General features: G+C 70.3%; 206 protein-coding genes, 1 pseudogene and 1 riboswitch (2 of these 208 only partly in view). Of the genes and pseudogenes, 118 read left to right on the forward strand and 89 right to left on the reverse strand.

Annotated elements, in window-relative coordinates:
* Both HNR30_RS21095 and HNR30_RS21100 read right to left on the reverse strand, forming a co-directional pair.
* A protein-coding gene (locus tag HNR30_RS21095) for a S8 family serine peptidase (RefSeq protein WP_181611614.1) crosses the window boundary here: on the reverse strand, positions 1–2120 show its 5' portion. 79 nt of this gene lie to the left of the window's left edge; 2120 of the gene's 2199 nt are visible here — the first part of the coding sequence; the start codon lies at positions 2118–2120; its stop codon lies beyond the left edge, outside the window.
* An 88-nt stretch (positions 2121–2208) separates the two neighbouring features.
* Positions 2209–6471, reverse strand: coding sequence for a galactose-binding domain-containing protein (locus HNR30_RS21100; RefSeq protein WP_181611615.1), 4263 nt, complete (start codon positions 6469–6471; stop codon positions 2209–2211).
* 231 nt (positions 6472–6702) lie between these two features.
* Here HNR30_RS21100 and HNR30_RS21105 point away from each other — a divergent pair, with 231 nt between their 5' ends.
* The 23 genes from HNR30_RS21105 (at position 6703) to HNR30_RS21215 (ending at position 33903) form a co-directional block, all read left to right on the forward strand.
* A complete protein-coding gene (locus HNR30_RS21105; protein WP_312894548.1) occupies positions 6703–7752 on the forward strand; it encodes a LacI family DNA-binding transcriptional regulator in 1050 nt (349 codons plus the stop codon).
* A 180-nt stretch (positions 7753–7932) separates the two neighbouring features.
* The gene (locus HNR30_RS21110) at positions 7933–9327 is read left to right on the forward strand and encodes an ABC transporter substrate-binding protein (RefSeq protein ID WP_181611617.1); all 1395 of its coding nucleotides are present in this window, start codon (positions 7933–7935) and stop codon (positions 9325–9327) included.
* A gap of 62 nt (positions 9328–9389) precedes the next feature.
* On the forward strand, positions 9390–10253 hold the full coding sequence (locus HNR30_RS21115; protein ID WP_181611618.1) for a carbohydrate ABC transporter permease: 864 nt from the start codon (positions 9390–9392) through the stop codon (positions 10251–10253).
* Between the two features lie 11 nt (positions 10254–10264).
* Positions 10265–11215 carry a carbohydrate ABC transporter permease gene (locus HNR30_RS21120; protein ID WP_181611619.1) on the forward strand — a complete coding sequence of 317 codons (951 nt, stop codon included), beginning with the start codon at positions 10265–10267 and terminating at the stop codon, positions 11213–11215.
* A 2-nt stretch (positions 11216–11217) separates the two neighbouring features.
* On the forward strand, positions 11218–12744 hold the full coding sequence (locus HNR30_RS21125; RefSeq protein WP_181611620.1) for a glycoside hydrolase family 13 protein: 1527 nt from the start codon (positions 11218–11220) through the stop codon (positions 12742–12744).
* Between the two features lie 112 nt (positions 12745–12856).
* The gene (locus HNR30_RS21130) at positions 12857–14437 is read left to right on the forward strand and encodes an AfsR/SARP family transcriptional regulator (RefSeq protein WP_181611621.1); all 1581 of its coding nucleotides are present in this window, start codon (positions 12857–12859) and stop codon (positions 14435–14437) included.
* 97 nt (positions 14438–14534) lie between these two features.
* The gene (locus HNR30_RS21135) at positions 14535–14696 is read left to right on the forward strand and encodes a hypothetical protein (protein ID WP_181611622.1); all 162 of its coding nucleotides are present in this window, start codon (positions 14535–14537) and stop codon (positions 14694–14696) included.
* A 55-nt stretch (positions 14697–14751) separates the two neighbouring features.
* Entirely contained in the window at positions 14752–15258 is a 507-nt protein-coding gene (locus tag HNR30_RS21140; RefSeq protein ID WP_344982212.1) for a MauE/DoxX family redox-associated membrane protein, read from the forward strand.
* On the forward strand, positions 15258–15758 hold the full coding sequence (locus HNR30_RS21145; protein WP_181611624.1) for a TlpA family protein disulfide reductase: 501 nt from the start codon (positions 15258–15260) through the stop codon (positions 15756–15758). The genes HNR30_RS21140 and HNR30_RS21145 overlap by 1 nt, the downstream gene beginning before the upstream one ends.
* Positions 15755–17554 carry an ABC transporter ATP-binding protein gene (locus HNR30_RS21150; protein WP_181611625.1) on the forward strand — a complete coding sequence of 600 codons (1800 nt, stop codon included), beginning with the start codon at positions 15755–15757 and terminating at the stop codon, positions 17552–17554. Before HNR30_RS21145 ends, HNR30_RS21150 begins: the two co-directional genes overlap by 4 nt.
* The gene (locus tag HNR30_RS21155) at positions 17551–17979 is read left to right on the forward strand and encodes a S26 family signal peptidase (protein WP_181611626.1); all 429 of its coding nucleotides are present in this window, start codon (positions 17551–17553) and stop codon (positions 17977–17979) included. The genes HNR30_RS21150 and HNR30_RS21155 overlap by 4 nt, the downstream gene beginning before the upstream one ends.
* Positions 17976–19292, forward strand: coding sequence for a condensation domain-containing protein (locus HNR30_RS21160; protein ID WP_181611627.1), 1317 nt, complete (start codon positions 17976–17978; stop codon positions 19290–19292). The genes HNR30_RS21155 and HNR30_RS21160 overlap by 4 nt, the downstream gene beginning before the upstream one ends.
* Entirely contained in the window at positions 19289–20764 is a 1476-nt protein-coding gene (locus HNR30_RS21165) for a class I adenylate-forming enzyme family protein (RefSeq protein WP_181611628.1), read from the forward strand. The genes HNR30_RS21160 and HNR30_RS21165 overlap by 4 nt, the downstream gene beginning before the upstream one ends.
* Positions 20761–22200: a condensation domain-containing protein gene (locus tag HNR30_RS21170; protein ID WP_181611629.1), complete on the forward strand. Its 1440-nt coding sequence runs from the start codon at positions 20761–20763 to the stop codon at positions 22198–22200. Before HNR30_RS21165 ends, HNR30_RS21170 begins: the two co-directional genes overlap by 4 nt.
* Positions 22181–23056 carry a thiamine pyrophosphate-dependent dehydrogenase E1 component subunit alpha gene (locus HNR30_RS21175; protein WP_181611630.1) on the forward strand — a complete coding sequence of 292 codons (876 nt, stop codon included), beginning with the start codon at positions 22181–22183 and terminating at the stop codon, positions 23054–23056. Before HNR30_RS21170 ends, HNR30_RS21175 begins: the two co-directional genes overlap by 20 nt.
* A complete protein-coding gene (locus HNR30_RS21180; protein ID WP_181611631.1) occupies positions 23053–24018 on the forward strand; it encodes an alpha-ketoacid dehydrogenase subunit beta in 966 nt (321 codons plus the stop codon). Before HNR30_RS21175 ends, HNR30_RS21180 begins: the two co-directional genes overlap by 4 nt.
* On the forward strand, positions 24011–25129 hold the full coding sequence (locus HNR30_RS21185; protein ID WP_181611632.1) for a 2-oxo acid dehydrogenase subunit E2: 1119 nt from the start codon (positions 24011–24013) through the stop codon (positions 25127–25129). The genes HNR30_RS21180 and HNR30_RS21185 overlap by 8 nt, the downstream gene beginning before the upstream one ends.
* Complete coding sequence (locus HNR30_RS49395) at positions 25126–25386, forward strand: acyl carrier protein (protein ID WP_181611633.1); 261 nt, start codon at positions 25126–25128, stop codon at positions 25384–25386. The genes HNR30_RS21185 and HNR30_RS49395 overlap by 4 nt, the downstream gene beginning before the upstream one ends.
* Positions 25379–26656, forward strand: coding sequence for an FAD-dependent oxidoreductase (locus HNR30_RS50225; RefSeq protein WP_220133799.1), 1278 nt, complete (start codon positions 25379–25381; stop codon positions 26654–26656). The genes HNR30_RS49395 and HNR30_RS50225 overlap by 8 nt, the downstream gene beginning before the upstream one ends.
* On the forward strand, positions 26653–27297 hold the full coding sequence (locus tag HNR30_RS21200; RefSeq protein WP_181611634.1) for a DUF6875 domain-containing protein: 645 nt from the start codon (positions 26653–26655) through the stop codon (positions 27295–27297). The genes HNR30_RS50225 and HNR30_RS21200 overlap by 4 nt, the downstream gene beginning before the upstream one ends.
* Positions 27294–31448: a non-ribosomal peptide synthetase gene (locus HNR30_RS21205; protein ID WP_181611635.1), complete on the forward strand. Its 4155-nt coding sequence runs from the start codon at positions 27294–27296 to the stop codon at positions 31446–31448. The genes HNR30_RS21200 and HNR30_RS21205 overlap by 4 nt, the downstream gene beginning before the upstream one ends.
* Positions 31436–32749, forward strand: a complete 1314-nt coding sequence (locus HNR30_RS21210; RefSeq protein ID WP_181611636.1) for an MFS transporter — start codon at positions 31436–31438, stop codon at positions 32747–32749. The genes HNR30_RS21205 and HNR30_RS21210 overlap by 13 nt, the downstream gene beginning before the upstream one ends.
* A gap of 113 nt (positions 32750–32862) precedes the next feature.
* On the forward strand, positions 32863–33903 hold the full coding sequence (locus HNR30_RS21215) for an SAM-dependent methyltransferase (RefSeq protein ID WP_181611637.1): 1041 nt from the start codon (positions 32863–32865) through the stop codon (positions 33901–33903).
* Here HNR30_RS21215 and HNR30_RS21220 read toward each other — a convergent pair.
* Genes HNR30_RS21220 through HNR30_RS21230 form a run of 3 tightly spaced genes read right to left on the reverse strand, consistent with a single transcriptional unit; the run spans position 33839 to position 35736 of the window.
* On the reverse strand, positions 33839–34420 hold the full coding sequence (locus HNR30_RS21220; protein ID WP_181611638.1) for a GNAT family N-acetyltransferase: 582 nt from the start codon (positions 34418–34420) through the stop codon (positions 33839–33841). The two genes, HNR30_RS21215 and HNR30_RS21220, sit on opposite strands and share 65 nt — an antisense overlap.
* Before the next feature lie 18 nt (positions 34421–34438).
* Positions 34439–34870, reverse strand: coding sequence for a PPOX class F420-dependent oxidoreductase (locus tag HNR30_RS21225; RefSeq protein WP_181611639.1), 432 nt, complete (start codon positions 34868–34870; stop codon positions 34439–34441).
* Positions 34867–35736, reverse strand: a complete 870-nt coding sequence (locus HNR30_RS21230; protein WP_181611640.1) for an NAD(P)-dependent oxidoreductase — start codon at positions 35734–35736, stop codon at positions 34867–34869. Before HNR30_RS21230 ends, HNR30_RS21225 begins: the two co-directional genes overlap by 4 nt.
* A 52-nt stretch (positions 35737–35788) precedes the next feature.
* On the opposite strand from HNR30_RS21230, the gene HNR30_RS21235 reads away from it, so the two are divergent.
* Entirely contained in the window at positions 35789–36151 is a 363-nt protein-coding gene (locus HNR30_RS21235) for a MerR family transcriptional regulator (RefSeq protein WP_181611641.1), read from the forward strand.
* Positions 36152–36154: 3 nt separating this feature from the next.
* Here HNR30_RS21235 and HNR30_RS21240 read toward each other — a convergent pair whose 3' ends face one another.
* Positions 36155–36511, reverse strand: coding sequence for a VOC family protein (locus HNR30_RS21240; protein ID WP_181611642.1), 357 nt, complete (start codon positions 36509–36511; stop codon positions 36155–36157).
* A 217-nt stretch (positions 36512–36728) separates the two neighbouring features.
* On the opposite strand from HNR30_RS21240, the gene HNR30_RS21245 reads away from it, so the two are divergent.
* The 3 genes from HNR30_RS21245 to HNR30_RS21255 all read left to right on the forward strand — a co-directional run bounded on the left by HNR30_RS21245 (position 36729) and on the right by HNR30_RS21255 (position 38479).
* The gene (locus tag HNR30_RS21245) at positions 36729–37505 is read left to right on the forward strand and encodes an NPCBM/NEW2 domain-containing protein (RefSeq protein WP_181611643.1); all 777 of its coding nucleotides are present in this window, start codon (positions 36729–36731) and stop codon (positions 37503–37505) included.
* Between the two features lie 62 nt (positions 37506–37567).
* Positions 37568–37885: a hypothetical protein gene (locus HNR30_RS21250; RefSeq protein ID WP_181611644.1), complete on the forward strand. Its 318-nt coding sequence runs from the start codon at positions 37568–37570 to the stop codon at positions 37883–37885.
* A gap of 21 nt (positions 37886–37906) precedes the next feature.
* The gene (locus HNR30_RS21255; protein ID WP_181611645.1) at positions 37907–38479 is read left to right on the forward strand and encodes an SMI1/KNR4 family protein; all 573 of its coding nucleotides are present in this window, start codon (positions 37907–37909) and stop codon (positions 38477–38479) included.
* Positions 38480–38555: 76 nt separating this feature from the next.
* Here the strand turns inward: HNR30_RS21255 and HNR30_RS21260 are convergent, their stop codons facing one another.
* The 10 genes from HNR30_RS21260 to HNR30_RS21305 all read right to left on the reverse strand — a co-directional run bounded on the left by HNR30_RS21260 (position 38556) and on the right by HNR30_RS21305 (position 50446).
* Positions 38556–39551, reverse strand: a complete 996-nt coding sequence (locus HNR30_RS21260) for a LacI family DNA-binding transcriptional regulator (protein ID WP_181611646.1) — start codon at positions 39549–39551, stop codon at positions 38556–38558.
* Complete coding sequence (locus HNR30_RS21265; protein ID WP_181611647.1) at positions 39548–40459, reverse strand: carbohydrate ABC transporter permease; 912 nt, start codon at positions 40457–40459, stop codon at positions 39548–39550. The genes HNR30_RS21260 and HNR30_RS21265 overlap by 4 nt, the downstream gene beginning before the upstream one ends.
* Complete coding sequence (locus HNR30_RS21270) at positions 40456–41415, reverse strand: carbohydrate ABC transporter permease (RefSeq protein WP_181611648.1); 960 nt, start codon at positions 41413–41415, stop codon at positions 40456–40458. The genes HNR30_RS21265 and HNR30_RS21270 overlap by 4 nt, the downstream gene beginning before the upstream one ends.
* Positions 41416–41419: 4 nt before the next feature.
* Positions 41420–42766: an ABC transporter substrate-binding protein gene (locus HNR30_RS21275; protein WP_181611649.1), complete on the reverse strand. Its 1347-nt coding sequence runs from the start codon at positions 42764–42766 to the stop codon at positions 41420–41422.
* Positions 42767–42960: 194 nt separating this feature from the next.
* A complete protein-coding gene (locus HNR30_RS21280) occupies positions 42961–44364 on the reverse strand; it encodes a GH1 family beta-glucosidase (RefSeq protein WP_181611650.1) in 1404 nt (467 codons plus the stop codon).
* Positions 44361–45173: a carbohydrate ABC transporter permease gene (locus HNR30_RS21285; RefSeq protein WP_181611651.1), complete on the reverse strand. Its 813-nt coding sequence runs from the start codon at positions 45171–45173 to the stop codon at positions 44361–44363. The genes HNR30_RS21280 and HNR30_RS21285 overlap by 4 nt, the downstream gene beginning before the upstream one ends.
* Entirely contained in the window at positions 45170–46147 is a 978-nt protein-coding gene (locus HNR30_RS21290) for a carbohydrate ABC transporter permease (RefSeq protein ID WP_181611652.1), read from the reverse strand. Before HNR30_RS21290 ends, HNR30_RS21285 begins: the two co-directional genes overlap by 4 nt.
* A gap of 84 nt (positions 46148–46231) precedes the next feature.
* Positions 46232–47542 carry an ABC transporter substrate-binding protein gene (locus HNR30_RS21295; RefSeq protein ID WP_181611653.1) on the reverse strand — a complete coding sequence of 437 codons (1311 nt, stop codon included), beginning with the start codon at positions 47540–47542 and terminating at the stop codon, positions 46232–46234.
* Between the two features lie 196 nt (positions 47543–47738).
* Complete coding sequence (locus HNR30_RS21300; protein WP_181611654.1) at positions 47739–48665, reverse strand: serine/threonine-protein kinase; 927 nt, start codon at positions 48663–48665, stop codon at positions 47739–47741.
* A gap of 38 nt (positions 48666–48703) precedes the next feature.
* The gene (locus tag HNR30_RS21305) at positions 48704–50446 is read right to left on the reverse strand and encodes an N-6 DNA methylase (protein ID WP_181611655.1); all 1743 of its coding nucleotides are present in this window, start codon (positions 50444–50446) and stop codon (positions 48704–48706) included.
* 54 nt (positions 50447–50500) lie between these two features.
* On the opposite strand from HNR30_RS21305, the gene HNR30_RS21310 reads away from it, so the two are divergent.
* The 6 genes from HNR30_RS21310 (at position 50501) to HNR30_RS21335 (ending at position 58264) form a co-directional block, all read left to right on the forward strand.
* Entirely contained in the window at positions 50501–51271 is a 771-nt protein-coding gene (locus HNR30_RS21310) for a PP2C family protein-serine/threonine phosphatase (protein WP_181611656.1), read from the forward strand.
* Between the two features lie 62 nt (positions 51272–51333).
* Positions 51334–52113: a CHAP domain-containing protein gene (locus tag HNR30_RS21315; RefSeq protein ID WP_281389734.1), complete on the forward strand. Its 780-nt coding sequence runs from the start codon at positions 51334–51336 to the stop codon at positions 52111–52113.
* Between the two features lie 52 nt (positions 52114–52165).
* On the forward strand, positions 52166–55393 hold the full coding sequence (gene icmF, locus HNR30_RS21320) for a fused isobutyryl-CoA mutase/GTPase IcmF (RefSeq protein WP_181611657.1): 3228 nt from the start codon (positions 52166–52168) through the stop codon (positions 55391–55393).
* 22 nt (positions 55394–55415) lie between these two features.
* Positions 55416–56669 carry an amidohydrolase gene (locus HNR30_RS21325; protein WP_181611658.1) on the forward strand — a complete coding sequence of 418 codons (1254 nt, stop codon included), beginning with the start codon at positions 55416–55418 and terminating at the stop codon, positions 56667–56669.
* Between the two features lie 10 nt (positions 56670–56679).
* Positions 56680–57108 carry a hypothetical protein gene (locus HNR30_RS21330; protein WP_181611659.1) on the forward strand — a complete coding sequence of 143 codons (429 nt, stop codon included), beginning with the start codon at positions 56680–56682 and terminating at the stop codon, positions 57106–57108.
* A 13-nt stretch (positions 57109–57121) separates the two neighbouring features.
* The gene (locus tag HNR30_RS21335) at positions 57122–58264 is read left to right on the forward strand and encodes an AAA family ATPase (protein WP_181611660.1); all 1143 of its coding nucleotides are present in this window, start codon (positions 57122–57124) and stop codon (positions 58262–58264) included.
* 46 nt (positions 58265–58310) lie between these two features.
* Here HNR30_RS21335 and HNR30_RS21340 read toward each other — a convergent pair whose 3' ends face one another.
* A complete protein-coding gene (locus HNR30_RS21340; RefSeq protein ID WP_181611661.1) occupies positions 58311–59060 on the reverse strand; it encodes an AfsR/SARP family transcriptional regulator in 750 nt (249 codons plus the stop codon).
* Positions 59061–59467: 407 nt separating this feature from the next.
* Between HNR30_RS21340 and HNR30_RS21345 the strand changes: the two genes are divergently transcribed.
* Genes HNR30_RS21345 through HNR30_RS21380 form a run of 8 tightly spaced genes read left to right on the forward strand, consistent with a single transcriptional unit; the run spans position 59468 to position 68542 of the window.
* A complete protein-coding gene (locus HNR30_RS21345) occupies positions 59468–61369 on the forward strand; it encodes an Agd3-related carbohydrate deacetylase (RefSeq protein ID WP_181611662.1) in 1902 nt (633 codons plus the stop codon).
* Positions 61366–62757 (forward strand): GT4 family glycosyltransferase PelF, encoded by a 1392-nt coding sequence (gene pelF, locus HNR30_RS21350; RefSeq protein ID WP_220133800.1) that lies wholly within the window; start codon positions 61366–61368, stop codon positions 62755–62757. Before HNR30_RS21345 ends, pelF begins: the two co-directional genes overlap by 4 nt.
* Positions 62754–64043 (forward strand): hypothetical protein, encoded by a 1290-nt coding sequence (locus tag HNR30_RS21355; protein ID WP_181611663.1) that lies wholly within the window; start codon positions 62754–62756, stop codon positions 64041–64043. The genes pelF and HNR30_RS21355 overlap by 4 nt, the downstream gene beginning before the upstream one ends.
* A 10-nt stretch (positions 64044–64053) precedes the next feature.
* Positions 64054–64782, forward strand: a complete 729-nt coding sequence (locus tag HNR30_RS21360; RefSeq protein ID WP_181611664.1) for a sugar phosphate nucleotidyltransferase — start codon at positions 64054–64056, stop codon at positions 64780–64782.
* Entirely contained in the window at positions 64779–65690 is a 912-nt protein-coding gene (locus HNR30_RS21365; RefSeq protein WP_181611665.1) for an NAD-dependent epimerase/dehydratase family protein, read from the forward strand. Before HNR30_RS21360 ends, HNR30_RS21365 begins: the two co-directional genes overlap by 4 nt.
* Positions 65683–66936: a nucleotide sugar dehydrogenase gene (locus tag HNR30_RS21370; protein WP_181611666.1), complete on the forward strand. Its 1254-nt coding sequence runs from the start codon at positions 65683–65685 to the stop codon at positions 66934–66936. Before HNR30_RS21365 ends, HNR30_RS21370 begins: the two co-directional genes overlap by 8 nt.
* On the forward strand, positions 66933–67853 hold the full coding sequence (locus tag HNR30_RS21375) for an NAD-dependent epimerase/dehydratase family protein (RefSeq protein WP_181611667.1): 921 nt from the start codon (positions 66933–66935) through the stop codon (positions 67851–67853). Before HNR30_RS21370 ends, HNR30_RS21375 begins: the two co-directional genes overlap by 4 nt.
* On the forward strand, positions 67850–68542 hold the full coding sequence (locus HNR30_RS21380; protein WP_220133801.1) for a putative glycoside hydrolase: 693 nt from the start codon (positions 67850–67852) through the stop codon (positions 68540–68542). Before HNR30_RS21375 ends, HNR30_RS21380 begins: the two co-directional genes overlap by 4 nt.
* 387 nt (positions 68543–68929) lie before the next feature.
* Here HNR30_RS21380 and HNR30_RS21385 read toward each other — a convergent pair whose 3' ends face one another.
* Positions 68930–70075: a Fic family protein gene (locus tag HNR30_RS21385; protein ID WP_246378898.1), complete on the reverse strand. Its 1146-nt coding sequence runs from the start codon at positions 70073–70075 to the stop codon at positions 68930–68932.
* A 15-nt stretch (positions 70076–70090) separates the two neighbouring features.
* Here HNR30_RS21385 and HNR30_RS21390 point away from each other — a divergent pair, with 15 nt between their 5' ends.
* On the forward strand, positions 70091–70831 hold the full coding sequence (locus tag HNR30_RS21390) for a helical backbone metal receptor (protein ID WP_181611668.1): 741 nt from the start codon (positions 70091–70093) through the stop codon (positions 70829–70831).
* 43 nt (positions 70832–70874) lie between these two features.
* On the opposite strand, the gene HNR30_RS21395 is transcribed toward HNR30_RS21390, so the two are convergent.
* The gene (locus HNR30_RS21395; RefSeq protein ID WP_181611669.1) at positions 70875–71609 is read right to left on the reverse strand and encodes a hypothetical protein; all 735 of its coding nucleotides are present in this window, start codon (positions 71607–71609) and stop codon (positions 70875–70877) included.
* A 101-nt stretch (positions 71610–71710) separates the two neighbouring features.
* Here HNR30_RS21395 and HNR30_RS21400 point away from each other — a divergent pair, with 101 nt between their 5' ends.
* From HNR30_RS21400 to HNR30_RS21410, 3 genes are read left to right on the forward strand one after another with little or no spacing between them, the layout of a single operon-like run.
* Positions 71711–73219, forward strand: a complete 1509-nt coding sequence (locus tag HNR30_RS21400) for a phospholipase D family protein (RefSeq protein ID WP_312894550.1) — start codon at positions 71711–71713, stop codon at positions 73217–73219.
* Positions 73219–73938, forward strand: a complete 720-nt coding sequence (locus HNR30_RS21405) for a phosphatase PAP2 family protein (protein ID WP_181611670.1) — start codon at positions 73219–73221, stop codon at positions 73936–73938. Before HNR30_RS21400 ends, HNR30_RS21405 begins: the two co-directional genes overlap by 1 nt.
* A gap of 34 nt (positions 73939–73972) precedes the next feature.
* Positions 73973–74608, forward strand: a complete 636-nt coding sequence (locus tag HNR30_RS21410) for a phosphatase PAP2 family protein (protein ID WP_181611671.1) — start codon at positions 73973–73975, stop codon at positions 74606–74608.
* Here the strand turns inward: HNR30_RS21410 and HNR30_RS21415 are convergent.
* Genes HNR30_RS21415 through HNR30_RS21435 form a run of 5 tightly spaced genes read right to left on the reverse strand, consistent with a single transcriptional unit; the run spans position 74553 to position 79713 of the window.
* On the reverse strand, positions 74553–75689 hold the full coding sequence (locus HNR30_RS21415) for an ROK family transcriptional regulator (RefSeq protein WP_181611672.1): 1137 nt from the start codon (positions 75687–75689) through the stop codon (positions 74553–74555). The genes HNR30_RS21410 and HNR30_RS21415 overlap by 56 nt on opposite strands.
* A 3-nt stretch (positions 75690–75692) precedes the next feature.
* Positions 75693–76538: a carbohydrate ABC transporter permease gene (locus HNR30_RS21420; RefSeq protein ID WP_181611673.1), complete on the reverse strand. Its 846-nt coding sequence runs from the start codon at positions 76536–76538 to the stop codon at positions 75693–75695.
* Positions 76525–77433: a carbohydrate ABC transporter permease gene (locus tag HNR30_RS21425; protein ID WP_181611674.1), complete on the reverse strand. Its 909-nt coding sequence runs from the start codon at positions 77431–77433 to the stop codon at positions 76525–76527. The genes HNR30_RS21420 and HNR30_RS21425 overlap by 14 nt, the downstream gene beginning before the upstream one ends.
* Positions 77430–78800: an ABC transporter substrate-binding protein gene (locus HNR30_RS21430; RefSeq protein ID WP_181611675.1), complete on the reverse strand. Its 1371-nt coding sequence runs from the start codon at positions 78798–78800 to the stop codon at positions 77430–77432. The genes HNR30_RS21425 and HNR30_RS21430 overlap by 4 nt, the downstream gene beginning before the upstream one ends.
* 34 nt (positions 78801–78834) lie before the next feature.
* Positions 78835–79713 carry a sugar phosphate isomerase/epimerase family protein gene (locus tag HNR30_RS21435; protein WP_181611676.1) on the reverse strand — a complete coding sequence of 293 codons (879 nt, stop codon included), beginning with the start codon at positions 79711–79713 and terminating at the stop codon, positions 78835–78837.
* A 120-nt stretch (positions 79714–79833) separates the two neighbouring features.
* On the opposite strand from HNR30_RS21435, the gene HNR30_RS21440 reads away from it, so the two are divergent.
* The 3 genes and pseudogenes from HNR30_RS21440 to HNR30_RS50650 form a co-directional block, all read left to right on the forward strand.
* Entirely contained in the window at positions 79834–80829 is a 996-nt protein-coding gene (locus tag HNR30_RS21440) for a zinc-dependent alcohol dehydrogenase (protein ID WP_312894551.1), read from the forward strand.
* Positions 80826–81611: a sugar phosphate isomerase/epimerase family protein gene (locus HNR30_RS21445; protein ID WP_181611678.1), complete on the forward strand. Its 786-nt coding sequence runs from the start codon at positions 80826–80828 to the stop codon at positions 81609–81611. Before HNR30_RS21440 ends, HNR30_RS21445 begins: the two co-directional genes overlap by 4 nt.
* Positions 81608–82798, forward strand: a pseudogene (locus HNR30_RS50650) (MGH1-like glycoside hydrolase domain-containing protein); the annotation flags it as partial. The gene HNR30_RS21445 and the pseudogene HNR30_RS50650, both read left to right, overlap by 4 nt.
* A 9-nt stretch (positions 82799–82807) precedes the next feature.
* Here the strand turns inward: HNR30_RS50650 and HNR30_RS21450 are convergent.
* Entirely contained in the window at positions 82808–83905 is a 1098-nt protein-coding gene (locus HNR30_RS21450) for a zinc-dependent alcohol dehydrogenase (RefSeq protein WP_181611679.1), read from the reverse strand.
* Positions 83902–84894, reverse strand: a complete 993-nt coding sequence (locus HNR30_RS21455) for a Gfo/Idh/MocA family protein (protein ID WP_220133802.1) — start codon at positions 84892–84894, stop codon at positions 83902–83904. The genes HNR30_RS21450 and HNR30_RS21455 overlap by 4 nt, the downstream gene beginning before the upstream one ends.
* Before the next feature lie 47 nt (positions 84895–84941).
* Here HNR30_RS21455 and HNR30_RS21460 point away from each other — a divergent pair, with 47 nt between their 5' ends.
* Together HNR30_RS21460 and HNR30_RS21465 are read left to right on the forward strand one after the other, a co-directional pair.
* Positions 84942–85895 carry a glucosyl-3-phosphoglycerate synthase gene (locus tag HNR30_RS21460; protein ID WP_181611680.1) on the forward strand — a complete coding sequence of 318 codons (954 nt, stop codon included), beginning with the start codon at positions 84942–84944 and terminating at the stop codon, positions 85893–85895.
* On the forward strand, positions 85895–87007 hold the full coding sequence (locus HNR30_RS21465) for a glycosyltransferase (protein WP_181611681.1): 1113 nt from the start codon (positions 85895–85897) through the stop codon (positions 87005–87007). The genes HNR30_RS21460 and HNR30_RS21465 overlap by 1 nt, the downstream gene beginning before the upstream one ends.
* A 22-nt stretch (positions 87008–87029) precedes the next feature.
* Here the strand turns inward: HNR30_RS21465 and HNR30_RS21470 are convergent, their stop codons facing one another.
* Positions 87030–87824 carry a universal stress protein gene (locus HNR30_RS21470; RefSeq protein WP_181611682.1) on the reverse strand — a complete coding sequence of 265 codons (795 nt, stop codon included), beginning with the start codon at positions 87822–87824 and terminating at the stop codon, positions 87030–87032.
* 123 nt (positions 87825–87947) lie between these two features.
* On the opposite strand from HNR30_RS21470, the gene HNR30_RS21475 reads away from it, so the two are divergent.
* Positions 87948–88205, forward strand: coding sequence for a hypothetical protein (locus tag HNR30_RS21475; protein ID WP_181611683.1), 258 nt, complete (start codon positions 87948–87950; stop codon positions 88203–88205).
* A gap of 12 nt (positions 88206–88217) precedes the next feature.
* The gene (locus HNR30_RS21480) at positions 88218–89129 is read left to right on the forward strand and encodes a threonine ammonia-lyase (RefSeq protein WP_181611684.1); all 912 of its coding nucleotides are present in this window, start codon (positions 88218–88220) and stop codon (positions 89127–89129) included.
* 3 nt (positions 89130–89132) lie between these two features.
* Here HNR30_RS21480 and HNR30_RS21485 read toward each other — a convergent pair whose 3' ends face one another.
* The 5 genes from HNR30_RS21485 to HNR30_RS21505 all read right to left on the reverse strand — a co-directional run bounded on the left by HNR30_RS21485 (position 89133) and on the right by HNR30_RS21505 (position 91623).
* Positions 89133–89714: a hypothetical protein gene (locus HNR30_RS21485; RefSeq protein WP_181611685.1), complete on the reverse strand. Its 582-nt coding sequence runs from the start codon at positions 89712–89714 to the stop codon at positions 89133–89135.
* Between the two features lie 17 nt (positions 89715–89731).
* Positions 89732–90154: a large conductance mechanosensitive channel protein MscL gene (mscL, locus tag HNR30_RS21490; RefSeq protein WP_181611686.1), complete on the reverse strand. Its 423-nt coding sequence runs from the start codon at positions 90152–90154 to the stop codon at positions 89732–89734.
* Positions 90155–90194: 40 nt separating this feature from the next.
* Complete coding sequence (locus HNR30_RS21495) at positions 90195–90392, reverse strand: DUF397 domain-containing protein (protein WP_181611687.1); 198 nt, start codon at positions 90390–90392, stop codon at positions 90195–90197.
* Between the two features lie 139 nt (positions 90393–90531).
* Positions 90532–90723: a DUF397 domain-containing protein gene (locus HNR30_RS21500; protein ID WP_181611688.1), complete on the reverse strand. Its 192-nt coding sequence runs from the start codon at positions 90721–90723 to the stop codon at positions 90532–90534.
* A gap of 51 nt (positions 90724–90774) precedes the next feature.
* Positions 90775–91623: a helix-turn-helix domain-containing protein gene (locus HNR30_RS21505; protein ID WP_181611689.1), complete on the reverse strand. Its 849-nt coding sequence runs from the start codon at positions 91621–91623 to the stop codon at positions 90775–90777.
* Between the two features lie 113 nt (positions 91624–91736).
* Between HNR30_RS21505 and HNR30_RS21510 the strand changes: the two genes are divergently transcribed.
* From HNR30_RS21510 to HNR30_RS21555, 10 genes are all read left to right on the forward strand, one after another.
* The gene (locus HNR30_RS21510; protein ID WP_181611690.1) at positions 91737–91979 is read left to right on the forward strand and encodes a hypothetical protein; all 243 of its coding nucleotides are present in this window, start codon (positions 91737–91739) and stop codon (positions 91977–91979) included.
* Entirely contained in the window at positions 91976–92455 is a 480-nt protein-coding gene (locus HNR30_RS21515) for a hypothetical protein (RefSeq protein WP_181611691.1), read from the forward strand. Before HNR30_RS21510 ends, HNR30_RS21515 begins: the two co-directional genes overlap by 4 nt.
* A 131-nt stretch (positions 92456–92586) precedes the next feature.
* Positions 92587–94680 (forward strand): glycogen debranching protein GlgX, encoded by a 2094-nt coding sequence (gene glgX, locus HNR30_RS21520; protein WP_181611692.1) that lies wholly within the window; start codon positions 92587–92589, stop codon positions 94678–94680.
* Positions 94673–96814 carry a malto-oligosyltrehalose synthase gene (gene treY, locus HNR30_RS21525; protein ID WP_181611693.1) on the forward strand — a complete coding sequence of 714 codons (2142 nt, stop codon included), beginning with the start codon at positions 94673–94675 and terminating at the stop codon, positions 96812–96814. Before glgX ends, treY begins: the two co-directional genes overlap by 8 nt.
* Positions 96804–98507 (forward strand): malto-oligosyltrehalose trehalohydrolase, encoded by a 1704-nt coding sequence (gene treZ / locus HNR30_RS21530; protein WP_181611694.1) that lies wholly within the window; start codon positions 96804–96806, stop codon positions 98505–98507. The genes treY and treZ overlap by 11 nt, the downstream gene beginning before the upstream one ends.
* Before the next feature lie 164 nt (positions 98508–98671).
* Entirely contained in the window at positions 98672–99652 is a 981-nt protein-coding gene (locus tag HNR30_RS21535; protein WP_181611695.1) for an ABC transporter permease, read from the forward strand.
* Positions 99653–100492, forward strand: coding sequence for an ABC transporter permease (locus tag HNR30_RS21540; protein ID WP_181611696.1), 840 nt, complete (start codon positions 99653–99655; stop codon positions 100490–100492).
* The gene (locus HNR30_RS21545) at positions 100489–102561 is read left to right on the forward strand and encodes an ABC transporter ATP-binding protein (RefSeq protein WP_181611697.1); all 2073 of its coding nucleotides are present in this window, start codon (positions 100489–100491) and stop codon (positions 102559–102561) included. The genes HNR30_RS21540 and HNR30_RS21545 overlap by 4 nt, the downstream gene beginning before the upstream one ends.
* Positions 102558–104267 (forward strand): ABC transporter family substrate-binding protein, encoded by a 1710-nt coding sequence (locus HNR30_RS21550; RefSeq protein ID WP_181611698.1) that lies wholly within the window; start codon positions 102558–102560, stop codon positions 104265–104267. Before HNR30_RS21545 ends, HNR30_RS21550 begins: the two co-directional genes overlap by 4 nt.
* A 458-nt stretch (positions 104268–104725) precedes the next feature.
* Positions 104726–106402, forward strand: a complete 1677-nt coding sequence (locus HNR30_RS21555) for a hypothetical protein (protein ID WP_181611699.1) — start codon at positions 104726–104728, stop codon at positions 106400–106402.
* Between the two features lie 193 nt (positions 106403–106595).
* Here HNR30_RS21555 and HNR30_RS21560 read toward each other — a convergent pair whose 3' ends face one another.
* The 3 genes from HNR30_RS21560 to HNR30_RS21570 form a co-directional block, all read right to left on the reverse strand.
* Positions 106596–107288, reverse strand: a complete 693-nt coding sequence (locus HNR30_RS21560; protein ID WP_181611700.1) for a hypothetical protein — start codon at positions 107286–107288, stop codon at positions 106596–106598.
* Positions 107289–107738: 450 nt separating this feature from the next.
* On the reverse strand, positions 107739–108026 hold the full coding sequence (locus tag HNR30_RS21565) for an MTH1187 family thiamine-binding protein (RefSeq protein WP_181611701.1): 288 nt from the start codon (positions 108024–108026) through the stop codon (positions 107739–107741).
* Entirely contained in the window at positions 108023–108442 is a 420-nt protein-coding gene (locus tag HNR30_RS21570) for a MarR family winged helix-turn-helix transcriptional regulator (RefSeq protein ID WP_181611702.1), read from the reverse strand. The genes HNR30_RS21565 and HNR30_RS21570 overlap by 4 nt, the downstream gene beginning before the upstream one ends.
* 59 nt (positions 108443–108501) lie before the next feature.
* Here HNR30_RS21570 and HNR30_RS21575 point away from each other — a divergent pair, with 59 nt between their 5' ends.
* Entirely contained in the window at positions 108502–109302 is an 801-nt protein-coding gene (locus HNR30_RS21575) for an NmrA/HSCARG family protein (RefSeq protein WP_181611703.1), read from the forward strand.
* 234 nt (positions 109303–109536) lie between these two features.
* Here the strand turns inward: HNR30_RS21575 and HNR30_RS21580 are convergent, their stop codons facing one another.
* The 7 genes from HNR30_RS21580 to HNR30_RS21610 all read right to left on the reverse strand — a co-directional run bounded on the left by HNR30_RS21580 (position 109537) and on the right by HNR30_RS21610 (position 117208).
* Complete coding sequence (locus tag HNR30_RS21580) at positions 109537–109863, reverse strand: hypothetical protein (protein ID WP_181611704.1); 327 nt, start codon at positions 109861–109863, stop codon at positions 109537–109539.
* Positions 109864–109874: 11 nt separating this feature from the next.
* Positions 109875–110552, reverse strand: a complete 678-nt coding sequence (locus tag HNR30_RS21585; protein WP_181611705.1) for a uracil-DNA glycosylase — start codon at positions 110550–110552, stop codon at positions 109875–109877.
* 70 nt (positions 110553–110622) lie between these two features.
* Positions 110623–111990 carry a M1 family metallopeptidase gene (locus tag HNR30_RS21590; RefSeq protein WP_181611706.1) on the reverse strand — a complete coding sequence of 456 codons (1368 nt, stop codon included), beginning with the start codon at positions 111988–111990 and terminating at the stop codon, positions 110623–110625.
* 243 nt (positions 111991–112233) lie between these two features.
* Positions 112234–113115 (reverse strand): carbohydrate ABC transporter permease, encoded by an 882-nt coding sequence (locus HNR30_RS21595; protein ID WP_181611707.1) that lies wholly within the window; start codon positions 113113–113115, stop codon positions 112234–112236.
* A complete protein-coding gene (locus HNR30_RS21600) occupies positions 113112–114374 on the reverse strand; it encodes an ABC transporter permease subunit (RefSeq protein WP_312894586.1) in 1263 nt (420 codons plus the stop codon). The genes HNR30_RS21595 and HNR30_RS21600 overlap by 4 nt, the downstream gene beginning before the upstream one ends.
* A 271-nt stretch (positions 114375–114645) precedes the next feature.
* Positions 114646–115962, reverse strand: a complete 1317-nt coding sequence (locus HNR30_RS21605) for an ABC transporter substrate-binding protein (protein WP_181611709.1) — start codon at positions 115960–115962, stop codon at positions 114646–114648.
* A 7-nt stretch (positions 115963–115969) separates the two neighbouring features.
* Positions 115970–117208 carry an ABC transporter substrate-binding protein gene (locus tag HNR30_RS21610; protein WP_181611710.1) on the reverse strand — a complete coding sequence of 413 codons (1239 nt, stop codon included), beginning with the start codon at positions 117206–117208 and terminating at the stop codon, positions 115970–115972.
* A gap of 113 nt (positions 117209–117321) precedes the next feature.
* Between HNR30_RS21610 and HNR30_RS21615 the strand changes: the two genes are divergently transcribed.
* The 3 genes from HNR30_RS21615 to HNR30_RS21625 all read left to right on the forward strand — a co-directional run bounded on the left by HNR30_RS21615 (position 117322) and on the right by HNR30_RS21625 (position 120906).
* Positions 117322–117822, forward strand: a complete 501-nt coding sequence (locus HNR30_RS21615; protein WP_181611711.1) for a PadR family transcriptional regulator — start codon at positions 117322–117324, stop codon at positions 117820–117822.
* On the forward strand, positions 117816–118535 hold the full coding sequence (locus HNR30_RS21620) for an ABC transporter ATP-binding protein (RefSeq protein WP_312894552.1): 720 nt from the start codon (positions 117816–117818) through the stop codon (positions 118533–118535). Before HNR30_RS21615 ends, HNR30_RS21620 begins: the two co-directional genes overlap by 7 nt.
* 76 nt (positions 118536–118611) lie before the next feature.
* Positions 118612–120906 (forward strand): ABC transporter permease, encoded by a 2295-nt coding sequence (locus HNR30_RS21625; RefSeq protein WP_181611712.1) that lies wholly within the window; start codon positions 118612–118614, stop codon positions 120904–120906.
* Here the strand turns inward: HNR30_RS21625 and HNR30_RS21630 are convergent.
* Together HNR30_RS21630 and HNR30_RS21635 are read right to left on the reverse strand one after the other, a co-directional pair.
* A complete protein-coding gene (locus HNR30_RS21630; RefSeq protein ID WP_181611713.1) occupies positions 120875–121564 on the reverse strand; it encodes an ABC transporter permease in 690 nt (229 codons plus the stop codon). The two genes, HNR30_RS21625 and HNR30_RS21630, sit on opposite strands and share 32 nt — an antisense overlap.
* Positions 121561–122442: an ABC transporter ATP-binding protein gene (locus tag HNR30_RS21635; RefSeq protein WP_181611714.1), complete on the reverse strand. Its 882-nt coding sequence runs from the start codon at positions 122440–122442 to the stop codon at positions 121561–121563. Before HNR30_RS21635 ends, HNR30_RS21630 begins: the two co-directional genes overlap by 4 nt.
* A gap of 152 nt (positions 122443–122594) precedes the next feature.
* Between HNR30_RS21635 and HNR30_RS50230 the strand changes: the two genes are divergently transcribed.
* Positions 122595–123662 carry a sensor histidine kinase gene (locus HNR30_RS50230; RefSeq protein WP_181611715.1) on the forward strand — a complete coding sequence of 356 codons (1068 nt, stop codon included), beginning with the start codon at positions 122595–122597 and terminating at the stop codon, positions 123660–123662.
* The gene (locus tag HNR30_RS21645) at positions 123659–124249 is read left to right on the forward strand and encodes a response regulator transcription factor (RefSeq protein ID WP_181611716.1); all 591 of its coding nucleotides are present in this window, start codon (positions 123659–123661) and stop codon (positions 124247–124249) included. The genes HNR30_RS50230 and HNR30_RS21645 overlap by 4 nt, the downstream gene beginning before the upstream one ends.
* On the opposite strand, the gene treS is transcribed toward HNR30_RS21645, so the two are convergent.
* Together treS and HNR30_RS21655 are read right to left on the reverse strand one after the other, a co-directional pair.
* The gene (gene treS / locus HNR30_RS21650; protein ID WP_181611717.1) at positions 124246–125922 is read right to left on the reverse strand and encodes a maltose alpha-D-glucosyltransferase; all 1677 of its coding nucleotides are present in this window, start codon (positions 125920–125922) and stop codon (positions 124246–124248) included. The two genes, HNR30_RS21645 and treS, sit on opposite strands and share 4 nt — an antisense overlap.
* A 237-nt stretch (positions 125923–126159) precedes the next feature.
* Entirely contained in the window at positions 126160–127794 is a 1635-nt protein-coding gene (locus HNR30_RS21655) for an asparagine synthetase B family protein (RefSeq protein WP_181611718.1), read from the reverse strand.
* A 51-nt stretch (positions 127795–127845) separates the two neighbouring features.
* On the opposite strand from HNR30_RS21655, the gene HNR30_RS21660 reads away from it, so the two are divergent.
* The 5 genes from HNR30_RS21660 (at position 127846) to HNR30_RS21680 (ending at position 134803) form a co-directional block, all read left to right on the forward strand.
* Complete coding sequence (locus HNR30_RS21660; protein WP_312894554.1) at positions 127846–129696, forward strand: hypothetical protein; 1851 nt, start codon at positions 127846–127848, stop codon at positions 129694–129696.
* Between the two features lie 167 nt (positions 129697–129863).
* Positions 129864–131465: a tetratricopeptide repeat protein gene (locus HNR30_RS50235; RefSeq protein WP_181611719.1), complete on the forward strand. Its 1602-nt coding sequence runs from the start codon at positions 129864–129866 to the stop codon at positions 131463–131465.
* Positions 131466–131470: 5 nt separating this feature from the next.
* Complete coding sequence (locus HNR30_RS21670) at positions 131471–132061, forward strand: anticodon-binding protein (RefSeq protein WP_220133803.1); 591 nt, start codon at positions 131471–131473, stop codon at positions 132059–132061.
* Positions 132062–132131: 70 nt separating this feature from the next.
* On the forward strand, positions 132132–133514 hold the full coding sequence (gene lysA, locus HNR30_RS21675; protein ID WP_181611720.1) for a diaminopimelate decarboxylase: 1383 nt from the start codon (positions 132132–132134) through the stop codon (positions 133512–133514).
* Positions 133511–134803: a homoserine dehydrogenase gene (locus HNR30_RS21680; RefSeq protein WP_312894555.1), complete on the forward strand. Its 1293-nt coding sequence runs from the start codon at positions 133511–133513 to the stop codon at positions 134801–134803. Before lysA ends, HNR30_RS21680 begins: the two co-directional genes overlap by 4 nt.
* Before the next feature lie 111 nt (positions 134804–134914).
* Here the strand turns inward: HNR30_RS21680 and HNR30_RS49410 are convergent, their stop codons facing one another.
* From HNR30_RS49410 to HNR30_RS21695, 3 genes are read right to left on the reverse strand one after another with little or no spacing between them, the layout of a single operon-like run.
* The gene (locus HNR30_RS49410) at positions 134915–135946 is read right to left on the reverse strand and encodes a lytic polysaccharide monooxygenase auxiliary activity family 9 protein (RefSeq protein WP_181611721.1); all 1032 of its coding nucleotides are present in this window, start codon (positions 135944–135946) and stop codon (positions 134915–134917) included.
* A gap of 52 nt (positions 135947–135998) precedes the next feature.
* The gene (locus HNR30_RS21690; protein WP_181611722.1) at positions 135999–137306 is read right to left on the reverse strand and encodes a sensor histidine kinase; all 1308 of its coding nucleotides are present in this window, start codon (positions 137304–137306) and stop codon (positions 135999–136001) included.
* Complete coding sequence (locus tag HNR30_RS21695; RefSeq protein WP_181611723.1) at positions 137303–137983, reverse strand: response regulator transcription factor; 681 nt, start codon at positions 137981–137983, stop codon at positions 137303–137305. The genes HNR30_RS21690 and HNR30_RS21695 overlap by 4 nt, the downstream gene beginning before the upstream one ends.
* 67 nt (positions 137984–138050) lie before the next feature.
* Between HNR30_RS21695 and HNR30_RS21700 the strand changes: the two genes are divergently transcribed.
* Complete coding sequence (locus HNR30_RS21700; RefSeq protein ID WP_181611724.1) at positions 138051–138602, forward strand: RAD23 family protein; 552 nt, start codon at positions 138051–138053, stop codon at positions 138600–138602.
* Here HNR30_RS21700 and HNR30_RS21705 read toward each other — a convergent pair.
* Genes HNR30_RS21705 through HNR30_RS21725 form a run of 5 tightly spaced genes read right to left on the reverse strand, consistent with a single transcriptional unit; the run spans position 138599 to position 146312 of the window.
* Entirely contained in the window at positions 138599–140938 is a 2340-nt protein-coding gene (locus HNR30_RS21705) for an FHA domain-containing protein (RefSeq protein ID WP_181611725.1), read from the reverse strand. The two genes, HNR30_RS21700 and HNR30_RS21705, sit on opposite strands and share 4 nt — an antisense overlap.
* 5 nt (positions 140939–140943) lie before the next feature.
* Positions 140944–142539 carry a glycosyltransferase gene (locus HNR30_RS21710; RefSeq protein WP_181611726.1) on the reverse strand — a complete coding sequence of 532 codons (1596 nt, stop codon included), beginning with the start codon at positions 142537–142539 and terminating at the stop codon, positions 140944–140946.
* Positions 142536–144500: a glycosyltransferase family A protein gene (locus tag HNR30_RS21715; protein WP_181611727.1), complete on the reverse strand. Its 1965-nt coding sequence runs from the start codon at positions 144498–144500 to the stop codon at positions 142536–142538. The genes HNR30_RS21710 and HNR30_RS21715 overlap by 4 nt, the downstream gene beginning before the upstream one ends.
* 37 nt (positions 144501–144537) lie before the next feature.
* Positions 144538–145953, reverse strand: coding sequence for a glycosyltransferase family 2 protein (locus HNR30_RS21720; RefSeq protein WP_181611728.1), 1416 nt, complete (start codon positions 145951–145953; stop codon positions 144538–144540).
* A complete protein-coding gene (locus tag HNR30_RS21725) occupies positions 145950–146312 on the reverse strand; it encodes a hypothetical protein (RefSeq protein ID WP_181611729.1) in 363 nt (120 codons plus the stop codon). Before HNR30_RS21725 ends, HNR30_RS21720 begins: the two co-directional genes overlap by 4 nt.
* A gap of 181 nt (positions 146313–146493) precedes the next feature.
* On the opposite strand from HNR30_RS21725, the gene HNR30_RS21730 reads away from it, so the two are divergent.
* Together HNR30_RS21730 and HNR30_RS21735 are read left to right on the forward strand one after the other, a co-directional pair.
* Positions 146494–147549 (forward strand): glycosyltransferase, encoded by a 1056-nt coding sequence (locus HNR30_RS21730; RefSeq protein WP_181611730.1) that lies wholly within the window; start codon positions 146494–146496, stop codon positions 147547–147549.
* The gene (locus tag HNR30_RS21735) at positions 147540–149150 is read left to right on the forward strand and encodes a glycosyltransferase family 2 protein (RefSeq protein WP_181611731.1); all 1611 of its coding nucleotides are present in this window, start codon (positions 147540–147542) and stop codon (positions 149148–149150) included. The genes HNR30_RS21730 and HNR30_RS21735 overlap by 10 nt, the downstream gene beginning before the upstream one ends.
* Positions 149151–149162: 12 nt before the next feature.
* Here HNR30_RS21735 and HNR30_RS21740 read toward each other — a convergent pair whose 3' ends face one another.
* On the reverse strand, positions 149163–150767 hold the full coding sequence (locus HNR30_RS21740) for a glycosyltransferase family 2 protein (RefSeq protein WP_181611732.1): 1605 nt from the start codon (positions 150765–150767) through the stop codon (positions 149163–149165).
* 154 nt (positions 150768–150921) lie between these two features.
* On the opposite strand from HNR30_RS21740, the gene thrC reads away from it, so the two are divergent.
* The 5 genes from thrC to HNR30_RS21770 all read left to right on the forward strand — a co-directional run bounded on the left by thrC (position 150922) and on the right by HNR30_RS21770 (position 157963).
* The gene (thrC, locus tag HNR30_RS21745) at positions 150922–151980 is read left to right on the forward strand and encodes a threonine synthase (RefSeq protein ID WP_181611733.1); all 1059 of its coding nucleotides are present in this window, start codon (positions 150922–150924) and stop codon (positions 151978–151980) included.
* 57 nt (positions 151981–152037) lie between these two features.
* A complete protein-coding gene (locus tag HNR30_RS48015) occupies positions 152038–153171 on the forward strand; it encodes a homoserine kinase (RefSeq protein ID WP_344982132.1) in 1134 nt (377 codons plus the stop codon).
* 421 nt (positions 153172–153592) lie between these two features.
* Entirely contained in the window at positions 153593–155620 is a 2028-nt protein-coding gene (gene rho / locus HNR30_RS21760; RefSeq protein WP_181611734.1) for a transcription termination factor Rho, read from the forward strand.
* Positions 155621–156071: 451 nt separating this feature from the next.
* On the forward strand, positions 156072–157316 hold the full coding sequence (locus HNR30_RS21765; RefSeq protein ID WP_220133805.1) for a sensor histidine kinase: 1245 nt from the start codon (positions 156072–156074) through the stop codon (positions 157314–157316).
* Positions 157304–157963, forward strand: coding sequence for a response regulator transcription factor (locus HNR30_RS21770; RefSeq protein WP_181611735.1), 660 nt, complete (start codon positions 157304–157306; stop codon positions 157961–157963). Before HNR30_RS21765 ends, HNR30_RS21770 begins: the two co-directional genes overlap by 13 nt.
* 120 nt (positions 157964–158083) lie before the next feature.
* Here HNR30_RS21770 and HNR30_RS21775 read toward each other — a convergent pair whose 3' ends face one another.
* Positions 158084–159298: a hypothetical protein gene (locus HNR30_RS21775; RefSeq protein WP_181611736.1), complete on the reverse strand. Its 1215-nt coding sequence runs from the start codon at positions 159296–159298 to the stop codon at positions 158084–158086.
* Between the two features lie 267 nt (positions 159299–159565).
* On the opposite strand from HNR30_RS21775, the gene rpmE reads away from it, so the two are divergent.
* The 19 genes from rpmE (at position 159566) to HNR30_RS21870 (ending at position 175355) form a co-directional block, all read left to right on the forward strand.
* Positions 159566–159775: a 50S ribosomal protein L31 gene (gene rpmE / locus HNR30_RS21780; RefSeq protein ID WP_181611737.1), complete on the forward strand. Its 210-nt coding sequence runs from the start codon at positions 159566–159568 to the stop codon at positions 159773–159775.
* A 93-nt stretch (positions 159776–159868) separates the two neighbouring features.
* Positions 159869–160921 (forward strand): peptide chain release factor 1, encoded by a 1053-nt coding sequence (prfA, locus tag HNR30_RS21785; RefSeq protein WP_181611738.1) that lies wholly within the window; start codon positions 159869–159871, stop codon positions 160919–160921.
* Positions 160918–161772 carry a peptide chain release factor N(5)-glutamine methyltransferase gene (gene prmC, locus HNR30_RS21790; RefSeq protein WP_181611739.1) on the forward strand — a complete coding sequence of 285 codons (855 nt, stop codon included), beginning with the start codon at positions 160918–160920 and terminating at the stop codon, positions 161770–161772. Before prfA ends, prmC begins: the two co-directional genes overlap by 4 nt.
* 11 nt (positions 161773–161783) lie before the next feature.
* Positions 161784–162428, forward strand: a complete 645-nt coding sequence (locus tag HNR30_RS21795) for an L-threonylcarbamoyladenylate synthase (protein ID WP_181611740.1) — start codon at positions 161784–161786, stop codon at positions 162426–162428.
* Between the two features lie 60 nt (positions 162429–162488).
* Positions 162489–163991, forward strand: a complete 1503-nt coding sequence (locus tag HNR30_RS21800; RefSeq protein WP_181611741.1) for a hypothetical protein — start codon at positions 162489–162491, stop codon at positions 163989–163991.
* A gap of 132 nt (positions 163992–164123) precedes the next feature.
* Complete coding sequence (locus HNR30_RS21805; protein WP_181611742.1) at positions 164124–164501, forward strand: hypothetical protein; 378 nt, start codon at positions 164124–164126, stop codon at positions 164499–164501.
* A gap of 26 nt (positions 164502–164527) precedes the next feature.
* Entirely contained in the window at positions 164528–165793 is a 1266-nt protein-coding gene (gene glyA, locus HNR30_RS21810) for a serine hydroxymethyltransferase (RefSeq protein WP_181611743.1), read from the forward strand.
* Positions 165794–165852: 59 nt separating this feature from the next.
* Positions 165853–167073, forward strand: a complete 1221-nt coding sequence (locus HNR30_RS21815; protein WP_181611744.1) for a glycosyltransferase family 4 protein — start codon at positions 165853–165855, stop codon at positions 167071–167073.
* A 133-nt stretch (positions 167074–167206) separates the two neighbouring features.
* A complete protein-coding gene (locus HNR30_RS21820) occupies positions 167207–167614 on the forward strand; it encodes a Cg1360 family ATP-synthase-associated protein (RefSeq protein WP_181611745.1) in 408 nt (135 codons plus the stop codon).
* A 66-nt stretch (positions 167615–167680) separates the two neighbouring features.
* Entirely contained in the window at positions 167681–167896 is a 216-nt protein-coding gene (locus HNR30_RS21825) for an AtpZ/AtpI family protein (protein WP_181611746.1), read from the forward strand.
* A gap of 49 nt (positions 167897–167945) precedes the next feature.
* Complete coding sequence (atpB, locus tag HNR30_RS21830; protein WP_181611747.1) at positions 167946–168740, forward strand: F0F1 ATP synthase subunit A; 795 nt, start codon at positions 167946–167948, stop codon at positions 168738–168740.
* A gap of 69 nt (positions 168741–168809) precedes the next feature.
* Complete coding sequence (atpE, locus tag HNR30_RS21835; protein WP_181611748.1) at positions 168810–169040, forward strand: ATP synthase F0 subunit C; 231 nt, start codon at positions 168810–168812, stop codon at positions 169038–169040.
* A 35-nt stretch (positions 169041–169075) separates the two neighbouring features.
* Positions 169076–169627 carry a F0F1 ATP synthase subunit B gene (locus tag HNR30_RS21840; protein WP_181611749.1) on the forward strand — a complete coding sequence of 184 codons (552 nt, stop codon included), beginning with the start codon at positions 169076–169078 and terminating at the stop codon, positions 169625–169627.
* Entirely contained in the window at positions 169627–170436 is an 810-nt protein-coding gene (locus HNR30_RS21845) for a F0F1 ATP synthase subunit delta (protein ID WP_181611750.1), read from the forward strand. The genes HNR30_RS21840 and HNR30_RS21845 overlap by 1 nt, the downstream gene beginning before the upstream one ends.
* 24 nt (positions 170437–170460) lie before the next feature.
* Positions 170461–172107, forward strand: coding sequence for a F0F1 ATP synthase subunit alpha (atpA, locus tag HNR30_RS21850; protein WP_181611751.1), 1647 nt, complete (start codon positions 170461–170463; stop codon positions 172105–172107).
* Positions 172108–172111: 4 nt separating this feature from the next.
* On the forward strand, positions 172112–173014 hold the full coding sequence (locus HNR30_RS21855) for a F0F1 ATP synthase subunit gamma (RefSeq protein WP_181611752.1): 903 nt from the start codon (positions 172112–172114) through the stop codon (positions 173012–173014).
* Between the two features lies 1 nt (position 173015).
* On the forward strand, positions 173016–174449 hold the full coding sequence (gene atpD, locus HNR30_RS21860; RefSeq protein ID WP_181611753.1) for a F0F1 ATP synthase subunit beta: 1434 nt from the start codon (positions 173016–173018) through the stop codon (positions 174447–174449).
* Between the two features lie 60 nt (positions 174450–174509).
* On the forward strand, positions 174510–174911 hold the full coding sequence (locus HNR30_RS21865) for a F0F1 ATP synthase subunit epsilon (RefSeq protein ID WP_181611754.1): 402 nt from the start codon (positions 174510–174512) through the stop codon (positions 174909–174911).
* A gap of 60 nt (positions 174912–174971) precedes the next feature.
* Positions 174972–175355, forward strand: a complete 384-nt coding sequence (locus tag HNR30_RS21870) for a DUF2550 domain-containing protein (protein WP_181611755.1) — start codon at positions 174972–174974, stop codon at positions 175353–175355.
* On the opposite strand, the gene HNR30_RS21875 is transcribed toward HNR30_RS21870, so the two are convergent.
* Positions 175352–175942 (reverse strand): cob(I)yrinic acid a,c-diamide adenosyltransferase, encoded by a 591-nt coding sequence (locus HNR30_RS21875; RefSeq protein ID WP_181611756.1) that lies wholly within the window; start codon positions 175940–175942, stop codon positions 175352–175354. The genes HNR30_RS21870 and HNR30_RS21875 overlap by 4 nt on opposite strands.
* Positions 175943–176050: 108 nt before the next feature.
* Here HNR30_RS21875 and HNR30_RS21880 point away from each other — a divergent pair, with 108 nt between their 5' ends.
* From HNR30_RS21880 to HNR30_RS21910, 7 genes are all read left to right on the forward strand, one after another.
* Positions 176051–176959 (forward strand): ABC transporter ATP-binding protein, encoded by a 909-nt coding sequence (locus tag HNR30_RS21880; protein ID WP_246378901.1) that lies wholly within the window; start codon positions 176051–176053, stop codon positions 176957–176959.
* Positions 176956–177687, forward strand: coding sequence for an ABC transporter permease (locus HNR30_RS21885; RefSeq protein ID WP_181611757.1), 732 nt, complete (start codon positions 176956–176958; stop codon positions 177685–177687). Before HNR30_RS21880 ends, HNR30_RS21885 begins: the two co-directional genes overlap by 4 nt.
* 13 nt (positions 177688–177700) lie before the next feature.
* Positions 177701–178579, forward strand: a complete 879-nt coding sequence (locus tag HNR30_RS21890; protein ID WP_181611758.1) for an ABC transporter ATP-binding protein — start codon at positions 177701–177703, stop codon at positions 178577–178579.
* A complete protein-coding gene (locus HNR30_RS21895) occupies positions 178576–179685 on the forward strand; it encodes an ABC transporter permease (RefSeq protein ID WP_181611759.1) in 1110 nt (369 codons plus the stop codon). The genes HNR30_RS21890 and HNR30_RS21895 overlap by 4 nt, the downstream gene beginning before the upstream one ends.
* Positions 179685–180800 carry a sensor histidine kinase gene (locus tag HNR30_RS21900; protein ID WP_181611760.1) on the forward strand — a complete coding sequence of 372 codons (1116 nt, stop codon included), beginning with the start codon at positions 179685–179687 and terminating at the stop codon, positions 180798–180800. The genes HNR30_RS21895 and HNR30_RS21900 overlap by 1 nt, the downstream gene beginning before the upstream one ends.
* A 9-nt stretch (positions 180801–180809) precedes the next feature.
* A complete protein-coding gene (locus tag HNR30_RS21905) occupies positions 180810–181928 on the forward strand; it encodes a sensor histidine kinase (protein WP_181611761.1) in 1119 nt (372 codons plus the stop codon).
* 61 nt (positions 181929–181989) lie between these two features.
* A complete protein-coding gene (locus HNR30_RS21910) occupies positions 181990–182307 on the forward strand; it encodes an STAS domain-containing protein (RefSeq protein WP_181611762.1) in 318 nt (105 codons plus the stop codon).
* Positions 182308–182396: 89 nt separating this feature from the next.
* On the opposite strand, the gene HNR30_RS21915 is transcribed toward HNR30_RS21910, so the two are convergent.
* The 8 genes from HNR30_RS21915 to nucS form a co-directional block, all read right to left on the reverse strand.
* Positions 182397–183368, reverse strand: a complete 972-nt coding sequence (locus HNR30_RS21915; protein WP_181611763.1) for a polysaccharide deacetylase family protein — start codon at positions 183366–183368, stop codon at positions 182397–182399.
* A gap of 258 nt (positions 183369–183626) precedes the next feature.
* Entirely contained in the window at positions 183627–184241 is a 615-nt protein-coding gene (locus HNR30_RS21920) for a TetR/AcrR family transcriptional regulator (protein ID WP_246378902.1), read from the reverse strand.
* Positions 184242–184321: 80 nt separating this feature from the next.
* Positions 184322–185794: an aldehyde dehydrogenase family protein gene (locus HNR30_RS21925; protein WP_181611764.1), complete on the reverse strand. Its 1473-nt coding sequence runs from the start codon at positions 185792–185794 to the stop codon at positions 184322–184324.
* 34 nt (positions 185795–185828) lie between these two features.
* Entirely contained in the window at positions 185829–186452 is a 624-nt protein-coding gene (locus HNR30_RS21930) for a response regulator (protein ID WP_181611765.1), read from the reverse strand.
* Positions 186449–187582: a sensor histidine kinase gene (locus tag HNR30_RS21935; protein WP_181611766.1), complete on the reverse strand. Its 1134-nt coding sequence runs from the start codon at positions 187580–187582 to the stop codon at positions 186449–186451. Before HNR30_RS21935 ends, HNR30_RS21930 begins: the two co-directional genes overlap by 4 nt.
* Positions 187579–188361: an ABC transporter permease gene (locus tag HNR30_RS21940; protein WP_181611767.1), complete on the reverse strand. Its 783-nt coding sequence runs from the start codon at positions 188359–188361 to the stop codon at positions 187579–187581. The genes HNR30_RS21935 and HNR30_RS21940 overlap by 4 nt, the downstream gene beginning before the upstream one ends.
* Positions 188358–189182: an ABC transporter ATP-binding protein gene (locus HNR30_RS21945; protein WP_181611768.1), complete on the reverse strand. Its 825-nt coding sequence runs from the start codon at positions 189180–189182 to the stop codon at positions 188358–188360. Before HNR30_RS21945 ends, HNR30_RS21940 begins: the two co-directional genes overlap by 4 nt.
* Positions 189183–189301: 119 nt before the next feature.
* On the reverse strand, positions 189302–189964 hold the full coding sequence (nucS, locus tag HNR30_RS21950; RefSeq protein WP_181611769.1) for an endonuclease NucS: 663 nt from the start codon (positions 189962–189964) through the stop codon (positions 189302–189304).
* A gap of 83 nt (positions 189965–190047) precedes the next feature.
* On the opposite strand from nucS, the gene HNR30_RS21955 reads away from it, so the two are divergent.
* The 5 genes from HNR30_RS21955 (at position 190048) to HNR30_RS21975 (ending at position 193790) form a co-directional block, all read left to right on the forward strand.
* A complete protein-coding gene (locus HNR30_RS21955) occupies positions 190048–190947 on the forward strand; it encodes a phosphotransferase (protein WP_181611770.1) in 900 nt (299 codons plus the stop codon).
* Between the two features lie 156 nt (positions 190948–191103).
* Positions 191104–191397, forward strand: a complete 294-nt coding sequence (locus HNR30_RS21960; protein WP_181611771.1) for an Rv1322 family protein — start codon at positions 191104–191106, stop codon at positions 191395–191397.
* A gap of 65 nt (positions 191398–191462) precedes the next feature.
* Positions 191463–192176 (forward strand): alpha/beta hydrolase, encoded by a 714-nt coding sequence (locus HNR30_RS21965; RefSeq protein WP_181611772.1) that lies wholly within the window; start codon positions 191463–191465, stop codon positions 192174–192176.
* A gap of 6 nt (positions 192177–192182) precedes the next feature.
* Positions 192183–192944 carry an SDR family NAD(P)-dependent oxidoreductase gene (locus tag HNR30_RS21970; RefSeq protein ID WP_181611773.1) on the forward strand — a complete coding sequence of 254 codons (762 nt, stop codon included), beginning with the start codon at positions 192183–192185 and terminating at the stop codon, positions 192942–192944.
* Positions 192945–193007: 63 nt separating this feature from the next.
* Positions 193008–193790: an alpha/beta fold hydrolase gene (locus HNR30_RS21975; RefSeq protein ID WP_181611774.1), complete on the forward strand. Its 783-nt coding sequence runs from the start codon at positions 193008–193010 to the stop codon at positions 193788–193790.
* Position 193791: 1 nt separating this feature from the next.
* On the opposite strand, the gene HNR30_RS21980 is transcribed toward HNR30_RS21975, so the two are convergent.
* From HNR30_RS21980 to HNR30_RS22040, 13 genes are all read right to left on the reverse strand, one after another.
* Entirely contained in the window at positions 193792–194898 is a 1107-nt protein-coding gene (locus tag HNR30_RS21980; RefSeq protein WP_181611775.1) for an AI-2E family transporter, read from the reverse strand.
* 96 nt (positions 194899–194994) lie between these two features.
* Complete coding sequence (locus tag HNR30_RS21985) at positions 194995–197607, reverse strand: chitinase C-terminal domain-containing protein (protein ID WP_220133806.1); 2613 nt, start codon at positions 197605–197607, stop codon at positions 194995–194997.
* 98 nt (positions 197608–197705) lie between these two features.
* Positions 197706–198659 carry an NAD(P)-dependent alcohol dehydrogenase gene (locus HNR30_RS21990; RefSeq protein ID WP_181611777.1) on the reverse strand — a complete coding sequence of 318 codons (954 nt, stop codon included), beginning with the start codon at positions 198657–198659 and terminating at the stop codon, positions 197706–197708.
* 44 nt (positions 198660–198703) lie between these two features.
* Entirely contained in the window at positions 198704–199393 is a 690-nt protein-coding gene (locus HNR30_RS21995) for a ferredoxin reductase (protein WP_181611778.1), read from the reverse strand.
* The gene (locus tag HNR30_RS22000; protein ID WP_181611779.1) at positions 199386–199982 is read right to left on the reverse strand and encodes a sulfite oxidase-like oxidoreductase; all 597 of its coding nucleotides are present in this window, start codon (positions 199980–199982) and stop codon (positions 199386–199388) included. The genes HNR30_RS21995 and HNR30_RS22000 overlap by 8 nt, the downstream gene beginning before the upstream one ends.
* Positions 199979–200440, reverse strand: coding sequence for a Dps family protein (locus tag HNR30_RS22005; RefSeq protein WP_181611780.1), 462 nt, complete (start codon positions 200438–200440; stop codon positions 199979–199981). The genes HNR30_RS22000 and HNR30_RS22005 overlap by 4 nt, the downstream gene beginning before the upstream one ends.
* 68 nt (positions 200441–200508) lie before the next feature.
* Entirely contained in the window at positions 200509–201303 is a 795-nt protein-coding gene (locus HNR30_RS22010) for an alpha/beta hydrolase (protein ID WP_181611781.1), read from the reverse strand.
* 10 nt (positions 201304–201313) lie between these two features.
* A complete protein-coding gene (locus tag HNR30_RS22015; protein WP_181611782.1) occupies positions 201314–202129 on the reverse strand; it encodes an alpha/beta fold hydrolase in 816 nt (271 codons plus the stop codon).
* A 14-nt stretch (positions 202130–202143) separates the two neighbouring features.
* The gene (locus HNR30_RS22020) at positions 202144–202965 is read right to left on the reverse strand and encodes an alpha/beta fold hydrolase (protein ID WP_181611783.1); all 822 of its coding nucleotides are present in this window, start codon (positions 202963–202965) and stop codon (positions 202144–202146) included.
* Positions 202966–203031: 66 nt separating this feature from the next.
* Positions 203032–204330: an MFS transporter gene (locus tag HNR30_RS22025; RefSeq protein ID WP_181611784.1), complete on the reverse strand. Its 1299-nt coding sequence runs from the start codon at positions 204328–204330 to the stop codon at positions 203032–203034.
* 84 nt (positions 204331–204414) lie between these two features.
* Positions 204415–205077, reverse strand: a complete 663-nt coding sequence (locus tag HNR30_RS22030) for an alpha/beta fold hydrolase (protein ID WP_181611785.1) — start codon at positions 205075–205077, stop codon at positions 204415–204417.
* A 113-nt stretch (positions 205078–205190) separates the two neighbouring features.
* Positions 205191–207392: an ATP-binding protein gene (locus HNR30_RS22035; protein ID WP_181611786.1), complete on the reverse strand. Its 2202-nt coding sequence runs from the start codon at positions 207390–207392 to the stop codon at positions 205191–205193.
* Positions 207393–207501: 109 nt separating this feature from the next.
* Positions 207502–208416, reverse strand: coding sequence for an alpha/beta hydrolase (locus HNR30_RS22040; protein WP_181611787.1), 915 nt, complete (start codon positions 208414–208416; stop codon positions 207502–207504).
* Positions 208417–208558: 142 nt separating this feature from the next.
* On the opposite strand from HNR30_RS22040, the gene HNR30_RS22045 reads away from it, so the two are divergent.
* Positions 208559–211267, forward strand: a complete 2709-nt coding sequence (locus HNR30_RS22045) for an ATP-binding protein (protein WP_181611788.1) — start codon at positions 208559–208561, stop codon at positions 211265–211267.
* A 78-nt stretch (positions 211268–211345) separates the two neighbouring features.
* Here the strand turns inward: HNR30_RS22045 and HNR30_RS22050 are convergent, their stop codons facing one another.
* Positions 211346–212095: an alpha/beta fold hydrolase gene (locus HNR30_RS22050; RefSeq protein WP_220133807.1), complete on the reverse strand. Its 750-nt coding sequence runs from the start codon at positions 212093–212095 to the stop codon at positions 211346–211348.
* 97 nt (positions 212096–212192) lie between these two features.
* Here HNR30_RS22050 and HNR30_RS22055 point away from each other — a divergent pair, with 97 nt between their 5' ends.
* Together HNR30_RS22055 and HNR30_RS22060 are read left to right on the forward strand one after the other, a co-directional pair.
* Entirely contained in the window at positions 212193–214826 is a 2634-nt protein-coding gene (locus HNR30_RS22055; RefSeq protein WP_181611790.1) for an AAA family ATPase, read from the forward strand.
* Between the two features lie 72 nt (positions 214827–214898).
* Positions 214899–215702 (forward strand): alpha/beta fold hydrolase, encoded by an 804-nt coding sequence (locus tag HNR30_RS22060; protein WP_181611791.1) that lies wholly within the window; start codon positions 214899–214901, stop codon positions 215700–215702.
* 177 nt (positions 215703–215879) lie between these two features.
* Here HNR30_RS22060 and HNR30_RS22065 read toward each other — a convergent pair whose 3' ends face one another.
* Both HNR30_RS22065 and mce read right to left on the reverse strand, forming a co-directional pair.
* Positions 215880–217211, reverse strand: a complete 1332-nt coding sequence (locus tag HNR30_RS22065; protein WP_181611792.1) for a DivIVA domain-containing protein — start codon at positions 217209–217211, stop codon at positions 215880–215882.
* 209 nt (positions 217212–217420) lie between these two features.
* Positions 217421–217837, reverse strand: a complete 417-nt coding sequence (gene mce / locus HNR30_RS22070) for a methylmalonyl-CoA epimerase (RefSeq protein ID WP_181611793.1) — start codon at positions 217835–217837, stop codon at positions 217421–217423.
* Between the two features lie 48 nt (positions 217838–217885).
* Between mce and HNR30_RS22075 the strand changes: the two genes are divergently transcribed.
* Positions 217886–219055: an acetyl-CoA C-acetyltransferase gene (locus tag HNR30_RS22075; RefSeq protein WP_181611794.1), complete on the forward strand. Its 1170-nt coding sequence runs from the start codon at positions 217886–217888 to the stop codon at positions 219053–219055.
* A 43-nt stretch (positions 219056–219098) separates the two neighbouring features.
* Here HNR30_RS22075 and HNR30_RS22080 read toward each other — a convergent pair whose 3' ends face one another.
* The 6 genes from HNR30_RS22080 to HNR30_RS22105 form a co-directional block, all read right to left on the reverse strand.
* Positions 219099–219761: a TenA family protein gene (locus HNR30_RS22080; RefSeq protein ID WP_181611795.1), complete on the reverse strand. Its 663-nt coding sequence runs from the start codon at positions 219759–219761 to the stop codon at positions 219099–219101.
* Positions 219749–219850, reverse strand: a riboswitch (TPP riboswitch). (Overlaps the previous gene by 13 nt.)
* A 12-nt stretch (positions 219851–219862) precedes the next feature.
* Positions 219863–220000, reverse strand: coding sequence for a hypothetical protein (locus tag HNR30_RS22085; protein ID WP_181611796.1), 138 nt, complete (start codon positions 219998–220000; stop codon positions 219863–219865).
* 48 nt (positions 220001–220048) lie between these two features.
* A complete protein-coding gene (locus tag HNR30_RS22090; RefSeq protein WP_181611797.1) occupies positions 220049–220924 on the reverse strand; it encodes a WD40 repeat domain-containing protein in 876 nt (291 codons plus the stop codon).
* 2 nt (positions 220925–220926) lie between these two features.
* Positions 220927–221763 carry a hypothetical protein gene (locus HNR30_RS22095; protein WP_181611798.1) on the reverse strand — a complete coding sequence of 279 codons (837 nt, stop codon included), beginning with the start codon at positions 221761–221763 and terminating at the stop codon, positions 220927–220929.
* A gap of 46 nt (positions 221764–221809) precedes the next feature.
* Entirely contained in the window at positions 221810–222451 is a 642-nt protein-coding gene (locus tag HNR30_RS22100) for a DUF4230 domain-containing protein (protein ID WP_181611799.1), read from the reverse strand.
* Between the two features lie 28 nt (positions 222452–222479).
* Complete coding sequence (locus tag HNR30_RS22105) at positions 222480–223826, reverse strand: hypothetical protein (RefSeq protein WP_181611800.1); 1347 nt, start codon at positions 223824–223826, stop codon at positions 222480–222482.
* Between the two features lie 165 nt (positions 223827–223991).
* Between HNR30_RS22105 and HNR30_RS22110 the strand changes: the two genes are divergently transcribed.
* Both HNR30_RS22110 and HNR30_RS22115 read left to right on the forward strand, forming a co-directional pair.
* A complete protein-coding gene (locus HNR30_RS22110; protein ID WP_181611801.1) occupies positions 223992–224522 on the forward strand; it encodes a MarR family winged helix-turn-helix transcriptional regulator in 531 nt (176 codons plus the stop codon).
* Entirely contained in the window at positions 224506–225441 is a 936-nt protein-coding gene (locus tag HNR30_RS22115; RefSeq protein ID WP_181611802.1) for a tetratricopeptide repeat protein, read from the forward strand. The genes HNR30_RS22110 and HNR30_RS22115 overlap by 17 nt, the downstream gene beginning before the upstream one ends.
* 493 nt (positions 225442–225934) lie before the next feature.
* On the opposite strand, the gene HNR30_RS22120 is transcribed toward HNR30_RS22115, so the two are convergent.
* Both HNR30_RS22120 and HNR30_RS22125 read right to left on the reverse strand, forming a co-directional pair.
* On the reverse strand, positions 225935–226939 hold the full coding sequence (locus tag HNR30_RS22120; RefSeq protein WP_181611803.1) for a zinc-dependent alcohol dehydrogenase family protein: 1005 nt from the start codon (positions 226937–226939) through the stop codon (positions 225935–225937).
* Positions 226932–227293 carry the 3' portion of a nuclear transport factor 2 family protein gene (locus HNR30_RS22125; protein WP_220133808.1) on the reverse strand. Its footprint extends 28 nt past the window's final position, so 362 of the gene's 390 nt are visible here — the last part of the coding sequence; its start codon lies off the right edge, out of view; the stop codon is at positions 226932–226934. The genes HNR30_RS22120 and HNR30_RS22125 overlap by 8 nt, the downstream gene beginning before the upstream one ends.

Here is a 227293-nt window from a genome sequence, read left to right on the forward strand (position 1 = left end):
CGCACGGCCGCCATGTTGAAGCCCACCGCGACGACGTTGCCCGCCGCCGGGTCGAAGACGTGCTCGCGCGGGCCGACGATCTTCGAGAACGTCACGCCGTCCGTGCTGCCCTCGACGGAGACGGTCTGGGTGCGGGCGCCCCAGGCGGGCGGAAGGGCCAGCTCCACCTGGTAGATCCGGCAGCTGCCGCCCAGGTCGACGGTGAGGGTCTGCGGGAAGGCGTGGTTGTGGCTCTCCCAGTAGGTGGCCGCGTCGCCGTCGACGCTGTTGGCAGGCGCGTAACCCTGCTGCGCGGTGCCCTGGGCCGGGCGGCCGAGGGCGGCGTTCTTGCCCGCGCCGGAGAAGGCCCGCACCTCGGCGATCTTCACCGTCTGGGGGCCGCCCGTGAAGTGCAAGGACAGGCAGCACCCGTACGCGGGCGGGAAGCTGACGGTCACCTGGTTCCCCGTGGCGGGGTCGAAGGTGTAGCTGCGCGCCGGGACGACGTCCTCGTAGTCGGCGAGCCCGGCGTAGGCGGCCCGCACCGCGAACGTGAGCGACCTGGCCGGCTCGCCCGCGGGGGCCTGGATCACCACCTTGTCGGCGGTACGGCGCCCGCCCTGGAAGGCGTAGTTGATGCCGACCTCGGTGAGACCGGCGGGGACCTCCCAGTAGGTGGCAGGGTCGCGGTCGACCGAGTGGTAGCCCCAGTGGCCGGGGGTGCCGGGCAGGGTGCGGTTGTAGCCCATCTGCAGTGGCAGCTCGCTGCCGGGCGGGATCACACCGGATCTGGCGCGGGCCACCGCGGCGTAGGCGTCGAGCTTGCCGTTGCCCCACACGGCGTTGCTGCTGCCGTCGGCGGCGTAGGCGCAGGTGGTGTCCTGCACGCGGATCGCGGTCGCGTCGAGGATCACGCGCGTGTCGTCGACCATGCCGCGCAGGGACGGCATCGCCGACCACATCAGGGCGACCGTCGCCGCGGTGTGCGGTGAGGCCATGGAGGTGCCGCTGTAGCTCGCGTACGCGCCGCCGGGCACCGCGGACCGCACGTCGACGCCGGGTGCGGAGAGGTCGGGCTTGGTGTAGGAGGTGTCGCCGCCCCGGCTCGAGAACGGCGCGATGACGTCCTCGGCGTCGAAGGCCGCCGAGGCGTAGGCCTGGCCGTTGCCGCCGGGATAGCCGGTGGTCATGCAGGCGGGACCGTCGTTGCCGACGGAGAAGGCGGGGAAGATGCCTGCCCTCACCCAGGAGTCCAGGACGTCGATGTACCACTCGCTGTAGCCGATGCTGCCCCAGGAGTTGTTGACGATGTCGGGCGCCAGGTCGGGCCGGGGATCGGCGCCGGACAGGTCGGTCGGCGCCAGCATCCACTGACCGGCCGCCAGCAGGTGCGCGGCCGAACACGTCGTCTGCTCGCAGGCCTTGGCCGCGATCCACTTCACGTCGGGCGCGACGCCGATGCCGCCGGATCCCGCCATGGTGCCCATCGTGTGGGTGCCGTGGCCGTCGGTGTCGCAGGGCGCCGCCGCCGGGCAGGCCTGGGCGGGATCGAACCAGTTGTGGTCGTGGTCGACGCCGGAGCCGGACTGGCCGCGGTACTGCCCGGCGAGAGCGGGATGGTCCCACTGCACGCCCGTGTCGATGTTGGCGACCACGATGCCCTGCCCGCGCGCGCCGTGCTCGGTCCACGTCCGGTCCGCGCGGATCTTGCTGACGTTCCACTCGACGCCCTCGGAAGACGCCTGGGCGGGGGAGGTGGCGACGGGCACGGTCATCGGCACCGGCCGGTCGGCCTCGACCCTGGCGACCTCGGGCAACCTCGCCAGGCGGGCGCGGAGGGCGGCATCGCCCCTGACCTGGATCGTGTTGGAGATCCAGAACGAGGTGTACTCGGCGCCGACGTCGTGCAGGAGATCGATGGCCCGCTTCTGGGCGGAGTCCGCCGCGCTCTTCCGCGCGCGGATCACCTCCGTGCTCTTGGCGGGCTTGGTCTTCTTGCTCTCAAGGCCGCGGAAGTCGGCGTCCTGGGCGAAGCGCAACCAGAAGACCTCTTCCGCCGTCGCGGAGGCAGACTGGGCAGGCACGAGGCCGCCGATCAGTCCCACCGCGACGGCCGCAACTAACCTCCATTTGATCATCATATTCTTAGCATAAGCATGAAAAAAGACGACAAGATGACAAACAGGGGTGCGGCAGATGGCCGCACCCCTGTTCAGCAGGAGGAATCCGTCAGTTGATGTTGATGGTGAAGGTGGTCGTGGTGTTGCGGATGTTGGTGTGGTTGTTGGTCATGGTGAGGTTGTTGAAGGTGACCGACCCCACCGCCGGACCCTGGCCGGGCTCGGGGAGCTCGTTGGCCCAGAGGGCGAAGCCCGACTTGGCGTCGAACGCGTCGCCGCTCTTCTTCGCCCCCGAGATGCTGATGTTCGTCAGGACCGTGTCGGTCATGGGGTTCTCCGGCTGACCGCCGTTGTACTTCGTCTGGAACATGATCCCGTGATACGTGGGATCGACGATGTCCACGTTGGTGACGCGGATGCCGCGGAACTCCTTGGAGGCCGAGAACAGCCAGATGCCCGGGAAGGTCTGGGCGCCCCAGAAGTGGCCGCCCGCCCGCATGATCGAGATGTTCTCGAACCTCGTCGGCGTGGTGCCGAACCCGCGGAACGGGTAGCCGAAGTCGAGCGAGCTGATCGTGATGCCCGAGTAGGTCAGCGTGTCGGCGATGTAGATGTTGCGGAAGACGTTGTCGAGACCGCCGTAGACCGCCAGGCCCGCGGCACGCCACGACAGCGTGGCCGACAGGTTCTCGAAGACGTTGCCCGTATTGTCGCCCTGGGCGATGTCCTGCGCGTTGAACAGGGCGAACGCGTCGTCTCCCGACGTTCTGGAGTCGACGTTCCGCACCGTGTTGTTGCGGCTGTTGTTGGTGAAGTTGATCGCGTCCGCGAACAGGTTGCGCGCACGGCTGTTGGTGACGTTGACGTTCTGGATGTTGGTGCCCCAGACCATGACCACCTGGTGCTCGACCCAGAGGTTGTCGAGGGTGAGGTTGCTGACGCCGGTCAGGTTGAACACCTTGCCGGGGCCGTCGATGCGCGAGATGTAGTTGCCGAACACGGCGAACCCGGTGAACGACGAGCCGCCGGCGGTCGCGGCCACGTCGAAGCCGACGTCGGTGTTGGACTGGCCGGTGGGGGCGTAGAACCTGGAGAACCAGGGGCCGGCGCCGACCAGCTTGATCGCCTTGCCGTACACGTTGAACTTCTGGCTGATCTGGTAGGTGCCGGCGGGCAGGTACACGCCCTCCCAGCCGCTCTCCATCCTGGCCTTGTCGAGGGCCGCCTGCACGTCCTGGTGGCTGGTGCCGTTGGGGACGACGTACTTGGCGGGATCGGGGTTGGCGATCGGCGCGACCTGTTCGGTGTCGATGAAGTCGATCGCGTAGGTGGTGCTGTTGGCGGCGTCCTTCTGCAGGCGGATCTTGGTGCCCGCCGGGAAGGTGCCGTCGAGCATCACGTTGGCCTCGTCGTAGATGTGGCGCGGTGCGCCGGAGCCGGGCGACTCGTTGGGTCCGGCCTCGGGCCCGTAGTGCCACATGTGCCGCGAGGTCAGGTTGATCGCCTTGTGGAAGGCGCCGTTGACGTAGACGTTCAGGGTGGAGTTGATGCCGCCACCGCCCGGCGCGTCGGGGATGGAGAACCGGGTGACCAGCGTGTTCGTACTGGCCTTGGTGGTGAACTCGACGAAGGCGCCCGTCTGGTTGAGCGTGACGGCCTTGCGGCCCGAGGCCTCGCCGTCCAGCTCGCCGATGTCGCGGCTGGGGCCGACCACGGCGGCGCCTCCGCCGGTGGCGGCGTCTTCCGCCTCGTAGTGGTCGTAGGGCATGTTGGCGCCGCGTCCCACGAACAGTGACTGGCTGACGGTGTTGTTGGCCCGCTTCACCGGCAGCTCGTTGGCGTCGTCGGCGACGACCGCGCGCACGGTGAAGCGGCCGTTGGCGGCGGTCCAGGTGCCCATGGTGACCGGCGAGGTGGTGGCGCCGGCCGCGATGGCCCCGTTGTGGCTGCCCGTCAGCGTCCTGACCGTGGCGCCCGAGTCGTCCAGCACGGTGACCGTGATGGGGTGCGCGCCCGCGGCGGAGGCCACGGTGCCCTGGTTCTTCAGCGCCACGGAGAAGGTGACCGTGCCGCCGTTCGACGGGTTGCCGGGCGACCAGGTCACCAGCGGCACCAGGTCCGAGCTGTCGACCTGGCGGACCACCAGGGCGGAGGAGGCGGTGAAGGAGTTGTTGCCCTCGTCCTGCTCGACGACCGTGCCGGCCTCGTCGGCCTTGGCGGTCAGCGCGTAGGAGCCGGCGTCACGCGGGCCGATCCCGGCGGTGACGGTCGTGGAGGCGCCGGCCGCCAGGGCGCCGACGTTCGCCGTACCGACCTTGGTCTCGCCGAGGTAGAGGTTGACGTTCGTCGCCGCGGAGGCGGCGGTGCCCTGGTTCCTGACCGTGGCCGACAGGGTGATCGCGTCGGTCTCGACGGGCGAGGCCGGCGTCCACGACGCGGCGGTGACCACGAGATCGGGGTTGGGGGCGGCGGAGCCGAACACCTGGAACTCGGCGATCTGACCGCCGGGTGCGCCGGTGTTGCTGGAGATCCTCAGCTGCACGTCGGCGACGGTGGCCGTGAGTGGGATGGTCACGCTGTTGCCGGAGGCGGGGTTGAAGACGTAGTCGGCGGCCGCCTTGAGGCTGGTGTAGGCCGTGGCGCCCTGGTCGCGGCCCAGGATCTGGATGTTCTGGGTACGGGTGCCCCACGCGGTGGCCGGGTTGAGCTTGAGCACGACCTGGGTGAGGTTGGCGTTGGCGCCCAGCTTGACGGTGAGGGTGTTGGGGAAGGCGCCCGAGTTGGCCTCCCAGTAGGTGTTCAGGTCGCCGTCGACCGCGTTGGCCGCCACGAAGGTGTGGACGTGGCCCGACTCGACGACCTCCTTGCCGCTCGCGAGGTTCGTCCCGGTCCCCGTGCCGGTGCGGGTGACCGCGTTGCTCTCGGCGGAGACGTTGCCCGCGGCGTCCTTGGCCTTGACGTGGTAGGTCACCGTGGCGGTCGCCGGCTGGTTGTCGGTGTGGGTGGTGACGTTCCCGCCCACCGAGGCGCGGAGCGCGCCGTTGGCGTAGATGTCGTAGCCGGTGACCCCGACGTTGTCGGTGGAGGCGGTCCAGGTGAGCTGGATCTGGCCGCTCGCCGGCTGGGTGTAGGCCAGGTTCGAGGGCGCGGTCGGCGCCTGGGTGTCACCGGTGTCGCCCTGGCGGGTGACGGTGTTGCCGGCGGGTGACTGGTTGCCCGCGGCGTCCTTGGCCTTGACGTAGTAGGAGACCGTCTCGCTCGCCGGCCGGTTGTCGGTGTAGGTGGTGACGTTGCCCGCGACGCTGGTCAGCAGGGCGTTGTTGGCGTAGACGTCGTAGCCGGTGACCCCGACGTTGTCGGTGGAGGCGGTCCAGGTGAGCCGGATCTGGCCGCTCGCCGGCTGGGTGTAGGCCAGGTTCGCCGGTGCGGTCGGCGCCTGGGTGTCACCGGAGTCCGGTCCGTAGACCTCGAGCTCCGACAGCTGCCCCGCGGGCCAGCCGGTGTTGGCGGTGATGTGCACCCTGACGTATCGGACGATCGCCGCGTTGAAGGTGATCGTCGCCGTCGGGGTGAAGGCGCGGCCCGCCGACGCCACGAGGTCGGTGAAGGTGGTCCCGTCGGTGCTTCCGCGGACCGCGAGGGTCTGGGTGCGCGACTCCCACGTGGACGGCAGCTTCAGCACGACCTTGTTGACGCTGACGGCCGAGCCCAGGTCCACCTGGATCCACTGGGGGAAGGCGTTGTTGGCGCTCTCCCAGTAGGTGGCCTGGTTGCCGTCGTTGGCGTTGCCCGCGACGAAGCCGTTGACGGTCGTGCTGGAGCTCATCGCCCGGCCCGACGCGAGGTTGCCGGAGGAGGTGGCCGTGCCGTAGATCTCGAACTCCGACAGCTGGCCCGCCTGCCAGCCGGTGTTGGCGGTGATGTTGACGCGGACGTAGCGGGTGGTGGTGGCCGGGAAGTTGATCGTCACGGTGTTGCCGTTGCCGGGGGAGAACGTGTACGCCGCCGAGCTGACGATGGCGCCGAAGCCGGTGCCGTCGGTGCTGCCCTGGACGGTCAGCGTCTGTGTCCTCGACTCCCAGCCCGCCGGCAGCTTCAGGACCACCTGGTCGATGCTGGTGCTCGTGCCGAGATCCACCCTGGCCCACTGGGGGAAGGCGTTGTTGGCGCTCTCCCAGTAGGTGGCCTGGTTGCCGTCGTTGACGTTGCCGGCCGTGTAGCCCTGGGTGGAGGAGCTGGTCGTGACGGGTTTGCCGGCTGCGAGGTTGGGGCCGCCCGCTGCCATCGCGGGGGCCGCGGGTAAGCCGACGGCCGCCATCAGGGTCGCGATCATGACCGCGACCAGGCGAAGGATCGAGGGGCGTTGTCTCATGGGGGGCCTCATGGGGGGTGCGAACCTCTCTTGGGGCGTGCTGAGTTGGCCTCACCATAAGATGGCCAGCAGAAGGCTGCAATATTTCGACTAGATTTCGCAGATAGTCGACTGACTGCTGAAGTTGATGTGCGCACGACCGGTGTGTCGCCGTTGTGCGCTCGCCATATGCAGGACCTTCGCCCGAGGGAGCGCAAGCTCTTGCGCAAGTGCCGCAGTATGCTTGCGCTCGTGACTGAATCCCCGGCGTCCGGCCGCACCGCCACCCGTCGGCTCGCCGAGGTCGCCAAGAAGGTCGGCGTCAGCGAGGCCACCGTCAGCCGCGTGCTGAACGGCAAGCCCGGCGTCTCCGAGGCGACCCGCGCGGCCGTGCTCACAGCGCTCGACGTGCTCGGCTACGAGCGGCCCACCCAGCTGCGCGGCGAACGTGCCCGCCTGGTCGGCCTGGTGCTGCCGGAACTGGCCAACCCGATCTTCCCCGCGCTGGCCGAGGTGGTCGGCGGCGCGCTGGCCCAGCGCGGCTTCACCCCCGTGCTCTGCACCCGTACGGCAGGCGGCCTGTCCGAGGCCGACTACGTCGAGATGCTGCTCGACCAGCAGGTCTCCGGCGTCGTCTTCGCCGGCGGCCACTTCGCGGAGGACGACGCACCCCACGACCACTACCACCGCCTGCTGGAGCTGCGCCTGCCGGTGGTGCTGGTCAACGCCGCCACCGAGGGCCTGGCCTTCCCGCGTGTGTCGACCGACGACGAGGTCGCCGTGGAGCAGGCTTTCGGCCACCTGGTCTCGCTGGGCCACGAGCGCATCGGCATGGTGCTCGGCCCCGAGGACCACGTGCCCTCCAACCGCAAGCTCCAGGCCTTCCGCGCCGAGGCCGCCAGGGCCGGGCTGGAGGTCGGGCCGCAGGACGTGGAACGCAGCCTCTTCGCGCTGGAGGGCGGCCAGGCCGTGACCAATCGCCTGGTCAAGCGCGGCATCACCGGCATCATCTGCGCCAGCGACGTGCTCGCCCTCGGTGCCATAAGAGCCGTGCGGCGCCTGGGTCTGTCGGTGCCCGAGGACGTCTCGGTCGTCGGCTACGACGACTCGGCCTTCATGAACTGCACCCACCCGCCGCTCACCACCGTGCGCCAGCCCCTGGAGTCGATCGGGCGCACGGCCGTCACGCTCCTGGTGAGCCAGATCGACGGGGCGGTGGCCTCCACGGAGGAGCTGCTGTTCGAGCCCGAGCTGGTCGTGCGCGGGTCCACCGGCCCCGTGCGCGCGAAGGTCGGCGCCTGAGCCAGAGCCACCCATCTTCAGGGCTTCCGGACTGTCCGGAAGCCCTTTTTAGTGCACATACGTCGTCTTGTCACTTTCTTGCATCGATCACGTCGATGTCTTGCTGGCTTCTGTAGCGGTTTGTATGTTTCTTGCACCAACGCGCCGTGAAACGGGCTCGTAACCTCAGGAGGAGCCTTAATGAAGCCCCGTAACCTCGCGATCCTGCTCAGCGCAGGCCTCGCGCTCGCCGCTGCCGGGTGCAGCAGCGAGCAGACCCCGGCAGCACAGTCGCCCTCCGCGCAGAGCACGGCGGGCGGCACCGCACCGGCGGCCGCTGCCGCACCGGTCACGGTCACGGTGGCCTGCAAGCCGCCCAAGACCGACCCGCGTAACCGCAAGACCTGGGAGGAGGACGTCGCCGAATTCCAGAAGATGTATCCGCACATCACGCTCGAGAGCACCGACAACTTCCCGTGCTTCGACCCGCAGACGTTCCCCGCCCGTCTGGCCGGCGGTCAGCTCGAGGACATGTTCTTCGTACCCGTGACGAACACGTCGCAGATCATCTCCCAGAAGCTCGCCCAGGACATCACGCCCTACGTCGAGTCGGTGAAGACCTACAAGGACGTCAACAAGGACGTCCTGTCGCTCTTCCAGGCCGACGGCGCGACCTACGGCCTGCCCAGCGCCGGCTACGGCACCGGCCTGGTCTACAACCGCAAGCTCTTCGAGCAGGCCGGTCTCGACCCCAACACCCCGCCCAAGACCTGGGCCGAGGTGCGCGAGGCCGCCAAGAAGATCACCGCCCTGGGCTCCGGCTACATCGGCTTCGGTGAGTACGCCGGCGGCGCGACCGGCGGCTGGCACTTCATGCAGCACCTGTACGCCCGCGGCGGCGACGTGGTCAAGGACGGCAAGGCCGCCTTCAACAGCCCCGAGGGCAAGGCCGTCCTGCAGAACCTCAAGGACATGCGCTGGACCGACAAGAGCATGGGCAGCCGCCTGCTGATCGGCTGGGAGTCGCTCATGCAGCCGATGGGCGCCGGCAAGGTCGGCATGATGCTCGGCGCACCCGACGTGGTGCCCGGCGTCGTCAACGGATTCAAGGGCCAGTTCGCCGACTACGGCGTGACCGTGGCCCCCGAGGCCAAGCACGCCCAGATCGGCGGCGGCGGCTTCATGTTCCACCCGCGCGCCACCCCTGACCAGATCAAGGCCGGTCTGCTCTGGCTCGAGTTCCAGTTCCTGACCCCGGGCAAGGGCCAGTTCAACCTCGAGCGCGGCAAGGCGATCGGCAACGCGGTCGGCGTGCCCGACAACACCGTCTTCGCCGGCAGCCCCACCGGGCAGGCGATCGAGGACCTGCGCAAGGCCAACGCCACCGTGCCGGTCGACCAGTACGCCGGTTACAACCAGGGCATCGCCACCGTGACGCCCAAGCCCGAGCCGCCGATGGCCCAGGAGATCTACGCCGTGCTCGACGTGGCCATGTCGGCCGTGCTGAGCCGGGAGGACGCCAACGTCGACGAGTTGCTGGCGGAAGCCGAGACCAAGGTCAACGCCCTGCTCAGCAAGGCGGGCGTGGCGGGCTAGCCAGTCCGGGGATGCCGGTCCCGCCCAGGGCCGGCATCCCCGCCGATCTCCTGGAGATTCCCATGATCAAGCGCAACCTGACGGCCTACGGCTTCATGTGCGCGGCACTGATCTGCTTCACCTTCTTCGCCTGGTACCCGATCGTCCACCAGTTCCTGCTGAGCTTCCAGCAGACCAACTTCGTCACCGAGGCGGAGTGGGTCGGGCTCGACAACTTCCGGACGGTCATCGAGGACCCGGCGTTCGGGACGGCGTGGCTGAACACGCTGGCCTTCACGGGGCTGGCGCTGCTGTGCGGATACGTGGTGCCGTTCGTCGTGGCCCTCGTGCTGAACGAGCTGCGGCACTGCCGCGCCTACCTCAGGTTCGTCGTCTACCTGCCGGTCATGCTGCCGCCCATCGTCGGCGTGCTGCTGTTCCGCTGGTTCTACGACCCGGGACCCGGTCTGTTCAACCAGATCCTCGACCTGTTCGGCATCCCCGGCCTGGCCTGGCTCGACTCCACCAGCACCGCGCTGATCTCCCTGGTGATCGTCTCGACCTGGATGAACCTCGGCAGCGCCACGCTGATCTACCTGGCGGCCTTGCAGAACATCCCGAGCGATCTGTACGAGGCCGCCGAGCTCGACGGGGCCGGGCTCTTCAGGCGCATCCGCTTCGTCACCATCCCGCAGACGCGGCTGATCCTGCTGCTCATGCTCATGCTGCAGATCGTCGCCACCATGCAGGTGTTCCTGGAGCCCTTCCTGCTCACCGGCGGCGGCCCGGAGAACGCCACCGTCACGGTGGCCTACCTGATGTACCAGTACGCCTTCGTCTACGGCGGCAACTTCGGCGCCGGCGGCGCGCTCGGGATGATGCTCATGTTCGTCCTGCTGGCGTTCGCGGCCGTGCAGCTGCGGCTCACGCGCGAGGAGAAGATGTGATGTCAGACCTCATGACAAAGCCGCGCCACACGTCACCGGCCGGCCACCGCGGCACGCCGCGGCGCAGGCCGAAGAAGCCCATCCCCTCGCACCTGCGCACGCTCGTCTCGCCGCACCAGCTCAACTCGCCCTGGGGACGGCGCATCTACTGGGCCGTGCTGGTCACGGTCGTGGTCTCGTTCACGCTGATCTTCGTCTTCCCGCTCTACTGGATGGTCACGGGCGCGATGAAGAGCGGCGAGGAGATCGCCCAGATGCCGCCCACGCTGTGGCCGGCCGCACCCACCCTCGACGCCTTCGTCGAGGCCTGGGAGCTGTTCGACCTGCCCACGCTGCTGCGCAACACCGGCTTCTACGCGCTCGGCGCCTGGCTGTTCACGATGATCGTGGACGTCACCGCCGCCTACGCCCTGTCGAAGCTGCGCCCGGTGCTCGGCAACGTCATCCTGGGCGCGATGCTCGCCACCCTGATGATCCCGCCGATGGTGGTGCTCATCCCCACCTACCTGGTCGCTGTCGAGATGCCGGTCTTCGGCTGGGAGCTGCTGAACACCCCCTGGGCCATCTGGTTCCCCGCGGCAGCCAACGGGTTCAACATCTTCCTGCTCAAGCGCTTCTTCGACTCCATCCCGCGCGAGCTGATCGAGGCCGCGCAGATCGACGGGGCGGGACCGCTGCGCATCCTGGTCTCGGTGGTGATCCCCGTCTCGCGGCCGATCCTCGGCGTGGTCTCCATCTTCACCGTGGTCGCCACCTTCCGCGACTTCGTCTGGCCGCTGCTCGTCCTCACCGAGGACGAGACCATGACGATCAGCGTCGGCCTCTCGCAGGTGTCGAACATGGTCACCCAGAACGCCCTGATGGCGGGCTTGGTCGTGGCGAGCATCCCCACGATCATTGTTTTCTTCTTCTTCCAACGGCACATCATGGCGGGCCTGACCGCCGGAAGTCTGAAAGGCTGAGCATGCCCGAAACGTGGTGGCGGGGAGCCGCGGTCTACCAGGTCTACCTGCGTAGCTTCGCCGACGGAAACGGCGACGGGACGGGGGACCTGGCCGGGCTGCGCGCACGCCTGCCGTACATCGCAGACCTCGGGATGAACGCCATCTGGCTCAACCCCTGGTATCCCTCGCCCATGGCCGACGGCGGGTACGACGTGGCCGACTACCGCGACATCCACCCCGACTTCGGCACCCTCACCGAGGCCGAGGAGTTCATCAACGAGGCCCACGCGCTGGGCATCAAGGTGATCATCGATGTGGTGCCCAACCACTCCTCGGTGGCGTCGGAGTGGTTCCAGGAGGCCCTGCGCGACCCGTCCAAGCGTGACCGGTTCTGGTTCGCCGACGAGCCGGCCAACGAGTGGAAGTCGATCTTCGGCGGTCCCGCCTGGTCGCAGGTGGACGACGGCCAGTGGTACCTCCACCTGTTCGACCCGGGTCAGCCCGACTTCAACTGGACCAATCCCGAGGTTCACCAGGAGTTCCACGACGTGCTGCGCTTCTGGTTCGACCGGGGCGTGGACGGCATCCGCATCGACTCGGCGGCGCTGCTGGGCAAGGACTTCGACGGCGGCGACCCCGACGGCTACACCGACCTGCCCGAGGTGCACGAGATCTACCGCTCGTGGCGGCGGCTGGCCGACGAGTACGACCAGCGCATCCTCATCGGCGAGGTCTGGTTCGCCGACCAGGAGCGTTTCGCCAGCTACCTGCGTCCCGACGAGATGCACACCGCCTTCAACTTCGACTTTTTGGCGGCACCGTGGGACTGCGCGAAGCTGCGCGCCTCCATCGAGCAGACCCTCACCACGCACACCCCGCTCGGCGCCCCGCCCACCTGGGTGCTGTCGAACCACGACGTGGCCCGCGTGGTCACCAGGTACGGCAGGGCCGAGACGTCGTGGGACCACGGCGAGCGGCGTGACGGCGTGCCGTCCGACCTCGAACTCGGCTACCGCCGATCCCGCGCGGCCGCGCTGCTCGCCATGGCGCTGCCCGGCTCCATCTACGTCTACCAGGGCGAGGAGCTCGGACTGCCGGAGGTCGACGCCATCCCCGACGAGCTGCGGCAGGACCCCATGTTCACCCGCTCGGGCGGCACGGTTCCTGGCCGCGACGGCTGCCGGGTGCCGATGCCGTGGTCGGGGGAGGAGCCGCCGTTCGGCTTCGGTGCGGGCGACACCTGGATGCCCCAGCCGGCCGACTGGCGCAAGCTCACCGTCGAGACGCAGGAGGCCGACCTCGGCTCCATGCTCAACCTGTACAGGACCGCGCTGGCGATCCGGCGCGAGCACCTCGGCGACGGCTCGCTGACCTGGCTGGACCTCGGCCCCCAGGTGCTGGCCTTCACCCGGGAGTCCGGCCTGACCTGCGTGGTCAACTTCGGCCCCGACCCGGTGCGGCTCCCGGCGCACGGCAGGCTCCTGCTGGCGAGCGGCTCGCTCGACGGCGACGCGCTGCCGGCCGAGACCGCGGTGTGGCTCGTCTGAGGCCACGATCCACCCCGCGTACGGCGGGCAGCCCCGAGCCGCCCGCCGTACCCGAAACTGCCCGGCGCAACACGACAGGCGGCTTGCGAGGAGCCGCGTCGGAGGTACCGGCGTGAAGTTCCGGATCCTGGGATCACTCACCGTCGACGCAGAGGCCGGCCCGGTCGATCTGGGCCCGGCCAAACAACGCACGGTCCTGGCGGCGCTGCTGCTGGAGGCCAACCGCATCGTCCCGGTCGACCGCCTGGTGGCGGCGGCCTGGGAAGGTGAGCCGCCACGGTCGGCGGTCGCCAACGTCCGCACCTACGCCTCCCGATTACGCAAGACGCTCAGGGAGCGCGTCGAGAGCCGCCCGCCCGGCTTCGTCCTCCACGTGGGCGACGACGAGCTGGACCTGGCCGCCTTCCGCGAGCTGGCCGGACGGGGGCGGGCCGCGCTGGCGGCGGGGCACGACGGCGAGGCGGTCGCCACCCTGGGCGAGGCGCTGTCGTTGTGGCGGGGCGCCGCCGCCGAGGACCTGAGCCGCTCGGCCGGACTGGAGGCGCCGCTGGCGGCGCTGGACGAGCAGCGGCTGGCGGTGCTGGAGGACTGGATCGCCGCCAGGCAGCGGCTCGGGCACGACGGGCAGCTGATCGACGAGCTGCGGCGGCTGACCGACACGCATCCGCTGCGCGAGCGGCTGTGGTCGCAGCTCATCCTGGCCCGCTATCGCGGCGGGGACATCGGGGGCGCACTGGCGGGGTACGCGCAGGCCAGGAACGTGCTGGCGGAGAACCTGGGCGTGGATCCCGGGCCCGAGCTGGTGCGCATGCACCAGGCGGTGCTCACCCGCGATCCCGCGCTCGACCTGCTCGACACCCACCCGCCGGGACCGCGCCACCCCACTGACTCCTTCCCCCGCCCCGCCGACGCGCTGGGGCGCTTCGTGGCGCCCGATCGGGCCGCCCCCGACCCCGGTACACGCCAGCACGCGGTGCCGAGGGAACTGCCCGCCGACACCTCCGTCCTGGTCGGCCGCGACAAGGAGCTCCACCTCCTGCTCGACTCCGTCATCGGCGGCCCCGAGCACGCCCACGGACCCACCGTCCTGGTCCTGCACGGCCCCGCGGGCATCGGCAAGTCCGTCCTGGCCGTCCGCGCGGCGAGCCTGCTGGCCGAGCACTTCCCCGACGGCCAGCTCTTCGCCGACCTGCGTGGCACCGCGACGTCCAGGAAACAGCCCCGCAAGGTCCTGGCCGGCTTCCTGCGCTCGCTGGGCGTGCCCGACCGGCGCATCCCCGACGACGAGGACGAGACCGCCGCCCGCTACCGCTCCATCACCGCCGACCGCCGGCTGCTCATCCTGCTGGAGGACGCGGCCGACGAGGCACAGGTCAGGCCGCTGGTGCCCGCCGCTCCCGGCAGCATCGTCGTCATCACCGCCCGCCGCCCGCTGGCCGCCCTCGACGGCGCCGCCCACCTGCACCTGGAGCGCCTGTCGCCGGACGCGGCCGAGGAACTCCTGGTACGGCTGTGCGGCCCGGAACGGGTGGAGGCCGAGCGCGAGGAGACGCACCGCCTGGCCGCCCGATGCCGCGGGCTGCCGCTGGCGCTGCGCATCGCCGCCGCCCGTCTCGTCGCCGACCCCCTGCTTCCCGTTTCCGCACTCGGCGACCATCTCGAATACGGAGACCTGACCATTCATCTCTCCTGATACATCAGCCATACATCGGCGAATGTATGAGAAATAACGGCCCCCTCGTTAGTGTCGTTTCCGGTTCGGCAGGAACCTGATCGAGAGGAAATCGGAAATGGCACTGTTGGAAAAGGCGGCCGACCGCCTGCTCTCCGTGGTGGCGCCGAGGAAGGAAGCGGCCGCCGCCTGCAGCCCGTACTGCTGGTGGCAGCAGATCTGGGACGGCTGGTACCAGTACTGCTGCAAGTACCCGAACTGCGACGTCGTCTGCCGCTGACGTGAGGGTTCCGGGGGCGGGCGGCCGGTCCGCCCCCGGAAACCCGAGGGATGCCATGAATGGTGTAGCAGCGGGTTGTCAATGGGCGCTCGGAATTGTTTTCCTGACGGCCGTGGCCGGTAAGGCGCGCGATTTTCCCGGATTTCGCGCGTCCCTCTCCTCCATGGCTCCTGGAATGGCGGGCTGGGCTGTTCCCGTCGTCGTGGCGGAAATGTTCACCGCTTTGTCACTGCTGATTCCCGCGACCAGCCGATGGGGCTTCGCGGCGGCCGTGGCGCTGTCGGCCGGGTTCGCCGTGGTCGTGCTGCGCGCACTGGCCGGGGGGCACCACGAGCCGTGCCCGTGCTTCGGCGTCAGCGCCAGGCCGCTGGGCCGCAGGCACGTCGTGCGCAACGGGTTGCTGACAGCGCTTGCCCTGGCCGGGCTGGCCGCCGGCGATCCAGCGGGACCGGGTGCCGAGGTCTGGCCGGTGGCGGTGCTCGCCGGCGGGTGCGCGGCGGTCCTGCTGATCTTCTTCGACGACCTCGTCGAGCTGTTCCTCCCTGTCTCCAGGAGTGTGTGATGGTCTATCTCGTCGTCGTGCTTACCGTGTTGTGCCTGGTCAACCTGCTGCTCACCGTGGGAGTCGTCCGGCGGTTGCGCGAGCACACCGAGCTGCTGGCCGAGCAGGCGGCCGCGCCGCCACCGCCGTTGCGCCCCGGCACCCGGGTACCGGGCTACGCCGAGCTGACCGGCGCGACGGAGGAGAGCGTGATCGGCTTCCTGTCGCCCGGCTGCGAGCCGTGCCGCACCCTGTTGCCCGGCTTCCTGGAGCGCGCGGGCGCCGCCCGCTCCTCCCTGGCCGTCGTGGTCGGCGGCGCCGATCGCGCCAAGGAGTACACCGACCGGATCACCGGGCCCGTCGAGGTGGCCGTCGAGGAGATGGGCGGCCCCCTGACCTCGGCCTTCCAGGTCACCGTCTTCCCGACCTTCTTCGTGGTCGCCCCCGACGGCACCGTCCTGGGCAGCGGCAACGGCCTCACCGCGCTGGAGCGGCCCGCAGAGGCAGGCGCCAGGCCGTGACCGGGCGCGGGGGGACGAGGCACGCAGCCGCCGAGGCGGCGCGGCTGATCTGGGTGGCGGCGCCCGGCGGGGTGGCGGCCTTCCTGCTGGTGACGCTGGCGGAGGCGGCGGCTCCGGTGGTCGCCGCGTGGATGCTGAAGCTGACGCTCGACACGCTGGCGGCCGGGGGCGACATCCTGTGGCCCGCGCTCGCCATGGCCGTCACCGGCCTGGCCTCGGCGACGGCGCCGCAGCTGACCCGCTACCTGTCGGCCGAGCTGGGCAGGCGGGTGGGGGTGCGCGCCCTCGACCGGCTGTTCACCGCGCTCGACCGGTTCGTGGGGCTGGCACCCTTCGAGGATCCCGCCTTCCTGGACCGGCTGCGGCTGGCCCAGCAGGGGGCGAGCACGTCGGGGCAGTTCGTGTCGGGCGTGTTCGGCATGGCCAGGGCGGCGGTGTCACTCGTCGGCTTCCTCGCCGCCCTGCTGGTGATCAGCCCGCTGCTGGCGCTGGTCGTGGCCGTCACGGCGGCACCGGCGTGGTGGGCGGAGCTGACCTTGTCGCGCGGGCGCGCGGCGATGCTCTGGCGCATCACGCCCAACCAGCGCAAGGAGATCTTCTACAGCCAGCTCCTCGGCAGCGTGGAGGCCGCCAAGGAGATCAGGCTGTTCGGCCTGGGACCGTTCCTGCGCGGGCGCATGCTCGGCGAGCGGGACCTGGCGAACGCGGGACAGCGGGCGATGGACCGCAAGGAGCTGGCCGCCCAGGGCGGCCTGGGCCTGCTCGGCGCGTTGGCCGCGGGCGCCGGGCTGGTCTGGGCGGTCCTCGCCGCGCGGCGCGGCGAGCTGACCGTGGGCGACGTCTCGCTCCTGCTGGCAGCCGTGGCCAGCACCCAGGCGGCGGCGGGCACCCTGGTGCGCTCGGCCGCCGACACCCACCAGCAGCTGATCATCTTCGGTCACCACACCGCCGTCGTCACGACGGAGCCCGACCTGCCGCTGCCCGCGCTCCCCACCACGGTCCCGGCCGGAGGGCAGGGCATCGAGCTGCGCGACGTCTGGTTCCGCTACAGCGACGAGCACCCCTGGGTGCTGCGCGGGGTGAACCTCACCGTCCCGACCGGCCGCGCCGTGGCCCTGGTCGGGCTGAACGGCGCGGGCAAGTCGACGCTGGTCAAGCTGCTGTGCAGGCTCTACGACCCGACCAGGGGCACGATCCTGTGGAACGGCGTCGACGTGCGAGAGCTGGACCCGGCCGAACTGCGCGGGCGCATCAGCGCCGTCTTCCAGGACCACATGGGCTACGACTTCAGCGCCTCCGACAACATCGCGGTCGGGGACCTCACCGCCCACGGCGACCCGGCCAGGATCGGCGCCGCCGCACAACGCGCGGGCGTCCACGACCAGCTGATGGCTCTGCCCCAGGGCTACGACACCCCGCTCACCCGCACCTTCGCCGACGGCACGGGCGCCGGGGTGACGCTCTCGGGCGGCCAGTGGCAGCGGGTCGCCCTGGCCAGAGCCATCCTGCGAGGCGACCGCGACCTCATGATCCTCGACGAGCCCAGCTCCGGGCTCGACCCGCAGGCCGAGCACGACGTGCACGAGCGCATGCTGCGCTACCGCGCCGGGCGTACCAGCCTGCTCATCTCCCACCGGCTCAACGCCGTACGGCACGCGGACACGATCGCGGTTCTGGACGAGGGGGTCATCGTGGAATCAGGACACCACGACGAGCTGATGGAAGCGGGCGGCGGCTACGCCCGGCTCTTCCACCTGCAGGCGCAGGGCTACCGCGACGAGCTGGTGACGCCGTGACCGCGGCGTGGATCGCCCTGGCCGCGGCCCTGCCCGCGGGGCTGGTGTGGTGGATCAGGAGCCGCTTCGTCGTCGTCACCGTCAACGGTGGCAGCATGCGGCCCACCTACGAGCCGGGCGACCGGGTGCTGGTGCGCCGGGTGGCGGCCGAGCGGGTCAAGGCGGGCGACGTGGTGCTGATGGCCAGCGCCGCCCCGGTGCTGCGCGGCGGTGAGGGGCTCGGGCTGGTCAAGCGCGCGCTGGCCGTACCGGGGGATCCGGTGCCGCGCGAGCGGGTGCCCGCGCTGGCCGGCGCCCGCGAGCACACCGTGCCGCCGGGACGGGTGGTGCTGGTCGGCGACCATCCGGGCAGCGACGACTCGCGTCAGTACGGCTACTTCCCGCTGGCCGACCTGCTCGGCGTCGTCGTCAGGAAGTTGCCGTGAGCGGGCGCAGCGGCGGGCTGACCTGGGCGCAGCGCGAGTGGTTCATGTGGGTGCCTCCCGGTTCGCCCAACGCCTTCGAGGCCAACCAGACGTGCGTGTCGCCCGGCTACGGCGCGGGGCTCGACCACGTGATCACCGCCGTGCGCGACGTGCTCGCCCGGCACGAAGGCCTGCGCACACTCGTCAGCCGCGAGCCCGGTCACGCGTCAGGGGAACTGCGCCAGCACGTGCAGGAGGTCGACGAGCGGCTGGCCGACGTCATCCGCGTCCACCGCGACGGCGGCGAGCTCGGCCAGGCCGCGTGGCACCCCTTCGACCTGACGGCCGAGTGGCCCGTCAGGGTGCACGTGTTCACCGCCGGGCGCCGGGTGCGCAGGATCGCCCTGGTGCTCGACCACTCGGCCGTGGACGCCTGGGCGATCCGGGTGCTCTGCTCCGACCTGGCCGCCGCGATCAGGGCGCGGTCCTCCGGGCTCGAGCCGTACGGCCCGCGCGAGGTGGAGCAGCCGATCGACGCCGCCGGCTGGGAGGCCTCGCCGCAGGGCCGCGCGCACCAGGCGCGGGCGGAGCGGTTCTGGCACGCCAGGCTCACCGACCTGCGCGGACGGCTCGACGGCCACCGGGCCAGGCCCAGGGCGAGCCGGAGCCTGTCCGCCGAGCCGTACCACTCGTGCAGGCTGGCCTCCGGACGGCTGGCCGGGGCGGCGACGGCGCTCTCGGCGGCGAGCGGGTTGCCCGTCGCCTCCGTCTACCTGGCGGCGTTCGGCGTGAGCGTGCGGCGGGCCGAGGAGGCGCCGGCCGCCGGAGTCTTCGCCTTCACCGCCAACCGGCTGAGCCCGGGCGCCAAGGCCTCGGTACGCAAGGCCGTCATGCACGCGCCCGTCGTCGTCGGCGACGGCGGCCTGAGCGACGAGCTGCACGGATGCGCGGCGCAGCAGCTGCACGGGCACCGCTTCGCCAACCTCGACCCGCGCGAGTCGACCCGGATGTGCGACGAGCTGCTCGGCGGCCACCACAGGACCGGGGTGGCGTACGCGCGCTTCAACTACATCGACGACACGGTGGTGGGGCCGCTGGCCAACAGCCGGTCGCTCGACGAGGAGGCGATCCGCTACCAGGACCCGGCCGAGCAGGAGCGCCTGTTCCACCGCCGGCCGCGCGGGGACGGCGCGGAGTACCAGCTGACCGTGCAGCACAGCACGGCGGGCGCGCTGCTGACGCTGGCCTGGCGCGAGGACACCGGCTGGGGCGAGCAGGCCGAGGACATGCTGCGCGGCCTGGCCGAGCTGGTGGTGGGGGAGGCGTCGCGATGAGCACCACGACGCGGCTGCTCGCGGCCCGCGCCGCCGAGAATCCCGACGGCCCGGCGCTCGTGCTGCACGGGGTCGGCGAGCTCACCCACGGCGGGTGGCAGGAACGCGCGCTGGCCGCCGCTCGCGGCCTCGTGGCGCGGGGGCTGCGGCCGGGCGAGCGGGTCGGCCTGCGGTACGGCGGGGCGGGATGGCTCGACTACGCGGTCGCCTTCCTGGCGGTCCACCACGCGGGCGGCGTGGCGGTGCCGCTGCCCGCCCACCTGAGAGAAGCCGAGCTCACCCGCCTCCTGGAGGACTGCGGCGCCACCGCGCTCCTCCACGACAGCCCAGCCATTGCGCTCCCGCACGACACTTCGGCCATCGCCACTCTTGGACCGCTCCGATGGCAGGCGGAGCTGGCCGAACTCGACGGGACCTGCGCCGCGCTGCCTCGCCCGCCGTCGCCCGGTGACCTGGCGCAGATCCTCTACACCTCGGGCACCACCGGCAGGCCCAAGGGCGTGGCGGCCACCCACGCCAACCTCGCCTGGGGCAGGGGCGGCCGCAGGCGGCCCTTCGCCCACTCCAGGCACCTCGTCCACGCCTTCCCGATCGGCACCAACGCCGGCCAGATCATGCTCATGAACGCCCTCGACGCCCACCCGGCGGTGGTCACGCTGCCCGCCTTCACGCCGGTGCGCTTCGCCAGGCTCATCGAGCGCTACGCGGCGGGCACCGTCTTCGTCGTGCCCGCGATGGCCGTCGAGTTGCTCGACTCCGGCGCGCACCAGCGCTTCGACCTGACGAGCGTCCTGCTGCTCGGCTCGGCCGCGGCCCCGCTGCCCGAGGCGGTCTGCGCCCGGCTGGCCAGGGCGCTGCCGCGGGCGACGATCACCAACTACTACACCTCGACCGAGGCCGCGCCCGCCCAGACCGTCATGATGTACGACCCGGGCAGGCCGGGCAGCGTCGGCCGGGCCGTCGCGGGCGGCCAGGTCAGGATCGCCACCGCCGACGGCGAGCCGCTGCCCGCGGGCGAGACGGGCGAGGTGTGGCTGCGCTCGCCCGCCGTTCCGCGCGCCTACTACGGCGATCCGGAGTCGACACGCGGCGTCTTCCGCGACGGCTGGATCCGCATGGGCGACCTGGGCCGCATCGACGCCGACGGCTACCTCTACCTCGCCGACCGGGCGGGCGACGTGGTCAAGTCGGGCGGCTTCAAGGTCTCCACGCTCCACGTCGAGGAGGCCGTCTACCAGCACGCCGACGTCGTCGAGGCGGCGGTGGTCGGGGTGCCGCACCCGGTTCTGGGCACGCAGCTGGCCGCCGCGGTGGTGCTGCGCGCCCCGCTGCCGCCCGAGGATCTGCGGGCCTTCCTGGCAGGACGGCTGGCCCCGCACGAGTTGCCGGCACGCGTGGTGGAGCTGGAACGCCTGCCACGCAACGCCGGCGGCAAGGTCGACAAGCACGCGCTCCGCAGGAGGCTGGGATGAGTCAGGCATCGTTCGTGCAGCACGGGATGTGGGTCATGCGAGGCGCCGGTGCCGCCTACCACATGCCGATGCTCGTGGAGTTACCCGGCGAGGCCGACCCCGGCGTGCTGGCCAAGGCGTGCGCCGCGGTGGCCGAGCGCCACCCGCTGCTGTCCAGCGCGCTGCGCGAGCAGGACGGCGTGGCCGTGATCGTCCCCGCGGCCCGGCCGTCCGAGCTGCGCGTGGCCGGTCCGGGCGACAGCGTGGAGGACGACATCGCCCGCCCGTTCGACCTCGGCACCGGGCCGCTGGTGCGCTTCACCCTGTTCGCGCCGCGCACCCTGCTGGTGACCGCCCACCACGTCGCCTTCGACGGGCACTCCAAGGACCTGCTGCTGCGCGACCTGCTGTCCGCCTACGACGGCGTGGTCCAGGATCCGCCCGCCACCGGATTCTCCGAGCTCGCCGAGGCGGAACGCGAGCGGGTGGCGCGAGCCCTGCCCGAGGCCCGCGCCTTCTGGCGGCCGCGCTGGAGCGAGCCGGTGCCGGTGATGGTCGCCGGGCACCTGCTGAGCTCGCGCGCGTCAGGGCCGGGACAGGTCCTGGCCTTCGAGCTGCCCAGGGTCGAGCTCGACGGGCTCACCGTCTTCGAGACCACGCTCGCCGCGCTGCACGCGCTGCTGTTCCTGTACGGCAACAGCCGGGTCGGCACCGCCGTGGACCTGTCCACCCGGCGCCCCGAGAGCGCCGAGGTGATCGGCCCGTTCGTCAATGAGCTCCCCGTGGAGTCACGCCCGTCGGCCGACCTGCCCTTTCACCGCTTCGCCGGATCGTTGCGCGCCGAGTGCCGGGCGATCTACCGGCATCGGGAGGTGCCGCTGGCCCGCGCGCTGCCGGGGCTGCGCCCGCACGCCGCGCTCGCGCCCGTCTCGCTCAGCTACCGCAGGCGGCAGCCGTACCACGGGACCGCCGCGGTGGACTGGCTGGTGCACAACGGCGCGGTGCGGGGAGAGCTGCAGCTGCAGCTCGTCGACGACGGCGCCTCCCTGACGGCGAGCCTGCGCTGCTCGGCTCGTGCCGCCGCCGTGGCGGGCGAGCTGGCCGCGCACCTGCGTGCCGTACTGGAGCAGGTCGCGGCCACGCCGCAGGTGGCGCTCGGCGAGCTGGCCGAACCCGCCACGGAACACCTCACGCAGGCCGCCGCGCCCGAGCCGCGGGCTCCGGCCGGACCCGTCGACGAGGAACTGGCCGGGCGGCTGCGCGCGATCTGGGAGGAGGTCCTGCAGATCTCGCCGATCGGCCTGCACGACGACCTGTTCGACCTGGGCGGCCACTCGCTGACCGTCACCCAGATCATCGCCCGCATGCACGGGCAGCTCGGCATCGAGGTACCGCTCGACCTGTTCTTCGACAACCCCACCATCGCCGGAGTGCTCGATGAACTGCGCACCCGCTGACCTGGAGGCGATGCTGATGATCAGGCACTTCGAGCTGGCGCTGCTCGACCTGTTCGCGCGGGGCGAGCTGGGCGGCACCACGCACACCTGCCTGGGCCAGGAGTACGTGCCCGTCGCCATGACGCCCCTGCTCGGCCCCCACGACCACGTCTTCAGCAACCACCGCGGGCATGGCCACTACCTGGCCAGGTTCGGCGACCCCCACGGCCTGCTGGCCGAGATCATGGGCCGCGAGGGCGCGATCTGCGGCGGCGTCGGCGGTAGCCAGCACATCCGCCGCGAGGGCTACCTGTCAACCGGCGTGCAGGGCGAGAGCCTGCCGCTGGCGGCGGGCAGCGCCCTGCACCTCAAGCGCACCTGGCCCGGCGCTCTCGCCTGCGCCTACATCGGCGACGGCACCTGGGGGCAGGGTGCCGTCTACGAGACGCTGAACATCGCCGCCCTCTGGAAGCTGCCGCTGCTGGTCGTGGTCGAGCACAACGGCATCGCCCAGTCCACACCCGCCTCCGCGCACCTGGCGGGCGACATCGCCGGACGCGCCGCCGCCTTCGGCGTGCGTCACGTGAGCGTCGGCTCGCTGGAGGTCGGCGAGATCAGGCGGGCCCTGGAGCCGCTCGTCGCCGGGGTCCGGCTCGGTGAGCCGCTGGTGGCCGAGTTCGTCACCCATCGGCTCGGGCCGCACAGCAAGGGCGACGACACCCGCGACCCCGCCGACGTGGCCCGCATCCCCGACTGGCACGCCCGCTACGAGACGCTGGACGGCTTCGCGGCGATGGACAGCGCGGCGCGCGAGCTGGTGGCGACCGTCGTCGCGGACGTCGCCGCCCGGCCGCCCGTCCGCCGGGAGGAGGCATGAGAGTGGCGGACAACCTCAACGCCGCCCTGCACGGCGTGCTCGGCGACGACCCGCGCGCCTACCTGCTCGGTGAGGACATCCTCGACCCGTACGGCGGAGCCTTCAAGATCACGCGCGGTCTGTCCGGGCGCTTCCCCGGCCGGGTGCTCGGCACCCCGATCAGCGAGAACGCCATCACCGGCCTCGCCACCGGGCTGGCCCTGGCCGGTGACACCGCGATCGTCGAGATCATGTTCGCCGACTTCGTGGCGCTCGCGTTCGACCAGATCTACAACTGCGCCAGCAAGTCGGTCACCATGTTCGGCTCGCGGCTGCCGATGCGCCTGGTCGTGCGCTGCCCGTCGGGAGGCGGACGCGGTTACGGCCCCACCCACAGCCAGAGCCCGATGAAGCACTTCATCGGCATGCCGGGCCTGGCGTTGTACGAGATGTCGCCGCTGCACGACAACCGGGCGGTCTTCGCCGAGATGCTGGAGCGGGCGCAGCCGTGCCTGTTCTTCGAGGACAAGGTGCTCTACACGCGGCGCATGTACGACGTGCCCTCGCCCTTCCGCTGGGAGGCGGACGGCGGGGTGGCCAGGGTGTGGCTGGACGAGCGGCCGGACTGCGTGATCGTCGCGCCGGGCGGCATGGTGCCCAGGGCGCTGGAGGCGATGCGCTCGCTGCTGCTGGAGTCGGAGATCAGCTGCGCTCTGGTGGTGCCGTCACGGCTGTACCCCTTCACCGCCGAGGTGCCCGCCGCGCGGGCGGTCGTCGTGGCCGAGGAGAGCACCGCCGGCGGCACCTGGGGATCCGAGGTCGCGCAGGTGCTGCACCGGCGGTTGTGGGGCTCGCTGCGGCGGCCGGTCACCCAGGTCAGCTCCCGCGACAGCGTCATCCCCGCCGCCGCGCACCTGGAGCGCGACGTGATCGTGGACGCCGACGACATCCGCAGGGCCGTGAAGGAGGCGCTTCGTGACTGACATCAGGGTGCCAAGGCTCAACTCCAACGACGCCGACTACCTGCTCGTGGAGTGGCTGGCGGGCGACGGCCGCGAGGTGAAGGAGGGCGAGCCGCTCGTCGTGGTCGAGACGTCCAAGACCGCCGAGGAGCTGGAGAGCCCCGCCTCGGGTTTCGTGCGGCACGCGGTCGCGGCCGGGACGACGGTGACACCCGGACAGGTGATCGCCGACGTGACGGCCCTGCCGCACGCCGCGTCAGCGGGCGTCGCCGCACCCGCCCGCGCCTTCGCGGAGGCCCCGGCCGCCGACGGCCCGGTGATCACCGAGCCGGCCCGCGCGCTCATGGCCGAGCACGGCCTCACCGACGAGCAGGTGCGCGGGCTCGACGTGCCCGTCGTGCGCCGCGCCGACATCGAAGGCCTGCTCACCGCCGCCCCCGCCCCCGCCTTGTCCGCCGCCCCCGCCCCTGCCGCCGCCGCGTCCGGCGCGGTCACGCTGTCGCGCGTGCAGCAGGCCGTCGGCAGGGCCGTCGCCCTCTCCCACGCCACCATCCCCGCCGCGTACGCCGTCGTCCGCATGGACCTCGGCGCCGCGCTCCAGCGTGCCGCCCGCCTCACCCGCGAGGTGCGCCGCCCCGTCGGCCTGGCCGAGCTGTTCGTCCACGCCGTCGCGGGCCTGCATCCCGCCTTCCCGCTGTTCTTCGCCACCCTCGACGGCGACAGAGCCCTCCTCGCACCGGCGCCCAGGGTCGGCGTCACCCTGGACCTCGGCCACGGCCTGTTCGTGCCCGTCGTCCACGACACCTCCGACCTGGCCCGCATCGCCGTACGCCTGACCGAGCTCAGGCTCGCCGCCGCGAGCGGGACCTTCCGCGCTGCGGACCTCGACGGCGCCACCATCGCCGTCACCCTGCACACCGAGGCCGAGGTGATGCTCGCCATCCCCTTCGTCTTCCCCGGCCACGCCTGCGCGCTGGCGGTCACCGCTCCCCGGCCGGAGGCCGTCGTCCTGCCGGACGGCACCATCGCGGCCCGCACCATCGCGCACATCGGGCTGGCCTACGACCACCGATTGATCAACGGACGAGAGGCCGCGTCGTTCCTCGGCGCGCTCAAGGAGGCTCTGACGTGACGACTACCGACCACGTGATGCGCCAGTGGCTGGCCCAAGCCCTGTCGCGATGTTGCGAAGGACGGCTGAGCGCCGACGACATCATGGCGGCGGACTGCTCGTTCCTGGCGATGGGCGTCGACTCGATCGCCATGGTCAGGCTGGTAGACGCCGTGGAGTGCGAGTTCGACGTGATCCTCGACGGCCGCTTCCCCGAGGACCTCGACGCGCTGGCCGCCCTCCTGGAGCTCGAGACCTCGGGGGCCGGCCGTGGCTGACCGGGCGGCGATCGTGGGCGCGGGCCTGGCGGGCTCGCTGCTGGCGCTGTTCCTGGCCCGTCGCGGCCACCGGGTGGAGGTCTTCGAGCGGCGGGGCGACCCGCGCGCGATCGGATGCGAGGAGGGCCGCTCGATCAATCTGGGACTGTCGGCGCGCGGCATCCGCGCGTTGCGGCTGGCAGGGTTGTGGGAGCGCGTCAGGGCCGTGTCGGTGCCCATGCGCGGGCGTATGGTGCACCCGCCCTCCGGCCCGCCCTTCTTTCAGCCCTACGGACGTGACCCCGGCCAGATCCTCTACTCGATCCGCCGCGACGCTCTCAGCTCGATCCTCATCGACCAGGCCGAGAAGCAGCCCGACGTGCGCTTCTTCTTCGACGCCCAGGTCAGCGGCATCGACAGGGAGTCGCCCGCGCTCACCGTCTCCGGCCGGGGCCGCGTCGAGGCCGACTTCGTCGTCGGCGCGGACGGCGTCTCCTCCCTGGTACGGCGGGCCGTGCCCGGCGGCGTGCGCACCGACGTGCTCGAATGGGGGTACAAGGAGCTGCACCTGCCGGAGACCGACCGGCCGCAGGCGCTGCACGTGTGGCCGGGCGAGGGCGCGCTCATGGTCGCCCACCCCAACCTCGACGGCTCGCTGACCTGCACGGCCTTCCTGCCCCATGACGTCATCGCCGCACTGCCGGGCTGCCGCGCGATCGAGGCCTTCTTCGACCGGGTCCTGCCCGGCGCGAGGGAGCTCGTCCCCGACCTGGCCGGCCAGTTCGCCGCCGCGCCCGCAGGACAGCTCACCACCGTCAGGGCCACGAGCTGGCACCACGCCGACCGCCTGGTCCTCGTCGGCGACGCCTGCCACGCCGTCTACCCCTTCTACGGCCAGGGCATGAACTCCTCGCTGGAGGACTGCGTCGTCCTGGAGGAGTGCCTGGCCCGCCATCCAGGCGACCGCCTGGCCGCCTTCGCCGACTACCAGCGGCTGCGCAAACCGCACACCGACGTGCTCGCCGACCTGTCGGCCGACAACTTCCTGGAGCTGCGCGACCGGCTGCGCTCACCGCTGCACCTGGCGCGCAAGCACGCCGACGTGGTGCTCAACCGGCTCTTCCCCCGGCACTGGCAGCCGCTCTACACGATGATCTCGCACACCACCATGCCGTACGGCCAGGCGCTGCGCCGGGCCCGCCGCCAGGACGCCGTGCTGCGTGCCGCCGCCGGGGCGGGACTCCTGGCGGGCGCCGCCCTGGTCATGCGCGGAAGGGCGGCCAGGACGTGATCATCCATCCTGACGACCCCGCCCTGCGCCTGGTCGAGGTGGGCACGCTGGAAGAGCTGGCCGAGCCGTACAGGGACGCCGCCGCGCGGGTGGCCGCGTGGGCGCGCGAGTTCCTGTGCCGCCCGCACCCCGAGCTGGGCCGCCGCGGGCCCGTCTGCCCGTACGCGCAGGGCTCCATCGACCGGGGCCGGTTCTACCTGGCGGTACGGCCCGGCGTTCCGTCGTCGGCCGCCGAGGTGGTGCGCGCGCTGGAGCCGTACCGGGCCTGGTTCGCCGACCTCGCCCCGCGCGAGAAACCCGACTCCCTGCACACGGCGGTGCTGGTGCTCTTCCCCGACGCCGGCGACCGGCTCGACCTCATCGACGGCGCGCAGCAGGAGCTGAAGGACGCCTACGTGCCCGACGGGCTGATGATCGGCGAGTTCCACCCGGGGCCGCCGGACAAGGGCGGCCTGTGGAACCCCGACCTGCGCCCGCTGGCCGCCCCCGTGCCGATGCTGGTCATCAGGCACATGGTCGCCACCGACCTGCCCTTCCTGGCGGGGGACGCCGCCCACCTGCGCGCCTACCGGCGGCTGCACGGCGAAGCGGGGCAGCGGCGCGTTCCGGAACATCTGCGAGAGGCGGTGGCCGAGCGGTGACGACCGTCGTTCTGAGCCCCGAGCAGGAACGGTTGTGGTTCCTGCAGCAGGCAGGGCTGGGCGGGGAGGCCTACCTGGTGTGGGCGGCGCACCGGCTGTCGGGCGCGCTCGACGTGCCGCTCCTCGGGCAGGCCGTGGGCGCGCTGGTCGAACGCCATCCGGCGCTGCGCACGGCCGTGGCCGCCGGGGCGGACGGCAGGCCGGAAGGCAGGGTGTGCCCCGCCGTGGACGTGCCCTTCGAGGTCGCGCCGCCAGCCACGGAGGAAGAGGCCAGGCAGCTGGTCGACGCCTTCGTGGCCGAGCCGTTCTCGCTCGCCAGGGCGCCCCTGGTGCGGGTGCTGCTCGTGCCGCTGGGCGAGGGCGAGCACATCCTGGCGCTGGCCGCCCATCACCTCGCGTGCGACGGGCCGTCGCTGGAGGTGCTGGTCGACGAGCTGTACCGGCTGTACGGGGGCGAGACGTTGCCCCCGCCGCCCGCAGTGTCGCCCCAGCCCGGCGACCCGGAGGCGGAACGTGCCTACTGGCGGGAGCGGCTCGCCGGGGCGCCCGCCGTCCTCGACCTGCCGCTCGACCGCCCCCGCCAGGACCGGCCGGGCTCGCGCGGCGCCCGCCACGTCCTCCCGCTTCCGCAGGAACTCGTCGACGGCCTGGCCGTGGCCGCCAAGGAGACCAGGACCAGCGCGTTCATGCTGGTGCTCGCCGCCGTGGCGGTCGTGCTCGGGCGCTTCGCCGACGAGGAGGACGTGGTCGTCGGCAGCCCGGTCAGCAACCGCGAGCATCCCGGCGCGGTCGGCATGTTCGTCAACACCCTCGCCCTCCGCGCCGACCTCGGCGGCGACCCCACGCTCGGCGAGCTGGTCAGGCAGGTGCGGCGCACCGTGCTGGGCGCGCTGACACACCGGCGGCTGCCGTTCGACGAGGTCGTGGAGCTGTCGGGAGTGGCCAGGGACCTGCGGCACAACCCGCTGTTCCAGGTGATGCTCGTCGTCGACCTGCCGGGAGAGGGCGTCCGCGACGTGCCAGGGCTGGAGGTCGCTCCGTACGCCCTGCCCGCGCCCGCCGCCCGGTTCGACCTGACCGTGGTGGCCTCGCTGGGCGCTACGGGCACGCTGGCCTTCGACTACGCGGCCGAGCTGTTCGACGAGGCGACGGTGGCCAGGATGGCCGAGCACCTGGTGAGCGTGCTCGGGGCGCTGGCGGGGGAGCGGGACAGGCGGCTGGGTGAGCTCACCTTCCCGGGCTCCGCGCCATCCACGTGGCCTCATGGCGCCTTCGCCGCGGTCGAGCCCGTCCACGAGCAGTTCGCCCGGCGTGCCGCCGCCGATCCCCTGGCGCCCGCGCTGATCGGCGACGGCCCGCCGCTCGCCTACGGGACGCTGGAGCGGCGCGCCAACCACCTGGCCCACCGGCTGCGGGCGCTCGGGGTCACTGCGGGCGAGACGGTCGCTGTCCTCCTGCCCGCCGGCGCCGACGCGCTGGTCGCCATCCTGGGCGTGCTCAGGGCGGGCGGCGCCTACGTGCCGCTGGACCCCGGGCAACCGGCGGCGCGGCTGGCCGACCTCATCGCCGACGCCGGATGCCGCGCCGTCATCGAGGCCGAGATCGGGGCGGCGATCGGGGCCGAGATCGGGGGTGACAACGGGGCCGAGATCGGGGCGGCGATCGGGGGTGAGGCCGGGACCGCGATCACCGTTGACGATCGCGAGGCCGCGCACCCGCCACCCCCCGCGGCAGCCGACCTCGCCTACGTGATCTACACCTCGGGCTCCACCGGCCGTCCCAAGGGCGTCGCGGTGACCCACGACAGCCTCGCCCGCCTGACCGAGGCGTTCCGGGACGTGCACGACTGCTTCGCCCCCGGACAGCGCGTGCTCATGATCCCCCCGCTGACCTTCGACGCCTCGGCGGGCGACCTGTTCCCCGCGCTCACCGGCGGCGCGGCCCTCGTCGTGCACCCCGACCCCGCCGAGCTCGACGGCCCCGGCCTGGTCGACTTCTGCGCCCGGCACGGCGTCACCGCGGTCGACACCGCCTCGGCGTTGTGGCGGAAGTGGACCGAGGAGCTCGGCCCCGTCCCCGCCGACTGGCCGGTGACCACCATGATGGTCGGCGGCGAGCGAGTCCCGGCCGACTCCCTGCGCGCCTGGGCACGCAAGACCGGCGGGAAGATCGCGTTCTACAACCACTACGGCCCCACCGAGGCGACGGTCTGCGCGACCGTGCACCGCACCGTCGACGGCGGCGACACGGCCGTGTCCCTGCCCATCGGCCGGCCGCTGCCGCACGTGCGCGCCCACGTCCTCGACCGCCACGGCAGGCGCGTGCCCACCGGGGTACGCGGCGAGCTGCACCTGGGCGGGCCGTGCCTGGCCAGAGGCTACGTCGGCAGCCCCGAGCTCACGCGCGCCGCCTTCGTGCCCGACCCCTTCTCCGGCGGGCTCATGTACCGCACCGGCGACCTGGTCAGGCAGGACGCCGACGGCGTGCTGCACTTCCTGGGCCGCGCCGACCGGCAGATCAAGCTGCGCGGGCGGCGCATCGAACCCGGAGAGGTCGAGTCAGCCCTCGCCGCCCACCCCGCCGTGCGGGACTCGGCGGTCGTCGCCCGCGACGAGCTGCTGATCGCCTACGTCACCGGGCACCGCACCGGCGACCTGCGCGACTTCCTGCGCGAGCGGTTGCCGGGCCACCTGGTGCCCGCGGCGTTCGTGTGGATGGACACGATCCCGCTGACCGCCCACGGCAAGGTCGACGAGGCTGCGCTGCCCGCCCCCGTGCTGGGCGCGGCCGTCTACGAGCCGCCGTCCGGGCGGATCGAGCGGGTGCTCGCCGGGATCTGGGAGCGGCGGCTCGGAGCGGAGCGGGTGGGCAGGCACGACGGGTTCTTCGAGGCGGGCGGTCACTCGCTGCTGGCGGCCTCGGTGGTGGCCGACATCGAAAGGGAGCTGGGGGCGCGGCTGCCGATCGCGGCCCTGTTCGCCGCCCGCGACCTGGCGACCCTGGCGGCCTCCCTGACTTCGAACGGACCCGCCTCGACCCGGGTTGGACCCGACTCGGACCGGGTCGGACCCGACTCGGACCGGGCCGAGCTCGCCGCCGACCTGGTGGTGCCCGCCGACATCCGGCCGGGCCCGAGCCGTACGGGACCTCCGCGCCGGATCCTGCTCACCGGCGCCACCGGCTTCCTCGGCCCGCACGTCCTGGAGGAGCTGTCGCGCCACGACGGCCTCCGCGTGCGATGCCTCACCCTCGACGGAACCGCACCCGGCGGCACCGAGGCGGTGCGCGGCGACCTGACCCGCCCGCTGCTCGGCCTGCCGCCCTCGGCGTTCGAGGAACTGGCCGAGGAGACGGACCTCGTCGTCCATCTGGCCAGGCAGGTCAGCTTCGTCCTGCCGTACGGGCGGCTGCGCGCGGTGAACGTCACGGGCATGGCCGGGATCCTGCGCCTGGCCGCGACGGGACCGGTCACCCCCGTGCACACCGTCTCGACCCTCGGCGTGTTCCTCGGCCACCCCGGCACCGTCACCGAGCGCAGCGTTCCCGGCGAACCCCGGTCGGGCGGCTACTACCTGAGCCGGTGGGCGGGCGAGCGGCTGGCGATCACCGCCGGGGAGCGGGGGCTGCCCGTCACCCTGCACCGGCCCGCCCGCGTGGGGCCGCACAGCCGCACCGGCCGGTGGAGTCCCGGCGACCACCTGGCCCGCATGATCATCGCGTCGGCCCAACTGGGTCTCGTCCCCGACCTGGCACACGAGGAGGACCTGTTGCCCGCCGACCACCTGGCCCAGGCCGTCGTACGGCACGCGCTGGCCGGCTCTACGGCCACGTTGCACCACTTCAACGGGCTGACGGTCGGCTACCCGCAGATCGCCGCCGTCCTCACCCAGGCGGGCGCGCCCGTCGACCTCGTCCCCTGGCACACCTGGCTGGCAGCCGCCCGTGGCCGTACCGACCTGGCCGTCACCCCGCTGCTGCCGTCGTTCACCGACGAGCCGCCGCCGGCACGACGCCCCCGGTTCGACTGCCGCGCCACCCTGGCGGCCACCGGCCTGCCCGGCCCGCCGTCCGCCCGCGACCTGCTCGCCCTCGCGGTCGAGCGGTTCGCCGCGGACGGCCTCCTGGAGCGGGTCCCGTCATGCCGGGGCTGAGCGTGCGGCGCTTCGCCGGGATCTGGACGGCCGAGCTGGTGTCGGTGATCGGCTCCAGCCTGACCGCGTTCGTGCTGAGCGTCTGGGTCTACCAGGAGTCGGGCTCGGAGACGCAGTTCGCCCTGAACATGCTCTGCGCCACCCTGCCCGGCCTGCTGATCACCCCGTTCGCCGGGGTGATCGTCGACCGTTTCGACCGCCGCGCCGTGCTGCTCCTGGCCGACGCCGGGGCGGCGGCCGTCACCCTGGTGCTGGCCGTCCTGGCGCACACCGGGCACCTGCAGGTCTGGCACGTCTACCCGGCCACCGTGGTCGCCGCCGTCTGCGGCACCTTCCACCTGACCGTCTACCAGGCGATGACGCCCCTGCTCGTGCCGGAACGCCACCTCGGCCGGGCCAACGGGCTGCTGCAGACCACGTTCGCGCTGCAGATCGCCGCCCCCGTCCTCGCCGGGACGCTGATGGAGGCGGTGGGACTGCGCGGGGTGTTCCTGCTCGACCTGCTGTCGTTCGCCGTCGTCGCGTGCGTGGTGGCGTCGACCCGGCTGCCGCGGTCGATCCTGCGTCCCGCCGAGCACGCCGTGCCGCCCTCGTTCGGGGCCGACCTGACCTTCGGGTTCGCCCGGCTGCGAGCAGGCGGGCTGCTGCCGCTGGTGGCCGCCTTCGCGGCCTTCAACTTCGTGTTCGCCGTCGCCGGGGTGCTGATCAGGCCGCTCATCCTGTCGTTCGCCACGCCCGCGACGCTCGGTCTGCTGGTGTTCGCCGGCGGAGCCGGGCTGTTCGCGGGCAGCCTGGTCATGGGCGCGTGGGGCGGGCCGCGGCGCAAGGTCGCCGGGGCGGGGGTCTTCATGCTGCTGGGCTCCGTCGCCCTGGCCGGGCACGCACTGCGGCCCTCCGTGCTGCTGATCGCGGTGGTGGCGCCCGCGTTCCTGTTCACGATCCCGATCGTGAACGCCTGCCTCACCACCGTGCTGCAGAGCCGTACGGAGGCCGCGGCGCAGGGGAGGGTGCTGGCCTCCGCCCGCACCGTCAGCCAGCTCGCCGTGCCGCTCGCGTACCTGATCGCGGCGCCGCTGGCCGAGCACGTGATGGCGCCCGCGCTTCTGCCCGGCGGGGCGCTGGCCGGGGTGCTCGGCGGGGTGCTGGGCACCGGGGAGGGACGGGGCATCGCGCTGGTCTTCCTCGCCGACGGGGTGCTGCTGCTCGTGGCCGGGGCGGCGACGCTGCTGCTGCCCAGGCTGCGCCGCCTCGACACCACCGCGCCCCCCACCGGCCACCCCGCCCCCGCCCTCAACCGCTGACCACCCGCCCGCAGCCTCCTGCGGCGCCCAGATCTGTCTCGTTCCCCCGTCCCGAGAGCGCACGACGCCATGCCCCTGCACCTGACCCCCGAATCTCGAGAGCGCACGACGCCATGCCCCTGCACCTGACCCCCGACGACGCCGCGCCGTACCTCGACGGACGCGCGCCCGGCGCGCACCTCGACGTGATCGGCGCCATGACCGTGCACGCCGTCGCCGCGGCGCTGCGCCTGGGCGTCTTCGCCGCCCTGGGCGCCCCGGCCGACGCGCCCACCCTCGCGCGCACCCTCGACGCCGACCCCGCCGCCCTCACCGTCCTGCTCGACGTGCTGGTCGCGACCGGCTACCTCGCCCGCGAAGGCCCCCGCTACCGGCTCACGCCGCTCGCCGGAACCCTGGACTGGTACGGCGACAGCCTGCTGTTCTGGCACGAGGTGACCGGCGAGCTGTGGAGCGGCCTGACCGAGTCGATCCGCGGCGGCGGCCGCGGCGCCGACTTCTACACCTGGCTCGGCGACCGCCCCGAGGCCCGCTCCCGCTTCGAGACCATCCTGTACGGCCAGGCCGACTGGCTCAGCACCGAGATCGTCACCCTGGCGCCCCCGCCACCCGGCGCCACGCGGCTGCTCGACCTCGGCGGCGGCCATGCCCGCTACAGCCTCGCCTACTGCGCCGCCCACCCCCGCCTGCACGCCACCGTCGCCGACCTGCCCGCCGCCCTGGATGCGGGGATGTCCGCCGCCAAGCAGGCCGGGCTCGACGAGCGTGTCACCTTCGACGGCCGCGACCTCACGGCCGCACTGCCGTACCGGGACCAGGACTGCGTCCTGCTCTTCAACCTCCTGCACGGCTTCCCGGCCGCCCGGGCCCGCGCCCTGGTGGCCGCCGCCGCCGGGACGTTGCGCCCCGGCGGCCGCCTGATCATCCTGGAACGCGACCCCGACCGCGCGGCCGACCCGGTGACCGGCGCGTTCAGCCGCCTGTTCGCGCTCAACCTGCACCACACCCAGGGCGGAACCCTGCACACCCTCGCCGACCTGGCGGCCTGGGCGCGGGAGTGCGGCCTGACGGAGCCGGGCGTCGCCGACCTCACCCGGTCGCCGGCCCACCGGCTCCTGATCGCCGATCTGCCGCCCGGAACTCCTCGGCCGTGATCCCCAGCAACACCACGTCCTCGTAGCGGCCCGCCGCGTACCGGCTGCGCCTTCGGCGGCCCTCGGTGACGAATCCCAGCGCGCCGTGAAGCTCCAGCGAGCCCTCGTTCGAGGCGTAGACCTCGATGTCGCACTTCTGGAAGCGCCGCTCGCCGAACATGTAGCGCAGGAGCAGGGCGACGGCCTCGCTCGCGTAGCCCCTGCGCTGGTGCGGGTTGCCGACAGCGACGCCGTACGAGAACGTGCCGTGCAGGCGGTCGGCGTGATGCGTGTTGATCATGCCGACCGGTGCGTCGTCACGCACATCGGCGATGACCAGCCGGAACTCGTCGAAGTCCGGATCCTGCTCAGCCAGTTCCCTGGCCCACGCCCGCGCACGCTCGGCCGAGCGCGGCGGGGTGACCAGCCAGCCGTTGCGCTGATCGTCGGAGAAGCTGTCGAAGGCGGCGAACGCCTCCCAGTCGCCGGGTTCCGCGCCCCGCAACCGCACCCGCTCGCCCACCCATGCCGAAGTCATGCTTCCCATGATCGCCGGTCAGCGGATCCTGGCTCCGTAGGCGTGCTCGACCTTCATCGTCATGAGCACCCGCCGGTCCGAGACCATGACCTCGCGGTACTCCTCCCAGTCCGGATGCTCGCCCGCGGCCTTGCGGTAATAGTCGACCAGCGCCTCCACCTCCGGCCCCCGCGGATCGGAACCCGGGCCCGTGAGGGTGGCCACGCCTTCGACGGTCGCCCACTCCCACCCGTCGGAGCTGGTCACGGTGAGGGTGGCGCGCGGGTCGCGGCGCAGGTTGGCCGTCTTGGCCCGGCCCTCCGTCATCGACACGTGCACGATGCCGGACTCCGGGTCGTAGTAGGGCGTGACCGGCGACAGCTGGGGCCGCCCGTCCGACTTGATCGTCGCCAGGATGCCCAGGCGGCTGCGGGCGAGCAGCGCGAGCGGGTCAAACGAGTGTTCAGTCATGATCGTGCTCCCGATGGTGTGCGGAACTGATCGATCAGGGCAGCGTAACTCTCGCCCTCCCGACCGGCCGCGACCGCCCGCCTCGCGATTTCCCTGACGGACCCCGGCAGACCTGGGTCGACCCCGAGGACCTCGCTCTCCTCCACGAGGTGGTCCATCGCGGCCAGGTGCGTGGCGATGGTCGCGTCGGTCGCCGTGAAGTCCTTCTTGTCGATCTGCTCGGCGTAGCCGGGAAGCCACCCGGCGACGGTCCCGATGGTCGGCCCCGCGAGCGACGCGAACGCCGAGGCCTCCACGCCCGCCGCGGTCAGCATCGCGGCGCCGTGCAGGAAACCGTTCAGGACGCTCCACATCACGCCCAGCAGGGCCACGTCGTAGAGCGAGGCGAGCCCGTGGTCCTCGCCGAGGTGGAGGCTCTGCCCGCCCAAGGCGCTCAGGGCGGCCTGGTGGCGGTCGAACACCTCGCCCGGCCCGCTGTACAGCACGACGGCCTCGTCGGTGGCGATGGCCTGCGGGATCGCCATGATCGCGCCGTCCAGGTAGGCGGCCCCACGCGACGCCGCCCACTCGGCGGTGCTCCTGGCCTGCTCGGCCGTCCCCGACGTCAGGTTCACCACCGCCCGTCCCGTCAGCTCCAGCGGGTCGAGCAACTCGCGCGCCGCCGCGTAGTCGGTCACGCACAGGACGACGAGCTCGCTCGCCGCGACCGCCTCCGCCACCGATCCGGCGGCCTTCGCGCCCTGGGCGACGAGGGGCTCGGCCTTGCTCGCCGTACGGTTCCACACGGTCGTCTCATGCCCGGCGGTCAGGAACGCGCCGGCGAGTGCCTGGCCCATGAGGCCCAGGCCGATTACGGAGATCTGCATGGCAGTATCAAAAACGTTGATACCGGTATGAAGGTCAAGCAGGGGAGCGATCATGCTGATCGGGGAGCTGAGCCGCCGCACCAGAGTCCACACCCACCAGCTGCGCTACTACGAGGCGCAAGGGCTGCTCGAACCTCGCCGCGGCGGCAACGGGTACCGGGAGTACGGCGAGGACGCGGTGCTGACCGTCACCCAGATCAGGCGCCTGCTCGCGGCCGGGCTCTCGACGCAGGAGATCGCGTACATCCTGCCCTGCGCCACCGGCCCCGAGCCGGAGCTGTACGCGTGTGAGGAGCTGCTGGAGCTGCTCAGGACGCGGATGAGCGGGCTGGACGAGCACATCGGCACGCTCGTGCAGTCGCGGCAGGCGCTCAGCGACTTCATCGCCGCCACGGAGGAACGGGTGGCGGTCTGAGCCCTACTCGACGCACAGGCAGAACGGATGCCCCGCCGGGTCGAGGAAGACCCGGAAGGTCGTGCCCGGCTGGTGTTCGTGCTTGGTGGCCCCCAGCTCCAGCACCGCCGCCTCGGCCGTGTCGAGGTCGTCGACCATCAGGTCGAGGTGCATCTGCTGCGGCACCTCCTGGGCGGGCCACTCCGGCGGGGTGTAGCCGTCGACCTGCTGGAAGGAGATGCAGGCGCCGTAGTCGGCCTTGATGTCGGCCCAGCCGGGCGAGGTCTCGACCTTCCAGCCGAGCATCCCGGCGTAGAAGGCGGCCAGCGCCTCGGCGTCGGGGCAGTCGAGGACGGTGGTCGGGAAGGATGCGATAGCCATGGGGAGCACACTAGGCGGGGTGACGGACGTTTTCCGTCCGGAATGAACCCCAAATCCGGTGGCCGGATCTGGACAGGGCAATTCAGTTGCCGAAAAAGCCACCTAAGATCCGGATGGGGGCATGGAGTGCCAGTCCGTTGTCTCCCGAAGGATGCGCCGAGTGTCAGATTCTCCACCGCGACCGCCAGGGGCAGACCAGACGACCGCGGCCCTGACGGTGACCATTCTGATCGGGCTCGGCCAGATACTCGCGGTATGGACGGCCGAGGCCCGGCTCGTCGTCGGGTTGCTCTTTCTGGTCATATGCATCTATCTGCTACAGAAGTTCTGGGACGGCACGTCGCGGTTGTACAGGGTGCTCGGCATCGCGAGCATCGCCGTCGCCCTCGTCGTCACGTCTCTCGCGGCCGCCGGCCTCGTCTCCGGCCGGGCCAAACCCCCCGCCGCCAAGCCCGCGACCAGCTCGCCCTCGCCGACCGCCGGCGCCTCCCTCCCGGCCAGCCCGTCGCCCTCGGTGTACACCGTCAGTTCGAGCACCGACAAGCCCGAAGGGGCGATGTTCCTGGCCGACCTGGGAGAAAGCGCCGAGTCGTCGGACAACGTGAGTTCACTCGGAGAGTTCGACCTCAACGGCATCGCCTACGAGAAGAGCGTGAGAGTGGACGCGGGATGCATGAGCGAGCAATTCTCCGCGACCGGGCGGGGCAAATGGGTGGACTTCACTTTCGATCCTTCCTACTCGTCCTTTCAGGCCATCATCGGCTTGGACGATTCGAGCAGCAGAAGGGTCGAAAGCCTGTCCTATCGGATCTTTGTCGGCGGCTTCGAGGTCGACTCTGGAACGATCTACGCCGACGGGCAGGAACGGCTCAACATCCCCATCGCCGGTGCCCGGCAACTGCGCCTCCTGGTCGACCCGTCGGAGTACGTGAGCTGCTCGTCCATCAGCAGGGACGGCGACATCATCTGGGGCAACGCGATCCTCGTCCCCTGATACCGGGGCGTTTCCACGACCACTAGGCTGATCGTTCGCCGGTGGAAGGGGGGCGGTTGACGATGGCCGCGGAAGAGGACTTCAAGCAGGTCGGCGACGAACTGGCCGACCTGGGGGTGAGGGTCTCCAGGATGATGGGGCGGCCCGCGCTCAAGGACCGGGCGGGCAAGGTGTTCGCGAGCCTGCAGCGGGACGGGGCGATGGTGTTCCGGCTGGTGAGGGATACGCCGGAGCACGCGGCCGCGCTCGACCTGCCGGGGGCGTCGTTGTTCGACCCGATGGGGCAGGGGAAGGTCGTCAAGGACTGGGTAGCGGTGCCCCACTCGTCGGTGGACAGGTGGACGGACCTGGCCGAGGCGGCGCTCAGCCGGCCGCGTTGAGCGACGAGGCCCTGGATACCAGTGGCAACCCTTGCTGAACTACGAGCCATCATCGGACCTCCCCTCAGGCGGCCGGTTCCGGCGAACTGGCCCGCGGTCGAGGAGAACCTGAACACTCCGCTCCCGGCCGACTACAAGGAATTCCTCGACCACTACGGGACCGTCGCCTTCGATCTGTCTCTGGGGCTCCTGGTGGCCAACTTGGGCGGGACCTCCGCAAGCACCCCTCGTGAGGGCTGGATGGAGTTCCTCGAGCCGCTGGACCCGATCTCCGGCTACGGCGAACCCATGGAAATCGTGGACGACTCGAACAACGTCCTTGGGGAGCGATTGTTCGACGTCTATCCCCGGCAGGGAGGACTGGCTCCTTGGGGGTCGACGCAGTTCGGGCACGTCTGCCTCTGGGAGATGACCGGGGAGCCGGACGAGTGGGTCGTCTGGGTCACCGATGAAGACGCGATGTCCATCTGGCGGCATGACGGCGGATTCGTCGACTTTCTCATCAAGGCCAACAAGGGCACGCTCCGGTGTCCCGTTATCCATGAGAACGGGCACCTCGACGGGGTCATCTGGGACCCCTTCGACGGTCAGTGAGAGATCGCCGCCCAACCCGGTCGGCAATGGCGGCCATGCGGGGTCCCAGGCGGCAGCCCCAACGGGGCCCCTGCTGTCAGGCGGAGTCGCGGATGACCAGTTCCGTGGGAAGGATGACCGGGTCCGACGGCCCGCCCTGGAAGAGGCCGAGCAGTAGCTGCACCATCGCCGACGCCTGGTCGGCGACCGGGTGCCGCATGGTGGTGAGCGGCGGGTCGGTGTACTTGGCCGCCTCGATGTCGTCGAACCCGACCAGCGCCACATCGCCCGGCACGCTGCGTCCCGCCTGGCGGAGCGCCTGCAGGGCGCCCACGGCCATCAGGTCGTTGGCGACGAACACGGCGTCGAGCGACGGGTCGTCGCGCAGGAGCTGGCGCATGGCGATGGCGCCCGACTCGCGGGTGAAGTCGCCGACGGCGACGATGGAGCGGCGGTCGGAGTCGCGCAGGACGTTGCGGTAGCCGGCGAGCCGGTCCTGGCCGGCGATCATGTCGAGCGGTCCCGCGATGGTCGCGATGCGCGTGCGCCCGCTGTCGAGGAGGTGGCGCACCGCCTTCTCGGCGCCGCCGACGTTGTCGTTGTCGACGAAGGGGATGTCGATGGGTACGGCGGGCCTGCCGTACGACACGACGGGGACGCGCATGCGGGCGATGGCCGAGGGCAGCGGGTCGGCGCCGTGCATGGAGATGAGCATGACGCCGTCGACGTGGCCGCTGGCGATGTAGCGCTCCACGCGGGCGTGTGACTTGGCCGTGGAGGCCAGCATGAGGACGACCTGCTTGTCGGCCGCCTCCAGCTCCAGGGAGGCCGAGCGGATGACGGTGGCGAACAGGGGGTCGTCGGAGAAGACGCGGGTGGGGGGTTCCGACACCACGAGGGCGACGGAGTCGGTGCGCTGGGTGACGAGGCTGCGGGCGGCGGAGTTGGGCACGTAGCCGAGCTCGTCGATGGCACGGAGCACGACGTCGCGGATGTGGGGTGCGACGGTGGTCTGGCCGTTGACGACTCGGGAGACGGTGGCGCGGGAGACGCCCGCTCGCGCCGCCACCGCCTCCAGGGTCGGACGCTTCATCCCTTGATCCCGCCGGCGAGCAGGCCGCGGACGAAGTATCGCTGCATTGAGAGGAACACCACGAGAGGAATGATGACAGAGACGAAGGCTCCTGCGGTCAGCCGCTGCCATTCGTCGCCGCGGGTGCCGGCCATCTGCGCGAGCCGTACGGTCATCGGCGCGGATTCGGCGGTGCCGCCCGCGAAGATGAGGCCGACGAGCAGGTCGTTCCAGACCCAGAGGAACTGGAAGATCGCGAAGGTGGCGAGGGCGGGTGCGACGAGGGGCAGGATGATGCGCCGGATGATCTGGCCGTGGGTGGCGCCGTCGACGCGGGCGGCCTCGATGAGGTCGCCGGGCAGTTCGGCCATGAAGTTGTGGAGCAGGAAGATGGCGAAGGACAGGGCGAAGCAGGTGTGGGCGAACCAGACCTGGACGAATGGTTGCATCTCGCCCAGTTCCCAGGCGGGCAGCAGCGTGACCCCGAAGACCGTGACGCCCTGGGAGAAGAACGACAGCAGCGGGACCAGGGCCATCTGCAGCGGCACGATCTGCAGGGCGAAGATGCCGAGGTAGATCCAGTCGCGCCCGGGGAACTTCAGCCAGGCCAGCGCGTAGGCCGCTAGGGCGGCGAAGGCCAGGGGGAAGAGCACCGAGGGCACGGTGATGACGATGGAGTTGATCAGGAAGCGGAACAGCTGCCCCGAGGACGAGGAGGAGCCGAAGAGCACCTCCTGGTAGTTCTCCAGGGTCAGGTTCGGCGTGCCGAAGAAGGTCCACCAGCCGGTCGACTTGATCTCGTCCTCTGGACGGAACGATGACAGCAGCAGGCCGAAGGTGGGTGTGGTCCACAGCAGCGCGATGATCAGCGCGATCAGCGAGGCCGTACGGGTGGCGAGCTTGCTCCGCACGCGAGAGGCAGCGTTCATCGGGCCTTCTGCACCTTTCGCTGGTACCAGACGATCGGCATGACCAGCACGAACAGGAAGACCGCCAGTGCGGCGCCCTTGCCTGTCTCGCCGAAGCGGAAGGCGTTGTTGTACATGTCGACCGCGATGACGCTGGTGTCGAAGTTGCCGTTGGTCATGGTCCTGACGATGTCGAAGAGCTTCAGGGTGCCGATGGCCTGGGTGACACCGACGACGATCACGGCGTTCCTGATGGAGGGCAGCGTGACGCGGAAGAACATGGAGAACGGTCCCGCGCCGTCGAGCCTGGCGGCCTCGACGATCTCGGCGGGGATGCCCTTGATCGCCGCTGAGAGCACGACGGTGGCGAAGCCCGCCTGGATCCAGACCAGGACCAGGATCAGGAAGAACGTGTTGTACGGCGCTTCCAGCAGCCACTGGCGGGGCTCTCCGCCGAGCCAGACGACGATCTGGTTGAGCAGGCCGATCTGGTCGGCCTCCTCGGGGCGGTAGGCGTAGACGAACTTCCAGATGATGCCCGCGCCGACGAAGGAGATCGCCATGGGCAGGAAGACCAGCGCCTTGGCCAGCCGCTCGAAGCGGGTGCGGTCGACGAGCACCGCGTAGACCAGGCCGATCGAGGTGACCAGGAGCGGGGTCAGCACCAGCCAGATGAGCGTGTTGCGCAACGTCAGCAGGGCCTCGGGCTGGGTGAACATCCACACGTAGTTGTCGAGCCCGACGAAACGCTGGGAGTCGCCGCTCATGAAGGACAGCAGCGCGGTCCTGATGGTCGGGACCAGGAGGCCGATGGTCATCAGGATGAGGGCCGGGGCCAGCATGATCGTCGCGGTGAACCGCGACGTGCGGTCGAGCACCAGGATGATCAGGCCGACCACGGCGAGGAAGGCGACGACGCCGAGCAGCAGCATGACAAGCTTGGGCTGCTCGGCGCCGAAGTCGAAATCGAGATCCATATGATCAGTTGGTGGGCCAGGACTTGTCGATGGCGTCGAGCGCCTCCTGGGTGCTCTTGCCGTTGATCCAGGCGGTCATCTCCTTCCAGAAGGTGCCCGCGCCCACGGCGGCCGGCATCAGGTCGGATCCGTCGAAGCGGAAGACCGTGGCCGGGTCGCGCAGGATCTCCATCGACAGCTTGTCGATCGGGTTCTGGGCCAGGGAGATGTCGACGCCCTTGTTGGCCGAGACGTACGTGGCCAGCTTCATGCGGGCGTTGGCGAAGTCAGGGCTGGTCAAGTACAGCTGCATGGCCTTGACCTCGGGCTTGTCGGTGAAGGCCGCGACGAACTCGCCGGCGCCGAGCACCGGCTTGGAGGAAGTGTCGTTACCCGGCAGGTAGAAGGCGAAGACGTCGCCGTCCTCGGCCACCTTGGTGCCCTCGGGCCAGAAGTTGGCGTAGAACGAGGCCTGGCGGTGCAGGCCGCACTTGCCGGTGGTGATCGGGACGCCGCCCTCCTGGAAGGCGGTGGAGGAGATGGACTTGACCGGTCCGTATCCGCCGTTGACGTACTTGTCGTTCTTGAGGATCGCGCCGACCTTGTCGACCGCCGAGACGACCTTCGGGTCGTTGAACTTCAGCGTGTGGTCGACCCACTGGTCGTAGCCCTCGGGCCCGACGTCGCGCAGGATGATGTCCTCGATCCAGTCGGTGGCCGGCCAGCCGGTGGCGTCGCCCGATTCGATGCCCGCGCACCAGGGCTTGATGCCCTTTGCGGCGATGGTGTCGGTGAGGGTCATCAGCTCGGCCCAGGTGGTGGGGATCTTCCACCCGTTCTCGGCGAACATCTTGGGTGAGTACCAGACGAACGACTTCACGCTGGCGCCCAGCGGGGCGGCGTAGAAGGTGCCGTCAACGGTGCCGTACTTCTTCCAGTCGGCCGACCAGTTCTGGTCGGTCGCCGCGGTCACCTCGGGGGAGGCGGGCTTGAGCTTGCCGGCCTTGGCGAAGCGGGCCAGGAGGCCGGGCTGCGGGAAGAAGGCCAGGTCGGGCGGGTTGCCGCCGTCGACGCGCACCTGGATCTGCGCCTCGAACTCGCCGGTGCCCTCGTAGGTGACCTGGACTCCTGTGCACTCGGAGAACTGCTTCCAGGTCTGCTCGAAGAGCTCGGCTTCCTTGTCGCGGATCGGCGAGTAGATGGAGATCTTGGTGCCTTCGAACTTGCCGTACTTGGCGAACGGCTGGCACTCGGCCGAGACGGGCGCGGGAGCGCCGCCGGTGGCCTGGGGGGTTTGTTCCTGACTGGTTCCACAGGCCGAGGCAAGGAGGGCGAGGCCTATGGATCCAACCAGCAGCGGGCGACGAGACATGGGGTGAGCCTCCAGTGAAGTGGGAGCGCTCTCTAAGCTGTTAAACCGGTGTAACAAAGTCAATACCAGGATGATTACGGAGAGCGTTCGCCGTTCCACAGCGATCTCATACGGATAACAATCGCCTCGGCAGATCATAGGTGACCCGTTCCACGACCCCGAGCGGGGTGGCCGCGCGGCCACCCCGCCCCTGCTCACCAGCCGTTGGCGCCGATGACCTGCTTGTACCAGAGGGCGCTGTCCTTCGGCGTGCGCACCAGCGACTCGTAGTCGACGTGCACGATGCCGAAGCGCTTGTCGTAGCCGAAGGCCCACTCGAAGTTGTCGAGCAGCGACCACACCAGATAGCCGCGCACGTCGGCCCCCTGCTGGATGGCGTTGTGCACCGCCCCCAGGTGGCCCTCCAGGTACGACTGCCTGCCCGGGTCGTGCACGCGGCCGTCGACCACGACGTCGTCGAACGCCGCGCCGTTCTCGGTGATCATCAGGCCGACCTCGGGATAGTCCTGCGAGAGCCGTACCAGCAGCCTCGACAGCCCGCTCGGCACGATGGGCCAGCCCATCGCGGTGGTCGGCGCGTCGGCGGGGCTGAAGCGCACGTCCTGCGAGCCCGGCCAGGCGGCGTCGGCGGGGATGCCGGGCCCGGCCTCGACCACGGTCGGGTTGTAGTAGTTGATCCCGATCAGGTCGATCGGCTGGTTGATGGTCTCCAGGTCGCCGTCCAGGATGTGGTCCAGGCCGCCCTCCGCCGAGCGGGCCCGCAGCACCTCCTCCGGGTAGCGGCCGCGCAGCGCCGGCTCCAGGAACTGGCCCTGCAGGAGGGCGTCGATCCTGCGCACGGCCTCGGCGTCGGCCTCGGAGGCCTCGGCGGCCGGGTCGTGCACCTGTGCGGGTGTCATGACCGGCGAGGCGTTGACCACCAGCATGATCTGCTCGGCGCCCTGGGCGCGCAGTGCCTGCGCGGCCAGGCCGTGGGCGAGCAGCAGGTGGTGGCTCGCCCTGAAGGAGTCGGAGGCGGCGGTACGGCCCGGCGCGTGCACGCCGTTGCCGTAGCCGAGGAAGGCGCTGACCCACGGCTCGTTGAGCGTGGCCCAGTTGCGCACCCGGTCACCGAGCTTGTCGTACACGGCGCGCGCGTAGTCGGCGAACCGGTAGGCGGTGTCGCGGTCGGTCCACCCGCCCCGGTCCTCCAGGGCCTGCGGCAGGTCCCAGTGGTAGAGCGTCACATACGGGTCAATCTCATGCTCAAGCAGTTCGTCAACAAGCCTGTCGTAGAAAGCCAGCCCCGCCGGGTTGACCGCGCCCTGGCCGTCGGGCTGCACCCGGGGCCAGGCCACGGAGAACCGGTAGGCGCCGAGGTTCAGCTCCTTCATCAGCGCCACATCGTCGCGGTAGCGGTGATAGTGGTCGCAGGCCACGTCACCGGTGTGGCCCTCGAAGACCTTGCCGGGCGTGTGCGAGAAGGTGTCCCAGATGGACTGGCCGCGGCCCTCCTCCTTGACCGCTCCCTCGATCTGGTAGGACGCCGTCGCGGCGCCCCAGATGAAGTTCTCAGGGAAGACCACGGTCCCCCGAGCTGCCATGGTCGTGATCGTCATCCCTTGACGGCTCCTTGCATGATTCCTCCGATGATCTGCTTGCCGAGCAGTGTGAAGATCAGGACCAGCGGCAGGGTTCCCACCGCGGTCCCGGCCAGCCCGAGCACGTAGTCGTTGGTGTAGCCGCTGGCCAGCGTGGACAGGGCGACCTGGACCGTCGGGTTCTCCGGGGTCAGGACCACCAGCGGCCAGAAGTAGTCGTTCCAGGCCGTCATGAACGTGAGCATGCCGAGCACCGCGGCCGCGGGCCGCGCCGTCGGGATCACCACGTGCCAGAACAGGCCCCAGGTGGTGGCGCCGTCGACCCGGCCGGCTTCGAGCAGCTCGGTCGGCAGCGCGCGGGACAGGAACTGCGTCATGAAGAAGACGCCGAAGGCGTTGACGAGCGAGGGCACGATGAGCGCGTAGAGCGACCCGGTCCACTCGATCTTCACCATGAGCATGTAGAGAGGGATGATGCCGAGCTGAGCAGGGACCATCATGGTGCCCACCGTGATCAGAAGCATGGCGTTCCTGCCCCTGAACCGTAGCTTGGCGAAGGCGAACCCGGCCAGGGTCGACAGGAACATCACCGACAGCGCGATCCCGCCGGCCACGATGACGGAGTTGGCCAGCGCCAGCCAGAACGGCACGGTGTCGAAGACGCGGGAGACGTTCTCGAAGAAGTTGCCGCCGGGCAGCAGCGGCGGCGGCACCTCGGCCAGCGCCGAGTTGTGACGGCTGGCCACCACGATGCTGTAGTACAGCGGGAAGGCGGAGAAGAACGCCACCGCCGTCAGGCACAGGTAGGCGAAACCCTTGCGGCTCATTTCAGCGCCCCTCCCATCCGGCGGGTGAGCAGGTAGTTGATCCCGGCAGCGATCAGGACGAACAGGAACATCACCCAGGAGGCGGCCGAGGCGTAGCCGAAGTCGAAGCTGGTGAAGCCGACCTCGTAGACGTAGAGCGAGAGCGTCTGGAACTGCCGGTCGGGCCCGCCGCTCGCCACGCCGCCGCCGCTGGTCTGGCCGAACAGCAGGGGCTCGGCCATGATCTGCATCGCGCCGATCGTGGAGACGATGACCACGAAGATGATGGTCGGCTTGATCATCGGAATGGTGATCTTGCGGAGCTGCTTGAAGCTGGAGGCGCCGTCGATCGTGGCGGCCTCGTAGAGCTCCTTCGGCACGGCCTGCATCGCGGCCAGGAAGATCAGCGCGTTGTACCCGGTCCACCGCCACATGATCATCACCGAGATGGCCACATGGCTGCTGGCCGTACCCTCGTGCCACGCGATCGGCTCCACCCCCACCAGGCCGATCACCCAGTTGATCACGCCGTAGTCGCGGCCGAACAGCTGGCTGAAGATGACCACGACGGCGACCACGCTGGTGACGTTCGGGACCAGCATCGTGATGCGGAAGAACGTCTGCGCCTTCAGCGGCCTGTTCAGCAGGTGCGCCAGCCAGATCGCCAGCACCAGCTGCGGCACCGTGGAGATGATGCCGATCGAGAGGGTGTTGAAGGTGGCGTTCCAGAAGTAGTCGTCGCCGAACAGCGTGGAGAAGTTGTCCAGGCCGATGAAGGTGTGCTCGTCGGAGGTCAGCGTCCACTCGTGCAGGCTGACCCAGGCCGTGTAAATGAGCGGGAACAGGCCGAAGGCGCAGAACAGCAGGAAGAAGGGGGCGACATAGGCGTACGGCGATGCCTTCATGTCGAGTGAGTGGGACAGGCGTCCCTTGGGACGGTGCCGCCCCGGTTCCGATTTCACCGCCCTCATGACCTCGGGCGCGCGCGTGGTCATCGTTACTCCTTCAGAGGTGGATTCGCGGGCATGGAATCGCGGCGCGGGCCCGGCTCTGCGCCGGTCCCGCGCCGCACCCCCGAGCTACTTGATCTTCTTGACGTCCTCGAGCACCTGGGCCCAGGACTCGTCAGGGGACTGCTTGCCCTGCTCCACGCGGCCGAGGCCGTTGCCGATGGCGGTGCGCACGTCGGCCTCCTTCGGGCCGAGGTGCTGCGGCTTGAGCGCCTTGGCGGCGTCGGAGTAGATCTTGCCGATCGGGGCGTCACCGAAGAACGGCTTGGTGAACGACTGGATCGACGGGTCGTCGTAGAGCGCCGGGATCGAGGGGAAGGTGCCCTCCTCCTTGAAGACCTTGGCCTGGTTCTCCTTGGAGGTCAGGAAGTCGATCAGCTCGGCGGCCTCCTTCGGGTGCTTGCCCATCTTGGGCAGCATCAGGTGCGAGCCGCCGCTGTTGCCGGAGCCGCCGGGCACCGTGGCGATGTCCCACTTGCCGGTGGCGTCCTTGGCCTGCTCCTGGATGAAGCCGGTCATCCAGGCCGGGCAGATGATCGTGGCGAACGAGCCCTTGGCGAAGCCGGTGTTCCACGGCGGCGAGAAGGCGGCGAGCTTGGCGCTCAGGTTGTTCTGGGAGATGGCGTTGGACAGGTCCCAGGCCTTCTTCACGTCGGGGTTGCTGTCGACGATGATGGTGTCGTTGGCGTCGTACAGGCCGGTCGGGGCCTGGTTGACCATGGCGCGGAAGATCTCACCGGGGGAGTCGACGAACTTGGCTCCCGCCACGTTGGCGGCGGAGAACTTCTTGCCCGTCTCGATGTACTGCTCCCAGGTCGGCCACAGGGCCGCGACCTCGTCGCGGTTGGTGGGCAGGCCGGCCTTCTCGAACAGGTCCTTGCGGTAGCACATGGCCAGGCCGCCGACGTCGGTGCCCAGGCCCATGATGGTGGAGCCGTCCTTGCTGACGCCCTGCGCCCACTTCCACTCGAGGTAGTCGGCCTGGCGCTTGTCGAGCCCGAACTCCTTGAGGTTGTGGAACTTGGCGGGCTGGGAGGTGAAGGTGCTGATGTAGCCCACCTCGACGGCCTCGACGTCGGCCGCGCCCGCGTTGGTGGCCAGGCGCTTGATCAGGTTGTTGTGGTGGTCGTTGAACTGCGTGACGCGCTCGACGATCTCCACGTTGGGGTGGGTCTTCTTGAACTCCTCGTACAGCGGCTTGAAGCCGAAGTCACCGAACAGGCCGATGGTGAGGGTGATCTTCTCCGCGGGCTTGGCGGGGTCCGCCGTCGAACCGGTGCCCGTGCTGGTGCCCGTGGTGCCACCGCCGCAGGCGGCGAGGCCGAGGACCAGCAGCGACGCGGCGACAGCCCGCCGGGCCGTGGAGTACGGACTGGCCATGGAAACCATCCCTGGGTTGCTAAATGATCATGAAGAGAGCGCTCCCTCAGAGGGTGACGCAGGCTTAACCTGGCCGTCAACGCCCGGAAACGTAACAATCTGTGATACGAGAGAACGCTCTCTCGATCATTTGGCGTCTTTGCAGGTAGCAGCGCAAAAGGAAGGGAGCGCTCTCCGAAGTTTCTGGCGGAAGGTCTCAGCCGCGGGTGGCCGAGCGGGTCCTGACCCCGTCGCCGCCCGACAACACCTGACCCAGCACCCGGGCGTACATGCGCCCGGGGCTCGGCTCCGTCGTGAGGAAGCCGGGAAGCATCGGCAGGTCCACCGCGAAGGGCTGCAGCAAGGAGTAGAGCTCGTTGACGTCGGAGGGCCGGTCCTCCGGGCGCTTCTCCAGCAGGGCCGCCAGGACCCTGCCCAGCTTGGGCGGCAGGCCCGCGATGGCGGGAGCCGGCTCCTTGACCTGCTTCTCGAAGACCGCGTAATCGGTGGGGCCGGTGAACAGCGGCTGCCCGGTGAGCATCTCGTGCAGCACGCAGCCCAGGGAGTACAGGTCGCTGCGGGCGTCGGAGACGCCCCGCTGGATCTGCTCGGGAGCCATGTAGGCCGGAGTGCCGAGGATCTGGCCGATGCGGGTGAACTGGGCGACGTCGGCCTCGCGGAGCATCGCCAGGCCGAAGTCGAGCACCTTGACGCTGCCGTCGGGGCAGAGCATGAGGTTGGTGGGCTTCAGGTCGCGGTGGCAGATCGACAGGGCGTGGGCGGCCGACAGGACCGCGCAGGACTGGGCGGCGATGGCCGCCGCCCAGGGCACCGGCAGCGGGCCGTGCTCGCTGACCACGTCGCCCACGGTGACACCCTGGATGAACTGCATCACCTGGAAGAGCCGCTGCTCGTGGGTGCCGAAGTCGTACAGGACGGGGGCGCCCGGATGCTCCAGCCTCGCCAGGATGCGCGCCTCACGGATGAAGCGGCGTTCGAGCTCCTCGTCGGGGACGCTGGTGAAGCGCAGCAGCTTGACCGCCACCTGCCGGTCGAGATGCAGGTCGTGGCCCGCGTAGACGGCGCCCATGCCACCCTGGCCGAGAGGGAGGTCGTCGAGAACGTAACGGTCGCCGATGACCATGAACCCCCCTCCCTGTCCTACCGGAAAAAGCTACACCTTTACGGCGTGGCAGGGCTTTCCGGAGAAGGGAGCAGATGCCCGTCGGCCAGACCCTCGAAACCCAGCCGGATCAACGACTGGCCGAGCGCGGCGCTCTCGCGCAGGGTGGCCTCCAGCAGGACCAGGGAGCGGAACGACCTGCCGTACTCGCGCTGATCGGCCAGCGGGAGGCGCGGCAGCCGGGTGCGGCGGGCGTCGAACCTGCTGGATCCCGCGGTGGGCCTGCTGGATCCGGCCGCCCGCAGGAAGCCGGCGAGGAAGTCGGGGTCGAGCCGCTCGGGGTCGGCCCGGTAGAGCGTCAGGTGCGGGCCCAGCGCCACCCCGGAGAAGCCGACGACCCTGACGCTGGAGTAGGAGGCCACGACGTCGCCCGGCTCGACCATGACCAGCTCCTGGCCGGCGTCGGCCCGTCCCGAGGGCGCGGCCCCGTGGAGCATGTCGTCGCCGGTGAGCACGGGCACCTCGCCGCCGTCGAGCACCATGCGGGCGGGCGCCTGCAGGATCGTGAGCAGCCCCGCCCTGGCCAGGTCGCCGACGGTCGTGGCGGGATGCCCGGCCGGCTGGTCGAGCACCTTGAGGTCGGGAGGCGAGGCGGCGACGGCCAGGAAACGTTCGCGGGTCTCGGCGAAGAGCCTGCCCAGGTCGTCGCGGCGCTGGTGGAGCGCGGGCGTCAGGTCGACGTCGTCGGTCAGCAGGTCGATGATGCGCACCCCGGGACCGCCGAGGCTCACCTGCGCCAGGTCGGGGCCCGCCTCGACCAGGGCGACTTCCGACGGCGGGCGTTCCCCGGGCAGGGGCCTGCGCAGGATCCACAGATCGGAGGCGCCCACGTTGACCACGGCCCGGATCGCTCCAGCGCGCAGCAGGTTGGCCCGGATGCGGCGCCCGGCCTTGCGGCCGGCCGCGGCGGGGGGCATGACGATGGCGACCGAGCCGCCCGGCCTGACGCGGGCCAGGCAGTGCTGCACCCAGGCCAGCTCCGGCTCGCCGCGCGGCGGCAGGCCGTACTCCCAGCGGGTGTCGGCGGTCAGCTCCTCGTGGCCCCAGGACCGCTCGCCGAACGGCGGCTCGCACACGACCGCGTCGGCCTGCTCGCCGGGGAAAGCGTCGTGGCGCAGCGAGTCGCCCGCCACGACGCGCGCCGGGGTGCCGGCCAGCGCGAGGCGCGCGGCGGTGATCGCGGCCGACGGCTCGCTGAGCTCCTGTCCGAGCGCCCGGGACGGCGAGGCCGCCAGCAGGAGCGTGCCCACCCCGCAGGCGGGGTCGAGCACCGTGCCCGTCGTGGCGCCGGCCAGCCGCACCATCAGCGCGGCCAGGTCGCCGCGCGTGACCGACAGCTGGCGCGAGTGCGCCTCCAGGTAACGCTCGCAGAGCAGCTCGTAGGCGGCGCCCGGCCCCAGCTCGGCGGCCATTTCGGTGACGAGCGCGGCCACGTCCGGCTCCAGAGAGTGATCTTCACCGGTCAGCAGGGCGCCGGTCTGCGCGACCAGTTCGGCCAGACGCAAATCTCCTGCCGCTTTCAGGCGTTGCCACACCCGATCAGCGGTCGATACCTGGTAGGACTTGCCGTAGCGGCGTAGCCACGCCTCCACCTGGCGCAGCGAGAAGAGGGGCTGGCTGGTCGTGCCGTCGACGGGCTGGGGAAAATCGTCATGACGACGACGCCAGTTGCTGACCGCGGCCCGCCCGACGCCGGCGAGCCGGGCGATGTCGCCGGCGTTGACGGTCGGGTCGTGGCTCATGGAAGTACGGTAGCACGCTTGTGAAGTCTTTCAACCAATGATTTACTGGTGTCTATGAAGCACAACATCCGCTATGCCGCGGGATCAGACGTCGGCCGCCGCAGAGAGCAGAACGAGGACGCGGGCTACGCGAGCGCGCGCCTGCTCGCGGTGGCGGATGGCATGGGTGGACACGCGGCGGGTGAGCTGGCCAGCTCGGCCGCGATCGCGGTGATGCGCGAGCTCGACACGAAGCTGCCCGAGACCGGCGCCGACCTGGAGGCCGCGCTGGAGGGCGCGGTGGCCGAGGCGGGGCGCCGCCTGGTCGAGCTGGCGGAGATCGACCCGGCCCGCAGGGGCATGGGAACGACCGTGACCGCCATGTTGTGGGACGGGTACGCCTTCTCGCTGGCGCACCTCGGCGACTCGCGCGGCTACCTGCTGCGCGACGGCGCGCTCTACCAGATGACCAAGGATCACACGCTGGTCCAGTCGATGGTCGACGAGGGGCGGATCACCGAGGATCAGGCCGCGGTGCACCCACGCCGCTCGATGGTGCTCCGCGTGCTCGGCAGCGAGGGCAGGGCGGATCCCGACATGGCGCTGCGCGAAGCCCAGCTCGGCGATCGTTACCTCCTGTGTTCCGACGGCCTCACCAACGTGCTCGGTCCCGAGACCCTGCACGAGGTGCTGACCACGCTGGCAGACCCGGCCGCCGCCGTCCAGCGGTTGATCGATCTGGCGAACGAGGGAGGTTCGCCCGACAACGTCACCGTGGTCGTCGCCGATGTGGTCAGCCCCGGTGAAGGGGATGAGATGGTCTACCGCGTAGGGGCGGGGGCCTAACCTCTGGAGTGCTATTTCACCTCATAGGTTGACAACTTGCGGATGTCCGGCGCGGTCCGCCGATGCGGCAATTACAGTCCATCGGTAGCCGCCTCGTTCTCTGTGGAGGAGTCGTCCTGGATCCGATCGGTGAAGATCTCCTGGAAGCGGTACGCCCTGAACTCGGCTATCGGGAGAAGGGCGGCCAGTACACGAAATACGGTGAGTGGTACGCGGATCGGCTCAACGACTCCCAGTACCGCAACGCGCCCTGGTGTGACATGTTCCTCGCCTGGGCGGCGGAGAAGGCAGGCGTCGAGGACTTCGTGGGCCAGTTCGCCTGGACCCCGTCTCATGCCGCCTGGTTCATCAAGCACGGCGCGTGGTCGGCGACACCCGAGCCGGGAGCCCTGGTCTTCTTCGACTGGAGCGGCGGCAAGAGCTACAAGGGCATCGACCACGTGGGCATCGTCGAACGCGTCGACGGCAAGAAGATCCACACCATCGAGGCCAACGTCGACCGCGTCTGGCTCAAGCGCAAGGTCCGCACGGGCGACAAGATCGTCGGATACGGCTTACCGAGCAAGGTGCAGTCCGCGCTGAAGGTCACCCCGGAGCCGATGCAGGGCAAGCCCGAGACCGTGACGGTCCTGGCCGAGCGCGAGGAACCCGACGACCGCCCCTTCGACGGCCCGATCATCCCGATCACCATCCTGCTGGGCATGGTGCTGAGCATCGTGGTTGGAGCGCTCCACCTCACCGGACGCCGCCGCGGCACCCACCGGCTCCTGGCCCGCGAGGCCCCGCAGCCGGTTCGATTGCACCCCTATTCGAAGCGTGAGAAGGCCGGAGCTGGGAAATAGTAGGACGTCCTAGTATCTTTCGTCTTGGCACCTCACGAAGGAGTGACAGGACGTGCACGTACCGGCCCACCCCGTACGGTTCGTGACCGCAGCGGCTTTGTTCGACGGCCACGACGCCGCGATCAACATCATGCGGCGCATCCTCCAGACCCAAGGCGCCGAGGTCGTGCACCTCGGCCACAACCGATCCGTCGACGAGATCGTCACCGCCGCCATCCAGGAGGACGTGCAGGGTGTGGCGATCAGCTCCTACCAGGGCGGGCACGTCGAGTTCTTCAAGTACCTCGTCGACCTGCTGCGCGAGCGCGGGGCCGGGCACGTCAAGGTGTACGGCGGAGGCGGCGGGGTCATCGTGCCCGACGAGATCGCCGACCTGCAGGGCTACGGCGTGACCCGGATCTTCTCGCCCGAGGACGGGCAGAAGCTGGGGCTGCCAGGGATGATCAACCAGCTGATCGCCGAGTGCGACCAGGAGCTGGGTGAGGCACCCTCGGTGGAGGCCGTGCTCTCGGGCGACCAGCCGGCGCTGGCGCGGGCGATCACGCTCATCGAGTCGGGGCGCGCGCCGCAGGAGCTCCTGGCGGGCATCCGCGCGGCCGGAACCGGGGCCGCCCACGATGAGACCCCCCGCCACCTGGCTCCCATCCTCGGTATCACCGGCACCGGCGGCTCGGGCAAGTCCTCCCTCACCGACGAACTGCTGCGCCGCTTCCGCCTCGACCACGACGACAAGCTGCGCATCGCCGTCATCGCCATCGACCCCACCCGCCGCAAGGGCGGCGGCGCGCTGCTCGGCGACCGCATCCGCATGAACGCCCTCGGCGCGCAGACCTACTTCCGTTCCCTGGCCACCAGGGGGGCCGCGGCCGAGGTGCCGGCCCATCTCGACGACGTGATCGCCGCCTGCCGGGCCGCCGGCTACGACCTGATCATCGTCGAGACCCCCGGCATCGGCCAGGGCGACGCCGGGATCGTGCCGCACGTCGACGTCCCGATCTACGTCATGACGCCCGAGTTCGGCGCGGCCTCCCAGCTGGAGAAGATCGACATGCTCGACTTCGCCGAGGCCGTGGTCATCAACAAGTACGAGCGCCGGGGGGCCGAGGACGCCCTGCGCGACGTGCGCCGCCAGCTCGTGCGCAACCGGGCCGCCTTCGGCGTCTCACCCGACGACATGCCCGTCTTCGGCACCATCGCCGCCCGCTACAACGACGCCGGCGTCACCGCGCTCTACCAGCACCTGCGCGGCCTGCTCACCGACAAGGGCCTGACCTCGGGTCCCGGCCTGCTGCCGAAGGTCTCCGGCCGCACCTCGCAGACGGCCGCCGCGATCGTCCCGCCCAAGCGGGTGCGCTATCTGGCCGAGATCGCCGAGACGGTCCGCGAATACCACGCCGAGACCGAGCGCCAGGTCGAGATCGCCCGCCGCCGCCAGCAACTGACCGCCGTCCGCGCCCTCCTCGACGCGCCCGAGGGCCAGCTCGACGAGCTCCTGCACCGGGCCGAGGACGAGCTGAGCGAGGAGAGCAGGGGCCTGCTGGAGGAGTGGCCGAGCCTGCGCGAGCAGTACACGGCCGACGAGCTGGTCGTGAAGGTGCGCGACAAGGAGATCCACACCCCGCTGTGGCGCGAGACGCTGAGCGGCAACCGCATCCCGCGCGTCGCCGTCCCCCGGTACCAGGACCACGGCGAGCTGCTGAGCTTCCTGCGGCGTGAGAACCTTCCCGGGCGTTTCCCCTTCACCGCGGGCGTCTTCCCCTTCAAGCGCGACGACGAGGACCCCACCCGCATGTTCGCGGGCGAGGGCGACCCGTTCCGCACCAACCGCCGTTTCAAGCTCCTGTCGGAGGGCCAGCCGGCCACGCGCCTCTCGACCGCCTTCGACTCGGTGACGCTGTACGGCAACGACCCGGCGCTGCGGCCCGACATCTACGGCAAGGTCGGCACCTCGGGCGTCTCCATCGCCACGCTCGACGACATGAAGGTGCTCTACGACGGCTTCGACCTGAGCGCTCCGAACACGTCGGTGTCGATGACGATCAACGGTCCCGCCCCGACGATCCTGGCGTTCTACCTCAACGCCGCGATCGACCAGGCGGTCGAGCGCTTCGCCGCCGAGCACGGCCGCGAGCCGTCCGCCGAGGAGCACCAGGAGCTGAGGGCCAGGACCCTCGCCACCGTGCGGGGCACGGTCCAGGCCGACATCCTGAAGGAGGACCAGGGCCAGAACACCTGCATCTTCTCCACGGAGTTCAGCCTGCGCATGATGGCCGACATCCAGGAGTGGTTCGTCAGGCAGCGGGTGCGCAACTTCTACTCCGTCTCGATCTCCGGCTACCACATCGCCGAGGCCGGGGCCAACCCCATCAGCCAGCTGGCCTTCACGCTGGCCAACGGCTTCACCTACGTCGAGGCCTACCTGGCCAGGCAGATGAAGGTCGACGACTTCGCGCCGAACCTGTCGTTCTTCTTCTCCAACGGCATGGACCCCGAATACAGCGTGCTGGGCCGGGTGGCCAGGCGTATCTGGGCCGTCGCGATGCGCGAGAGGTACGGCGCGGGCGAGCGGTCGCAGAAGCTGAAGTACCACATCCAGACCAGCGGCCGGTCGCTGCACGCCCAGGAGATGAACTTCAACGACATCAGGACCACTCTCCAGGCCCTGATCGCGATCTACGACAACTGCAACAGCCTGCACACCAACGCCTACGACGAGGCGGTGACGACCCCGAGCGCCGAGTCGGTACGGCGGGCCATGGCGATCCAGCTGATCATCAACCGCGAGTGGGGCCTGGCGCGCAACGAGAACCCGCTCCAGGGCGCCTTCGTCATCGACGAGCTCACCGACCTGGTCGAGGAGGCGGTGCTGAAGGAGTTCGAGCGGCTGTCGGACCGGGGCGGCGTGCTGGGCGCGATGGAGACCGGCTACCAGCGCGGCAAGATCCAGGACGAGTCGATGCTCTACGAGACGCGCAAGCACGACGGCTCGTTGCCGATCATCGGCGTGAACACCTTCCGCGGCCCCGACGAGGCGCCGCAGAAGAAGCTGGAGCTGGCGCGCGGCACGGAGGAGGAGAAGCAGTCGCAGCTGCGGCGGCTGGAGGCCTTCCACGAGCGCAACCGCGCCGAGGCCCCGCAGGCGCTGCGGCGGCTGCGGGAGGCGGCGATGTCCGACGGGAACGCCTTCGAGGTGCTGATGGACGTGGCCAGGGTCTGCTCGCTGGGGCAGATCACCGACGCGCTGTTCGAGGCGGGCGGACAATACCGGCGTAACGTCTGAGGCGGCAGGGTATCCCCCGGAAATGGGGGATATCTTCGCGCGCCTGCCCGAGCTCGGTGACGGACTGGCCGAGCTCTACAAGGACCTGCACACCCATCCCGAGCTGTCGTTCGCCGAACACCGCACCGCGGGCGTGGTCGCCGGGCGGCTGCGCGCCCTCGGCCTGGAGGTGACCGAGGGCGTCGGGCGCACCGGAGTGGTGGGCCTGCTGCGCAACGGCGACGGCCCGACCGTGCTGCTGCGCGCCGACTTCGACGCGCTGCCCGTGGAGGAACGCACCGGCCTGCCGTACGCCAGCACGGCCCGCGGCACCGACCCCGACGGCAACGACGTGCCGGTCATGCACGCCTGCGGCCACGACGTGCACGTGACGTGCCTCATCGGCGCCCTCGACCTGCTGGCGGGCGATCGCGAGAGCTGGTCGGGCACGGTCATGGCGGTCTTCCAGCCGGCCGAGGAGCTCGGCTCGGGCGCCCAGGCCATGGTCGACGACCGGCTCTTCGAGCGGTTCGGCACCCCTGACGTTGTGCTCGGCCAGCACGTCGCACCCGCTCCCGCGGGATGGGTCGGCATCCACGCCGGCCCCGCCTTCGCCGGCTCCGACGGGCTCAGGGTCACCCTGTACGGCAAGGGCGGGCACGGCTCCCGGCCGGAGACCACGATCGACCCGGTCGTGATGGCCGCCGCGACGATCATGAGGTTGCAGACGATCGTGTCGCGGGAGGTGGCGGGCGGCGAGACCGCCGTCGTCACCGTGGGCTCCGTCCACGCGGGCACCAAGGAGAACATCATCCCCGACGAGGCGGAGCTCAAGCTCAACATCCGCAGCTACACCGAGCCCGTCAGGGCCAAGGTGCTGGGCGCCGTCGAGCGCATCGTCAAGGCCGAGGCGGCCGCCGCGGGGGCGCTCAAGGATCCCGTGATCGAGTCGCTGCACGGCTTCCCGGCACTCGTCAACGACGTCACGGCCACCGCCAGGGTCGAGTCCGTGCTGAAGGCGACGTTCGGCGAGGACAAGGTGATCGATCCGGGGGCGGTGACCGGCAGCGAGGACGTCGGGGTGTTCGCCACCGCGGCCGGTGTGCCGCTCGCGTACTGGCTGCTGGGCGGCATCGACCCGGAGACCTACCTGAAGGCCCTCCAGGCGGGCACGGTCGAGCAGGACATCCCCGCCAACCACTCACCGCTGTTCGCGCCGGTGATCGAGCCGACGCTCGGCACGGGGGTGAAGGCGCTGGTCGCGGTGGCGTTTGAGTGGTTGTCGCCGCACCGCTAGGCTTCCCGCCATGTTTCGGCGTTTTATCCCTATGGTGGCGCTCGCCGGGCTGGTAGCCGCCTGCGGCGGAACCGGCGACATGGGCGCGCAGCTGGCCAAGGACGGCGACAAGATCCTTGCCGAGGGCGGGTGGCAGGAGCCGTCCGTCACCAGCAAGGCGGAGGAGTGCAACGACGGCTGGGTCGTCTACCGGGCCTCGGCTGTCCTGCCGACCGAGGAAACCGACCTGGAGAAGGCGCTGGGTGGGGCCACCACGATCGTCAACGAGCGGCTGAGCAGCGCGGGGTACACCGCCGACCCCGCCAACGCGCAGGCGCTCCCGCTCAACGGCGGGCTCAAGCTCAACTACTCCAAGGCCGGCGTGAACTTCAAGATCACCCTGACCCGGCCGGGGGAGAAGGGCGTCGGTGTGATGCTGCAGGGCTCGACCGCCTGTTAGCTAGGCTGATGAAGTGATCACGACCCTGGCGGTGGAGAACTATCGCTCGCTGCGCCGCCTGGTGATCGAGATCGGCTCCCTCACCGTCGTCACCGGGGCCAACGGCAGCGGCAAGTCCAACCTCTACCGCGCGCTGCGCCTGCTCTCCGATGCCGGGCGCAACGGCGCCGTGGCGGCGCTGGCCCGCGAGGGCGGGCTGGAGTCCACCCTGTGGGCCGGCCCCGAGCAGGGCGCCCGCCGGGGGCGTGCCGTCCAGGGCACGGTACGCAGCTCCTCCGTCAGCCTCAAGCTCGGCTTCGCCGGCGACGACCTCGGGTACGCCGTCGACTTCGGGCTGCCCGTCGGAGGCGAGGCCAGGTCGGCGTTCAACCTCGACCCCGAGATCAAGAGCGAGGCCGTCTGGGGCGGGCCGATCCTGCGCCCGGCCACCCTGCTCGCCGAACGCCACGGGCCCGTGGCCCGCGTCCGCGGCGACGACGGCTGGGAGCACGTGCCCTACCGGCTGCAGGCCTTCGACAGCGTGCTGGCCGAGGTGGCCGACCTGGACCTGCTGATGATCCGCGAGCGTATCCGCTCCTGGCGCTTCTACGACCACCTGCGCACCGACGCCGAGGCACCCGCGCGGATGGCGCAGATCGGCACCCGCACGCCCGTGCTCGGTCACGACGGCGCCGACCTGGCCGCCGCGCTGCAGACCATCATCGAGATCGGCGACGCCGACGCGCTCGACAAGGCCGTCTCCGACGCCTTCCCCGGCAGCGCCGTCCAGGTGGCCCAGATCGGCGGCGGCCGCCTGGAGCTTCAGCTGCGCCAGCACGGGCTGCTGCGGCCGCTCAGCGGGGCCGAGCTGTCGGACGGGACGCTGCGCTACCTGCTGCTGGTGGCCGCGCTGCTGACCCCGCGCCCTCCCGCCCTGCTGGTGCTCAACGAACCGGAGACGAGCCTCCACCCGGATCTGCTCGAACCCCTGGCCGAGCTGGTGTCCACCGCCGCGGGCAAGACCCAGCTGGTCCTGGTCAGCCATGCCCGGCCGCTGGTGGCGGCGCTGGCCGAGCGCGGCGCGTCGGTCGTCGAGCTGGTCAAGGAGCTGGGCGAGACCCGGGTCGAGGGCTACGGCCCGCTCGACGGCCCGGCGTGGACCTGGCCGAAACGCTGATCCTCGGGGCGAGCCGATATTGGCCCGTTCCAAAACCCCGCCCGTCTCACCCGCAGAGCGAGCAGTGGGTGCGGCGGCGCGCATGGCGGCGCACGTGCCCGCGCGGAGCGCCGGAGAGTGAGGCGTCGCTGGTGAGGATGGCCAGCTCCAGCCGCCGCAGATCGGCGGAGGGCTCCAGGCCGAGGTTCTCGGTCAGATAGCGCCGTCCGTCACGGTAGGCCTGGAGCGCGTCGGCCTGCCGTCCGGCCCGGTACAGGGCGATCATCAGCTGGCCGCGGAAACGTTCCTGGAGCGGGTACTCCTTCACCAGCACCGACAGCTCGCCGATCAGGTCGGCATGCCGGGCCAGGCGCAGGTCGGCGTCGATGCAGTCGCCCAGGGCCGCCAGCCGTTCCTCGTTGAGCCGGGTGGCCTCCTGGTGTAGCAGCGGGGTGTCCTCCAGGCCGTGCAGGGCGGGCCCGCGCCACAACCGCAGCGCGCTGTGCAGGAGCTGGCTGGCCTCGCTGACCCGCCCGGCGGCCAGGTGGCGCCGGCCGTCGAAGACGAAACGTTCGAAGCGGTGGGCGTCGACGGCTTCCGCGGGGGCGTGCAGGGCGTAGCCCGAGGAGCGCCGGACGATCACCTCGCGGGCGCCCAGGATGCGTCGCAGGCGATGTAACTGCAGGCGCAGCCGGGTGCTGCCCAGCTCGCCCGCCTCCGGTCCCCAGAGCGCGTCGATGAGCACGTCGGTGTGGACGACCGTGCCCGCCCGGCACAGCAGGAGTGCCAGCAGCGCCTGCTGCTTGACCGACCGCACGGGCAGTTGGGAATCGCCGTCTATGACTTCGAGAGCACCCAATATTCCGAATCGCACGGCTCGCTCCTGGATCCTCACAAAGATTTTTGGACTAAAGGAGGATAAAGCCTGCACGGAGAGTGCAGGCGCTGTTCCGGAGAGAAACCGACGGGAAACTGAAGTGAAACTCCCTGATCTCACACTGACTTCATCATTCGCTCCATGTCGGAGATAAATCCATGAAAAAAGGCTATTTGGCGTGGACAGCCCTCCCGATGTTGCTAAGCCTCACATCGGTTCCAGCCACCCATATCTCCCCTAAGCCGAATATCGGGCAAAGCGTCTCGCATGACGGTCACGACCACGGCGCACCCGACCGCGGGGAGGTCGCCAGGCCGAAGCCGGAGAAGGGCAAGGCGCTGCCCAAGGTGAAGCTCGCCCCCATCGAGGTCACCTCCGACGCCCAGGCCAGGACCCTGGCCGCGCCCGTCACCAACAAGGTGGGCCTGCGCGCCCTCGTGGTCGCCGTCGACGGCGACGACTTCGGCCTGGCCACCTGGAAGGCGGTGCTGGACCGCGTCGGCATGCCGTACGACGTCGTCCAGACCAGAACCGAGGCGCTGCCCGAGCTCCTGCGCGCCGACGGCGCCGGCAAGTACAACGCGATCCTGCTCACCAACAACTCGCTGCTCTACCACGACGGCAGCGGCTTCGTCAGCGGCCTGGACGCCCAGGAATGGAACGCTCTATGGGCCTACGAGCGTGACTTCGCGGTGCGGCAGGTCTCGCTCTACACCGCCTACGGCAGCTTCCCCGAGGACTACTGCCTGCGCCCCGGCACGGAGAACGGCAACGCGACCAACGCCACCCTCACCACGCAGGGCGCGCCCGTCTTCGACTACCTCAAGTCGAACGTGTCGATCCCGATCACGCTCTCCTACGTCTACCGCTCCGCGCTGCAGCCGGGCTGCGCCGCCGAGCCGATCCTGCAGTCGGGCAGCGACGTGCTGGGCGTCAAGAGCACCAGCACCGACGGACGCGAGCGCATGGCGCTGACCTTCACCTCCAACCAGTACCTGCCCCAGGCCGACCTGCTGACCTACGGCCTGCTGCGGTGGGCGACGCGCGGGCTCATGCTCGGCGAGCGCAAGCACTACCTGAACGTGGACGTGGACGACTGGTTCAACTCCACCGACCACCTGCTGGCCGACGGGACGATCTCCCCCACCCCCTTCCGCATCACCCAGGGCGACGCCTCCAGCACGCTCTCCCAGCAGAACGCCTTCCGCGCGGCCAACCCGCTGGCCTCCGGCTTCAAGCTCAACATCGCCTACAACGGCGAGGGCGCCAACCCGAACGGGCTCGTCCTGTGCCTGCTCAACCTGGGCGGTGAGCCGCTGAGCAACTGGTCGAAGTGCAACCAGGCGCAGTTCACGTGGATCAACCACACGATGACCCACCCGAAGATGAACGACACCGACTACACGACCAGCCTCAACGAGATCAACCAGAACCTCACGCGGGCACAGCAGATGGGCATCCCGGTCGACAGGACCGTCCTGAAGACCGGAGAGTACTCCGGCCTGGGCGTCTACCACCCGGACCCCAACAACGACATCGACCCGCCCACGGACTTCGGCCTGGCCGCCTCCAACCCGAACCTGCTGCAGGCGGCCAAGGACGCCGGCGTGAAGTACCTGCACGGCAACATGTCGTTCAACAGCCACAAGCCGAGCTGCTTCAACTGCGGCATCTACCATCCGCTGGAGCAGTCGCTGCTGATCGTGCCCGACTGGCCCGTCAACGTCGCCTACCACGTCACCAACCAGGCGGAGGAGACGACCTTCTACAACTCCTACTACGGCCCGCATGGCAAGTTCCCCTACTGGCCGGTCAACCAGACCTACACCCAGATCGTCGACCACGAGTCGAACGTCGGCCTCCAGCACGTCATGTCGGGCTCGGTCTATTCGCACACCTTCCACCAGGGCAACCTGCGGAACTACGGCGGCAACAAGAACCTGACCTTCGACTGGATCAACGCCGTCGTCAACAAGTACAAGTCGTACTACAACGTCCCGCTCGTCACGCCGAACTGGGGCGGCCTGGCCGGCTACGTCGCCGGCCGCAACGCCCACTTCTCGGCCCTCACCGCCGGCGCCGACGCCGTCTACGACCGTACGGCAGGCACGATCACCTTCACCTCGCCCGCCAACGGCTCGGTGCTGGCCACCAACGCCGGAGGCGCCGCCTACGGCACCGACAAGACCGCGACCATCGCGCTCACCGCCAACACCCCTGTGACCGTCGCGGCGAGTCCACGCCCGTGACATCGAAGGTAACTCTGGTATCCGAGGGCACCTACCCGTTCGCCATGGGCGGTGTGAGCGTCTGGATGGACCAGCTCATCCGGGGCATGCCCGACTACACGTGGGACGTCGTGACGCTCACGGTGGACGGCGCGGAACGCCCGGTCTGGGACCTCCCGGACAACCTCGACCAGGTCATCTCGCTGCCCCTGTGGGTGAGCACCCTCCGGCGCTCTTCTCGAGCGCCGGAGGCGTCCTTCCACACGGCCTACGGGGAGTTCCTGAGGATGATCCTCACCCCGGCCGTCATGGGGGAGGGCAGCAGGCAGTTCATCGGCGTGCTCGAGGAGCTGTCGAGCTTCCCCGACCTGCTCGGCGCGATCACCAGCACCGAGGCGCTGACCCAGCTGATGGACTGCTGGTACTGGAACCGGCTCGACGGCATCAACCTGGCCGACGCCATCACCGCCGCCAACCTGCTGGGGCACATGCTGCGCCCGCTGGCCGCCGAGCCGATCAGGACCGACCTGACGCACGTGGCCATGAACGGGCTGAGCATGCTGGTGGCGATGGCCGCCAAGTGGAGGTACGGCACGCCCATCGTGCTCTCCGAGCACGGCGTCTACCTGCGCGAGCGTTACCTGCAGTACCTGACGGAGCCGGTCAGCCACCCCGTGCGGGTCATGCTCCTCAGCTTCTTCCGCCGCCTGGCCGGCGCCTCCTACGCGATCGCCGACCGCATCGCGCCGCACTCCTCCTACAACAAACGCTGGCAGGTGCGCGGCGGCGCGGACCCCTCGCGGATCCACGTCATGTACAACGGCGTCGACCCCACCGACTTCCCGCTGGCCACCGGCGAACCCGACCGGCCGACCCTGGTCTTCATGGGGCGCATCGACCCGCTCAAGGACCTGCACACCCTGATCCGCGCCTTCGCGATCATCAGGGAGAAGCTGCCCGACGCCGTGCTGCGCATGTTCGGCGGCACCCCCGAGGGCAACGAGACCTACCACGCGAGCTGCCAGGCGCTCATCGAGGAACTGGGCCTCGTGGGCTCCGCCATCCTGGAAGGCAGGGTCACCTCGCCCGTCCACGCCTACCACGCGGGCCACATCGTGATGCTGACCAGCATCTCGGAAGGCTTCCCCTACACCGTCGTGGAGGCCATGGCCTGCGGCAGGGCGACCGTGTGCACCAACGTCGGAGGCGTGGCGGAGGCGGTGGCCGAGGCCGGGATCGTCGTGGCGCCCCGTGACCACGTCGCCGTCGCCGAGGCGGCCGTACGGCTGCTGACCGACGCGCCGATGCGCGCCCGCATGGGCGCCCTGGCCCGCAAGCGTGTCCTCGAACGTTTCACCCTGCAGCAGTCTCTTGACGACTATCGCCAGGTCTACCAGGAGTTACTGTGAGCGATGAACTGGCCGATCAATTACGGCCGAAGCTCGTCCACGCCGTCGAGCCGCTCCAGGTGGCCGCCGCGCTGGAATCCGAAGGCCTCAACGACAAGATCGCCCGCGACCGATACGGGCACACCGACGTCTTCTCCCTCGCGGAGGAGGTCTACGCCCGGCTGGCCCGGGAGGCGCGGCCGCCGGTGGAGCCCGCGCCCCGCCGTCCCCGCATGCTCGCCCAGCTCAGCCACGGCCTGCTGTACGGCATGCCGGGCGCCCTGCTGCCGGCCACCTCGGCGCTGGTCGGCGCCCAGTGGCTGATGCCGGGCCTGGTCCTCACCACCGGAGCCGGCTGGATCCTCGGGGGCTGCATGGCCCGCATGGTGTACGGCAAGCCTGACTCCGCCTGGACGGTCGTCGTCTACGGCCTGGTGGCCGGAGCCGTGGCCGCGCTGGCCATCGGGCTGCTGGTCCAGGGCCCACCGGCGCTGCTGGCGCTCTGCGTCGTACAGATCACCTTCCAGCTCTGCTCCGGCATGCTGCTCATCCACCACCAGGAGGCGCTGCTGGCCGTCCTGATGGGACCGGGAGTCGTCGCGGGCGTCACCTATCTCGTCATTGGCACGCCGTTCGCCGCGATCGTCGCGGTGGTCGTCGGCACGCTGTGCATCGCGGGCGTCACGGGAGCGGCCCTCGTGCTCACCTCACGGCAACGCGCGCCGCTCGCCGTACCCAGAGGTCTGCTCCTCGGTCTCGTGCACAGCCTGCTGACCGCGCTCTTCCTGCTCCAGGCCGAGGCCCGCTACGTGGTGGGCCGCCCCGACATCGCCATCGCCGGCGCCGGGCTGGTGCTCGGCATGGGGGTGCTGGAGTTCCGCGCCCACTGCTTCGAGACCGACGTCCGCTCGGTGATCAGGCAGGTGTGCTACCCGGCCGAGTTCACCCGCCACGGCCACCGGCTGCTGCTCGCCGGGCTGGGCATCTGCCTGGCGGTCCTGACCGTGTTGTCGGCGCCGCCGCTGCTGCTGGTCTCGATCACGGCGGAGGGCGCGGTCATGGCCCTGGCGCACGTCGTGCTCGGCGGCGCCTACTTCCTGGCCTTCCTGCTGGCCAACCAGGGCAGAGTCGTCGAGCTCTGCCTGGCGCAGGGGGCCGCCCTGCTCATCCATCCAGGCCTGCGGCTGGTCGCCCCCGTCCCGGTGCTCTCGGACACCCTGCTCTTCCTGGCCGCCTGCCTGCTCTTCCTCTGCCTCCTGCTCGTCCTGATGGCCGCCCGCCTCAGAGACGTGTGGGCCTACCGATAGGAGCATTCTCATGCATGTCGTCATCCTCGCCGGTGGCAAGGGGGTGCGCCTGCGCCCCTACACCTCCGCCCTGCCCAAGCCACTCGTGCCGATCGGGGAGGAGTACGCCATCCTCGACATCATCCTGCGGCAGCTCGTCTCCCAGGGCTTCACCAGCGCGACCCTGGCCGTGGGCCACCTCAGCCCGCTGATCAGGGCCTTCGTCGGCGACGGCTCACGATGGGGGCTCCAGGTCGACTACACCGAGGAGGTCAAGCCGCTGTCCACCATCGGGCCGCTGTTCTCCATCCGCGACCGGCTGCCCGAGCACTTCCTCGTCATGAACGGGGACGTGCTGACCACGCTCAACTACGCCTCGCTGCTGACCTCGCACGGGCTGAGCGGAGCGCCGCTGACCGTGGCCACGGCGCCGCGCGTCGTCAAGATCGACTTCGGGGTGCTGGAGGCGGGATCGGGATTCATCACCGGATTCCGGGAGAAGCCGCTGCTGTCCTACCTGGTCAGCATGGGTGTCTACGCGCTGTCGCGCAGCGCCATCGACGACTACCCCGAGGGCATGTCGTTCGGCTTCGACGAGCTGGTGCTCGACCTGCTGGCCAGGCAGAGCCCGCCGGCCGTCTTCGAGTTCGACGGGTACTGGCTCGACATCGGGCGGCCCGACGACTACGACGAGGCCAACGCCCGCTTCGAGGAGTACAGGGGGCTGCTGCTGCCGCCGGAGAAGGAGCCGGTGGCATGAGCGACACCTCGGGGGGCCCGCGCCGGGTGCTGCTCTTCGGCGCCTCCGGCTTCATCGGCCGCTGGGTGCGCGCCCAGCTCGACGGCGACCCGCGCGTGTCCGAGCTGCACTGCCCGGGCCGCGCCCGGCTCGACCTGCTCACCGCCGGCGCCGCCGAGGTCGCCGACCTGCTGGCCGAGACCCGGCCCGACCTGATACTCAACTGCATGGGCAAACTCACCGGACCGCCCGACGTGCTGCTGCGCGCCAACGCCGGTGTCGTCGCCCTGCTCCTGCACGCCATGGCCGAGGTCACTCCGACCGCTCGCCTGGTACGGCTCGGCTCGGCCGCCGAATACGGCGCCTGCGTTCCCGGCTACACCATCCAGGAGGACGACGCCGCCCTGCCGCTCAGCGACTACGGCGTCAGCCACCTCGCCGGCTCCGGCCTCGTCCGCAACAGCGCGCTCGACGCCGTATCGCTGCGCGTCTTCAACCCCGTCGGCCCCGGCACCTCCGACGCCAGCGTCCTGGGCCGGGCCCGCGACCTCCTGCGGGAGGCGGTCGCCACCGGCGCCTCCTCGATCAGCCTCGGCTCGCTGGCCGCCATGCGCGACTTCATCGACGTCAGAGACGTCGCCGACGCCGTCGTGGCCGCCGCCTTCGCCCCCTCCACACCCGAGCGGATCTTCAACGTGGGCAGCGGCCAGGCGCTCCCGGTCAGGGTCCCGGTGGCGCTGCTCGCCCGCGAACACGGCTTCGACGGCGACATCCACGAGAGCGAGCCCAGCTCGGCCCGCTCCGCCGCCGTGCAATGGAGCCAGGCCGACATCGGCCGCGCCCGCCGCCTCCTCGGCTGGGAGCCGAAACGCACGCTCGAGACCTCCATCCGTGACATGACACAGCTAGGGAGCACGATCAATGCCTAAGACCGTCGCCGTCGTCGGCATGGGGTACGTGGGCCTCACGCTCACCGCCGCCATGGCCCGCAACGGTTACACCGTGTACGGCGTGGACGCCAACCCGTCCGTTGTCGAGGCGCTGTCCAACGGGCGCATCCACGTGTTCGAGCCCGGCGTGGCCGAAGTGTTCGCCGAGCACCTCGGCACCCGGATCCACGTCGGCTCGGCCATCCCGGACCAGCCGCTGGACGCCGCCATCCTGGCCGTCTCCACCCCCGTCGTGAACCAGAAGCCCGACCTGTCGAACCTCGAGGCCGCCGCCGTACACGTGGCCGAGAAGTGCCGGCCCGACACCCTCGTGGTCGTACGGAGCACCGTGCCCGTCGGCACCAGCCGTACGGTCGTCCTGCCCCGCCTGTGGCAGGACGCCCGGCTGATCATGGCGCCCGAGCGGACCATCCAGGGCCAGGCCCTGCGCGAACTCGTGGAGCTGCCCCAGGTCATCGGCGGGCTCGACAGCCCCAGCCTGGCCGCCGGCATCGACCTGTTCGAAGGCCTGGCCGACCAGATCGTCCCCGTGTCGAGCCTGGAGACGGCCGAGCTGGTCAAACTCTCCAACAACTGCCACACCGACCTGATCTACGCCTACGGCAACGAGGTCGCGCTCATCGCCGAGCAGCACGGGCTCGACCCGCTGGAGGTCATCGCCGCCACCAACCTCGACTACCCGCGGCCCGACCTGGCCAAGCCCGGCTACGTGGGCGGCGGCTGCCTGTCGAAGGACCCCTACATCATGCTCGCCAGCGGCGCCTCCTCCCTCGTGCGCTCCGCCCGTGAGCTCAACGAGCGCCTGCCCGCCCACGTCGCCTCCCGCATGGTCGACCTCATCCGCGAGGAGTTCGGCACCTGCGAAGGCATCCGCCTCTCGGTGCTCGGCTGGGCCTACAAGGGCTGGCCCGCCACCGACGACATGCGCGGAACCCCCATCGAGGTGATGATGCCGATCTTCCAGGTCGCCGGGCTGATCGTCCAAGGCCACGACCCGCTCGTGCCGGAGGAGGTGATCAGGCAGTACGGCGGGCAGCCGATGAGCCTGGACAAGGCCGTCTCCTCCGCCGACGCGCTACTGGTGATCAACGACCACCCCGACTACCGCGAGCTGTCGATCGAGGAAGCACAGGCCAAGGTGGTCTTCGACTCCTGGCGCATCCTCGACGAGGAGACCGTGCTGGAGCGGGGCGCCCGCTACGCCGGGATCGGATACGCCCGATGAGGGCCCTGCTGCTGGGCGGCGCCGGCTTCATCGGCCTGCACCTGGCCCGCCGCCTCCTCGCCGACGGCCACTCCGTCACCATCGTCGACGACTTCTCGCGCGGCAAGCACGACTTCGGCGACCTCGGCGACGTGCGCTCCCTCGACCTGACCCTGGCCTCCTCCTACTCCACCCTGGACAAGGACGGCTGGGACCAGATCTACATGCTGGCCGCCATCGTCGGCGTCAGGAACGTCGAAGCCGACCCCGGCCGCGTCCTGCGCGTCAACTCCCTGGCCCTGCTCCACCTGCTCGACTGGATCAAACCGGGGCAGCGCCTGTTCTTCGCCTCCACCAGCGAGGCCTACGCCGGAGGCGTCTCGGCAGGACTCGTCCCCGTACCCACCCCGGAAACGGTGCCGCTCCTGATCGAGGACGTCGGCTCGGCACGCTACAGCTACGCCATCAGCAAGGCGCTCGGCGAAGCCGCCGTCATCCACAGCCCCGCCGCCGCCGTCGTCGGACGCTTCCACAACGTCTACGGACCCCGCATGGGCGCCGACCACGTCATCCCCGAACTGTCCCTGCGCGCCCTGCGCGGCGAGGACCCCTTCCGCCTCTACGGCTCCGACCAGTCACGCGCCTTCTGCTACGTCGACGACGCCGTCGAAGCCATGGTCAGGCTCATGGACGCCGACTTCTCCGGCATCGTCCACATCGGCAACCCGGAAGAGACCAACATCGGCGACCTGGCCAAACTCGTGCTCCGCGTCGCCGGAGCATCACCGCAGATCGACGCCGTCCCCGCCCCGCCCGGCTCCGTCGCCCGCCGATGCCCCGACATCTCCCTCCTCCAGCAGGTCACCGGCTTCACCCCCCAGATCTCCCTCGAAGAAGGCGTACGCCGCACCTTCGCCTGGTACCGGGAGCAGCTGTGAGGAAGCCGATCTGCTTCTACTACGGCGACAAGGAACTCGAACGGCTGTCCCGCTTCGAGAAAGTCGTCCTCCAGGCCGACTTCTACTCCCCGCCGGAACTGGCCGAGCTTCGCTCCCGCGGCGTCCACACACTCGGCTACCTGTCCCTGTCCGAGGACGTCGGCCCCGCCGCCCCATGGCAGCGCGCCGAACGCAACCCCGACTGGGGTGGCGCCTTCGTCCACGTGGGCGACCCCGGCTGGATGGCCCACGTCGTCGACCAGGCCCGCCGCGCCGTCGCCGGCGGCTTCGCCGGGCTCTTCCTCGACACCCTCAACCTCGAGCAGACCTTTCCCGAGGACCTGCCCCACCTGCTCACCCTCATCGCCGCGATCAGAGAGGAGGCACGGCCCGACTACCTGCTCGCCAACCGAGGGTTCGCCCTGCTCCCGCAGCTGGCCTCGCTCGTGGACGGGATCCTCTTCGAGTCGTTCTCCGCACGGTGGGTGGACATGGAGCACTACGCGCCATGGCCCGACGACGTGCTCGCCTTCCACGGGCAGGTGGCGGAGCAGCTGCTGGAGTACGACCTGGACCTCTACGCGCTGGACTACGCGGACGGGCGGGAGCTGACGGACTTCGCCTACCGGCGGGCGCGGGAGTTCGGCATGTTGTGCTTCGTCAGCGATCGGGCCCTCTCCCGCCTCTGACGGCTCGGGCCTCGCAGGTCGTGCGCCTTCGGCGCTGGTCGGCCTCGGGCTGTGCCTGGTGGGGGTGGTCCTTCGGCCCACCCCCACACCCCCTAGGTCGATGGCCCGGGGGCCATCGACAACCCGTCCGTAGTTCTCGCCCCTCGCCCCCCTTCCACGGGCATGGGCCTCGCGGGGGTCGTGCGCCTTCGGCGCTGGTCGGCCTCGGGCTGTGCCTGGTGGGGGTGGTCCTTCGGCCCACCCCCACACCCCCGAGGTCGATGGCCCGGGGGCCATCGACACCCCGCTCGGGGTTCTCGGGCGCGGATGGTCCTTGGCTCAGGGTCGATAGTGTGCGACCGTCCGGCCTTATCGGTCAGGATGAACCGGGGAGCCGAGCAGGCATCCTCACGCCTGGTAGGGATCCACCAGCGAGAACGGAGTCCGTGCGAGTTCCAGCGGAGGCTCAGGAAAGGCGGGCCCCACGGTGTAGAACCGAGCACGGGTCTTCCCGACAGGTGTGAGCAGCTGAGCCGTCACCAGGTCGCGAAGGTCACGCTGAGCCTGCTGCACGCTCAACCCCTCGGCCGCCTCGTAGCGGCTGCGCCGTACACGCCCGGAGACCGCGACGTCGTGGAGTGCGGTGACCACCCGCTCGTCCAGCCCGCGATGCCGGGCGAACTCCTCGAGGAGAACCCACACCCGGTTGGAGCGGTCGAGCCGGGCGTGTACCGATTGAGCCTGCTGGTGGTAGGCGGTGAGGTTGAAGCGGATCCACTCCGACACGTCTTGATCGGGGTGGTAGGTCACACCTCGGCGGGCGAGCACGGAGTAGTACTCCCACGTGTTGCCCGGGCGGCCCAGCCAGGCCTCGATGGAGGAGAATTCCGGCGCCAGGGTGCCGTCTCTGGAGATGAGCAGGGTCTGCAGGGAGCGTGACATCCGGCCGTTGCCGTCGGCCCAGGGGTGGATCGAGACCAGGTGCAGGTGCGACATGGCCGCTCGGATCAGGGGGCTGGTGCCGTCGTCGGTGTTGAGCCAGTCGGTGAGTTCCGACATCAGGCCCGGCACCTGGGATGCCTCGGGGGCGGTGTAGGCGGCGATGCTGGGGTCGCGGGCGTCGGTGACGTAGACGGGGCCTCGTCTCCACTGGCCGGCGGGCTTGCGGATGGAGTGGCGGTGGCCCTGGAGCATCCAGTGCAGGGCGTTGATGAAGCCGGTGCTGTAGGCGAAGTCGGGGGCGTCGTGGAGTGACTGGATGTAGGTCATCATTCGCTGGTAGGCGAGGGTCTCCTCGCGGTTCTCGTCGGTGACGTCGACGTCTCGTTCACCCTCCATCAGGTCCTCCACGTCGATGGTGGAGACCTTGAAGCCCTCGATGGAGTTGGACGCGGCGATCGCGTCGGCGGCGAGGAACTTTCGTAGACCGGCGATCAGCTTGGCGGGAGCGCTGAGGGCATGGTGGTGCAGGTCCCTCCGGGCGGCTTTGATCTCCAGAAGGACTCTGCTGTCTTCTGATGTGAGGATGGGCGTGCGATAGAGCATTGCTGCCATGTCTAGGGTGGATGTGTGCGAGATGACCTGGGTGTCGATGTCGATGTGCCCGACCGAGTCGACCGCATCGTGTCGATCGTTCCCTCCCTCACCGAATCGGTGGCCGCAACGGGCAAGCTCGTAGGTGCGACCGACTGGTGCACCCACCCCCATGACCTCGATGTCTCAAGGGTCAGGGGCACGAAGAACCCGGATCTGGCGAAGATCGCTGCCCTCAACCCCGATGTGGTTCTCGCCAACTTCGAGGAGAACCGGGAACCCGACCTTCAAGCCCTCCGTGACCAGGGCATCGCTGTGTGGGTGACCAGGATTCGGACAGTGGAGGAGGCTTTCGAGTCGCTGGCGAGGATGTTCGAGCATGCCTGCCGTACGCCCAAGCCCTCCTGGCTGCGTGAGGCTGAGCGGGTCTGGAGCGACTTGCCCCGGCCGGAAACGAGGCGGACGGCGGTCGTTCCGATCTGGCGCAGGCCATGGATGGTTGTGGGCAGTGGCACGTTCACCGGGGATGTGTTGCGCAGGCTGGGGATCGACAACCTGTATGAGGGGCACGAGGAGCGGTATCCGAAGGTGTCCTTGGGTGAGCTTGTCAGCGAAAATCCGGATCTGGTGATTTTGCCGGATGAGCCTTATATGTTCACCGCGGATGACGGGCCCGAGTGTTTTCCCGGGCAGAAGACCGTGCTGGTCAGCGGGCGCTATCTGACTTGGTACGGCCCGAGTCTGGTCGAGGCGCCGGGGGCGCTCGCGATCGGTTGAGCAGGCCGGAGGGATCCGGCCCGCTCAACACGCGACGAATCGATCAGTCGAACAGTTCCTCGGCGGTGGACACGTCGAAGGCCTCCACGAACCATCGCCTCAGGACGTCGGGGTCGGTGCAGGACTCGATGCGGGCGCGGGCGTCGTCGCTGACCTCGACCTCGTTGTGGGCGAGGACCCCCAGAAGCGCTTCCGCCAGCCCCTTCGCCAGCCCCTTCGCCACGCCCTCGCGCTCGAGAACCGTCTGGTAGTCGATGCTCCTCATGCTCATCATTCTGCTCCAATAGTCGAACGCTGTCGTTCCCCGGAGCCCCGCCTCCGCGAAGGCGGCAAGTTCCGTGGCGAGGTCGGTCGGGATGGTGGCCAGGGCGATGCAGAGCACCTCCAGGATCGCCTCGGCCTCCGGTCGCTCCGCGTGGACGAGTGCGGAGAAGACGGTGAGAACCAGGTCACTGCATGCCTGGTCGAAGTCGGTGACGGCCGGAAGGTCGTCAGGACCTATAGCGAGCGGGCAGACGATCAGGCAGGGTCGATCAGGCAGCCCGATGTAGTGGAACCTCCGGGCCCAGCCTGCGGTCTTCGCGTCGCGCGAGATCACCAGCAGGATCGGCTGCGCGTCGTACTTGGCCGTGACGTAGCTGACGTAGTAGGCCCAGGCCGCGGGCTTGTGCTTGTCCTCGCAGCCTTGGGCTTCGACGATGAGGACGTACGGTCCGTCATCGGTGTCGAGGACGAGCACGGTGTCGCCGCGCCTGATGACGACCTTCGCCTCCGCCATCTCCTCGTCGAGAACCTGAACGGAAGGCTATCGGATGACTACTCTCCGAATCTGGTGAATACGGCAGCATGATCGCCACATAGCCGGGTAGCCAGGTCAGGGTGCCCATCAAGCCGGAGGAGTGGTTCCTGACCGCGCAGGAGCGCGGCAACCCCGCGACCAAGCTGGAGCCTTGGACGACGGGGAACCTCGTGCGCCCGCTCATCCACGGAGCCACCTACTTCTCAGAACTCAAGGCCTGCATCGACGCCCTCGAGAAGGACGACCTGCTGCTGTTCTCCGACTGGCGGGGCGATCCCGACGAGCGGCTGACCGAGGACGGGCCGGGGGTGGCCGAGGTCATGGCGCAGGCGTCCGCGAGGGGTGCCCTGGTCAGGGGTCTGATCTGGCGTTCGCACCTCGACAAGCTGCGCTTCAGCGCGGCCGAGAACCGGCATCTGGGCGAGAAGATCGAGGAGGCCGGTGGCCAGGCGCTGCTGGACACGCGGGTACGGCCGGGCGGTTCGCATCACCAGAAGTTCGTGATCGTCCGGCATGACCGGCGCCCGCAGGACGACGTGGCGTTCGTCGGCGGCATCGATCTGTGTCACAGCCGCCGCGACGACGCGAGTCACCGGGGTGACCCGCAGGCGGCGCCGATGCCTGATGTGTACGGCGAGCGCCCGCCCTGGCACGACGTGCAGGTGGCGATCAAGGGTCCGGCCGTGGCCGAGGTGGAGAAGGTGTTCTGCGAGCGCTGGGAGGATCCGGCGCCGGAGACGCGTCAGCCGTTCAGGAGGCTGCGCGACCATTTCTCGCACATGGACGACGTGCCGCCGCTGCCCAAGCCGGGGCCGCCGCCCGCTCCGGCCGGGCCGCATGCCGTACAGCTGCTCAGGACCTATCCGTATCGCAGGCTCGCCTATCCGTTCGCCCCGCTGGGGGAGTTCAGTGTGGCCAGGGCCTACGGGAAGGTGCTGGGGAACGCGCGTGACCTGGTCTACCTGGAGGACCAGTACCTGTGGTCCACCGAGGTGATCGAGCCGTTCGCGCGGGCGCTGCGGGAGTCGCCGGAGCTCAGGATGATCATCGTGGTCCCGCGTTACCCGGACCAGGACGGCTGGCTGGCGGGGCCGGCGAGCCAGATCGGGCGGGCCGACGCGCTGGTCAGGCTGCAGCGGGCCGGCGGCGACCGGGTGGCGGTGTACGACCTGGAGAACCATGACGGCGTGCCGGTCTACGTGCACGCCAAGGTCTGCGTGGTCGACGACACGTGGGCCTCGGTCGGCTCCGACAACGTGAACCTGCGCTCGTGGAGTTACGACTCCGAGCTGAGCTGCGCGGTGCTCGATCACAGTTTCGCCCGCGGCCTGCGGCGCACGCTGGCCGCCGAGCACCTGGACGACGACGACCCGCCCGAGGACGTCTTCGAGGCGTTCAGGGAGTCGGCCGACCGGCTGGAGTCGTGGCACGAGTCCGGGTGCAAGGGCCCGCGTCCGCCGGGACGGCTGCGCCCGCACCCTTCGACCGAACTGACCCGGTGGCGCCGCAGGCTCGTCTACCCCCTGTACAAGGTGGCGGTGGATCCCGACGGGCGCCCGCCGGCGCTGAGGAGATCGGGAAGCTTCTGATGGCCAAGAACCTCACTGTCAACCTGACCCTGGCCTCCGCCGTGGTGGCGGCGGTCAGCATCCCCTTCCTGCTGATCACGATCCTGGTGAAGGTGGTCTTCCCGCCCCTTCACCGGCTGGACCGGACGGTCGCCGAGGCCATGAACGCCTACGGGCTGGCACGCCCGCTCCGCACGCAGCTGATCAACGTGTGGAGCGAGGTCTTCGGGCCGTGGCCGTGGCGGATCGCCGTCCTGGCGCTGGCCGCTTGGGTGGCCTATCGCGGCGCCAGGCGGCTGGCCGTCTGGGCGGTCACCACGATCACGGTCGGCGGCCTGCTCAACCTGGCGCTGAAGGCGCTCACCGACCGCGCGAGGCCGGTCTTCCCCGATCCGCTGGCGCTCGCGCCGGGCGAGTCGTTCCCGTCGGGCCACGCGATGACGGCCACGATGGGCGCCGGGATCGTCGTGCTGATGCTGCTGCCGGTGATGACGCGAAGGCTGCGGATCTGGGCGTGGGTGATCGCGGGCTTCCTGGCCCTGTCGGTCGCCTACACCCGCGTCGCCCTGGGCGTGCACTGGGTGAGCGACGCCGTGGGAGGGGTACTGCTGGGCATCGCCGTCATCGCGGCGACCACGATCGCCTTCGAGCGCTGGCGCCGTGACAGCGGCCGCCGTCCCGCCGAGCCGGTCGTGGAAGGAGTGGAACCCGAAGCGGCAAAGGAGATCTCCCATCACTAGGCACGGGCACGTCATCGACTATCTGAAATCCCTCGTGGCGCCTCTCCTGGGATTGCTCCTGGTCACCTTCGCCGTCGGCAAGGCGGCCATGGGGCTGAACTCGGTGGAGACCCCCGCCATGCGCGACATCGCCCAGGAGCGCACGGCCGACCTGAACACCCTCACCGACTTCGGCAGCAGCCTGTCGGACACCCCGTACATCGTGGGCTTCACCGCTCTGTTCGCGATCGTCTTCCGCCTGGTGTTCAAACGCTGGCTGGAGTCGGTCTTCCTGATCCTGGCCGTGTGGTCGCAGTCGCTGGTCTTCCTGGCCACGACCGAGCTCGTCGGCCGCTCCCGGCCGCCGGTGGAGCACCTGGATCCGGCGCCGCCCACCTCCAGCTGGCCATCGGGGCACGTCAGCGCCGCCGTCTGCTTCTACGGCGCGATGACGGTGATCCTGCTCATGCGCACGCCACGAGCCTGGCACCCGCTGTGGTGGACGATCGGCATCCTGGCGCCCGCGGCGGTGGCGCTGTCGCGGATCTACCGGGGCATGCACTTCTTCAGCGACGTGCTGTGGGGCGTGCTGCTCGGGCTGGTCTGCCTGTTCGTGGTGCGCCGGGCGATCCTGGTCAGGAAAGAGCGGCATCCACGGTTGACGGCGACAGCACATGCTCCATCACCATGACCGCGGTGCCCACGATGCCCGCCCGCTCGCCGAGTGAGGCCGTGACGATCTCCAGGTTGCGCGTGGTGTACGGCAGGCTGCGGCGGTAGACGCTCTCGCGGATGCCGGTCAGGTAGTGCTCGCCGGTCTCGGCCATGTCGCCGGCGAGCACGAGCACCCCGGGATTGAGCAGGCTGACCGCGGTGGCCAGCACGACGCCGAGCGTGCGGCCCGCCTCCTGGGTGCGGGCGATGGCCGCCGGGTCGCCGGCGTGCACCTGGCGCACCACGGCGCGGCTGGATTCCAGGCCGAGGTCGCCGGCCAGCGCGAACCCGCTGGCGAGCGAGGCCACGCAGCCGCGCGAGCCGCAGGTGCACACCCGGTCGTCGGTCTCGCGCAGCCGTACGTGGCCGATGTTGCCCGCCGCCTCGTCGACGCCGCGGTAGATCGCGCCGTCGAGCACGATGCCCGCCCCGATGCCGGTGGAGACCTTGACCAGCAGCAACGACCGGCAGTGGCGCCACTTGGACCACCACTCGCCCAGCGCCATGGCCTTGGCGTCGTTCTCCACGAGGATCGGCACGTCGAAGCTCTGGCGGATGGCCTCCTTGATCGGGTGGTCGTCCCAGCCGGGCATCAGGAAGGACCTGATCACCCGGCCGGTCTCGTGGTCGACCGAGCCGGGCAGGTCGAGGCCGATGCCGCAGACCTGGGCGGCCGAGCGTCCGGTGCGGTCGAGCAGGCGCTGGAACGCCTGCCGTACCCAGGTCAGCACCCGGTCGGGGCCCAGCTCGATGGGCATCTCGGTGAACTCCTCGGCCAGCGGGCGGGCCGCGAGGTCGGTCAGCGCCGCCCTGGCGTGGTGGGCCCCGAGGTCGGCCACGAGGACCAGGTGGTTGCTGGAGTCGACGTCGAGCACGCTGGGCGGGCGACCGCCGCCGGAGGAGGCCACGCCGGACTCGTGGATGTAGCCCCCGTCGATCAGCCGGTCGACCCGGTCGGTGATCGTCGAGCGGGACAGGCCCGTGAACTCGATCAGCTCCTTGCGGGTACGGCAGGAGCCCTCCCTGATCAGCTGGAGGACCTGTCCTGCCGTCAACATGCCTTATCCCTTCTCCGCACCGGCTGTGAGACCCTCCGTGAGCAGCCGTTCGCTGGCGAAGAACAGCACCACGATGGGAAGTGTCAGAACCACCGATCCTGCCATGAGAACCGTGGTCGGGATCTCGATACTCCCCGCCAGCTGCGACAACCCGAGCGAGACCGTCCACCGGTCACGCCGTTCGACCAGGAAGAGCAGCGCGAACAGGAACTCGTTCCAGGCGATCATGAACGCGTACAGGCCGGTCGCCATGAGCGAGGGTTTCGACAGCGGCAGCACGACCCGCCAGATCGTCTCGACGCGTCCGCAGCCGTCGATCGCCGCCGCCTCCTCGACGCTCGCCGGGACGGTCTCGAAGTAGTTGCGCAGCATGTACACGGTGACCGGCACGGTCTGCGCGATGTAGACGAGGATCAGCCCCGGCAGCGAGCCGCGCAGCCCGATCATCGTGAAGAGCACGAAGAGCGGGATGGCCAGCACGATCGCCGGGAACAGGTAGACGGCCAGGAACAGGAAGTGCACCTGGCGGCGCCCGAAGAAGTCCAGCCTGGCCACCGCGTAGGCGCCGGGGATGGAGATCAGCAGGGTCACCACGACCGACGCGACGGCCACGATGGCGCTGTTGGCCATGAAGGTGAGGAAGCCCTGCCTGGTCAGCACGTCGCGGTAGGTGGCGAGGGTCCACCGCTCGGGCAGCAGCGAGCCGGGGTCCAGGATGAGCTCCTGGATGTCGCGCACCGACAACATGACCATGTAGAAGAACGGGAAGGCGGTGACGAGGAAGAGCACCGCGATGGTGATCGGCCGCAGCACCCTGAACAGCGCGCGCTCGAACCTATCTCTGCTCATCGGCGCTCCCGAACGACCGCAGGTAGACGATGAGGAAGACGACGAGCACCAGGGCGAGCACGATGGCCTGGGCGGCCGAGGCGCCGATGTCGTCGCGGGCGGTCAGGAAGTTGTAGACGCGCACGCTGACCACCTCGGTGCCCGCTCCGCCGCCGGTGAGCAGGTAGACGTCGTCGAACTTGGTGAAGGTGAAGACGAAGCGCAGCACGCTGAGCAGGGCGACGATCCGCCACAGCTGCGGCATGATCACGTAGCGGAACCGCTGGGTGGGTGTGGCCCCGTCGACCGTCGCCGCCTCCTCCAGCTCGTGCGGCATCGCCTGCAGCCGCGCCAGGATGAACAGGAAGGCGAAGGGGAAGTAGCGCCAGGCCTCGAAGAGGATGACCGTGATCAGCGCGACCGGCACCTCCATGCCCAGGAAGGTGCCCTTGGCCTGGGTGAGGAAGGCGACGGGCTCGGCCAGCCACGTGTTGACGATGCCGAACTGCGGGTTGAGCATCACCTCCCACAGGAACGCCACCGCCACCACCGGCGCGATGTACGGCACCAGGATGCTGGCCCTGATGATGGTGCGGCCGGGGAAGCGGTCACGCAGGGCGAGCGCCGCGACCAGGCCGATGACGATCGACAGGGCGGTCCCGGCGATCGTGTAGATGAGCGTGTTGACCAGCGAGCCCCAGAAGCCCGGCTCGGCCAGCACGTAGGTGAAGTTCTCCAGGGTGTAGTTGCCGAACAGGCCCGCCCGCCTGATGTTGATCAGGCGGACGTCCTGGAAGGCCAGCATGATGGCCCATAACAGCGGCACCACCACGACGACCAGCGTGATGATCAGCGTGGGGGAGATGAGGGCCAGGCCGGCCCTCGCCTCCTGCTGCCGTAGGGTGCGGACCCTCATTCGCGGATCCCGCGCTTGATGGTCTCCACATCGGTCTTGGCCTGGGCGGCGGCGGCCTGTGCGGTGAGTGAGCCGTCGACGATCCCGGCCAGCGCCTTGGGCACCGGCAGCTCGCCCATGGTGGCGCCGACCAGCTTGCCCTGGCCCTGCGGGATGCCCCAGCGGGCGAAGGTGTCGGGCGAGGTGCGCAGCGCCTCCAGCACGTCGGCCGGGTAGATCTCCGACAGCGGCTTCTTGGTGTCGACCCCGGCGGGCAGCTTGTCCCACTTGTCGGCGAAGGTGGTGCGGGTCGGGAACTTGCCCTCGGGCGCCATGCCCAGCCAGCGCTCGTAGCCCTCGTTCATCAGGTAGGACACGAACTTCTGCGCGGGGTCGGCGGAGGCGTCACGCGTGATCACCCAGGAGACGATCTCGCCGTACTGCGCGGGCGCGCTCCCGTCGGGCCCCTTCAACGCGGTGACGACACCGGTGTTCTTGGCCAGCCACTCCTTGTTGGCCCTGCACTCCTGGCAGGAGGGCAGGGCGTCGTTCCGCAGCGAGGCCATCTCGTCGAGGATGAACGACGACCAGATCATCATGGCCGCCTTCCCCGAGAAGTAGGTGGCCCGGGTGGAGTCGACGTCCTGCATGCCCTTCACGGAGTACTGCGAGGCGACCTTGGCGTAGAACTCGAAGGCACGCACGCAGTTCGGCGAGTCGAGGGCGACGTTTCCCGACTGGTCGACCAGTTCGCAGCCGTTGGCGAGCGCCACGTGCTCGAAGCTCTGCGCGGTGAAGGAGTCCTTGGGGGCGATCGCCATGGTGATGCCGGCCGTACCTCCGGTGTTGAGCTTGGCGGCCGCCGCCTCCAGCGCCTCGTAGGTGTCGGGCGGAGCCAGGCCCGCCTTCTCGAACAGGTCCTTGCGGTAGAGGATGAGCTGCGCCCACCCGTCGCTCGGCACCGCCAGCAGCTTGCCGCCGGCGGTGTTGAGCTCCAGGGCGCGCTTGGAGAAGGTGTCGCGCCCGAGCTGGTCCACCACCTTGGCGGGCGTCTCGGTGTCGAGCAGGTCGTTGGCCTCCAGCTCGCGCACCGCCGACAGCGGCAGCGCCCCGATCACGTCGGGCAGGGTGCCCGCCGCCGCCGCGGAGGTCACGGTCTGGCTGAACTGGTCTTCCGCGACGCCCACCAGCTCGACCTTGATGCCGGTCTTCTGGGTGAACTCGTCGACGATCTTCTGCTGGACCGCGATGCGGTCGGCCAGGTTCTCCTCGGTCCAGACGGTGATCTGGTTGTCCGCCTGCTCGCCGGGCTGCCCGTCGTCGCCGCACGCGCTGATGGCCAGGGCGAGTAACGCGGCGGAGAAGACGGCGGTGACCCTGTTCGGCATGGCACGCTCCTCACTTTTGAAGGATGAGCCGCCTTTACCCCCTTACGAGAGGCCGCAACGTGTGGTACGCGATTTCGAGACCGGCTTGAACCCGACTCGTGCTCCCGCTCCACACCGGATCCTCATGCTCCACAGAGACCACACCGTCGTATCCGCCCTCCTGGAGGGCGTCGATCACGCCGGTCCAGTCGACGCAGCCGCGCCCCGGCACCCGGTAGCGGTACCAGCCCTTCTCGCCGCTGACCGGGCCGTAGAAGCCCCACCGGTCGATCGCCCGGCCGAGGATCTCGGTGTCCTTGGCCTGCACGTGCGCGATGTGGTCGATGTACGGCCGGACGGCGGCGACGGGATCGATGCCCACGGCGACGCAGTGGGAGGGGTCGAAGTTGAGCTTCAGCCCGAGGGTGAACATCCATTCCCACAGCTCGGGGGAGTAGGCGAGGTTGCCGGGATGGCCGTCCTGGTGCCACGACTTCATGGGGCAGTTCTCGATCACCAGCTCGACGCCGTGCCGCGTGGCGTGCTCGACGAGCGGGCCGAAGACGTCGGTGGCCTTGCGAAGGTTGTCGGCGACGCTCAGTGACGGATCGCGCCCGACGAAGGTGCCGACCGTGGGGCAGCCGAGGGCTGCCGCGGCCTCGACGCACCGCCGTACATGGGCGTTGACCTGCGTGGAGGCGAGGTTGTTGTCGTAGTAGGCGAGCGAAGAAAGCGTCAGCCCGGTGTCATCGAAGATCTTCCTGACGCGCGTGTGTTCGGCGTCGTCGAAGGCGTCGGGTCTGATGTGATTTCGGTCATCCGTTGTCGGCCACGCAGCGACCTCCAGGGCTTCGAAGCCCTGGTCGGCTGCCCACCGCGCGATGGCGGAAAGGCCGGTTTCCGGAAGACATGCAGTCAGGAAGCCCAATTTCATAAGCCATCTCCAGCAGAAGTCGTACACTTATAACTGGCAAATGCCAAACTTTTGACTGATCGAAAAGCGTAAGTGTGGGGAATGCGCGTCATCACTATTGAAGAACCTGGCGTCGTCGGCGTGCGTGTGGAACGCTCCGGCGATCTCGAGCCGGGCCACGTGCGAGTGCGGACGATCTACTCCGGAGTCTCCGCCGGCACGGAGTTGACCGCCTACCGGGGCACCAACCCCTACCTGTCCCGCCAGTGGGACACCGAGCGACGCCTGTTCGTCGAGGGCCACACTCACGCCTACCCGCTGGCCGGCTGGGGTTACCAGGAGGTCGGGGAGGTCGTCGAGGCCGCGCCCGACGTCACGGACCCGCCCGTGGGCAGCCTGGTGTGGGGCGTCTGGGGCCACCGCGAGGAGGCGGTGCTCCCGGCAGGGAAGCTCGCCGGCCACGTCATCCCGCCGGGTGCCGACCCGATCGCGGGCGTCTTCGCGCGGGTCGGCGCCATCGCGCTCAACGCCGTGCACGCCGCCGACATCCACCTGGGCGACCAGGTCGCGATCTTCGGCCAGGGCGTCATCGGCCTGCTCGCCACCCGCCTGGCCCAGCTCAGCGGCGCCCGCGTCGTGGCCGCCGAGGGCATCCCGGCCCGGCTGGAACTGGCCAAGGCCTTCGGCGCCGCCGAGACCTTCGACATCCTCACCGGCTCGTGCGCCGAGTTCGTGCGCAAGCGCATCAGCGGCGCCGACACCGCCATCGAGCTGTCGGGCAACGTGCGCGGCCTGCACGAGGCCATCAGGACCGTACGGCAGGGCGGCCGGGTGGTGGCGGCCGGCTTCTACCAGGGCGACGCCATGGGCCTGCGGCTCGGCGAGGAGTTCCACCACAACCAGGTGCAGCTGGTCTCCAGCCAGATCGGCGGGGTCGCCTCGTGGCTGTCGCACCGCTGGGACGTGGAGCGCCTGCAGCGCACCTTCATGGAGCTCGTCCACCGGGGCGAGGTCGACGTGCTCCGGCTGGTCACCCATGTGATGCCCGCCGACGACGCCTCCGCGGCGTTCGAACTGCTCGACCACCACGCTGCGGAGGTGCTGCAGCTGGTGTTCAGATTTGGAGAGACACCGTGAAGCTCGCCGTACAGGAACAGCTGCTGCCCGGACGGACCCTGCAGGAGAAGTTCGCCTTCGCGGTGGACGCCGGGTTCGACGCCATCGAACTGCGCGGCAAGGGCGACTTCCACTTCGCCACCCGCCTCACCGAGCTCAAGCGGGCGCTGGGCGACGGGGTGGTGATGCCGACGGTGTGCGTGGACATGCCGCACTTCATCGGCGACTTCGACCCGGCCAAGCGCAAGGACGCCGTGCAGCAGCTCAGGTCGCAGCTGAGCGTGATCGGCGAGCTCGGCGGCATCGGCGTCATGACCCCGGCCTCCTGGGGCCAGTTCTCCCGCCGCCTGCCGCCGTTCGAGCCGCCGCGCGGCGCGGAGGAGGACCGCGAGGTCCTGGCCGAGGCGCTGGGCCAGCTCGGCGAGCACGCGCAGCGCAACGGCGTGCTGATCATGCTGGAGCCGCTGAACCGTTATGAGAACCACATGGTCAACACGCTCGCGGAAGCGGTTTCCTACTGCGCCATGGACTCCATCAGGATCGTGGGCGACACCTACCACATGAACATCGAGGAGGACGACCCCTGCCGTTCCCTCGTGGAGGCCGCGCCGTACCTGGCCCACATGCAGATCAGCGAGTCGAACCGCAACCAGCCCGGCACCGGCCACGTCGACTGGGCCGCCGAGCTGGCCACTCTCGACGCCATCGGCTACGACGGCTACCTCGCCCTGGAGTGCAGGCTCCGTGGCGAGCCCGAGATCGTCCTTCCGCAGACAGCAGCCTTCATCAGGAAATTCCTATGATTCTCCGCGACGCCGTCCGAGTCCTGGTCGCCAACTGGGACGGTTCCCACACCGTCCCGAGCCGCAGGCTCTACCCCCACCAGTGGAGCTGGGACTCCGCCTTCGTGGCCATCGGCAACGCCCGCTGGTCGCCTCGACGGGCCAGGGCCGAGCTGCTCACCCTGTTCGGGGCCCAGTGGCGCGACGGCAGGGTGCCGCACATCGTCTTCAACCCCGCGGTGCCCGAGGGCGCCTACTTCCCCGGCCCCGAGTTCTGGGAGGTGCGCGCCCCGTCCGGCACCGCCACCTCCGGCATCGTGCAACCGCCGGTCCACGCGCTGGCGGCCTGGAGGGTCCACCAGGCCGCCCCCGACAGTCCCGACAGCAGGGCCTTCCTCTCGCGGATCTACCCGCGCCTGGTCGCCCAGCAGCAGTTCCTGCGTACGGCACGGCGCAGCCAGGAGGGCCTGGTCTCGATCGTGCACCCGTGGGAGTCGGGCATGGACAACAGCCCGGCGTGGGACCGGGTGCTGGCCGAGGTGGAGGCGGGTCCGATGGGCGCGGTGCGCCGCGACCTGGCCCACGTCAGCGCGGAGGAGCGCCCCACCGACCGCGACTACGAGCGCTACGCCGCGCTCGCCCGCGCCTACCGCGACACCGGTTACCGCCGCGCGGGCGCCTTCGAGGTGGAGTGCCCCCTGTTCAACGCCGCCTACGCGGTGGCCGAGCACCACCTCGCCCTCATCGCCGAGCGGATCGGGTGCGACCCCGAGCCGCACGAGCAGGAGGCGGCGGCGATGACCTCGGCGATGGTCGAGCACCTCTACGACGACGGCCTGTTCCACGCGCGCGACCCGCGCAGCGGCAGGCTGCTGCGCTCGCACAGCGCCGCCGGGCTGGTGCCGCTCATGCTGCCCGGCCTGCCGCGCGAGGTGGCCAGCGCCCTCATCGGCTCCGCGCTCGACCGCTTCGAGGTCAAGGGCGGGCTGATCCCCAGCTTCGCTCCCGGCGCGCCCGAGTTCGACGCCGCACGCTACTGGCGCGGGCCGAGCTGGATCAACCTCACCTGGCTGATCTGGCAGGGCCTGCGCGAGCGCCGCCCCGACCTGGGCGCGCTGGTCGCCGACGGGATGGTCAGGGCGGTCACGCACGCCGGGTTCCGCGAGTACTTCGACCCGTTCACCCTGGAGGGCCACGGCTGCCGCGACTTCAGCTGGTCAGCCGCTCTCGTGCTGGACATCGCGGCGGAGCACGGCCTGGACGGTGTGCCTGCGGCGAGTGGCCAGGTCATACAGGAGATCGGGCGCCTCGTCGAAGGCGACCACGTCGGTGATCACGTGCTCGCCTAGCTCGTCGCCGTGCTCGCGCAGGAGCTGGATCGTCTCGTGCGACAGCCGCTCGCGGTCCCACGAGTGGGCCAGGCCACGCGGCACCCGGCCGATCTGGGCGCACCTGAGGGCCAGCCCGTTGTGGTGGAACTCCTCGCCGAGCCGTACCTCGTGGGCGCCGTCGGTGTAGAAGGCCAGGTCGATCACGGCGCCCTGGGGGCGCAGGAGCTTCAGCGCCAGGGCCAGCGCCCTGGCCTGACCCCGGCACTGGAAGACGACGTCGGCGCCGCGGTCGTTGGGTCCGTGGCGCCAGCGGCGCTTCAGCTCCAGGGCGGGATCGCCGCTGAGGGTCAGGAAGCCGAGCCGGTCGGCGATTGCGAGCCGGTCGGGCGTCTCGTCGAGCACCGCCACCTCCGCCGCGCCGTACGCCCTGGCGAACTGCGCGACGAGCAGGCCGACCACGCCCGCGCCCGTCACCGCCACCCTGCGCCCGCGCACCCCGTCGCCCAGGCTCCGCACGGACTGGCCGTGCAGGTCGTGGGCGGCGTGCAGCAGGCCGTTGGCGCAGATCGGGCCCATGTGGGCCACGTAGATGCCCATCAGCGGGTCGAAGCCGGGAGGCAGTTCGACGAAGCGGTCGGTCATCGGGTCGGCGACGTAGCCGGTGCGGTGGCCGTAGGCCATCGCCACCCGCGCGCCGGGCTTCAGCATCGAGGTCCTGCTCTCGACGACCTCGCCGACCTGCATGTAGCCGATGCCGCGCACCGGGTAGGCCGCTCCTGGCGTGCCCTCGGTGAACAGCCCGAGTGACGGGTCCCAGACCGACTTCAGGTAGGGGTTGACGCCCTTGACGAAGGTCAGCTCCGTGCCCGCCGAGACGCCGCTGAACAGCGTCTCCACGCGGAAGCCCCCGTCAGGGATGTCGGCCGGTTTCTCCTCGACCCAGCTGATCTCGCCGGGCCCGTCGATGCTCAGCACCTTGTTCACAGCGTCACCGGTCCCTCCTCGAGAGCCGAGCGGGCCAGCGCCAGCGCCAGCCGATGCGTCCGTACCGCCTCTTCGTACGGCACGCGCACATCGGCGGGCTCGCCCCGCACGGCGTTGACGAACTCGCGGTCCACCCGGACCTTGGCCTGCCCATCGTCCTCGTGAACGGCCTGCCCGTCGACCACCAGGCTCGTCTCGCTGATCTCCAGCGACAGGCCCTGGGCGTGGATCTCCAGGTCGGCCCGGTGTTTGCGCTCCAGCGCGCACGTGGTGGCCAGCAGCCCGGCGGCGCCGCCACGGAAGCGCAGCACCGCCCCGGTCGCCCAGTCGACGCCGTCGGCCGTGCTGGGCACGGCGTGCACCATGCTCACCTCGCCGGCCAGGACACGGGCCAGATCCAGGACGTGGACGGCCTGCTCGACGATCTGGCCGCCTGACATCTCGCGGTCGATCCACCACGGCACCGGCGGCACCTTGTCCAGCCAGTGCCCGGCGACCAGGCGGATCTCGCGGTCCCGCAGCAGATCCTGCGCGCGCTCCAGGACGTGCAAATAGCGCCAGTGATGGCCGACCGCGGAAGGCAGGCCGCGGCGTGAGAGTTCGGCCGCGATCTTTTCTGCGGTGGCGAGATCCACCGCCAGCGGCTTTTCTACGAAAATCGGCAGATTGCACGACAGCGAGTCAAGCTCCGGGTTACCGTGCGCGAAAGGAGGAACGCAGACGTAGACCGCATCGATCTCGCCGGCATCCAGGAGGTCGGCATGGCCGCCGTAGGCGGGGGCGCCATGCCGTGAGGCCAATGCCTCGGCTTTGTGGGGATCCGTGTCGGCGACGCCCACGATCGTCACGTCGGGGAAAGCGGAAAGGACGTCCGCGTGGCGGGCGGCGACATTTCCGGCGCCGATGATGCCGATACGAACTTTTTCGAGGGACATGGTCGGCATATCCCACTTCTGCGACGCAGCAAACGGGATGTTCGAAAGACGCACCCAGGGGCAGGGAAACGGCGGCCATCACCTCTTGAGGGGTTGACTGCATGAAAAGAGATTCCCTGGCGCGTGCCAGGCAGTGGCTGGGCCCCCGCACGACCCACGCGGCCGACTGGCCGCTCGACGTGCTGCGCCTGGCCAAGGGCACGACCACGGTCAGCGTCGTGCTGCCCGCGAGGAACGAGGAGAACACGGTCGGGAAGATCGTGTCGGTGATCCGCCGTGATCTGGCGGATCTGGTGGACGAGATCCTGGTCGTCGACTCGCGCTCTACCGATTCCACCGCGGCCGTGGCCGCGAAGGCGGGAGCCCGGGTCGTGCACCAGGACGACGTGCTGCCGGACATGCCATATATGTCGGGGAAGGGGGAGGCGCTGTGGAAAGGGCTGGCAGCCTCGACCGGTGATCTGGTCGTCTTCATCGACGCCGATCTGCGCAACTTCGGGGCCCACTTCGTCTCGGGCCTGCTCGGCCCGCTGCTCACCGATCCATCGGTGCACTACGTCAAGGCCGCCTACGACCGGCCGCTCGGCGACAAGCGCGGCGAGGGCGGCCGGGTGACGGAACTCCTGGCCAGGCCCATGCTCAACCTGTTCTGGCCCGAGCTGGCCGGGTTCGTCCAGCCGCTGGGCGGCGAGTACGCCGGACGGCGCGAGACCCTGGAGCGGGTGCCGTTCGTCACCGAATACGGGGTCGAGACGGCGCTGCTCATCGACCTGCTCGGGCTCGTCGGACTGGACGCGATGGCCCAGGTGGACCTGGGCAGCCGCGAGCACAGCCACCAGTCCACCACCGCGCTGGGCAGGATGGCCGGGCAGATCATGCTCACCGCGTGGTCCCGGCTGGAACGCGAGGGGCGCATCGTCGCCTCCGAGGCTCCCGCCTCGCTGCTGATGCAGTTCAGCGCCGAGCGGGAGGTGACCGTCACCGACGTCGCCGTGGCCGAACGGCCGCCGCTGGCCTCGGTGTTCGACAGCGTCATGGAGGAGGGGGCGGCCTGATGAAGGTGCTGATGAACGCCGGGCCGTGGCTGCCCGTCCCTCCGGCCGGATACGGCGGCATCGAGAACGTCGTCGCCACGCTCGTGCCCGCGCTGCGCGCCAAGGGGGTCGAGATCGTGCTCGCCTCCGTGGGCACGTCCGGCCTGGAGGTGGAGGAGCGGATCTCGGCCTTCGACGAGGGCCAGTTCCGCGAGCTGCAGAAGCCGTACAACCAGGTCATGGGCCTGGCCCACGCCCACCAGGCGCGGGTGGTGGCCGAGTTACGGCGCCGCGACGACATCGACCTGGTCCACGACCACCTGGAGGTCGTCGGCCCCGCCGTCCTGGCGGCCGCGGGAGGCCCACCCGTCCTGCACACGCTCCACTGGGACCTGCGCAAGCACCCGGCCTTCTACGGCTCGTGGCCCAAGGAGATCGCGGTCAACGGGGTCTCGCGGTCCCAGATCGCCCGTGCCCCCGCCGCGCTGCGCGACGCCTCGCTCGGCGCCGTCCACCTGGCCACCCCGCTGGCCGGAAGCACGCTGCGGGCCGAGACCAACGACCACCTGATCGTGCTGGGCCGCGTCTGCTCGCTCAAGGGCCAGCACATCGCCGCCCGCATCTGCCAGAAGCTCGGCCTCGGGCTCGTCCTGGCCGGACCGGTCAGCGGGCTCAACACCGCCGCCGAGCTGGAGGCGGTCGCGGGCGACCCGGAACATCCGCTGCACGGTCACCCCGACGTGCGCTACCACCTCGAAGAGGTCTCCCGCTATCTCGACGGCGACCTGGTGCGGTGGATCGGTGGCGTGGGCGGCGACGAGCGCGACCGGCTCTACGCCTCCGCCCGCGCCGCGCTCTTCCCCATCCAGTGGGACGAGCCGGGCGGCACCGCGGTCGTCGAGGCCATGGCCCTGGGAGTGCCGCCGATCGGGCTGCGGCGCGGCTGCCTGCCCGAGCTGATCGACCACGGCCGCACCGGCTTCCTCGCCGACACCGAGGAGGAACTGGCCGAGCTGGTGCTGCGCGCCCACGAGATCGATCCGGAGGAGTGCCGCCGCGAGGCCCGCGAGCGGTTCTCACCCGAGATCATGGCCGAGCAGTACCTCCGGCTCTACGAGCGCGTGCTCGCCTGAGTCCGGTCCCCGCGGTTGCGGTTCACGCGTAACCGCGGGGAAGCACGGTCACCGGGCACGTCGAGGCACGCACGACCTTGACGGCCGCCTCGCCCACGAAGACCCGGTGCGCCTGGGCGTCCTCGCTGGCCGCGCAGACCAGCAGCTCGCCGGGCAGCCACTCGATGGCCTGCATCGCCGCCGGCACGTCGAAGCCCTCGGCGATCTCCGCCTCCGCCTCCAGCCCGCTGCTCTCCCATGCCAGCCGTACGGCAAGCGCCAGATCGTCGCGCAGCCGGTCGTCCTCGCCGGTGCGCAGGTCGAGCGTGACCAGCCGCAGCGGCACCCCGAGCCGGAGCGCCGCCTGCGCCACCCGCTCCACCGCCTCGTCGGCCTGCGGGCGGCGCACGTACATGAGCGTCAGCCGCTCCGGGTCCTCGGGCGGTTCGTAGCCGTCGGGGACGAGCATCACCGCCTCGGGCGACAGGTGCAGCAGGTGGTCGGCGGTGCTGCCGACCGAGATGCGCCCGTGCTGGCCGCCCGCGGCCGAGCCGATGACCACCAGATCCGCCCGGATCCTGCTCGACAGCACGCCCAGCCCGCGCCCCGCGCCGCGGCTCTCGAAGGCCAGATACTCGGCCGGCACGTCGCCGAGCCGCATCGCCGCGTGCGCGAGATTGGCCTGCGCCTCCACCGCCAGGCCCGGACTCTTCGGCGGGTAGACGGTCGCCACCGTCAGCTCCCCGCCGGTCACCCGGGTGATCGCGGCTCCCATCGCCAGCGCCTCACGTCCTCCGGAGTCGTGGGTGTATCCGACCACGACGTGCTCACCGATCACAAACGCCTCCCTACCCCTGCTGAGCAGGGAATACGCGGCATCAGCCACCAGTTGTACACAAGTGGAGGCGATTGAGAGTTGAAGATCACACTCGACACCCGGATCCAAGGTTCACTCGGTCTGATGACGCTCCAGGAAGCCGTCGCCCACCTGCGCGCCCGAGACCTCACCTGCCTCGTCGATCCGGTTCTGCTCGACGGCAAGGTGGCCGTCTTCACCGAATGCGTCGAGCACGGCTACACCCCGCTCCGCAGCGAGATCATGGCCGCGTACTTCGTGGCGGAACGCGACGCCGCGCAGGACGCCTTCGACGGCGGGCTGATCACCGAGGGCGAGCTGCGGCAGAAGCTCGCGGACCTGTCCCGCCAGCTGCTCAGCTGAGATGATCGCGGCATGGACCTCGACGACATCAGGGCCGCCGCCTCCCGCATAGCCGGCGCCGTCGTGCGCACCCCGCTGGTGCGATGCGGCGAGCTGTGGATCAAGCCGGAGAGCCTGCAGCCCATCGGGGCCTTCAAACTGCGCGGCGCCTACAACGCCCTGGCCGAGCTGAGGCCCGCGGGCGTCGTGACGCACTCGTCGGGCAACCACGGCCAGGCGCTGGCTTACGCGGCCAAGTCGTTCGGCATCCCCTGCGTCGTCGTGGTGCCGGAGGGCGCCCCAGCCGTCAAGACCACAGCCATCGCGGGCCACGGGGCCGAGCTGGTGATCGTCCCGCCCGACCAGCGGGTGATCGCCGCCGAGAAGCTCGCCACCGAACGCGGGCTCACCATGATCCCGCCCTACGACCACCCGTCGATCATCGCCGGGCAGGGGACCATCGGCCTGGAGATCGTCGAGGACCTGCCCGACGTCGAGGTCGTGCTCATCCCGGTCAGCGGCGGCGGCCTCGCCTCCGGCATCGCCACCGCCGTCAAACTCCTGCGCCCCGATGTAGCGGTCTACGGCGTGGAACCCGAACTCGCCGCCGACGCCCTCGAATCGCTGACGCTCGGCAGGCGCGTGTCATGGGACACCTCGCGCACCTTCCGCACCATCGCCGACGGCCTGCGCGCCGACCTGTCCGACCTGACCTTCTCGATCCTGCGCGAGCGCCTCGACGGCATCGTGACCGTCACCGAGGACCAGATCAAGCACGCCATGCGGCACCTGGCGCTCAAGGGCCGCCTCGTCGCCGAGCCCAGCGGCGCCGTCGCCACCGCCGCCCATCTGGAGGGCAAGGTAGGCCAGGGCAGGACGGTCGCGATCCTCTCGGGCGGCAACGTCGACCCGGAGCTGTTCGGCCAGGTGATCCAGGGCGGCTGAGCGTCAGACCCGCACCCAGTCGTGCCTGTCGAGGAACCCGCGCTCCCCGTTGGCGTACTCCGCGAAGGCCCGCCGTACCTCCTCCAGGTCGCCGACCATGGCCCGCCGCATGAAGCCTTCCTTGTACTCCAGCTCGTAGCCGGGCGAGACCTGGATGAAGTGCTGCCCGAACACCACGAGCGCGGCGAACGGATTGCCCGGCGACAACGTGCCCAGAAAGTCACGCACCAGCCCCAGGTCCGGGTTGACCACGATCATCCCGTCACCCGTGTGCAGCTGCATCTCCGGATAGACGCCGAGCGGTCCGCGGTTGTGCACCAGATCCCGCTGCGGGTCGTAGCAGACCAGCCCCTGCGCCGCCGCGGCGGCGAACACCCGGTTGGAGACCTCGTCCATCTCCTCGGGTTCCATCGTCACCAGCACCGCGTCGGGGTACTCGACGGCGTGCCCGGGGAACTCCTTGGCGAAGGCCGCCAGCAGCGAACCACCGGGCCCGCCCTCGCGCACGGCCAGATACCTCGCCCGCGCCCGGTCCCTCGAGATCGACTGCTCGGCCGCCGCCCAGCACATCAGCTCAACGCTCATTCGATGATTGTGGCAGCTCACACGTCCGGCTTCTCAGAAGCGGGAACCAGCTCCACCGTGCAGTGGGCACACCGGCGCGCCTCGAGCGGGATCTCGCTCAGGCACTCGGGGCACTCCTTGGTGGTCGCCTGCTTCTCACCCTCGAACAGGCGCACCAGCCTGCTCATCGGGGTGACGATCAGCCAGTAGACGACGGCCGCCATGATGACGAAGGCGAGCAGGTTGTTCAGGAAGTCGCCGTACTTGAAGACGCTGCCGTTGATCGTGAAGGAGTACTCGGCGAAGTTCGGCTGGCGCCCGCCGGTGATCGCTCCGATGAACGGGGTGATGAGGTCCTTGACCAGGGCTGTGATGAGGCTGCTGAAAGCCGCGCCGATGATGACGCCGACGGCCAGCTCGACGATGTTGCCTCGCAGGAGGAATTTCTTGAAGCCACCCATGACTGTGCGCCCTTGCCACGAGCGGTCGGGTCAAACCCCCTCAGATGCTGTCGAAGCTGCCCTCCTTGATGGCGTCGCGGAAGTTCTCCCACTCCGTTGTGGTGAACGACAGGACTGCTCCGCCGGCATCCTTGCTGTCTCGAACGAGGACGGACCCGCCGTCTCTGGCGACCTCGACGCAGTTGCCGTTGTTGCAGGAAAGCCATTCCAGCTCGTCGGGAGCCTGGGAGGGACTCATGCGCTACCTCGCTGAGGGATCGACTGCAACGCGCAAGACGCAATCTTAACCCGGATGTTTCGCCCAAAGTTATTGAAGGGACGCAATACAGCAAAAGGGGTGGATGTGGTAGACATCCACCCCTCGAAAAGTCTGGCTGTTAGGCCTTTTTGAGCCTTTGGAGGAAATATTCCCAATCGTCCTGGTCGACAGAGAGAATAGGCCCATTGTCGTCCTTTGTGTCGCGGAGTCCAATTCGCCCGTCCGGCAGGGCTGCCACAGCAACGCAGCTACCGTTGTTGCACTTCGAGGCAACCCTCCAGGCGGGTTCCCTCTGTGGGGTCGGGGTCATTGTTGCTCCTGTGACAGGTGTGATTCTCGAGAAAATCCTAGCGCCCACTGTTCATGCCAGTGTTTCGAACCACCGACCCTGCGCCAGAATGCGCGCGACCGACTCCTGCGGGCTCAGCGCCACGGCGCGCAAGTGATCGAGTACCTCGTTGAAGCGCTCGAGTTGTCTGGGTCGTTCCGTGAAGATCTGGCCTGCCAGCGTCTCCATGTACACCGTGTCCGCCAGGCTCGCCTCCGGCGCGAACTCCAGCAGCATGAACGCGCTGTCCAGCCCCATGTGCGCCCCATTCGTGTAGGGCACGACCTGGATCGTGATGTGCGGTTGCTCAGCGGCCATGGCCACCTGCGCGAGCTGTTGGGCCATGACGGCAGGGCCCCCGATGTGGCGGTGGAGCGCGGACTCATCCAGCACCACCCAGTAACGCGGCGGGTTCGCCTTGGAGAGGATCTCCTGGCGCTTCATGCGGCCGTCGACCCGCGCATCGAGGACGTCGGGCTCGATCTGCGGCAGATACCCCTTGATGATCGCCCTGGCGTAGTCGGGCGTCTGCAACAGCCCGGGAATCGTGGTCGTCTCGTACTCCGAGATCGCCACGGCGTCGTTCTCCAGCCCTGGCAGCGGCCGGAAGTCGACGTCCTCCAGTTCCTGCCACCAGCCCTGCTCGTGGGCCTCTCTGGCCAGCTTCATCAGCGGGCCGTCCGGTACGCCGTACAGCTCACACAGTGCGCGTACGTCACGGAGGCTCGGCCGCCGCTTCGCCGTTTCGATGCGGCTGATCTGACCGGGAGACAGCAGCACCCGATCGGCCACATCCTTGATGTTGAGCCCTACCTGCTCCCGCAGCTCTCGCAGCTGCCGGGCGAGTTGCCGCTGGCGAAGGGTGGGATTGGCGCCCGCCATGCGCCAGAGGCTACACCTCGACAGGTTCCGCGCGCCCGGCAGTTAGGAAATCGTCACCGGTACGTTCCTTTGGCAATTGCCATTGGCACGACAAATCCGGGTAAAGACCCATCATGGACGCCAACAACCTCGCTCTGAACTGGCGCAGGTCCTTACTGGACCTGCTGGACGAATGGATCTTCGCCGCGCTCGACAGGCACGCGCGATGCCAGGGATGGGAGATCCGCCGCCCCGCACCCTTCATCCGGGTCTACCGCAATCCCGCCGTGGGAAGGTGCCGCGCGTGCGCGGGTGAGGGGTTCGACGACCGCGGGCTGTGCCGCGCCTGTCTCGGCTCGGGGCGGGGGCGGCCGTGACGAAGCGGAGGCTGCTCGACGAGCTGAACCGTGCGACCACCCCCACAGCGCGACCGAACGTCCTGGTCGCGCTGTGGCGGTGGAGGTACGAACTGGGCGCGGCGATCACCATCGTGCTCGTCGTGACGACCGTGGGACCGCTGCCGCTGGCCGTACCGCTTCTGCTGCTCCTCTGGCCACCCGGAAGGTCGGAGGTGTGGGGGCGGATCCGGTGCGTGATCGTCGCGCACCGGATCCGTGTCGGGTTCGTGCAGGCCTACCTCGTCAACCGCAGGGGGCAGATCCCGGTGATCGCGTGGTGCGCGCCGGCGCCGTGGGGGGAGCGGGCGTGGGTGTGGTGCCGGGCGGGGATCACGCCCGGCGAGATCGCCGACAGGCCCGAGGTGATCGCGACGGCCTGCTGGGCGCACTCGGTCGAGGTGCTGCCGCACCCGCGCAAGCCGCACTGGGTGCTTCTCGAAATAGTGCGGGGCTAGAAGCGGCCCTGCTGGAGCTCGGTCATCTGGTGATCGTGGCGCATGAGGTGTGACTGGAGGGGAACACCGCTCTAGGCAGTCGCCGAGTCCTGGGCGAACATGAACGAGAGAGCCGGCAAGGGAGCCCCTGCATGATCGAGATCTGGCCGGGAGACCCTTACCCTCTCGGCGCCACGTACGACGGCGCGGGCACGAACTTCGCGCTGTACACCGAGGCCGCCGACCGCGTGGAGTTGTGCCTGTTCGACGATGCCGACGTCGAGGAGCGCGTGACGCTGACCGAGTGCGAGGGGTTCGTCTGGCACGGTTACCTGCCGGGCGTCGGTCCGGGGCAGCGGTACGGCTACCGGGTGCACGGGCCGTACCAGCCGGCGCGTGGGTTGCGCTGCAACCCGAACAAGCTGCTGATCGACCCGTACGCCAAGGCCATCGAGGGCGGGGTGCGCTGGGACGAGGCGGTGTACGGTTACCCGTTCGGCGAGCCCGACAGCAGGAACGACCACGACTCGGCGCCCTTCGTGCCTAGGTCCGTGGTGATCAACCCGTTCTTCGGATGGGGTCACGACCGCCCGCCCGCCACGCCGTACCACGACACGGTCATCTACGAGGCCCACGTGCGCGGCCTGACGATCGCGCACCCGAAGATCCCCGACCGGATCAAGGGCACGTACGCGGCGCTGGGGCATCCGGAGATCCTCGACCACCTGACGAAGCTGGGGGTCACGGCGCTGGAGCTGATGCCGGTGCACCAGTTCGTGACCGACCAGCACCTGGAGGAGAAGGGCCTCAGCAACTACTGGGGTTACAACACCATCGGCTTCTTCGCCCCGCACAACCGTTACTCCAGCCAGGGCCAGCGGGGCGGGCAGGTGCTGGAGTTCAAGGCGATGGTGCGCAGCCTGCACGAGGCGGGCATCGAGGTGATCCTGGACGTGGTCTACAACCACACCGCCGAGGGCAACCATCTCGGGCCGACGCTGAGCTGGCGGGGGATCGACAACGAGAACTACTACCGGCTGGTCGACGGCGACCAGCGCTACTACATGGACACGACGGGCACCGGCAACAGCCTGTTGATGCGCAGCCCGCACGTCCTTCAGATGATCATGGACAGCCTGCGTTACTGGGTGACCGAGATGCACGTCGACGGCTTCCGCTTCGACCTGGCCTCCACCCTGGCGAGGGAGCTGCACGAGGTCGACAGGCTGAGCGCCTTCTTCGACCTCGTGCAGCAGGACCCGGTGCTCAGCCAGGTGAAGCTGATCGCCGAGCCCTGGGACGTGGGGCCGGGCGGCTACCAGGTCGGCAACTTCCCGTCGCGGTGGACGGAGTGGAACGGCCGGTACCGGGACACCATTCGCGACCTGTGGAGGGGCGAGCCGGCGACGTTGCCGGAGTTCGGCAGCCGCCTGACCGGGTCGAGCGACCTGTACCAGGACGACAGCCGCAGACCCGCCGCCTCCATCAATTTCGTCACATGTCATGACGGGTTCACGCTGAACGACCTCGTCTCCTACAACCACAAGCACAACGAGGCCAACGGCGAGGACAACCACGACGGCGCCGACGACAACAGGTCGTGGAACTGCGGGGTGGAAGGACCGGCCGACACCGCCGTCGAGGCCCTGCGCGAGCAGCAGAAGCGCAACTTCCTGACGACGCTCTTCCTGTCGCAGGGCGTGCCGATGCTCAGCCACGGCGACGAGCTCAACCGCACCCAGCGGGGCAACAACAACGCCTACTGCCAGGACAACGACCTCAGCTGGGTCGACTGGTCGGACGTGCACGGCAACTGGCTGCTGATGGAGTTCACCCAGCGCCTGGCCAAGCTCAGGCGCGAGCATCCCGTCTTCCGCCGCAGGCGCTTCTTCTACGGCAGGCCGGTGCGGGGGCTCAACGACATCGCGTGGCTCACCCCCGAGGGCCAGCCGATGACCGACGCCGACTGGAACGTCGGCTACGCCAGGTCGCTGGCGGTGTTCCTGAACGGGGACGCGATCACCGAGCCCGACAGGCGCGGCCGGCGGATCAAGGACGACTCGTTCCTGCTGCTGTTCAACGCCCACCACGACACCATCGGCTTCACCGTTCCCAAGGACTACGGGGAGATGTGGCTGACCGAGATCGACACCGCGATGCCCATCATCGTGGAGAGCCAGGTGAGCAGGGCGGGGGAGACCGTGCCGGTGGCCGGGCGTTCTGTGCAGGTGATGCGCCGTGTCTAGGCCCGTCTCGACCTACCGGCTGCAGCTAACGCCCGACTTCGGCTTCGCCCGGGTCGCCGAGCTGGCGCCGTACCTGCGCGACCTGGGCGTCAGCCACGTCTACCTCTCGCCGATCCTCCAGGCGGTCCCCGAGTCGAGGCACGGGTACGACGTCACCGACCACTCGCGCATCCGCGAGGAGTTCGGCGGGGCCAAGGGCTTCAAGGAGATGGCCGGGCAACTGGCGGCGCACGATCTGGGCATCGTGGTCGACATCGTGCCCAACCATATGACCGTCCCCGTGCCGGAGTCGGGCAACCTCCAGCTCTGGGAGGTGCTGAAGGACGGCTCGGCGTCGCGTTTCGCCCGGTGGTTCGACATCGACTGGGCCGGCGGGAAGGTCGCGATGCCGGTGATCGGTGACGCGACAGAACCGGTCGAGGACGGCGAGGTCGTGAGATATCACGATCACGAGTTCCCGGTGGGCGGCCACTACCGCCTGGTCGACTGGCGGCAGGGCCCCGGGTACCGGCGCTTCTTCGACGTCTCCAGTCTCATCGGCCTGCGGGTGGAGGACCCTGAGGTCTTCTTCGCCACCCACGAGGTGATCTTCTGGCTGATCGACGAGGGCCTGATCGACGGGTTACGGGTCGACCACCCTGACGGGCTGGCCGACCCGCAGGGCTACCTGGAGGCCCTGCGCCGCAGGAGCGGCGGCCTGTGGACGGTCGTGGAGAAGATCCTCATCGGCGAGGAACGCCTGCCCGAGGAGTGGGCCTGCCACGGCACGACAGGCTACGAAGTGCTCAACCGCGTCACCAGGCTGTTCACCGACGCCTCCCACGAGGCCGAGCTGGTGGGCCTCTACGCCGAGTTCACCGGCTGGCCCGCCGAGTACGAGCCCGTCATGATCGCGGCCAAGCGCGAGGTCGTCGACCTGTTCTTCCAGGCGGAGGTGAGCAGGCTGGCCAGGTCGGCCGGCGTCGACCCGGCCGCGGTCGCGGAGCTGCTCGTGGCCATGCCGGTCTACCGCGCCTACGTCCGCCCCGGCGGCAAGCCGTCGCCGGAGGCCGTCGCCATCGTCCAGCGGGCCGCCGCGAGCTGCTCGCCCGCCGTCCTGTCGCTCGTCGAGCAGGTGCTGTACGGCTCGGCCGACGTGGTCACCCGCTTCCAGCAGACCACGGGCCCGGTGATGGCCAAGGGCGTGGAGGACACGGCCCTGTACCGCTGGTTCCCCCTGTCGTGCCTCAACGAGGTGGGCGGCGAGCCGGATCAGTTCGGCCTCGGCCTCGACGACTTCCACGCCTACGCGGCCACGCTGCGCCCCACGAGCATGACCACGCTCTCCACCCACGACACCAAACGCTCCGAGGACGTGCGCGCCCGCCTGGCCGTCCTGTCGGAGCTGCCGCAGGAGTGGGCGGCGCAGGTGCGCGAGTGGTCGGCTCGGGTGAGCTTCGACCCGCACCTCGACTACCTGGCCTGGCAGAACCTCGCCGCCGCCTGGCCGATCACCGCCGAGCGTTTCACCGACTACCTGCTCAAGGCGGCCAGGGAGGCCAAGACCCGCACCTCGTGGGTACGCCAGGACCACGACTACGAGGAGGGGCTGCGCTCCTTCGCGGCCGAGGCGGTCCGGCTGCCGATCGGCGAGTTCACCGAGCGCCTGGATCCGCACGCGATGGTCAACTCGCTGGGGCAGAAGCTCGTCCAGCTCATGCTGCCCGGCGTGCCCGACGTCTACCAGGGCAACGAGACGACCGACTTCTCCCTGGTCGACCCCGACAACCGCCGCCCGGTCGGCTACCCGCGCGTGCCCGCCTGCGCCTGGGACGAGGCCAAGCTCCGATTGACCCGCCAGGCGCTGCTGCTGCGCCGCAGGCTCGATCCGGCTCTGCCGTACGAGGGGATGGCGGCGGAGGGCGCGGCGGCGGAGCACGTGATCGCCTTCGCGCGCGGGCGGGCCGCCGTCGCGGTGGCCACCCGCCTTCCCGTACGGCTGGCACGGCGCGGCGGCTGGGGCGGCACGAGCCTCATGCTGCCGCCGGGCAGCTGGAGAGACCTCATGACGGGCGCGACACACACCGGCAAGATCCCGCTCGCGCACCTGCTCGGTCGTTATCCTGTCGCACTCCTGGAGAGACATGATCTTTGAAGTCTGGGCGCCACGGGCGTCGCGCGTCGAGATCCTCCCCTGGCAGCGGGAGCTGCGTGCCGAGGGAGGTGGCTGGTGGTCGGTGGAGGTGCCGGAAGCGGGGCACGGCAGCGACTACCGTTACATGATCGACGGCGACGGCCCGTACCCGGACCCGAGATCGCGGCGCCAGCCCGAAGGCATCTTCGGGCCCAGCCGCGTCTACGACCACGCCAGGTTCACCTGGGAGGACCACGAGTGGAAGGGCCGCGACCTGCGCGGCTCGGTGATCTACGAGCTCCACGTGGGCGCCTTCACCCCCGAGGGCACCTTCGCGGCGGCGATCGGCAAGCTGGAGCACCTGGTCGAGCTGGGTGTCGACTTCGTGGAGATCATGCCGGTCGCCCCGGTGCCCGGCGGGCGCAACTGGGGCTACGACGGCGTCGACCTGTACGCGGTGAACGAGACCTACGGCGGCCCCGACGGCCTGAAGATGCTGGTCGACGCCTGCCACCGGGCCGGGCTCGGGGTCATACTCGACGTCGTCTACAACCACTTGGGGCCGTCGGGCAACTTCCTGCATCCCTTCGGGCCCTACCTGACCGGGACCCAGGGGAGCTACTGGGGCGAGGCGGTCAACCTCGACGGGCCGGACTCCGACGAGGTGCGGCGCTACTTCATGGACAACGCCGTTCAGTGGCTGCGTGACTACCACATCGACGGGCTGCGGCTCGACGCCGTGCACGCCCTGCACGACCGGCGGGCCGTGCACTTCCTGGCCGAGCTCGCGGACGAGATCGACGCGCTCTCCTGTCACCTGGGGCGCCCGCTGACCCTGATCGCCGAGTCCGATCTCAACGACCCGCGCATGATCATGCCGCGCGAGGCCGGCGGGTACGGCATGGCGGCCCAGTGGAGCGACGACCTGCACCACGCGATCCACGCCGCGGTGACCGGCGAGAACCACGGCTACTATGCCGACTTCGCGCCGCTGGCCTCGCTGGCCAAGGCGCTGACCAGCGGGTTCGTCCACGATGGTGGATACTCCGGATTCCGCCGCCGCAGCCACGGCAAGCCGTTCACCGGTCCGGGACACCGGCTGGTGTGCTGCTCGCAGAATCACGACCAGATCGGCAACAGGCCGCGCGGCGACCGGATGACGCCCGCGCAGCTGCGCCTGGCCGCCGGGATCCTGCTGGCCTCGCCGTACACACCGATGTTGTTCATGGGGGAGGAGTGGGGGACCCGCAGCCCCTTCCTGTTCTTCACCGACCACGTCGAGCCGGCGCTGCGCGAGGGCGAGGGGGAGCGCCGGCGCCGCGAGTTCGAGGGATTCGGGTATGAATGGGATGCGCCGGACCCGGGCGACGAGGAGAGCTTCCTGCGATCCAAGGTCGACTGGAGCGAGTTGAAGGAGGAGGAGCACTGGTCGCTGCTGTGCTGGTATCGCGACCTGATTGCGCTCCGTAAGGCGCTGCCCGAGCTTACTGACCCGCGCCTTGACCGGGTCAGGGTGGAGTTCGACGAGGCGGCGCGCTGGTTGCGGATGGGCCGGCAGTCACTCTCCGTAGTAGTAAATTTTTGTCCGGATTCTGTGACATTACCCCTCTCTGAGACCCCTATCCTACTGATCGCTGAAGAGGGTGTTTCTGCAGATCAGGGGGCTTTGCGAATACCCGGGCAAAGCATGGTGATCTACCGCTCGGTGACGTGACCGTTATATACGTCCGTAGCTGACTGTTACATTTATCCAGGTACTCTGCCGATTGTCGTCATAGGCGCGTCAAGGGAGTTTCAAGGCGCGAGACGGCGTCAACGTTGCGGGGGTGGCCCACTGATGGGGGCCCTCTGACCCCCGTTCAGCGCGATCGGAGGGTGATGGGCAGGTACCTGCTGCGCAGGTTGGCGATGAATGTCGTCTTGGTGGCGATCGCGGCCAGTCTGGCCTACATGCTCGCCGCCACGACCATGAACCCCCGTGCCTCTTATGAGGGACGCCAGCCGCCGGTTCCCGTGGAAGTGATCGACCGCACGCTCGACAACTACAACCTCAACGACAAGACCCCCGTGCTCGAGCGCTACGTTCGCTGGGCATCGGGCGTGGTCACCGGAGACTTCGGATCGAAGTGGAACGGCGGCTCCGTCGGCGAGGAGATGGGCAGGCGGATCGGGGTCAGCCTCCGGCTGCTGTTCATCGGAACCATCGTCGGGTTCGCCCTGGGCGTCGCGTTGGGCGCCTATTCCGCGGTCAGACAGTACAAGCTCAGCGACCGGGTGATCGGCGTTGGATCCTTCGTGGTCATGGCGATCCCCGTGTTCGTCATGGCCACGATGCTGGCCATCGCGACCTACAACCTCAACCGCGGGCTGGGCTTCACGCTGATCGAGTACACGGGTGAGTACAACCCCAACGTCACCGGCTTCTGGCCGCTGCTGTTCAACCGCCTGAACCACCTGATCCTGCCGACCATCTCGCTGAGCCTGGGCGCCATCGCCTTCTACAGCCGCATCCAGCGCAACATGATGCTCGACGTGCTGGGCCAGGACTTCGTCCGCACGGCCATGGCCAAGGGCCTGCGCCGCCGTACCGCCCTGTTCCGCCACGCGCTGCGCACCGCGCTGATCCCCTCGGCCACCTACTTCGCCTTCGCCTTCGGCACCATGTTCGTCGGCGCCACCTTCACCGAGAAGATCTTCGCCTGGCACGGTATGGGCGCCTGGCTGGTGGACTCCATCCAGCAGAACGACGTCAACTCGGTCGCGGCCGTCGCGCTGTTCACCGCCGCCTGCATCCTCATCGCGGCGTTCATCTCCGACCTGCTGGTGGCGGCCCTCGATCCTCGGGTGCGGGTGAGCTAGATGCGTTCCAAGGTTGTTCTCGGCCGGATGCTCAAGAACCGGCAGGCCCGCTACGGCATGATCGCCTTCGTGGCCCTGGTCCTGCTGGCCTACGTGGGACCGTTCGTCGGCCCCTACGACTGGACTGACAAGGACTTCCTGTCCTTCCTGGTGCCGCCGGGCGGCGACCACTGGTGGGGCACCACCACCATCGGCCAGGACATGTACGCGCTGACGCTGCGCGGCATGCAGAAGTCGATCGTCATCGGCGTGCTGACCGCGCTCATCGCCACCACCCTCGCGGCCATCGTCGGCGCCTTCGCCGGCTACTTCGGCGGCTGGATCGACAAGGCCCTCATGTGGGGCGTCGACCTGCTGCTGGTGCTGCCCTCCTTCCTGGTCATCGCGATCATCTCGCCGCGGCTGAAGGAGAGCTCCTGGCTCTGGTTCGTGGTGCTGCTGGCGGTGTTCACCTGGATGATCACCTCCCGGGTGGTCCGCAGCATGACGCTCTCCCTGCGCGAGCGTGAGTACGTGCAGGCCGCGGTCTACATGGGCATCCCGCGCTGGAAGATCATCCTCAAGCACATCGTGCCCAACCTGTCGTCGCTGCTGATCATCGACTACACGCTCAACGTGAGCGGCGCGGTCATCGGCGAGGCGGCCCTGTCGTTCTTCGGCTTCGGCATCCAGCCGCCCGAGGTCTCCCTCGGCACCCTCATCGCGGAAGGCGCCCGCAACGCCACCGGATACCCGTGGCTGTTCGCCTTCCCCGCCGGACTGCTGGTCCTGCTGGTCCTGAGCATCAACCTCATCGGCGACGGCCTGCGCGACGCACTCGACCCGGGGAGCAATTCTTGAGCCCGATTCTTGAGGTCAACGACCTCACGGTCACCTTCCCCGGCGGCATCCAGGCCGTCCGTGGCGTCAGCTACCAGGTCTCGCGCGGCGAGGTCCTGGGCATCGTGGGCGAGTCGGGATCCGGCAAGTCGGTCACCTCGCTCGCCGTCATGGGCCTGCTGCCCCGCAACGCCGTCGTCAGCGGCTCGGTGAAGCTGCACGGCAAGGAACTGCTGGGCATGGACGAGGGCGACCTCGTCAAGGTGCGCGGCAAGGCGATCAGCATGATCTTCCAGGATCCGCTGTCGGCCTTCACACCCGTCTACACCATCGGCAACCAGCTGGCCGAGGCCGTCCGCATCCACCAGAAGGTGGGCAAGGACGCCGCCGCCAAGAAGGCCGTCGAGCTGCTCGACCTGGTCGGCATCCCGCACCCGGCGATCCGCGCCAAGTCCTTCCCGCACGAGTTCTCCGGCGGTATGCGGCAGCGCGCGATGATCGCCATGGCCATCGCCAACGACCCCGACCTGCTCATCTGCGACGAGCCGACCACCGCGCTCGACGTGACGATCCAGGCCCAGATCCTCGAGGTCCTCAAGACCGCGCAGCAGGAGACCGGCGCCGGCATCGTGATGATCACGCACGACCTCGGCGTCGTCGCCGGCATGGCCGACCGCGTGATGGTCATGTACGCGGGCAAGCCGGTCGAGGAAGGCGCGGTCGACGACATCTACTACCGGCCGCGCATGCCGTACACGATGGGTCTGCTGGCCTCCATCCCGCGCGTCGACGGAGCCGAGGGCCCGCTGGTGCCGATCGAGGGCAACCCGCCCTCGCCCAAGAACCTGCCGACGGGATGCCCCTTCGCGCCGCGCTGCCCGATGCGGGTGGACGCGTGCGAGGAGGAGGAGCCGCCGCTGGTGGCCATCGGCGGCGACCGGCACGTGGCCTGCATCCGCTCCCGCGAGATCGAGCACAAGAACCTCACCGGCCAGGACGTCTTCCCCACCCCGGTCATCGAGCACGCCCCCATCGAGCGGGTGCCGCGCGAGCAGCGCACCACGGTGCTGGAGCTGGAGAACCTCATCAGGCACTACCCCCTGATGAAGGGCGCGGTGTTCAAGCGCCGCGTCGGCACCGTGCACGCGGTCGACGGCATCAGCTTCGACATCGTCGAGGGTGAGACGCTGGCGCTGGTGGGCGAGTCGGGCTGCGGCAAGACCACGACGCTGCAGCAGATCATGCAGCTGCAGCCGCCGCAGGACGGCCGCATCGTGGTGCTCGGCAAGGACAGCTCCAAGCTCGACAAGGGCACGCGCAAGGCCCTGCGCCGCGACCTGCAGATCGTCTTCCAGGACCCGATGGCCGCGCTCGACCCGCGCATGCCGGTGAGCGACATCATCGCCGAGCCGCTGCGCGCCCACGGCCACAAGGACACCGACGCCAAGGTCAAGGAGCTGCTGGAGCTCGTGGGCCTGTCGGCCACCGACGGCGACCGTTACCCGCAGCACTTCTCCGGCGGCCAGCGCCAGCGCATCGGCATCGCCCGCGCGCTCGCGCTGGAGCCGAAGCTGCTGGTGCTCGACGAGCCGGTCTCCGCGCTCGACGTGTCCATCCAGGCGGGTGTCATCAACCTGCTGGAGGACCTGAAGGGCCGCCTGGGTCTTTCGTACCTGTTCGTGGCACACGACCTGGCCGTGGTCCGTCACCTGGCGGACCGGGTCGCGGTCATGTACCTGGGCCGGATCGCCGAGCTCGGCTCGGTGGACCGTGTCTACGACCACCCTGCCCATCCCTACACGCAGGCACTGCTGTCGGCAATTCCGTTGCCCGACCCTGAGATGGAGCGTACGCGTAAGCGCATCCTCCTCGAAGGTGACCTGCCAAGCCCGGCTGACCCCCCATCAGGTTGCCGGTTCCGCACCCGTTGCCCGAAGTTCGCGCGCCTGAGCGAGCACGAGCGGACGCGGTGTGTGGAGGAAGAGCCCGTAGTAATCCGGTTGGCGAACGCTGGCGACCATGGCGCCGCCTGCCACTACGCGGAAGAGATCGAGGTCATCACGGCCTCGGACGATCAGGAGGAACAGTGAAGGTTCGTTACCGGGCCGCGGCGGCGACCGCCGTCCTGGCCATGGCCGTCGCGGCTTGCGGCGGGGGCGGCACCACCACCAACAACAACGGCCAGCCCAACGCCGCCCAGTCTGAGGCGAACAAGAAGATCACCGAGGAGATGCCCGGCATCTCCATCGCCCCGGTCGACTACGCGCAGGTCAAGGACGGCGGCACGCTGACGCTGCCCAAGGGCCAGTGGCCGTCGCAGTGGAACCCGTGGCACGTCGACGGCAACCAGTCCGACACCAACGACATGCTCGAGACCCTGCTGCCGCAGTTCGAGATCTCGAACGACAAGGCCGAGTTCACGGCCAACAAGGACTACCTCGACTCCGTCAACCTGGACACCTCGTCCGGCAAGCAGGTCGTGACCTACAAGATCGCCGAGAAGGCGACCTGGTCCGACGGCACGCCGATCACGTGGGCCGACTTCGAGGCCGCCTGGAAGGCGCAGAACGGCTCGGACAAGAAGTACAAGCCGGCCTCCACCCAGGGCTTCGACCGCATGGAGTCGGTCGTCAAGGGCGCCACCGACAAGGACGTCATCGTGACGTTCAAGGAGAACTACCCCGAGTGGCACGGCCTGTTCAACGGCCTCATCCCGGCGAAGTACCTGTCGGACGTCAAGGAGTACGACAGCGCCTACCTGCAGAAGGTTCCGGTCACCGCCGGCCCCTTCAAGGTGGAGAAGATCGACGAGGCCACCAAGACCCTCACCGTCGTCCGTGACGACAAGTGGTGGGGCCAGAAGGCCAAGCTCGACAAGATCATCTTCCGTGTGATCGAGACCCCGGCCGCCCAGGTCAACGCGTTCGCCAACGGCGAGCTCGACGCCGTCGACATCCCCCCGGGCAGCCCGGCCGACCTCAAGCGCGCCAAGGAAGTCCCCAACGCGGACATCCGCAAGGCCTTCGCGCCGAACTGGCGTCACATCACGGTCAACAACCAGTCCGAGTTCCTCAAGGAGAAGTCGGTCCGGCAGGCCGTCGCCTACGCGATCAACCGTGACGTCATCGCCCAGTCCGACCTGAAGGACATGGACTGGCCGATCGCCACGCTGAACAACCACGTGTTCATGAACAACCACAAGGGTTACGTGGACAACGCCGGTGACCTCGGCAAGTACAACCTCGACAAGGCCAAGCAGCTCCTCGACGCGGCCGGCTGGAAGCAGGAAGGCGAGTACCGGAAGAAGGACGGCAAGGAGTTCTCGCTGAACTTCGTCGTCCCGGCCGGCGTCCCCTACGCCAAGACCGAGGGCGAGCTCACCCAGGCGATGCTGAAGGAGGCGGGGATCAAGCTGACGATCAACGCCGTTCCTGACGACAAGTTCTTCACGGACTTCATCATCAAGGGCGACTTCGACCTGGTGCCGTTCTCCTGGATCGGCACGCCGCAGCCCATCGGTGGCCTGCAGCAGATCTACAAGTCGGGCTCCGAGTCCAACTTCCCGAAGGCCTCCGACCCGGCGGTGGACGCGGCCATCGACGCGGCCGTCGGCGAGATGGACCCGGCCAAGGCGATCGAGCTGGCCAACGCGGCCGACAAGCTGATCTTCGACATGGTGCACACCATCCCGCTGTACCAGCGCCCCGACATCGTGGCGGCCAAGAAGACGCTGGCCAACTACGGCTCGTTCGGGTACCAGTCGGAGGACTGGACCTCGGTCGGCTTCACCGGCTGATCTAGCTCTACCTGAAACCCCTGGCAGGCATCGTCCTGCCGGGGGTTTCCCCTTTGCGGGCCCGCCTTCCCGGCGGCGCCCGCGCCGTGCCCGCCCTGTTTGGGGGCGGTGCTCACTGTTACCGGCGATGCTCGCCCCTTGCCGGCGGTCGGTGATCGCCCCCAGCCCAGTCCCCGCCTTCCCTTCTCTGCCGCGTCCTCTGCCCTTGCCCCCCGTCCTCTGCCCTTGCCCCTGCCCATCCCCCTGCCCATGCCCCTGTCCCTGCCCGTGCCCCTCCCTCCCCCTTCCTCCCTCCCTCTCCCTAGGCCTCACTCACCTCGACAACCTGACACGGCGGCCATTCGAGAGGCTTTGTCCTGTGGAAAACCACCCCCATCCACAGAACCCCATTCGGCCCCCACCACTCGCCCCTCCCTTCCCCATCCTGGGCCCAGTTGCTTTGCTCTGGAGGCCCCGTCATGGAGATCACCTACGCCCTGCCCTCGATGCTGGCGTCACTCTTCGTCGTCGTGCTTGAGCGCTCGCCCCTGGCGGTCGACTCTGTCCTGCCGTGGCGCATAGGCCGCCCCTTCCGGCGACCCGCCCGCGCCGCCCTCGGCAGCCCCCTGCTCACCATCACCCACCACGCCTCCACCTGGCGTCCCGCCGGCGCCGACCTGTCCCCGGAAGACCGCCGCCTCGTCCGCCGCTCCCGCGCCCACGTCCTGGTCTCCTGTACGGCACCGCCCCGCGCCCTGCCCTTCTCCCTCCAGGTGGCCAGAGCCGCAGCCCGCGCCATCTCCTCGGAGGGCACCGGCCTGGTCGTCGACACGATCATCGGCCGCCCCCTCTTCCAATGCGACGGCTGCCCGGCGGAGCGCCCCACCTTCCAGCTGGACGACGAGTGGGTCGCCTGGGACGTCACGGTCAACGACCACGCCACCTGCCCCCCGTGGAACCCCGCCGACCACCTGGCCTGCACCTGCCTGCGCGTCACCACCCGAGGCCTGCGCCGTTTCGCCCTCCCCGAACTCACCCTCGACGGCGCCGCCTGCTCCCACAACCTGTGCGCGGTCACCCTCCTCCGAGCCGTGGCCCAGCAGTTCGTCTCCGACCACTTCGCCTTCCTCACCACCCACCCCGCCGCCACCACCCGCACCATCGACGACCACCTCCTGGTCTCCGCCGATTCCCCCCTCTCATCGGCCCCCTTCCAGGTCCGCCTCACCCCCTGCGAAGACCCCGGCGGCACCCTCGGCCGCCTCCGCGTCCACCCATCCCCAGGAGCCGGCGCCCTCGCATGCCTCAAGGTCGGCCCGCCATCAGGCTTCACCGGCACCCTTAACGAGTGGCTCTGCGCCACCCAACGCGTGGAGCTCACCAGCCACACCGCCCGCACCCAGCCCTCGCCACAGGAGGTGCCATCCCCAAGCCGCCCAAGACTGATCCCCCTCCCGCCCAAGGCCCTGGCGCCACCCCAGCCCCTCATCCCATCTCAGGCCCTCGCTCCACCCCAGCCCCTCGGTCCACCCCAGCCCCTGGCTTCGCCCCAGGCCCAGGGTTCGCCCCAGGCATTCATCTCACCCCAGCCCCTCACCCCATCTCAGGCCCTCGGTCCACTCCAGCCCTTCACCCCTTCCCGGCCCCTCACCCCTTCTCAGCCCTTCGCCCCTCCCCAACCCCACAGCCCACCCCGACCCCCCGCCCTATCCCCGCAGCTCGCGCCCGAACGAGGTCCCCACGCCCGCCTCACGCGGGTGCCACAGCCCGCCCGCCCAACGCAGGTGGCGCAGGCTGGCCCAATGCGGACGGCAGAGATCGGCCTCACGCCGATACCGCAAGGTGGCCCCACAACCGTCGAGCAGGGCAGCCCCGCGCCGGAACCGCACGGCGGCCCCGAGTCAGCACCCCATGGCAGCCCGACCGCAGTGCCACAGAGCGGCTTCGAGTGGCCGGTGCTGCCCGGCGGCTCCGCGCCGGTGCTCTGGGTGAATCCAGCGCCCGTGCCCCCAACCAGCGCGGGGTCGGCACCATCGGCCGGCTCCATGCCAGCGCCGAGGGCCGTGATCGTGCCGGAGGACGCCCATGTGCAAAACGCCGTCGAACCCGTGCGGCGACGCCGGTGGGGTCGCGTTGGCAGGCGCGACGCCGCATGAGCAACCATCCCACTCGCCAGAAGCTGTCGCCTTCTGTACGCACGCGCCTTCTGTACGCACGCGCCTTCTGTGCGTCACGCGTCCCCTGTATGGCACGCGTCCCCTATACGGCACGCGTCCAGCAGTCGCGGACCCAGGCTCCCGGCGATCCCCGGACCAGGCCTTCGACGATTTCGAGCCAGGCGTACGGCAATCAGGGACGCGGAACCCCGGCAAACAACAATGCCGGGTCCGTCGACCCCGAGTACACCAGCCGCGGGCGGAGCAGAAAATCCGCATACGCGGTGGAAGCGGTGGCGCACCAGGTGATGATCTTGGGCAGAGTCACGGCGAACCCAAGCCCGGCCAGCACACACAGCACCGGCCACAGCGTGAACGGCAGCGCCCACGCGTACAGCGGGTAGGCGAGCCCAGCTAGAGACAGCAGCCACCACAGGACCACAGTGAGCGCGCCGCCAGCGGTGACGACGAAGCCGGTGAGACAGAAGGCAAGATTCCGCCATGCACGCGCACCGAAGAGAGCACGGGCGGGGGATCTCTCAGCGAAGGGGGAGGCGAAAGACGTGCGCCCAAGCGCCCCAGGACTGGCAGCGGATGTGTGGAGCCTGACACTGGAGGCACGGGCCGCAACGAAAGCAAAGGGGTCTGCGTAGGGACGAATGTGACGGGCCGTGAGCTCACTGCCGGCCATGCAGGTCAGCGCCAGGACGGCAGGCGCGGCGACGGAGCCGAGAAGGGAAAGCGGTCCGAGACCGGTGGCGAGGAAGGGCAGGAGAAACAGCACCCCGGTCGCCGCGACCCCCGTGGCGGCGACAGCGAAGCGGAAGGCCGCTCCGCTCGTCTCGGAAAGGAGATCCGCTGTGTCCCGGAAGATCGACTGCCCCATGCAGTCAACGGTAGGCAGCGGTGAAGAGCGTAGCCATGACGCCAGCAACCGAGTCAGGGTAGGGAAAACCCCACCATCCGCCTGTACCTGCCACCCCTGTCGCGCCGTTCAGCCGGTGGCGGCGCTCCTCCGCGTTGGCATGCGCGCACGTCAGGACACCGGAGGAGGCGAGGGGCGTGACTCCTGCGTGCAGGTCCGCCGATCGTACGTCCGCCGATCGTACGTCCGCCGGTGGTACGTCCGCCGGTGGTACGTCGGCCGGTGGTACGTCCGCTGGTCGTACGTCGGCTGGCTCGTCCGGTCTCCGCTACCTGTCCGGCCTCTGCGTCACGTCTGCCCTACGCGTCACGTCTGCCCTACGCGTTACGCCCGGCCTACGCGTTACGCCCGGCCTACGCGTTACGCCCGGCCTCTGCGACCGACTGGCCCACGTGACCCGCCCCCGCGCCGCTACAGGTGACGTTCCAGCGACTCCACCTTGCTCGTCATCCCGTCCGTGACCCCCGCCCGGATGTCCGCCTTGAGAACGAGCCCCACCCGAGGCGCCACCTCGCCCACCGCCTCCACAGCCTGCTTGATGACCGCCATGACCTCGTCCCACTCACCCTCGACGGTGGTGAACATGGCGTCGGTGTGGTTCGGCAGTCCGCTGGCGCGGACGACCTTGACGGCGCGGGCGACGGGTTCGGCGACGGCCTCGCCGACGCCGAGCGGGGTGATGGAGAAGGCGACGATCATGCCTTCGATGATACGAACTTCGCCAGCAGCCGCTCCAGCTCCGCCTGTTCGCTTGTCGACAGGGTGGAGAAGATCTGCGCGCTGACCGATGACTGCAACTGCTCGATGGTGACGAGTGCCTCCGTGCCTGCGGGGGTGAGGTCGAGGCGGGTGGCGCGTCGGTCGGCGGGGTCGGGGTGGCGGGTGAGGAGGCCTTCGGATTCGAGGGCGTCCACCAGCGGCGTCACGGCTCGGGCGGTGACGCCCATGGCGGATGCGGCTTCGGCCATCTTGAGGCGCGGCGCGGAGCCGACGGTGGTCAGGAGGCGGACCCTGGCCGGCGACAGGCCGTGCTCGCCGAAGGCGGCGGTGCCGCGCTGGGAGAACAACCGTGAGGCTGCCATCAGAAGTTCTCCGAGACGGGCCGCGTCGGCCATGGACGACTCCTTAGTGAAAGAGGTAATAATGAAAGAGGTAACTATCTGGGAGGGTAACGATGCGGACCATTGTGGTGGCGGGCGCGACCGGGAACCAGGGTGGCGCGGCCGTCGAGGCGCTGTTAGCCGGTGGGTGGCGGGTGCGGGCGCTTACGCGTGACGTCGAATCGGGGAAGGCCAGGGCGCTGGAGGGAAAGGGGGCGGAGGTCTGGGAGGGTGACTTCGGGCGGCCGGACACTCTGGTGAGGGCGTTCGAGGGGGCCTATGGGGTCTTTTCTGTGCAGACGCGCGGGAAGGCTGAGGTGCGGCAGGGTGTCGCGGTGGCCGAGGCTGCCAGGAGGGCAGGCGTCGAGCATCTCGTCTATACGAGCGTCGGGGGCGTCGAGCGTGTGCGCGGGATCCCGCATTTCGATACGAAATGGGAGATCGAGCGACACATCGTCGCCAGCGGCCCGCCGTACACGTTTCTGCGGCCCTCGACCTTCATGGAGACGTTCGCGGTGAAGGGCGCGGGGATCGGGCTGTCGATGATGGCGGCGACGCTGGGGGAGCACGGGACGCTGCAGATGGTGGCGGCGCGTGACATCGGGGTGTTCGCGCGGATCGCCTTCGACAAGCGGCTCGTCGGCCAGAGCCTGGAGTTGGCCGGCGACGAGCTGACCGTGCCGCGCATCGGCGAGATCGCGGGCGTGCCGTACAGGAAGATCCCCAGGAGCCTGCTCAGGCTCATGGGGAAGGAGGGCCGGATGTTCTTCTGGTTCGCCGAGTCGGGCTATCAGGCGGACATCGCGGCCCTGCGTGCGCTGCACCCCGGCCTGCTCACGTTCGGAGCGTGGCGCGAGGAGCAGCGCAGCGTCTGACGGACCTTGACCTGGACCTTGTCCTCGGTGCGGTGCATGGAGGAGCTGCGCAGCGTCGGTCCCGTCTCGGTGCGGCGCGTGCAGCAGGTGCGCCGCGTCCGACGGGTCTCGGTGCGGCGCGTGCAGCAGGTGCGCCGCGTCCGACGGGTCTTGGTGTGGCGTGCGCAGCAAAGGCGCCGCGTCCGACGAGCCCCGGTGCCGCGCGTGGAGCGGCGGCGCAGCACCTGGCGGGCCTCAGTGGTCGTGGGCGTGGTCGTGCTCTTCGTCTTCGTCCTCGGGACCGTCGGACGGCTCGACACCCAGCACGGCCTCGCGCGGCTCCACCTCGTCGATGTGCTCGACCAGGCCGAGCACGTGGTCGGGCTCGATGAGCCACTGCAGTGCGGTCGCGCCGGTCTCGTCGGCGCTCACCAGCTCGGCCTGCTCCTTGCGCTCCTCGTCGGTGAGGTCGGCCTCCGGGTGGTGGATCTCCTTCAGGGCCGCGGCCTGAAGCGCGTCGACGTCGATCACCTCGACGGTCAGCTCCACAGTCAGGCGCAGGAACTTCGGTTCATCACTCATGGTTCCAGAGCCTAGGGCAGTTTCCAGTCGACGGGGGCGGCGCCTTGCTGGACGAGTAGCTGATTGGACCGGCTGAACGGGCGCGAGTTGAAGAATCCGCTGCGTGCCGACAGCGGCGACGGGTGGGCGGACTCCACCAGGGGGACGCCGCCGAGCATGGGGGCGAGGTTGCGCGCGTCGCGCCCCCACAGGATGGCGACCATGGGCTTGCCGCGCCCGACCAGCGCCTTGATCGCCTGCTCGGTGACCTGCTCCCAGCCCTTGCCGCGGTGGGAGGCGGGCTTGCCCGGCATGACGGTGAGCACCCGGTTGAGCAGGAGCACGCCCTGCTCGGTCCACGGGGTGAGGTCGCCGTTGGAGGGAGCGGGGTGACCGAGGTCGGCCATGTACTCCTTGTAGATGTTGACGAGGCTGCCCGGCAGCGGGCGCACGTCGGCGGCGACGGAGAACGACATCCCGATGGGGTGCCCCGGCGTCGGGTAGGGGTCCTGGCCCATGATCAGCACCTTGACGTCGTCGAAGGGCTGCTGGAAAGCGCGCAGGACGTGGGGGCCGGAAGGGAGGTACTGCCGGCCTTCGGCGATCTCCTTGCGGAGGAACTCACCCATGGCGGCGATCTGGTCGGCGACGGGCTCCAACGCCTTGGCCCAACCGGCTTCAACGACTTCATGCAGGGGACGAGCGGCCATGGCCGTTCAGCCTAACGGCGAAAGGTACGGCTTGCGCCGGGAACGCCGGGCGCGAGCCGTACCAGAATGATCACAAGGCGGGCTTGCCCGGCTTGAACAGCCACGCGTCGAAGAGGACGTCCAACTGCTGTCCTGAGATTTCCTCGCTCAGACTGATGAAGCGGGCGGTGTCGGCGTTGCCGTACTTGTAGCGCGCAGCCCACTCCCGCAGAATCGAGAAGAACGCCGTGTCGCCGACGGCCCGGCGCAGGACGTGCAGCGTCATCGCGCCCCTGTCGTAGACGGGATCGTGGAAGAGTGCCTCGGGCCCGCCTGGATCGGCGGTCGGCGTCTCCCAGAACGCGTCGTCGGCAGGCACGGCGTAGGCGCGGTCGAACGACGCCTGGAGGGTGCGCGTGCCGAGCCGGTCGAGCCACAACCATTCGCCGTAGGTCGCGAAGCCCTCGTTGAGCCAGATGTCCTGCCAGCGCGTCGGCGTCACCGAGTTGCCGAACCACTGGTGGGCGAGCTCGTGCGCGAGCAGCGACTCGCTCGGCACGACCGGGTAGATCGGCCGGGTCTGGGTCTCCAGCGCGTAGCCGACGTTCGGCTCGTGGTCGATGATGCCGCCGGTCGAGCTGAACGGGTAGGGCCCGAACAGGCCGCTGAAGTAGTCGAGCACGGGCGCGTGCCGTGACGGGAAGCTCCCGGCCTTGCCGGCCATCTTCGGGTCGACGGCGGTGATGGTGCGGTAGCCGCCGATGGAGGCGTCGCCGAGCTCGAACTTGCCGATGGTGACGGTGGTCAGGTAGGAGGCCATCGGCTCGCGGGCGTCCCACACGAACGTCGTGCGCCCGCCGCCGGAGCTCCTGGAGGTCAGGTCGCCGTTGGCGACGGCGACGCGCGTGTCGGGCACGGTGACCGTGAAGCGGTAGGTCGCCTTGTCGGTCATGTGGTGGTTGCCCGGGTACCAGGTCATCGCGCCCTGCGGCTCGTTGGCGTTGTAGACGCCGTCGCTGGTGCGGATCCAGCCGTCGCGCGCGCCGTCGGGGTCGAGCACGTGGGTGGGCTTGCCGTCGTAGCGCACCACGGTGGTGAAGGACTGGCCGGAGGAGAGCGAGGCGCTGACGACCAGTTCGTCTCCGGCGCGCGAGAAGGCCGCCGCCGCGCCGTTCACCGTCACCGAGCGCACTGTCAGGCTCCCGGCCAGGTCGAGGTTGAAGGCGCTCAGAGCCTGGGTGGCGCGGGCGGAGATGGTGGCGGAGGCGGCGAGGGCGTCGGAGCTCGGGTTGTAGTCGAGGGCCAGGTCGTAGTGGAGGGCGTCGTACCCGCCGTTGCCCTGGCCGGGGAAGTAGGGATCGCCCGCGCCTGGGGCGCCGGGCGCGCTTGTGGCGGCGGAGGAGGGGGTGAGGGGAAGGGCCAAGAGTGCTGCTGCCGTCAGCGCGACTATCCGCTTCATGACACTTCTTTCATCGTTCAGGGGGATATGTGTTGCATACACCTCATTGGGGCCGTTGGGAACGGAGGATTTACGAGATTGGCCAGGCCTGGGAGCCTGCCGTACGGCGGAGCGTTGTGCGAGGGCGGCGGCGAGCGCCGGGCCCTCGGCCCCGTCGATCACGGCCCGGTCGGCCTGCGCCCGTCGGACTCGGCGAGTAGCGGGTGCCCGCCTGCCCCCTCGGAAGGCGGGCACCCGCGGGGTTCACTTGACCGAGCCGGCCATCATGCCCTGCACGAAGTACCGCTGGAAGGCGAAGAACAGCACCAGCGGGATGATCAGCGACAGGAACGCGCCGGGCGCGAGGATGTCGACGTTGGTCCCGAACTGCCGCATCTCCGACTGCAGCGCCTTGGTCATCGGCTGGGACTCGGTGTCGGCGAAGACCAGGGCGATGAGCATGTCGTTCCACACCCACAGGAACTGGAAGATCCCCAGCGACGCGATCGCCGGCTTGCCCAGCGGGAACACGACACGGGCGAAGATCTTCCACTCGGGTGCGCCGTCCATGCGGGCGGCCTCCAGGAGCGAGGCGGGGATGCCCACGAAGAAGTTGCGCAGCAGGAAGATCGCGAACGGCAGGCCGAAGGCGACGTGGAAGAGCACCACGCCCGGGATCGAGCCGAAGATGCCCAGCCCGCCGTAGAGCGAGGCGATGGGGATCAGTGCGATCTGGATGGGCACGATGAGCAGCCCGACCACGATGAGGAAGAGCAGGTCGCGTCCGGGGAAGTCCATCCAGGCGAAGGCGTAGGCGGCCATCGCCGCGATGCCGATCACCAGGATCGTGGTGGGCACGGTGATGAGGACCGTGTTCCAGAACGACGAGGTGAAGCCGGTCGCCAGCAGGCTGCTGTAGGCCTGGAAGGTGAGGTCGGCGGGCTTGGTGAAGACGGTCCACCAGCCCTCCGCGGCGTTGACGGTCTCGTCGCGCAGCGAGACCACCAGCAGGCCGAGGGTGGGCACCAGCCAGAACAGCCCGATGAGGATCATCACGACCTGGACCAGTCCGCTGCCCAGCAGATCCACGATCCTGCTCAGGCCGCCGCGCTTGATCTCGCCGGCGTGGGCGCCGGTGCTGCTCATGTGTCCTCCCTCCGGAAGCGCCGGATATTCATGATCATGAACGGCAGGACCAGGATCAGCAGGAAGATGGCGATCGCGCTGCCCATGCCCTGGTTGCCGCCGCCCCCGAAGGACACCCGCCACATCTCCAGGGCCAGCACCATGGCCTCGTCCTGCACGGAGGCCGGGGCGATGATGAAGACCAGGTCGAAGACCTTCAGGGTATTGATGATCATCGTCACGAAGACGACGAGCAGCACGGGCGACAGCAGCGGAACGGTGATCTTGCGGAAGACCTGCCACTCGGTGGCGCCGTCGATGCGGGCGGCCTCCAGCGCGTCACGCGGGATGGCGGCCAGCCCCGCCGCGATCAGCACCATGGCGAATCCCGCCCACACCCAGACGAACGCCCCGATGATGGCCGGAGTGATGAAGGTCGGGCCGAGCCAGGACAACCCGCCGTAGCGGGCGGTGAAGTTCGACTGCGGCAGCCGTACCTCGTAGGCGCCCGAGACGCCCTCGAAGGCGAAGGAGCCGTCGTCGGCGGTCGTGGCCGTGGCCACGACGTTGCCGCCCTGCACGGCCTCCACCGTCATGCCCGGCAGGCCGCGCTCGTTGGGATCGATCTCGCCGTTGCGGCCGCCGCCGCCCGGGGTGAAGTCGAACCAGACGGCGCCCGAAGCGCCGGCCTTTGCGGGCTGCGCGGACTCCGGCAGGGTGCCCGCCTTGATGCCGACGATGGGGATGAGCGCGGGCTGACCGGTCGCGACGACCCCGCCGCCCTCGGCCCGTACGGCATCGCCCTCGCGTGGCCGGGCGTCGGGATAGCCCTGGCTGGAGGAGAAGGTGTCGCCGACGCTGGTCAGGATGGCGTTGGCGACACCCTTGTCCGGGTCCTGCTCGTAGACCAGGCGGAAGATGACGCCCGCGGCCATCAGCGAGACGGCCATCGGCATGAAGACGATCAGCTTGAACGCGGTCGACCACCGGATGCGCTCGGTCAGCACGGCGAAGATCAGGCCGAGTGTGGTGACCAGGATGGGGGCGATGACCACCCAGATCAGGTTGTTCCTGATCGTGGTGAGCATGCTGGCGTCGCTGAAGATCGTCATGTAGTTGCCCAGGCCGACGAAGTCCGACGGCTGGGGCCCCGACAGGCTCCTGACGATGGAGTAGATGATCGGGTAGACCACCCAGACGCCCAGCAGGATCGCGGCGGGCAGCAGGAAGACGTAGGCGAGCGTGGGGGAGGGGCCCAGGCGCCTGCGCCTGCCCTTCACCGCGGTGGGCGCCGCGGGACCCGCGGTCGCCAGCTCAGGGATGGCGGGCTCCTGACTCGTGGAGGGGGTGGCGGGCTCCGGGCTCGTGGAGGGGGTGGCGGGCTCCTGTGGGGTGGGAGGGGTGGCGGGCTCCTGGGTCGTTGCGGGGGTGGTGAGCTCGGGGGACGGCCCGGTGGCGGGCCCGCTCCTCGACGAATCCTGTGAGGAGTCGTCGGAGGGCGGACCCTGGGGGCCGCGCACCTGATCGGTCACGGCTGGTTCCTTCCGGGGGCTAGTTCTTCCAGGCCTTCTTGGCTTCCGCCTCGAGCTGCGTCTGGATGTTCTTCACGTCCGAGGGGTTGCGCAGCAGGTCCTGCAGGAGCTTCCACTCGCCCTTGCCGTCGGTGCCGCCGAAGGCGCTGGGCGCCAGGTCGGACATGTCGTAGCGGACCGTCTCACCGGCGCTGATGATCGTCTGGCCGAGCTGCTTGGTCAGCGGGTCCGGGTAGTTGTCGGGCGAGACGTTGCGGTTGGGCGACAGGTAGCCGGGCAGCTTGGCCCAGACCTCGCCGCCCTCCTTGGAGGCCAGGAACTCCAGCAGCGCCTGGGCGCCGGGGGAGTCCTTCAGCACCACGGCGATGTCGCCGCCGAGCACGACCGGGGCGGTGTCGCCGATCTTCGGGAAGGGGAAGGTCTTGGCCTCCTCGCCGACCTTGGCGCCGGACTCGACGGCCGAGACCGCCACGAAGTCCGCCTCGATGACCATGGCCGCCTTCTTCTGGCCGTAGACCTGGGTGACGCAGGTCGGGAAGTCCGTCTGGAGCGCTCCGCTGGAGCCGCCGTTGACGAACTCCTTCTTGCTGAACAGCTCGCCCATGCGGGTCAGTGCCACGCCGACGGACTCGTCGGTCCAGGGGATCTCGTGCTTGGACAGCTGGTCGTACTTCTCGGGACCCGCGGTCGACAGGTAGACGTTCTCGAACAGGTCGGTCAGCGTCCAGCCGGAGGCGCCGCAGAAGGAGAAGGGCGCGGTGCCGGAGTCGGCGATGGTCTGGGCGGCGGTGACGAGCTCCTGCCAGTTGGTCGGGGGCTGCACGCCGGCCTCGTCGAAGGCGCTCTGGCGGTACCAGACCAGCGACTTGTGCGCCGCCTTGACCAGCACGCCGTACGGCTTGCCGTCGGCCGAGCCGAGCTCCTTCCAGTAGTCGGTGTAGTTCTCGTCGAGCTGCTTGACCACCGCGTCGCCGAGCGGCTTGAGGGCGTCCTGGTCGGCGTACTGCTGCACGAGGCCGGGCTGGGGCAGGATCGCGACGTCGGGCGGGCTGCCGCCCTGGATGCGCGGCCCGAGGTAGGCGCCGGTGTCCTCGCCGGTGGAGGCGTAGGTGACCTGGGCGCCGGTCTTGTCGGTGAAGGCCTTCAGCACCTGCTCGAAGTTCTTCTGCTCCTCGCCGGTCCACTTCGCGGCGACCTCGATCTTCACCCCCTCCAGCGTCTTGCCGCCGGCGGCCGCCGAGGGGGAGCCGCCCGCCTGGGTGGGGGTGGTGGTGGGGGCGTTGCCGCAGGCCGCGAGGGCGATCGCGAGTCCGGCGGCGGTCAGTGCCTTGCGCATGAATGCCTCACTGGGTTTTGAGCACCTCGGAGAGTTCCGCCTTCAACGAGGCCGCCACGTCCGCGGCGGACTCCGTGTACGGCGGAGCAAGCGCCTTGGCGACGTTGCTGGCGATGACCAGGCTCAACTGGTTGTAGTTGGCGCTGGCCGGCCGCCGCTCGGCCGCCAGGATGCTCTCCTTGAGCACGGGCAGGTAGGGGAATCGTTCGATCAGCCCGGGATCGTCGTAGAGCTCGGTCCACACCGGCGGGAAGGAGCCGTCGGTCAGGACTCTGCGCTGGTTGTCCAGGCTGGTGAAGTAGTGGATGAAGGCCTGGGCGGTCTGCTGGTGACGCGAGTGGGCGCTGATGGCCAGGTTGTTGCCGCCCAGCACGCTCGGCCCTGGTAGCCGGGTGACGGCGAACTTGCCGCGGACCGCCGAGCCGGGCGCGGTGGCGGGGCCGTAGGCGTGCGGCCAGTTGCGCATGAAGGCCAGCCGTCCCTGCTGGAAGGCCAGCCGGGACTCCTCCTCCTTGAAGCTCAGCGACTCCTGGGGGATCCAGCCTTCGCGCAGGCCCTGCACGAGGTAGTCGAGCGCGGTGGTGGCGGTCCCGGTCTCCAGCGTGACCTGGGTGCCCTCGGGGTCGAGGATCCGGCCCCCGGCCGCCTGGACCGCCTCGGAGAAGTTCACGGTCAGGCCCTCGTAGGCCAGGAACTGGCCCGCGTAGCCGCCGATCGTGTGCTTCTTGCGGATGCCCACGGCCTGCCGCCGCAGCTCCGCCCAGGAGGCGGGCGGCTTGGCGACCAGGTCGGTGCGGTAGTAGAGCAGTCCCGCGTTGCTGGTGTACGGCACCGCCCAGAGCTTGTCGCGGTAGATCGCGGTCTCGACGACGGGCGGCAGGAACCTGTCGAGGGGGAAGGCCCCGCGCTCCAGGGGGATGATCCAGCCGTTGTCGGCGAACTCCGCGGTCATGGTGACGTCCAGGCCGAGCACGTCGTACCTGTCGCTCTTGGACTGCAGGTTGGCGGCCATCTGGGCACGTTGCTCGTCGGCCGCCTCCGGCAGTTCCAGCAGCGTCACCTTCTCGGCCGGGTGGGCCTGGTTCCAGCGGTCCAGCAGGGGTTGCAGGTACGCCGTGGTGTCGCGGCCGGTGGCGAAGGTGATCGGTCCGGTCCCGCTCGTCCGGCCGTCGGTGTCGGAGGCGCCCGCGCCCGCGCATCCCGTCACCGCCAGGAGCACGGCGACGGTGAGCAGCGAGCGAAACACCGGTTACCTCCGCATTACATACGTGTTAGGTAGATGCATTCATGTTATGCACACCCGTAAACTGGCAGTCAACGGACCGTCCGGTAACGCCTGCGTAACAGGGGAGGTGCGGCGTGCGGTTGCACCTTCTGGCACTGCTCGCCAAGGAGCCCGCTCACGGCTACGAGCTGAAGCAGGCTCTGGAACAGACCTTCGGCGCCGCGTACCCCTCCCCGAATATCGGCCAGATATACGTGACCCTGGCTCGCCTCGAGAAGGACGGCCTGGTCAGAGCCGTCGACGTCGAGCAGTCCAACCGGCCGAACAAGAAGGTCTACTACCTCACCGCCACGGGCAGGGAAGCGCTCACGACCTGGGTGGAGGAGCCCACCGAGGGCCCGCGGGTGCGTGACGAGTTCTACATGAAGCTGGTCCTGGCCCCGCTGACCGGCATCGCCGACCGCATGGCGCTGATCAGCCGCCAGCGGCGCCACTACCTTGGTCTGATGCGCGAGCTCAACGAGGTGATGGAGCGCAGCGAGTCCACGGTCGCCCGGTTGCTGGTCGAAGGGGCGATGCTGCACCTCCAGGCCGATCTCGACTGGCTCGAACGCTGCCAGGAGGAGTTGTGCTGAAGGCACACAACCTGGTCAAGATCTACGCCGCCTCCGGTGTGCCCGTGCATGCCGTACGAGGCCTGGACCTGGAGATCGAGGCGGGAGAGTTCGTCGCGATCATGGGGCCGTCCGGTTCCGGCAAGTCCACGCTCATCCACATGCTCGGCGGCCTCGACCCGCGCACCAGCGGCGAGATCTGGCTCGACGGCAAGCGTGTCGACACGCTCTCGGAGAGCGGCTGGGCGCTGCTTCGCCGCAAGAAGGTGGGCTTCGTCTTCCAGGGCTTCAACCTGGTCGCCAACATGACCGTCGCCGACAACGTCGAGCTGCCCGCCCTGCTGGCCGGCACCTCCCCGCGCGAGGCGCGCGAGCGCCGCGAGCAGCTCCTCGACAAGCTGAGCCTGAGCGACCGCGCCGAGGCCTCGCCCGGCCAGCTGTCAGGCGGCGAGCAGCAGCGGGTGGCCCTGGCCAGGGCGCTGGCCAACCGGCCGGCGCTGCTGCTGGCCGACGAGCCGACCGGCAACCTCGACAGCCGCAACACCCGCGACGTGCTGCGCCTGCTCGGCGAGGTGCACCGGGGCGGCCAGACGATCGTCATGGTGACCCACGACGCCCGCGTGGCGGCGCTGGCCGACCGGGTGGTGTCGCTGCTCGACGGCGAGATCGTCGACGACGGCCGCATCCCGAGACGCAAGATCGCCGGCGCCGGCGAGGTCATCGACCTCCGATGAGAAACCCTCGATGAGAGACCTGCGACGAGACCTGCGACGAGACCTGCGATGAGAGACCCCCGATGAGCCGCCGCCCATGAGCACCGCACGCGCCGCGACCCGCTGGATCAGCGCCGACCTGCGGGCCAGGAAAGGCCAGGCGGCGCTGACGGTGCTGGCCGTGGCGGGCATCCTCGCGGCCCTGCTGACCGGGGCGACCCTGCTCGAAGAGGGCACCAACCCGTGGCGCTCGCTGTTCGGCCAGACCAACGGCGCGCACATCTGGATCCACACCACCGAGCGCCCCGACGTGTGGCGGCTGCGCGAGCTCGACGGCGTGGCCACCTCCGCGGGGCCGTACCGCTCGGCGCCGGTCACGCTCGTGCAGGACGGCAAGCGGCCGCAGGCGGCGCTGCGCGGCCTGCCCGCCCAGCTCCCCGAGGTGGCCAGACCGCAGGTCCAGGAGGGCAGGTGGCTGAGCTCGGAGCAGCCGGACGGCGCGGTGGTCGAACGTTCCTTCGCCAGGGCGTCGGGCCTGCGGCTGGGCGCGCCGCTGACCCTCAACACGGTCGGCGGCTCGCGCCAGGTGCTCTACGTGCGCGGCATCGCCGACTCGGCCGAACAGGGCTTCTATCCCGAGTGGACCCCCGGGCTGATCTGGGTGCTGCCCAGCACGCTCGACAGGATCGAGCCCAAGCACGAGCTCAGCGAGTGGGTGACGGGGCTGCGGCTCGCCGACGCCGACGCCACCCAGGTGGTGTCGCAGCGGGTGCTGGTCGAGCTGCGGCAGGTGGAGCGCGTGTACACCTGGCGCGAGGTGCGGGCGGCGATGGAGCTCGACAACCGGCTGCTGGGCACCCTGCTGGCGCTGTTCGGCGTGGTCGGGCTGGTCGCCGCGGCGCTTGCGCTGGCCAACGCGGCGGGCGGGCGCGTGCTCGGCCAGCTGCGCGATCTGGCGACGCTCAAGTCGCTCGGCTTCACGCGCGGCCAGGTGGCGCTCCTGCTGGTGGCGGAGCACGGCGCGCTCGGCCTGCTCGGCATCGGCATCGGCCTGGCCGCCGGCTGGGTGCTGCCGGTGGTGTTGCTGGGCGCCGGAGCGGCCGCGCCGCTGCCGGTGCTGGCCATCGGGGCGGGCGCCGCGCTCGTGGTGCTGGCCGCGGTCGGCCTGCCCGCCTGGCGCGGCGGGCGCACCCCGCCGATCCCGGCCGCTCCCGCCGCGCCGCCCAGGGGCCACCTGTCGCGGCTGGCCAGGCTGGCCCTGCTCGTACGGCTGCCGCCCGCGCTGGTGCTCGGCACCCGCGACGCCTTCACCCGCCGGGTGCCGGCTTTCCTGACGGCTTTCGGGCTGGCCGTGCCCATGATGATGATCACGATCGGGCTGGGGGTGTGGGCGACGCTCGACGGTTTCCTGAAAAATCCTGAGCAGGTGGGTCAGAGCGCGGCCCTCATCGTCAAGACCGGCAAACTCACCCAGGGCCAGGCCGAGGAACTGATCGCCCGCGAACCCGGCGTCGAACGTTCCTACCCGGGCAGCACCGTCAACGCCCTGGCCCCAGGCGAGGCCCGCTCGGTCCAGGTCAGGGCCATCGGCGGCTCCCGCGAGCCGTACCCCTATCCGGTGGCGGAAGGGCGCGGCTACAGCCAGCCCGGCGAGGGCGTGGCAGGGCAGGGTCTGCTCGACCTGCTCGGCGTGAAGATCGGCGACCGGGTGCGCCTGACCGTGGGCGGCAGCCCGCTCATCGTCCGCATCGTGGGCCGGGTGGTCGAGCCCGACCTCGACGGCCAGGTGCTGTCGGTCGGCCTCGACACGCTGGAGGCCAAGGACAGCGTGCCGCCCGGCTACCACGCGCTCGTGCTGAAACCGGGCGCCGATCCCGGCGAGGTGCGGCTGCGCCTGCTGTCGGCCTCGCAGGAGGGTCTCGACGTGCAGCGGGTCGTCAACCCGGCCGAGCGGCTCGGGGTGCTCAGGCCGGTCATCGCCGCGCTGATCGCGGTGCTCGCCCTGATCGGGCTGGCCAACCTGCTCACCGCCATCGGCCTCGGCCTGCGCGACCACGCCTCCGACCTGGCGGTGCTCAAGGCGATGGGGCTCACGCCCCGCCAGGTCACCGCGACCCTCGTGACGGCGACCGGGCTCCTGGTGGTGGCCGGGGTGCTGACCGGCACCGCCGTGGGCGCCGCCACCGTGACCGGGCTGATCGACCTGCAGGGCCACACCAGCGGTGTCGGGGCGGGCATCGGGCGACCGCCCGCCGCGGCCACCCTGGTCGTGACGGTGCTCGCGGCCGTGAGCGCGGCCCTCGCGGTGGCCCTGATCCCGGCCCGCCGCGCCGCCCGCGCCCACGTCACCACCGCCAGGCTCACGCACGGGGTTCCCAGCGGAAGGTCCTGACGGCCACCGCGACGGCCGCGGCGGCGATGGCGGCGCACAACGCCAGCGTCAGCGGCGCCGTACCGACCGGCCCGTCCCACGACAGGCGGATGAGCTGCGAGATCGCGCCGCCCGGCACCAGCAGCTGCGGCAAGGAGACCGCGTCCACCGGGGTGTTGAGCACCCAGAACATGCCGCCGAACAGCAGCAGGTAGACGGGAGCGGTGGTGATCTGGGCGGCCTCGGGCGTGCGGGTGAAGGCGGCGGTGAGGAAGGCGAAGGCGCCCCAGGTGACCGCCGCCGTGAGCGCGGCGGCGAGCAGCAGCAGGGGGCGGCCGGGCAGCTGACCGGCCAGGCCCAGGAAGAGCACGATCTGCAGGAGTGACAGCAGGACCAGCGGCCCGATCAGCCCGGCGACGATCGACGACACCGGGGCGGGCGACGAGCGCAGGCGCTTCAGGTAGAGCTGCTGCCGCCTGCTGGTCAGGGTGGTGGTGCCGGTCAGGAAGACGGTGAAGCCCATCATCATCATGACGTGCAGCACGGTCATCTCGGGGCGTTCGTTGCGTCCGGTGACCAGCATGAGGGCGATGAAGCCGAGCGGCAGCACGGTCGCCATCACGAGGGTGGTGCGGTTGCGGACGATCAGCCGGAGCTCGGCCAGCGCGATAGTGATCATGAGTTCACGTCCTTGAAGATCTCGGCGAGGGAGGCTTCGGTGGCCGACAGCTGCTTGAGGGTCTGGCCCTCGGCGTCGGCCCAGGTCAGCAGGCGGTGCAGGTCGGCCTGGAGGCAGCGGGTGCGGATCGTCAGGCGCCTGCCGTCGAGCGCGGCCTCGCCCTCGAAGAGCGGCAGCTTGTCGGGCACGGCGGGCAGCTCGCAGCGGATCCTGGAGGCGTGGGCGCCCACGACCTCCGCCAGCGTGCCGCTGACCGCGATACGGCCCCTGTGCATGATCGCGATCCGGTCGGCCAGTGCCTCGGCCTCTTCCAGGTAGTGGGTGGTGAGCAGGATGCTCCGGCCTCGCTCCAGCAGGTCACGCAGTACCCGCCAGGTGCGCTCGCGCGACTCGGGGTCGAGGCCGGTAGTCGGCTCGTCGAGGAAGAGCAGGTCGGGGTCGGTCGAGATGGCCAGCGCCAGGTCCAGTCTGCGCCGCTCACCGCCCGACAGCTGCTGCACCCGCACGTCGCGCCGGTGGTCCAGGTCCACCTCGGCCAGGGGGTCGGCGGGTCCCTGACGCCCGGGGTGCAGCCGCTGCCACATGCGCAGCGTCTCGGCGGCGGTCAGCTCGCCGGCGAACCCGGAGTCCTGCAGCATGGTCGCGACCGTCCCGGCCAGGCGGCGCCGGTGGGCGAAGGGGTCCAGGCCCATGACGCGCACCTGGCCCTCCTGGGCCCGGCGGTGACCCTCCAGGGTCTCCAGCGTCGTGGTCTTGCCCGCGCCGTTGGTGCCGAGCAGGGCGAACATCTCGCCCTGGTGAACCCGCAGATCGATGCCGTCGACGGCGACGAAATCGCCGTAGGTGGCCCGCAGTCCCTCTACCTCAACTGGTGTCATGGCCCAAGACTCGCCCGCGCCGCCCACGGCCAGTAGTGCCGGAAGCGGCCGTGCCCGCGTGGCATTGTCACGAGAACCGATGACACATGTCACACGCCCTGGCAGGCACAATCTCCGGTATGCGAGCCTCACCGCTGACCAGACTGCGGCACGTGACGATCTGGACCCTGGCCGGTCCGCCGCTCGTGTTGTGGCCGCTGCTGGTGATGCCCCTCGCCGGCGAGGGCGCGCGAGGGGTGGTCGCGATCGTGCTCGTCACGCTGCTCGTGGTGACCACGATCAGGCTCATGCTGCGGGCCGTGGACATCGTGCGCGGGCGGGGCGCGTGGCTGGAGGCCGTCTCGGGCGGCCTGGCGGCGACGGCGGCGTTCCCGCTGATCCGGCAGATCGGCGACCGGCCCGCCGCGCTGTTCTGGAGCATGGCGGCAGGACTGCTCGCCATGGCGATCGCGCTCCGGCTGCCGCGGGGCCGGCGCGTCCCGGCGATCCTGGCGGCCGCGGTCGCGATCCTGGCGGCCCAGTGGATCAGCGGGTACCCTCCCGCGACGGCCGCGCTGATGGGAGCCTCGGCCCTGGGCACCGCCGCGGGTGTCGGCATGCAGTGGTGGACCTACGAGGTGGCGCAGCGGCTGGAGGATGCCAGGGTGGTGGCGGCGGAGCTGGCCGTGGCCGAGGAACGGCTGCGCTTCGCGGCCGAGCTCCACGACATCCAGGGGCACCACCTGCAGGTGATCGCGCTCAAGAGCGAGCTGGCCGCCCGCGTCGCCGACCGCGACAAGGCCGTCGAGCTGATGCGGGAGGTCCAGGAGCTGGCCCGCGAGGCGCTCACCGACACCCGCGCCGTGGTCGGCGGCTACCGGCAGGTCTCGCTCTCGGTCGAGCTGGCCAACGCGGTCAAGGTGCTCAGGGCGGCGGGCGTGGCGGCGACCGTCACGGCCGACGACGAGGTGGGGGGTACGGCGGGGCGCCTGCTCGGGCTGGTGGCGCGCGAGGCCACCACCAACATCCTCAGGCACTCCCACGCCTCGAGGGCGAGCGTAGTGCTGGCCGTCCAGGAGGGGCATGGCACGCTGACGGTGACGAACGACGGCGCCGAGGAGGCATCCGCGGCGGGGAGCGGCCTGGCCGCCCTGGCCGAGCGGGTGGAGGCGGCGGGTGGACGGCTGAGCTGGGGCAACGAGCAGGGGAGTTTCACGGTGCGGGCTGTGGTGCCGGCATGATCCGGGTGCTGATCGCCGATGACGAGGCGCTGATCAGGGGCGCGCTGGTGGCGCTGCTGGGCCTCGAGGGCGACCTGGAGATCGTGGCAGAGGAGGAGACGAGCACCGGTGCGGTGGCGGCAGCCGTACGCACCAGGCCCGACGTCGCGGTTCTCGACCTGGAGATGCCGCCGGGCGACGGGCTGGTGGCCGCCGAGCAGATCGACGCGCCCGTGGTGCTCGTGACCCGGCACGCGCGGCCGGGGGTGTTGCGGCGGGCGTTGTCCACCGGGGTGCGGGCGTTCGTGCCGAAGACCACGCCCGCGTCGCGGCTGGCGGAGATCATCCGCGAGGTGCACGCGGGCAGGCGGTACGTCGACCCCGACATCGCCGCCTCCGCGCTGACCGAGAACGACTGCCCGCTGACCGCGCGGGAGCTGGAGGTCCTGCGGGCGGCCAGGTCGGGTGAGTCGATCGCGTGGATCTCCGAGCAGGTGCACCTGGCGCCGGGGACCGTCCGCAACTACCTGTCGTCGGCGATGGCCAAGATCGGCGTCTCGTCCAGGCATGCCGCGGCGCAGCATGCCTGGGAGCAAGGCTGGATCTAGAGGTCCTTCAGCGCGAACCAGTAGAAACCGTGACCCGGCAGGGTGAGAAGGTACGGCAGCGAGCCGATCTTCGGGAAGTGCACGCCACCGCGCGCCTCGACCGGCGTCATGCCCTCGAAGCGGCGCAGGTCGAGCTCGACCGGCTGCGGGAACTTCGCCAGGTTGTTCACGCACAGCATCAGGTCGTCGCCCTCCTCCCGCAGGAAGGTGAGCACCGACGAGTTCGACGACCACATCTCCGTGTAGGCGCCCGTGCCGAAGACCGGGTGCTGCTTGCGGATCTGCAGCATGCGGCGCGTGAAGTGCAGCATGGAACCCTCGCTGCGCTCCTGCGCCTCCACGTTGACCGCCTGGAAACCGTAGATCGGATCCATGACCGCGGGCAGGTAGAGCCGTCCCGGGTCCGCGGTGGAGAAGCCCGCGTTGCGGTCGGGGCTCCACTGCATCGGCGTGCGCACCGCGTCGCGGTCCTCCAGCCAGATGTTGTCACCCATGCCGATCTCGTCGCCGTAGTACATGACGGGCGAGCCGGGCAGGGAGAACAGCAGGGCGTGGAAGAGCTCGATCAGGTCGCGGTCGTTGTCGAGCAGCGGGGCCAGGCGGCGCCGGATGCCCAGGTAGGCCCGCATGCGCGGGTCCTTGGCGTACTCGGCGTGCATGTAGTCGCGCTCTTCCTCGGTGACGGTCTCCAGGGTGAGCTCGTCGTGGTTGCGCAGGAAGATGCCCCACTGGGCGGTGTCGGGAAGCTTCGGCGTGCGCGACATGATCTCCGAGATCGGCTCGCGCGACTGCTTCTTGACCGCCATGTAGATGCGCGGCATGAGCGGGAAGTGGAAGGCCATGTGGCATTCGTCGCCGCCCACGGTCGGGTCGCCGAAGTACTCGACCACGTCCTCCGGCCAGCCGTTGGCCTCCGCGAGCAGCACCCGGTCGGGATAGAGCCTGTCGACCTCGGCCCGCACCTTGCGCAGGTAGGCGTGGGTCTCGGGCAGGCCGCTGCAGGAGGTGCCCTCCCGCTCGAACAGGTACGGCACGGCGTCGAGCCGGAAGCCGTCGATGCCCAGGTCGAGCCAGAAGCGCAGCACCTCCAGCATCGCCTCCTGCACCGCCGGATTGTCGTAGTTGAGATCCGGCTGGTGGTGGAAGAACCGATGCCAGTAGTACTGCTTGCGCACCGGGTCGTAGGTCCAGTTGGACTCCTCCGCCCCGATGAAGATGATCGGCGCGTCCGGATAGCCGGTGGGCTCGTCGGCCCACACGTAGAAGTCGCCGTAGGGCCCCTCGGGATCGTGGCGCGAGGCCTGGAACCACGGGTGCTTGTCACTGGTGTGGTTCATCACCAGGTCGGTGATGATGCGCAGGCCGCGCGCGTGCGCCGACTCGATGAGCTGCACGAAGTCGGCCAGGTCGCCGAACTCGGGCAAGATCTTCATGTAGTCGGAGATGTCGTAGCCGCCGTCACGAAGCGGCGACTCGTACAACGGCAGCAACCACAGGCAGTCGACTCCGAGCCACTGCAGGTAGTCGAGCTTGCTGGCGAGACCCTTGAGGTCGCCGGTTCCGTCTCCGTTGGAGTCCTTGAACCCCCGGACCAGCACCTCGTAGAACACCGCCCGCTTGTACCAGCTGGGGTCCTCCCACTTGAAGGACTCACCGACGGATGGGTTGGTCATATGACGCTCACAGAAGGAGATGTGGGCAGGACGAAGTCACCGGTTCCCCGGCATCAGTTGTGTGGTGACCGCGCCGCTGGAGTCGTCATCCCTGCGCACTCCATGCCCTTTCCGGGGATTGCCCGGATGTTCGCGGCGCTTACGGGCCGAACACTACCAGTCCCCGGGGTATCCGGAACCCGGATCTCGACTTGCTTACGTCATACCCTCGAGATCAGTCTGTAATCTTCTGGTTACCTACTGTTCCCATGGCCCGTCAAGCGACTCGAACCCGAAGTCGCCGAGCCAGGCACCGAAGAGCGTGAGACCACGCACCCAGAACCTGTCGTTCCAGCCACGGAAACGGGTCAGCGCGTCGGGACCGGCGGCGATGACCGCGTGCAGCTCGTCGGAGAGCAGGCCGGGCACCACGCGCTGGAGCCGGGTGAGATGGGCGTGGGAGTAGGCGCGGGCGGGCGCGGCGGTCGAGCGCAGCGGCACCCTCCTGAGCGGCTGCTTGACCACGTTCGTCGACGGCAGCGCCGCCACCCTCGGGTTGGAGGCGTGCAGCAGCTCGCGGTAGAACCTGCCGCCGTCCTTGCGGGCCACGCCCACCGACAGGGCGGCGTCGAAGAAGGCCGGGTGGATGAACGGCGCCGCGAACGACGCCTCAGGGCCGACCAGGTTGACCGCGCTGCGGGCGATGCCCCGCACGGTGCGCGTGTGCAGCACCGACAGCGGCAGCTCCGCGCGGTGACCGTGGAACATCGAGGTCGACTCCGCGAAGGAGCCCCTGACCGAATCGCCGGCCCACCGCGCCGCCGCCTCGCTCAGGAACGGCATCGAGGGCGCGCCCAGCGACAGCGAGTCGAGCAGTGCGGCGCTGCGCTCGGCCTGGGTGCGCGCCTGCAGGGCCGAGCCGCTGACCATGAAGTTCTTCAGCAGCGGGCCGCCGGCCAGGCCGTCGATGAGGATGCGGCCCGACTGGTGCACCTCCTTGGCGAAGGGGGCGTACCAGGCGTGGTGCGGCGTGAGCCACTCGAGCCTGCGGGCCACCTCCAGGGCGTCGCCGGGGTAGGCGGCGGGGTCCTGGGTGACGACGCGGTGGGGGATGCCCAGCTCGCGGGTGATGGACCTGGCGAAGGCGATGTCGGTGTCGGTGCCGTCGTCGGGGCTGGTCGTCCACGACTCCACGTCGGCGCCGCGCGCCACGGCGACGCTGGCCAGCAGGCGGGAGTCGTAGCCGCCGGAGACCGGCACCAGCAACGGGCGGCCGTCGTAGTCCTTGTAGACCTCGTGCAGGATCTCCAGCAGCTCACCGGCGCTGGTCCAGGCCTCGTAGGGCTCCTGGCGCAGCCAGCGGGGCAGCCTGCGCTCGGTGCCGAGCCTGCCGCCGGCGAGGGTGATGGCGCTGGAGCCGGGCAGGCGCTTGACGCGGGAGTACGGCGTGGCCTCGCCCAGGGGGAAGGTCACCTGGATGATCGAGGCCCAGGCCTGCCAGTCGATCTCCACGCCGGCGATCTGCAGCAGGGGCTCGATCAGGGAGGAGAAGTAGACGGCGTCGGCGTGCCGGACGTAGTAGAGGTCGACCAGGCCGAGGGCGCCGGCATGGAGCACCAGCTTTTCCGGCGAACCGATCAGTCCGGGCGTCTCGTAGGTCTCGGCGACCGAGATCCACTCCGCCGCGCCGTACGGCTTGCGCTCACCCCACGCGAAGGCGAACTCGTCGCCGGCACGGTGGTAGGGCGGCAGCGGAACGCTGCTGAACAGGGCGGCCTCATCGGTGCGCAGCGCGGGCTTGACCCGCGGTCCTGCCGCGGTCAGCCGGTCGAGCAGCGCGCCGTCGATCCGGCCGAGGGCGCCGCAGACGTAGGGCCGCACATTGAACTGCACCGGATGTCATCCCTTCGAGCCACCAATGTGCAAAGAGTATCCTTCGGAATCGTGAGTACGGAGCTGGAGAGCACTCGTCGGGCCCTTCGGGAGGCTATTTCCCAGGCCGAACACGCGGCCGAGCTGGCGCGCCTGCTTGATGCGGCGCAGGCCAGGCTCGCCGAGGCCGAGCGCAGCGCCGAGGAGGCGCGCGCCCTGGCTGCGCGGCTGGAGGAGACCGAGGAACGGCTGACCAAGGAGCGCGAGGCCGGGGAGAGACTCCGCAAGGAGGTCGCCGAGCAGCGCTACCAGACCGAGGTCGCGCAGTGGAAGCTCTCCTCGATGAAGGTCGCCCGGTGGAACCGCATAGGGGATGCGCTCAAGTCGGGCAAGAGCAACCCGGTGCGGCTGGCCAAGGGGCTGAAGGGCGCGGCCAGGGCGGTCAAGCGCCCGGCGGCGCCCAAGCGCAGGCCGATCCCGATCGCCTCTGCCGACGACAGGCCCTCCTTCCAGGCCGTCTCCTCGACCCGCACGGTCGACGGCGCCTCCTTCCGTCTCAAGCCCTTTCGCATCCCGACCGGACCCAACACCCGGCCGCACCTGACGGCCGCGGTCATCGCCGACCCGCACGCCGAGGCGCTGCTGCGCTACGAGTGGCGCCAGACCACCGGGTTCACCCCGCGTGACTTCGCCCGCGTGCTGCCGCTGGAGATGCCGCACCTGCTCGTCGTCGAGTCCGTCACCGAGGGGCCCTGGGCCTCCGAGATCGTCGGCACGCCGGGCGACGGCCTGCGCGCCCTGCTGGCGTGGTGCGCCGAGCGCGGCATCCGCACGGTCTTCTGGCACACCGCCTCCTCCGCGCACGGGGGGAGCATCGCCGACTACTCCGCCGCGGCCGAGCTGTTCGATCACCGCTTCACCGTCGAGTCCGCCTCCGGCTGGCCGCAGTTGCCCTTCGGCATCCAGCCCCGGGTGCACAACCCGCTGCCGCTGCCGGGCGGCCGCATCGACCGCGTGCTCACCCTGGAGCAGCTCCTGCCCGAGGAGTTGTCCTATCCCGACCAGCTCACCTCCTACCGCTGGCCGGCGGCGGTCTCGGTGCCGCCCGGCACGCCGCAGTGGCGCGCGGCCGAGATCGCGGCGTGCGGCACCTCCATCGGCCCCGAGCCCGACTCCCGCCGCGCCCACGCGGCCCTGCGCCGCGCCTACGCGGGCGGCACCATGACCGAGCACGTCGACGCCCTGCTGGAGGCCATCGGCCTGCCCAGCCACCGCGCGACGCTCGACATCTCCGTCATGCAGGTGCTCCCCTCCGCCGACCTGGCCGAGCCGGCGCTGGCCCAGATCGCCAAGCAGGCGGGGGTGGTGCAGCTCGTGCTGTTCGCCCCCGCCGAGATCGAGGCGCGGGCCCGCGAGGCGCTGCCCGGCGTCGACGTGATCTTCCGCCCGCTCGACCCGGCGCTGTCGACGGGCGCCATGCTCGACCGCGGTCTCGACCTGTGCGAGGCCGACCTGGTCGCGGTGATGGACCCGCGCGACGTGTACGGCAAGCACTACCTGTCGGATCTGACCAGGGCGTTCCAGTTCACCACCGCCGACATCGTGGGCAAGGCCGCCTACTACGCCCACCTGCGCGCCGCCCAGGCGACCCTGCTGAAGCAGCCGGAGGCGGAGTACTCCTACGTGCCCGAGATCAACGGCGCCACCCTGCTGGCCCGCCGGGGCCCGCTGAGGGAGCTGGGGATCGCGGACCTGACGGAGGGCTGGGACGAGGTGCTGATGCGCCAGTGCCGGACCGACGGGGTCAGGGTGTTCTCGGCCGACCGGTTCGGCTACGTGCGGGTGCGCGACGAGGACCGGTGGCTGCTGGGGGCCGCTCAGCTGGTCGAATACGGCTCGGCGGAGCCGCACGCACTCATCTGAGTCTCGATTTCGGGACATTTCGCGGACACCATCGCCATGAAAACCGCGAGACACTCCTACCAGCGAGCTCGGCGCCAACGGGGGAAATCGGCGCCGGGCCTTCGCTTTTTCCGGGACCTCGCCTCGATAATCTCTTGAGCGGGATTCTGGCGTGGGGGTGTTGTTCGGTGCCTTTCGCGGTGATCGGAGCGGAGTGGGTCTGCAGCCTGCCGAATAACACGAAAAATCGGGACAAAGAGGTTGATGAGGTCATCCGGGACGCCCGGGCGGTCCATTCCCCCGAGAACCTCGCCGACTTCCTCGGCAGACGGCAGGCCGCCCTCGACCACTCCTGGCCCTTCCTGCTCGACTTCGCCCGCTCCGAGATCGCCGCCGGCCGGCGCGAGGTGGAGTGGATCGGCCACATCCTCATCTCGCTCGGCGAGCTCGCCGCCCAAGCCGCGGGTCACTTCCTGATCGCCTACGCCTCGCCCCCGACGAGCGATCCGCGGCCCGCCCACTTCGAGCGCGCGGCCGGCGCCTACCGGGAGCTGGGCAGGCCGCTGCCCGCCGCCCTGTCGGCCCTGGCCGCCGAGCTCGCGACCTTCACACCGCAGAGGATCCGCCAGGGCGTCGACGTCGGCGCGCTCAAGCAGGCGGCCGAGGAGGTGGGCAAGGCCGACGCAGGCTGCGGCAGGCGGATCGCCCACCCCGTGGTCACCCACATCGCCTGCCTGCAGCTGGCCAAGCAGGTGATGTCCGGCGGGCCGATCCCGTCGATGGCCTTCGCCGTCTCCGACGACGACCTCGTCGTGCTGCGCATCGGCATGGTCGGGGCACTGGCGCGGCCCGACCGGGCGGCGGAGGCGGCCCGGTGGATCCAGCGGCTGCGCGGCCTGCCGGAGGGCTCCCACGAGGAGCTCGACCACCTCGTCGACCTGCTCGGCGACGTGCGCGACTGGGAGCCTCGCCTGGTGCTGCTGCGCGACATGCTCGACGCGGGTGACCAGCGCGACGTGACCCTGACCGACCTGGCCGGCACCCTGCTCGAACTGCGGCGCTGGCCCGAGGCCAAGGCCGAGCTGAAGGCCAGGCTCGAGGCACGCACCGGCAGGGAGCGCAACGACCTGCTGCGCGCCATGGTGCGGATGGGCTCGATCGCGGCCGATCCCGAAGCGCGCGCGTGGGCCCTGATGCTGGAGCAGCCTCCCGCGCCCAGGGCCGAACGCAACCTGCGCGCCCACTACGAGGGCGGCTCGCTGACCATCGATCCGTCGGTGCCGCCCGGCGAGGTCCAGGAGCACATCATGGCCGCCATGATCATGGGTCTGGCGCCGGAGCAGGCGGCGATCCTGCGCGACGACCTCAAGGAGCAGGATCCCGAGCTGCACGCCAGGGTGCTCAGGCTGCTCCCGCTGGCGGCGCGCCCGGTCTCCACGGCGGGCGCCCACCTGGCCAGGGCGACGGAGCTGTTCCGCGAGAACCGCTACGAGGAGGCGATCGGTGAGTTCCAGGCGGCGCTGGCGATCGAGCCCGACCTGGAGTACGGCAGGCTCGGCCTGGGCGACTCCTACTACATGACCGGCCGCTACGAGCTGGCGATCGCCCAGTTCAGGCGGTCGATCGCGATCCGCCCGACGCCCCAGGCCTGGCGTTTCCTCGGCGACGCCATCCTGCGCGGTCCCGGGCCGCGGCATGAGGCCAGGCAGTGCTACGAGCGGGCCCTGGCCCTGGATCCCGACTACCAGGGCGCCCGCGAGATGCTGCGCCTGGTGAGCGGTACACCATAGGAAGGGTGGAGTTCGACATCCTTGGCGAGCCGCCCACTCCCGAGGGGACGTGGGTGCGCGAGGCGGCGTACGTGTCGGCCGCGGCGCTCAGGCGCGGGCTCGACCCGCACGAGCTCGCGGCTCGTGTGCCGGGCGCCCGCGTGCTGCCGGGCGGGCTGATCAGGATCGTCGTCGAGGTGCCGGGCGAGCTGCTGAACGGCACCTTCGAGCGCGTCGAGGACCAGGGCTGGCCCGATCTGCCGCGCACCTGGGAGAACCCCGGCTTCGTGGTGCGCTACGCCGCCGCGCGGGCAGCGAACGCGCGGCGATGGGCGGGCGATCTCGGCGTGCCGGGTGAGCCGTTCGAGCCGCGGCTGCTCGACGGCCCCTGGGACCGCAAAGTCCTGCGCGTGCTGGCCGAGCTGCCCGGCAGGAGGTCGAGCCGCGATCCCGGGTGGCCGGCGTATCTGGTGCGGCTCGCGACCGCCTATCACGATGCGCACGAGAACGCCCCGGCTCACCCCAAGGGTGACGAAGAGCCCAGCGAGCTCCATACGGCGCGTATAAGGCTCGCGCAAGCCGTACAGAAAGTACTTCCTGTGACAAAGCAGGTCTGAAGGAAAATCTCCGTCTCGACTGGTGGGCAGGATGTCCACCTGCTTCCGCGCGTCCGATAGCCTCGTTCGGGTGAGCCGATTCGTCCACCCCGCCGGGGACAGGCACGCCGAGATGCTGCCTCAGGAGCGCCCGCCGCAGGCGCCCGCCGACCTCAACCGGATCCACCCCGAGATCTGGCCGCGAACGTCCGGTCGGACCGACGGCGCGCTCACGATCGGCGGCGTTGACGTCCGCGACCTGGCCGAGCAGTACGGCACGCCGCTCTACGTCCTCGACGAGGACGACGTGCGCTCCCGCATGCGCGACTACGCCTCCGCGTTCGCCGGCTCCGAGGTGCACTACGCCGGCAAGGCGTTCCTGTGCAAGGAGATGGTGCGCTGGCTCGACGCCGAGGGTCTGAGCCTCGACGTGGCCAGCGGCGGCGAGCTCGCCGTGGCGCTGGCCGTCGGCTTCCCGCCCGAGCGCATCACGATGCACGGCAACAACAAGTCCGAGGCCGAGCTGACCCGCGCCCTGGAGATCGGCGTCGGGCACATCGTGGTCGACTCCTACGAGGAGATCGCCCGCCTGGGTTACCTGGCCGACAAGTACGGCAAGCGCCCTGACGTCATGATCCGGGTGACCACCGGCGTCGAGGCGCACACCCACGAGTTCATCGCCACCGCCCACGACGACCAGAAGTTCGGCCTGTCGCTGAACACCGGGGCGGCGGCCGAGGCGGTCCGCAGGATCCTGGCGCTGCCGCAGCTCAACCTGGTCGGCCTGCACTCCCACATCGGGTCGCAGATCGTCGACACCGCCGGGTTCGAGGTGGCCGCGCGCCGCCTGACCACGCTGCTGGTGGCGATCAAGGAAGAGCACGGCGTCGTCCTGCCGGAGCTCGACCTGGGCGGCGGCTACGGCATCGCCTACACCCCCGACGAGGTCGCGCCCGACGTCAAGGAGATCGCCGACTCCCTGCGCGAGATCGTGGCGAAGGTCTGCACCGGCGCCGGGCTGCCGGTGCCGAAGCTGACCGTCGAGCCGGGACGCGGCATCGTCGGACCGGGAGGCATCAGCCTCTACACGGTCGGCACCGTCAAGGACGTCGAGGGTCTGCGCACCTACGTCAGCGTCGACGGCGGCATGAGCGACAACGTGCGCACCGCGCTGTACGGCGCCGAATACACCACGCTGCTGGCCAGCCGCGAGTCCCACGCCCAGCCGATGCTCAGCCGGGTGGTCGGCAAGCACTGCGAGAGCGGCGACATCATCGTGCGCGACCACTACCTGCCGGGCGACCTGGCACCAGGCGACCTGCTGGCGGTCGCCGCCACCGGCGCCTACTGCCGGTCGCTGGCCAGCAACTACAACTACCTGCCCAAGCCCGCCGTGGTCGCCGTCCGCAACGGCCAGTCCCGCGTCATCGTGCAGGGTGAGACCGAGGACGACCTCTTGAGGGGGCAGCTGTGAGCGACAAACCGTTGAAAGTGGCCCTGCTGGGCTGCGGAGTGGTCGGCTCGCAGGTCGTCAAGCTCATGCGCGAGCAGGCCGGCGACCTGGCCGCCCGCATCGGCGCTCCGCTGGAGCTGGCCGGCGTCGCCGTACGCAAGCTCGGGCGCAAGCGCGACGTCGAGATCGACCCCGCGCTGGTCACCACCGACGCCGAGGGCCTGGTCGCCCGCGACGACGTCGACATCGTCGTGGAGGTGATCGGCGGGATCGAGCCCGCGCGCTCCCTCATCGTCTCGGCGCTGTCGGGCGGCAAGTCCGTCGTCACCGCCAACAAGGCGCTGCTGGCCGAGGACGGCGCGACGTTGTTCGAGGCGGCCCGCCAGGGCAACGGCGACCTCTACTACGAGGCCAGCGTCGCGGGGGCGATCCCGCTGCTGCGCCCGCTGCGCGAGTCGCTGGCCGGCGACCACGTCAAACGGGTGCTGGGCATCGTCAACGGCACCACCAACTACATCCTCGACAAGATGGACTCCACCGGCGCCTCCTTCACCGACGCGCTGGAGGAGGCCCAGTCGCTGGGCTACGCCGAGGCCGACCCGACCGCCGACGTCGAGGGCTTCGACGCCGCGGCCAAGGCCGCGATCCTGGCGTCGCTGGCCTTCCACAGCCGGGTGACCGCCGCCGAGGTGCACCGCGAGGGCATCACCGAGATCACCGCGACCGACGTCGCCTCCGCCAAGGCGATGGGCTACGTCATCAAGCTGCTGGCCATCTGCGCCAAGTCCGACGACGGCCGCTCGATCGGCGTGCGCGTGCACCCGGCGATGATCCCGCGCACGCACCCGCTGGCCGGAGTGCGCGAGGCCTACAACGCCGTGTTCGTCGAGGCCGAGTCGGCCGGGCAGCTGATGTTCTACGGCAAGGGCGCCGGCGGCGCGCCGACCGCCTCCGCGGTGCTGGGCGACATCGTCGCCGTGGCGCGCAACCGCCGGGCGGGCACACGCGGGCCCGACGAGTCCACCTACGCCGACCTGCCGGTGCACGAGATGGGGGCCACGGTCACGCGCTGCCACGTGGCGCTCGACGTGGCCGACAAGCCGGGCGTCCTGGCCCGGGTGGCCGAGGAGTTCGCCCAGCACGACGTCTCGATCCAGACCGTGCGCCAGGAGGGCCACGGTGACGACGCCCAGCTCGTCATCGTCACCCACCAGGCCACCGACGCGGCGCTGACCGCCACCATGGCGGGGCTGCGCGAGCTCGACATCGTGCGGGCCGTGGCCAGCGTCATGCGCGTCGAGGGCGACTGACCGCCCGCGAGACATGGAAGAGCCCGCCTCCCGTGGCCTGGGGGGCGGGCTCTTCGCTGTACGGCAGAGCCTGGCGTGCCCACGCGGGGCCCGTGCCGTACGGCCTGGGGGTCAGCCCGTGACGGTCAGGGTGGTGCGGGCGGAGCCGCCGTCCTTGCATCGCACGACCACCGGGTAGGCGCCGGCGCGGGCGGCCTTGAGCGCCGGCGCCCAGGCGACGGCGGGCACGGGGGCGTTCACCCGCACCGGCTTGAACGCGTTGGAGGCGATCGAGGCGACCTGGGAGTTGCCGCAGACGGCGGTCACGGTGACGGAGCCGCCGGTGGCCACCTTGACCGGGCTGACGCCGACGCCCGCGGAGACGGCCGACAGCACGATCGGTCCTGCGGTGGAGGTGGGCGCCGGCGTGGGCGTGGACGTCGGCTTGGAGGTCGGGGTGGCCGTGGGGGTGGGCTTGGGCGTCGCGGTCGCCGTCGGGGCCACGGTGGGCGCGGGGGTCGGGTTGGAGCCGCCGAAGACGACGTCGCTGCAGGAGTAGAAGGCCTCGGGGCTGTCGCTGCGCTGCCAGATCGCGTAGATCAGGTGACGGCCGGACTTGACCGGCAGCTTGGCGTCCAGGACGTAGGCGCCGTTGGAGAGCTCCGGGCCGGACTTCTTGAGGAACGGCGTGCTCTCCAGGTCCGACCACTTCAGCGGCTTGGCCGGGTCGTAGCCGTCCCTGGTGATGTACAGCTCGAACGCACCGGCGTGCGGAGCGGTGGCGCGGAACTGGAAGGTGTGGGCGGCGCCGCTGGTCAGGCTGGTGGCGGGCCAGTCGGCGCGCGCCTGGTCGAAGCCGCGGTACTTGGCGCGGCCCGCGCTGCACAGCTGGCCGTCGGGGATGAGCTCGCGGTGGCGGCCCGCGGCGGCGGCGATGTTGACCTCGTTCCAGTCGTAGAGCGGCTGCGTGCCGCCCAGGGCGACGGCGGCCTTGCACGCGGCCGTCCTGGGGTTCTCGGGGCCTTCGGTGTAGCAGACCATCGTGCGGCTGGGCGGGTTGTTCATGGTGCCGTGCGCGTTCGCCGCTCCGGGGACGAGCGTGAGCACGAGCACGGTGGGGGCGGCCAGGCTGGTGGCGACGATCGCCTTGCGGTTGATCTGCATGGAGCCAACCCTGGACCACCTCCGATGCCGAAATATGCTGCTTAAGCGGCCGTTAAGGTCGGCTTATGGGCTTCTTGACGAGGCCGGTGCGCAACCAGACCTGCACCTGAGCACCTCCCAGCGAGGAGGTGTCGAGCCGCAACGAGCCGCCGGTCGACTCGGCCAGCCGGCGGGCGATGTCGAGGCCGAGCCCGGTGGAACCCGCGCCGCTCGCGCCGCGCGTCAGCGCCGTCTCCGGGTCGGGGATGCCGCCTCCGGCGTCGGCCACCAGGATGCCCACCGTGCCCGATCCCTCGTGCAGCGTGACCGTGAACGCCGTGCCCTCGGCGGTGTGACGGAAGACGTTGCCGAGCAGCGCGTCGACCGCGGCGCCGAGGTCGGCGGCGGCCACCGGCACCCGCACCGGCAGGGTGGCGCCCACCAGGTCCCACGGCCTGCCCTGGTCCTCGGCCAGCGCCGACCAGAACGTCAGCCGCTCGCGCAGCACCTCGGCCGCGTCGCAGCCCTCCGCCGGCGCCCTGGAGGGCCTGCGCGCCGCGGCGATGATCTGGTCGACCTCGCCCTCCAGCCTGCCCAGCGCCCGGCGGCTCTGCTCCGCTCCCGGCCCGAGGTGGTCCAGGCTCAGCCTGAGCGCGGTCAGCGGGGTGCGCAGGCGGTGCGACAGGTCGGCCGCCAGCTCACGTTCGGCCGCCAGGAGGTGGCTGACCTGGTTGGCCATGGCGTTGAAGGCCGTGGCCGCCGCGACCAGCTCGGGCGGCCCTTCGGGGTGGATGCGCTCGTTGAGCTCGCCCCTGCCCAGGGCGGTGGCGGCCCGGCCGAGCCGCCGCGTGGCGCGCACCACGCGGGCGCCCAGCCGGTCACCGACCAGCACCGAGCCGAGCACCAGCACCAGGGCCACGCCGGTCAGCACCGCCCACGAGCCGACCACGCCCCGGTTGAGCTCGCCCGCCGGGACGAACACCTCGATCACCGCGCTGCGCGCGTGGTCGAGGGCGACCGGGCGCAGCAGGATGTGGCCGTCGGCCCGTTCGAGGGTGCTCGCCGCCGTCTGCTCGGCCGCCCTGGCCACCTCGGCGGCCGGGGCCCGGCCGGTGCCGCCGACGACCCGTGCGGGCCGCTCGACGACGTGGACGACCAGGTCGCCGCGCCTGCCCGCCGCCGTACGCGCCATCGCCAGCTCCAGGTCGGCGGCCTCGGTGGTGACGGCCAGCACCGGGACCAGCGCCGAGACCTGGCGCTCGGCGTCGGCCAGCGCCCTGCTCTGCGCGGTCTCCTTGACGATGAGGGCCAGCGGCACCAGGAAGGCCAGCGCCACCATGGAGGTGACCGCGACCATCAGGACCGCGAGCGTGCGCCTCATCGCGGCGCTGACAACATGACGCCCACCCCGCGCACGGTGTGCAGGTACCTGGGAACGGCCGCGCTCTCGCCGAGCTTGCGCCGCAGCCACGACAGGTGCACGTCGATCGTCTGGTCGTCGCCGTAGGACTGCTGCCACACCTCCGTCAGCAGCTCACGCCGCGAGACCACCCGGTCGGCGCGGGCGGCCAGATAGGCCAGCAGGTCGAACTCGCGCCTGGTCAGCGACAGCGGAACGCCGTCGAGCGTGGCCGCGCGCCTGTCCAGATCCAGCCGGAGCCCGCCCGCGTCGAGCAGCCTCGGCCGGAGCGTCGCCGACCTGGCCCTGCGCAGCACGGCGTCGAGGCGGGCGGCCAGGTGGTCACCCGAGAACGGCTTGACCAGGTAGTCGTCGGCGCCGATCTCCAGCAGCCTGACGATCTCGGACTCCTCGTCGCGGGCGGTGGCCACGATGACCGGCACGTCGGAGATGCCGCGCACCATGCGCAGCGCCTCGGCGCCGTCGAGGTCGGGCAGGCCCAGGTCGAGGATGACGGCGTCGGGCGGGTTCTGCGAGATCTCCCGCAGGGCGTCGAGCGCGCACCCGGCGCTGCGGACGGCGTGCCGCCGCCGGGCGAGCTCGTGGATCAGCGCCGACCGCACGAACTCGTCGTCCTCGACCACCAGAACCGTCGCCATGGCGGACCAGATTACGGTAGATACCGCCTCCTCATGGCGGACCTGATTGCGGTACATAATGCAACGCATGCGGCGAGCCATGAAGTATGTCGCGCTCTGGGCGCTGGCTACCGCTGTGGCGATCTCGATCGCGTGGTTCGGAGTGCGTGGCGTGTTGCGCGGTGAGCTGTCGGACGTCGTGATCGAGCCCGTCGCGGCGCGCACCGTCTCGGGCCCCGAAGCCGTACCACTCCCGGCCTCGGCCAGGCCCACGTCCGCCAAGCCCGTCCCGTCCCGGTCCACCCCCGCCGAACCCACCGCCGAACCCAGCGCCGAGTCCAGCAGGACCCCGGTTCGGCCGCGCCCCACTGCGTCGCGCAAGCCCTCCGCGACCAGGGCTCCCAGCCCGTCCCCGCAGGTCGCCGGCAACGTACGAGTGGTCACCGCCAAGGGCGGCGAGGTCACCTTCACCGTCGGCGACGAGGGCTGCAGGCTCGTCTCCGCCACGCCGAAGAGCGGCTACACCGCCAAGGTGACCGAGACGGCCGACTGGATCCGGGTGGACCTGGTCCAGGGCGACCACGGCTCGGCGATCTTCTGCGTCGGCCGCGAACGCCGCACCGACCTGTGGGAGTACTAGCCGCGCCGCTCGTGCCTGTGCAGCGCCAGCCGTACGAGCGAGGCGAAGACCAGCGACATCAGCAGCAGCACGGCCACCGAGCGCAGCCAGGTGCCCGCCTCGTGGTCCCACAGGCCGTCGCGCATCGGCGACACGTCGATGCTCTGCAGGTCGACCGTGGCCGCCGCGGCGGCGTACCCCCACCGGCTGGGCACCAGCCAGGCCAGCTGCTCCAGGCCCGTCCTGCCGACCACCTCGATCAGCTTCCCGATGAAGATGAACTGCGCCATGATCAGCACGACCATCGCCATCATCGCCTGCTCGTTGGTCGACACCAGCGCGCTGACCACGAGCCCCATGAGCGAGCACGAGAAGGCCACCAGGGCGACCACGAACACCAGCTCGACGGGCCCGAGCAGCAGCGGGTCCGACGGGCCCGCCCGGCCCAGCAGGCTGAGCCAGACGAACAGGGCGGCCTGGACGAGGTTGATCGCGCCGAGCACGAACGCCTTCGACAGCAGGTAGGCCAGGGGCGACAGGCCCACCGCCCGTTCGCGGCGGTAGATCGGCCCCTCCTTGACGATCTCCCTGATCGCCCCGATGAGGCCCATGAGGGCGGCCCCGAAGATCAGGATGATCAGCAGCGTGCCCGCCTCCTCCGAGCGGCCCTGCTCCGGAGGTCCCAGGCCGTCGGAGCCCTCGACCACGCGCGTCATGAGGGCCAGCGCGATCGGCAGTCCGATCATGGACATCGCCGCGAGCCGGTCGGAGCGGATGACCGAAGCCATGCGCCTGGCCAGGATGGTGAACTGCCGCCCAGGGCTCTGCTTGGGCGGCGGCGCCCCCGGCTGGCGGGTCTGGGGTACGGCGGAGCCGCCGCCGGCGGCGCTGTAGCGCTGATGGTAGGCCGACTGGCGGAACCGGGCCGCCCACAACTCGGGCTCCTCGGAGACCATGCGGAAGACCTCGGCGTACTCCTGCACGCCGAAGAACGGCAGCAGCTCGTCGGGGGGCCCGAAGTAGCCGACCTTGCCGCCACGGCACAGCACCAGCACCCGGTCGCAGAACCCCAGGTGCAGCACGCTGTGGGTGACCACCACGACCGTGCGCCCATCGTCGGCCAGGGCCCGCAGCGTGCTCATGACCTCCTTGTCGAGCGACGGGTCCAGGCCGGAGGTCGGCTCGTCGAGGAAGAGCAGCGACGGCTTGGTCAGCAGCTCCAGCGCCACGCTGGTGCGCTTGCGCTGGCCGCCGGACAGCCGGTCGATGCGCAGCTTGCGCCGCTCGGTCAGGCCGAGCTGGCTCAGCACCTCCTCGATGCGGTGGCGGCGCTCGGCCGCCGACACGTCCTGCGGGAAACGCAGGGCCGCCGCGTAGCCGAGCGCCCGCTCGACCGTCAGCTCCTTGTGCAGGATGTCGTCCTGGGGCACCAGCCCGATGCGGTGGCGCAGGTCGTCGTAGTTGGCGTACAGGTCGCGGCCCTCGTAGACCACCCGTCCCGAGGTGGCGGGGCGAAAGCCGGTCAGGGCGCCCAGGAGCGTCGACTTGCCCGCGCCCGACGGCCCGACCACCGCCATCAGGCTGCGCGCCTCCAGATGCAGGCTGACGCCGTCGAGCAGGACCGCCTTGCCCGCCCGCACGGTCAGCTCCTGCGCCTGGAGCGAGACGGCGCCGGTGTCGACGTGGACCGCGATGCGATCGCCCAGGTAGAGCAGCTGGTGATGGCCGACGGAGACCAGGTCGCCAGGGGTGAGCCAGCTCTGCGTCACCCGGTGGCCGTTGACATAGGTGCCGTTGCGGGCGCCCAGGTCACGCACGAGCACACCCTGCTGGGTGCGCTCGATCAGGGCGTGCTTGCGCGAGACGAGCAGGTCGTCTTCCAGCGGCAGGTTGTTGTCGGGGGAGCGGCCGATGCTCAGCACCGGGCCCAGGGGCAGCACGACCAGCGGCTTGCCCAGCCCCGACGCTCCCGCGGCGGGCGGCATCGTCGGCCGGCCGACCATCGTGGCGGGGACCTCGGGCAGGCGCGGGGGTGGCGGGGGAGGGGCCTGCGGTGGCAGGACCTCGGCCGTCTCCGGCGCCAGCTCGATCAGCGGCCCGTGCTCGGCCCCGCCGAGCCGGATCGAGGCGGGGGCGGTGATCTCCAGGTCGAAGATGCGGCGCGCCCCGAGATAGGTGCCGTTGCGGCTGCCCAGGTCGCGTAAGACCCAGATGCCCTGGTGGCAGAAGAGCTCCGCGTGGTGGCGGGAGATCCGCGCATCGACGATCGCGATGTCGCCCTCTCGCCCAATGGTCACGTGCTGCCCCGGCCTCAGCTCGAACCGCCCGGCCGGGGTGCGCACGACAATCCCCGTCATTCGGATCAGGATGTCGCGCCCGGTCGCCGAACGAAAGAGGTGAGTCCGATTTTCCGGACCGCGCGCCGCAGGACCGTGCGGTCACGTTTGACCGCCTCCCGCCGCCAGGCCTCCGCCTTGCCCTTCCAGCGTTCGGCGTCGCGGGCGCCCTTGGCGGCCTCGCGGCGCAGCTGCTGGGTCTCCGCCTGGAGAGCCGCGATGCGCTTGCGCAGCCGCAGCACCTCCTTGTCGACCGGCTCCGGCTGGGGCACGCGCCGCGGGTAGGTCGCGGGGCGCCGGGCGAAGCCGTACTGCCGGCCGTCGAGCCACTCGACGCCGAACAGCTCGTGCACCACGTCGTCGAGCGCCTCGTCCGGCGAGCCGACCCGGCGGGCGCGGGCGAACGCGGCGGTGCGCTCCAGCCTGACCGTCGTCACGCCGTGCTCGTTCTCCTCCAGCGCCAGGTTGAGCAGGCCACCGTCCCTGGCCTCCAGGTGCTGGACCAGGCCGGACACGGTGCCGTGCCCTGCCGTCCAGCCGGGCGGGCAGCGCAGGACGAACGGCGCGGAAGGCTCGAAAACCGTCGCCAGCCGTACCCGGGAGTCGTGCTCGAAGGCCGCGTACAGCAGCCGCAGGTCCAGCAGCGGCTCGTTCAGCGGGGAGCGGCGGCCCGCGGCCAGCGTGTCCCACGCCCCGACCACGGTGACCCGCAGGTCGGGCAGGTCGGAGGCGAGCAGCGCGTCCACGGCCGCGCGGGTGTCCTCGTACCCCTCGGCGACCACGACCGCGTCCACGTACGGCACCAGCCACTGCCGCCCGCGGTCGGTGCGCAGATACCTGCGGTACGGCACGCGGTCGGCGACATACGGGTCGTTGTGCCGCTTCATCGCGGGATAGTCGCGCATCGCGGTCGGCAGCCCGAGATGCCAGGCCCGCGCCTCGGGGTCCGGCACGAACACCGCCCCCGCCTGGGTCAGCCGGTAGCCAAGCTCGGTGTCCTCGGCCAGCACCAGCGAGGTGTCGAGGCCCCCGGCCTCCAGCAGGAACGCGCGACGGTAGGAGGCCGTCGCCCCCACGTGCACGTGCCCGGCCAGCGAGTTCGGCGCCGTCCGCAGGCCGTCGTGCGCCTCGATGATCGCCTCGGCCCAGTCGTGCCGCTGCCCGGCCAGGTCGAAGAACTCCTCGTACGGCTTGCGCAGCAGGTCCTCAGGCGAGGGCGGCCGCGAGGAGGTGAAGTCGATCCAGCCCAGCACCACCAGGTAGTCGGCCAGGTGGTGCCAGCGCATGTGCATGGCCACGTGCTCGGGCACCGGCACCATGTCGGCGTCGAGGACGAGCACCACGTCGCCCGTGGCGGCCTCCACCCCGGCCTGCACCGCCCAGGCCCTGCCCCAGCCGCCCTCCGGCGCCCTGATGATCTTCGGCGCCGTCAGCGGCACCGGGCTGCCGTCGTCCACGACGACGACGTCCATCAGGCCGGCCGGGTAGGTCTGCGCCGACAGCGCGGCCAGCGTGAGGTCAAGGGTGTCCTGGCAGCCGTGGGCAGGGATGACCACGGTCACCGTCAGCTCCTGCCGCGCCGGCGCCGGGGGCTGCCCGTAGTCGTTGTGCCTGATCCTCACGTCAGCTCCATCAGCTCGCAGGGCCGGAATCCGCGCCACTGTCTCCGGTTGCGTTGCAGGAAGGTGCCGATGGGCTCCTGCCAGGTGTGGTTGGCCGCCGGTCCGCGGCGCAGGATGTAGCCCAGGCCGTGGGTGCGGTAGATCTGGCCGCCGGCCGCCTGCAGGGCCTCCTGGAACTGGGTGTCGACCGAGCGGCGCAGCGGGCGGAAGCCGCCGATCGCCTGGAAGGCCGAACGCTCGACCAGGATCGTGCCTCCCGCGACGAAGCTGGTGATCTGCTCGGTGACCTGGGTGCGGTGCACGGTCACGTCGATCGACGACAGGTAGACGAACTCCGGAACCGTGCCGACCACCTGCGCGCCCGAGTAGGCGTGCGCGAGCAGCAGGTCCGCCAGGAAGTCGGGGCCGTACCAGTCGTCGTCGTCCATCTTCAGCAGGAACGAGCCGGAGGCGCGGGCGGCGGCCTCGTTGAGGACCTCGCCGAAGATCGCCTCGCTCTCGAAGACGGTGACGGGATGGTCGAACCGCTTGAGCGCCTCCACCACCGACGGGTGCTCCTGGGAGACGCCGTGCAGGGCGAGGATCACCTCCAGCTGGACCCCGCGCTGGCGGGCGACCTGCTCCAGCGCGAAGCCGACCATCTCGGCGCGGCGGGTGCACAGGAGCACGGAGGTCAGCGGGGGCGTGGGAGCGGGGGCGCCGAGCTGCTCCCACCGGGCCGCCACGCCGTGGGTGCGCAGGGCCTCGCGGCGCAGCCGTACGCTGTGCTCTTCTCGCCGCAACTCGTCGGTGAGGGCGTCCGCGCCGTTGGCGGTGCCGTACGGGCCGGTCAGCAGCGCGGCCAGCGGCTCGCCCAGCCCGCCCGCCCAGCGCGGCACCTCCTGGGCCACCAGCGGCACTCCCGCGGCGGCCAGCCCCGCGACCACGCGGACCGCGGCGAGCGGCCCGGTGTGCGGGCTGCGGGCCGGAGGTACGGCGGAGCCGCCGCGATGCCAGTCGACCTCCACCCCGCGCAACGGCCGCAGCCGGGCGACGTCGGCGTCGGTCACGCCACCGGACTCGGCGAAGACCGCCACGGGCCTGCCGTCGAGCAGCACCGTCCAGCGGCCCTCGACCTCGGCCAGCACGCCCGTGCCCTTCGACGGCGTGGTGACGAAGCCCATGGGATTGACCAGGCGCTCGTCCACCGGCGGGATCATGGTCGGGTCGGTCAGCACCTCGGCCAGTTCCGTGCCGCCCGGCCTGCCCAGGCTCTCCCAGGTCGCCGCGGCGGTGGTGGGCCGGTCGATCGGCTCCTCGTCGCCCGCGAAGCCGGCGTCGAAGAAGCCGGTGTCGAAGCTGTCGACGGTGCGCAGCACCATGTCGCCCCCCGGTGCGCCGACGCGGTCGGGCACCGGCCCCGCGGGCTCGACGGGCGTGGCGTTCGGGTCGCCGGGCCGCCAGTCGGCCGCGCCCACTCCGGCCAGCGCGGCGGCGGGGGCGGCGATCACGTCGAGGCGGTGACCGGCGAAGGCGCGGGCGACGGCGGTCACGACGCGCCCGGCCGGGGTCGGCTTGGAGAAGGACGCCTCCACCAGCCACAGGCGGGGGCGGGGCTGGTGCACGCGCAGGTCGGTGAGGGCACGCCAGCGGTGGGCCGGGGTCGGCGTGGGCACCGGCGCCGGGTGCGAGGGCGGGGTGTCGAGGATCGCCACGACCACCCTGGCGGTGTCGGGCAGCAGCTTGTGCAGGGTGGCGGCGCGGCGCAGGTCGGCGGGGGCGCCGGCGAGCACGAGCACCTCGGGGGCGGAGGCCGCGTCCAGGTCGAGCAGCTCGTGGTCGAGGTCGACGCCGCCGGGCGCGGCGTCGAGCCCGACGTGGAAGACCCGGGCCTTCGGCATGCTCGCGATGAGGTCGGCGGGTGTCATGCGGGCGTCGGGGCCGGCGGGCTTCGGGCGGATGGCGGGGTCGGCGGTCGTCATGCCCGGCCCCTCGTGGCCCGCGCCTCGCGCCGGGCGCTCATCCGGCGCTCCGCAGGGCGCGCAGCAGGCCGCGGCGGCTCTTGGCGGCGGTGAGCGCCTCGATCTCGGCCTTCAACCGCTCGATCTCCCTGCCCCGGTCGGAGGCCAGGGCGCGCCACTTCGCCGCGTCGCCGCCGAGCGGCTCGGCGACGTCGCTGAAACCGCACTCGCCGCCGCCCACCCAGATCGATCCGGCCGTCTCGTGCACCAGGTCGTCGATGTCGCCTTCGTGGAAGCGGGCGCGTGAGAAGGCCGCGGTGCGCTCCAGGCGCGCCGCCACCACGCCGTCCTGCCCCTCGGCCAGGGCCACGCTGACCAGCCCGAGATCGTGCTTGATCAGCCGGGCGACGGTCTCGCCGCCGAGCGCCCATCCGGCGGGCACGGTCAGCAGGTAGGGGGCGGGGGCCGCGGAGAGCGGGGCCCTGGTGGCGAAGCCGACCCGGGGCTCGTGCGCGTACAGGTTGCGGACCAGCCGCAGGTCGAGCAGTGGATCGTCGAGGCTGGACCGGCGCTCCCCGGTCAGCGTGTCCCAGGGCCCGACGAGGGTGACCGCGATGTCGGGCAGCGACTGCGCCAGCGCCGAGTCCACGGTGGTCCTGGTCTCCTCGTAGCCGCCCACGGGCACCACGACCCGCACGTACGGCACCAGCCACTGACGGCGGGGGTGGTTGCGCAGCCAGCGCAGGTCGGGGATGAGATCGCCCAGGAAGGACCAGTTGTGCCGGTGCACCTCCTTCTCCCGGTTCATCACCGTGGAGGGCCCGTGGTGCCAGGCCCGCGCCTGCTCGTCGGCGACGAACACCGCGCCCGCCTGGGCCAGCCGGTAACCCAGCTCGGTGTCCTCGGCCATGTTCAGCGTGACGTCGACGCCGCCTGCCGCCTCCAGCAGGCTCCGCCGCACCGAGGTCGTGGCCCCGGTGTGCAGCAGGTAGGCGCTGGAGCCCGCGTCCTTCAGCCGTCGCGTCTCCTCGAGCTGCCTGACCGTGTAGGCGCTGCGGGTCTCCTCGGGGGTGAGGAACACCAGGTCGCCGATGACGACGGCGTAGTCGAGCGCGTGGTGCCAGCGCATGTGGGCTTCGAGGTGGTCCTCGGCCAGGACCACGTCGGCGTCGAGCCAGTGGATCACCTGGCCCGTCGCGGCCCGTGCCCCGGCCTGCCGTGCCGCGCCCCGTCCCCATCCTTCGGCCGGCCGGACGAACCGGGCGTCGCCGGTCAGGGCCGGCGAGCTCCCGTCGTCGGCGACGATCACCTCGACCAGGTGGCGCGGATAGGTCTGCCGGTGCACGGCGGCGAGCGTGCGGTCCAGGTCGGCCTGGCAGTCACGGGCGGGGATGACGACCGACACGGTCAGCTCCGGCGTCCAGGAGCCGAGCTCGGGGACACGCAGCGCCCCGTAGTCGTTGCCGCGGATCATCGGGCCGCCTTCAGCAGGTTGCGCAGCTCCTCGGCCTGCGCCATGGCGTTGACCCTGTCCTCGCCCAGTGAGGCCAGGATGGCGGCGAGGTCCTCCTGACGCTGCGCCGAGCCGTCGTCGAGCTTGGCGGCCAGTGCCGCCACCTGCTGCTCGACCTTCTGCAGGGCCGCCTCGTGGCGCTTGACGCGCAGCTCGATGCGGTGCGCCTTGCCGTCCACGCGCCGGGCGATCATGACCAGGTAGGCCACACCCAGGAAGATCGCGGCCTCGCCGTACGAGAGCAGGTCGGTGAGGGCGGCCACCGCAGCTAGGGCGGCGGCGACGGCGGCGATCGCGGCCATGGCGCGGGGGGAGGGCATCCGCACAGAGCCTTTCTGGTTACGCAGCGTGAGCTGGCTGATGGATATTTCCACCATATGCAACTCAAACGGTGTCTTACCTCAGAAATCCCTGAGAGAGTCCTGTGCTTACTTTGCGGGCAAGCCTCGCAACTCGGTCAAGTCATCGTAAAGTAGGCGCGACCTACGCGATGAGGAGTCCATGGGCGGTTTCGTGCGCACCCCTGAGAAGGGGATGGCCGAGGTGCGCTGGACCGGCGGAGTCTGGCGCCCCTCCGACGAGGACGTGCGCACCCTGCGCGGTCTGGAGATCGAGTGGCCGGAGGCGCGGGTGCCCCTCGACGGCCTGGCCCGGCTGGCCGCCTCGGGCGTGCCGCTCAGCGCGCAGCACGCCCCCTCCTGGGTGCCCGCCGGACTGGCCGCCGTCCTGACGGACCGGGCCTGGCTGGAGTGCGTGCCCGACGGCACCGCCCGCTGCGTGGCCGACCTGCGCCGCGAGGAGCACAGCGTGCGGTTGCGCCGCGCCGTGCTCCCGCTGCCCTCCCGCCCGTCGATCAGCATCGTGATGTCCACCATGCGCCCGTGGCTGGTCACCTCGGCTCTCGAGCAGATGGCCGCGCAGCGGCACGTCGAGGCCGAGATCGTGCTCGGCCTGCACGGCGTGCCCTTCGAGTCCGTACGGCAGGCGGTCGAGCGGTGCCCGCTGCCCGTCTCGTGGATCGAGGCCGACCAGGAGACGCCCTTCGGTGAGGTGCTCAACCAGGCCGTCGCGCGGGCCGCGGGCACCTATGTCGCCAAATGGGACGACGACGACTGGTACGGCGCCGAACACCTGGCCGACCTGCTGCGCGCCATGGACGCCAACGGAGCCGACGTGGTGGGAACCACGGGCGAGTTCTTCTACCTGGAACCGCTCGACGTGACCGTCAGGCGCACCCGCTTCGCCAGCGGCGCCGACTACCCGAGCGAGGTCTGGTCCGACCACGTCGCGGGCGGCACCATCTGCCTGGCCGCCGAGCGGCTGCGGGAGATCGGCGGGTTCCCCGCGCTTCCCCGCGCCGTCGACAAGCAGTTCCTCGCGGCCGCCACCGGCGCGGGCGCGCGGATCTACCGCACCCACGGACTCGGCTACATGCTGCGCCGCGCCTCCGGAACCCGGCACACCTGGCAACTGCCCCTGGCGCACTTCCTGCGCGTGCAGACCAGCCAGTGGCACGGCTTCCGCCCGAGCACGCTGATGGAGCGCTCATGCGCGTGAAAGGCAACGACTACCGCGCCCTGCGCCCGCCGGCGGGCGACTGGACGCCGACGCTGAGGGTGAGCGTGATCATCCCGGCCTACGGCGGGCAGGACAAGCTCGACCTGGTGCTGGAGGCCCTGCGCAGGCAGACGTATCCGGCCGCCCTGACCGAGGTCGTCGTCGTCGACAACGGCAGCTCGCCCCCGCTGGAGGTGCCGTCGTGGGTGAAGGCGGTGCACTGCCCGCAGCCCGGCCGCGCCACCGCCCGCAACGCGGGACTCGCGGTCGCCTCCGGCGACGTCATCCACTGGCTCGACTCCGACGTGCTGCTGCTGCCCGGCGCGCTGGAGGCGCACATGCGCTGGCACCACGCCGCGCCGTACCTCTCGGTCACCAGCATGATCCGCTTCACCTCCGCCCCGGTGCCCGCCGAGCTCCCGGACGACCTGGAAGCCGCCTTCGAGCCGGCGCAGCCGCACGGGTGGATCGTCGACCTGCTGGAACGCACCGACGGGCTGGTCGGCGGCACCCAGCGGCCCTTCAGCCTGCACGTCGGCGGGGCGACCTCGGTCAACGCGGCGCTCGTCGCCGCCGCCGGGCCGATGGACGAGGAGCTCATCCTCGGCCAGGACACCGAGATGGGTTACCGCCTGGCCCAGGCCGGCGCCGTGTTCGTGCCCGCGATGGACGCCCGCGCCTACCATCTCGGGCCCACCATGCGCATGCGCGACAAGGCGCCCATCGACCGGGTGAGCCACGCCTTCGTGGCCGACCGCATCCCCACCTACCGGTGGCTGCGCTCGCACCCGACCAGGCAGTGGAAGGTGCCGTACGTCGCGGCGGTGGTGCCGGCCGGTTCCTACGAGGAGACCCGCGCGACCGTCGACGCGCTGCTCGCCGGGACGATCGCCGACGTGACGGTCCTGCTGACCGGGCCGTGGGGCACGCTGGAGCAGGAACGCCGGGCGCCGCTCAAGGATCCCCGCCTGGACCTGGTGCTGCTGCGCGGGCACTACGCCCACGACGGGCGGGTCCGGCTCGTCGAGGAGGCCGTCCACGATCCCGCCGTGCCGTACGTCCTGCGCCTGCCCGCCGGATGGGTGCCGGGCGCCGACACCGTCGCCCGGCTGCTCGACCTGGCCGGCGACGAGGGCTACGGACTGGTCAACGTGCTGCTGTCTGAGGATCCCGAGGTCAGGGCCCGGCTGGAGCAGGCGTCCGCGTTCGCCCGCGCGGCCATCGTGGCACGGCCGGGGGAAGCGCTCGACGACGCCGTCGACGACGTGTCCGGCGTGGGCTGGGCCGACGGGGAGAGCTACGGGTTCGGGCGCGAACCCCGGCAGACGCCCGGACGGCGCAGCGCCTACCGTGCCCGGCTGGAGGCACAACGCGAGGCGGCCAGGCACGCCGCCGAGATCGCGCGGCTGACCGCCGAGATCGCGCGCCTGCGCGGCCAGGTCGACAAGTGGCGCACCGAGGCGTCCAGCTGGCGGCGCGCCTCCGTGGAACTGCGCCGTGAGGTGGGTGCGCTGCGGCGCCAGCTGGGTACGCTGCGGCGGCGCAGCTGGCGGAAGGTCGCCTCGTCCATCAAGCAGGTCGTGAAGAACCGCCTGCCGTAGCCGCCCCGCCCCCTAGTGGCGGTGCAGCGCCGAACGCAGCTTGCCGAACAGGCCCGCCGGGGGCTCGGCAGGAGCCTGGGCCGGCTGCGCGGGCCGGGCGGACGGCGAGGGTGTGGCGATCTTCGCGGATTCGGCGGGTTGCGCGGATTCGGCGGGCTGCCCGGTTCCGGCGGGCTTCGCGGATTCGGCGGGCTGCCCGGTTCCGGCGGGCTGCGCGGTTTTGGCGGGCTGCGCGGGCGTCTGTGCCGGTGCCGCAGGCTGCTTGGGAGGCGGCCAGTAGCGGCCGGGCTCGACGTGACGCACCCCGTGGGTCTGCTCGACCCGCCAGTCGACCGGGCCGCCCAGGAACCGGAGCCGGCCCAGCGCCGAGGTGCGCTCCAGGCGCGCGGAGCGCCCGCCGGGCAGGTCCACGACGAGCACCCCCGTCAGGTCCTCCTGCACCGTCTCGATCATCCGCTCCAGCGTGACGCGGTGCAGCGGCACCTCCAGCGGGCCGCTGTAGCGGAACGGGATCGGCGCGGGCGTGCGCGAGGCCTCGCCGATGAGCCGCACACGCTGGTCGTTGGCGAACAGGCCGCGCAGATGACGCAGGTCGAACGCCGGGTCGTCGAGCACCGGATGCCGCCCGTCGGAGAGCGACGCCCACGGCCCGACCAGCGTCACCACGACGTCGTGCAGCTTGCCGTCCAGCGCCGCCGAGACCGCCTCCCGCACCGCCGACGGCTCGGCGCCGGTGACGTCGTAGACGATCTCCACATAGGGCACCAGGTAGCTGCGCCCGCGGTCCTTGCGCAGGTCGCGGCGGAGCGGGATGCGCTGGGCCAGGAAGGGCTCCACCGCGCGGACCGCGCGGTCGCGGTCGACGTGCTGGGCGGGCAACCCCAGGTGGACGGCGAGCGCCTGCTCGTCGGGGATGAAGACCACGCCGTGCATGGCCAGCCGGTAGGCGAACTCGGTGTCCTCGCCACGCAGCACGTTCGGGTCGAGCCCGCCCACCTCGTCGAAGACGTCGCGCTTGAGCGACAGGGTGGGGCCGGTGCACACGTGGTACGGATTGCGGCTCTTGCGCAGGCCGTCGGTCCTGGCGATCGTCGCCTCGGTCGAGCTCGGCACGGCCCGCTCCAGGTCGAACAGCTCACCCAGGTCGCGGGCGTCGCGCACCTCCTCGGGAGTGGGCGCCTCGGGTTCGACGAAGAGCTTGCGGCCGATCGTCACCAGGTAACCGGCGAGGCTGTGCCAGCGGGCGAGCGCCTCGATGTGCGGGCGGGCGACGACCATGTCGGCGTCGAGGCGCTGGATGATCTCGCCCTCGGCGTGCCGTACGCCGGTGTTGACCGCGTTGGAGATGCCCCAGCCCGACTCCGGGCGGACGATGCGCGTGTTCGCCGGGCGCAGCTCCGGCAGGCGGGTGAGCGTGTCGCCGTCGTCGACGACCAGGACCTCCATGAGATGGTCCGGGTAGGTCTGCGCGGCCAGCGCGGCGAGCACCAGGTCCAGGTGCGGTGCGTTGTGCGCCGGGATGATCACGCTGACGGTGTCGGCCGGTGTCCAGGTGCCCAGGTCGGGCGGCGTCAGCGGCGAGAAGTCGTTCTGCCGCACCACGGGACGCGCTCTCATATCGATTTGACCCCCTAAGGGCGACCTTATCGATGATTGCTGGGGGTTGGCTGGAGAAGCGGGTGTCCAGAACGTGGACCGCACGCCTCATTCGCGGCCGGTTGGGCCTAGACTCAGTGGCCAATACCGCAGGTAGTGTCGCTAGGAGACGATCATGACCAGGGCGTGGCGCGGACTGATAGAGGAGTATCGAGACCGGCTGCCGGTCACGACGAAAACTCCTGTCGTCACGCTCCTCGAAGGCGGTACCCCGCTCGTCCCCGCACACCGCGTCTCCGCCCTCACGGGCTGCGAGGTCTACCTCAAGGTCGAGGGCCTCAACCCGACCGGCAGCTTCAAGGACCGCGGCATGACCATGGCCATCAGCAAGGCCGTGGAAGAGGGGGCCAAGGCGGTCATCTGCGCCTCCACCGGCAACACCTCGGCCTCCGCCGCCGCCTACGCCGTGCGCGCCGGGCTGACCTGCGCGGTGCTCGTGCCGCGCGGCAAGATCGCGATGGGCAAGCTCGCCCAGGCGCTCGTCCACGGCGCCACCCTGCTCCAGGTCGAGGGCTCCTTCGACGACTGCCTGGAGATGACACGCAAGCTGTCGGAGAACTACCCGATCGCGCTGGTCAATTCCGTCAACCCCTTCCGGCTCCAGGGTCAGAAGACCGCCGCCTTCGAGATCGTCGACACGCTCGGCGACGCGCCCGACATCCACTGCATCCCGGTGGGCAACGCGGGCAACATCTCGGCGTACTGGATGGGCTACCAGGAGTACTTCAGCGACTCCGTCTCGACGAAGACCCCGCGCATGTTCGGCTTCCAGGCCTCGGGCTCGGCGCCCATCGTCAACGGCGCGCCCGTGACCCACCCGCACACCATCGCCACCGCCATCCGCATCGGCAACCCCGCCTCCTGGCAGCTCGCCGAGGCCGCGCGCGACGAGTCGGGCGGCGTCATCGAGTCGGTGACCGACCGGCAGATCGCGGCGGCCTACAAGATCCTGGCCCAGGAGGAGGGTGTCTTCGTGGAGCTCGCCTCCGCCGCCTCCGTCGCCGGGCTGCTGCAGGCGCACGCCGCGGGCAAGGTCGAGCCGGGACAGAAGATCGTGTGCACCGTGACCGGCAACGGCCTCAAGGACCCCGACTGGGCCATCTCCGGAGCCCCCTCTCCGGTGACCATCCCGATCGACGTGCACGCGGCGGCCTCGGCCCTGTCGCTGGCCTGAAAGACGTTCCGCTCCGCGGCCAGAGCGCCGCGGCGCCCGGCTAGGAGTTGAATGAGCGTGAGCAAGGTCGTCGTGCGCGTGCCGGCGACATCCGCCAACCTGGGCCCCGGCTTCGACAGCCTGGGCCTGGCGCTGGCCCACCACGACCACGTCGAGGCGGAGCTCGTCGACGGGGAGAGCGCCGTCGTCGTCGAGGGCGCGGGCGCGGGGGAGGTCGGTGACGGCGAGGAGCATCTCATCGTGCGCGTGATGCGCACGACGTTCGCCCGCATGGGCGTCGACCAGCCGGCCGGCATCCGGCTGCGCTGCCGCAACATCATCCCGCACGCGCGGGGGATGGGCTCGTCGTCGGCGGCCATCGTGGCGGGCATCTACGCCGCCCGCGCTCTCGCCGGTGCGGCCCCGGACTCCGCGCCCGGCACCCTCGGCGATGGCGCTCCGGGCCGTGATGGTTCCGGCGCTCCAGGTCACGATGATTCGGGCGCTCCGGGCCGCGGTGGTTCCGGCGCCGCCGGTGATGGCGGTTCGGGTGGTGGTTCCGGCGCCGCCGGTGATGGCGGTTCGGGCGCTCCGGGTCATGATGGTTCCGGCGCCTCCGGTCGTGGGGGTTCCGGCGCCCGGCCGTCGACCGTCTTCACCGACGACGACGTGTTCGCGCTGGCGACCGAGCTGGAGGGGCACCCCGACAACGTCGCCCCCTGCATCTTCGGCGGCCTGACCATCTCGTGGAGCGACCAGTCCGGCATTCCGCGTATGGTGAAACTGACGCCCGATGCGGCGATTCAGCCCGTCGTCCTCATTCCGTCGTCGAGACTGTCGACGGAAACGGCACGCGGGCTGCTCCCGAAGGACGTGCCCCACAAGGACGCGTCCTTCAATTCAGGCCGATCCGCACTGCTGATCGCGGCGCTTACCCAGCGTCCGGAAAGCAGCCTCCTGCTGGCGGCCACCGAAGACCGGCTCCACCAGAATTACCGCGCGCCTGCGATGCGCAAGACCGCGGACCTGGTAGAACGGCTGAGGTCGCGGGGCGTGCCCGCGGTCGTCTCGGGCGCGGGTCCCACGATTCTGGTGTTTTCCACCACGGATACCCAGGATTTGATCGCGCCAGAAGTGGGTAATGACTGGCTCATCCAGCATTTGGACGTCGACCCGGATGGTGCGGGCGTTCAGGTCCCCGAGACACGCTGATGACTCTTTAGACCTTCAGGGAATAGCCGTGTGCGCTGGTGATGTTAGGCTGGTAGCCGCACCAGATGCCCCCATGGTGGGTGCGTGCTTGTCAGTCGTACATCGCTGCACCATGCTTGGGCGGCGCGGCTGTCTCCCCGGAATCCGTCGCTTCCGATCGGCCCACACCCGGTTGGCTCGACGAGAGGCGAAGACGACGGGGTCTGCGCGGTTCGATCCATCTGGCGACAGCAATCTGGGGGGCACTTCTCCTGCCGTCACCGTCCTGTGGCGGTCTGGACAAGCCCCTCCCCAAGCGTGGCGGCCTCTGGCCGAAGAACACAGATGTGCACCCCGACCCGGTCTGTCCTGCCGGATCGACAGCACCTCCGGGACGACCGGCGACACCTGCCGGCGCCCGACCCCTGGGAAGGACCTTTAGTTGAGCGACACCACCGAACTCCTCTCCGACGCAAGCGCGTCCGGCGACACCCCCACCCGCGCCGCGGCCAAGCCGCGTGCGCGTCGCTCCGGCACCGGCCTGTCCGCCAAGGTGCTGCCCGAGCTGCAGAAAATGGCTGCGGAGCTCGGCATCAGCGGGACCGGACGGATGCGGAAGAGCCAGCTCATCGCCGCGATCCAGGAGAAGACGGGTGAAGGGGCCCCCGCCCCCGCCGAGACGCCGGTTGCCTCGGCCGTCGCGGCGGAGCCGGCCGAGCGGCCCGCCCGTAGCCGCAGGGAGCGTTCCCGCGTCAAGGCCTCCGACGACGCTCCGGCGGCCCCTGCGCCCGCCGCCGAGCCCGTCGCGCCCGTCGTGGCCGCCGCCGAGCCGGTGGTCGCGGCCGCCGAGCCCGTCGTCGAGCAGCCCTCGGCCCACTCCTCCGACCAGGGCGAAGGCCGTGGCGAGCGGGAGAGCCGGCGCGAGCGCCGCAACCGCCGTGAGCGTGGCGAGCGCGGTGAGCGCACCGAGACCCGCGGCGACACCCGCCCCGACAACCGCAGCGACAGCCGTGGCGAGCGCCAGGAGCGTTCCGACCGCGGTGAGCGTTCCGACCGCGGCGGCCGCGACGACCGTGCTGAGCGCGGCGACCGCGCCGACCGTGGCGAGCGCGTCGAGCGCCAGGAGCGCGCCGACCGCGGTGACCGCGGCGACCAGCGCCAGGGCGGCGACAACCGCCAGCAGCAGGGCGGCAACGACCGCCAGCAGGGTGGCGGCTCGTCCTTCGACGACGACGACCGCGGTGGCCGTGGCCGCCGTGGCCGCCTGCGCGAGCGCAACCGTGGCAGGGGCCGCGAGCGCTTCGACAGCAACGAGCCGGTCATCGGCGACGACGATGTCCTGATCCCGATCGCGGGCATCCTCGACATCCTCGACAACTACGCCTTCGTGCGCACCAGCGGCTACCTGCCCGGATCCAACGACGTCTACGTGTCGCTGGCCCAGATCCGCCGCAACGGCCTGCGCAAGGGCGACGTCGTCACCGGCGCCGTGCGCCAGCCTCGCGACGGCGAGCGCCGCGAGAAGTTCAACGCCCTGGTCCGCCTCGACACCGTCAACGGCATGGACCCGGAGCAGGCGCGCAACCGCCCCGACTTCAACAAGCTCACGCCGCTCTACCCGCAGGAGCGCCTGCGGCTGGAGACCGAGCCGAACATCCTGACCACCAGGATCATCGACATGGTCTCGCCGATCGGCAAGGGCCAGCGTGGTCTGATCGTCTCGCCGCCCAAGGCCGGTAAGACGATGGTGCTGCAGTCGATCGCCAACGCGATCACCCGCAACAACCCCGAGTGCCACCTCATGGTCGTCCTCGTCGACGAGCGTCCCGAGGAAGTCACCGACATGCAGCGCTCGGTCAAGGGCGAGGTCATCCACTCGACCTTCGACCGTCCGGCCGAAGACCACACGACCGTCGCCGAGCTGGCCATCGAGCGTGCCAAGCGCCTGGTCGAGCTGGGCCACGACGTGGTCGTCCTGCTCGACTCGATCACCCGTCTGGGCCGCGCCTACAACCTGGCGGCCCCGGCTTCCGGCCGCATCCTGTCGGGTGGTGTCGACTCGACCGCGCTCTACCCGCCGAAGCGTTTCTTCGGCGCCGCGCGCAACATCGAGAACGGCGGCTCGCTGACCATCCTGGCGACCGCCCTCGTCGAGACCGGATCCAAGATGGACGAGGTCATCTTCGAGGAGTTCAAGGGCACCGGCAACATGGAGCTCAAGCTCAACCGGCAGCTCGCCGACAAGCGGATCTTCCCGGCCGTCGACGTCGACGCGTCCGGCACCCGCAAGGAAGAGATCCTCATGGCCAAGGAGGAGCTCCAGATCGTCTGGAAGCTCCGCCGGGTCCTCCACGCGCTCGACATGCAGCAGGCGCTGGAGCTTCTCCTGGAGAAGATGAAGGAGACCAAGTCCAACGCGGAGTTCCTGCTCCAGGTGCAGAAGACCACGGTCAGCAACGACCGCGACTGACGCTCCGTTCGACGAAGCGCCCCGGGTTCACGCCCGGGGCGCTTCGCCGTGTCCGGGGTGGTCGCGCATCACCCTCAGAGGCGAGGCCAAGAGTGGCGCCAGGCTCAGCGACTGCCCAGCCACGCAGCCGTGCCGTACCGCTCGTACGGCATGCGGGCCGATGAGTAGCTGCGCCGCGGTCTGGGCCGCGCTCAGGAGTCTCGTCTCCAGTGGGCCCGCTCGGTGCGTGATCGCCGCTGGGTGCCCGCCCGGCTGACCGCGTCGGAGGCGAGCAGGAGCCTGAAGCGGCGGTTGCCGCGCAGGCCGGCATCGGCTCGGTCTTCGGCGAACTGGATGATTCGGACAAGGGGTGTTCGCTCCCGGCGGCGAGGGTAAAACCACGGGTCGGGAATCCGGGTCGCTCCACTCCGCGCCGATCGTGCCCGGTCAGGCAGCCGAAGGGGAGTGGGGCATGCTCAAAGACCGGGTGCCGATGGGCCCGAACGGGCCTATCGGGGTGGTGGTCGATCCCCGCACCTGGCGCGCCGTGCCGTACCTTCTGGTCAGCCTGGCGCTGGGGACCGGCTGGTTCGTGCTGCTGGTCACGGCGGTGCCGCTCTCGCTGGCCCTCGTTCTGGTCTGGGTGGGTCTGCCGCTGTTACTGGCGACGATGTTGCTGTGGCGGGGCGCGGCGATGCTCGAACGCAGGCTGCTCGGCCTCACGCTGGGCGTGCGCATCCGCGACCCCTACCGGCGCCGGCCGCGGCGCGGGCTGGTGCGCTGGGTGGTCACCGACCCCGCGACCTGGAAGGACCTGGGCTACCTGCTGCTGTACTTCCCGCTGAGCCTCGTCGAGTTCGTCGCCTCGGCGACGTTGTGGGCGCTGACCGTGGGGCTGCTCAGCGCGCCCCTGACGCTGGCGCTGGGCGAGCGGCCGAGTTTCGCGGGAGTCGTCCTGGCCGACGGCTGGCCGCAGAGCGTGCTGGCCGGCGTCGCGGGAGTGGTCGCCCTGGTCGTCACCCTCTACGCCGTCAAGGGCATGGCCTGGCTGCACGGCACGCTCGCGGCGCTGCTGCTCGGCGGCAGCGAGGTGGAACGGCTGCGCGCCTCGCGCAAGCGCGGCATCGACGCCGCCGAGGCCGAACGGCGCAGGATCGAACGTGACCTGCACGACGGCGCCCAGCAGCGGCTGCTCGCCGTCGCGGTCGACCTGGGCCGGGCGCAGGCTAAGTTCGACGCGGCGCCGGAGGAGGCCCGCGAGCTGCTCGTCCAGGCGCACGTCGGCACCCGCCAGGCGATCGCCGAGCTGCGTGACCTCGCCAGGGGCATCCATCCGGCGATCCTCACAGAACGAGGCCTCGACGCGGCCCTGTCGGCCCTGGCCGCCAGAGCGCCGTTCCGCGTCGACGTCTCCATGGAGATCATCGACCGGCCGCCACCGGCGGTGGAGAGCATCGCCTACTTCACCGTCGCCGAGGCCCTGACGAACATGGCCAGGCACTCCGGCGCCACGGAGGCCTCCGTCCGGGTGACGCGAGACGACCAGGTGGTGATCGTGGAAGTGCTCGACAACGGTGTCGGCGGCGCGGCCGTACGGCACGGCGGCGGGCTCTCGGGCCTGGCCGACCGGGCGGCGACCATCGACGGGCTGCTGACCGTCAACAGCCCCGCGGGCGGCCCCACCCTGCTGAGAGCGGAGCTGCCATGCGAGTGGTGATCGCCGAGGACTCCGTGCTGCTGCGCGAGGGAGTCGTCCGGCTGCTGGCCGACGGCGGCATCGAGACGCTCGCGGCCGTGTCGGACGGCGCCGCGCTGGTGGCCGCCGTCCAGGACCTGCGGCCCGACCTCGCCATCGTCGACGTACGCATGCCGCCGGGCTTCACCGACGAGGGCCTGCGTGCGGCGCTGCGCATCCGCCGGATCCTGCCGGTCTTCCCCGTGCTGGTGTTGTCGCAGTACGTGGAGGAGCACTACGCGGCCGAGCTGATCGGGCCTGGGGTGGGCTACCTGCTGAAGGAGCGGATCTCGGAGGTCGCGGAGTTCCTCGACGCGGTGCGCCGGGTGGCCTCGGGCGGGACCCTCGTCGATCCGGAGGTGATCTCGCAGCTGCTCGGGCGGCAGAGGAGGGGTAGCGTGCTCGACTCGCTGTCGCCGCGGGAGCGGGAGGTGCTGGGGCTGATGGCGGAGGGGAGGTCGAACACGGCCATCGCGGGGCGGCTGGCGGTGACGGAGGGGGCGGTGGAGAAACACATTTCCGGAATTTTCGGGAAATTGCGCCTCGGCCCCGAACCCGACGACCACCGCCGGGTACTCGCCGTCCTGACGTTCCTCGGTACGGCGAGCACCCGATCGGGGCTCGGCTGACGTCCTACGTGTGCGGTGGGACGCCCGTTCTCTGTGCTGCCGGGCGTCCGGTGTGCGGTGGGACGCCCGCTTTCTGTGCTGCCGGGCGTCCGATGTGCGGTGGGACGCCCGGCTCCTCGGCTAGCGGATGTCCACCAGCTTCGAGGTGGCGTACGACTTCTTGGTCTTGCTGGTGCCCGGCACGATCACGCGCCAGTAGCCGTCGTACTTCTGCTTCACGTTCTTCTGCCAGATGCCCGTGGAGGTGGTCTTGACGAAGCCCATGAAGGTGAAGCTCTTCTTGCCCTTCTTCTTGAAGTAGAGCTCGAGGATCTTGCCGCTGTAGCCCTTGGTGCCGCGGTAGGCCTTGCCGGAGAGCTTGAAGGCCTTGGAGAGCTTGGCCTTGGCGGGCGCCTTGATGGTGATGCGCGACTTGGTCTTGGTGGCGATGCCGTCGACGGGGGCGACGACCGTGAAGTTGTGGCCGGTGGCCTCGATCTGCTCGTTGTTACGCGTGGCCTTGACGACGAAGTACCAGCTGCCAGGCGTCGTGTCGTCGGCGAGGTGGGCGGTGTTGCGGTAGAGGCCGTCGCCGTCCTGGTAGAGCGGGACGTTGACCCACATGGTGCCGTCGTGCGAGCGAAGCTCCATGCTGACGTTCTTGGCGTTCTTGACCTCGGCGACGACCTTCAGCGGGACGTCGACGCCCTTCTTGAGCTGGACGGTCGTGGGGGAGACGGTGCCGGAGGCGACGGCCGACTGTCCGGCGACCGCGAACTCCTTGCAGCTCTCCGTGCTGCCGGAGGCCCGGGCGACGGTGACCTTGAGCTTCCAGTTGCCGACCTTGTCCTTGTTGGACTCCTTGATGAGGAAGGAGCCCTTCACCTCGGCGGTCGTCGGCGCGCTCGGCGTGTGGGTGAAGGGGGCGGGGGTCTCGCCGGGGTTGGGGATGAGCGGCGGCTTGACCACGTGGTTCGGCGGGGGAACGGCGGTGTCGAGGGTCACGGCGGGTCCCGCGGCGTCCCCGGTCATGAGGACCTGGACCTGGACCGACGTGATGGTCGGCGCGACGTGGTAGCTCTCGGAGCCGGCGGCGCCGGTCGTCACCACCGGGTAGCCCTTGTCCGTGGGAGGGCCGTAGGGGTCCTTGAGCGTGAACGAGAACGCGACCTTGTTGTCATCCTTGAGGGGGACGTAGGCGTCACCCACGGTGATCGTTGACACGTCCGTCGACAACCCGCACGCAGCCGCCGTGGCCTGAGCCGTCGCGGGCACGGCGGCGGCAGCCCCGAGGCCGGTCGAGAAGACCGCTGCCCCGGCTACGGTCGCGAAGAACGACCGCATCCTTCTGTTCATCTGATGGGGTTCCTTTAACTCGGTCAACCTGGGGGAAAAGTTGCGGTTTGGGCACCGGAGCCTAGTGTGACGGAAGTGACACGTCCATATCCCGCCTTCCGGCCTGCCGAGGAATGCCTCGTGGCCTGGGATGGTTCAACCATCTGGCACACTGGTAGCTGAACCGTCGCGGTACCGGTTCCCGCCCGCGCGCACCCCGTGTGCGACTGCGCGCAAAGCCGTACGAATCACTTGGCGACCCGGCGACCGCACCTCGAAAGGACAGCAATGAAGAAGGACATTCACCCCGACTACCACGTGACGCAGGTCAGCTGCGCGTGCGGTAGCTCCTTCACGACCCGCAGCACCGCGAAGAACGGCGTCATCCACGCCGACGTGTGCTCGGCCTGCCACCCGTTCTACACGGGCAAGCAGAAGATCCTCGACACCGGCGGCCGCGTGGCCCGCTTCGAGAAGCGGTTCGGCAAGAAGGCTTAGCTTCCCAAACGCCGGTCCGGGCGCGCGTGATCAGCGCGCCCCGGGCCGGCGTTTGTCGGTTCCACAGCGAAAGCCCATTCAAGGAGAAGCACGGTGAACCTGGACGAGTTGCTCAAGGAGTATTCCGAGCTGGAGCTGCAGCTCGCCGACCCCGCCGTGCACGCCGACCAGAACAAGGCGCGCACGCTGGGCAAGCGCTATGCCCAGCTGACCCCGATCGTCGGCACCTACCGCGAGCTCGACAGCGTTCGCGACGACCTCGCCACGGCCAAGGAGCTGGCGGCGGAGGACGAAGGGTTCGCCGAGGAGGCCGCGGAGCTCGAGGAACGCATCCCCAAGCTGGAGGAGCGCCTCAAACACCTGCTCATCCCGCGTGATCCCAACGATGACAAGGACATCATCATGGAGATCAAGGCGGGCGAGGGCGGTGAGGAGTCCGCGCTGTTCGCGGGCGACCTGCTGCGCATGTATCTCCGCTACGCCGAGCGCCTCGGCTGGAAGACCGAGATCATCGAGGCCCAGCACTCCGACCTGGGCGGCTACAAGGACGTCACCGTCGGCATCAAGGCCAAGGGCGACGAGGGCGTGTGGTCGCGGCTGAAGTACGAAGGCGGCGTGCACCGCGTGCAGCGTGTCCCCGCCACCGAGTCGCAGGGCCGCATCCACACCAGCGCCACGGGCGTGCTGGTCTACCCGGAGGCGGAGGAGGTCGACGTCCAGATCGACGCCAACGACCTGCGCATCGACGTCTACCGTTCGAGCGGCCCCGGCGGCCAGTCGGTCAACACCACCGACTCCGCCGTACGGATCACGCACCTGCCCACGGGCGTCGTCGTCAGCTGCCAGAACGAAAAGAGCCAGCTGCAGAACAAGGAGTCGGCGCTGCGCATCCTGCGAGCCCGGCTGCTGTCGCTCGCCCAGGAGCAGGCCGACGCCGCAGCCCAGGCCGAGCGCAAGTCGCAGGTGCGCACGATGGACCGCAGCGAGCGCATCCGCACCTACAACTTCCCGGAAAACCGCATCTCCGACCACCGCGTCGGCTTCAAGGCGTATAACCTCGACCAGGTCCTTGACGGCGAGCTGAACGCCGTCACCCAAGCCCTCATCGACGCCGAGATGGCGGAGAAGCTCGCCGCACACACATGACATTTCTAATGGACGAAATCGCACACGCCACAGCCCGCCTGGCTGAGGCAGGCGTCCCCTCACCGCGCACCGACGCCGAGGAGATCGCCGCGTTCGTCCATGGCGTGCGCCGGAGCGAGCTGCACACGGTCGGAGACTCCGACTTCGACGCGCTCTTCTGGGAGGGCATCGCGCGCCGCGAGGCGCGCGAGCCCCTGCAGCACATCACCGGCAAGGCCTACTTCCGCTACCTGGAGCTGAACGTCGGCCCCGGCGTGTTCGTGCCGCGCCCCGAGACCGAGGTCATGGCCGGCTGGGCCATCGAGACCCTGCGCGCGATGGACGTCAACGAGCCCCTCGTCGTCGACCTCGGCACCGGCTCCGGCGCGATCGCCCTGTCGATCGCCCAGGAGGTCGCGCTGGCCGAGGTGCACGCGGTGGAGATCGACCCCGACGCGTACGGCTGGGCCAAGCGCAACATCACCGAGCTCGGACAGGGCAGGGTGCACCTGCACCCGGAAGACCTCACCAGCGCGCTGCCCGAGCTCAACGGCAAGGTCGACCTGGTCATCTCCAACCCGCCCTACATCCCGCCCGGCGCCATCCCGCGCGACCCCGAGGTGCGCGACTACGACCCCAAGCGGGCGTTGTACGGCACCGGAGACGACGGCCTGGGCGAGGTCAGAGCCGTCGAGAGCACCGCGCGCAGGCTGCTCAGGCCGGGCGGCTGGGTCGCGGTCGAACACGCCGACGAGCAAGGCCAGTCGGTGTACCTGCTCTTCCCCGAATCGCAGGGCTGGCGCGACACGCGGCTGCGCCAGGACCTGACACGCCGAGACCGGTTCGTCACGGCCAGGCTGGACCAAGGATAGGAAGAGGCGTCATGGCGGTTTTCGACTGTTCAGATCCCGATCAGCGGGCGGCCGGCATCCTCGAGGCCGCGGCAGCCGTACGGCGTGGCGAACTCGTCGTGATGCCCACCGACACGGTCTACGGCATCGGCGCCGACGCCTTCGTCCACGCGGCCGTCGCCTCGCTGCTCGACACCAAGGGCCGCGGCCGCGAGATGCCGCCGCCCGTCCTGGTCGGCACCGTACGCGCCGCCACCGCTCTGGTCGAGGAGATGGGCCCGTACGGCCAGGACCTCATCGACGCCTTCTGGCCGGGACCGCTCACCATCGTCGTCAAGTCCAACCGCGCCCTGTCGTGGGACCTGGGCGACACCAAGGGCACCGTGGCCATCCGCATGCCGCTGCACCCTGTCGCGCTCGACCTGCTCAAGGAGACCGGCCCCATGGCCGTGTCCAGCGCCAACCGCTCCGGCGCCCCGGCCGCCACCACCGCCGCCAACGCCGAGGAGCAGCTGGGCGACTCGGTCGCCGTCTACCTCGACGGCGGTCCCTGCGCCGACGACGTGCCCTCGACCATCATCGACCTGACCACGGCCATCCCGCGCCTGCTCAGGAAGGGCGCGATCCCGGTGGAGAAGCTGCGCGGCATCGTCGGATACGTCGCCACCGACGCGTGAGTCGATACCTTCTGCTTATCCCGCCGGTGTGATCAGCCGCCGCCGACCTACCGTGTGTGGGTGGCGAAATTCGACGGCATGGACCCCAAGCTGGTGCGCGAGCTGCTGGCGGAGGTACGGCACGCGGCCGTGCAGATGCGCCAGATCGAGGGCAGGATCTCGCAGCTCACCGGCGGGGCGGGGCTGGCAGTGCAGGCCGGGCAGCGACCCGGGCAGGTGGCCGACTCGTGTGACGAGATGGTGCGCGATGTGACGACCCGGCTGGAGCTGCTGGAGAAGCGCGAGGACTCGGGGAACTCGACGCCGGTCTCGGGAGGCGAGTCGACCACGCCCGCCGACGACAAGCCGGAGGCGTCGAAGCCCGCTGACGACGGGAAACCGGAGGCGTCGAAGCCGGCCGATGACGGGAAACCGGAAGCTTCCAAGCCGGCGGAGGACAAACCCGACGAGTCCAAGCCTGAGGCGTCCAAGCCCGCCGAGGACAAGCCCGACGCCACCAAGCCCGCCGAGGACAAGCCCGACGCCACCAAACCGGCCGACGACGGCAAGCCGGTGCAGGAGAAGCCGGACGCGACCCCCGGCCCCGACACCGCGAAGGACGGCGCCGACACCCAGGTGGCCGATCCTCCGGCCACCCGCGACGACACCCCGGCCAAGGACCACCCCGACGACCTGGCCATCGGCAAACCCCAGGTCGTCGAGATCGACGGCGTGAAGGTGCTGCAGGTCCCGGTCGACCAGCCGACGGCCAAGGAGATCGAGGACCTGCTGGCCAAGATGGACCAGGTCCAGCCCGTCGACATGCCGGGGCAGGAGCAGGGGCCGCAGGTGCAGCCCGCCGACGACGGCGACGTCAAGAAGTGGGCCGCCGACGGCAGCGACGTCGTCTCGGTGGAGGCCAACAGGCTCACTCCGGCGGAGCTGAAGGAGCTGATCGAGAAGAGCTCCGAGATCCCGCCGATGGAGATGCCGAGTGTGGAGGTGCCCAAGGGGGAGTGGGGCAAGGGCGACTGGGCGCCGGAGAACATCAAGCCCGACGGCCCTCCTGGATCGGTGGATCCGGGCGGTCCCGCGACGCAGAGCACGACGGCGGGCGGCGACACCCCGCAGACCACACCGACCACCGGCGACGCCGCCCAGGGCACGCCGATCGCCGCTCAGGGCACGCCGGTCCCGGCCCAGGGCACGCCGGTCGGCTCGCAGGGGACGCCGCAGCTTGACGGGAGCCCTGGGCAGGCCGAGCCGGCGGTGGCGGGTTCGCCGGTTCAGGTGCTGCCCATCGCGACGGGCGGGGACCCGGCGCTGCTGGGGCCGCTCGCCGGTGGCAGCAACGGTGACGTGCAGCAGTGGGCCAACGACGGCAGCGACGTCGTGTCGGTGGAGGCCGACCGGCTCACTCCGGCGGAGTTGAAGGAGCTGATCGAGAAGAGCTCCGAGATCCCGCCGATGGAGATGCCGAGTGTGGAGGTGCCCAAGGGGGAGTGGGGCAAGGGCGAGTGGGTGCCGGAGGACATCAAGCCCGACGGCCCCCCGGGCTCGGTCGACCCGGGCGCCCCGGCCTGACCCGCGCCCGGGAGCTACGGCCAACAGGCCGCAGCGCCCGGTGCCACGGCCCGCAAGCCCGCCCGCCCGGCGCTACGGCGCGTGGCCGCAGCGCCGTCCCAAGCCATCTCACCCCGAAGGAGAAACCCCCGTATGTACGCCGACCCGCCCGCCCCCCAGCCGCAGCGCCCAGGGGAGACCCCGCCGACCGCGGGCACCGCCGGGGCCCTGGAAGGCCAGCCGCAGGCCTGGCAGTTCAATCCCGACTACCAGCGCCTGGTCACCCTCTGGCAGAGCGTCCTGCCCATGCTGGAAACCCTCACGGGCAGCCTCGACAAGGCCTACCAGATGGCCCGCAGCCCCCAGACGTGGGACGCCCCGGTGGGTGCCCGTTATGTCGAGGACATCGGCGAGTGGCGTACCAGGCTGCGCCTGTACAGGCAGGCGGTGCTGACGGCGATCAGCGACCAGGCGGCCGACACGCCGCGCTGGATCCCGGCCGCCTCGGCGACGCCGCGTGCCTTCTCCTGACCTGAAGCCGGGCATAAAGTGATGAAGTGGGAGAGACTCCCTTCTACGGGCCCGACTTCCGTCGCCTCCAGAGCCAGGACCCCGACGTCGCCAGGGTCCTGCTGGACGAGCTCGCCCGCGTGCGCGGCGGCATCCAGCTGATCGCCAGCGAGAACTTCACCAGCCCCGCCGTACTGGCAGCGCTGGGGTCCACGCTGACCAACAAGTACGCCGAGGGCTACCCGGGCAGGCGCTACTACGGCGGCTGCGAGGTCGTCGACAAGGTGGAGTACCTGGCGATCCAGCGCGCCAGGCGGCTCCTGGGCGCCGAGCACGCCAATGTGCAGCCGCATTCGGGCACCAGCGCCAACCTGGCCGCCTATGCCGCGTTGCTGCAGCCCGGTGACACCATGCTGGCGATGGACCTGGCCCACGGCGGCCACCTGACCCACGGCTCGCGGGTGAACTTCTCCGGCCGCTGGTTCGACGTCGTCTCGTACGGCGTGCGGCGCGACAGCGAGCTCATCGACTACGACGAGGTTCGTGACCTGGCGATCCGCCACCGTCCCAAGGTCATCGTGTGCGGCGCCACGGCCTATCCGCGCCTGATCGACTTCTCGGTCTTCCGCGGTATCGCCGACGAGGTGGGCGCCTGGTTGCTGGCGGACGTGGCGCACACTATTGGGTTGATGGCCGGTGGCGCCATCCCGTCCGCCGTGCCGTACGCGGACGTCGTCACCTTCACCACGCACAAGGCGCTGCGCGGTCCGCGCGGCGGGGGCATTGTCTGTACGGCCGAGCTGGCCCAGCGGATTGACCGGGCGGTTTTTCCGTTCATCCAGGACGGCCCTCAGATGCACACCATCGCGGCGAAAGCGGTGGCCTTCGGCGAGGCCCTTCAACCGGAGTTCGCGAGTTATGCCAGGAAAGTCGTGGTGAACGCCCAGGCGTTGTGCGAATCATTGGCGGCGGAAGGCATGCGACCGGTGGCCGGGGGTACCGACACCCATCTGGCGTTGATCGACCTGCGAGGGTCGGGAGTGACCGGGGCGGAGGCTGAGCGGAGGTGCGCGCAGGTGGGTATAACCCTCAACAGGAACGTGATTCCGTACGATCCGGAACCCCCGACGATCACCTCGGGCATCCGGGTCGGCACGCCCTGTGTGACGACGCAGGGTATGGGTCCTGAAGAGCTCGAAGAGGTGGGCGCGCTCGTCGCCCGGGCCGTCCGTAATCGGGAAAGCACGGATGTCACACGGACGAGGGTTTCCAGTATCGTAGCCATCCACCAGCCGTATCCCAGCGATTTATAAGCTGAGTCTGTGTCCTTTTCCGGTCACAGCAGGCCGGAGCATCCGGGAGACTTGGGTTCGTGCGCGAATACCTCTACATGGCGCTTGTCGCGGCGGTGGTGACCTTCCTGCTGGTCCCGTTGGTCCGCAGGTTCGCCATCCGCATCGGCGCCATGCCGGAGGTTCGCGACCGCGACGTCCACACGACGCCGACCCCGCGGCTCGGGGGTCTGGCGATGTACGGCGGGCTGGTCGCCGCCCTGCTCACCACCCACGAACTTCCTCACACCGGTCCGGTGCTCGCGGCCAGCAACACCGTGGTGGCGCTGATCGTCGCGGGCGGCATCATCACCTTCACCGGCTTCCTCGACGACTGGTGGGGGATGGACCCGTTCATCAAGATGGGCGGGCAGATCGCGGCGGCCGGCGTGCTGGTCTACAACGGCATGCGGCTGACCTACATCCCGCTGCCGCGTGACTGGGGACCTCCGCTCTTCCTCGACGACCTGTCCAGCGCGGTGATCACGATCCTGGTGATCGTGGTGATCATCAACGCGGTCAACTTCGTCGACGGGCTCGACGGCCTGGCGTCCGGCATCGTCTGCATCTCGGCCATGGCCACCTGGGCCTACTCCATCCGGCTCGACCAGGTGCTCGAAGACAACCGCATCAACGTGACCGCCGCCGTCATGGCCATCCTCATCGGCGTGTGTCTCGGCTTCCTGCCGCACAACTTCCACCCGGCGCGCATCTTCATGGGCGACACCGGGGCGATGCTGCTCGGCCTGGTCCTGGGTTCCTCACTGATCACGGTCACGTCGGCCGCCGATCCCGAGCTGATCGTCGACGTGAACAAGTTCGGCGCCCTGATCCCGCTGCTGATCCCGCTGTCGGTGCTGGTGCTGCCGCTGATCGACCTGGTCACCGCGGTCGTGCGGCGCACCTCGCGCGGCATGTCGCCGTTCGCGCCCGACCGCGGCCACCTGCACCACCTGCTGATGGACCTGGGCCACTCGCACCGCCGCTCGGTGCTGATCCTCTACGCGTGGACGTTCCTGTTCGCCTTCGGGCTGACGGGCATGTCCGTGCTCGGGGTGCCGGTCATCTTCTTCCCGCTGATCATCGTGCTCGCCGTGGGCGTGCTCATCCTCATGGCCGCGCCCCGCTGGCGGAGCAAGGGCTCGCACCACGCGCCCCGCGGCCCGCGCTGGCGCCGCCGGGTCTCCCCGGAGGAGGACGACGGTGGCCCGCCCACCGGTCCGATGCCTCCCATCAGGGCAGAGTCCACCGCGCTGCGGTGATCAGGCCTTGATCGAAAACTAGAAACGGCAGGTAAAAGCGGTCATCCCAGAGCTTGTGATATCTTTCACGAGCAGGGGTTCCCAAGCCCAAATGGAAGCAACCGCTCGCTTGACAACTGTTTCTGGAGACCACATGCAGGCCAACGACGTGCGCGTTCTGAAAAGCGCCGCGCTGCCCACTCTCGTGGTGGGGGCGGTCACGGTCGTGGTGGCACTCCTGATGGCGGGTGGCAAGGGCGCGCTCGGCGCGCTCCTCGGCACCGTGCTGGTCGGGGTTTTCTTCAGCATCAGCGTGGTAGCCGTGTCCTATGCCTCACGCATCTCGCCCCAGGTCATGGCCATGGCGGCGATGGGCAGCTACCTGGTCAAGGTCGTCGTCCTGATGATCGTGCTGCGCGCGTTCGGCGACACCACCGCCTGGAACCCCAAGGCCTTCGCCTGGGCCGTCGTGGTCTGCACCATCGTGTGGACGGCGGCGGAAGTGCGTGCCTTCGTCAAGACCAAGATGCTCTACGTCGATCCCGACGCGGGAAAGTCATGAGCGCGGGTAAAGTGACGGGGCCCGATATGACTAGTCCTTCTCCTCCCTGCTATCGTCGGGCGCGCGATGAGCGAACAGGAACGCAGACCGGAAGACGACGGTCGCGACTTCGCCGACGCCGCATGGTCAGCTCCCAGCTACGTTCTCTCTGGAATAGCGATCTACGGCGGACTCGGCTGGTTGCTGGACCGTTGGCTGGGCACGTCCGCGCTCTTCCCCATAGGCGTTGTTCTGGGGGTCGTCCTCTCCGTGTATCTGTTCTACCGGAAGTACGGTCGCTAGCTCAGGGCTGCACCCTTGTGACCACCTACCACCTCGAAGGGAACGCCGCGTGAATGCGCTGACGCTCCTCGCCTCCGACCCGGACAAGTTCACGCCTCCGACACCGCAAGAGCTGTTCGAGCTGCCTCCCATCGGCGGCATTTACTGGCTCACCAAGCCGGTCATCCTGGCGGTGCTCACGTCCATCATCGTGATCGTGTTCTGCTGGAGCGCTTTCGCCAAGCCGAAGCTGGTTCCGCGCGGCATCCAGAACGTCGGCGAGATCGGCTACATGTTCGTTCGCGACCAGGTGGCCAGGCCCTTCCTGGGCAAGGACGCCGACCGGTGGATGGGCCTGCTGCTCAGCATGTTCTTCATGATCTGGGTCTGGAACCTCATGGGGGTCATCCCCTTCATCCAGTTCCCGGTCGCCTCCCACATCGCCTTCCCGGCGGTGCTGGCCATCACGGTCTACGTGATCAAGATCTTCCTGGGCGTCAAGCACCAGGGTGGCATCGGCTACTTCAAGAACATGATGTTCCCTCCGGGCATTCCGAAGGGCATGTACGTCCTGCTTGCTCCGCTCGAGTTCGCCTCGAACATGATTCTCGCGCCGTTCACGCACATGGTGCGACTGTTCGCGAACATGTTCGCCGGCCACATGCTCCTGGCCTTCTTCAGCATGGTGGGCTTCTGGTTCCTGTTCGAGAAGCTCACGCCCCTCGGCGCAGCCGTGGGCGTGCTCGGCGTCGTCATGACGATCGTGTTCACCGCCCTGGAACTGCTGATCCAGTTCCTGCAGGCGTACCTGTTCGCGATGCTCGCCGCCATGTACATCGGCGGCGCACTGCACGCCGAGCACTAGACCACCCGAATAAGTGTCCAGACCGGTTGAAAGACGATCGACCGGCCTACCAGAAAAGGAATCACCGCAATGAGCGTTCTCGCTGAGGTCTCCGGCAACGTCACCGCCATCGGTTACGGCCTTGCCGCCATCGGCCCCGGCATCGGCGTCGGCATCATCTTCGGTCAGGGTGTGCAGGCCATCGCCCGCAACCCCGAGGCCTACGGTCTGATCCGTCAGAACATGCTCCTCGGCTTCGTTCTCACCGAGGCCCTCGCCCTGATCGGTCTGGTCGCGCCGTTCATCCTCGCCGGCGTCTGACCGATCACCGACGAACCTGACGAAAGGCTGCATTCATGACACTGGCAGCTAAGCTCCTCGCCGCGGAGGAGGGGGCCTACAACCCCCTCATGCCGCACACCTACGAGCTCGTCATCGGCAGCTTCGCGTTCGCCGTCGTCGCCTTCTTCCTCATCAAGGTCCTCACCCCGCGCATCCAGAAGACCCTTCAGGAGCGCACCGAGGCCATCGAGGGCGGCATCCTCAAGGCCGAGAAGGCGCAGGCCGAGGCCGCGGCTCTGCAGCAGCAGTACCGCGAGCAGCTGAACGAGGCACGCACGGAGGCCGCGCGTCTTCGTGAGGAGGCTCGCGAGCAGGCCGCGCAGCTGAAGGCCGAGCTCCGTGAGGAGGCGCAGGCCGAGGCCCGTCGCATCATCGACGCGGCGCACGCGCAGATCGAGGCGGACCGCCAGCAGGCGTTCTCGCAGCTGCGCACCGAGATCGGCCGCCTGTCGACCGACCTGGCCGGCCGCATCGTGGGCGAGTCCCTCGAGGACGAAGCCCGTCAGCGCCGCACCATCGACCGCTTCCTCGACGAGCTCGAGGGCTCGGCCCCGGCGGTGCGCTGATGCGCGGTCTGAGCAGAGCTTCCCTGGCCACGGTCGAAGAGCGCTTCAACGCCGTCGCCGGCTCGGCCGACCTCGGCCGGCTGGCCGACGACCTCGACGCGGTCGTGGACCTGCTGGACCGCGAGCACGGCCTGCGCCGTGCGCTGTCGGACCCGGCGCGCCCGGCCGAGCAGAAGGCTCAGACCGTACGCGCCCTGCTCGGCGGCAAGGTCAGCGACGCCGCGGTGGAGACCACCGTGGCAGCCGCCGAGGCCAAGTGGTCGAAGGCGAGCGACATGACCGCCGCGCTCGAGCGTTACAGCGTGGTGGCATCGGCCGCGGAGGCCGAGTCGCAGGGCCGCATCGACGAGGTGGAGGACGAGCTCTTCCGCTTCGGCCGCATCGTGGCCGCCAACCCCGAGCTGCGTCGGGCACTGGCCGACCAGGCCGCTCCCGTGCAGGGCAAGCAGGAGCTCCTGCGAAACCTGCTCGGCGGCAAGGTCGCCCCGTCCAGCCTGCGGCTCATCACCCAGGCCGCCGTGCACCCGCGCGGGCGTAGCCTGGAAACAGGGCTGGAGGAGATCGGTCAGCTCGTGGCTCAGCAGCGCCAGCGACTCGTCGCGGTGGTGCGCAGCGCGGTCGAGCTCACCGATGCGCAGAAGCAGCGCCTCGCTGCGTGGCTGCGCAACTCCTACGGTCGTGACGTGCACCTGAACGTTGAGGTGGACCCGCGAGTGATCGGTGGATTCTCGGTCCGCGTAGGCGACGAGATCATCGACACCACGATCGTGGGTCGTATCGAAGAAGTCCGCCGCCGGTTGGCCGGCTAAGGCGATTGAGGAGACGAAAGAGAGATGGCGGAGCTTACGATCCGGCCGGATGAGATCCGGGACGCGCTTGAGCGCTTCGTCCAGGCGTACGAACCGGAAGGCGCCGCGCGCGAGGAGATCGGGACCGTCGTCGACTGTGGCGACGGTATCGCCCACGTCTCCGGACTGCCCTCGGCGATGGCCAACGAGCTGCTCGAGTTCGAGGACGGCACGCGTGGTCTGGCGCTGAACCTCGACACGCGCGAGATCGGTGTCGTTATCCTGGGCGACTTCAGCAAGATCGAGGAGGGCCAGACGGTCCGCCGGACGGGCGAGGTCCTGTCCGTGCCCGTCGGCGACAACTTCCTCGGCCGCGTGGTCGACCCCCTCGGCAACCCGCTCGACGGCAAGGGTGCGATCGAGGCCGAGGGCCTTCGCGCCCTCGAGCTGCAGGCCCCTTCTGTCGTGCAGCGCCAGCCGGTGAAGGAGTCCCTCGCCACCGGCATCAAGGCGATCGACGCCATGACCGCGATCGGCCGTGGCCAGCGTCAGCTGATCATCGGTGACCGTGGCACGGGCAAGACCGCCATCGCCGTGGACACGATCCTCAACCAGCGCGAGAACTGGCTGTCGGGCGACCCGAGCAAGCAGGTTCGCTGCGTCTACGTCGCCGTCGGCCAGAAGGGCTCGACGATCGCGCAGGTCCGTGGCCGCCTGGAGGAGGCGGGCGCGATGGAGTACACCACCATCGTCGCCGCTCCGGCCTCCGACGCCGCGGGTTACAAGTACCTCGCCCCCTACACCGGCTCGGCCATCGGCCAGCACTGGATGTACCAGGGCAAGCACGTCCTGATCGTCTTCGACGACCTGACCAAGCAGGCCGACGCCTACCGCGCCGTGTCCCTGCTGCTGCGTCGCCCGCCGGGCCGTGAGGCCTTCCCCGGCGACGTCTTCTACTTGCACTCGCGCCTCCTGGAGCGCTGCGCCAAGCTCTCCGACGACATGGGCGCCGGGTCGATGACGGGTCTGCCGATCATCGAGACCAAGGGCAACGACGTCTCGGCGTTCATCCCGACCAACGTCATCTCCATCACCGACGGCCAGGTCTTCCTCGAGACCGACCTGTTCAACGCCGGTGTGCGCCCCGCCATCAACGTCGGTATCTCCGTCTCCCGAGTCGGTGGTTCCGCGCAGGCCAAGGCGATGCGCAAGGTGGCGGGCACGCTCCGTCTGGCCCTGTCGCAGTACCGCGACCTGGAGGCCTTCGCCTCCTTCGCCTCCGACCTCGACGCCGCCTCCAAGGCTCAGCTGGAGCGTGGTCAGCGTCTGGTCGAGCTGCTCAAGCAGCCGCAGTACTCCCCGTTCTCCCTGGAGCGCGAGGTCGTCTCGGTGTGGGCGGGCACGACCGGTGAGCTGGACGAGGTTCCGGTCAGCGACATCCGTCGCTTCGAGTCGGAGTTCCTCGACTACGTCAACAGCGGCCACAAGGGCATCTTCGACACCATCCGTGAGACCCGTGAGCTCTCCGACGACACGGTGACCGCGCTCAAGGGCGCCATCACCGAGTTCAAGAAGGGCTTCACCACCTCGTCGGGTGAGCTGCTGGTCCAGGACGAGCCGGTCGCGCCGCTCGACAAGGACGAGGTCGGCCAGGAGAAGATCCAGAAGGTCGTCCGCAAGGCGGAGAGCTAGGCCGATGGGAGCCCAACTCAGACTGCTGAGGCGGCGGATCAAGTCGGTCAAGTCGACCGCCAAGATCACCAAGGCCCAGGAGCTCATCGCCTCTTCGCGGATCGTGAAGGCGCAGCAGCGGATGGCGGCGGCGCTGCCGTACGAGCGTGAGATCACTCGCGCCGTCACGGGCGTCGTCAGCAACACCGTGAGCGTCGATCATCCGCTGACCGTGGCCAAGGAGAACCCCTCCAAGGCCGGCGTGCTCATCATCACCAGCGACCGCGGTTTCTGCGGCGGCTTCAACGCCAACCTGCTGCGCGAGGCGGAGGCCCTCAAGGGTCACCTCAACGAGCGCGGGCTGGAGACGGTGCCGTTCGTGGTGGGCCGCAAGGGCATCACCTGGCACTCCTTCCGCGGGCGCGAGATGGGCGGGCAGTGGGACGGGTTCTCCGACAACCCCTCCTACCGCAACGCCAAGGAGATCGCCGACACGCTGATCGAGTCCTTCAAGGACGAGAACGGCATCGACGAGATCCACATCGTCTCGACGGAGTTCGTCTCGATGCTGACGCAGAACGTCGTCATCAAGCGCGTGCTGCCGCTGGAGATCGAGGAGACCGAGCCGTCGGAGTCCGTCGCGATTCCGCCGTACTACGAGTTCGAGCCGACGGCCGACGAGGTGCTCAACACGCTGCTGCCGCGCTACGTGGAGTCGCGCATCTTCAGCGCGCTGCTCCAGTCGGCCGCCTCCGAGCACGCCGCTCGTCGCCGGGCCATGAAGTCGGCGACCGACAACGCCAACGAGCTCGTCCGGGTCTTCACCCAGGAGATGAACAAGGCTCGCCAGGCCGAGATCACCCAGGAAATCAGCGAGATCGTCGGTGGCGCGAACGCGCTGGCTGACGCCGCAGCGGGGAAAGAGTGAAATGACTGCAGAGACTGTTGAGACCACGACCGGCACCGGCCGCGTCGCGCGTGTCACGGGCCCGGTCGTCGACGTGGAGTTCCCCGTCGAGGCCATGCCCGACATCTACAACGCCCTCAACGTGGACGTCGTCCTCGGCGAGGAGACCAAGAAGCTGACCCTCGAGGTCGCGCAGCACCTGGGTGACAACCTGGTCCGCGCCATCTCCATGCAGCCCACCGACGGTCTGGTCCGCGGCGCCGCCGTGACCGACTCCGGCGCGCCGATCTCGGTGCCCGTCGGCGACGTCGTCAAGGGCCACGTGTGGAACGCGCTCGGCGAGTCGCTCGACGTGCCGACCGCCTCCCTGAAGGTCACCGAGAAGTGGGGCATCCACCGCCCGAGCCCGGCCTTCGACCAGCTCGAGTCGCGCACCGAGATGCTGCCCACCGGCATCAAGGTCATCGACCTGCTCACCCCGTACGTGAAGGGTGGCAAGATCGGTCTGTTCGGTGGCGCCGGTGTCGGCAAGACCGTTCTGATCCAGGAGATGATCCGCCGAGTCGCGCTGAAGTTCTCCGGAACCTCGTGCTTCGCGGGCGTCGGCGAGCGTACCCGTGAGGGCAACGACCTCTGGCTGGAGATGGAGGAGGCCGGCGTTCTCAAGGACACCGCCCTCGTCTTCGGCCAGATGGACGAGCCGCCGGGCACCCGTCTGCGCGTGGCGCTGTCCGCCCTGACCATGGCGGAGTACTTCCGCGATGTGCAGAAGCAGGACGTGCTGCTCTTCATCGACAACATCTTCCGCTTCACCCAGGCCGGTTCCGAGGTCTCCACCCTCCTCGGCCGTATGCCGTCCGCCGTGGGTTACCAGCCCACGCTGGCCGACGAGATGGGTGTGCTCCAGGAGCGCATCACCTCGACGCGTGGCCACTCGATCACCTCGATGCAGGCGATCTACGTGCCCGCGGACGACATCACCGACCCGGCGCCGCACAACGCCTTCGCCCACCTCGACGCTCAGACGGTTCTGTCCCGTCCGATCTCCGAGAAGGGCATCTACCCGGCGGTGGACCCGCTCGACTCCTCCTCGCGCATCCTCGACCCGACCGTCGTCGGCGAGGAGCACTACGCGGTGGCCCAGGAGACCAAGCGGATCCTGCAGAAGTACCGCGAGCTCCAGGACATCATCGCGATCCTCGGTATCGACGAACTGTCCGAAGAGGACAAGGTCACCGTCAACCGGGCCCGCCGTATCGAGCGTTTCCTGTCGCACCCGATGTACGCCGCCGAGGCGTTCACCGGCCAGCCGGGTGAGTTCGTGCCGCTGGACGAGACGATCGCCTCGTTCAAGGGCCTGTGCGAGGGCAAGTACGACCACCTGCCCGAGCAGGCGTTCTTCATGGTCGGCGGCATCGAGCAGGCCGAGGCCAAGGCTCGCGAGCTGTCCAAGTAGGCTGCGCTGAGGTGCCGGATCCGTCCGGCACCTCACTGATCAGGAAAGGAACCTACGACAGTGGCGAAGCTACGAGTAGGTGTCGTCTCACCGGAGCGTGAGATCTGGTCGGGCGAGGCCGACATGGTGATTGCCAAGACCGTCGAGGGCGAGATCGGTATTCTTCCTCGACACGCACCCGTTCTCGGCGTGCTGGTCGAAGGCGGCATCCTCAAGGTCAAGCGCGAGGGTGAGGCCGACCTCGTGGCCGCGGTTCACGGTGGCTTCATCTCCGTGGCCGACAACGAGGTCTCCGTGCTGGCCGAGGTCGCCGAGCTCGGCTCCGAGGTCGACGTGGCGGCCGCGCGTGACGCCTTGACGCGGGCCCAGGCCTCGATCGAGGCCAACCAGGACGACGCCGACGCGGCGATCGAGGTCAAGCGTGCCCAGGCCCGGCTCCGGGCCGCGGGCGAGGAATCCTGACCTTCGCTCGGCCGGGCCGGACAACTGAAGAGGTCTGACGACTCAACCGAGAGGGCGGCGATGACGGCGGCACTGACGATCACGATTTCGTGTGTGCTGCTGCTCGCCGCCTTTCTGGTCTTCCGCGCCATCATGCTGGCCAGGGGCACGCTGCCCTGCCGCCTGCAGGTCAAGGGGCACGGCTGGCGCCGGGGAGTGGCCCGCTACGCCGCCGGTGAGCTCCACTGGACGCCGCTCCTGGGTGTACGACTGAGGCCGCGCCACGCGATCGCGAGGCGCGGCCTCGTCGTTTCCGGCCGCCGCCAGCTCGACGACGGCCTGTGGGCGATCGATTGTGTGTCGGACCGGGCGGAGGTGTCGCTGGCCATGAGCCACGACGCGCTCACCGGCTTCCTGGCCTGGCTGGAGTCGGCTCCTCCCGGCGCCTACCTCGACGTCTCCTAGCGGGTCCCGCCGGGCTTCCAGAGGATCTCCGTGCCGTCGTGGGCGACGCGGCACAGGATGAACAGCAGGTCCGAGAGCCGGTTGAGGTATTTCGCGGTCAGCGGGTTGACGTCGTCGTGGGCCTGCAGTGCCGCCCAGGCGGTGCGTTCGGCTCGCCGTACGGTCACCCGGGCCAGGTGCAGCTGCGCCGTGGCGGCGTCGCCGCCGGGCAGGATGAAGCTCCGCAGCGGCTTCAGGGCGGCGTTGAAGGCGTCGCACCGGCTCTCGAGCCACTCGATGTAGGACGGCTCCACCCGCAGCGGCGGGAACTCCGGATTCTCCACGACCGGCGTGGCCAGGTCGGCGCCCACGTCGAACAGTTCGTTCTGCACGCGGACGAGCACCTCGGCGATCGCGGGGGACAGGGTGCCGAAGGCCAGGGCGATGCCGATGTGCGCGTTGGCCTCCTCGACGTCGGCGTAGGCGGCGAGCCGTACGTCGTTCTTGGACACCCGGCTCATGTCGCTCAGGCCCGTTGTGCCGTCGTCGCCGGTGCGGGTGTAGATGCGGGAGAGGACGACGGGCTTGTCCTTGTCGGCTCGGGTCATGAGCCCACCCTAATGACAAATGTCATCCGAGTCGGACGCAAGATCCATGCCCGGCCGGTGATTCCGGCGACTACCTGGGGCAACCCGCCCTCCAGGAGCATGGTGGACATGACGACAGCGATCGACGTGACGGGCCTGCGGCAGTCGTACGGCGACTTCGAAGCCGTGCGCGGCATCACCTTCGACGTACGGCAGGGCGAGCTGTTCGCGCTGCTGGGCACCAACGGCGCGGGCAAGACCACCACGATGGAGGTGCTCGCGGGTTACTCCCGGCCCTCCGGCGGAAGCGTGCGGGTGCTCGGCCTCGACCCGGTCAAGGCGCGCAGGCAGCTGCGTCCCCGCATGTCGATCATGCTCCAGGAGGCGGGTTTCCTGGGCGACCTGACCGTCGCCGAGACGGTCGAGCTGTGGCGCGGCATGGCCAAGGACGCCGGCCGCGAGCCGCTGACGGGCAACCCGATCGAGCTGGTGGAGCTGACGAGCAAGGCCAAGGTCAAGGTGAAGCAGCTGTCGGGTGGCCAGAAGCGCCGCCTGGATCTGGCGCTGGCCATCCTGAGCCTGCCCGAGGTGCTCTTCCTCGACGAGCCGACCACCGGCATGGACCCCGAGGCGCGCCAGCGCACCTGGGAGATCGTGCGCTCGCTGCGGGAGGCCGGGACGACGATCCTGCTGACCACCCACTATCTGGAGGAGGCAGAACGTCTGGCCGACCGGCTGGCGATCATGCACGAGGGCGTGATCCGCATCGCCGGCACGGTCGACGAGGTCGTGGCCACCAGCGGCGACCAGCTCAGCTTCCGCCTGCCCGAGCGCCACGAGCTGCTGCCGGCCATCGAGGACCGGCCGCCGTCGATCGCCGGCGGCAGGGCGGCCTACAAGGTGTACGGCAGTGCCCACGGCGCCATGCGCGAGCTGCTCGACTGGGCCGACAAGTACCAGGTGGACCTGGAGCGCCTGGAAGTGCGCCCCGGCACCCTCGACGACGTTTTCCTGCGTGTCGCCAAGGAGGCGAAGTGAAGACCGACGCCCTGCACGCCGTACGGCTGGCCAGGACCGACCTGAAGCTGCTCGGCCGCAACTACGTCGCGCTGTTCAACGTGATGGTCCTGCCGCTGCTGTTCGGTTTCCTCTACCTGCAGATGACGGAGGACCCGACGTTCGTACTGTCGGGCATGCCGGGCATCCTGCTGATCTTCACGGCCTTCCTGAACCTGGTCAACACCTTCACCGCCCGCCGTGAGGAGCTGGTTCTCAAGCGGCTGCGCGGTGGCCAGAGCTCGGCGGCGGCCATCTTCGGCGGGGCCGGTCTCGGCGCCCTGGCGGTCTTCGTCTTCCAGGTCGTGCTGCTGATCGTGCTGACCAACCGCTACGCGGGAGCCCTGCCCACCAACCCGGTGCCGATGATCGTCGGCGGCCTGCTCGGTGTGGCCGTCTTCGCCCTGCTGGCCGCGGCCTTCTCGGGCATCACACCGAGCGCCGAGATGGCGCAGCTGACCCCGATGCCGGTGCTGATCGTCCTGATGTTCGCCGCGCCGCTGGCCTGGCCGCTGGACCAGATGCCCGCCGCGCTGGAGATCGTCTCCCGTGTCCTGCCGGTCACCCCGGTGATGGAGTTGATGCGGGCGGGCTACTACGGTGCATCTCTGGGTGAAATGTCGGTTTATGTCGCCACGCTGCTGGGCTGGGTGGCCGTCAGCGCGCTGCTCGTCAAGCTGTTCTTCCGCTGGGACCCCCGGCACAACTGAGAAGGAACCCCCGATGCTGGAGATAACCGGACTGCGCAAGCAGTTCCCTGGTGGCAAGGTCGCGCTCGACGGCGTGGGCTTCGAGGTACGGCCGGGCGAGCTGTACGGCTTCGTCGGCGCCAACGGAGCCGGCAAGACCACCACGATGCGGATCGTCATGGGCGTGCTGCTGTCCGACGCCGGCCAGGTGAGCTGGCAGGGCAGGCCGCTCGACGCCGACACCCGCAAGCGGATCGGCTACATGCCCGAAGAGCGCGGCCTCTACCAGAAGATGCGCGTGGCCGAGCAGATCGAGTACTTCGGCCAGCTGCACGGCATGAGCGCCGCGGCCGCCCGCACGGCCACGAACGACCTGCTGGAGCGCCTGACCCTGACCGAGCGCAGGAACGACGCGGTCGAGGCGCTGTCGCTGGGCAACCAGCAGCGTGTGCAGCTCGCCGTGGCCCTGGTGCACGATCCCGAGCTGCTCATCCTCGACGAGCCCTTCTCCGGGCTCGACCCGATCGCGGTCGAGGCCCTTTCGACGGTGTTGCAGGAGCGGGCCAGGGGCGGCGTGCCCGTGCTCTTCTCCAGCCACCAGCTTGAGCTCGTCGAGCGCCTGTGCGACGCGGTCGGCATCATCTCGGCCGGGCGCATGGTCGCCACCGGGAGCGTCGAGACCCTGCAGGCCGCGGCCGGCCGGGCCCTGAAGGTCGTCGTACGGGGCGCCGAGCCGGGCTGGGCCGACGGCCTGCCCGGCGAGCTGGCCGTGCAGGGCGACCGTCATGTCCTGGTCACCAGCGGGGGCGACGACCAGGAGATCCTTCGCAGGGCCGTCAAGTCGGGCCACGTCGAGCACTTCGGCTTCGAGCGGGCCTCTCTCACCGAGATCTTCAAGGAGGCCGTGGCATGAGCGCCGTGTGGTTGGTGGCCAAGCGGGAGATCGTCACCACGGTCAGGACCAGGTCCTTCATCATCGGCCTGATCGTCACCGCCGTGGTGGTCGGCGTGGTGGCCTTCCTTCCCAAGTTCTTCGACGGACCGGACAAGTACACGATCGGCCTGGTCAACTCCCAGGAGCTGCCGCTCAAGCAGGCGCTGCCCGAGGCGGAGTTCACCTTCAAGACCTTCCAGGACCGCGCCGCCGCCACCAAGGCCGTGCTCGACGGCGACCTGGACGCCGCGCTGGTCGACGGGACGACGGTGCTCACCGACGGTCAGATCGAGACCGAGCTCGGCGTGCTGATGCAGAGCGTCAACCGCGAGGTGAAGCTGGGCGCCGCCGGGGTGAACGTGCCGCCGCTGGCCATGGAGTCGGTCGGCGCCGACACCCGCTACGAGGACGCGCGAAGAGGCATAGCGTTCCTGCTGGTCATCGTGCTGTTCGGCCTGGTCATCCAGTCGGTCTCGATGGTCGCGATGGGCGTCGTCGAGGAGAAGGGCAGCCGGATCGTCGAGATCCTGCTCGCCTCGCTGCGGCCGTGGCAGCTGCTCGTGGGGAAGGTCGTCGGGCTCGGCGTGATCGGGCTGATCAACCTGGCCGTGGTCCTGGTCGTCGGCATCGGCGCCGCGGTGGCCTCCGGCTTCGCCGAGAACTTCCCGCCGGGCATGGCGGGCATCATCGCGGGCACGATGATCTGGTTCCTGCTGGGGTACGCCTTCTTCGCCACCTACTCGGCGTCGCTGGCCTCGCTGGTCTCGCGCCAGGAGGAGGTGGGGAACGTCCTCGGCCCGATGATGCTCACCGTGATGGTCACCTACGGTGTGTCGATCTACGCCACCGGCGACCCGTCGAGCACGCTGTCGACCGTCATGTCGCTGATCCCGCCGTTCTCCTCGATGGTCATGCCGGTCCGCATGGCGGCGGCGGAGGTGCCGCTGTGGGAGGTGGGCGTCGCCATGCTGATCATGATGGCCGCCGTCGCGGGCATCGCGGCCGTGGGAGCCCGCGTCTACGAGCGCGCCGTGCTTCGCACCGGAGCCCGGCTGAAGTTCACCGAAGTGCTGCGCAGTCGTTGATGGGAGAGTTCAGCAAGGCACGTCGTGCCACCTGGCACATGCTCGGCCTGGCGTTGTGGATGACCTGGGGATGCGCGATCGCCGCGTTCTTCGCCACACCCGAGCCGATCTGGTGGCGCGGCGTGCTTGTGCTGATCGGGCTGATCGCCTTCAGCCGCTTCTATCTGGGCATTCTCAAGGTCCTGCTCGAACGGGCCTATCCGGCTCGCCAGGTCGCCGTCGCCGGCGGTCTGGCGGTCCTCATCGCCCTCGTGGGCGGGTTCGAGCCGTTCGGGTGCGGGTTCGTCCTGGTCGCCTGGCTCTCGGTGGCCGTGGTCAACGTCGGCAAGCGGGCGGCGGCGATCATGAGTGTCGTGGTCGGCGCCGCCTGGGGTGCGATGCTGCCGTTCGTGATCACGCCCGCCTTCGCGCCGGTGGCCGTCCAGCTGGTCATGGTCATCGTGCTGCTGCTCAGCGTGCCGGGTTCCAACCGGCTGTGGGTCTGGATCTACACCCTGGCCATCCAGGCGGAGGAGGGCAAGGAGGCCAGGGCGCGGCTGGCGGTCGCGGAGGAGCGCCTGCGCTTCGCCCGCGACCTGCACGACCTGGTCGGGCACCAGCTGTCCGCCATCGCCGTCAAGACCGAGCTGGCCGTACGGCTCACGCGGGCCGGTCGTGCCGAGGCGGCCGATGAGCTCACCGAGGTCCACGGGCTGACCAGGAGGGCGCTGAAGGAGCTGCGCGAGGCCGTGCGAGGCTATCGCGAGTTGGATCTCAACGCCGAGCTGACCAGCGTGCGCAGCGTGCTGGAGGCGGCGGGCGTGCGGTGCGAGCTGCATCTGCCGTACCGGAACGTGCCGGACGTCGCGGCGCCGGTCTTCGCCTACGTGGTCCGCGAGGCGGCCACGAACGTGCTCAAGCACAGCCAGGCGACGCGGTGCGACATCACCGTGCGCTTCACCGGCGAGGAGGCGGCGCTCGAGGTGCGCAACGACGGGGTCGTACGGCGCGCGGCCGAGGATCTGGGCAGCGGCCTGAGCGGCCTGACCGAGCGGCTGGAGGCCATCGGTGGCAAGCTCACCGCCCGTCCGTCCGGCGGTGAGTTCCTTCTTGTCGCGAGTGTCCCGCTCGGTTAACGTGCGCTGGTGATCTTACGCGGCAACGTCCCGCGCATGGCGACCGTCTGGGCGCTGACGATGGGTGTGGCGCTCGCCTGGACGGGAGCGGTGAGAGGCCTGATCGAGCACCCCGTCGGGCCCTGGCAGGCGGCGGGTGCGATCGCCGCGATGGTGCTGTTCAGCGTGCTCTACATCCGGATCAGCCGGGCGGCGGTGGCCGGTGGGCGGCGGTGGGCGGACCTGGCCGCCGCCGGAGCGGTCGCGCTGGCGCTGGTCGCCTGGATGGACGTGGGCGGTGAGCCTCGTCTGTGGGCGCTGCTCGGGCCGATCTGGGCCTCGGCGGCCGTGCTGGTCATGAGCCCGTGGCCGGCGATGCTGGTCTGCGCGGCCGTCGCGGGCGGCTACCTCGTGCTGACTCCGGAGGCGGACTCCGGCTCGGCGTTCACCTACGTCACGCTCTGCTTCGGCATCCCGTGGGCCAACCGGCTGCAGCTGTGGTTCTGGAAGATCATCCAGCAGGCCGAGGCGGGCAAGAAGGCGCAGGCCGCGCTGGCGGTGGCCGAGGAGCGGCTGCGCTTCTCCCGCGACCTGCACGACCTGGTCGGGCACAGCCTCTCGGTCATCGCGGTCAAGAGCGAGCTGGCGGTGAAGCTGGCCAGGCGTGACCAGGAGCGGGCGGAGACCGAGATGGCCGAGGTGCGCACCCTGGCCAAACAGGCACTCGGCGAGATCCGCTCCGCGGTCCAGGGGTATCGCAGCGTCGATCTGGCCGCCGAGCTGCGCGCCATGCGCCTGACGCTCGAGGCGGCGGGCATCGCCTGCTCGATCGAGGAGCCGCCCCGCGACCTGCCCGCCGAGGTGGCCACGCTCCTGGCCTGGGTGGCCAGGGAGGGCACCACCAACGTGCTCAGGCACAGCGGCGCGACCACCGTGAGCATCGCCTTCGACGTGCGCGAAGGCGAGCTGGAACTCCTGATGCGCAACGACGGAGCCGGCGAGCCGGGGTCGGGGAACGGCACGGGGCTGACCGGGCTGGCCGAACGCGTGACTACCCTCCGTGGTGAGTTTCGGGCGGGCCCAGAGGCCGGGGGCCACTTCGTGGTCGGAGTCGTGGTGCCCTGGAGTAGGTCGGCGACGATCGGGTAGTTCACCTGAGCAGGCAGGATTGATCACGCTAAGTGATCTATGTCTGATTCAAGGAGGTGACATGCGAGTCCGTAAGACTCCGGGAGCACAGGTGGTCAGGGTCGGGCCTCGGCTCGACGCGGGGACCGTCGCCGGAGTACGCCCGCGACTGCACCATGCGGTCGACACGGGCGACGGAGACCTGGTGGTCGACCTCTCCGAGCTGGAGATGATCGACGCCACCGGTCTCGGTGTGCTGGTGGGCACGCATCGGCGCGCACTTGGCGCGCACCGTCACCTCGTTCTCCGCAATGTGCCGCCGAGGATCATGCGGGTGCTGGCCGTGACCCGGCTGAATCGGGTGTTGCGGGTGGAGGCGCCTGCGGCAGCGGTGGCCTGAGGGGGCCAGGGTCCGGCGGTTCTCGGGAGTACGCCGGAGCCTCCCCGTCTTTCGAGACAGGCGGTGATCAGCCGCCGCCTGTCTCCCCCTCACATCTGCTGCCGGAGCCTGGTCAGGGTCCGGGGGCTCTGCGCGTCGAGCCAGTCGGCCAGCTGCTCGAAGGAGACGCAGCGCACCTCGTCGCGGCGGCAGGCCTCGTCCATCACCGTGATGAGGGCGCGCATGTAGATGCCGTCGTTCCAGCTCTCGAAGTGGTTGCCGATGAAGACCGGCGCGCGGTCGCCGTCGAGGCTGCCCTCGATGGCGCGCAGGTAGGCCTCGGTGGTCTGGCGCTCCCAGCGGTTCCACTCGTGCGGACGTCCCGATTTCGCGCCGCTGTGCAGGGTGAAGAAGTTGTAGTCCATGGCCAGGACCATGCGGCCGCTGCCGGGCATGCGGATGCTGGGCAGCGGGAACTGCCACAGGCCCGCGCGCCGGTGCGGCCACGAGACGGTGCCGGTGCCCGAGGCGTCGTAGCGCCAGCCGTACTGCTTGAAGGCTCTGAACATGGCCTCGCGGCGGCCCTCCAGGCAGGGCGTGCGGCCGCCCTTGACCACGTCGCGGATGCGGAAGGGCAGGTCGGGCCGATGGTCGCGGCCGGAGTTGGCCCGCCAGTTCTCCACGATGGTGTGGAACTGCTCGATCTCGTCGCGCCAGTCGCCCGCCGACCAGCTCCTGACCCCGTCGGATCCGCAGAAGTGGCCGTTGAAGTGGGTGCCGATCTCGTGGCCCGCGGTGTAGGCCGCGGCCAGCTCCTCGGCCTGCTCGTCGATCCTTCCCGGCCGCTGGAAGCCGATGTCGGAGCTGCCGGGCCTGCGCCCCGGCGGGCGGTAGAGCTCCTTGCGGTCGGAGGGCAGCAGGTAGACGCCCGACAGGAAGAACGTCAGGAACGCGTTGTTGCGCTCGGCGGTCTCGCGGAAGACAGGGAACCAGCCCTGGTCGTCGACGCCCGCGCCGTCGAAGGAGATGACGACGAACTGCGGCGGACGCTCGCCGTCGCGCAGCCGGCAGCGCTCGAACACCTCGGTGGTCCCGCCGCTCTCCGGGCACCAGCTCCGGTGCGAGCCCTTGGCCGCGACCGCCGGCCGCGTGGGCGCGGCGGCTGCGGTGGGCCTGGCTTCGGGAGGCGGCGCCTGCGGTGTTATCGCGGAATCGACGGAACGGCCCGTGATTCCGAGCCGTTCCGACAGTGGCGCCGCGGTGACTTGACCACACGCGCTCAAGGCGAGTGACATGCCGATAAGCGGTGTGAATACCCCCCGAGTCACCTTGTCATGTAATCACACTCCGTCATCAACGGTGCGGAATGACCTTCTGAACACGAGGAGGGCGACCTGAACGAGTTCCTCGACCGAGGGGGCGGGATCCGCCAGGACCCATTCGATGAGCAACTCCTGAATCGCGCCGACCATGGCCAGCGAGAGCAGGTGCAGATTGGCCGGAGGGGGCTCGTAGGCGATCGTCGCCTCTTCGATGAGGCGGGCGAACATCTCGACGGCGCGCTGGCGCGACGCCGTGAGCACGTCGCCTGACCTGCGTACTTCCAGGTGCATGATGCGGGCGCGGCGCCAGTCGGCCGTTGTGAACTCGATATATGCGCGTATTCCGGACTTTATTTGTCCGTCTAATGTCTGCGGGGCGTCCTGGAGGGCTTTGGTGATGGCGGCCATGCTTTCTTCCACGCACTGTTCGTGGATGGCGCGCAGGAGTTCCTCCCGGCCTCCGAAACACTCGTAGAAGGCGCGGTTGGAGATCCGCGCCTCCGCACAGAGCCGCTCGATTGTGGTCGCCGTGAAACCAGGCTTGGCATACAGCGTGTAAGCGGCCGCCATCAGCCGCTCGCGTCTGTCGGCCAGTCTTTGCTCAGCCGACATTCCCCGGTAAGACCGGTTCATTGCACCCCGTCCAAATGATCGTGAGCCCCCAGAACCCACAATTATGGACGGATGATCTTATTTGGGAAAGATGGGACAGATCACCTTTTGCGGCGACCGTGAAGGAACGTGACAAGCCTGATCAACCGTTCCACCTCCGCCTCGCCCTTCTTGAAGGTGGTCAGGTTCATGCCCGGCATGGCGAAGCGCTGGCGCGAGATGGCCTTGGGCCTGGTGAATTCCCGCAGGCCATCGGCTCCGTGGATGCGCCCGAAGCCCGACTCGCCCACACCGCCGAAGGGCAGCGAGGGGATCGCGGCGAAGGAGATCACGGAGTTGATCGCGGTCATGCCGCTGCGCATGAGGCGCGCCAGCTCCATCGCCCTGCGCGAGTTCTTCGTGAAGATCGTTCCCGCCAGGCCGTACGCGCTGGCGTTGGCCAGCTCCAGCGCCTCCTGCGCGTCGCGCGTGCGCCGGACGGTGATCGTCGGGCCGAAGGTCTCCTCGCGCACCGCGGGGGAGTCCTCGGGCACGTCCTCGATGATGACCGGCTCGACGTACGGCACGCGCACCGACTCCGGCCCGCCCACCAGGGTCTTGCCGGTCTTGGCCGCGTCGTCGATGTGGCGCTTGATGATGTCGAGCTGCCCCGGCATCGTGATCGGCCCGTAGTGCTCCCCGGCCTTCACCTCCTTGGCCATGGAGGTGAGCTTGCCGACGAAGGCCTCGTAGACCTGGTCGACCACGTAGACACGTTCCACGCCCACGCAGGTCTGCCCGGCGTTGGACATCGCGCCCCACAGGCACGCGTCGGCCGCGGCGTCGAGGTCGGCGTCGGCGTCGACGATGAAGGCGTCCTTGCCGCCGCACTCGGCGACCAGCGGGGTGAGGTTCTCCGCGCACGCGGCCATGACACGCTTGGCGGTGGCGTAGGAGCCGGTGAAGGCGATCTTCTTGACCCGGGGGTCCTTCGCCAGTGCCGCGCCGGTCTCGCCCAGGCCGGTGACGGTCTGCAGGACCGGGTACTCCGGCACCGACTCGGCGAACAGCTCGGCCAGCTTGACGCCCACGCCCGGCGTGAGCTCGCTGGGCTTGAAGACGACCGCGTTGCCCGCGGCCAGGGCGTAGGCGATGGAGCCCATCGGCGTGAAGACCGGGTAGTTCCACGGCCCGATGACGCCGACCACGCCGAGCGGCAGGTACTCCAGCGTGGCGGCCATGTTCATGCCGATCATGCCGGTGGAGACGCGGCGGGGGCGCAGGACCTTGTGCGCGTTGCGCGCGGCCCAGTCGAGGTGGGTGATCGTCAGCACGATCTCGAGCGTCGCGTCGCCGATCGGCTTGCCGGTCTCGTCGTGCACCACCTGGGCGAGCTCGCGCAGGTTCCTGGTGACGACCGCCTTGTAGTCGAGGAGCCTGCGGCGGCGCTCCTGGTGGCCGATGCCGGCCCACCAGCGGGCCGCTTCCTCGGCCCTGCTCACAGCCTCGTGCACCGCGTCGGCGGCCTGCTTGGGGTAGCTGCCCACGACCTGTCCCGTCGCGGGATTGAGGGAGTCGAACGTCAGGGTCGTCATGACTCGTAACGATAGTCCTGTAACTCAGCGCTTACTAGAGCAAGCCTCTGTTCATCGCCGTCGTGACCGCAGCCGTGCGGTCGGAGACGCCGAGCTTGCCGAAGACCCGCAGCAGATGCGTCTTGACCGTGGTCTCGCTGATGAACAACCGCTGGCCGATCTCGGCGTTCGTCAGGCCACGCGCGACCAGGGCCAGCACCTCGGTCTCGCGCGGCGTCAGCGACTCGGCGGCGGGCGCGCGCATCCTCGTGACCAGCTTCGTCGCGACCGAGGGCGACAGGACCGTCTCGCCCCTGAGCGCGCCGTGGATGGCCCTGAGCAGGTCAGGGCGGCTGGTGTCCTTGAGCAGATAGCCGGCCGCCCCCGCCTCCACGGCACGCACGATGTCGTGGTCGGTCTCGTAGGTGGTCAGAACGATCACCCTCGTGTGCTGATTTTTCATGATCCGGGCGATGGCGTCGACACCGTCGCCGCCCGGCATGCGCAGATCCATGAGGATGACGTCAGGATCCAGCTCGCGGGCCCTGACCACCGCCTCGTCGCCGGAGGACGCCTCGCCCACCACCTCGACGTCGGCCTCCAGCATGCCGCGCAGCCCCTCGCGGACCACCGGATGGTCGTCGACGATCAGGACCCGGGTGCGCTGCTCCGGGGTCATGCGGGTACCTCCACCGTCAATGTCGTCCCCTGTCCAGGCGGTCCGGCCAGCTCGACCGTGCCGCCCGCCTCCTCCACGCGGGTGCGCATCGCGCGCAGGCCGTACCCCTGCGGGTTGCCGGCCACCAAACCCGCCCCGTCGTCCTCGACGCGCAGCCGTACCGTGCGCGTGCCGTACGTCACCGTGACCCGCACCTCGCTCGCGGCCGCGTGCTTGCGCACGTTCGACAGCCCCTCCTGGAGGGCTCTGACCAGCACCACCTCGATGGCCGGCGGCAACGCCCTGCTCTCGCCCTCCGCCTCGAACGTGACGCCCGCCCCGATCTCCTCGGCCGTCCGCCCGGCGATCCTGCGCATCGAGTCGAGCAGCGTGCGCTCGTCGAGCGGAGCCGGGGCCAGCGCCGCGACCAGGGCACGCGCCTCGGCCAGGTTCTCCCGCGCGGTCCTTACGGCAAGCGGCACGTTCCTGGCCGGATCGGGGGCCTGAAGGAGCATGATGATGCTGCCGAAGCCCTGCGCGAGAGTGTCGTGGATCTCCCCGGCCAGCCGTTCGCGCTCCTGACGGGCCCCCGCCTCCGCCGACAGCCTGGCCACCTCCGCCCTGCTGGCCTCCAGCTGCTTGATCAGCTCCGCCCGCTCCCGGCTCTGCTCGATGATCCGCGTCGCCCAGATGCCGAAGGCCGAGGAGAAGAACAGCGTGATCGTGACGATCACGATGATCTCGTAGAAGTGCCCCTCGGAGAACCTGTAGATCACCGGAGGGACGCAGAGGATCACCACGGCCGCGATCGCCCGCCGGGCCGGCAGGGCCAGGAAACACTGCGCGCACAGGCCGAACAGCGCGTAGGTGGCCGGTCCCGAGATCAGCGCGGGCGGGATGTAGAGCACGAGCATCCCGACGATGTAGAGCAGGCCGCGGCGATCGTCGCCGCCGACGATCGCCGGACGCCCCAGCAGGACGTAGAGCGGCAGGATCGCCAGCAGGCATCCGGCGACGGTCGCCTTGGTCAGGGCGGACTCGTTGACCAGCAGGACGAAGAAGACCGGCACCGCGATCGAGATGACCAGCACCAGCTCCCAGCCCCACAGCCGGTCGTAGATCTCGCTCGACCGCTGCGCGAGGTCGGTCATCCGTCGCGGCGGCTCTTCCACCGGAATGTCATCAGGCACAACACCAAGCCTCCGATCACCCAGGCTCCCAGGACCAGGGCCGTCTTGGCCAGCTCGTAGGAACCGGTCGGCTGCAGCACCAGGCCCCCGTCGCCCAGGAACACCGCGCGCAGGCCCTGGCACATCCACTTGAGCGGGAAGATCGCCGCCACGTCCGTCAGCCAGCCCGGCAACTCGGTGAAGGGGATGAACACCCCCGAGATGAACTGCAGCACCAGGAAGGGCAGCGTGATCACCGCACCGGCGCTCTTGGCCGATCCGGCCAGGCTGCTGGCGGCGATGCCCAGCAGACACCCCGAGGTCAGGCCCAGGAACACCACCCACGCGAAGGTCAGCCAGGCCGTGCCCCGCGGCAGGTCGATGTCGTAGAGCAGCACGGCCACCGCGAGCAGGAGGGCGATCTCGCACAGCGCCATCACCAGAACGCTGCCGACCTTCCCCGCGAAGTACGCGTATTTCGGCAGCGGCGTGCCGCTGAGCCGCTTGAGCGCCCCCTCCTCGCGCTCCACCGCGATGCTGATGCCCAGGTTCTGCAGGCTCACCGCGAGAACCGCCGCGCCGATCATCCCGGCCGTGTAGACCTCGGCCACCGTCACACCGGTGCCCGGATACTCGCCCGTGAAGATCGAGCCGAACAACACCAGCAGGACGATCGGGAGCGAGAAGGTGAAGACCACCTGGTCACGCTCGCGGAAGAACACCTTCAGCTCGAACCCCGCCCTGGCCAGCGCCACCGTCATCGCGACGCTCCGATCAGCTCCAGGTAGGTGTCCTCCAGCGTCGGCCTGACCACCTGCAGGCCAGGCACCTCGCCCCCGTACCGCCCGGCCAGCTCCGTCACCGTCGCGGTCGGGCTGTCGGTCCGCACGCTGCCCTCCGCCCAGCTCACCGTCGCCCTGCCGCCGGACCTGCCGCCCAGCGTGCGCGGATCGCCCTCGGCCACGATGCGCCCCCTGGCGATCACCGCCACCCGATCCGCCAGCGCCTCCGCCTCGTCGAGATAGTGCGTGGTCAGCAGGATCGTGGTCCCCTGCAACCCCTTGATCAGCTCCCAGAACCGCCTGCGCGCCTCCGGATCGAACCCGGTCGTCGGCTCGTCCAGGAAGAGCAGCTCGGGATCTCCCACCAGGCCCAGGGCCACGTCCACCCTGCGGCGCTGCCCGCCGGACAGGCGGCCGACGCGCTGATGGCGCTGCGCACCGAGCCCCACCTGCTCGATCAGCTCGTCGGGGTTCCGGGGACGGGGGTAGAAGGTGGCGAAGTGGCGCACCACCTCCCGCACCGTCACCTCGGCGGTGTCGTTCGAGGTCTGCAGCACGATGCCGATCCGCTCCCGCCACCGCCTGCCCGCCCGGCCCGGATCCTCGCCCAGGACCGTCACCTCGCCGCCGTCGCGCCTGCGGTGGCCTTCGAGGATCTCGACGGTCGTGGACTTCCCCGCGCCGTTGGGGCCGAGAAGCGCGAAGATCTCGCCCCTGCCGATGGCCAGGTCGACGGACTGGACTGCTTGGAGACTGCCGTAGCTCTTGGTCAGCCCCTTGATGCTCACCACTGGGTCCATGGGTCAAGCGTCCGTGTCGTACGGCTCGCGCGGGACCACCGGTGGACCGACCGCGCCGTCCTCCGAACGGAGGACGGCCACCCGCTCGTGATCTCCACCACGGCATCGAGAACACCGGGTCAGAACAGCGTCGGATTCTCCGGCTCGATGCCGCGCAGAGCGTCGTAGTCGAGCGTCACGCAGTCGATGCCCCGATCGGCCGCCAGCACCCTGGCCTGGGGCTTGATCTCCTGCGCTGCGAAGATCCCCTTCACCGGAGCCAGCAGCGGATCTCTGTTGAGCAGCTCCAGATAGCGCGTGAGCTGCTCCACGCCATCGATCTCGCCCCGGCGCTTGATCTCCACGGCGACCGTGGCGCCCTTGGCGTCACGGCACAGGATGTCGACCGGCCCGATCGCGGTCATGAACTCGCGCCGCACCAGGCTCCAGCCCTCGCCCAGGGTGGTGATGTGCTCGGCGAGCAACTCCTGCAGGTGCGCCTCCACCCCGTCCTTGATCAGGCCGGGGTCGATGCCGAGCTCGTGGGAGAAGTCGTGGAGGATCTCCTCCATCGTCATGACCAGCTTCTCGCCCGTCTTGCCGTGGGTGACGGTCCACGTGCCGCCGTCCTCGGAGAGCTTGCAGGGTGGGTTCATCCAGTTGAGCGGCTTGAAGGCACGGTCGTCGGCGTGGATGCTGACGCTGCCGTCGGCCTTGATGAGAATGAGGCGGGGGGCCATCGGCAGGTGTGCCGTGAGCCGCCCGATGTAATCCACGCTGCAGCGCGCGATGACCAGACGCATGCAGAGCAGTCTCCCAGAGCCGCCGGGTGGCGGGTGCCTTCTCCGGAGAGCGCGCGTTCACCGCCGCAGTACCGTGACGTCGTATGACCGTCACCGAGATCACCGCGGACCTGGTCCGCGCGCTGCTGCGCGAGCAGCACCCGGACCTCGCGGGGCTGCCCGTGCGCGAGGTCGCGGGAGGATGGGGCAACCAGATGTGGCGCCTCGGCGACGACCTGGCCGTCCGCATGCAGCGCATGGACCCCACCCCGGAGCTCCAGCTCAAGGAGCGGCGGTGGCTGCCCGTGCTGGCCCCGCTCCTGCCGCTCCCGGTGCCGACCCCGGTGCGGTTCGGCGAACCGTCCGAGCGGTTCCCCAGGCACTGGACCGTGATGACGTGGGTTCACGGCGAGCCGCTCGACCGCGGCTCGATCGGCCGTGGCGATCACGCGGCCGACACCCTGGCGGGCTTCCTGCGCGCGCTCCACGTCGAGGCGCCCGCCGACGCGCCCATCGCCGGGGACCGCGGCGCCCACCCCAGGGACTGCACGGACGGCTTCGAGCGCTTTATCCAGGCTGTCGACCCCGACGCCCTCGCCGGTGTCACCGCCCAGGTCAGGGCCGTCTGGGACGACGCCGTGGCGGCCGAGGCGTGGGAGGGCGGGCCGGTGTGGGTGCACGGCGACCTCCACCCCGCGAACGTCGTCGTCGCCGACGGCACGCTCGCGGGCATCGTCGACTTCGGCGACATGTTCGCGGGCGATCCGGCCTGGGACCTCGCCGCCGCATGGGTGCTGCTGCCCGCGGGGACGGCCTCGCGGTTCTTCGACAGGTACGGGCTCGCCGGCGAAGCGGCGATCCGTCGGGCCCGGGGGCTGGCGGCGTTGAAGAGCCTCTTCCTCATGCTCATGGGGCAGAACGGGGATCGGGGACTTCCTGGCGGGAAACCCCACTGGGGGCCGGTGGGGCGGGCGGCCCTTGATCGTGTGCTGAAGGGTGTGTGACGCGCGCTTTCCGTGTCCCCGAGCCGAGCTGAGAGCCTTGTGGGCGGGTCGCGGGTGTGCTCCGAAGTGGGAAGATGGGGGAATGGCGGTTGAATTGGCGGTTGTGGGTGTGATGGGTGCCGGCTGCCGGAGTGTGTTCCCGGGTGGGCCGGCGGCATGAGCCCGCGCAAGGCGCGTCGCCGCGACGACGACCAGCGGCCGCTGGGCTTCCCGTCAGGCGGGGAGAAGATCGAGGAGTGGCCCGACGGCGACTGGAGGGTGCGGCCGCTGTCCGGGGCGTCGTCGGGCAAGCAGTACCGCTGCCCCGGATGTGATCAGGAGATCCTCCCGGGTAAGCCACACCTGGTGACCTGGCCCGACTGGACGGGCGGCGACGCGGAGCGGCGCCACTGGCACACGACCTGCTGGCGCAAGCGGCTCGATCGGGGTCCCGGGCGTAGCCGGTACTGAGGTCACCGGCCCATGGCAGGGTCGTTACTGTGCAGGCGGGACGGAACGGTGACGGAAGGACGGGCATGGAGATTCGTGCGGCCACGGAGTTGCCGGCGCGGCGCGAGGACATCGAGTTGCACACCGCCGACGATCTGACGCTCGTCGGCGAGCTGGCCGTGCCGGAGGGCGGGGCGCCGGTGGCGACGCTGGTGACTTTGCATCCGCTCCCGACGCACGGCGGGTTCATGGACAGCCACGTGTACAAGAAGGCCGCCAACCGGCTGCCGGCGCTGGCGGATCTGGCGGTGCTGCGCTTCAACACCCGGGGCACCTCGTCCGATCGCGGCACCTCGGAGGGGGCGTTCGACGGCGGCGAGGGCGAGCGGTTCGACGTGGCGGCGGCGCTGGAGTACGCCGAGTTCCACGACCTGCCGCGCGTGTGGGTGGTGGGCTGGTCGTTCGGCACCGAGCTGGCGCTGAAATGGGCGCACGATCCGCTGGTGGAGGGGGCGATCCTGCTGTCGCCGCCGCTGCACAGGGCCACCGACGACGATCTTGACAGATGGGCGGAGTTCGGCAGGCCGCTGACGGTGCTGGTGCCGGAGTTCGACGACTATCTGCGGCCCGAGGAGGCGCGGGCGCGGTTCTCGCGGGTGCCGCAGGCCGAGGTGATCGGGGTCGACGGGGCCAAGCATCTGTGGGTCGGCGAGCCGTACGTCAGGATCGTGCTGGACGAGATCGTGAAAAGGGTGAACCCCGCGGCCTTCCCTCTGCCCACGGAGTGGTCACTAGAATAACGTTCTATGCAGGCTTTCGATCTTTCCGGCAAGACGGCGCTCGTCACGGGAGCGTCGCGGGGCATCGGCAGGGCCATCGCGGTGGCCTACGCGCAGGCGGGCGCCGACCTGGCGCTGGTCTCCAGGTCCGCGGAGTCGCTGGACGAGGTGGCCAAGGAGGTCCAGCAGCACGGCAGGCGCGCCGTGGTGGTCCCCGCCGATCTGAGCGATCGTGACGCGGCGACGCGTGCCGTCCACCAGAGCATCGCCGAGCTCGGCCACCTCGACGTCGTCGTCAACAACGCGGGCGGCTCGAACTTCATGGTCGAGTTCAAGGACCTGCGCCTGTCGGGCTGGGACAAGCTCATGCGCCTCAACCTCGACTCGGCGATGGCGGTCTGCCACGCGGTGGCGCCGCACCTGCTGGGCCGCTGGTCCGGGTCGGTGATCAACGTGGCGTCGGTCGGCGGGCTGGGCGCCGCTCCGCTCCTGGCCCCGTACGGCGCGGCGAAGGCGGCCCTGGTGTCGCTGACCAGGTCGCTGGCGGTGGAGTGGGGCGCGATGGGAGTGCGCGTCAACGCGCTGTGCCCCGGCTGGGTGGCCACCGACCTCAACAGCAACCTGCGGGAGGACGAGGAGACCAGCAAGCGCACGGTCGGCAACGTGCCGCTGCGGCGCTGGGGCACCCCGGAGGAGATGGCGCATCCGGCGGTCTTCCTGGCGAGCGACGCGTCCGCTTACATGACGGGTCAGGTCCTGGTCGTGGACGGCGGTTTGACGGTCGGCTGATAACCGATATTTGGGTGGATGACCAAAGGGCGGCCGGTCATCAACCGGGCTACCGTGTGATCCGTGCAGCTTCACACGAGATCAGCCGGGAGCGGCCTCCCTGTCGTCCTGCTCCACGCCTTCCCGCTCTCGTCGGCCATGTGGCTGGCCCAACGGGAGGGCCTGGCGGCCACCTGCCGCGTGATCACTCCCGATCTGCGGGGGTTCGGCGGCTCGCGGCTGCCGGAGGAGGAGCCGTCGCTCGACCTCATGGCCGACGACGTCGCGGAGCTGCTCGACCGCGAGGGGATCGAGCGGGCGGTGATCGGCGGCCAGTCGATGGGCGGCTACGTCACGATGGCCTTCTGCCGCCGCCACCCTGACCGGGTGCTCGGGGTCATCCTGGCCGACACGAAGGCGAGCGCCGACCAGGAAGCCGCGCGCGACAACCGCGAGCGGATCGCGCGGGCCGTGCTCGACGGCGGGCCCGAGGTGCTGATCCAGGAGGTGCTGCCCGCGCTCACCGGCACGACCACCAAGCAGCGGCGCGCCATGGTGCACGGCAGGGTGCGGGAGCTCGTGCGCTCGGCCCCGCCGGGGGCGGTCGCGTGGGCGCAGCGGGCGATGGCGGCGCGGCCCGACAGCTTCGACACCCTCGCGGCGCTGAAGGCGCCGGTGCTGGTCATCGTGGGGGAGGAGGACGAGCTGTCGCCGGTGGCCGACGCCGAGGCCATGGCGCGTGCCGTACCCGAGGGTTCGTCGCTGACGGTGATCGAGAAGGCGGGGCACCTGAGCGCGGTCGAGCAGCCGGAGGCGTTCAACGCGGCGGTGGCCCGCTTCGTCCGGGAGCTGGCCCCCCACCCGTGACCTAGTGCCCCGCCTGCCGGGGGTGCACCAGCTCGCGGATGATCAGGGCGATGGCGGCGGCCACCGGGATGGCCAGCAACGCGCCGACGATGCCGAGCAGCGCGCCGCCGATGAGCGCCGCGATCACGGTGACCGCCGGGGTGACGTTGACCGAGCGCGTCATGACGCGCGGGTAGATCAGGTAGTTCTCGACCTGCTGGTAGACCACGAAGAAGACCAGGCAGGCCAGCCCCAGCGGCAGCGACTGCAGCAGCGCCACGAGGGTGACCACCGCCGCGCCGATCGTGGCGCCGACCAGGGGGATGAGGTCGAGCACCGCCACCACCAGGGCGAGCGCGAGCGCGTACTTGACCCCGGCGAAGTGCAGGAAGATCCAGCTGACGACGCCCGCGATGACCGAGATGAGGATGTTGCCCGCGACGTAGCCGCCGATGCCGCTGAGGATCTGGTCGGTGATCGACTCCGTGCGGTAGCGCCGGGAGGCGGGCACCAGCTTGAGCAGGTACTGCTTGGTGGAGTGCAGGGAGCCGAGGAAGTAGAGCATCAGCACGAGCAGGGTGAGACCGTTGAAGACGCCCCCGAGCACCTCGACGCCGGCGTTGAGTATGCCGCCCGCGAGCGTGGGGCCGAGCTGCGAGGCGACGAAGGAGATCGCCTGCTGGATGATCCCGTACTCCGCGTCGAGCTGCTGGACCGTCGGGTTCTGCTGCAGTTCGGTCAGGTAGCCGGGCAGCGCCTGGATGAAGGCGGTCAGCTCGCGGCTGACCGGCGGCACGATGGCCAGGCCGAACAGGGCGAACAGCACGATCACCGAGGCGAAGACGATCGAGATGGCCCAGCGCCTGGCCAGCCCCCTGCGCTGCAGCGCCTCCACGGCGGGGTTGAGCCCGATCGCCAAAAACATCGCCACCACGATGAGGATGATCACGCTGAGGGAGTGGATGACCATCTGGCCGATCGCGATCGCGGTCAGCACGCCCAGGCCGCCGATCAGGCCGAACAGGAAGGGCCCCCTGGTCAGCGGCTTGCCGGGCAGGCCGTAGACGTGGGTGTCCGATGGGGCGGGCTCCTCCGTGACGGCGTGCGCGGGCTCGTCTTGCTGGGACACGGCAGCTCCAAATGGGGATAAATCCGGCTTTAGCCGTATGAAATGCGAAAGGAGAGCCTAGCGAAAGGCCAGGCTCTCCTTGGACGGGTTTCGCTGCTACAGGCGTTGCCAGAGCGCCGGGACGTTGGACGGCTCCCAGCCGGCCAGCGCGGTGTGCGGCTGGCGGCACTGGTAGTTGACGCCCTGGTAGGTCACCCGGTCACCGGCGGCGTACGCGGTGCCCGCCCGCCAGGCGGGGTAGGTGCCGGTGGGAGTCACGGTCGGGCTCGACGTCACGGTGGGGGTGACGGTCGGGCTGGACGTCACGGTGGGGGTGACGGTCGGGCTGGACGTCACGGTGGGGGTGACGGTCGGGCTGGACGTGACCGTGGGGGTGATCGTCGGGCTGGACGTCACGGTCGGGGTGATCGTCGGGCTGCTGGTCGGGCCGCTGCAGAGGCCGACCTCGCGCCACACGTCGTTGGTGCCCGGCTCGTTGTTCTGCGACCACCATCTGGCCTCCCACACCTTGCCCTTGTGCGAGACCCGCTGGCCGCCCGTGTAGATCTTGCCCGCCTCCCACGGAGGCTCCGTGCACGTGCCGCCGGTCGGGGTGACGGTGGGCGAGGCCGTGGGCGTGACCACGGTGCCGCCGCGCGCCAGGTCCTGCACCAGGCCGTACGTCCTGCCGCCGAAGGTGACCGTGTAGTTGTTCGGTCCGGGAGCTGGCAGGTAGTAGACGTAGTCCATGGTCACCGAGGCGCCGGGCGCGAGCGACTGCCAGGCCGGCAGCTTGACCGAGACCCGGTTGTAGTCGCCCTTGAGCCCGCCGATGTTGTTCGCGCCGGTGTGCTCCTTGCCGATCACGGTCAGCCCGAAGCCGGACTGGTCCTTGGCGTTGGGCGGCGAGGCGGCGGAGTAGTCCCACTGGAACTCGGCGCCGCCCGGCACGGTCACCGCGGACCGGTTGGTGATCTTCAGCTTGGCGCTGATCGGGTAGTTGCTGTCGCCGACCGGGAAGCCGCCCGCCTCGATGGTGATGTCGAGCTTCTCGGCGGGGATGGCCACCTTGGCGCGGGTCGCGTTGTACGGCGCGGCGGTCTTGAGCGTGTCGTGGGCCAGCGTGGTCAGCGTGTCACCCATGAAGTACTCGGAGCCGGTCCACTTGTAGTCGCCCGCGAGCTCCCAGATCATCATGCCGCCGAGGCCGGTGTCGCGGACGTACTCCGCCTTGGCCCTGATCGACTGCTCGTCCTCGGTCGACAGGAACACCTTCTTGCTGGAGTTCCACAACCACGGCGCGACCAGCGTCGAGTCGTAGTGGCGGGCGTAGGTGCCGGAGATCCGGTCGTTCGGGTCGTTGACCGGGTCCAGGCCGTACTGCCCGATGTAGGAGCCCTGGATGCCGCGCTCCAGGTTCTTGGCGTGCCACATCGGGTTGCCGCCGCCGGGCGTCTCGGCCTGGCCGTCCAGGTCGTGCCAGACGTTGTCGATGCCGATCGCGCCGTCGCCGCAGGTCGTCAGCCCGGTGGGGCAGCCCGAGCTCTTGGGCGCCGTGCCCCACAGGCCGTTGGTGCCGCCGTTGACGTTCTTCCAGCCGCGCGTGTAGTACGGCACGCCGATGTTGATGCGGCCTGGGGGCATGGCGCCGCGGAAGTAGTGGTAGGCCCAGTCGGTGTTCAGGTACCCGATGCCGCCGTACTGCGAGGTCGTGTAGACGCCCCACTTGGCCAGTTCGGCGTCCTTGCCGTCGTCGTAGAGCGCGGCGTTCGGCCCGACGAACTCGTTCCACGCGCCGTGCAGGTCGTAGGACATGATGTTGACGTAGTCGAGGTACTGCGTCACCTGGAAGGTCTCCATGCCGCGCAGCAGGTATCCGCTGGCGGGGGCGGCGATGGTGAGCAGGTAGTACTTACCGTCCTGGGCCGAGGCGCGGTCCAGGCGCTCACGCAGCGACTTCATCAGCTTGACGTAGTTGCCCATGAGCGTGGCCCGCCGGGCGTTGGCGATCTGGAAGTCGAGCGGGTTGCCCGCGTCCTTCATGCTCGTGGGGTACTCGTAGTCGATGTCCACGCCGTTGAAGCCGTACTTGCGGATGAACGACACGGCCGAGTCGGCGAAGGTGTCGATCGCCGCCTGGCTGTCGGTCATCGTGTAGAAGCCGCCCGACGCCTGCCGGTTGCCCGCGTCGTCGAAGTACCCGCCGCTCTCGGCCCAGCCGCCGACGCTGATCAGCGTCTTGGCGTGCGGGTTCTGCTTCTTGAGCGTGTTGAGCAGGTTGAAGTGCCCCTTGTACGGCAGGGCGGGATCCTGGCCGGGGAAGGTCATCCCGGTCGCCGGGTTGGACGCGTTGTCGGCGCCCACCGAGATCCTGTTGTCGGGTCCCACGTGGGCGAAGGCGTAGTTGATGTGGGTGATCTTCGACCAGGGGATGTTGCTGGCCAGGTAGGCGGGCTGGCCGTTCTGCCCGTGGCGCCAGCCGGTGAAGTAGCCGATGACGCGGCGCGGGTGGTCCGCGCCCATCTTCTCCCGGCCGTTCTCGTCGTAGACGTCGCAGTAGGGGACCGTGACGTCGGCCGTCTTGTACAGCCCGTCGGGGCGGCAGGTCTCGTGGTCGACCGCGGCGTCGACCCTCGTGGCGGCCGTGGCGGCCAGGGCCGTCGCCGCCAGGGCCAGGGCCGCGGCGCAGGCGGCAAGTCGCAGTCTCGCTAAGCGGGGGGTGGTGCTCATCATCGCCGTCCAGGGGGTGAAAAGGCGTTGTTGAGCGCGAACGTAAGGCGGCGCGGACAGCCGGGTCAATGGTTTCTTTTAGGAAAGTTTCCAAATAATTAATCGGCCTGAGTGATGCTGACCACGACGTTCCCGCGCTTGTGACCGGTCTCCACGTGGCGGTGCGCCTCGGCGATGTGCTCGAAGGGATAGCGGCGGTCGATGACGACACGCAGCTGGCCCGCCTCCAGGAGCCCCCTGATGAGCTGGAGCGCCTGGTTCTTCTCCACCGACATGCCGGTGACGACCCTCGGGGTGACCAGGGAGAGCAGGGAGTTGTGCAGGCCGGTGGTGACGGCGTAGCGGCCCCGCCTGCCCAGAACGGCCCTGGCCCTGGCGAAGGACGACTTGCCCAGGGTGTCGAAGACGATGTCGTACCTCGCCCCGCCGCGGCTGTAGTCCTGCTTGGTGTAGTCGATCACCTCGTCGGCGCCCAGTTCGGTCACCAGATCGGCGTTGGACGGGCCGCAGACCGCCGTCACGTGCGCCCCGAGCCGCTTGGCCAGCTGGACGGCGTAGCTCCCGATGCTTCCCGAAGCCCCGTAGATCAGGACCCTGTGGCCCGGACGGATCCCCGCCTTGCTCAGGAAGTGCAGCGCCGTCGACGCCCCGTCGACTGATGCCGCGGCCTCCTCGAAGCCGGCCGTGGCCGGCTTGAGCGCCAGCGAGGCCTGCTGCGGCAGGCACACGTACTCCGCGTTCGCCCCCAGCCGGAACCCCGTGAACCCGAACACCTCGTCGCCGGGTCCGAACCTGGTGACCTTGCTCCCCACTGCCTCGACCTGCCCGGCCAGCTCCGTGCCCAGCCTCCGCATGCGCTTGCGCGGGCGCAGGAAGCCGAGGATGACCCTGCCCCACAGCGGGCGGCCCCGCCGCATCGCGCACTCCGCCGAGGTGACCGTCGTCGCCCGCACCTTGATCAGCACCTCGCCGTCCCTGGGGCGAGGCTTCGGCACCTGGTGGAGGCTGATGACCTCGGGCGGGCCGAACCTGGTGTAGACCGCTGCCTTCATGGGGCCAGCATGGAGGACGGCCGCTGTGGAGAAGCTGAGAGCGCTCATGATCCGGACGGACCGAAACGTTCGGTCCTGATGGCGCCGGGATCGTGACCGAGGCCCACGAGCAGATCGGCGGCCGCCTCGACGAAGCCGGTGGGCCCGCACACGAAGCAGGCGGCGCCGGGACCGTCGAGATCCGCGGCGGTCAGGCGGCCGGGCGGGCGGGGGTGGCCGCCGGGCGCCTCCCGGGTGTAGAGCAGGCTGACCCGCACCCCCGGGTCGGGGCTCAGCAGCTCCGAGGCGTAGTGGAGCCGGCCCGGCGAGCGCAGCGAATGGACCAGGTGGAAGGGGGCGCGCACCCCCGCCGCCCGGCGAGCGCGGATCATGGCCATCATCGGCACGATCCCCGCGCCGCCGGAGACCAGCAGCACCGGCGTCGTGGCGGGGCGCCAGACGAACCAGCCGCCGATCGGGCCGTGGATCTCCACCTGGTCGCCGACTCTCAACTCGTCGGTGAGGTAGGGGGAGACCTCGCCGTCGTCGATGCGCTCCACGGTCAGCTCCACGCCCTCGGCGCTCGCCAGAGAGTAGCTGCGGCGGGCGCTGTAGCCGTCCGGCGCGGTCAGCCGTACGTCGACGTGCTGGCCGGGCAGGTGACCCGGCCAGTCAGGCGCGTCGAAGACCAGCGTGCGGGAGCCGGCGGTCTCGTCGTGGGCGCCGGCCAGGCGGACGGTACGCCACCTAGTCATCGGCGTAGCGCTGCTCGCGCCAGGGATCGCCGTAGTTGTGGTACCCGGCGCTCTCCCACAGGCCGGGGTGGTCCTGGTGCAGCAGGCGGATGCCGCGCACCCACTTGGCCGACTTCCAGAAGTACAGGTGCGGGACCAGCAGCCGGGCAGGACCGCCGTGCTGGGGCGCCAGCTCGTGGCCGTCGTAGCCGTAGGCGATCCAGGCCTTGCCGTCCAGCAGGTCCTCCAGCGGGAGGTTGGTGGTGTAGCCGCCGTAGCAGTAGACCAGCGCGTAGTCCGCGGCCGTCTCCACCCGCTCGAAGAGCACGTCGAGCGAGACGCCCCGCCAGCGGGTGTCGAGCTTGGACCAGCTGGTCACGCAGTGGATGTCCACGGTCGGCGTCTCGGACGGCAGGGCCGTCAGCTCCTCCCAGCTCCACCGGTGCACCTGCTCGGTCTCGGTGTCGATGGCGAACTCCCACCGATCCAGCGGTATCCGGGGCGTCGGCCCGGCCGACAGGACAGGAAAGCCCTGGGTGAGGTACTGCCCGGGCGGCAGCCGGTCGTCGCGGTGGTGCTTGCCGCGGAAGCCTCGGGAGAAGACCGTCACGACGGCTCCTGCTGGGCGCGGGCGAACCACTGCTGGATCTGGGCGTCGCGGCAGACGGTGGTGAGCAGGTCGGCGGTCACCGGATCACGGCCGACGTCCGGGTTGCCCAGCCATGCGACGGCCACCGCGGCGACGCGGCCCAGTCCGGCGTCCATGGCGGCCAGGGCCTGACCGGTGGTGAGCCGGCCGAAGGGCAGCGACTCCAGGGTGGTGCGTTCGCTCAGTGTCTCGCTGCCGGCGTCAGGCCAGCCGCCGAGGGCGGTGATGCGCTCGGCCAGCGTGTCGGCGTGGGAGCGCAGGGTCTGCGCGAGCTCGTCCAGCCAGTGGTGCACGGGCAGGAACGTGGCGCCGCGCACGTTCCAGTGTGCCTGCCTGGCCTGCGACGCCAGCTCGGCGACGTCGACGAGGACGTCCTGCAGGGCTGCGGTCGCCAGGTGGGCGGGCTGCGTGGAGGTCATGCTCTTCGCGTCCTTTCGTGGATGGATCCGGCCTCCGCGGCGCGTGCCGCGGAGGCCGGCCCCCGGTGTCAGGAGTGGTCCAGGGCCCAGGCGAGGGCGTGGTCGGCGACCTCCTCCCAGCCCTTCTCCGCGGGCATCAGGTGGGCACGGCCGGCGAACTCGACCACCTCGGTGATGGTGTGCTCCGACTTGTAGTGCGCGGCGTTGGAGCGCTGGATCTTGGGCGGCATGAGGTTGTCGTGCTCACCCGAGATGAACAGCAGCGGCTTGCGGGCGTCGTTGCGGTAGTTCACCCAGTTGTCGTCCTTGCCCGGGTGGATGTTGGCCAGCGCGCTGCCCCAGAAGACGTTCCCCGACGCGGGGATGTGGTAGCGCTCGTAGGTGGCGCGGGCCTCGTCCTCGGGGAAGGTGTTGGTGAAGGCGTAGCGCCAGTGGTCGTAGTCGAGGCCGACCGCGCGGTGCCGGTTGGCGGGGTTCTTCAGGACCGGGAAGGTGGCCTTGATCTGCGAGAGCGGGATGATCTTGACGCCCTCGGTGGGCGCGGAGTTGATCGCCACGCCCGCCGCCCCGTACCCGTGGTCGAGCAGGATCTGGGTGAAGACGCCGCCCGCCGAGTGGCCCATGAGGATCGGCGGCTTGTCCAGGCCGCCGACGAGCTTCTCCAGCGAGCTGATGATCTCCGGGACGCTGAGCCGCTCGATCGGCGTCGGGTCGGCGTTGAGCGCCTCGACCTCGACCTCGAAGCCGGGGTAGGCGGGGGCCAGGACCCTGAAGCCCTTGCGCTCGTAGTGGGCGACCCAGTTCTCCCAGCTGCGCGGGGTGACCCAGAAGCCGTGGATCAGGACGATCGTGTCGGGTTTCATCGCGATGCTCCTAGCGGGTTGAGGCGTGGGCGGCGAAGATGACGGCCGCCGCCGCGGCAGGGTGGGAGATCATGACGACGTGCGAGGAGTTGATCTCGGTGACCTTGCTGCCGGCGCGCTTGGCCATGAACCGCTGAGCGGCCGGCGGGATGACCTTGTCCTGGGTCGGGATGAGGTACCAGGACGGGATGCTCTTCCAGGCGGGGGCGCCGCTGGCGCCGGACAGCCCGCCGACGCTGCCGGGACGCTGGGTGGCGGCCATCAGCCGGGTGGTGTGCTCGGGCAGGTCGGCGGCGAACACCGCGCGGAACTGGGCGGGGTCGATGTATCCGTCGGTACCCGGCTCGGTGCTGCCGGGAATCGGGTAGTGGCGCGCGATGAGGGCATGGCCGAGCTCGCTGCCGGGGAACTGCCCGGCCAGCTGCAGGGCGCTCTCGCCCTCGTCGGGAGCGAAGGCGCCGAGGTAGACCAGGGCCCTGACGTTGTCGTGGCCGCGGGCGGCGTTGGTGATGACGACGCCGCCGTAGGAGTGGGCCGCCAGGATGACCGGCCCCGGGATGGTGTCGATGATGCTGGAGACGTAGGCGGCGTCGGCCGTGGTGTCGCGCAGCGGGTTGGCCGGGGCGATGACCGGGAAGCCCGCCCGCTGCAGCAGGGCGATGACGCCGTTGAAGCCGGAGGCGTCGGCGAAGGCGCCGTGCACCAGCACGACAGTGGGTTTGGCGGTCGAGCCGGTCGAGCTGGTCGTGGTGTTCGCCTGCGCGGAGGCGGCCCCCGTGATGGCGAGCAGGGCGATGGTGAGAACGGCGAGCAATCGCTTGATCATGATCGGAGGCCCTTTCAGGAGGCGAGGAAGGCGAGCAGGTCGTCGTTGAACTCGCGCTCGAAGGCGCCGGCCAGGCCGTGCGGGGCGCCCGGGTAGACCTTGAGCGTGGCGTCCTTGACCAGCTCGGCGGCCTTGGGAGCCGAGGCGACGAAGGGGACGATCTGGTCGTCGTCGCCGTGGGCGATCAGGGTCGGGATGTCGAAGCTCTTGAGGTCCTCGACGAAGTCCGTCTCCGAGAAGGCCCTGATGCAGTCGAGCGCACCCTTGACGCCGACCTGCATGCTCCACAGCCAGAAGGCGTCGATGACACCCTGCGACACCTCGGCGCCCGGCCGGTTGTAGCCGTAGAAGGGGACGGCCAGGTCCTTGTAGAACTGCGAACGATCGTTGCTCACCCCGGCCCTGATGCCGTCGAACACCTCGATGGGCAGGCCCTCCGGGTTGTCGTCGGTCTTGAGCATCAGCGGCGGCACGGCGCCCAGCAGGACCGCCTTGGACACGCGGGAGGTGCCGTGCCGTCCGATGTAGCGGGTGACCTCGCCGCCGCCGGTGGAGTGGCCGACCAGTACGGCGTCACGCAGGTCCAGGGTTTCGATCAGCTGGGCCAGGTCGTCGGCGTAGGTGTCCATGGCGTTGCCGTCCCACGGCTGGCTGGAGCGGCCGTGGCCGCGCCGGTCGTGGGCGATGGCACGGTAGCCGTGCGATGCCACCAGGTGCATCTGGTTGTCCCAGGCGTCGGCGTTGAGCGGCCACCCGTGGCTGAAGACGACCGGACGGCCCGAGCCCCAGTCCTTGTAGAAGATCTCGGTTCCGTCCGAGGTGGTCACGTAAGGCATGTCAGGTTCCTTCAAGTCGGTGTCGATGGCACGACGCTAGGTCTGCGGTGCCGGGGTCGAAATCGGTCAGATGACTGCATGTGAGCCGACGGGCTCGTGACTTAAGCGGTCACCCAGCTCCTTGGCGCGGGTCTCGGGGGCGAGCAGGACCGCGATGCCGATGACGGCCGAGCAGCCCATGAGCAGCAGGGCGATGGGCCACGACGCGCCGCCCGCGTTCGCGACCAGGGTGGCCGCCACGAGGGGTGCGGGCCCGCTGGCCAGCGCGGCCGTCCACTCGCGGGAGACGGCGATGCCGCTGTAGCGGTGCCGCGTGCCGAACAGCTCGGTCAGCATCGAGCCGAGGACGGCGAACATCGCGGTCACGCAGACGCCGTAGCCGAGCGTGAGCGCGAGGATCACCAGCACGGGCCGGCCGGTGTCGATCAGCCAGAACATCGGGAAGGCGAACAGGGACAGGGAGAGCGCGGCGCCGAGGAAGACGGGGCGGCGGCCGACGCGATCGGCCAGCAGCCCGAACAGCGGCATGAGCACGATCCCCACGACGGCGGAGACGATGTTCGCCGTCAGGCCGACCGTGGCGGGCAGCCCGAGCGTCTTGGTGACGTACGACAGCACGAAGACGTTGAGGATGTAGCCGATCGCGCCGTACGGGGCGTTGAGGGCGACGGCGATCAGCAGGTGACGCGGCTGCCGCCTGACGACCTCCAGCACGGGGAAACGGCTCACCCCTCGCGCCCGCTCGCGCTCGAAGAGCTCGGATTCCGGCACCCGGATCCTGAAGAACAGCCCGACGCCGACGCCCACCAGGCTGAGCAGGAACGGCACCCGCCAGCCCCACGACTCGAACGACGGCAGCGGCGCGAACACGGTGAAGACCAGGGTGGCGACCAGGATGCCGATCTGCACGCCCGTGCCGGGAAGCGAGGCCCACAGGCCGCGCCGCCGCGGGTCGCTGGTCTCGGCGACCATGACCAGGGCGCCGGCGAACTCGGCTCCGGCGCCGAATCCCTGGGCCAGCCGGAGCACCACGAGCATGATGGGCGCCGCCAGCCCCACCTGGTCGTAGGTGGGCAGCAGGCCGATGCAGGTCGTGGACAGCCCCATCAGCAGCAGCGTCAGGACCAGGGCGGGCTTGCGCCCGAGCCGGTCGCCGACGTGCCCGAACACGACTCCGCCGATGGGCCGGGCCAGGAAGCCGACGGCGAACGCGGTGAAGGAGCCGAGGGTGCCCGCCAGGGGAGCGTCGGCGGGGAAGAACTGGTCGTTGAAGACGATCGCCGCGGCCAGCCCGAAGAGCGCTAGGTCGTAGAACTCGACCGCGGTGCCGATGACGGCGGCCTTGGTCACTGATCTGTTGGTCATGACTGCCTCCTTGAGAGTCGGCTTTGAGGCGTGCGGAATCGGCGGGCGGCGCGTCACGTACGGGCCGTCCGGGGGAGGGGAGGGTCAGAGGGCCGCCTGGCGGATGAGGTCGGCCACCGCGGCGGGCTGGGAGATGTGGACGGCGTGGCTGCCGATGACCTCGACGACGGTCGAGCCGGCACGCTCGGCCATCATGCGCTGGGTCGGCGGCGGGATCATCCGGTCCTGGGTCGCGAGCAGGTACCAGCTGGGCCGGTGCCTCCACGCGGGCTCGGCGACCGGCCCGCGCAGGGCGTCCACGCCCCACGGGACCTGTGAGTCGGCCATGAACGCGGCCAGCCGGTCGGGCAGGTCGGCGGCGAACCAGCCGGCGAACTTCTCGCGGTCGAGCAGGAGCATGCCGTCCACCGGGGGGAGGACGGGCGGCAGGGTGGCGATGAGGCTTCCGACCGATTCGCCCCGGTCGGGGGCGAACGCGGCGACGTACACCAGCGACGCGACGTTGGGATGGGCGCCGATCATGCTGACGACCACCCCACCGTAGGAGTGCCCGACCAGGACGGCGGGACCGTCGAGGCCGTCCAGGACCCGGCGGGCCGCCGCGGCGTCGCCCTCCAGCGACAACGCCCGGTTCTGCACGACGTGGACACGCAGCCCGTGCCAGGTCAGTTCCTCGTGGACACCACGCCAGCCGGATCCGTCCACGAAGGCACCGTGCACCAGCACGATGTCCCTGATCGTGGTCATGGTCGCTCCCGAGCTGGGAGGACAGGCCCTGTGCCTGTCCCGTTGCACACCATCAAAGTCGCCGGCGTGCTGGGGGACCACGCAGAACAGCATGCAGAAGTGGTGCGGAACCGTCAGGACGCGAGGTCGCGGCAGCGGTCGCTCGCGTCGCTGTCGCCGATGGCCTCGAAGACCTCGGCCGCCCTCGCGTAGGTCTGACGGCTCTCGCCGGCCCGGCCCTCCTCTGCCAGCAGGGAGGCCAGCGTCTGCAGGGCGCCCGCCATGACGGCAAGCACCTGAGCTTCCTCAAGCAGGACGATCGCCTCGGTGAGCCTGGCGATCGCCTCGGATCTGCGGCCGAGAAGTCCCAGGCATTCGCCGATGCGGGCCAGCGCGATTGACCGGGTGAAAGCCGCCGCGTTCGGCAGCAGGCCTGACGCGTCGTCGTTCACCAGGTCCCACAAGGCCAGGTAGTGCTCCAGAGCCTGCGGGTACTGGCCGGCGTCGCGGTAGCAGGTGCCCAGGGAGCCGAGGCAGTGGCTGTAGGCCTCGACGTCGCCGTCGGCCTTGAAGATCTCCGCCGCCCGGCTCTGCGCCTCGATGGCCTCGTCGAGCCTGCCGAGCCTGCGCAGCGCGCCCGCCGCGAAGTGGTGGGCGGAGGCGATCTCCTCGGAGCTGCCGCCACGCACGGCCAGATCCATCGCCTGCGCCGTGTAGCGCAGCGCGGCCTCCATGTCGCCTCCCGACACCAACTGGTCCGCGGCCAGCGCGTTCAGATGCGCGGCCTGGCGGGGCAGATCTCCCAGAGCGGCGGCCGCCTTCGCGCCGAGGGTGAAGACGTCGGGCCAGTGCCCCGCGTGCATCCACCGGTCGGCGAAGCGGATCATCGACATGCCCAGCAGGAGCACTGCGGCGTGCCCGCCACGGTCGGCGGCCTGGCGCAACGCACCCAGCCAGTTGTCCACGTTCGCTCGCAGCCAGCGGTCGGCCTCCTCCTGGGTGGACAGGCCCGTGAGTTCGGGGTCGCGATGGCTGTGGATCGGTTCGAACCACGATCCCGCGCTGGTGGCCATCCGCAGCAGCCATGAGGTCACCGCGTCGACGACCGCGTCGCGATCGGCAGCGGGTTCCTCCGCCCTGAGCCGCTCGCGGGCGAACAGCAGGACCAGGTCGTGGAAGCGGTAGCGTCCCGACGCCCCGTCCTGCAGCAGGCCCAGGTCGACGAGCTCGTCGAGGGCGTCCCACGCCCCGGCGATCGACGTGCCGCCCGCGACGGAGGACAGGGCGGCGTCGAAGTCGCGGCCCGGCACCAGGGACAGGCGGCGGAAGACCCGCCGCGTGTCCTCCGCGAGCTGGTCGTAGGAGAGCCCGAACGCCGTGGCGATCTTCAGGTCGCCCGCGCTGAGCTGGTCCAGGCGGCGCTCCTCGTCCGTCAGCCGGGCGGCGAAGTCGGCGGCGTTCCAGCCGGGACGGCTGGCCAGCCGGTTGCCGGCGATCCGCAGCGCGAGCGGCAGCCCGCCGCACAACTGCGCCAGATCCCAGAGGGCGGGGTCCGCGTCCGGGGTGCCGCGGTCCTTCAGGATCCCGGTCAGCAACTGCGTGGCCTCCATCGGCGGCAACGGCCCGAGGCTGAGCCTGCGCACGCCCTCCAGCCCGGCCAGCAGGCGGCGGCCGGTCACCAGGGCCCTGGCCGTGCCGCCGCCAGGCAGCAGCGGCCTGACCTGCTCCTCGGAGGCGGCGTTGTCGAGCACGACCAGGACGCGCCGCTCGCGCAGGAGCGAGCGGTACAACGAAGCCCGTTCGCCGACGCCGCCAGGAAGCTGCTGATCCGTCAGGCCGAGCGCACGCAGCAGCATGCCCAGCGCCTCATCGGAGGGCAGGGGCTCGGCGGACATGCCGAACAGGTCGAGGAAGAACACCCCGTCGGGGAAGTCCGGCCGCAGCGTGTGGGCGGCGCGGATCGCCAGGGTGGACTTGCCCAGCCCGGCGGATCCGGTGATGAGCCCCGGTCCCGCCTCGCCCGCCCGCATCACCTCAGCGGCCCAGGCCAGCTCCGCGGACCGGCCCGTGAAGTCATCGACGGGCCTGGGCAGTTCGCACAATCCGGTCGGCCTGGCCCAGTGGTCGCGCAGGCGGCCCTCGCGCGCCAGCTCGATGAGCTGCTCGCGTTCGGCGCCCGCCAGGCGCAGGGCGTCGGCCAGCGCGGTCACGGTCCGGTGCTGCGGGCCCTTGCTGCGCCCGCGCTCCATGTCGGACAGCGTGCGGGCACTGACTCCCGACGCCTCGGCGAGCTGTTCCAGCGTCAGGCGTGCCGCGCGCCGATGGCGTCGCAGCACCTCCGCGAAGCTGAGTGGAGTGGCGATGGGGGGACTCCCTCTGCACGATCCGGTGGAGATCAGGCACAGCTTACGGCCGGCCCCGCCTCTAGTCTCGTGCCGGGTGGCCTCAGGGCCGGCCCGCGTCAGCGGTGCCGAGCGCCCTGGCCAGGAAGTGCCCGGCCTGGTCGATCGCCTCCTGGGCGGAATGGGTGCCGCGCAGGGCGTTGAGCGTCATGAAGCCGTGGATGACGCCCAGATAGCGGACCGCCGTCACCGGCACGCCCGCCTCGCGCAGCCGTACGGCATAGGCCTCGCCCTCGTCGCGCAGCACGTCGGCCTCGGCGGTGATCACCAGCGTCGGCGGGAGGCCGCTCAGCTCCCTGCGCGTGGCCCGCAGCGGTGAAGCGGTGCTCTCGGCCCGCCTGCCGTCGTCAGGGATGTACTGGTCCCAGTACCAGCGCATCCCGTCGGCCCGCAGGAAGTAGCCCTCGGCGAAGTCGCGGTAGGAGCCGGTGTCGCACGAGGCGTCGGTCGCCGGGTACAGCAGCACCTGCCCGGCCAGCCGCCCGCCCGCTCGCAGGGCCAGGGCCGCCGCCAGGTTCCCGCCGGCGACCGCGATGCGGGAGGCGTCCAGCGCGAGCCCGGCGCCGTGCCGTCTCACCCAGTCCAGCGCGCCGAGGCACTCCTCGAGCGCGACCGGGTACCGCGCCTCGGGGGCGGAGCTGTAGTGCACGAACGCCACCGCCGTCCTGGCCTTCAGCGCCAGCTCGCGGGCGAGCCTGCTGTCGGAGTGCTCGCCGCCGAACACCCAGTCGCCGTGCATGTACAGCACCACCGGCAGGGTGTCGTCGCAGTGTTCGGGACGGTAGACGGTCAGGCCGGCGATCTCCTGGCTGACGGTGCCGGGGACCAGGATCTGCGGCTGCTGGACGTCGCGCATGGCCTGGCGCCCCTCCCTCGGCGCCATGCCGTACAGGAACGGCGGGCTCGCGGTGGCGTCGGCGAAGGCCTGAGCGGCAGGATCCAGCACCGGCTTTGTCATGAAGGCTCCCGGACAACAGCGGATGGCGTGCCGACACTAGGGTGAGGACACGCCCCGGGGTATGCGTCGCATGACGTATTTCGCGGCACAGTAAGCGAGCGGCACAGTAAACGATTCGTGCGAGAGAAGCGGGAGAGCGCAGATGGCCCTGTTCGGGCGTGAGCGCGAGACCGCCCAGGTCGAGAGCCTGGTGACGCGGATCCCCGAGCAGGGCGACGCGCTGGTGATCAGAGGCGAGGCGGGCATCGGCAAGTCGGCCCTGCTGGCGGTCGCCCTCGACTGCGCGCGGGCGCGCGGGTTCGCCACGGCCATGGCCGCGGGCGTGCAGAGCGAGACCCATCTGCCCTTCGCGGGGCTGCACCAGCTGATCCAGCCGATGCTCGAGACCGCCTCCGAGCTGCCGGTCGCCCAGCGCGACGCCCTGCTCAACGCGTTCGGCATGGGCGACGGCCAGCCTCCCCAGCCCTTCCTCGTCGCGCTGGCCGTACTGAACCTGCTCGGCGAGACCGCGTCGGCCAGCCCGCTGCTCGTCGTGGTGGAGGACCTGCAGTGGCTCGACCGGCCCACCACCGAGGTCCTGGCCTTCGTCGCCCGGCGCCTGAGATCCGAGCCGATCGGGATGATCCTGGCCGTGCGCGAAGGGTATGCCACCACCTTCGACGACATCGGCCTGCCGGAGCTGAGCCTGGGCACGCTCGATCTGTCGGCGGCCGAGAAACTGCTCGACAGCCGGCCGTCCAAGCTCTCCGCCGGCGTGCGATGGCGGGTGCTGGCCGAAGCGGCCGGTAACCCGCTCGCCCTCGTCGAGCTGCCGGTCGCCCTCGGCAGGGAGCCCGGCCCGCCCTCCGGGGAGTTCCTGCCGCTCACGGCCCGGCTGGAGCGCTCCTTCGCCACCCGCCTGGCTGAACTGCCGCGACGCACCAGGATGCTGCTGCTGGCCAGTGCCGCCAACGACAGCCACGACCTGCGCGAGGCCCTGACGGCCGCGGGCGCGGCCACCGGGACCCGGCTGTCGCTGGCCGACCTGGCCCCGGCGATCGACCTCGGCCTGGTGATGCTGCACGAACGGGTGGTGCGCTTCCGCCACCCCCTCGTGCGCTCGGCCATCTACCAGAAGGCAGGACCGCTCGACCGGCAGGTCGTCCACCTGGCGCTGGCCGACGTGCACGCCCAGGACCCCGACCGCAGGGCCTGGCACCGGGCGGCCGCGCTCGACCACCCCGACGAGAGCGTCGCGGCCGACCTGGAGCACGTGGCGCTCCGGGCCAGGCAACGCGGCGCGCTCACCGTGGCGGTCACCGCCCTGCGCCGCGCGGCGGAGCTCAGCGAGCACCTGCCCGATCGTGCCATGCGCCTGCTGCGCGCCGCGGAGCTCGCCTTCGAGCTGGGGCGCGGCGAGCTGATCACCGAACTGCTCGCCCTGATGGACCCCACCCTGCTCGCCGGGCAGGAACGTGCCAGGCTCGCGTGGCTGAACGAGATGCTGGAGGAGGGCCGCAACGAGGGGCCGCAGCGGGTACGCCGGCTCATCGCCACCGCCGAGGAGCTGGAGAGCTCCGAAGACCAGGCCCTGGCACGCAACTTCGTCCGAGCGGCGGCGATGCGCTGCTGGTGGCGCGACCCCGGCCCTGAGCTGCGCGGCCGGGTCGTCGCCCTGGCCGAACGGCTGGCCGCGCACGACGACGACCCCGAGCTGCTGGTCGCGCTGGCCACCGCCGCGCCGGTCGAACGGGCGGGCGAGCTGATCGAGCGGCTGACCAGGTTACGGGAGACGCGGTTCGACGGCGCCATGGGCAGGCTGCTGGGCGTGGCCGCCAGCACGATCGGCGCCTACGAGCTGTCGGCCGCCTTCCTGGACGACTCCATCGGCGAGCTGCGCGCCCAGGGACGGCTCGGGGTGCTGGCTCAGTCGCTGACGTCGCAGGCGGTCAACCGCGTGCTGGGCGGCGACTGGCCCAGCGCCATGCTGGTGGCCGAGGAGTGCGAGCGGCTGACCAGGGAGACCCACCAGCCCCGCTGGCAGTCGGCCTCCCTGGCGATCCTGGCCCTGCTCGCCGGGCTGCGCGGCGACGCGGAGCACGGGCTGGAGCTGGCCGCCAGGAGCGAGCGGGTGCTGGGGAGCGTCACCATCGCCTCCAACATCGCCATGATCCAGTGGGCCAGGGGCCTGATCGCGCTGTGCTCGGGCCGGCACGACACCGCCTTCGGCCACCTGTGGCGCATCTTCGACCGCCGCGACGCCGCCTACCATCCCAACTGGGGCTCGGTCACGATCAGCGAGCTGTCCGAGGCCGCGGTGACGGCCGAGCACCGCGACCTGGCCCGTACGGCCCTGGCGGAGATGGAGCTCATGGGCGCCCGGTCGCCCTCTCCCTACCTGCACGTGAACCTGCGCCATGCCAGAGCCGTGCTGGCCGACGACCCCGACGAGGCCGGCGCCCTGTTCGAGGCCGCCCTCGCCGCCGACCTGTCCTCATGGCCCACCGCGCGGGCACGGCTGCTGCTCGCGCAGGGCGTGTGGCTGCGCCGCCGGCGCCGGATCGTCGAGGCCCGCGGCCCGCTGCGTGCCGCCCGCGACGCCTGCGACAAGCTCGGGCTGCTGGCCTGGGGCGAGAAGGCCCGCCAGGAACTGCGCGCCACGGGCGAGGGCAGCCACCTGCGCGTGCCGAGCTCCGCCGAGCAGCTCACCCCGCAGGAGCTGCACATCGCCAAACTGGCCGCGACCGGCCTGTCCAACCGCGAGATCGGCCAGCAGCTCTACCTGTCGCACCGCACGGTCGGCACCCACCTGCACCACGCCTTCCGCAAGCTGGGCATCACCTCACGCGGCCAGCTGCGCGACGTCCTCTAAGTCACGCCGTCCGCGGCGTCTACGTCATGCGACCGATACCCCGCGCGCGGGGCGGCTGCCTACCGTCGTGGCATGCCGTCAACTCGCCAGGAACTCCAGCAGCAGCTGGTTCCACTGCTCGTCGTGGGTGAGCGGGGCTCCGTGCGGCGCGTCGGGAATCGTGACGAGCGCGCTGCCCGCGATCGCCCGCACCAGCCGTGCCCCGCTGTCCAGCCGCGGGACGAACGCGTCGCCCTCACCGTGGATGATCAGCGTGGGCACGGCGACGGCCGCCAGGTCGCCGGCGGGATCGGCCGACCCCCACGCCGTCATCGACTCCGCGGTGGCCCGCGGAGAGGCGCCGGCGGCCAGGCCGAGCAGGTACAGGCGGGTCCGCTCGTCCAGGGCGCTGTAGCCGTCGACGGCGAAGAAGCGCAGCAGCAGGTCGTCGAGCATCGGGATGCGGTGCCGCCGCGAGGCGGCCCTCAGCTCGTCGGCGAGCGGGTCCGGATACACCACCGGGCTGCCCAGGACCAGGCGGGCCACCCGCCGCGACGCCGCCGCGTAGCCGACCGCCTCCGCGCAGCCGGTGGAGAAGCCCACCAGCGTCACCCCGGTCAGGTCGAGCGCCTCGACCAGGGCCGCCAGATCGGCCGTGAACGTGGCGTGGTCATAGCCGTGCCACGGCCGGCTGGAGTCGCCGAAACCGCGCCGGTCGTAGCAGACCACCCGGCGCCCCGCCTCGACGAGCGCGCCGATCTGGGGCTCCCAGAACCGGCACGACAGGGGCCAGCCGTGCACCAGGACGACGGGCGGCCCGTCGCCGACGTCCTCGTAGAAGAGGCTCACGTCTGTTCCCACCTGTAGTCGCGGCACCCGCCCAGCATGCCCCGACCGGCAGGCCCGGCAATCGGTCAAATGACTGCACTCAGGAGACGCACACCACATGGACATCATCGGACGCGCCGCGGAACTGGACACCCTTCGGCAGGCGATCGACCGCGCACCCGGCGTGCTGCCCAACCTCGTTCTGCACGGCGACCCCGGCGTGGGCAAGTCCGTGCTGCTGCGGGCCGGGATCGCCCACGCCAGGCAGCGGGGCATGCGGGTCCTGGGCGGCAGCGGCTTCGAATCCGAGGCCCAGCTCGCCTATGCCGGACTGCACCAGCTGTTCGCGCCGGTGATGGGCTACCTGGAGCGGGTGGAGCCCTTCCACCGCGACATCCTGCGCCGTGTGCTGGGCATGCAGGAGGGGTCCGCGCCCGACCGGCTGGCGATCTCGGTGGCGTCGCTGGCGCTGCTGGCCGCGGTGGCCGAGGACGGGCCGGTCCTGATCGCCGTCGAGGACGCCCACTGGGTGGACCACCTCACGCGCGAGGTGATGATGTTCGTCCTGCTCCGGCTCGAACCCTACGACCTGCGGGCCGTCTTCGCCCGCCGGCCGCTGACGGCCACCGAACGTGTCACGCCGGGCGTGCACATGCTGGAGGTCGCACCGCTCGACGACCAGGCCGCCGGGCTGCTGCTCGACCGGCTCCACCCGGACCTGCCGCCGTCGGTGCGCGAGCGGGTGCTCACCGAGGCGGCGGGCAACCCTCTGGCCATCACCGAGCTGCCGCAGACCTCCGTCGGCGTCGAACTGCTCCCTGGCGGTGCACCCCTGCGGACCCGGCTGGAGACCGGGTTCGCGGGCCGGCTGCTGGAGCTGGCGCCGCGGATCAGGACGACGCTGCTGGTGGCCGCGCTCGACGGCGACCGGCTGGAGCATCGGGCCGAGCTGTCGCCGTACGAGCTGCTGGAGGCCGAGCGCGCGGGCCTCGTCACGCGCGACTCGACACCGTCCGGCCTGCGCTTCCGCCACCCGCTGGTCAGATCGGCGATCATCAGGACGGCCTCGCCCGAGGAGACCCGCGGGGCCCACGCCGTCCTGGCCGACCATCACCAGGCCGACCCCGAGCTGCGCATGTGGCACCTGGCCGCGGCCACCGTCGAGCCGGACGAGCGGGTGGCCGCCGAGATCGAGAAGGCCGCCCGCGCGGTGTCCTCGCGGGGCGGCAGCGGGCTGGCCGTCAAGGCGCTCCAGCGGGCCGCCGAACTGACCCCCGACCCGTCCGCGCGTGCCGTACGGCTGGAGCACGCCGCCGAGCTGGCCGGCGAGTCGGGCCAGCTCGCCCTCGCCCAGGCCCTGCTGGATGAGGCACGCCGGCACCTGGACAACCCCTCCAGAGCCCTGGCCACCAGGGCGCAGATCCTCATGCTGCGCCACGGCGACCTCGACGCCGCCCGCCGCCTGCTGCGCAGCACGCCGTCGGCGGGGCCGCTGGTCAGGGTGATGGCGGCCTCCTACGTCCAGGACGCGAAGGAGTGGGCGGAGGTGTCCGACGTGGTCGCCGGCTGCGACGACGACCTCGCCCGCCTGCTGCACGACGTGTTCCTGGGCAGCAGCTCGGCCGACGTCGTGCGCACCGCGCTCGACACGCTGCCCGCCGACGCGCCCCCCGGCCGGGTGGCGGCCCTGTTCCGCGCCGCCACCTGGATGGACCTGCTGCCCGAGTACCGCGACCGCATCCGTGCGCTGACCGAGGGCGAGACCGGGCAGGGCGCGGTGACCCACGCCGCCAGCGGCTACTGGCTCGCCGCCCACGACCACTTCCTGGCCGGACGATGGGAGGAGGCGGAGGGCGCCGCCAACGCGGGCCTCGACCTGTGCGTCCGCCACGACCTGGAACTGCTGGCCCACGACCTGCGCTGCAGCCTGGGCTGGCTGGCCGCCGCCAGGGGCGACGCCGACAGCGCCCGCGAATACAGCAGGACCGTCGAGGAGTGGGCCGCCCCGCGAGGCAGCGGCCTGCACCTGTCCCTGTCGGCGCGCAACCTCGGGCTCGCCGCGATGGCGCACGGCGACTACGAGACGGCCTACACGCACTGGACGAGGATCAGTCCGGCCGGGGACATCCCGTCACACGTGGCGTTCGCGCCGTGGGCGGTCTTCGAGCTGGTGGAGTCGGCGATGCGCACCGGGCGCACGGACGAGGCGAAGGCGCACGCCGCCGCCGCGCTCCCGCTGGCCGCCCGCGCGCCCCGGCTGCGCCTGCACGTCATGGCCGCCCAGGCCCTGGTCGCGCCGGACGAGGAGGCGGTCGCGCTGTTCAAGGCCGCGCTCGCGCTGCCCAGGACCGAACGCTGGCCGTTCGACCACGCCCGCGTCCGGCTCGCGCTCGGCGAGCTGCAACGCCGCCGGCTGCGGCCCGGCGAGGCGCGGCCCGAGCTGCGCAGGGCCGCCGACCTGTTCGCCTCCGTCGGCGCGACCGCCTGGCAGCAGCGGGCCGAGCAGGAACTGCGCGCCACCGGCGTGGCCGTGGCGCAGCGCTCGCGCGGCGTGCACGGGCTGACCGCGCAGCAGCTGGAGGTGGCCCGCCTGGCGGCCTCCGGGCTGAGCAACAAGGAGATCGGGGAGCGGCTGTTCCTGTCGGCGCGCACGGTGAGCGCTCACCTGTACCGGATCTTCCCCCGGCTGGGCATCACCTCGCGGGCGGCTCTGCGTGACGCGCTGGCCGATGCGGGCGATGCAGTCAACTGACCGATTCGTCCCTGGCCGCCGGTCGCCGATGCTCGTGCCGTGATCGAACTGGCACGAACCGAGGAGACCGTCATGACCGTCCGTTCCCAGCACCGCGGCCTGAGCCTGCTGATCGCCGCACTCACCCTGCCCCTCGGCCTGACCGCCGCCGTCACCCCGGCCTCGGCCTCGGCCTCCGCCAAACCCACCGTGGTGCTGGTGCACGGGGTGTTCGCCGACTCCTCCGGGTGGAACGAGACCATCGCCAGACTTCAACGGGCCGGCTTCCCGGTGATCGCCGCCGCCAACCCCCTGCGTGACCTGGACGGCGACGCCGCCTACGTCTCCAGCATCATCGACACCATCCCCGGCCCCGTCATCATGGTCGGCCACTCGTACGGCGGCGCCGCCATCACCAACGCCGCCCGCGGCCACGCCAACGTCAAGGCCCTGGTCTACGTCGCCGCCTTCGCGCCCGACAAGGGCGAGACTCCGCTGGAGCTGGCGGGCAAGTTCCCCGGCAGCAAGCTGCCCCCGGCGCTCGTGGTCAGGCCCTATCCGGGCGGCAAGGACGGCTACATCGACCCGGCGAGGTTCCGCGACGTGTTCGCCGCCGACCTGCCCGCCTCGCAGACCCGGCTCATGGCCGCCACCCAGCGGCCGGGCAGCGTGGGCGGCCTGTCAGGGCACAGCGGGGTGCCGGCGTGGAAGAGCGTGCCGTCGTGGTTCGTGATCCCGTCGAAGGACAACGTGATCCCGCCCGCGGTGCAGAGGTTCATGGCCAAGCGAGCGGGAGGCACGATCACGGAGGTCGCGGGGGCGTCGCACGTGGTCATGATGTCGCGGCCCGACACGGTCGTGCGGCAGATCGTCGCCGCCCACACCGCCACCCGCTGACGACAGGCGAGCCCGGCTGCTGTCGACTGGCGAGCGCGGCTGCTGTCGACTGGCGAGCCCAATCGCTGTCGACAGGTGAGCCCGACCGCTGTCGACAGGCGAGCCCGGCGCCCTCCGGTGAGGAGGTCGCCGGGCTCGCCCAGCCGTCAATCGATCAGTCCCCGGACCGGCGGGTGACTACTCCTGCCACCACTCGGCGTCGTCGTCGGCCGTCTTGGACTCCTCCTTGGAGTTCGCCGAGTTCGAGTTCGAGTTCGGCACGGGCGCGGCGGCCGCGACCGGCTGGGGGGTCGGCTTGTCGTTGGCCGGGGCGATCGCCGGCTTGGCGGGCGCCGCGGTGACGGGGGCGGGCTCGGGCTCCATGCCCGGCAGCGAGGCGCCGCCGAGCAGCTGGCGCAGCTGGGCCAGGTGGCTGGTGATGCTGTCGCGCTGGCGGGTGAGGTCGTCGACGTGGCGCTGCATCTGGGTGCGGATGCGCTCGGCCTCGGCCTTGGCGTCGGCGACGATGTGCTCGGCGCTGGCCTTGGCCTCGGTGGCGAGCTGCTCGGACTGCTTGCGAGCGTTGGCGACCATCTGCTTGGCGTGCGAGTCGGCCTCACGGCGGGTCTGCTCGGCCTGCTGGGTGGCCTTGGCGGAGCGGGACTCGGCGGTGGCGGCGCGCTGCTCGGCCTCGGCGACCAGCTTCTGGGTGTTGGCCTGGGCGGTGGCGTGGCGCTCGGCGTCCTGGCGCTCGGCCTCCTCGCGGCGGGCGGCGAGCTGGATCTCGAACTCGGCCTCGTCCTGGGCGCGCTTGGCCTCGGACTCCTCCAGGACCCGCTGGGCCTGGGCGCGCATCTCGTCGGCCTGGCGCTTGGCGGTGGTGAGGACCTCGTCGCGCTCACGCTTGGTGGAGGCGCGCAGCTGGGCGACCTCACGCTCGGTGGTGGTGCGCAGCTTGGCGATCTCGCGCTCGGCGTCGGCGCGCTTCTCGGCGACCTCGTGGTCGGCGGTGGCGCGCAGCTTGGCGACCTCGCGCTCGGTGATCGCGGTGAGCTCGTCGGCCTCGCGACGGGCGGTGGAGCGGGTCTCGTCGGCCTCGCGCTCGGCCGTGGTGCGCGCCTCTTCCGCCTCCCGGGAAGCCTGCGCGCGCACGGAGGCGGCCTCGCTCTCGGCGGCGGCGCGCATGTCGGCGGCCTCCACCTTGGCGGCAGCCTTGATCTCGTTGGCTTCCGACCTGGCGGCCTGCACGAGCTCGGTCGCCTGTTCCTCGGCCAGGCGCAGCAACTGCTCGATGCGGGCGCCGAGACCGGAGTAGGTCGGCCGCTCCTGCTCCTGGAGCTGGCGCTGGGAGTCGCCCAGGTCACGCTGGAGTGCGGTGACCTGTTCGCGGGCCGTTCGCAGCTCGCCGTCGAGCTGCTTCAGGTGATCGTGGACCTGGTGCCGGTCATAACCACGGAGCACCACGTCGAACTCGCGCGCGGGGGCGTCCTCGAAGAAGTTGTTGAGCTGGGCGTCGATGTCGGACTGCATGGAGGCTCGATCCTGGGTTGTCGAGACGGCTACACGTGCCGGACGGGGGGTTCGGGGCACCCGAGCCGGGAGCCGTGGCTCGACAGCCAGGCTCCCATGTCCGGTGGAAAGCCAGCGTACTCCGCTGTTGGCGCGTTCGAGGCCCCGTCCGACTATCTGCGTTACCCGTTACTTGTGAACGTTATTTGCGTTTGCGGCCGTAACCGGTGCTAGACCGCGGGCTTGGCCCCCTGGACCAGCTCCGTCAGCATTCCTCCCACGTCCTTCGGATGAAGAAACGCGATGGACGAGCCCATGGAGCCGTGACGTGGCTTCTCGTCGAGCAGCCTGACACCCTTGGTCGCGATCTGCTCCATGGTGTCGGAGACGTCGCCTACCCCGAAGGCCACATGATGGACACCCTCGCCGCGCTTGGCGAGGAACTTGCCGACGGGGGAGTCGGGGGAGAGGGGCTCCAGGAGCTGGATGTAGGAGTCGCCGGAGACGCGGAGCATGGCCTCCTTGACGCCCTGTTCCTCGTTCACCTCCCGGGCGACTACCTCGAGCTCGAACAGCTCGGAGAACAGCTTGATCTTCGCCTCTAGATCGTGGCAGGCGATGCCGACGTGATCGATGCGCAGCAGCATGCGACTATCGTGGCAAAGGACGCCGCATTGATGCCAGTGGAGGTCCCCATGTCTGGTTCCGTCATCGTCGCCGGAGCTCGCACACCGATCGGAAAGCTGCTCGGTTCCCTGTCCGGTCTGTCCGCCACCGACCTGGGCGGAATCGCCATCAAGGCGGCGTTGGAGCGGTCCGGTATCACCGGCGACCAGGTCGAGTACGTGATCATGGGTCAGGTGCTGCAGGCGGGCGCGGGGCAGATCCCCTCCCGCCAGGCCGCCGTCAACGCGGGCATCCCGATGACCGTGCCGTCGCTCACGATCAACAAGGTGTGCCTGTCCGGCCTCGACGCCATCGCCATGGCCGACCAGCTCATCCGCGCGGGCGAGTTCGACATCGTGGTCGCCGGCGGCATGGAGTCCATGACCAACGCGCCGCACCTGCTGCCCGGCCTGCGCAAGGGCGTGAAGTACGGCAACAGCCAGGTGGTCGACTCGATGGCGCACGACGGCCTGTTCTGCGCCTTCGACCAGTGCGCGATGGGTGAGTCGACCGAGCGCCACAACGGCCGCCTGGGCATCAACCGCGAGGAGCAGGACTCCTTCTCCGCCCGCTCCCACCAGCTCGCCGCCGCCGCGATCAAGAACGGCGTCTTCGACGACGAGATCGTCCCCGTCGACATCCCCAAGAAGGGCCTGTTCAAGGACGACGAGGGCGTGCGCGGCGACACGACGGCCGAGACCCTGGCCCGCCTGCGTCCCGCCTTCGCCGCCGACGGCACGATCACCGCGGGCTCCGCTTCACAGATCTCCGACGGCGCCTGCGCGGTGGTCGTCATGTCCAAGGCCAAGGCCGAGGAGCTCGGCCTGCCGTGGCTGGCCGAGATCGGCCGCCACGGCAACGTCGCCGGCCCCGACGCCTCCCTGCAGTCGCAGCCCGCCAACGCGATCAAGCACGCTCTCGGCAAGCAGGGGCTGTCCGCCTCCGACCTCGACCTGGTCGAGATCAACGAGGCGTTCGCCAGCGTCGTGCTCCAGTCGGTCAAGGAGCTCGGCATCGACATGGACAAGGTCAACGTCAACGGCGGCGGCATCGCGCTCGGCCACCCGATCGGCGCCTCGGGCGCGCGCATCGTCCTGGCCCTCGCCCACGAGCTGAAGCGCCGTGGTGGAGGGCTCGGCGCCGCCGGCCTGTGCGGCGGCGGCGGTCAGGGCGACGCGCTCATCATCAGGGTTCCCTGACCGACGGTGTGCGGCCGATCCGGCCCGCGTGACTCCTGCCCCGCTAGAGCCACCGGGCCGTCGGCCACGCCTCCAGCTTCCAGGCGCTGTCCCAGAACATCCACTCGTACTCCGTGGCCTTCACGAACGCCTCGGCCATGGCCGTACGGTCGCCGCGCTCGGCCAGCCGGTCGGTGATCGCGCGGGCCCGGGTGACGGCGGCCTCGAACGACGGGTCGGCGTAGGTGGCGATCCAGGCGCGGTAGGGGTGGTCGTCGCCGCTGTGCTTGACGAGTGCCTGGCCGACGTCCTGGTAGACCCAGAAGCAGGGCAGCACCGCCGCGGCCAGCACCTCGTACGGCGCGGCGAGCGCGACGGCCTGCAGCCACGAGGAGTAGGCCAGGGCGGTCGGCGAGGTGGGCACGCCGGTCAGGTCGGCCGCGGTCAGGCCGTACTCCTCGATGTAGCCCTCGTGGAGGGTGCGCTCTGCGGCGATGGCGCCATGGGCGCTCTGCGACCAGAAGGCGATCTCGTCGGGGTCGCTCGCCCGCACCGCGGCGGTGGCCAGTGCCTTGGCGAAGGCCTCCAGATAGCGGGCGTCCTGGACGATGTAGAAGGCGAAACGTTCGCGGTCCAGGGTGCCGTCGGCGAGGGCGGCGTTGAAGGGGTGTTCGTGGATGGCGGCCAGCAGCGTGCTCGTGCGGGCCCAGACGTCGTCGGTGAACATGACGTTCCCTTCGCTAGTGCTAGCTAGATCAGGTTCGACGGGTGTGTTCTCAGCCCTTTTGCGACATATGGGCACCCCGCGTCATGGTTCACCCTAGCGGACTACGTGTTCTTGGGGCGCTTGGGCGCCCATCGGTGGCGGCTGCGGCCGGCCTGGCGGGCGCGGCGCTCGTCGGCGGCCTCGCGGTGGAGTTCCTCGATGTGACCCTTGATGGCCAGGTATTCGATGTCGGGAAACATGTATTAATCATCTGGCTAAGGCCCGGGGCGCCACATGAGGGAGATGCCTTATTCCTCGCTCCCTTCGCACGCGTAGGCATACTTCGGCGCCTTATAGGCGTCCACGGGCCGGGTGAGCCCGGTGCGCGCGTCGATGCTGAAGACCGCGTGCTCGGTGCGGCGGCACGACCTCGCGGTGATCATCTCCTGGGTCGACCAGTACAGGTGCTCGACGCGGTGCTTGGCGGGCACCGTGGCCCGCACCTCGTGCGTGATCCTCCCGGTCCGCAGGTTGTACAGGCGCAACCTGCCCGTGCCCGCGGCGAGCGTGGCCACGGTGGTGCCGTCGGGGGAGAGGGCGAACGGCGCGTTGGCCGCCACCGCCTGCGGCGGGGTGTCGACGAGCGCCGTCGAGCCCCGCTCGTCGATGAGGACCAGGTCCGTGGTGTTGAGGAGGGTCAGGCGGGTGAGCAGCAACCGGCCGCCGTTCACCGAGGCGACGCCGCCCGAGTCGTCCACCGCCCACAGCCGGCGGCCCGTCGCCGTGTCGAACAGCTCGATCCGGCCGCTCTCCCGCGAGCCGATCAGGCCGTCGCCGTCGGGGGAGAGCGTCAGGAACTCGAAGGGGCGAGGGCCGAGGTCGACGACGCCTCCCGCCAGATGGCGGACCGTGAGCCGCGCGTCGCGGTAGTAGGCGAGGGTGAGGCCGTCGGCCGACACCGCCAGAGGCGCGCGGCCGGCGTCCATCTCCTCGTCGGGCCGGGCCCTGGCCTCGTGGAACCGCTCGGACCTGCCCGAGCGCCGCAGCAGCGTCCAGGGGGAGCACGAGTCGACGCAGCCCGCTCCGTAGGCGAGCCGGACGGGGTCGGGCGGCGCGGTCCCGGGTGGTGGTGGCTGTGCCGTGCACGCCGTGAGGAGCAGGCAGAGCATGAGGAGGCGGCGCATCGTCAGCCTCCGCAGAACTCGGCCGTGAAGGCGTCGGCCTTGATCTTGTAGGTCTCCCTGACCTGGCCCGCCCCCGTGCGGACGTCATAGGTCATGACCGTCACCTTCCTGGCGCGCTCGGCGTGGACGGTCAGGGTGTCGGCCCCGGTCCAGTCGATCACCGAGACGCCCTCGGGCAGCTTCACCGGCACACCCGCGCGCACCTGGTCGGCGGCCAGGTCGTAGACGAACAGCAGGCGGTTGACGGTGAGCGCGACGTGCCTGCCGTCCGGGCTCAGGGCCAGCGGCGCGTTGGCCGCCACGACCTGCGGCGGGACGATCCTCCTCAGGACGGCTCCCGCCGGTGAGCGGACGGTGAGCTCGGTCGTCTTGTCGGCGGTCAACCGGCTGGTGAGGGTGAGGCTTCCCCCGAAGCCCACGAACTGCTCGGCGGCCCGCCACAGGGTCCTGCCGGTGGTGGTGTCGACGACCTGGACGTCGCCGTCGCCTCCGGCGGCCAGGAGGCCGCCGTTCTGCGAGAGTTTCAGGGTGCTGGCCGTCGTGCCTGGAACGGCGACGCGTTTCTCGCCCATTTTCCAGACATAAAGCGTTTTGTTGGAGCGGCCGACATAGGCGACATGGTGGCCGTCGCCGCTCACCGCGATGGGAGCGGCGACCATGTTGCTGGGGTCGCCTGCCGTACGGGCATCCTCGAGCCGCACCTCGCGGCCCGAGTGCATGGTCAGCCGCCAATCTCCGCAGATCAGCGGGCAACCTTTCAGTGAGACGTACCTGATCGCATCGTGATGCGGCTGCGGTTGGAGCAGCGCGATCAGTAAAACCCCCGTGACTAACGTCATGTCCCGTTGGATGCCGCTCTTTCAAGATTTGTTGCTAGATACCGCTCTAGGCTCCGACGGTGAACGTCACGCTGACCTTGGTGAAGCCGAGCGACTTCAGCAGGCCCTCCAGCATGAGCTTGGTGTTGGTGTCCGCCCGGTTGCGCAGATCGCTGGAGACCGCCGCCTCGGCGATCTTCTTCTCCGCCAGCAGGTAGAGCTCGCGCTGGTCGGGCGGGGAGCCGGCGAGAAAATCGGAGACCCGGTCGACGAAGCCCTTCTGCTGGGCGAAGACGTACGAGCGGGAGTTGTCCAGGTTGGGCTTCTCGAGCTGGGCCCGGGGGATGCGGATGCTCGCCTCGGTGCGGGCCTCGTTGACCTTCACCGCGTCCTTGGCCAGCCCCGAGAAGTCGACGTAGGCGTCGACGTTGCCGGCGCCGACGAAGAGCGTGCGCTCACCCTTGATCGAGGCGGGAAGGAAGTTGGCGTCCTTCTCCAGGTCCACCACGACCTGGAAGCTGCCGGTCGCCGCCTCGAAACGGGCCAGGTTGTGGATGGACTGCAGCAGCACGGGCTGGCTGCGGTCGATGGTGCGCTCGCCCAGCGGATCCACCCAGGACCAGGCCAGGCGCAGACCCACCGCTAACAGCGCGACCAGGACGAGGGCCAGCGCGACATATCGCCACCTGCGACGCAGGACAGTGTTCATGATCTGAGCACTACCCCTTGTGAGGCCCTCATTGCCACCCAGGAGGTGAGATCTCCGAGACCGTCGCCGTCGGGTAGATCGGATAGACCTGCGTCACGCTCGGCGTGGGCCGCGCCGGATCCGCCATCGGCCCCGGTCCGCCGCCGAAGTGCCTGCTGGACAGCCTGCAGGCCTGGAAGTCGTTGTAGAACATGCGCAGCCACTCGCGCCGCTGGTGCTCGCTGAGCCCGGAGAACCAGGCCGCGGCGTACTGGTGCTCCGGCAGCGGCCCGCCGGGCAGCGGCTCGCCGCGCAGCCACGCCACCACGATCTCCCGGTAGCCGTCGCCGGGCGAATCGGTGCACTTGGCCGCCAGGCTCTCGACGTAGGCGTCCACCGCCTCGTCGGCGAAGCCGTTCGACAGGTCGGCCATCTGGATCGGCACGATCCCCGCGCCCGCCCGCAGCTCGGAGCCCAGCGGCCGCTGCTCCACCCGGGTGAAGGCCGCGGGCGTGCCGGAAAGCCGCGACGCGATCCGCGTGAACGCCGCCGACAACTCCGTCAGCCCGCCCCGCATACCCGGATGCACGCACACCGTGATCGGCCAGTCCTCGCAGGCGTAGGCGATCGGCCGCGTCGCGGCCACCTCCTGCTTGGTCACCAGCCGCGCCACCCCGGCACCCGCCGCCAGTACGGCCAGCATCGCGCACGCCAGCACCAGCGGCCGCCTCGTCACCCACGCCGCCCAGCCCAGCAGCAGCGCCAGCGTCAGCCCCAGCAGCCACATCGTCTGGTCGAGGAAGGCGGCGCTGGTCAGACCCTGGAACAGGTCGTACGGCTCGCCCGTGCCCGGCGCCAGCCGGTCGGCCCAGGTGCTGCCGTCGGCCAGCCACGTGAACAGGGCATAGCAGCCCAGCCCGGCCAGCGGCGGCGTCAGAGCACGCGGCAGCAGCCAGCCGGTCACCCAGCCGATCATCACGTACAGCGCCAGCCCGGCCATCCCCATGCCCAGACCGGCCACGCTCAGCCGTCCCGCCTGCTCGGTGAGCACCGTCTTGACCGCCAGCACCAGCACCGTGGCCGCGAACGCGCCCACGACGACCAGCACGATGGACAGCGGCGCCTTCAGTGCACGCCACGTGCTCACCCGCGCCATCTTCGGCCGGGCGCGCAGCGCACGCCGCTTGCGCAGCGCCACCCACGCGGCGAACGCCGCCGCCACCGGCCCGGTCAGCCGCAGCGAACCGATCACCGCGACGACGATGTTCTCCCACGCGTCGACGCCGGGAATCAGCACACTCCACGCGGCCACCAGCCCCACGGCCAGCAGGACCGCCACGGTGACCGCCGCGCTGAGTTTCAGTTCTTCACGCGTGATCGCCGCACTTTCACGCACACGAAGTCCAGATGAAATACATCACTACCCCCCGGTAGGTGACCCCCGTTCACCCTTCGTAGCGAGAACCATAACTGAGCGTGATGTTTCGCGAGCAGTTTCTTGGTCAAGCGATGAATCTGCTCGCTCTCCGTAACCACACGAAACAGGCGCTACCGTTACGCTGTGCCGCTCAACCTGCCTTTCGACCCCATCGAGCGCGCCGCGGAGAGCTGGCGTGTTCACTTCGGACCGTCCTCAGCCATGGCCGCCGTCACCTCGATCATGAGAGCGCACCAGATCCTGCTGTCGCAATTGGACGCACTGCTCAAGCCCTATGACTTGACCTTCGCCAGATACGAGGCATTGGTTCTGTTGACCTTCAGCAGAACGGGAGCCCTCCCGCTGTCGAAAATCGGCGAACGCCTCATGGTCCACCCCACCAGCGTCACCAACACCGTCGACCGCCTCGAACGCGCCGGACTCGTCAGCCGACAGCGCAACCCGCGCGACGGCCGCGGCGTCCTGGCCGAGATCACCCCCCAGGGCCGCGACGCCGTACGGCAGGCCACGGCGGACCTCATGGCCGCCGAGTTCGGCATGAGCGCCTACCCCGCCTCCGACTTGGAGGAGATGTTCGGCCTCCTCCGCACGCTACGGGTGGCGGCAGGTGACTTCGCCATGCGGCAAGATGAAGAGCATGGCGGACATCTCTAGGCCCGGGTCGCTCTACGGAGCTGTGGATCTGGGCGCCAGGAAGCAGGCATTGGACGCGCAGGCGCGGCGCGAGGCGGCAGGCCCCCAGTCCGCGGCGGCCTCGATCGTCGACGTGACCGAGGAGACCTTCACCACCGACGTGGTCGAAGCCTCCATGGCGGTGCCGGTCATCGTCGACCTGTGGTCACCACGCGCCCCCGGCAGCGCCCAGCTCAGCCCGATCCTCGAGAAGGTCGTCGGCGAACTCGGCGGCCGCGCCGTCCTGGCCCGCATCAACGTCGACGCCAGCCCGCAGATCGTCCAGGCCCTGCGCGTGCAGGCCGTCCCCACCGTCCTGGCCATCTTCCAGGGCCAGCCCGTCACCGGCTTCGCCCAGGTGCTGCCCGAGCCCGAGGTCCGGCGATGGATCGACGAGCTCATGGGGGCGATCGAGAAGTTCTACGAGGCCAACCCGTCGCTGCGCCCCACCTTCGACGACGACGCGCCCGAGGGCCCCACCGAGCCCCCGGCCGACCCCGACCTCCTCGCCGCGGAGCAGGCCATCGACGCCGGCGACCTCGACGCCGCCGCTGCCGCCTACGAGCGGCTGCTCGCGCGCAAGCCCGGCGACGAAGACGCACGCATGGGGCTGGCGGGCGTGGGGCTCATCCAGCGCACCGTATCGGTCGACCCGGCCGACATCGACCGGCGCCTCGGCGACCCGGGCGACCTCGAGGCGCAGCTGGTGGCAGCCGACCTCGAGATGTTGTCGGGCGGGGTGGAGCAGGCGTTCGAGCGGCTCATCGGCGTGGTGAAGCGGACCTCGGGGGACGACAGGGACAAGGTGCGCAAGCACCTGCTGTCGCTGTTCGAGGCGCTGCCCGCGGACGACCCTGCCCTGGCACAGGCCCGCCGGGCACTTTCCAGCGCCCTCTTCTAACGGCTCGGGCCTCGCGGGGTCGTGCGCCTTCGGCGCTGGCGGGCTCGGGCTGTGTCCAGTGGGGGTGGTCCTTCGGCCCACCCCCACACCCCCGAGGTCGATGGCCCGGGGGCCATCGACACCCCGTGCGGGGGTCCCTTCCGCGATTCGGCGTGGCAAGCGGGGGTCTTAAGTCGTGAGGCTGAGATGCGGATTCGCATGCCGACGATGCCTACCTAGGTGATCGGCCACTCGGCTCGATAGGGTTCGACCCCCTCCAGCGCAGCGAACAGCGTGCCCCTGACGGGGAGCCTTGGGGCGACCGGCAGGGCAAGGGGTCCTGCAGTCGGTGCGATGGACGCTTCCAGTCCTCGGGCGACACTGCCGCGTCGAAGCTGTAGCGCGGAGGCAGCCATCGATGTGCGGATCACCGACGTTACGGTTCTGCTGGCATCGCGGGCGTGAAATCGCAGCCGGGGCCCTACCCTCGCGCATGCAAGACCCCCACACCCGCTCAGATCCGAATCACCACCTTCCCGAACGCCCGCCCCTCCGCGTAATACCGGTAAGCCTCCGCCGCCTCCTCAAACCCGAACACCCGATCAACAACCGGCCGGATCCTCCCAACCGTGATCGCCCGGTTCATCGCCTCGAACTGCGCCCGGCTCCCCACCGCGACCGCCCGCACGCTCGCCCCCGAGGCGAACAGCGCCCGGGGGTCCAGTGGCGACGCCGTTCCGCCCAGGAAGCCCACGCAGGCGACCTGCCCCCCGATCCGCGCCGCTCTGAGCGACGCCTCCAGCGTCCCGGCCACGTCCACGACGCGGTCGGCCCCTCGCCCGCCCGTCAGTTCCACGACGGTGCCGGCCCAGTCCGGCACGGCGCGATAGTCGATGACCTCGTCGGCCCCCAGTGCCTTCAGGCGCCGCGCTTTCTCCCCGCTGCTCGTCGTGGCGATCACGCGGGCTCCCAGCGCCTTGCCGTACTGCAACGCGAAGAGCGACACGCCGCCCGAGCCCTGAACCACCACCGTCTGCCCGGCCAGAAGGCCGGCGCCGTCGCCGGTCAGCGCGTTCCATGCGGTGACCGCGGCGCAGGGGAGCGTGGCGGCCTCCTCCCAGGTCAGGTGATCGGGAACCGCCACCAGCCCGCCCTCGTCGATCACCGCGAGTTCGGTGAGCATGCCGTCCAGCGAGCCGCCGCGCTGGGGCAGGTGTTCCAGGCCGAAGGGGCCGTCGTGCCAGCTGGGGAAGAGGGTGGCGGCGGCGCGGTCGCCGGCGCGGAACCGGGTGACGCCGGGACCGACGGCGACGACCTCGCCCGCGCCGTCGGAGTTCGGGATCACGTCCGGTTTCACCGGAAGCACGTACTCGCCGCGTGCCACCAGCAGCTCGCGGTAGCTCAGCGAGCTGGCCCGTACGGCGAGCAGGACCTGGCCGGGGCCGGGGGCGGGATCTTCGTGTTTCCTCATGGTCAGCGCGTCGATCCCTGCGCCGCTGTCGAGGTGGTAGCTACGCATGCGCCTCCACCTCGATGATCTCGGCGCCCGTCTTGCTGTAGCCGAGGGCTTCGACGATGAGCCCGTCGCGGATGTGCATCAGGTTCACGCCGCGCACGGAGTCGGCGGGGCCGTCGCCGAAGCGGTAGCGCCAGCGGATCGTGGCCCGGTCGCCGAGCACGACCACGTCCTCGGGCTCGAACTGGGTGGTGCGGTCGTCGGCGAGGGCCCGCCAGAACGTCAGACAGGCTTCGCGGCCTTCGTAGCGGGCGCCGTCGGGCGCGGGCTGGATGGCTTCCATCACGCAGTCGTCGCCGATCAGGTCGTCCAGGAGGTCGGGCTCGTGGTGGACGAATGCGCGGTTGAAGCGGTCGA

The sequence above is a fragment of the Nonomuraea soli genome, from assembly GCF_013761175.1.
In the GTDB taxonomy this organism is placed as follows: domain Bacteria; phylum Actinomycetota; class Actinomycetes; order Streptosporangiales; family Streptosporangiaceae; genus Nonomuraea; species Nonomuraea soli.

What these genes read in the sequence shown, in the direction of transcription:
- HNR30_RS21100 (WP_181611615.1), bottom strand. Translation starts at nt 6,471, where the DNA reads ATGAGACAACGCCCCTCGATCCTTCGCCTGGTCGCGGTCATGATCGCG.
- HNR30_RS21110 (WP_181611617.1), top strand. Translation starts at nt 7,933, where the DNA reads ATGAAGCCCCGTAACCTCGCGATCCTGCTCAGCGCAGGCCTCGCGCTC.
- HNR30_RS21115 (WP_181611618.1), top strand. Translation starts at nt 9,390, where the DNA reads ATGATCAAGCGCAACCTGACGGCCTACGGCTTCATGTGCGCGGCACTG.
- HNR30_RS21120 (WP_181611619.1), top strand. Translation starts at nt 10,265, where the DNA reads ATGACAAAGCCGCGCCACACGTCACCGGCCGGCCACCGCGGCACGCCG.
- HNR30_RS21125 (WP_181611620.1), top strand. Translation starts at nt 11,218, where the DNA reads ATGCCCGAAACGTGGTGGCGGGGAGCCGCGGTCTACCAGGTCTACCTG.
- HNR30_RS21135 (WP_181611622.1), top strand. Translation starts at nt 14,535, where the DNA reads ATGGCACTGTTGGAAAAGGCGGCCGACCGCCTGCTCTCCGTGGTGGCG.
- HNR30_RS21140 (WP_344982212.1), top strand. Translation starts at nt 14,752, where the DNA reads ATGAATGGTGTAGCAGCGGGTTGTCAATGGGCGCTCGGAATTGTTTTC.
- HNR30_RS21145 (WP_181611624.1), top strand. Translation starts at nt 15,258, where the DNA reads ATGGTCTATCTCGTCGTCGTGCTTACCGTGTTGTGCCTGGTCAACCTG.
- HNR30_RS21165 (WP_181611628.1), top strand. Translation starts at nt 19,289, where the DNA reads ATGAGCACCACGACGCGGCTGCTCGCGGCCCGCGCCGCCGAGAATCCC.
- HNR30_RS21170 (WP_181611629.1), top strand. Translation starts at nt 20,761, where the DNA reads ATGAGTCAGGCATCGTTCGTGCAGCACGGGATGTGGGTCATGCGAGGC.
- HNR30_RS21175 (WP_181611630.1), top strand. Translation starts at nt 22,181, where the DNA reads ATGAACTGCGCACCCGCTGACCTGGAGGCGATGCTGATGATCAGGCAC.
- HNR30_RS21180 (WP_181611631.1), top strand. Translation starts at nt 23,053, where the DNA reads ATGAGAGTGGCGGACAACCTCAACGCCGCCCTGCACGGCGTGCTCGGC.
- HNR30_RS21210 (WP_181611636.1), top strand. Translation starts at nt 31,436, where the DNA reads ATGCCGGGGCTGAGCGTGCGGCGCTTCGCCGGGATCTGGACGGCCGAG.
- HNR30_RS21215 (WP_181611637.1), top strand. Translation starts at nt 32,863, where the DNA reads ATGCCCCTGCACCTGACCCCCGACGACGCCGCGCCGTACCTCGACGGA.
- HNR30_RS21220 (WP_181611638.1), bottom strand. Translation starts at nt 34,420, where the DNA reads ATGACTTCGGCATGGGTGGGCGAGCGGGTGCGGTTGCGGGGCGCGGAA.
- HNR30_RS21225 (WP_181611639.1), bottom strand. Translation starts at nt 34,870, where the DNA reads ATGACTGAACACTCGTTTGACCCGCTCGCGCTGCTCGCCCGCAGCCGC.
- HNR30_RS21230 (WP_181611640.1), bottom strand. Translation starts at nt 35,736, where the DNA reads ATGCAGATCTCCGTAATCGGCCTGGGCCTCATGGGCCAGGCACTCGCC.
- HNR30_RS21235 (WP_181611641.1), top strand. Translation starts at nt 35,789, where the DNA reads ATGCTGATCGGGGAGCTGAGCCGCCGCACCAGAGTCCACACCCACCAG.
- HNR30_RS21240 (WP_181611642.1), bottom strand. Translation starts at nt 36,511, where the DNA reads ATGGCTATCGCATCCTTCCCGACCACCGTCCTCGACTGCCCCGACGCC.
- HNR30_RS21250 (WP_181611644.1), top strand. Translation starts at nt 37,568, where the DNA reads ATGGCCGCGGAAGAGGACTTCAAGCAGGTCGGCGACGAACTGGCCGAC.
- HNR30_RS21260 (WP_181611646.1), bottom strand. Translation starts at nt 39,551, where the DNA reads ATGAAGCGTCCGACCCTGGAGGCGGTGGCGGCGCGAGCGGGCGTCTCC.
- HNR30_RS21265 (WP_181611647.1), bottom strand. Translation starts at nt 40,459, where the DNA reads ATGAACGCTGCCTCTCGCGTGCGGAGCAAGCTCGCCACCCGTACGGCC.
- HNR30_RS21270 (WP_181611648.1), bottom strand. Translation starts at nt 41,415, where the DNA reads ATGGATCTCGATTTCGACTTCGGCGCCGAGCAGCCCAAGCTTGTCATG.
- HNR30_RS21275 (WP_181611649.1), bottom strand. Translation starts at nt 42,766, where the DNA reads ATGTCTCGTCGCCCGCTGCTGGTTGGATCCATAGGCCTCGCCCTCCTT.
- HNR30_RS21280 (WP_181611650.1), bottom strand. Translation starts at nt 44,364, where the DNA reads ATGACGATCACGACCATGGCAGCTCGGGGGACCGTGGTCTTCCCTGAG.
- HNR30_RS21285 (WP_181611651.1), bottom strand. Translation starts at nt 45,173, where the DNA reads ATGAGCCGCAAGGGTTTCGCCTACCTGTGCCTGACGGCGGTGGCGTTC.
- HNR30_RS21290 (WP_181611652.1), bottom strand. Translation starts at nt 46,147, where the DNA reads ATGACCACGCGCGCGCCCGAGGTCATGAGGGCGGTGAAATCGGAACCG.
- HNR30_RS21295 (WP_181611653.1), bottom strand. Translation starts at nt 47,542, where the DNA reads ATGGCCAGTCCGTACTCCACGGCCCGGCGGGCTGTCGCCGCGTCGCTG.
- HNR30_RS21300 (WP_181611654.1), bottom strand. Translation starts at nt 48,665, where the DNA reads ATGGTCATCGGCGACCGTTACGTTCTCGACGACCTCCCTCTCGGCCAG.
- HNR30_RS21305 (WP_181611655.1), bottom strand. Translation starts at nt 50,446, where the DNA reads ATGAGCCACGACCCGACCGTCAACGCCGGCGACATCGCCCGGCTCGCC.
- HNR30_RS21310 (WP_181611656.1), top strand. Translation starts at nt 50,501, where the DNA reads ATGAAGCACAACATCCGCTATGCCGCGGGATCAGACGTCGGCCGCCGC.
- HNR30_RS21315 (WP_281389734.1), top strand. Translation starts at nt 51,334, where the DNA reads ATGCGGCAATTACAGTCCATCGGTAGCCGCCTCGTTCTCTGTGGAGGA.
- HNR30_RS21325 (WP_181611658.1), top strand. Translation starts at nt 55,416, where the DNA reads ATGGGGGATATCTTCGCGCGCCTGCCCGAGCTCGGTGACGGACTGGCC.
- HNR30_RS21330 (WP_181611659.1), top strand. Translation starts at nt 56,680, where the DNA reads ATGTTTCGGCGTTTTATCCCTATGGTGGCGCTCGCCGGGCTGGTAGCC.
- HNR30_RS21360 (WP_181611664.1), top strand. Translation starts at nt 64,054, where the DNA reads ATGCATGTCGTCATCCTCGCCGGTGGCAAGGGGGTGCGCCTGCGCCCC.
- HNR30_RS21365 (WP_181611665.1), top strand. Translation starts at nt 64,779, where the DNA reads ATGAGCGACACCTCGGGGGGCCCGCGCCGGGTGCTGCTCTTCGGCGCC.
- HNR30_RS21370 (WP_181611666.1), top strand. Translation starts at nt 65,683, where the DNA reads ATGCCTAAGACCGTCGCCGTCGTCGGCATGGGGTACGTGGGCCTCACG.
- HNR30_RS21375 (WP_181611667.1), top strand. Translation starts at nt 66,933, where the DNA reads ATGAGGGCCCTGCTGCTGGGCGGCGCCGGCTTCATCGGCCTGCACCTG.
- HNR30_RS21385 (WP_246378898.1), bottom strand. Translation starts at nt 70,075, where the DNA reads ATGGCAGCAATGCTCTATCGCACGCCCATCCTCACATCAGAAGACAGC.
- HNR30_RS21395 (WP_181611669.1), bottom strand. Translation starts at nt 71,609, where the DNA reads ATGGCGGAGGCGAAGGTCGTCATCAGGCGCGGCGACACCGTGCTCGTC.
- HNR30_RS21405 (WP_181611670.1), top strand. Translation starts at nt 73,219, where the DNA reads ATGGCCAAGAACCTCACTGTCAACCTGACCCTGGCCTCCGCCGTGGTG.
- HNR30_RS21415 (WP_181611672.1), bottom strand. Translation starts at nt 75,689, where the DNA reads ATGTTGACGGCAGGACAGGTCCTCCAGCTGATCAGGGAGGGCTCCTGC.
- HNR30_RS21420 (WP_181611673.1), bottom strand. Translation starts at nt 76,538, where the DNA reads ATGAGCAGAGATAGGTTCGAGCGCGCGCTGTTCAGGGTGCTGCGGCCG.
- HNR30_RS21425 (WP_181611674.1), bottom strand. Translation starts at nt 77,433, where the DNA reads ATGAGGGTCCGCACCCTACGGCAGCAGGAGGCGAGGGCCGGCCTGGCC.
- HNR30_RS21430 (WP_181611675.1), bottom strand. Translation starts at nt 78,800, where the DNA reads ATGCCGAACAGGGTCACCGCCGTCTTCTCCGCCGCGTTACTCGCCCTG.
- HNR30_RS21435 (WP_181611676.1), bottom strand. Translation starts at nt 79,713, where the DNA reads ATGAAATTGGGCTTCCTGACTGCATGTCTTCCGGAAACCGGCCTTTCC.
- HNR30_RS21460 (WP_181611680.1), top strand. Translation starts at nt 84,942, where the DNA reads ATGAAAAGAGATTCCCTGGCGCGTGCCAGGCAGTGGCTGGGCCCCCGC.
- HNR30_RS21465 (WP_181611681.1), top strand. Translation starts at nt 85,895, where the DNA reads ATGAAGGTGCTGATGAACGCCGGGCCGTGGCTGCCCGTCCCTCCGGCC.
- HNR30_RS21475 (WP_181611683.1), top strand. Translation starts at nt 87,948, where the DNA reads ATGACGCTCCAGGAAGCCGTCGCCCACCTGCGCGCCCGAGACCTCACC.
- HNR30_RS21480 (WP_181611684.1), top strand. Translation starts at nt 88,218, where the DNA reads ATGGACCTCGACGACATCAGGGCCGCCGCCTCCCGCATAGCCGGCGCC.
- HNR30_RS21485 (WP_181611685.1), bottom strand. Translation starts at nt 89,714, where the DNA reads ATGAGCGTTGAGCTGATGTGCTGGGCGGCGGCCGAGCAGTCGATCTCG.
- mscL (WP_181611686.1), bottom strand. Translation starts at nt 90,154, where the DNA reads ATGGGTGGCTTCAAGAAATTCCTCCTGCGAGGCAACATCGTCGAGCTG.
- HNR30_RS21495 (WP_181611687.1), bottom strand. Translation starts at nt 90,392, where the DNA reads ATGAGTCCCTCCCAGGCTCCCGACGAGCTGGAATGGCTTTCCTGCAAC.
- HNR30_RS21500 (WP_181611688.1), bottom strand. Translation starts at nt 90,723, where the DNA reads ATGACCCCGACCCCACAGAGGGAACCCGCCTGGAGGGTTGCCTCGAAG.
- HNR30_RS21505 (WP_181611689.1), bottom strand. Translation starts at nt 91,623, where the DNA reads ATGGCGGGCGCCAATCCCACCCTTCGCCAGCGGCAACTCGCCCGGCAG.
- HNR30_RS21510 (WP_181611690.1), top strand. Translation starts at nt 91,737, where the DNA reads ATGGACGCCAACAACCTCGCTCTGAACTGGCGCAGGTCCTTACTGGAC.
- glgX (WP_181611692.1), top strand. Translation starts at nt 92,587, where the DNA reads ATGATCGAGATCTGGCCGGGAGACCCTTACCCTCTCGGCGCCACGTAC.
- treZ (WP_181611694.1), top strand. Translation starts at nt 96,804, where the DNA reads ATGATCTTTGAAGTCTGGGCGCCACGGGCGTCGCGCGTCGAGATCCTC.
- HNR30_RS21535 (WP_181611695.1), top strand. Translation starts at nt 98,672, where the DNA reads ATGGGCAGGTACCTGCTGCGCAGGTTGGCGATGAATGTCGTCTTGGTG.
- HNR30_RS21540 (WP_181611696.1), top strand. Translation starts at nt 99,653, where the DNA reads ATGCGTTCCAAGGTTGTTCTCGGCCGGATGCTCAAGAACCGGCAGGCC.
- HNR30_RS21555 (WP_181611699.1), top strand. Translation starts at nt 104,726, where the DNA reads ATGGAGATCACCTACGCCCTGCCCTCGATGCTGGCGTCACTCTTCGTC.
- HNR30_RS21560 (WP_181611700.1), bottom strand. Translation starts at nt 107,288, where the DNA reads ATGGGGCAGTCGATCTTCCGGGACACAGCGGATCTCCTTTCCGAGACG.
- HNR30_RS21565 (WP_181611701.1), bottom strand. Translation starts at nt 108,026, where the DNA reads ATGATCGTCGCCTTCTCCATCACCCCGCTCGGCGTCGGCGAGGCCGTC.
- HNR30_RS21570 (WP_181611702.1), bottom strand. Translation starts at nt 108,442, where the DNA reads ATGGCCGACGCGGCCCGTCTCGGAGAACTTCTGATGGCAGCCTCACGG.
- HNR30_RS21575 (WP_181611703.1), top strand. Translation starts at nt 108,502, where the DNA reads ATGCGGACCATTGTGGTGGCGGGCGCGACCGGGAACCAGGGTGGCGCG.
- HNR30_RS21580 (WP_181611704.1), bottom strand. Translation starts at nt 109,863, where the DNA reads ATGAGTGATGAACCGAAGTTCCTGCGCCTGACTGTGGAGCTGACCGTC.
- HNR30_RS21585 (WP_181611705.1), bottom strand. Translation starts at nt 110,552, where the DNA reads ATGGCCGCTCGTCCCCTGCATGAAGTCGTTGAAGCCGGTTGGGCCAAG.
- HNR30_RS21590 (WP_181611706.1), bottom strand. Translation starts at nt 111,990, where the DNA reads ATGAAGCGGATAGTCGCGCTGACGGCAGCAGCACTCTTGGCCCTTCCC.
- HNR30_RS21595 (WP_181611707.1), bottom strand. Translation starts at nt 113,115, where the DNA reads ATGAGCAGCACCGGCGCCCACGCCGGCGAGATCAAGCGCGGCGGCCTG.
- HNR30_RS21605 (WP_181611709.1), bottom strand. Translation starts at nt 115,962, where the DNA reads ATGCGCAAGGCACTGACCGCCGCCGGACTCGCGATCGCCCTCGCGGCC.
- HNR30_RS21625 (WP_181611712.1), top strand. Translation starts at nt 118,612, where the DNA reads ATGAGCACCGCACGCGCCGCGACCCGCTGGATCAGCGCCGACCTGCGG.
- HNR30_RS21630 (WP_181611713.1), bottom strand. Translation starts at nt 121,564, where the DNA reads ATGATCACTATCGCGCTGGCCGAGCTCCGGCTGATCGTCCGCAACCGC.
- HNR30_RS21635 (WP_181611714.1), bottom strand. Translation starts at nt 122,442, where the DNA reads ATGACACCAGTTGAGGTAGAGGGACTGCGGGCCACCTACGGCGATTTC.
- HNR30_RS21645 (WP_181611716.1), top strand. Translation starts at nt 123,659, where the DNA reads ATGATCCGGGTGCTGATCGCCGATGACGAGGCGCTGATCAGGGGCGCG.
- treS (WP_181611717.1), bottom strand. Translation starts at nt 125,922, where the DNA reads ATGACCAACCCATCCGTCGGTGAGTCCTTCAAGTGGGAGGACCCCAGC.
- HNR30_RS49410 (WP_181611721.1), bottom strand. Translation starts at nt 135,946, where the DNA reads ATGCAGATCAACCGCAAGGCGATCGTCGCCACCAGCCTGGCCGCCCCC.
- HNR30_RS21690 (WP_181611722.1), bottom strand. Translation starts at nt 137,306, where the DNA reads ATGAGGCGCACGCTCGCGGTCCTGATGGTCGCGGTCACCTCCATGGTG.
- HNR30_RS21695 (WP_181611723.1), bottom strand. Translation starts at nt 137,983, where the DNA reads ATGGCGACGGTTCTGGTGGTCGAGGACGACGAGTTCGTGCGGTCGGCG.
- HNR30_RS21700 (WP_181611724.1), top strand. Translation starts at nt 138,051, where the DNA reads ATGCGGCGAGCCATGAAGTATGTCGCGCTCTGGGCGCTGGCTACCGCT.
- HNR30_RS21705 (WP_181611725.1), bottom strand. Translation starts at nt 140,938, where the DNA reads ATGACGGGGATTGTCGTGCGCACCCCGGCCGGGCGGTTCGAGCTGAGG.
- HNR30_RS21715 (WP_181611727.1), bottom strand. Translation starts at nt 144,500, where the DNA reads ATGACGACCGCCGACCCCGCCATCCGCCCGAAGCCCGCCGGCCCCGAC.
- HNR30_RS21720 (WP_181611728.1), bottom strand. Translation starts at nt 145,953, where the DNA reads ATGATCCGCGGCAACGACTACGGGGCGCTGCGTGTCCCCGAGCTCGGC.
- HNR30_RS21725 (WP_181611729.1), bottom strand. Translation starts at nt 146,312, where the DNA reads ATGCCCTCCCCCCGCGCCATGGCCGCGATCGCCGCCGTCGCCGCCGCC.
- HNR30_RS21730 (WP_181611730.1), top strand. Translation starts at nt 146,494, where the DNA reads ATGGGCGGTTTCGTGCGCACCCCTGAGAAGGGGATGGCCGAGGTGCGC.
- HNR30_RS21735 (WP_181611731.1), top strand. Translation starts at nt 147,540, where the DNA reads ATGCGCGTGAAAGGCAACGACTACCGCGCCCTGCGCCCGCCGGCGGGC.
- HNR30_RS21740 (WP_181611732.1), bottom strand. Translation starts at nt 150,767, where the DNA reads ATGAGAGCGCGTCCCGTGGTGCGGCAGAACGACTTCTCGCCGCTGACG.
- thrC (WP_181611733.1), top strand. Translation starts at nt 150,922, where the DNA reads ATGACCAGGGCGTGGCGCGGACTGATAGAGGAGTATCGAGACCGGCTG.
- HNR30_RS21765 (WP_220133805.1), top strand. Translation starts at nt 156,072, where the DNA reads ATGCTCAAAGACCGGGTGCCGATGGGCCCGAACGGGCCTATCGGGGTG.
- HNR30_RS21770 (WP_181611735.1), top strand. Translation starts at nt 157,304, where the DNA reads ATGCGAGTGGTGATCGCCGAGGACTCCGTGCTGCTGCGCGAGGGAGTC.
- HNR30_RS21775 (WP_181611736.1), bottom strand. Translation starts at nt 159,298, where the DNA reads ATGAACAGAAGGATGCGGTCGTTCTTCGCGACCGTAGCCGGGGCAGCG.
- rpmE (WP_181611737.1), top strand. Translation starts at nt 159,566, where the DNA reads ATGAAGAAGGACATTCACCCCGACTACCACGTGACGCAGGTCAGCTGC.
- prmC (WP_181611739.1), top strand. Translation starts at nt 160,918, where the DNA reads ATGACATTTCTAATGGACGAAATCGCACACGCCACAGCCCGCCTGGCT.
- HNR30_RS21795 (WP_181611740.1), top strand. Translation starts at nt 161,784, where the DNA reads ATGGCGGTTTTCGACTGTTCAGATCCCGATCAGCGGGCGGCCGGCATC.
- HNR30_RS21805 (WP_181611742.1), top strand. Translation starts at nt 164,124, where the DNA reads ATGTACGCCGACCCGCCCGCCCCCCAGCCGCAGCGCCCAGGGGAGACC.
- HNR30_RS21820 (WP_181611745.1), top strand. Translation starts at nt 167,207, where the DNA reads ATGCAGGCCAACGACGTGCGCGTTCTGAAAAGCGCCGCGCTGCCCACT.
- HNR30_RS21825 (WP_181611746.1), top strand. Translation starts at nt 167,681, where the DNA reads ATGAGCGAACAGGAACGCAGACCGGAAGACGACGGTCGCGACTTCGCC.
- atpE (WP_181611748.1), top strand. Translation starts at nt 168,810, where the DNA reads ATGAGCGTTCTCGCTGAGGTCTCCGGCAACGTCACCGCCATCGGTTAC.
- HNR30_RS21840 (WP_181611749.1), top strand. Translation starts at nt 169,076, where the DNA reads ATGACACTGGCAGCTAAGCTCCTCGCCGCGGAGGAGGGGGCCTACAAC.
- HNR30_RS21845 (WP_181611750.1), top strand. Translation starts at nt 169,627, where the DNA reads ATGCGCGGTCTGAGCAGAGCTTCCCTGGCCACGGTCGAAGAGCGCTTC.
- atpA (WP_181611751.1), top strand. Translation starts at nt 170,461, where the DNA reads ATGGCGGAGCTTACGATCCGGCCGGATGAGATCCGGGACGCGCTTGAG.
- HNR30_RS21855 (WP_181611752.1), top strand. Translation starts at nt 172,112, where the DNA reads ATGGGAGCCCAACTCAGACTGCTGAGGCGGCGGATCAAGTCGGTCAAG.
- atpD (WP_181611753.1), top strand. Translation starts at nt 173,016, where the DNA reads ATGACTGCAGAGACTGTTGAGACCACGACCGGCACCGGCCGCGTCGCG.
- HNR30_RS21870 (WP_181611755.1), top strand. Translation starts at nt 174,972, where the DNA reads ATGACGGCGGCACTGACGATCACGATTTCGTGTGTGCTGCTGCTCGCC.
- HNR30_RS21875 (WP_181611756.1), bottom strand. Translation starts at nt 175,942, where the DNA reads ATGACCCGAGCCGACAAGGACAAGCCCGTCGTCCTCTCCCGCATCTAC.
- HNR30_RS21880 (WP_246378901.1), top strand. Translation starts at nt 176,051, where the DNA reads ATGACGACAGCGATCGACGTGACGGGCCTGCGGCAGTCGTACGGCGAC.
- HNR30_RS21890 (WP_181611758.1), top strand. Translation starts at nt 177,701, where the DNA reads ATGCTGGAGATAACCGGACTGCGCAAGCAGTTCCCTGGTGGCAAGGTC.
- HNR30_RS21895 (WP_181611759.1), top strand. Translation starts at nt 178,576, where the DNA reads ATGAGCGCCGTGTGGTTGGTGGCCAAGCGGGAGATCGTCACCACGGTC.
- HNR30_RS21900 (WP_181611760.1), top strand. Translation starts at nt 179,685, where the DNA reads ATGGGAGAGTTCAGCAAGGCACGTCGTGCCACCTGGCACATGCTCGGC.
- HNR30_RS21910 (WP_181611762.1), top strand. Translation starts at nt 181,990, where the DNA reads ATGCGAGTCCGTAAGACTCCGGGAGCACAGGTGGTCAGGGTCGGGCCT.
- HNR30_RS21920 (WP_246378902.1), bottom strand. Translation starts at nt 184,241, where the DNA reads ATGAACCGGTCTTACCGGGGAATGTCGGCTGAGCAAAGACTGGCCGAC.
- HNR30_RS21925 (WP_181611764.1), bottom strand. Translation starts at nt 185,794, where the DNA reads ATGACGACCCTGACGTTCGACTCCCTCAATCCCGCGACGGGACAGGTC.
- HNR30_RS21930 (WP_181611765.1), bottom strand. Translation starts at nt 186,452, where the DNA reads ATGACCCCGGAGCAGCGCACCCGGGTCCTGATCGTCGACGACCATCCG.
- HNR30_RS21935 (WP_181611766.1), bottom strand. Translation starts at nt 187,582, where the DNA reads ATGACCGACCTCGCGCAGCGGTCGAGCGAGATCTACGACCGGCTGTGG.
- HNR30_RS21940 (WP_181611767.1), bottom strand. Translation starts at nt 188,361, where the DNA reads ATGACGGTGGCGCTGGCCAGGGCGGGGTTCGAGCTGAAGGTGTTCTTC.
- HNR30_RS21945 (WP_181611768.1), bottom strand. Translation starts at nt 189,182, where the DNA reads ATGGACCCAGTGGTGAGCATCAAGGGGCTGACCAAGAGCTACGGCAGT.
- nucS (WP_181611769.1), bottom strand. Translation starts at nt 189,964, where the DNA reads ATGCGTCTGGTCATCGCGCGCTGCAGCGTGGATTACATCGGGCGGCTC.
- HNR30_RS21955 (WP_181611770.1), top strand. Translation starts at nt 190,048, where the DNA reads ATGACCGTCACCGAGATCACCGCGGACCTGGTCCGCGCGCTGCTGCGC.
- HNR30_RS21960 (WP_181611771.1), top strand. Translation starts at nt 191,104, where the DNA reads ATGAGCCCGCGCAAGGCGCGTCGCCGCGACGACGACCAGCGGCCGCTG.
- HNR30_RS21965 (WP_181611772.1), top strand. Translation starts at nt 191,463, where the DNA reads ATGGAGATTCGTGCGGCCACGGAGTTGCCGGCGCGGCGCGAGGACATC.
- HNR30_RS21970 (WP_181611773.1), top strand. Translation starts at nt 192,183, where the DNA reads ATGCAGGCTTTCGATCTTTCCGGCAAGACGGCGCTCGTCACGGGAGCG.
- HNR30_RS21985 (WP_220133806.1), bottom strand. Translation starts at nt 197,607, where the DNA reads ATGAGCACCACCCCCCGCTTAGCGAGACTGCGACTTGCCGCCTGCGCC.
- HNR30_RS21990 (WP_181611777.1), bottom strand. Translation starts at nt 198,659, where the DNA reads ATGAAGGCAGCGGTCTACACCAGGTTCGGCCCGCCCGAGGTCATCAGC.
- HNR30_RS21995 (WP_181611778.1), bottom strand. Translation starts at nt 199,393, where the DNA reads ATGACTAGGTGGCGTACCGTCCGCCTGGCCGGCGCCCACGACGAGACC.
- HNR30_RS22005 (WP_181611780.1), bottom strand. Translation starts at nt 200,440, where the DNA reads ATGACCTCCACGCAGCCCGCCCACCTGGCGACCGCAGCCCTGCAGGAC.
- HNR30_RS22010 (WP_181611781.1), bottom strand. Translation starts at nt 201,303, where the DNA reads ATGAAACCCGACACGATCGTCCTGATCCACGGCTTCTGGGTCACCCCG.
- HNR30_RS22015 (WP_181611782.1), bottom strand. Translation starts at nt 202,129, where the DNA reads ATGATCAAGCGATTGCTCGCCGTTCTCACCATCGCCCTGCTCGCCATC.
- HNR30_RS22020 (WP_181611783.1), bottom strand. Translation starts at nt 202,965, where the DNA reads ATGCCTTACGTGACCACCTCGGACGGAACCGAGATCTTCTACAAGGAC.
- HNR30_RS22025 (WP_181611784.1), bottom strand. Translation starts at nt 204,330, where the DNA reads ATGACCAACAGATCAGTGACCAAGGCCGCCGTCATCGGCACCGCGGTC.
- HNR30_RS22030 (WP_181611785.1), bottom strand. Translation starts at nt 205,077, where the DNA reads ATGACCACGATCAGGGACATCGTGCTGGTGCACGGTGCCTTCGTGGAC.
- HNR30_RS22040 (WP_181611787.1), bottom strand. Translation starts at nt 208,416, where the DNA reads ATGACAAAGCCGGTGCTGGATCCTGCCGCTCAGGCCTTCGCCGACGCC.
- HNR30_RS22045 (WP_181611788.1), top strand. Translation starts at nt 208,559, where the DNA reads ATGGCCCTGTTCGGGCGTGAGCGCGAGACCGCCCAGGTCGAGAGCCTG.
- HNR30_RS22055 (WP_181611790.1), top strand. Translation starts at nt 212,193, where the DNA reads ATGGACATCATCGGACGCGCCGCGGAACTGGACACCCTTCGGCAGGCG.
- HNR30_RS22060 (WP_181611791.1), top strand. Translation starts at nt 214,899, where the DNA reads ATGACCGTCCGTTCCCAGCACCGCGGCCTGAGCCTGCTGATCGCCGCA.
- HNR30_RS22065 (WP_181611792.1), bottom strand. Translation starts at nt 217,211, where the DNA reads ATGCAGTCCGACATCGACGCCCAGCTCAACAACTTCTTCGAGGACGCC.
- mce (WP_181611793.1), bottom strand. Translation starts at nt 217,837, where the DNA reads ATGCTGCTGCGCATCGATCACGTCGGCATCGCCTGCCACGATCTAGAG.
- HNR30_RS22075 (WP_181611794.1), top strand. Translation starts at nt 217,886, where the DNA reads ATGTCTGGTTCCGTCATCGTCGCCGGAGCTCGCACACCGATCGGAAAG.
- HNR30_RS22080 (WP_181611795.1), bottom strand. Translation starts at nt 219,761, where the DNA reads ATGTTCACCGACGACGTCTGGGCCCGCACGAGCACGCTGCTGGCCGCC.
- HNR30_RS22085 (WP_181611796.1), bottom strand. Translation starts at nt 220,000, where the DNA reads ATGTTTCCCGACATCGAATACCTGGCCATCAAGGGTCACATCGAGGAA.
- HNR30_RS22090 (WP_181611797.1), bottom strand. Translation starts at nt 220,924, where the DNA reads ATGCGCCGCCTCCTCATGCTCTGCCTGCTCCTCACGGCGTGCACGGCA.
- HNR30_RS22095 (WP_181611798.1), bottom strand. Translation starts at nt 221,763, where the DNA reads ATGACGTTAGTCACGGGGGTTTTACTGATCGCGCTGCTCCAACCGCAG.
- HNR30_RS22100 (WP_181611799.1), bottom strand. Translation starts at nt 222,451, where the DNA reads ATGAACACTGTCCTGCGTCGCAGGTGGCGATATGTCGCGCTGGCCCTC.
- HNR30_RS22115 (WP_181611802.1), top strand. Translation starts at nt 224,506, where the DNA reads ATGGCGGACATCTCTAGGCCCGGGTCGCTCTACGGAGCTGTGGATCTG.
- HNR30_RS22120 (WP_181611803.1), bottom strand. Translation starts at nt 226,939, where the DNA reads ATGCGTAGCTACCACCTCGACAGCGGCGCAGGGATCGACGCGCTGACC.